This window comes from Lichenibacterium ramalinae, assembly GCF_004137085.1.
In the GTDB taxonomy this organism is placed as follows: Bacteria; Pseudomonadota; Alphaproteobacteria; order Rhizobiales; family Beijerinckiaceae; genus Lichenihabitans; species Lichenihabitans ramalinae.
The window spans coordinates 1-190,232 of record NZ_QYBC01000012.1 but is presented as its reverse complement, the minus strand read 5'-3'; the positions used below and the strand labels follow the sequence as shown (position 1 = coordinate 190,232).

185 protein-coding genes, 3 pseudogenes and 2 riboswitches are annotated in these 190,232 nt (G+C 72.1%); of the genes and pseudogenes, 65 read left to right on the top strand and 123 right to left on the bottom strand.

Annotated elements, in window-relative coordinates:
• Positions 1-168 precede the first annotated feature (168 nt).
• The 5 genes from D3272_RS15550 to D3272_RS15530 all read left to right on the top strand — a co-directional run bounded on the left by D3272_RS15550 (position 169) and on the right by D3272_RS15530 (position 7,446).
• Positions 169-1,404, top strand: coding sequence for a glycosyltransferase family protein (locus D3272_RS15550; RefSeq protein ID WP_129220114.1), 1,236 nt, complete (start codon positions 169-171; stop codon positions 1,402-1,404).
• On the top strand, positions 1,401-2,660 hold the full coding sequence (locus D3272_RS15545) for a glycosyltransferase family 4 protein (protein ID WP_129220113.1): 1,260 nt from the start codon (positions 1,401-1,403) through the stop codon (positions 2,658-2,660). Before D3272_RS15550 ends, D3272_RS15545 begins: the two co-directional genes overlap by 4 nt.
• Before the next feature lie 7 nt (positions 2,661-2,667).
• A complete protein-coding gene (locus D3272_RS15540) occupies positions 2,668-3,813 on the top strand; it encodes a glycosyltransferase family protein (RefSeq protein WP_129220112.1) in 1,146 nt (381 codons plus the stop codon).
• 389 nt (positions 3,814-4,202) lie between these two features.
• Positions 4,203-6,914 (top strand): ABC transporter transmembrane domain-containing protein, encoded by a 2,712-nt coding sequence (locus D3272_RS27980; protein WP_165361372.1) that lies wholly within the window; start codon positions 4,203-4,205, stop codon positions 6,912-6,914.
• 67 nt (positions 6,915-6,981) lie between these two features.
• Complete coding sequence (locus D3272_RS15530; protein ID WP_245496593.1) at positions 6,982-7,446, top strand: Crp/Fnr family transcriptional regulator; 465 nt, start codon at positions 6,982-6,984, stop codon at positions 7,444-7,446.
• 60 nt (positions 7,447-7,506) lie between these two features.
• Here the strand turns inward: D3272_RS15530 and D3272_RS15525 are convergent, their stop codons facing one another.
• Together D3272_RS15525 and D3272_RS15520 are read right to left on the bottom strand one after the other, a co-directional pair.
• Positions 7,507-8,559, bottom strand: a complete 1,053-nt coding sequence (locus D3272_RS15525; RefSeq protein ID WP_129220109.1) for a hypothetical protein — start codon at positions 8,557-8,559, stop codon at positions 7,507-7,509.
• Positions 8,560-8,608: 49 nt separating this feature from the next.
• Positions 8,609-9,640 carry an endonuclease/exonuclease/phosphatase family protein gene (locus D3272_RS15520; RefSeq protein WP_129220108.1) on the bottom strand — a complete coding sequence of 344 codons (1,032 nt, stop codon included), beginning with the start codon at positions 9,638-9,640 and terminating at the stop codon, positions 8,609-8,611.
• Between the two features lie 182 nt (positions 9,641-9,822).
• Between D3272_RS15520 and D3272_RS15515 the strand changes: the two genes are divergently transcribed.
• From D3272_RS15515 to D3272_RS15500, 4 genes are all read left to right on the top strand, one after another.
• On the top strand, positions 9,823-11,160 hold the full coding sequence (locus D3272_RS15515; RefSeq protein ID WP_129220107.1) for an extracellular solute-binding protein: 1,338 nt from the start codon (positions 9,823-9,825) through the stop codon (positions 11,158-11,160).
• Between the two features lie 73 nt (positions 11,161-11,233).
• Positions 11,234-12,118 carry a carbohydrate ABC transporter permease gene (locus tag D3272_RS15510; RefSeq protein WP_129220133.1) on the top strand — a complete coding sequence of 295 codons (885 nt, stop codon included), beginning with the start codon at positions 11,234-11,236 and terminating at the stop codon, positions 12,116-12,118.
• Between the two features lie 10 nt (positions 12,119-12,128).
• Entirely contained in the window at positions 12,129-13,019 is an 891-nt protein-coding gene (gene ugpE, locus D3272_RS15505; protein WP_129220106.1) for a sn-glycerol-3-phosphate ABC transporter permease UgpE, read from the top strand.
• 11 nt (positions 13,020-13,030) lie between these two features.
• The gene (locus tag D3272_RS15500; RefSeq protein WP_129220105.1) at positions 13,031-14,119 is read left to right on the top strand and encodes an ABC transporter ATP-binding protein; all 1,089 of its coding nucleotides are present in this window, start codon (positions 13,031-13,033) and stop codon (positions 14,117-14,119) included.
• 31 nt (positions 14,120-14,150) lie between these two features.
• Here D3272_RS15500 and D3272_RS15495 read toward each other — a convergent pair whose 3' ends face one another.
• The 15 genes from D3272_RS15495 to D3272_RS15425 all read right to left on the bottom strand — a co-directional run bounded on the left by D3272_RS15495 (position 14,151) and on the right by D3272_RS15425 (position 26,447).
• On the bottom strand, positions 14,151-14,669 hold the full coding sequence (locus D3272_RS15495) for a Ros/MucR family transcriptional regulator (protein WP_129220104.1): 519 nt from the start codon (positions 14,667-14,669) through the stop codon (positions 14,151-14,153).
• 422 nt (positions 14,670-15,091) lie between these two features.
• Complete coding sequence (locus D3272_RS15490; protein WP_129220103.1) at positions 15,092-15,490, bottom strand: hypothetical protein; 399 nt, start codon at positions 15,488-15,490, stop codon at positions 15,092-15,094.
• A gap of 160 nt (positions 15,491-15,650) precedes the next feature.
• Positions 15,651-16,016, bottom strand: a complete 366-nt coding sequence (locus tag D3272_RS15485) for a response regulator (protein ID WP_129220102.1) — start codon at positions 16,014-16,016, stop codon at positions 15,651-15,653.
• A 79-nt stretch (positions 16,017-16,095) separates the two neighbouring features.
• Positions 16,096-17,154, bottom strand: coding sequence for an alanine racemase (locus D3272_RS15480; protein ID WP_129220101.1), 1,059 nt, complete (start codon positions 17,152-17,154; stop codon positions 16,096-16,098).
• Between the two features lie 63 nt (positions 17,155-17,217).
• Positions 17,218-17,544 carry a helix-turn-helix domain-containing protein gene (locus D3272_RS15475; protein ID WP_129220100.1) on the bottom strand — a complete coding sequence of 109 codons (327 nt, stop codon included), beginning with the start codon at positions 17,542-17,544 and terminating at the stop codon, positions 17,218-17,220.
• On the bottom strand, positions 17,541-17,888 hold the full coding sequence (locus D3272_RS15470) for a type II toxin-antitoxin system RelE/ParE family toxin (RefSeq protein WP_129220099.1): 348 nt from the start codon (positions 17,886-17,888) through the stop codon (positions 17,541-17,543). Before D3272_RS15470 ends, D3272_RS15475 begins: the two co-directional genes overlap by 4 nt.
• Complete coding sequence (locus tag D3272_RS15465) at positions 17,885-19,528, bottom strand: N-acyl-D-amino-acid deacylase family protein (RefSeq protein WP_129220098.1); 1,644 nt, start codon at positions 19,526-19,528, stop codon at positions 17,885-17,887. The genes D3272_RS15470 and D3272_RS15465 overlap by 4 nt, the downstream gene beginning before the upstream one ends.
• The gene (locus tag D3272_RS15460) at positions 19,525-20,415 is read right to left on the bottom strand and encodes an ABC transporter permease (RefSeq protein ID WP_342634187.1); all 891 of its coding nucleotides are present in this window, start codon (positions 20,413-20,415) and stop codon (positions 19,525-19,527) included. The genes D3272_RS15465 and D3272_RS15460 overlap by 4 nt, the downstream gene beginning before the upstream one ends.
• Before the next feature lie 5 nt (positions 20,416-20,420).
• A complete protein-coding gene (locus D3272_RS15455) occupies positions 20,421-21,368 on the bottom strand; it encodes an ABC transporter permease (RefSeq protein ID WP_129220097.1) in 948 nt (315 codons plus the stop codon).
• Between the two features lie 18 nt (positions 21,369-21,386).
• Positions 21,387-22,940 (bottom strand): ABC transporter substrate-binding protein, encoded by a 1,554-nt coding sequence (locus D3272_RS15450; RefSeq protein ID WP_129220096.1) that lies wholly within the window; start codon positions 22,938-22,940, stop codon positions 21,387-21,389.
• An 80-nt stretch (positions 22,941-23,020) separates the two neighbouring features.
• Positions 23,021-23,365 (bottom strand): RidA family protein, encoded by a 345-nt coding sequence (locus tag D3272_RS15445; RefSeq protein WP_129220131.1) that lies wholly within the window; start codon positions 23,363-23,365, stop codon positions 23,021-23,023.
• A 118-nt stretch (positions 23,366-23,483) separates the two neighbouring features.
• A complete protein-coding gene (locus D3272_RS15440; protein WP_129220095.1) occupies positions 23,484-24,278 on the bottom strand; it encodes an amino acid ABC transporter ATP-binding protein in 795 nt (264 codons plus the stop codon).
• Positions 24,265-24,918 (bottom strand): amino acid ABC transporter permease, encoded by a 654-nt coding sequence (locus tag D3272_RS15435; protein WP_129220094.1) that lies wholly within the window; start codon positions 24,916-24,918, stop codon positions 24,265-24,267. Before D3272_RS15435 ends, D3272_RS15440 begins: the two co-directional genes overlap by 14 nt.
• Positions 24,919-24,926: 8 nt before the next feature.
• Positions 24,927-25,586, bottom strand: a complete 660-nt coding sequence (locus D3272_RS15430; RefSeq protein WP_129220093.1) for an amino acid ABC transporter permease — start codon at positions 25,584-25,586, stop codon at positions 24,927-24,929.
• Positions 25,587-25,610: 24 nt separating this feature from the next.
• On the bottom strand, positions 25,611-26,447 hold the full coding sequence (locus tag D3272_RS15425) for a transporter substrate-binding domain-containing protein (RefSeq protein ID WP_129220092.1): 837 nt from the start codon (positions 26,445-26,447) through the stop codon (positions 25,611-25,613).
• Positions 26,448-26,582: 135 nt separating this feature from the next.
• On the opposite strand from D3272_RS15425, the gene D3272_RS15420 reads away from it, so the two are divergent.
• The gene (locus D3272_RS15420; protein ID WP_245496592.1) at positions 26,583-27,362 is read left to right on the top strand and encodes an IclR family transcriptional regulator; all 780 of its coding nucleotides are present in this window, start codon (positions 26,583-26,585) and stop codon (positions 27,360-27,362) included.
• Positions 27,363-27,389: 27 nt separating this feature from the next.
• Here the strand turns inward: D3272_RS15420 and D3272_RS15415 are convergent, their stop codons facing one another.
• The 5 genes from D3272_RS15415 to D3272_RS15395 form a co-directional block, all read right to left on the bottom strand.
• Positions 27,390-28,721 (bottom strand): bifunctional folylpolyglutamate synthase/dihydrofolate synthase, encoded by a 1,332-nt coding sequence (locus D3272_RS15415; RefSeq protein ID WP_129220090.1) that lies wholly within the window; start codon positions 28,719-28,721, stop codon positions 27,390-27,392.
• A 21-nt stretch (positions 28,722-28,742) separates the two neighbouring features.
• On the bottom strand, positions 28,743-29,630 hold the full coding sequence (accD, locus tag D3272_RS15410; RefSeq protein ID WP_129220089.1) for an acetyl-CoA carboxylase, carboxyltransferase subunit beta: 888 nt from the start codon (positions 29,628-29,630) through the stop codon (positions 28,743-28,745).
• Positions 29,627-30,469, bottom strand: coding sequence for a tryptophan synthase subunit alpha (gene trpA, locus D3272_RS15405; protein ID WP_428977997.1), 843 nt, complete (start codon positions 30,467-30,469; stop codon positions 29,627-29,629). The genes accD and trpA overlap by 4 nt, the downstream gene beginning before the upstream one ends.
• A gap of 43 nt (positions 30,470-30,512) precedes the next feature.
• Positions 30,513-31,730, bottom strand: a complete 1,218-nt coding sequence (trpB, locus tag D3272_RS15400; protein ID WP_129220087.1) for a tryptophan synthase subunit beta — start codon at positions 31,728-31,730, stop codon at positions 30,513-30,515.
• A gap of 82 nt (positions 31,731-31,812) precedes the next feature.
• Positions 31,813-32,451 (bottom strand): phosphoribosylanthranilate isomerase, encoded by a 639-nt coding sequence (locus D3272_RS15395; protein ID WP_129220086.1) that lies wholly within the window; start codon positions 32,449-32,451, stop codon positions 31,813-31,815.
• 195 nt (positions 32,452-32,646) lie between these two features.
• Here D3272_RS15395 and D3272_RS15390 point away from each other — a divergent pair, with 195 nt between their 5' ends.
• Positions 32,647-32,841 (top strand): hypothetical protein, encoded by a 195-nt coding sequence (locus tag D3272_RS15390; protein WP_129220085.1) that lies wholly within the window; start codon positions 32,647-32,649, stop codon positions 32,839-32,841.
• Between the two features lie 193 nt (positions 32,842-33,034).
• Complete coding sequence (locus tag D3272_RS15385; protein ID WP_129220084.1) at positions 33,035-33,286, top strand: hypothetical protein; 252 nt, start codon at positions 33,035-33,037, stop codon at positions 33,284-33,286.
• Positions 33,287-33,337: 51 nt separating this feature from the next.
• Here the strand turns inward: D3272_RS15385 and D3272_RS27365 are convergent, their stop codons facing one another.
• The 10 genes from D3272_RS27365 to D3272_RS15340 all read right to left on the bottom strand — a co-directional run bounded on the left by D3272_RS27365 (position 33,338) and on the right by D3272_RS15340 (position 42,295).
• Positions 33,338-33,511, bottom strand: a complete 174-nt coding sequence (locus tag D3272_RS27365) for a hypothetical protein (protein ID WP_165361371.1) — start codon at positions 33,509-33,511, stop codon at positions 33,338-33,340.
• Between the two features lie 149 nt (positions 33,512-33,660).
• Complete coding sequence (locus D3272_RS15380) at positions 33,661-33,999, bottom strand: hypothetical protein (protein ID WP_129220083.1); 339 nt, start codon at positions 33,997-33,999, stop codon at positions 33,661-33,663.
• A complete protein-coding gene (locus D3272_RS15375; RefSeq protein ID WP_129220082.1) occupies positions 33,986-34,444 on the bottom strand; it encodes a hypothetical protein in 459 nt (152 codons plus the stop codon). The genes D3272_RS15380 and D3272_RS15375 overlap by 14 nt, the downstream gene beginning before the upstream one ends.
• Positions 34,441-35,004 (bottom strand): hypothetical protein, encoded by a 564-nt coding sequence (locus D3272_RS15370; RefSeq protein WP_129220081.1) that lies wholly within the window; start codon positions 35,002-35,004, stop codon positions 34,441-34,443. The genes D3272_RS15375 and D3272_RS15370 overlap by 4 nt, the downstream gene beginning before the upstream one ends.
• Position 35,005: 1 nt before the next feature.
• Positions 35,006-35,551, bottom strand: coding sequence for a lysozyme (locus D3272_RS15365; RefSeq protein ID WP_129220080.1), 546 nt, complete (start codon positions 35,549-35,551; stop codon positions 35,006-35,008).
• Positions 35,552-35,627: 76 nt separating this feature from the next.
• On the bottom strand, positions 35,628-35,993 hold the full coding sequence (locus D3272_RS15360) for a hypothetical protein (RefSeq protein ID WP_129220079.1): 366 nt from the start codon (positions 35,991-35,993) through the stop codon (positions 35,628-35,630).
• Between the two features lie 110 nt (positions 35,994-36,103).
• Complete coding sequence (locus D3272_RS15355; protein WP_129220078.1) at positions 36,104-36,583, bottom strand: hypothetical protein; 480 nt, start codon at positions 36,581-36,583, stop codon at positions 36,104-36,106.
• Positions 36,580-36,894, bottom strand: coding sequence for a hypothetical protein (locus tag D3272_RS15350; RefSeq protein WP_129220077.1), 315 nt, complete (start codon positions 36,892-36,894; stop codon positions 36,580-36,582). The genes D3272_RS15355 and D3272_RS15350 overlap by 4 nt, the downstream gene beginning before the upstream one ends.
• Entirely contained in the window at positions 36,891-38,360 is a 1,470-nt protein-coding gene (locus D3272_RS15345) for a DUF2793 domain-containing protein (protein ID WP_129220076.1), read from the bottom strand. Before D3272_RS15345 ends, D3272_RS15350 begins: the two co-directional genes overlap by 4 nt.
• Positions 38,357-42,295 (bottom strand): baseplate multidomain protein megatron, encoded by a 3,939-nt coding sequence (locus tag D3272_RS15340; protein WP_129220075.1) that lies wholly within the window; start codon positions 42,293-42,295, stop codon positions 38,357-38,359. Before D3272_RS15340 ends, D3272_RS15345 begins: the two co-directional genes overlap by 4 nt.
• Positions 42,296-42,455: 160 nt before the next feature.
• On the opposite strand from D3272_RS15340, the gene D3272_RS15335 reads away from it, so the two are divergent.
• Entirely contained in the window at positions 42,456-42,683 is a 228-nt protein-coding gene (locus tag D3272_RS15335; RefSeq protein WP_129220074.1) for a hypothetical protein, read from the top strand.
• Positions 42,684-42,750: 67 nt separating this feature from the next.
• On the opposite strand, the gene D3272_RS15330 is transcribed toward D3272_RS15335, so the two are convergent.
• The 20 genes from D3272_RS15330 to mdh form a co-directional block, all read right to left on the bottom strand.
• Positions 42,751-43,179: an NlpC/P60 family protein gene (locus D3272_RS15330; protein ID WP_129220073.1), complete on the bottom strand. Its 429-nt coding sequence runs from the start codon at positions 43,177-43,179 to the stop codon at positions 42,751-42,753.
• Complete coding sequence (locus D3272_RS15325) at positions 43,179-44,078, bottom strand: DUF2163 domain-containing protein (protein ID WP_129220072.1); 900 nt, start codon at positions 44,076-44,078, stop codon at positions 43,179-43,181. The genes D3272_RS15330 and D3272_RS15325 overlap by 1 nt, the downstream gene beginning before the upstream one ends.
• Positions 44,075-44,341: a hypothetical protein gene (locus tag D3272_RS28420; protein ID WP_428977995.1), complete on the bottom strand. Its 267-nt coding sequence runs from the start codon at positions 44,339-44,341 to the stop codon at positions 44,075-44,077. Before D3272_RS28420 ends, D3272_RS15325 begins: the two co-directional genes overlap by 4 nt.
• A gap of 308 nt (positions 44,342-44,649) precedes the next feature.
• Positions 44,650-45,258: a sulfite oxidase-like oxidoreductase gene (locus tag D3272_RS15315; protein WP_129220071.1), complete on the bottom strand. Its 609-nt coding sequence runs from the start codon at positions 45,256-45,258 to the stop codon at positions 44,650-44,652.
• 48 nt (positions 45,259-45,306) lie between these two features.
• Complete coding sequence (gene lhpI, locus D3272_RS15310; protein WP_129220070.1) at positions 45,307-46,260, bottom strand: bifunctional Delta(1)-pyrroline-2-carboxylate/Delta(1)-piperideine-2-carboxylate reductase; 954 nt, start codon at positions 46,258-46,260, stop codon at positions 45,307-45,309.
• 11 nt (positions 46,261-46,271) lie between these two features.
• Positions 46,272-46,664: a lipopolysaccharide assembly protein LapA domain-containing protein gene (locus tag D3272_RS15305; protein WP_165361370.1), complete on the bottom strand. Its 393-nt coding sequence runs from the start codon at positions 46,662-46,664 to the stop codon at positions 46,272-46,274.
• Between the two features lie 100 nt (positions 46,665-46,764).
• Positions 46,765-47,103 carry an integration host factor subunit beta gene (locus tag D3272_RS15300; RefSeq protein ID WP_129220068.1) on the bottom strand — a complete coding sequence of 113 codons (339 nt, stop codon included), beginning with the start codon at positions 47,101-47,103 and terminating at the stop codon, positions 46,765-46,767.
• Between the two features lie 58 nt (positions 47,104-47,161).
• Positions 47,162-48,136 (bottom strand): signal peptide peptidase SppA, encoded by a 975-nt coding sequence (gene sppA / locus D3272_RS15295; protein WP_129220067.1) that lies wholly within the window; start codon positions 48,134-48,136, stop codon positions 47,162-47,164.
• 156 nt (positions 48,137-48,292) lie between these two features.
• Positions 48,293-48,772, bottom strand: coding sequence for a hypothetical protein (locus D3272_RS15290; protein ID WP_129220066.1), 480 nt, complete (start codon positions 48,770-48,772; stop codon positions 48,293-48,295).
• Positions 48,773-48,974: 202 nt separating this feature from the next.
• On the bottom strand, positions 48,975-49,982 hold the full coding sequence (locus D3272_RS15285) for an ABC transporter permease (RefSeq protein WP_129220065.1): 1,008 nt from the start codon (positions 49,980-49,982) through the stop codon (positions 48,975-48,977).
• Between the two features lie 12 nt (positions 49,983-49,994).
• Entirely contained in the window at positions 49,995-51,500 is a 1,506-nt protein-coding gene (locus D3272_RS15280) for a sugar ABC transporter ATP-binding protein (RefSeq protein ID WP_129220064.1), read from the bottom strand.
• A 150-nt stretch (positions 51,501-51,650) separates the two neighbouring features.
• A complete protein-coding gene (locus D3272_RS15275) occupies positions 51,651-52,592 on the bottom strand; it encodes a sugar-binding protein (protein WP_129220063.1) in 942 nt (313 codons plus the stop codon).
• Between the two features lie 183 nt (positions 52,593-52,775).
• Positions 52,776-54,392 carry an ABC transporter substrate-binding protein gene (locus tag D3272_RS15270; RefSeq protein WP_165361369.1) on the bottom strand — a complete coding sequence of 539 codons (1,617 nt, stop codon included), beginning with the start codon at positions 54,390-54,392 and terminating at the stop codon, positions 52,776-52,778.
• Positions 54,393-54,710: 318 nt separating this feature from the next.
• Entirely contained in the window at positions 54,711-56,372 is a 1,662-nt protein-coding gene (gene odhB / locus D3272_RS15265; RefSeq protein WP_129220061.1) for a 2-oxoglutarate dehydrogenase complex dihydrolipoyllysine-residue succinyltransferase, read from the bottom strand.
• A 103-nt stretch (positions 56,373-56,475) separates the two neighbouring features.
• Positions 56,476-59,493, bottom strand: a complete 3,018-nt coding sequence (locus D3272_RS15260; protein ID WP_129220060.1) for a 2-oxoglutarate dehydrogenase E1 component — start codon at positions 59,491-59,493, stop codon at positions 56,476-56,478.
• Positions 59,494-59,623: 130 nt separating this feature from the next.
• The gene (gene sucD, locus D3272_RS15255; RefSeq protein WP_129220059.1) at positions 59,624-60,508 is read right to left on the bottom strand and encodes a succinate--CoA ligase subunit alpha; all 885 of its coding nucleotides are present in this window, start codon (positions 60,506-60,508) and stop codon (positions 59,624-59,626) included.
• Between the two features lie 39 nt (positions 60,509-60,547).
• Positions 60,548-60,973 (bottom strand): PIN domain-containing protein, encoded by a 426-nt coding sequence (locus D3272_RS15250; protein ID WP_129220058.1) that lies wholly within the window; start codon positions 60,971-60,973, stop codon positions 60,548-60,550.
• Entirely contained in the window at positions 60,951-61,184 is a 234-nt protein-coding gene (locus D3272_RS15245; RefSeq protein ID WP_129220057.1) for a hypothetical protein, read from the bottom strand. Before D3272_RS15245 ends, D3272_RS15250 begins: the two co-directional genes overlap by 23 nt.
• Positions 61,185-61,201: 17 nt before the next feature.
• Positions 61,202-62,410: an ADP-forming succinate--CoA ligase subunit beta gene (gene sucC, locus D3272_RS15240; RefSeq protein ID WP_129220056.1), complete on the bottom strand. Its 1,209-nt coding sequence runs from the start codon at positions 62,408-62,410 to the stop codon at positions 61,202-61,204.
• Between the two features lie 141 nt (positions 62,411-62,551).
• Positions 62,552-63,517, bottom strand: coding sequence for a malate dehydrogenase (mdh, locus tag D3272_RS15235; RefSeq protein WP_129220055.1), 966 nt, complete (start codon positions 63,515-63,517; stop codon positions 62,552-62,554).
• A 285-nt stretch (positions 63,518-63,802) separates the two neighbouring features.
• Here mdh and D3272_RS15230 point away from each other — a divergent pair, with 285 nt between their 5' ends.
• The gene (locus D3272_RS15230) at positions 63,803-64,804 is read left to right on the top strand and encodes a glucokinase (protein WP_129220054.1); all 1,002 of its coding nucleotides are present in this window, start codon (positions 63,803-63,805) and stop codon (positions 64,802-64,804) included.
• A 365-nt stretch (positions 64,805-65,169) separates the two neighbouring features.
• Here D3272_RS15230 and D3272_RS15225 read toward each other — a convergent pair whose 3' ends face one another.
• The 4 genes from D3272_RS15225 to D3272_RS15210 all read right to left on the bottom strand — a co-directional run bounded on the left by D3272_RS15225 (position 65,170) and on the right by D3272_RS15210 (position 68,051).
• On the bottom strand, positions 65,170-65,730 hold the full coding sequence (locus D3272_RS15225) for a Uma2 family endonuclease (protein ID WP_245496591.1): 561 nt from the start codon (positions 65,728-65,730) through the stop codon (positions 65,170-65,172).
• An 82-nt stretch (positions 65,731-65,812) separates the two neighbouring features.
• Entirely contained in the window at positions 65,813-66,292 is a 480-nt protein-coding gene (locus D3272_RS15220; RefSeq protein ID WP_129220053.1) for a YaiI/YqxD family protein, read from the bottom strand.
• Positions 66,289-67,248, bottom strand: a complete 960-nt coding sequence (locus D3272_RS15215; protein ID WP_129220052.1) for an isoaspartyl peptidase/L-asparaginase family protein — start codon at positions 67,246-67,248, stop codon at positions 66,289-66,291. Before D3272_RS15215 ends, D3272_RS15220 begins: the two co-directional genes overlap by 4 nt.
• Positions 67,249-67,262: 14 nt before the next feature.
• Positions 67,263-68,051: an enoyl-CoA hydratase gene (locus D3272_RS15210; RefSeq protein ID WP_129220051.1), complete on the bottom strand. Its 789-nt coding sequence runs from the start codon at positions 68,049-68,051 to the stop codon at positions 67,263-67,265.
• Between the two features lie 217 nt (positions 68,052-68,268).
• Between D3272_RS15210 and D3272_RS15205 the strand changes: the two genes are divergently transcribed.
• The gene (locus D3272_RS15205; protein ID WP_245496590.1) at positions 68,269-69,519 is read left to right on the top strand and encodes a cell wall hydrolase; all 1,251 of its coding nucleotides are present in this window, start codon (positions 68,269-68,271) and stop codon (positions 69,517-69,519) included.
• A gap of 124 nt (positions 69,520-69,643) precedes the next feature.
• On the opposite strand, the gene D3272_RS15200 is transcribed toward D3272_RS15205, so the two are convergent.
• Complete coding sequence (locus tag D3272_RS15200) at positions 69,644-70,225, bottom strand: cytochrome b (RefSeq protein WP_245496589.1); 582 nt, start codon at positions 70,223-70,225, stop codon at positions 69,644-69,646.
• Positions 70,226-70,360: 135 nt separating this feature from the next.
• Between D3272_RS15200 and D3272_RS15195 the strand changes: the two genes are divergently transcribed.
• Positions 70,361-71,878 (top strand): glycosyltransferase family 2 protein, encoded by a 1,518-nt coding sequence (locus D3272_RS15195; RefSeq protein ID WP_129220050.1) that lies wholly within the window; start codon positions 70,361-70,363, stop codon positions 71,876-71,878.
• Positions 71,879-71,899: 21 nt separating this feature from the next.
• On the opposite strand, the gene D3272_RS15190 is transcribed toward D3272_RS15195, so the two are convergent.
• Complete coding sequence (locus D3272_RS15190) at positions 71,900-72,376, bottom strand: DUF2721 domain-containing protein (protein ID WP_129220049.1); 477 nt, start codon at positions 72,374-72,376, stop codon at positions 71,900-71,902.
• Positions 72,377-72,508: 132 nt separating this feature from the next.
• Here D3272_RS15190 and D3272_RS15185 point away from each other — a divergent pair, with 132 nt between their 5' ends.
• Entirely contained in the window at positions 72,509-73,024 is a 516-nt protein-coding gene (locus D3272_RS15185) for a CsbD family protein (protein ID WP_129220048.1), read from the top strand.
• A 637-nt stretch (positions 73,025-73,661) separates the two neighbouring features.
• Here the strand turns inward: D3272_RS15185 and D3272_RS15180 are convergent.
• Positions 73,662-75,659 (bottom strand): potassium transporter Kup, encoded by a 1,998-nt coding sequence (locus tag D3272_RS15180; RefSeq protein ID WP_129220047.1) that lies wholly within the window; start codon positions 75,657-75,659, stop codon positions 73,662-73,664.
• Positions 75,660-76,019: 360 nt separating this feature from the next.
• On the opposite strand from D3272_RS15180, the gene hrpB reads away from it, so the two are divergent.
• The 3 genes from hrpB to D3272_RS15165 all read left to right on the top strand — a co-directional run bounded on the left by hrpB (position 76,020) and on the right by D3272_RS15165 (position 80,195).
• A complete protein-coding gene (hrpB, locus tag D3272_RS15175; RefSeq protein ID WP_129220046.1) occupies positions 76,020-78,521 on the top strand; it encodes an ATP-dependent helicase HrpB in 2,502 nt (833 codons plus the stop codon).
• A gap of 73 nt (positions 78,522-78,594) precedes the next feature.
• Positions 78,595-78,963 carry a thiol-disulfide oxidoreductase DCC family protein gene (locus D3272_RS15170; protein ID WP_129220045.1) on the top strand — a complete coding sequence of 123 codons (369 nt, stop codon included), beginning with the start codon at positions 78,595-78,597 and terminating at the stop codon, positions 78,961-78,963.
• Complete coding sequence (locus D3272_RS15165; protein WP_245496588.1) at positions 78,960-80,195, top strand: FAD-binding domain-containing protein; 1,236 nt, start codon at positions 78,960-78,962, stop codon at positions 80,193-80,195. The genes D3272_RS15170 and D3272_RS15165 overlap by 4 nt, the downstream gene beginning before the upstream one ends.
• A 58-nt stretch (positions 80,196-80,253) precedes the next feature.
• Here the strand turns inward: D3272_RS15165 and D3272_RS15160 are convergent, their stop codons facing one another.
• The 4 genes from D3272_RS15160 to D3272_RS15145 all read right to left on the bottom strand — a co-directional run bounded on the left by D3272_RS15160 (position 80,254) and on the right by D3272_RS15145 (position 84,114).
• Positions 80,254-80,550, bottom strand: coding sequence for a hypothetical protein (locus D3272_RS15160; protein ID WP_129220044.1), 297 nt, complete (start codon positions 80,548-80,550; stop codon positions 80,254-80,256).
• A gap of 85 nt (positions 80,551-80,635) precedes the next feature.
• Positions 80,636-81,796 (bottom strand): DNA topoisomerase IB, encoded by a 1,161-nt coding sequence (locus D3272_RS15155; protein WP_129220043.1) that lies wholly within the window; start codon positions 81,794-81,796, stop codon positions 80,636-80,638.
• Between the two features lie 75 nt (positions 81,797-81,871).
• Positions 81,872-82,648, bottom strand: coding sequence for a class I SAM-dependent methyltransferase (locus D3272_RS15150; RefSeq protein WP_129220042.1), 777 nt, complete (start codon positions 82,646-82,648; stop codon positions 81,872-81,874).
• A gap of 83 nt (positions 82,649-82,731) precedes the next feature.
• Positions 82,732-84,114 (bottom strand): aminotransferase class III-fold pyridoxal phosphate-dependent enzyme, encoded by a 1,383-nt coding sequence (locus tag D3272_RS15145; RefSeq protein WP_129220041.1) that lies wholly within the window; start codon positions 84,112-84,114, stop codon positions 82,732-82,734.
• A 264-nt stretch (positions 84,115-84,378) separates the two neighbouring features.
• On the opposite strand from D3272_RS15145, the gene D3272_RS15140 reads away from it, so the two are divergent.
• Positions 84,379-85,044, top strand: coding sequence for a L,D-transpeptidase (locus D3272_RS15140; RefSeq protein ID WP_129220040.1), 666 nt, complete (start codon positions 84,379-84,381; stop codon positions 85,042-85,044).
• Between the two features lie 91 nt (positions 85,045-85,135).
• On the opposite strand, the pseudogene D3272_RS28415 reads toward D3272_RS15140, so the two are convergent.
• Positions 85,136-85,636, bottom strand: a pseudogene (locus tag D3272_RS28415) (thiamine pyrophosphate-dependent enzyme); the annotation flags it as partial.
• On the opposite strand from D3272_RS28415, the pseudogene D3272_RS28410 reads away from it, so the two are divergent.
• Positions 85,610-85,756, top strand: a pseudogene (locus tag D3272_RS28410) (hypothetical protein); the annotation flags it as partial. The pseudogenes D3272_RS28415 and D3272_RS28410 overlap by 27 nt on opposite strands.
• A gap of 201 nt (positions 85,757-85,957) precedes the next feature.
• On the opposite strand, the pseudogene D3272_RS28405 reads toward D3272_RS28410, so the two are convergent.
• The 10 genes and pseudogenes from D3272_RS28405 to D3272_RS15090 form a co-directional block, all read right to left on the bottom strand.
• Positions 85,958-86,932: pseudogene (locus D3272_RS28405) on the bottom strand (thiamine pyrophosphate-binding protein); the annotation flags it as partial.
• A complete protein-coding gene (locus D3272_RS15130; protein ID WP_129220038.1) occupies positions 86,929-88,140 on the bottom strand; it encodes a CaiB/BaiF CoA transferase family protein in 1,212 nt (403 codons plus the stop codon). The gene D3272_RS15130 and the pseudogene D3272_RS28405, both read right to left, overlap by 4 nt.
• A gap of 233 nt (positions 88,141-88,373) precedes the next feature.
• Positions 88,374-88,793: an SWIB/MDM2 domain-containing protein gene (locus D3272_RS15125; protein WP_129220037.1), complete on the bottom strand. Its 420-nt coding sequence runs from the start codon at positions 88,791-88,793 to the stop codon at positions 88,374-88,376.
• A gap of 330 nt (positions 88,794-89,123) precedes the next feature.
• Complete coding sequence (locus D3272_RS15120; protein ID WP_129220036.1) at positions 89,124-89,954, bottom strand: 3-oxoadipate:acetyl-CoA acetyltransferase; 831 nt, start codon at positions 89,952-89,954, stop codon at positions 89,124-89,126.
• Between the two features lie 14 nt (positions 89,955-89,968).
• Positions 89,969-91,009, bottom strand: a complete 1,041-nt coding sequence (locus D3272_RS15115; protein ID WP_129220035.1) for a 3-carboxy-cis,cis-muconate cycloisomerase — start codon at positions 91,007-91,009, stop codon at positions 89,969-89,971.
• Between the two features lie 9 nt (positions 91,010-91,018).
• Positions 91,019-91,645, bottom strand: coding sequence for a protocatechuate 3,4-dioxygenase subunit alpha (gene pcaG, locus D3272_RS15110; RefSeq protein ID WP_129220034.1), 627 nt, complete (start codon positions 91,643-91,645; stop codon positions 91,019-91,021).
• Positions 91,645-92,373 (bottom strand): protocatechuate 3,4-dioxygenase subunit beta, encoded by a 729-nt coding sequence (gene pcaH, locus D3272_RS15105; protein WP_129220033.1) that lies wholly within the window; start codon positions 92,371-92,373, stop codon positions 91,645-91,647. Before pcaH ends, pcaG begins: the two co-directional genes overlap by 1 nt.
• 182 nt (positions 92,374-92,555) lie before the next feature.
• Complete coding sequence (locus tag D3272_RS15100; RefSeq protein ID WP_129220032.1) at positions 92,556-93,968, bottom strand: MFS transporter; 1,413 nt, start codon at positions 93,966-93,968, stop codon at positions 92,556-92,558.
• Positions 93,969-94,040: 72 nt separating this feature from the next.
• Entirely contained in the window at positions 94,041-94,877 is an 837-nt protein-coding gene (locus D3272_RS15095) for a shikimate dehydrogenase (protein WP_245496601.1), read from the bottom strand.
• A 183-nt stretch (positions 94,878-95,060) separates the two neighbouring features.
• Positions 95,061-95,969, bottom strand: coding sequence for a LysR family transcriptional regulator (locus D3272_RS15090; protein ID WP_129220030.1), 909 nt, complete (start codon positions 95,967-95,969; stop codon positions 95,061-95,063).
• 158 nt (positions 95,970-96,127) lie between these two features.
• Between D3272_RS15090 and D3272_RS15085 the strand changes: the two genes are divergently transcribed.
• Positions 96,128-98,011, top strand: a complete 1,884-nt coding sequence (locus D3272_RS15085) for a bifunctional sugar phosphate isomerase/epimerase/4-hydroxyphenylpyruvate dioxygenase family protein (RefSeq protein WP_129220029.1) — start codon at positions 96,128-96,130, stop codon at positions 98,009-98,011.
• Positions 98,012-98,030: 19 nt separating this feature from the next.
• Here D3272_RS15085 and pcaC read toward each other — a convergent pair whose 3' ends face one another.
• Genes pcaC through pobA form a run of 4 tightly spaced genes read right to left on the bottom strand, consistent with a single transcriptional unit; the run spans position 98,031 to position 101,889 of the window.
• Positions 98,031-98,453: a 4-carboxymuconolactone decarboxylase gene (pcaC, locus tag D3272_RS15080; RefSeq protein WP_129220028.1), complete on the bottom strand. Its 423-nt coding sequence runs from the start codon at positions 98,451-98,453 to the stop codon at positions 98,031-98,033.
• Positions 98,446-99,246: a 3-oxoadipate enol-lactonase gene (pcaD, locus tag D3272_RS15075; protein WP_129220027.1), complete on the bottom strand. Its 801-nt coding sequence runs from the start codon at positions 99,244-99,246 to the stop codon at positions 98,446-98,448. Before pcaD ends, pcaC begins: the two co-directional genes overlap by 8 nt.
• Positions 99,247-99,286: 40 nt before the next feature.
• Positions 99,287-100,663: an MFS transporter gene (locus D3272_RS15070; protein ID WP_129220026.1), complete on the bottom strand. Its 1,377-nt coding sequence runs from the start codon at positions 100,661-100,663 to the stop codon at positions 99,287-99,289.
• Positions 100,660-101,889 carry a 4-hydroxybenzoate 3-monooxygenase gene (gene pobA / locus D3272_RS15065; protein ID WP_129220025.1) on the bottom strand — a complete coding sequence of 410 codons (1,230 nt, stop codon included), beginning with the start codon at positions 101,887-101,889 and terminating at the stop codon, positions 100,660-100,662. Before pobA ends, D3272_RS15070 begins: the two co-directional genes overlap by 4 nt.
• Before the next feature lie 174 nt (positions 101,890-102,063).
• On the opposite strand from pobA, the gene pcaQ reads away from it, so the two are divergent.
• Complete coding sequence (gene pcaQ / locus D3272_RS15060; RefSeq protein WP_129220024.1) at positions 102,064-102,993, top strand: pca operon transcription factor PcaQ; 930 nt, start codon at positions 102,064-102,066, stop codon at positions 102,991-102,993.
• 127 nt (positions 102,994-103,120) lie between these two features.
• On the opposite strand, the gene ubiA is transcribed toward pcaQ, so the two are convergent.
• On the bottom strand, positions 103,121-104,122 hold the full coding sequence (ubiA, locus tag D3272_RS15055; protein ID WP_342634186.1) for a 4-hydroxybenzoate octaprenyltransferase: 1,002 nt from the start codon (positions 104,120-104,122) through the stop codon (positions 103,121-103,123).
• Positions 104,119-104,586, bottom strand: coding sequence for a hypothetical protein (locus D3272_RS15050; protein ID WP_129220023.1), 468 nt, complete (start codon positions 104,584-104,586; stop codon positions 104,119-104,121). Before D3272_RS15050 ends, ubiA begins: the two co-directional genes overlap by 4 nt.
• Positions 104,587-104,759: 173 nt before the next feature.
• Here D3272_RS15050 and D3272_RS15045 point away from each other — a divergent pair, with 173 nt between their 5' ends.
• Entirely contained in the window at positions 104,760-105,533 is a 774-nt protein-coding gene (locus D3272_RS15045) for a 16S rRNA (uracil(1498)-N(3))-methyltransferase (RefSeq protein ID WP_129220125.1), read from the top strand.
• Between the two features lie 148 nt (positions 105,534-105,681).
• Here D3272_RS15045 and D3272_RS15040 read toward each other — a convergent pair whose 3' ends face one another.
• Together D3272_RS15040 and D3272_RS15035 are read right to left on the bottom strand one after the other, a co-directional pair.
• Positions 105,682-106,554, bottom strand: coding sequence for an SDR family oxidoreductase (locus D3272_RS15040; protein WP_129220022.1), 873 nt, complete (start codon positions 106,552-106,554; stop codon positions 105,682-105,684).
• A gap of 133 nt (positions 106,555-106,687) precedes the next feature.
• Positions 106,688-107,299, bottom strand: a complete 612-nt coding sequence (locus D3272_RS15035; protein ID WP_129220021.1) for a YqgE/AlgH family protein — start codon at positions 107,297-107,299, stop codon at positions 106,688-106,690.
• A gap of 124 nt (positions 107,300-107,423) precedes the next feature.
• Between D3272_RS15035 and D3272_RS15030 the strand changes: the two genes are divergently transcribed.
• The 12 genes from D3272_RS15030 to D3272_RS14975 all read left to right on the top strand — a co-directional run bounded on the left by D3272_RS15030 (position 107,424) and on the right by D3272_RS14975 (position 124,110).
• On the top strand, positions 107,424-108,281 hold the full coding sequence (locus tag D3272_RS15030; protein WP_129220020.1) for a protein-disulfide reductase DsbD domain-containing protein: 858 nt from the start codon (positions 107,424-107,426) through the stop codon (positions 108,279-108,281).
• A gap of 215 nt (positions 108,282-108,496) precedes the next feature.
• The gene (rlmN, locus tag D3272_RS15025) at positions 108,497-109,744 is read left to right on the top strand and encodes a dual-specificity RNA methyltransferase RlmN (RefSeq protein ID WP_129220019.1); all 1,248 of its coding nucleotides are present in this window, start codon (positions 108,497-108,499) and stop codon (positions 109,742-109,744) included.
• A gap of 439 nt (positions 109,745-110,183) precedes the next feature.
• Positions 110,184-111,590: a DUF4167 domain-containing protein gene (locus D3272_RS15020; RefSeq protein ID WP_129220018.1), complete on the top strand. Its 1,407-nt coding sequence runs from the start codon at positions 110,184-110,186 to the stop codon at positions 111,588-111,590.
• Between the two features lie 219 nt (positions 111,591-111,809).
• Positions 111,810-113,078: a transcription termination factor Rho gene (rho, locus tag D3272_RS15015; protein WP_129220017.1), complete on the top strand. Its 1,269-nt coding sequence runs from the start codon at positions 111,810-111,812 to the stop codon at positions 113,076-113,078.
• A gap of 61 nt (positions 113,079-113,139) precedes the next feature.
• Positions 113,140-114,450 carry a tRNA uridine-5-carboxymethylaminomethyl(34) synthesis GTPase MnmE gene (mnmE, locus tag D3272_RS15010; protein ID WP_129220016.1) on the top strand — a complete coding sequence of 437 codons (1,311 nt, stop codon included), beginning with the start codon at positions 113,140-113,142 and terminating at the stop codon, positions 114,448-114,450.
• Positions 114,451-114,639: 189 nt separating this feature from the next.
• Entirely contained in the window at positions 114,640-116,514 is a 1,875-nt protein-coding gene (gene mnmG, locus D3272_RS15005; protein ID WP_129220015.1) for a tRNA uridine-5-carboxymethylaminomethyl(34) synthesis enzyme MnmG, read from the top strand.
• 3 nt (positions 116,515-116,517) lie between these two features.
• Positions 116,518-117,165, top strand: a complete 648-nt coding sequence (rsmG, locus tag D3272_RS15000) for a 16S rRNA (guanine(527)-N(7))-methyltransferase RsmG (protein ID WP_129220014.1) — start codon at positions 116,518-116,520, stop codon at positions 117,163-117,165.
• On the top strand, positions 117,162-117,965 hold the full coding sequence (locus D3272_RS14995; RefSeq protein WP_129220013.1) for a ParA family protein: 804 nt from the start codon (positions 117,162-117,164) through the stop codon (positions 117,963-117,965). Before rsmG ends, D3272_RS14995 begins: the two co-directional genes overlap by 4 nt.
• Positions 117,966-117,976: 11 nt before the next feature.
• Positions 117,977-118,891 carry a ParB/RepB/Spo0J family partition protein gene (locus tag D3272_RS14990; RefSeq protein ID WP_129220124.1) on the top strand — a complete coding sequence of 305 codons (915 nt, stop codon included), beginning with the start codon at positions 117,977-117,979 and terminating at the stop codon, positions 118,889-118,891.
• A 136-nt stretch (positions 118,892-119,027) separates the two neighbouring features.
• Entirely contained in the window at positions 119,028-119,552 is a 525-nt protein-coding gene (locus D3272_RS14985; protein ID WP_129220012.1) for a hypothetical protein, read from the top strand.
• A gap of 284 nt (positions 119,553-119,836) precedes the next feature.
• Positions 119,837-120,904, top strand: a complete 1,068-nt coding sequence (locus D3272_RS14980; RefSeq protein WP_129220011.1) for a trypsin-like serine peptidase — start codon at positions 119,837-119,839, stop codon at positions 120,902-120,904.
• 239 nt (positions 120,905-121,143) lie between these two features.
• Positions 121,144-124,110, top strand: a complete 2,967-nt coding sequence (locus tag D3272_RS14975; RefSeq protein ID WP_165361368.1) for an FAD-binding and (Fe-S)-binding domain-containing protein — start codon at positions 121,144-121,146, stop codon at positions 124,108-124,110.
• A gap of 12 nt (positions 124,111-124,122) precedes the next feature.
• Here D3272_RS14975 and D3272_RS14970 read toward each other — a convergent pair whose 3' ends face one another.
• The 5 genes from D3272_RS14970 to D3272_RS14950 form a co-directional block, all read right to left on the bottom strand.
• Positions 124,123-124,386, bottom strand: a complete 264-nt coding sequence (locus D3272_RS14970; protein WP_129220009.1) for a hypothetical protein — start codon at positions 124,384-124,386, stop codon at positions 124,123-124,125.
• A 175-nt stretch (positions 124,387-124,561) separates the two neighbouring features.
• Positions 124,562-125,680 carry an alkene reductase gene (locus tag D3272_RS14965; protein ID WP_129220123.1) on the bottom strand — a complete coding sequence of 373 codons (1,119 nt, stop codon included), beginning with the start codon at positions 125,678-125,680 and terminating at the stop codon, positions 124,562-124,564.
• Positions 125,681-125,805: 125 nt separating this feature from the next.
• Positions 125,806-126,816 carry an alpha/beta fold hydrolase gene (locus tag D3272_RS14960; protein WP_129220008.1) on the bottom strand — a complete coding sequence of 337 codons (1,011 nt, stop codon included), beginning with the start codon at positions 126,814-126,816 and terminating at the stop codon, positions 125,806-125,808.
• Between the two features lie 112 nt (positions 126,817-126,928).
• Positions 126,929-127,168: a hypothetical protein gene (locus tag D3272_RS14955; protein ID WP_129220007.1), complete on the bottom strand. Its 240-nt coding sequence runs from the start codon at positions 127,166-127,168 to the stop codon at positions 126,929-126,931.
• A gap of 91 nt (positions 127,169-127,259) precedes the next feature.
• Positions 127,260-128,639, bottom strand: a complete 1,380-nt coding sequence (locus D3272_RS14950) for an inorganic phosphate transporter (RefSeq protein ID WP_129220006.1) — start codon at positions 128,637-128,639, stop codon at positions 127,260-127,262.
• Positions 128,640-128,859: 220 nt separating this feature from the next.
• On the opposite strand from D3272_RS14950, the gene D3272_RS14945 reads away from it, so the two are divergent.
• The 3 genes from D3272_RS14945 (at position 128,860) to D3272_RS14935 (ending at position 132,324) form a co-directional block, all read left to right on the top strand.
• Positions 128,860-129,705, top strand: coding sequence for a metallophosphoesterase (locus D3272_RS14945; RefSeq protein WP_129220005.1), 846 nt, complete (start codon positions 128,860-128,862; stop codon positions 129,703-129,705).
• Positions 129,706-129,829: 124 nt separating this feature from the next.
• Positions 129,830-131,038 (top strand): SGNH/GDSL hydrolase family protein, encoded by a 1,209-nt coding sequence (locus D3272_RS14940; RefSeq protein WP_129220004.1) that lies wholly within the window; start codon positions 129,830-129,832, stop codon positions 131,036-131,038.
• 131 nt (positions 131,039-131,169) lie between these two features.
• Positions 131,170-132,324, top strand: a complete 1,155-nt coding sequence (locus tag D3272_RS14935) for a M20 aminoacylase family protein (RefSeq protein WP_129220003.1) — start codon at positions 131,170-131,172, stop codon at positions 132,322-132,324.
• 19 nt (positions 132,325-132,343) lie between these two features.
• Here D3272_RS14935 and D3272_RS14930 read toward each other — a convergent pair whose 3' ends face one another.
• The 5 genes from D3272_RS14930 to D3272_RS14910 form a co-directional block, all read right to left on the bottom strand.
• Positions 132,344-132,979 (bottom strand): glutathione S-transferase family protein, encoded by a 636-nt coding sequence (locus tag D3272_RS14930; RefSeq protein WP_129220002.1) that lies wholly within the window; start codon positions 132,977-132,979, stop codon positions 132,344-132,346.
• Entirely contained in the window at positions 132,976-133,989 is a 1,014-nt protein-coding gene (hpnA, locus tag D3272_RS14925) for a hopanoid-associated sugar epimerase (RefSeq protein WP_129220001.1), read from the bottom strand. The genes D3272_RS14930 and hpnA overlap by 4 nt, the downstream gene beginning before the upstream one ends.
• Positions 133,986-137,498: a YhaN family protein gene (locus D3272_RS14920; RefSeq protein ID WP_129220000.1), complete on the bottom strand. Its 3,513-nt coding sequence runs from the start codon at positions 137,496-137,498 to the stop codon at positions 133,986-133,988. Before D3272_RS14920 ends, hpnA begins: the two co-directional genes overlap by 4 nt.
• Positions 137,498-138,784 carry a metallophosphoesterase family protein gene (locus D3272_RS14915; protein WP_129219999.1) on the bottom strand — a complete coding sequence of 429 codons (1,287 nt, stop codon included), beginning with the start codon at positions 138,782-138,784 and terminating at the stop codon, positions 137,498-137,500. The genes D3272_RS14920 and D3272_RS14915 overlap by 1 nt, the downstream gene beginning before the upstream one ends.
• A gap of 133 nt (positions 138,785-138,917) precedes the next feature.
• Positions 138,918-141,416 carry a sensor domain-containing protein gene (locus D3272_RS14910; RefSeq protein WP_165361367.1) on the bottom strand — a complete coding sequence of 833 codons (2,499 nt, stop codon included), beginning with the start codon at positions 141,414-141,416 and terminating at the stop codon, positions 138,918-138,920.
• Between the two features lie 236 nt (positions 141,417-141,652).
• Between D3272_RS14910 and rocF the strand changes: the two genes are divergently transcribed.
• The 3 genes from rocF to D3272_RS14895 all read left to right on the top strand — a co-directional run bounded on the left by rocF (position 141,653) and on the right by D3272_RS14895 (position 144,184).
• Complete coding sequence (gene rocF, locus D3272_RS14905) at positions 141,653-142,633, top strand: arginase (protein WP_129219997.1); 981 nt, start codon at positions 141,653-141,655, stop codon at positions 142,631-142,633.
• Positions 142,634-142,704: 71 nt separating this feature from the next.
• Positions 142,705-143,718 carry a zinc-dependent alcohol dehydrogenase family protein gene (locus D3272_RS14900; protein WP_129219996.1) on the top strand — a complete coding sequence of 338 codons (1,014 nt, stop codon included), beginning with the start codon at positions 142,705-142,707 and terminating at the stop codon, positions 143,716-143,718.
• A 40-nt stretch (positions 143,719-143,758) separates the two neighbouring features.
• Entirely contained in the window at positions 143,759-144,184 is a 426-nt protein-coding gene (locus D3272_RS14895; protein ID WP_129219995.1) for a cupin domain-containing protein, read from the top strand.
• Positions 144,185-144,217: 33 nt separating this feature from the next.
• On the opposite strand, the gene D3272_RS14890 is transcribed toward D3272_RS14895, so the two are convergent.
• From D3272_RS14890 to hemE, 13 genes are all read right to left on the bottom strand, one after another.
• Positions 144,218-145,627, bottom strand: a complete 1,410-nt coding sequence (locus D3272_RS14890; RefSeq protein WP_245496587.1) for an FAD/NAD(P)-binding protein — start codon at positions 145,625-145,627, stop codon at positions 144,218-144,220.
• 200 nt (positions 145,628-145,827) lie between these two features.
• Positions 145,828-146,562, bottom strand: a complete 735-nt coding sequence (locus tag D3272_RS14885; RefSeq protein WP_245496586.1) for an NUDIX hydrolase — start codon at positions 146,560-146,562, stop codon at positions 145,828-145,830.
• A complete protein-coding gene (locus D3272_RS14880) occupies positions 146,559-147,437 on the bottom strand; it encodes a PhzF family phenazine biosynthesis protein (RefSeq protein ID WP_129219994.1) in 879 nt (292 codons plus the stop codon). The genes D3272_RS14885 and D3272_RS14880 overlap by 4 nt, the downstream gene beginning before the upstream one ends.
• Positions 147,438-147,535: 98 nt before the next feature.
• Positions 147,536-148,063 carry a Dps family protein gene (locus D3272_RS14875; protein WP_129219993.1) on the bottom strand — a complete coding sequence of 176 codons (528 nt, stop codon included), beginning with the start codon at positions 148,061-148,063 and terminating at the stop codon, positions 147,536-147,538.
• 96 nt (positions 148,064-148,159) lie between these two features.
• Positions 148,160-149,008, bottom strand: coding sequence for a pyridoxal kinase PdxY (pdxY, locus tag D3272_RS14870; protein WP_129219992.1), 849 nt, complete (start codon positions 149,006-149,008; stop codon positions 148,160-148,162).
• Between the two features lie 145 nt (positions 149,009-149,153).
• Entirely contained in the window at positions 149,154-150,182 is a 1,029-nt protein-coding gene (ilvC, locus tag D3272_RS14865) for a ketol-acid reductoisomerase (RefSeq protein WP_428977996.1), read from the bottom strand.
• Between the two features lie 74 nt (positions 150,183-150,256).
• Positions 150,257-150,538 (bottom strand): type II toxin-antitoxin system RelE/ParE family toxin, encoded by a 282-nt coding sequence (locus D3272_RS27360; protein WP_165361366.1) that lies wholly within the window; start codon positions 150,536-150,538, stop codon positions 150,257-150,259.
• Positions 150,539-150,859: 321 nt separating this feature from the next.
• Entirely contained in the window at positions 150,860-151,225 is a 366-nt protein-coding gene (locus D3272_RS14855) for a type II toxin-antitoxin system VapC family toxin (protein WP_129219989.1), read from the bottom strand.
• Positions 151,225-151,425, bottom strand: a complete 201-nt coding sequence (locus D3272_RS14850) for a type II toxin-antitoxin system VapB family antitoxin (protein ID WP_207210221.1) — start codon at positions 151,423-151,425, stop codon at positions 151,225-151,227. Before D3272_RS14850 ends, D3272_RS14855 begins: the two co-directional genes overlap by 1 nt.
• Before the next feature lie 71 nt (positions 151,426-151,496).
• Positions 151,497-152,573, bottom strand: a complete 1,077-nt coding sequence (locus D3272_RS14845; protein WP_129219987.1) for an AI-2E family transporter — start codon at positions 152,571-152,573, stop codon at positions 151,497-151,499.
• A gap of 33 nt (positions 152,574-152,606) precedes the next feature.
• Positions 152,607-153,545, bottom strand: coding sequence for a lysylphosphatidylglycerol synthase transmembrane domain-containing protein (locus D3272_RS14840; RefSeq protein ID WP_129219986.1), 939 nt, complete (start codon positions 153,543-153,545; stop codon positions 152,607-152,609).
• A gap of 159 nt (positions 153,546-153,704) precedes the next feature.
• Positions 153,705-154,136, bottom strand: coding sequence for a protoporphyrinogen oxidase HemJ (hemJ, locus tag D3272_RS14835; RefSeq protein WP_129219985.1), 432 nt, complete (start codon positions 154,134-154,136; stop codon positions 153,705-153,707).
• 55 nt (positions 154,137-154,191) lie between these two features.
• The gene (gene hemE / locus D3272_RS14830) at positions 154,192-155,214 is read right to left on the bottom strand and encodes a uroporphyrinogen decarboxylase (RefSeq protein WP_281010963.1); all 1,023 of its coding nucleotides are present in this window, start codon (positions 155,212-155,214) and stop codon (positions 154,192-154,194) included.
• A 581-nt stretch (positions 155,215-155,795) separates the two neighbouring features.
• Between hemE and D3272_RS14825 the strand changes: the two genes are divergently transcribed.
• From D3272_RS14825 to D3272_RS14815, 3 genes are all read left to right on the top strand, one after another.
• The gene (locus D3272_RS14825) at positions 155,796-156,632 is read left to right on the top strand and encodes a pyruvate, water dikinase regulatory protein (protein WP_129219984.1); all 837 of its coding nucleotides are present in this window, start codon (positions 155,796-155,798) and stop codon (positions 156,630-156,632) included.
• Positions 156,633-156,718: 86 nt separating this feature from the next.
• Complete coding sequence (locus D3272_RS14820; RefSeq protein ID WP_245496585.1) at positions 156,719-157,591, top strand: class I SAM-dependent methyltransferase; 873 nt, start codon at positions 156,719-156,721, stop codon at positions 157,589-157,591.
• 75 nt (positions 157,592-157,666) lie between these two features.
• Positions 157,667-157,765, top strand: a riboswitch (glycine riboswitch).
• Position 157,766: 1 nt separating this feature from the next.
• Positions 157,767-157,867, top strand: a riboswitch (glycine riboswitch).
• A gap of 68 nt (positions 157,868-157,935) precedes the next feature.
• Positions 157,936-159,210: a D-amino acid dehydrogenase gene (locus D3272_RS14815; RefSeq protein WP_129219983.1), complete on the top strand. Its 1,275-nt coding sequence runs from the start codon at positions 157,936-157,938 to the stop codon at positions 159,208-159,210.
• 40 nt (positions 159,211-159,250) lie between these two features.
• On the opposite strand, the gene D3272_RS14810 is transcribed toward D3272_RS14815, so the two are convergent.
• Positions 159,251-160,147 carry a sugar phosphate isomerase/epimerase family protein gene (locus D3272_RS14810; protein ID WP_129219982.1) on the bottom strand — a complete coding sequence of 299 codons (897 nt, stop codon included), beginning with the start codon at positions 160,145-160,147 and terminating at the stop codon, positions 159,251-159,253.
• Between the two features lie 81 nt (positions 160,148-160,228).
• A complete protein-coding gene (locus D3272_RS14805) occupies positions 160,229-160,639 on the bottom strand; it encodes an acyl-CoA thioesterase (RefSeq protein ID WP_129219981.1) in 411 nt (136 codons plus the stop codon).
• Between the two features lie 365 nt (positions 160,640-161,004).
• On the opposite strand from D3272_RS14805, the gene D3272_RS14800 reads away from it, so the two are divergent.
• From D3272_RS14800 to D3272_RS14785, 4 genes are all read left to right on the top strand, one after another.
• On the top strand, positions 161,005-161,412 hold the full coding sequence (locus D3272_RS14800) for a hypothetical protein (RefSeq protein ID WP_129219980.1): 408 nt from the start codon (positions 161,005-161,007) through the stop codon (positions 161,410-161,412).
• Between the two features lie 6 nt (positions 161,413-161,418).
• The gene (locus D3272_RS14795; RefSeq protein WP_129219979.1) at positions 161,419-161,814 is read left to right on the top strand and encodes a VOC family protein; all 396 of its coding nucleotides are present in this window, start codon (positions 161,419-161,421) and stop codon (positions 161,812-161,814) included.
• A gap of 71 nt (positions 161,815-161,885) precedes the next feature.
• Positions 161,886-162,122 (top strand): hypothetical protein, encoded by a 237-nt coding sequence (locus D3272_RS14790; RefSeq protein WP_129219978.1) that lies wholly within the window; start codon positions 161,886-161,888, stop codon positions 162,120-162,122.
• A gap of 43 nt (positions 162,123-162,165) precedes the next feature.
• Complete coding sequence (locus tag D3272_RS14785) at positions 162,166-163,767, top strand: OpgD/OpgG family glucan biosynthesis protein (protein ID WP_129219977.1); 1,602 nt, start codon at positions 162,166-162,168, stop codon at positions 163,765-163,767.
• A gap of 245 nt (positions 163,768-164,012) precedes the next feature.
• On the opposite strand, the gene D3272_RS14780 is transcribed toward D3272_RS14785, so the two are convergent.
• From D3272_RS14780 to D3272_RS14770, 3 genes are all read right to left on the bottom strand, one after another.
• Positions 164,013-164,216, bottom strand: a complete 204-nt coding sequence (locus D3272_RS14780) for a hypothetical protein (RefSeq protein ID WP_129219976.1) — start codon at positions 164,214-164,216, stop codon at positions 164,013-164,015.
• Positions 164,217-164,316: 100 nt separating this feature from the next.
• A complete protein-coding gene (locus D3272_RS14775; RefSeq protein WP_129219975.1) occupies positions 164,317-165,096 on the bottom strand; it encodes a pseudouridine synthase in 780 nt (259 codons plus the stop codon).
• A gap of 2 nt (positions 165,097-165,098) precedes the next feature.
• Positions 165,099-166,016 carry a class I SAM-dependent methyltransferase gene (locus tag D3272_RS14770; protein ID WP_342634185.1) on the bottom strand — a complete coding sequence of 306 codons (918 nt, stop codon included), beginning with the start codon at positions 166,014-166,016 and terminating at the stop codon, positions 165,099-165,101.
• 191 nt (positions 166,017-166,207) lie between these two features.
• Between D3272_RS14770 and D3272_RS14765 the strand changes: the two genes are divergently transcribed.
• Together D3272_RS14765 and D3272_RS14760 are read left to right on the top strand one after the other, a co-directional pair.
• Positions 166,208-166,888: a response regulator transcription factor gene (locus D3272_RS14765; RefSeq protein ID WP_129219973.1), complete on the top strand. Its 681-nt coding sequence runs from the start codon at positions 166,208-166,210 to the stop codon at positions 166,886-166,888.
• Positions 166,885-168,312, top strand: a complete 1,428-nt coding sequence (locus D3272_RS14760; RefSeq protein WP_129219972.1) for a sensor histidine kinase — start codon at positions 166,885-166,887, stop codon at positions 168,310-168,312. The genes D3272_RS14765 and D3272_RS14760 overlap by 4 nt, the downstream gene beginning before the upstream one ends.
• Before the next feature lie 15 nt (positions 168,313-168,327).
• Here the strand turns inward: D3272_RS14760 and D3272_RS14755 are convergent, their stop codons facing one another.
• On the bottom strand, positions 168,328-168,861 hold the full coding sequence (locus D3272_RS14755) for a disulfide bond formation protein B (protein WP_245496584.1): 534 nt from the start codon (positions 168,859-168,861) through the stop codon (positions 168,328-168,330).
• On the bottom strand, positions 168,858-169,076 hold the full coding sequence (locus D3272_RS14750; RefSeq protein WP_129219971.1) for a hypothetical protein: 219 nt from the start codon (positions 169,074-169,076) through the stop codon (positions 168,858-168,860). The genes D3272_RS14755 and D3272_RS14750 overlap by 4 nt, the downstream gene beginning before the upstream one ends.
• Before the next feature lie 239 nt (positions 169,077-169,315).
• Between D3272_RS14750 and D3272_RS14745 the strand changes: the two genes are divergently transcribed.
• Positions 169,316-170,302: an aldo/keto reductase gene (locus D3272_RS14745; protein ID WP_129219970.1), complete on the top strand. Its 987-nt coding sequence runs from the start codon at positions 169,316-169,318 to the stop codon at positions 170,300-170,302.
• Positions 170,303-170,341: 39 nt separating this feature from the next.
• Positions 170,342-171,196, top strand: a complete 855-nt coding sequence (locus tag D3272_RS14740) for an oxidoreductase (protein ID WP_129219969.1) — start codon at positions 170,342-170,344, stop codon at positions 171,194-171,196.
• A gap of 267 nt (positions 171,197-171,463) precedes the next feature.
• Here the strand turns inward: D3272_RS14740 and D3272_RS14735 are convergent, their stop codons facing one another.
• A complete protein-coding gene (locus D3272_RS14735) occupies positions 171,464-172,639 on the bottom strand; it encodes a site-specific DNA-methyltransferase (RefSeq protein WP_129219968.1) in 1,176 nt (391 codons plus the stop codon).
• 161 nt (positions 172,640-172,800) lie between these two features.
• A complete protein-coding gene (rnhB, locus tag D3272_RS14730) occupies positions 172,801-173,367 on the bottom strand; it encodes a ribonuclease HII (protein ID WP_342634184.1) in 567 nt (188 codons plus the stop codon).
• Between the two features lie 291 nt (positions 173,368-173,658).
• Here rnhB and D3272_RS14725 point away from each other — a divergent pair, with 291 nt between their 5' ends.
• Positions 173,659-174,174: a hypothetical protein gene (locus tag D3272_RS14725; protein WP_129219966.1), complete on the top strand. Its 516-nt coding sequence runs from the start codon at positions 173,659-173,661 to the stop codon at positions 174,172-174,174.
• 21 nt (positions 174,175-174,195) lie between these two features.
• On the opposite strand, the gene ccmB is transcribed toward D3272_RS14725, so the two are convergent.
• Together ccmB and ccmA are read right to left on the bottom strand one after the other, a co-directional pair.
• Positions 174,196-174,864, bottom strand: a complete 669-nt coding sequence (gene ccmB / locus D3272_RS14720; RefSeq protein WP_428977994.1) for a heme exporter protein CcmB — start codon at positions 174,862-174,864, stop codon at positions 174,196-174,198.
• Complete coding sequence (ccmA, locus tag D3272_RS14715; protein ID WP_129220116.1) at positions 174,864-175,490, bottom strand: heme ABC exporter ATP-binding protein CcmA; 627 nt, start codon at positions 175,488-175,490, stop codon at positions 174,864-174,866. The genes ccmB and ccmA overlap by 1 nt, the downstream gene beginning before the upstream one ends.
• 130 nt (positions 175,491-175,620) lie before the next feature.
• Between ccmA and acnA the strand changes: the two genes are divergently transcribed.
• Both acnA and D3272_RS14705 read left to right on the top strand, forming a co-directional pair.
• A complete protein-coding gene (gene acnA / locus D3272_RS14710; RefSeq protein WP_129219965.1) occupies positions 175,621-178,314 on the top strand; it encodes an aconitate hydratase AcnA in 2,694 nt (897 codons plus the stop codon).
• Positions 178,315-178,403: 89 nt separating this feature from the next.
• Positions 178,404-178,970, top strand: a complete 567-nt coding sequence (locus D3272_RS14705; RefSeq protein ID WP_245496583.1) for a Uma2 family endonuclease — start codon at positions 178,404-178,406, stop codon at positions 178,968-178,970.
• Between the two features lie 61 nt (positions 178,971-179,031).
• Here D3272_RS14705 and D3272_RS14700 read toward each other — a convergent pair whose 3' ends face one another.
• The 5 genes from D3272_RS14700 to D3272_RS14680 form a co-directional block, all read right to left on the bottom strand.
• Entirely contained in the window at positions 179,032-180,192 is a 1,161-nt protein-coding gene (locus D3272_RS14700) for a phosphoserine transaminase (RefSeq protein WP_129219964.1), read from the bottom strand.
• A 106-nt stretch (positions 180,193-180,298) separates the two neighbouring features.
• Complete coding sequence (locus tag D3272_RS14695; RefSeq protein ID WP_129219963.1) at positions 180,299-180,568, bottom strand: hypothetical protein; 270 nt, start codon at positions 180,566-180,568, stop codon at positions 180,299-180,301.
• Complete coding sequence (locus D3272_RS14690) at positions 180,550-181,746, bottom strand: hypothetical protein (protein ID WP_129219962.1); 1,197 nt, start codon at positions 181,744-181,746, stop codon at positions 180,550-180,552. The genes D3272_RS14695 and D3272_RS14690 overlap by 19 nt, the downstream gene beginning before the upstream one ends.
• 70 nt (positions 181,747-181,816) lie before the next feature.
• Positions 181,817-182,020, bottom strand: a complete 204-nt coding sequence (locus D3272_RS14685) for a hypothetical protein (protein WP_129219961.1) — start codon at positions 182,018-182,020, stop codon at positions 181,817-181,819.
• An 84-nt stretch (positions 182,021-182,104) separates the two neighbouring features.
• Positions 182,105-182,917: a glutamine amidotransferase gene (locus D3272_RS14680; RefSeq protein ID WP_129219960.1), complete on the bottom strand. Its 813-nt coding sequence runs from the start codon at positions 182,915-182,917 to the stop codon at positions 182,105-182,107.
• Positions 182,918-183,144: 227 nt separating this feature from the next.
• Here D3272_RS14680 and D3272_RS14675 point away from each other — a divergent pair, with 227 nt between their 5' ends.
• The 3 genes from D3272_RS14675 (at position 183,145) to D3272_RS14665 (ending at position 185,229) form a co-directional block, all read left to right on the top strand.
• Complete coding sequence (locus D3272_RS14675; RefSeq protein ID WP_129219959.1) at positions 183,145-183,408, top strand: helix-turn-helix domain-containing protein; 264 nt, start codon at positions 183,145-183,147, stop codon at positions 183,406-183,408.
• On the top strand, positions 183,398-183,910 hold the full coding sequence (locus tag D3272_RS14670; RefSeq protein ID WP_129219958.1) for a hypothetical protein: 513 nt from the start codon (positions 183,398-183,400) through the stop codon (positions 183,908-183,910). Before D3272_RS14675 ends, D3272_RS14670 begins: the two co-directional genes overlap by 11 nt.
• Before the next feature lie 107 nt (positions 183,911-184,017).
• Positions 184,018-185,229 carry a PA0069 family radical SAM protein gene (locus tag D3272_RS14665; protein ID WP_129219957.1) on the top strand — a complete coding sequence of 404 codons (1,212 nt, stop codon included), beginning with the start codon at positions 184,018-184,020 and terminating at the stop codon, positions 185,227-185,229.
• Between the two features lie 10 nt (positions 185,230-185,239).
• Here D3272_RS14665 and D3272_RS14660 read toward each other — a convergent pair whose 3' ends face one another.
• Positions 185,240-186,433, bottom strand: coding sequence for a glycosyltransferase family 61 protein (locus D3272_RS14660; protein WP_129219956.1), 1,194 nt, complete (start codon positions 186,431-186,433; stop codon positions 185,240-185,242).
• A gap of 153 nt (positions 186,434-186,586) precedes the next feature.
• Between D3272_RS14660 and D3272_RS14655 the strand changes: the two genes are divergently transcribed.
• The 5 genes from D3272_RS14655 (at position 186,587) to D3272_RS14635 (ending at position 189,480) form a co-directional block, all read left to right on the top strand.
• Complete coding sequence (locus D3272_RS14655; RefSeq protein ID WP_129219955.1) at positions 186,587-187,360, top strand: heme ABC transporter permease; 774 nt, start codon at positions 186,587-186,589, stop codon at positions 187,358-187,360.
• Positions 187,357-187,524, top strand: a complete 168-nt coding sequence (ccmD, locus tag D3272_RS14650; RefSeq protein WP_129219954.1) for a heme exporter protein CcmD — start codon at positions 187,357-187,359, stop codon at positions 187,522-187,524. The genes D3272_RS14655 and ccmD overlap by 4 nt, the downstream gene beginning before the upstream one ends.
• Entirely contained in the window at positions 187,521-188,165 is a 645-nt protein-coding gene (locus D3272_RS14645; RefSeq protein WP_129219953.1) for a DsbE family thiol:disulfide interchange protein, read from the top strand. Before ccmD ends, D3272_RS14645 begins: the two co-directional genes overlap by 4 nt.
• A 183-nt stretch (positions 188,166-188,348) precedes the next feature.
• The gene (locus D3272_RS14640) at positions 188,349-188,702 is read left to right on the top strand and encodes a DUF427 domain-containing protein (protein WP_129219952.1); all 354 of its coding nucleotides are present in this window, start codon (positions 188,349-188,351) and stop codon (positions 188,700-188,702) included.
• A gap of 214 nt (positions 188,703-188,916) precedes the next feature.
• On the top strand, positions 188,917-189,480 hold the full coding sequence (locus D3272_RS14635) for a type 1 glutamine amidotransferase domain-containing protein (RefSeq protein ID WP_129219951.1): 564 nt from the start codon (positions 188,917-188,919) through the stop codon (positions 189,478-189,480).
• Positions 189,481-189,498: 18 nt separating this feature from the next.
• Here the strand turns inward: D3272_RS14635 and D3272_RS14630 are convergent, their stop codons facing one another.
• Positions 189,499-189,723: a hypothetical protein gene (locus tag D3272_RS14630; protein WP_129219950.1), complete on the bottom strand. Its 225-nt coding sequence runs from the start codon at positions 189,721-189,723 to the stop codon at positions 189,499-189,501.
• Between the last annotated feature and the right edge of the window lie 509 nt (positions 189,724-190,232).

Here is a 190,232-nt window from a genome sequence, read left to right as displayed (position 1 = left end):
GCCACACACGAGCCTCGGCGCAAAACCACCCGTCAGCCGCCTCGCACTCGACAAGGACAACCTATTGAGGCTCCACATCTAGCCAGCCCCGGCGCGGCCCGCTATCGTGACGCGGCGGGAGGCCGCATGTGCCCCATGCTGACGTGGTGCGGACGGGGTCAATCACGGATGCTTCACTCGGTCGACCGGCTCCGGCACGCCCGCATCCTCATGTACAGCCACGACACGTTCGGGCTCGGCCATCTCCGTCGCTGCCGCGCCATCGCCCATGCCCTGGTGGAGCGGTTCAAGGGCCTGCAGGTGCTCATCGTGTCGGGCTCCTCCATCGCCGGGGCCTTCGAGTTCCGCACCCGGGTCGACTTCCTCAAGATCCCCAGCGTCATCAAGCTCTACAACGGCGAATACACGCCGCTGGCCGAACACACCGACCTCGACGACACGCTGGCGTTGCGACGCTCCGTCATCCAGAGCACGGCCGAAAGCTTCGTCCCCGACATCCTCATCGTCGACAAGGAGCCGCTGGGGCTGCGGGGCGAACTCGAACCCACGCTGCATTGGCTGAAGGCGCGCGGCGCCACCCTGGTGCTGGGCCTGCGCGACGTGATGGATTCGCCCGCCCAGCTCGCCGCCGAATGGGCGCGGGCCGACGTGCTGTCCAAGATGGAGGCGCTCTACGACGCCGTCTGGGTCTACGGCCCGGGCGACTTCCACGATCCCCTCATGGGCCTCGACGCCCCGGCGGGGCTGCGGGCCCGGCTCGACTGGACCGGGTTCCTGCGACGCGAAGTGCCGAGCGGCCCGACCCCGACCCTCGCCGCCATGCCGCCCGACGCCCTGCTCGTCACGGTGGGTGGGGGCGGGGACGGGGCCGAGCTGATGCACCAGGTCATCGCCGCCCACGACCACGACCCGACGCTCGACTGGCCGGTCGTGATGGTGCTGGGCCCCTTCATGAAGGCGGAGGAGCGCGACGACCTGCGCCGCCGCGCCGCCTCGCACCGCGCCCTGCACCTCATCGACTTCGACAACCGCCCCGAGATCCTGATGGAAAGCGCGGCCGGCGTGGTGGCCATGGGGGGCTACAACACGTTCTGCGAGATCCTGTCGCTCGACAAGCGCGCCCTCATCGTGCCCCGCGTCAAGCCGCGCGAGGAGCAGCTGATCCGCGCCCGCCGCGCCCAGGCCCTCGGGCTCGTCGACATGCTGCGGCCCGAGGAGGCGGCGGAGCCCGCCCGCCTCGCCGCCGCCTTGCGCGCGCTCCCGCGCCGCGCCGTCCCGTCCCGCGCCGCGCCCGGCCTCGACCTCGGCGGGCTCGACCGCATCGCCGACCTCGTGGGCCGCATCATGGCGGCCCGCGGGGGGCCGCCCCGCCGCGCCCGCCTCGAGCGCGGGACCGGAGCGTGACGGGTCCCCACGTCTTCGTCCTCAAGGGCTATCCCCGGCTGTCGGAAACCTTCATCGCCGAGGAGATCCTCGGCCTCGAGCGGCGGGGCCTCGACATCCGCATCGTCGCCCTGCGCCGCCCGACCGACGACAGCGTCCATCCGGTCCACGGCGAGATCCGGGCGCCCGTCGCCTACCTGCCCGAATACCTGCACGACGCCCCCCTGCGGGTGCTCGGCGCCTGGTGGCGGGTCCGCCGCCGTCCCGGCTACGGCACGGCGCTGCGGCGCTTCCTCGCCGACCTGCGCCGCGACCCGACCCGCAACCGCCTGCGGCGCTTCGGCCAGGCCCTGGTGCTCGTCGACGACCTGCCGGCCGGGGCGGCCCACCTCCACGCCCATTTCATCCACACGCCGGCGAGCGTCACCGCCTATGCGGCCCTGGTGACGGGCCTGCCCTGGACGTGTTCGGCCCATGCCAAGGACATTTGGACCTCGCCCGACTGGGAGCTCGCCGGCAAGCTCGCGGCGGCCCGCTGGACCGTGACCTGCACGCGCGCCGGGCGGGACCGGCTCGCCGCCCTGGCGCCGGCGGACCGGCCGGTGCGGCTCGGCTATCACGGCCTCGCGCTCGACCGGTTCCGGCCCCTGCCCCTGCTGCGGCCGCGGCGCGACGGCGCGGACCCGGACGACCCCGTGCGGCTGCTCGCGGTCGGCCGCGCGGTCGAGAAGAAGGGCTTCGACGTGCTGCTCGACGCCCTCGCCCGGCTGCCGCCGGACCGCCACTGGCGGCTGACCCACGTGGGGGGCGGGCCGGAACGCGCCGCGCTCGAGGCCCGCGCCGAGCGCCACGGCATCGCCGGCCGGATCGCCTGGCTGGGCCCGCGCGACCAGGCCGCCGTCCTCGCCGAATACCGGGCCGCCGACCTCTTCGCCCTGCCCTGCCGGGTGGCGGGCGACGGCGATCGCGACGGCCTGCCCAACGTGCTGGTGGAAGCCCAGAGCCAGGGCCTCGCCTGCGTGTCGACCGCGGTCGGCGGCGTGCCCGAGCTGATCGGCGACGGCGTCAACGGCCGCCTCGTGCCCCCCGACGATCCCGAAGCCCTGGCGGGGGCCCTCCTGGCGCTGATCGGCGATCCCGACCGGCGCCGCGCCCTGGGGCGGGCCGGGCAGGCGCGCGTCGCACGCGACTTCGATTCCGCCGCCAGCCTCGACACGCTGGCGGGCTATTTCGGCGAGGTCCCGGCCCGGGACGCCGCGCCGGCCGCGGCCGAATAGCCCGCCGATGCAGACCCGCGTCCTGTTCTACGTCCAGCACCTGCTCGGCATCGGCCACCTCGTCCGGGCGGGCCGCATCGCCGCCGCCCTGGCGGACAGCTTCGAGGTGCTGCTCGTGGTGGGGGGCGAACTGCCGCCCGGGCTCCTGCCCGACGGCATCAGCCTCTTCGTGCTGCCGCCGGTGAAGGCGGGGCCGGCAGGCTTCTCGTCGCTCGTCCACCCCGACGGGCGCCCCTTCGGGCCGCAGGACAAGGCGGAGCGCCGCGACCTGCTGCTGGGCTGCTTCGACGCGTTCGTGCCCGAGGTGGTGCTGGTCGAAGCCTTCCCGTTCGGCCGGCGGGCCATGCGCTTCGAACTGATCCCGCTGCTGGAGCGCGCCGTCGCGGCCGCCCATCGCCCGCTCATCGCCTGCTCGGTGCGCGACATCCTGCAGGAGGCCCGGCCCGAGCGCCGCGCGGAAACGTTGGACCTGATCCGCCGCTACATCGGCCTCGTGCTGGTCCACGGCGACCCGCGCCTCGCCCCGCTTTCCGCGTCCTTTCCCGAGGCCGCCGAGATCGCCGACCTCATCGCCTATACGGGGCTGGTGGGGCCCCGCCACGAGGGGCTGCTGCACGGCCCCGTGCCGCCGCCCGACGACGAGGTCTTCGACGTCGTGGTGTCGGTCGGCGGGGGCGCGGTCGGGGCGAGGCTGCTCGCGGCCGCGCTGGCGGCCCGCCCGCTCACGCGCCTGGCCGGGGCGCGCTGGCTGGTGCTCGCCGGCCCCAATGCGGCGGACCTGCCCGCGCCGCCGGACCGCGACGGCGGCGTCACGGTGCGGGCCTTCGTCCCGGACCTCGCCGCGCGGCTGGCCCGGGCGCAGGTGTCCATCTCCCAGGCCGGCTACAACACGGTGGCGGACCTCGTGGCGGCGCGCTGCCGCGCCGTCCTGGTGCCCTATGCCGAGGGTGGCGAGACCGAGCAGGCGCGGCGGGCGGCGCTGCTGGAAGCCCGCGGCCTCGCCGTGGTGGTGGACGAGGCGGCGCTCGACCCCGCCGGGCTCGCCCGGGCGGTCGACCGGGCGCTCGACATGCCACCGCCCGAAGCGGGGCCGTCGCTCGACGGCGCGACCTTCACGCGGCTCGCCGTGGAGCGCCGGCTCGGCATGGGTTGACGAGGATCGGGTCGACGGGGTCGGGCCGAACCGGCCCTCCCGCCCCAAGGCTCCGAATTCAGGTCAACGGCGCCGCTTCGCCCTTCTCCCCTGTGGGGAGAAGGTGGCGCGAAGCGCCGGATGAGGGGTGCTGAACGCCACGAAGCGTCAATGCACCGACGATGGGCGGGGCTCCCCACCCTCATCCGACGCCGCTGCGCGGCGCCACCTTCTCCCGCCAGCGGGAGAAGGGCGCTCCGACGGTTCCACGCCAACCCGAGTTCGGAGCCGAACCCCGCCCACACGGCGCTTGCCCTGGACGGCACTTGGGCCGATGATGGCAGGGTTCGGCTCATGCCGGCCCACACCTGTTTCCCGGCACGATGCGCCGGGCCGGAGCGAAGCACGGCATGGAGGCCAGCCTCTTCCGCTATATCTGGAACGAGACCCGGCGTGAGCAGATCTGGATCCTGTTCATCATCCTGGCCTCGATGCCGTTCAGCTTCCTCATGCTGGACCTCCCGAAATACATCGTCAACGGCCCCATCCAGGCCAAGGGCTTCGAGACCGCAGGCGCCACCCAGCATTATTTCCAGCTGAAGATCCCGGTCCCCGCCGCGTTGAAGCGCGAAGGCTTCGTCGAGGTGCTGCACGGCTTCGACCTCGACCGGATCTGGTCGCTGGTGATGCTGTCCGGGGCCTTCCTACTGCTGGTCATCATCAACGGGCTGTTCAAGTACTACATCAATTTCTACAAGGGGCGGCTCGGCGAGCGCATGCTCGGGCAGTTCCGCTACGAGCTGATGGACCGGGTGCTGCGCTTTCCCTTGAGCGAGTTCCGGCGCGTCAAGGGCGCCGAGGTCGCCACCATGATCCGCGACGAGGTGGAACCGCTCGGCGGCTTCATCGGCGACGCCATCGTGCAGCCCGTGTTCCTCCTCGGCCAGATCGCCACCGCCATCGTCTTCATCCTGGTGCAGAACCCGTTCCTCGGGCTCATCGCCATCACGCTTCTGGTCGTGCAGGGCCTCGTCATCCCGCGGCTCCGGCGCCGGCAGCTGATCCTCGGCCGCCAGCGCCAGCTGGAATCGCGCGCCCTCGCCGGCGTCGTCGGGGAGATCGTCGACGGCATCACGGCGGTGCACACCAACGACGCCTCGGACTTCCAGCGGGCCGACCTCGCCAGCCGGCTCGTCAAGATCTTCGGCATCCGGTTCGAGCTCTACCAGCGCAAGTTCTTCGTCAAGTTCCTGAACAACCTGCTGGCGCAGATCACGCCCTTCCTGTTCTACATGGTGGGGGGGTTCCTCGCCATCATGGGGACGCTGAACATCGGCCAGCTCGTGGCGGTGATCTCGGCCTACAAGGACCTGCCGTCGCCGGTGAAGGACCTCATCGACTGGGACCAGCAGCGGCTCGACGTCGAGGTGAAATACGAGCAGATCATCGAGCAGTTCTCGGTCGATCCGGCGGTGGAGCTGCTGCCTCCGCCGGATGCCGACGAGCCCCTGCCCCATCTCGCCGGCGAGGTGGCGCTGTCCAACGCCACGGTGGCGGACAGCAACGGCACGCGGCTGCTCGACAACGCCACCTTCCGCATGGGCGTGGGCGACGTGGTGGCGCTCGAGGGCGGGACGAGCAGCGGCTCCGAGACGATCGTCGAGGTCCTGGCCCGGCTGCAGGTCCTCGACGGCGGCCGCGTCACCATCGGCGAGACGGACCTGAAAGACCTGCCCGTCGCCCTGACGGGCCGGCGCATCTCCTTCGCCGGGGTCGACACCTTCTTCCCGCAGGGGACGATCGAGGAGGCCATGCTGTTCGGCATCCGCCACACGCGGCGCCCGCCCGGCGCCCCGGGCCGCTACGACATCATCAAGTCGCGCGGCAACAACCTCGACGTCGCGGCCGATTGGATCGACTACGAGGCCGCCGGCGCCACCGGGCTCGAGGACCTCGGCGAGCGCATGCGCGACGCGCTGGTGATGGTCGACCTCGAACACGACATCCTGGCCTTCGGCCTGAACCGCCGCATCTCCGAGATGTGGGACGAGGCGGCCGAGCGCTTCGTCGAGGCGCGCGGCATCCTGCGCGAGAAGCTCGACGCCGCCGGCATGACGGGGCTCGTCGAGCCCTTCGACCCCGAACACTACAATTCGCAGTCGACGATCGGCGAGAACCTGATCTTCGGCACCCCGCTCGACGACACGTTCAGCCTTCGCCAGCTCGGCTCGAACCCGATCGTCCGCCAGGTCCTGGCCGAGCACCAGCTCGACGCCGCGCTCTTCGCCATGGGCAAGGACATCGCCTCGACGATCCTCGAAGTCTTCGACGGGCTCGAAGCGGACAGCCCGCTGTTCGAGCAGCTGAGCCTCATGGCGCCCGACCAGTTCGCCGACTACCAGGCGGCGCTGAAGCGCGTCGGCTCGCGCGGCTTCGCCAAGGCGGCCTCGGGCGACCAGGCCGTGTTCCTCGACCTCGCCTTCGGCTACATCGAGCCGCGCGACCGCCTGGGCCTGCTCACCGGCGACCTCGAACTGAGCCTGCTCGACGCCCGCCGCGCCTTCTACGACGCGCTCGGCGAGGACCAGCAATCCATCGCCTTCTACCACCCCGACCTCTACAACGAGGCCGCCAGCGTGAAGGACAACGTCCTCATGGGCCGCGTCGCCTTCGGCATCGCCGAGGCCGAGTCGCGGGTGGCGGCCGCCGTGCGGGCCACGATCGACGAACTCGGCCTGCGCCCCATCGTGTTCCACACCGGCCTGTCCTTCAACATCGGCTCGGGCGGCAAGCGCCTGGGCGCCGCCCAGCGCCAGAAGCTCGCCATGGCGCGGGCGCTGCTGCGCCGGCCCGACCTGCTGCTGGTGCACCGCGGGCTGATGCAGCTCGACCCCGCCAGCCAGGACGCCATCGTGGGCCGCATCGTGGCGGCGAGCCGGGGGGATGCGGCGGACCGGCCGGGCTTCGGCATCCTGTGGAACCTGGAAAACGAGGGCTTGGCACACCACTTCGATCGCGTGGTCCAGATGGAGAACGGCAGGGTCGCGTCGGACTCGGCCCAAGGCGACGCCGAGGGCGTCCCCCGCCAGGACGAGCGAGAGCCGATGCGCGCTTCCGCGTGACCGACGCGCGCCGGGTCCGAGATGCGAGCCTCACCGCGGGCTCTCGAAAGGTCAGGGGGAACGAGCCGTGAGCCTGTTGAAGGAAGACGTCGAGGTTCTGCGCGAGGTCCCGATCTTCGCCTCCGTCGACCCGTCGAAGCTGAAGCTCCTCGCCTTCGCGTCCCAGCGCCTGAAGTTCGACGCCGGGCAGGTGCTCTGCAACGAGGGCGAAGTCGGCGACCGCGCCTTCGTCATCGTCAAGGGATCGGCCGACGTCTTCGTCAAGGCGGGCGACACGGAGGTGAAGGTCGCCACCGTGGGCCGCAACGACTTCATCGGCGACATGGCCATCCTGTGCGACCGGCCCCGCTCCGCCACCGTCACGGCGGCGACGTCCTGCGAAACGCTGGTCATCGGCAAGACCCAGCTCATGGGGCTGCTGAAGAGCTTCCCCGACATGGGCATCGCCATGATGCGCGTCCTGGCCTTCCGCCTGGAGCGCACCAACCGCGCCCTGGCCCAGGCCGAACTCGACCGCTTCCACGCCCATTAAGGGGCGGGGCGCGCGGGATCCACTCGGACAGGGTCGCGGGCGGGAATTCGGAGCCCCGGCTCACGGCCCCGCGGGGTCACGCCGCTTGAAGCCCATCGTGCCGGCTTCGGCGTCGTAGAGCACCGCGTAGGACAGGTAGGGCAGCGATCCGACGCTGATCTCGGCGCTCCCCTCCGGCCCGCGCCGCGGGTGCAGCAGCACGCGGCTGGCGTAATCGGCGCCCGACGTGAAGGGCACGCTCAGCGGACCGTCGGCGCCGCCGATCTCGATCCTGGCCTTGCGCCCCGCGCCCCAGGGCTTCGGGCCCCCGACCGTGTCGGTGGCGACCGACAGGCCGGGCGCGCCGCTGTCGAGCAGGGTGCGGCCGCAGAAGCGCTCGCCCCCGTCCTCGACGAGGCAGCCCGCCAGCGCGGCATCGGCCCAGCCGGCGAGGTGGCTCGACAGGTCGGCCTGGGGGCTCAGCTTGACGAGGGCGAAGCCGGCGCGGTCGGTCTCGTCGGGGTCGATGATGAGGTGGCCCGGCTCCGCGCTGCCCGGCCGCGGGAGCGTCAGGATCCAGCTGCGGGGGCCGGCGGCGGTCAGCGGGTTCTGGGCGCTGTCGTCGCTGGCCGCCCGGCGCAGCGACAGGCCCAGGATGGCCTGGAAGCCCTGCCCCGGGATGCCGTCGCCGGCGATGCGGTAGTCCTCGGGCTTGACCTTGGCGGCCGCGCATTCGGGCCTGCCCTCGGCGCAGGCGACGCGCTCGACGAGGTGGAACAGCACCGGCGCGCCCGTCAGCGCCGGCCCGATGCCCACCACGGCGCGGGCCAGGACGCCGTCGAACTTGGCGCCGCCGCCGAAGGCGTAGCTGCGGTGCTGCGTCGTGGCCTGGTACCGGCCGGGCTCCAGGGCGCCCTTCAGCACCCGCAGCCCGAAGGAGCCGGTGTCGAGCTCGGCCTCGACCGGCGGGCCGCCGCCGACCGTGACGGGCACGGAATAGCGCGGGTCGCCGTCCGGCAGCACCGTCAGGTGCACCGGCACGTCGACCCGCTCCGCCGCCCGGGCGGGGATCGCCGGGCCGAGGAGTGCGGCGGCGAGGGCGAGGGCGGGCAGGGATGATGTCGGCTGCGGCATGGGTTCCATCACGGGAGGCCGCACAGTGTCGCGAGGCGTCCCGGCGCTTTCATGGCGCCGCGATGGTCACGGCCACGAGGTCGTGGTCCGAGATCGCGAGCCCGTCCGGCCCGAGCGCCGGCACGGTGGCGGGAGCCCGGGCGGAAACGCCGCGCACCAGAAGCCAGTCGATCCGGGTGAAGGGCGGCAGCGGCGCGCCGTCGGGCCGCGTGCGGCTGGTGACGTCGGCCGTGTTGCTCCCGGCCCAGGCGAAGCCCGCCGCCGCCGCGGCCGCGAAGAGCGGCTCCAGCACCGAGGGATCGCGCAGCGCCGCCTCGGGCAGGGCGTCGCCGCGCGGCAGCGCCAGCGTGTTGAGGTCCCCGCCGATCACGCAGGGCGCGTCGCCGATCCGCTCCGAAAGGGCGGCGAGCAGGCGGCGCATCTGCGCGGCGCGCAGCTCGGGCGTGCTGCGGCTTTCGAGGTGGACCTCGACGACCCACAGGGGCCGGGGCGCGTCGGCGAGGCGCGCCGCCAGCGCCATGCGGCTGCCGAGACGGCGCTGCGCGGCGCTCGCCGCCGCGCCGAACCAGGCACCGCCGTCGTCGAGCCGCACCATGAAGGCGTCGGCCAGGCGGAAGCGCGACAGGATGGCGTTGCCGTGGAACCCCGCCGCGTTGCGCTCCCCCGCGTGCCAGCGCGTTTCGCGGGCGTCGCCGAGGCCGAGCTCGACGAATTCGACGCCGTAGACGTGGTCCATGCCGAGCAGGGCGGCGAGAACCGCGGCCGTGTCGCGGTTGCCCGAGCGCGCCATGCCGAGGTCGACCTCGCTGAGGAGCGCGATGTCGGCGCCCGCCCGGTCGAGCAGGGCCGCCGAGGCCGCGAGGTGCTTCAGCCGCTCGGCGTTCCAGGCGGCGACCCGCAGCACGGAGGGCACCGCCGGCGGGTCGGCTGCCTGCGAGGAGACGAGCCCGGCCAGCGCCGGCACCCGCGCGGCGAGCGCGTCGTGCCGGGCGGGATCGGGCGGTCCCGACAGGGCCTCGGCGTGAAGGTCGGGGTCGAGCGGGGCGAGGCTCCGCAGCATGGCGTCGACGGTGGGCGGCATGGGGTTCCCGAATCGGCGGAGCCTGCGGTCCGCCACCCCTTGTCGGAGCGGGACGGCCCTGTCCAGGCCCCGGCCCGCCGCCCGGTTTCACCCGATCGTCACATCATCTTCGGCGGACCGTCATGGGGAGCCGCTAACCGCAGGGCCGAGCCGCCGAAACCACAGCCGTCAGGACTTCGCCCATGCGCCGCGCCCTCCTCGCTTCCGCCGCCACGCTTCTGATCCTCGGCACGCCCGCCGCCCAGGCGGAGGGGCGGCAGAAGTTCGAATTCTGGTACGGCCTCACCGGGCAGCTCGGCGACGTGGTGCAGAACCAGTGCAAGCTGTTCAACGATGCGCAGGACAAGTACGAGGCCGTCTGCGTCGGCCAGGGCGGCTACGACAAGGCCGAGCAGAACACGATCGCCGCCTACCGCTCCCACCAGCAGCCCACGATCGTGCAGGTCTACGACGCCGGCACCGTCAACTTCCTCCTGTCGGGCGCCGTCTACCCGGCCGACAAGTTCGACCAGGACTTCAAGCTCGGCATCGACTGGAAGAGCTACTACCCGGCCATCCGCGATTTCTACGGCACGTCGCAGGGCACGATGTGGTCCTTCCCGTATAATTCCTCGACGGCCGTGCTCTATTGGAACAAGGATGCCTGGGCCAAGATCGGCAAGACGGCGGCGCCCAAAACCTGGGAGGAATTCGGCGAGGACCTGGCGGCGCTGAAGAAGGCCGGCGTCGAGTGCCCCTTCGCGCATGACTTCGATCCCTGGCCGATCCTCGAGCAGTTCTCGGCCATCAATGCCGTGCCGGTCGCGACGGAGGAGAACGGCTTCAAGGGCCTCGACGCCAAGCTCACCTTCAACCACACGATCTTCGTCGACTTCATGAAGGACGTGAAGGGCTGGGTCGACCGGGGCGAGGCCAAGCTCGTCACCCTGTCGAGCGGCGTCAACAAGCGCGACGCCTTCGCCAACGGCGTCTGCGCGTCCCACCTCAACTCCATCGCGGATTATTCCGCCATCAAGGCGGTCGCCAAGCCCGACCTCAACTTCGGCGTCGCCATGCTGCCGGTGTACAAGGGCCAGGAACGGCACAACTCCACCATCGGCGGCGCCTCGCTCTGGGTCATGGCGGGCAAGTCGCCGGCCGAATACGAGGCCGCCGCGGCCTTCCTGAAATACGTCACGGCGCCCAGGACGGGCGAAGAATACATCGTCGACAACACCGGCTACATCCCGGTGACGACCGCCGGGCAGAAGCTCGTCGAGGACAACGGCTTCTACAAGGACCCGAAACACGCCGGCCGCGAGGTCGCCATCGCGTCGCTGACCGCCTCGCCGGTCGGCCCACTGACCCACGGCATCCGCCTCGGCAACTACACCAGCATCCGCGCCATCGTGCGCTCGGAGCTCGAAGCCGCCTTCACGGGCAAGAAGGACATGCAGGCCGCCATGGACGACGCCGTCGCCCAGGGCAACGAGGTGCTGTCCCGCTACGCCCAGACCATGCGGGGCAAGACCCTGCCCTGATGGCGCCGCCCGCTCCCGGGCCGCTTCGGCCCGGGCCGCCCCAACGCAGACCCGCCCCAACGCAGACCCCGTGATGCAGAAGCGAGCGACGTTCCGAAACCTGTGGCTCGCCTCGGCCTTCATCGCGCCGCAACTGCTGCTGGTCTTCGTGTTCTTCTACTGGCCGACCGCCCAGGCCGCCTATTGGGCGGTGACGCTGGAGCCGGCCTTCGGGGGCGGCAACCAGTTCGTCGGGCTCGAGAACTTCCGCGCCGTCTTCGCCGATGCCAATTACTGGGCGTCGGTCGGCGCCTCCCTGCTCTTCGCCGTCGGCTGCACGGCGGTGGCCGTCGGCGCCGCCCTGGTGCTGGCGCTCTTCGCCGACCGGGGCCTCAGGGGCCACCGGCTCTACCGCTTCACCTTCTTCCTGCCCTATGCGGTGCCGGCCGCCGCCGTGGGCCTCACCTTCCGCTTCATCTTCTCGCCCGATGCCGGCCTGCTGGCGGGCATCAACCACGTGGTCCCCGGCCTGTGGAACCCCGCCCTCGACGGCAACGACGCCTTCGTGCTGGTGCTGCTCGGGCAGAGCTGGAAGATGATCGGCTACAACTTCGTCTTCCTGCTCGCCGCCCTGCAGAACCTGCCGCGCACCACCATCGAGGCCGCCGCCATGGACGGCGCCGGCGTGCTGCGCCGCATGTGGGACCTGCAGGTGCCGCTGCTGACGCCGACCCTGTTCTTCCTGCTGATGGTCAACATCACCGACAGCTTCGTCGACAGCTTCGCCCTCATCGACGTCACGACCCACGGCGGCCCGGCCCGCGCCACCATGCTGATGGTATACAAGATCTACCTCGACGGCTTCGAATCGAAGGATTACTCGCTCGCCGCCGCCCAGAGCATGGTGCTGATGGCGCTGATCATCGGCCTCACCGTGATCCAGTTCCGCGTCGTCGAGCGGCGCGTGCACTACCGGTGAGGAGCGCCCCATGATCGAACGCACCCCGCTCGTCAACCTGCTCACCCACCTCGTGCTGGTGGGCGGGCTCCTGGTGCTGCTGCTGCCCGTCTACGTGGTGGTGGTGGCGGCGAGCCACGATCTCGTCGCCGTCAACCAGGTGCCGATGCCGCTGCTCCCCGGTCACCACCTGTGGGAGAACCTCGCCGTCGCCTGGCAGAAGGGCAACTTCCGCAATGTCATGCTGACGTCGGTGATCGTCGCGGGCCTCGTGGCGGCGGGCAAGGTCGGGCTGTCCGCCATCTCGGCCTATTCCATCGTGTATTTCGACTACCGGCTGCGGATGGTGTTCTTCTGGATCATCTTCGCCACCCTGATGCTGCCGCTCGAGGTGCGGATCGTGCCGACCTATGCGGTGGCGGCCAATGCGCTCGAACCCTTCCAGGCGCTCTTCGACCTGTCGGGCCTCTCCGTCACGCTGCCGCGCTGGAACCTGCTCAACTCCTATTCGGGCCTCGTGCTGCCGCTGGTCGCCACCGCCACCGGCACCTTCCTCTACCGCCAATTCTTCATGACGATCCCGGACGAGCTCGCCGAGGCCGCCAAGATGGACGGCGCGGGCGCCTTCCGCTTCTTCAAGGACGTGATCCTGCCGCTGTCCGTCACCAACATGGCGGCGCTCGGCACCATCATGTTCGTCTATGCCTGGAACCAGTACCTGTGGCCCCTGCTGGTGGTGACCGACCAGAACTACGCGACGGCCTCGATGGAGCTCGGCCGCCTCGTGCCCAGCGCCTATGGCGAGGCGCCGGTCTGGAACACCGCCATGGCGGGCACGCTCATCGTCATGGCGCCGCCCCTCGCCGTGGTGGTGGTGCTGCAGCGCTGGTTCGTGCGCGGCCTCGTCGCGGTCGAGAAGTGAAGGAGAGCACCATGAGCGACATCGCCATCCGGGGCGTGCGCAAGTCCTACGGCAGGATCGAGACCGTGCACGGCCTCGACCTCGCCTTCGGGGCGGGCGAGTTCGTGGTCATCCTCGGGCCGTCGGGTTGCGGCAAGTCCACGCTGCTGCGCATGATCGCCGGCCTCGAAAGCATCACGGCGGGCGAGATCGCCATCGGCGGGCGGGTGGTCAACCGGCTCGAGCCGCGCGAGCGCGGCTGCGCCATGGTGTTCCAGAACTACGCCCTCTACCCGCACATGACGGTGGCGGAGAACATCGGCTACGCCCTGAAGGTGGCGGGCGTGCCCAAGGCCGAGCGGCTGCGGCGCATCGCCGAGGTCGGCCGCTCCATCGGGCTCGACGGGCTGCTCGACCGGCGCCCCGCGCAACTGTCGGGCGGCCAGCGCCAGCGCGTCGCCATGGGCCGCGCCATCATCCGCGAGCCCAAGGTCTTCCTCTTCGACGAGCCGCTGTCGAACCTGGACGCCACGCTGCGGGTGCAGATGCGGATCGAGATCCGCCGCCTGCACGACCGCCAGGGCGTCACCTCGGTCTTCGTCACCCACGACCAGACCGAGGCCATGACGCTGGCCGACAGGCTCGTCGTGCTCAACGCCGGACGCGTCGAGCAGGTGGGGACGCCCGAGGAGGTGTACCATCGGCCGGCTTCGCGCTTCGTCGCCGGCTTCGTGGGCTCGCCGCCCATGAACGTCGTCGACGCCACGGCCGCGGGGCCCGACACGGTGACGTTCGGCGGCCTCCAGCTCACGGTGCCGCCCCACGGCCTGGAGCGGGGGGCTCGCCTCGCCGTCGGCTTCCGCCCCGAAGACGCGGTGCCGACGGCACAGGCCGCGCCGGACGGCCCCGTGGCGGCCATCGACCTCGTCGAGGACCTCGGCGCCCTGCGCCTGCTGCGCGGACGGTTGGGGGGCGCCGACGTCGTCGTCCAGACCGCGGCGGGCACCCGGCACGGCCGCGGCCCGCTGCCGCTGCAGATCGCCCCGTCCGCCATCCACCTCTTCGACGCCGAGACCGGCCTGCGGCTCGCGCCCCGCGCCGTGCGGGCCGCGGCGGCCTGACGCGACCCGAGGCCCTGAGCGGGCGGGCGGCTCAGGCCGCCTTGGCGCCGCGGCGGCGGGGCTTCTTGGACCCTTCGGCCTCGGCGGCGGGGGCCTCGTCGACCTCGGGCTCGGCCTCGGGCGCCGCTTCGGCGGCTTCCTGCGAGGCCCGGCGGCCGAGGCCCAGGGTCTTGGCCAGGGCGGAGCGGTGCGCCGCGTAGGAGGGCGCCACCATCGGATAGTCGTGCGGCAGGCCCCACTTCTCCCGATACTGCGCGGGCGTCATGCCGAGGCCGGCGAGGTAGCGCTTCATCGACTTCAGCTTGCGGCCGTCCTCGAGGCTGATGATGTACTCGTCCGTGATGGAGCGCTTGACCGGCACGGCGGGCTTCAGCGGCTCGAGGGCCACCTCGGCGACCGGCGGGGCACCGAGCGTCGACACGGTCTGGTGAATGCTGCGGATGAGGTTCGGCAGTTCGCCGGCGGGAACCGAGTTCCGCGAGACATAAGCGGCGACGATTTCGGCCGTCATTTCGATGTGTGGGTTCAGGTTGTCGGTGTCTTCAGTCATCTTGCCCTCTCATCCGCAACGCGGCGGCCACGTTTCGACGACGGGCCTTCCAACTGTATGGTGCGGGTTTTACCCCACAGCAACGGCAGTCGTGCGTGTGAAGCACGTCCAGTGCGGATTTTCAACAGTCTGCGCGAAAAACCACCCAACAACCTGCGCCTCTTGACGCGCGAATCAGCACGGATAGCCGGAACGGCGCCACGCTGTCATTCGCACCAAGACTGCGAGAATCTACCGCGTTTGCGACACATTGAGTGCCTCCTTTACCGACATGGGCACTCTCTGGGCGACGCTGTTACGGCAACCCTGGGGCATCATCGGCTGGATCTGCAGCTCATCCAAGAGTTCACCCGGGTGCCCGGTCGGGACGCGAACCCACCGAACGTGCGGCGGACGGAAGCCCCCGCGCCGGGCGCCGGGCGTCAGCTTTCGGCGACGGGCCGGCCGTCGAGCGTCGCGAGCCGGATCCGCGGGCGGGCGCGCGGGACGATGACGCCGAGATCCCGGCCGATGGCCAACCGGACGTCGAGCCCCACCTCGAACTCGCGCCACGCGGGCTCCCCCGCCGGGGTCCCGATGCGGGCGAGGTCGCGTTCGGGCACCAGGATGCCGCGCATGACCCGGATCTGGCGGCCTTCCGCGTCCTCCGTCACCAGCACGTCGACGAGCCGCGCCTCGCCGGCGAGCTTGGGGCGGGTGTCGGCGACCTTGCGGCGCTTCAATGCGCTCCCGACGACCTCGTAGCGGTAGAAGAAGGCCGTGGCACCCGCCAGCGGCGCCGCGATGGCTTCCGGCGCATTGCCGTAGATTTGCACGCTCACGAGCGATCCCTCCTGCCCCGCATGTCGGAGGGGAGCGGAACATCCTGCAAGAGAACCGCTTCCCAAGGGCGCCATAAAGGGGGTGACCCGCTAAGGCCGTCGAACGAAGACCCGTCGTATTTGACGTGAATAGGCTGAAAGCGGGCCGCAGCCCGGGTGGTCATCCGCGACCTGTCGCGTCTTCTAGGGCGCTCAACACGTCGTGGGGCATCCAGGGCTTGGGCAGGAAGGCGACCGAGGGGATCAGCAGGCTGGTCGGCCGGTCGAGCCCCGAGGTGAGCAGGACGGTGACGTCCGGCCACTTCATCGAGATCTTGACGGCGAGGTCGAAGCCGTCGAGGCGCCCGGGCATCCGCACGTCCGTCAGGACGGCCGCGACGTCGCCGTCCCGCTCCTCGAGGAACACCACCGCCTCGTCGGCCGTCTCGAAATCGACGACGGCGAGGCCGGCGGCGCCCAGCAACGATACCGCATGGGTTCGCAGCAGCGGATCGTCCTCGACGACGACGATGGTTTTCCCCGGCATGACAGCCCCCTCATTCGGCCATTAACCGCGCTCGGGCCGGTTCCGTTCCGCGTCGGCGCGGCGCCGGCGGGGCGGCGGCTCAGGTCGTGCGGCCCCGCGCCGCCACCGGGACGGTGCCGGCGACGCGGCCGTCGCGCACCATGACGACGGCGTCGTGCAGGTTCGACACGACGCAGACGTGGTTCGGCAACACCCGCAGCCGCTCGCCGAGGTCCGGCCGGCGGGCGCAGGCCGACAGGTCGACCGTGCCGTGCTCCTCGTTGAGCCGGGTGATGACGGCCTCGGGATAGTCGAGGAGCAGGCCGTAGCCGCGCCCGGCTTCCGGCGCCACGAGGTCGCTCGACAGGGTCTTCGACCCGGCATCGATCACCGCCCGGTCGGGCGTCGGGCGGCTCACCACGGTGGCGACGACGTGGAGCGCGCAATCGTCGAGCGTGGCGGCGCCGGCCGCCACCGTGGCGCGGTCGTGATAGGCGTAGGTGCCGACCCTGAGTTCGGTGACGCCCGGGACCGTATGGGCACTCCAGGCGGCCGGCGTGCCGCCGCCCGACACCGTGGGGATGGCGATGCCGGCGGCGGCGAACCGGTCCCGCGCCTCGGCGATGAAGGCCGCCGCCGCCGGCCCGAGCGGATAGGTCATGAGGCCCTCGAAGCGCAGCCCGGGCGTGCCGACGATGCGCCCGGCCAACGCCAGCGCTTCCGCGACCGTCCCGACCCCGACCCGGCCGGCGCCGCTCTCGAACTCGACGAGCACGCCGATCTCGGCCCCGGAGGCGGCGGCCGCGGCGGCGGCGGTGTCGAGCGCCAGCGCATTGTCGACCGCGACGCTCATCCGCACCCGCCGGGCCAGGGCGGCGAGGCGCAGGGCCTTGGCGGGCCCGATCAGCGGGTAGGAGATCAGGATGTCGTCGAGCCCCGCATCGGCCATCACCTCGGCCTCGCCGAGCTTCTGGCAGGTGATGCCCACGGCCCCGAGCTCGACCTGGCGCCGGGCCAGATGCGGCAGCTTGTGGGTCTTGATGTGGGGCCGCAGCTTCAGCCCGTGCCGGTCGCAATAGTCCTGCATGGTGCGGAAGTTGCGCTCCACCCGGTCGGCATCGACCACCGGCACGGGGGTTTCGAGATCGTCGATGAGCATCGTCGGGTCCGTTGTTGTGGCAGGGCGCTTCCACGGCGGGAGGGCGCCTGCGCGGCGTTCACGTCACGCGTGAGCGTTGATCGAGGCCGGCGGAACCGGGCGAGGGTGGACGCTGACGCTGACGTCGACGCGGCGGTTGAGGCGCCCGAGAATGATCATCAGCCGGTCCACGGTGAAGCGATCCAGCTTGACCCGGCGGATGCGGGAGAAATCGGCCGCGGCGATGCCGGTCAGCTCCTCCGCCTTGCGGGTGGTGAGCGCCCTGTCGTCCAGGGCCTTGATGATTTCGGCCGCCAACAGCGCCCGGAGTTGTTCGAGGTCCGGGTTCGGCAGGTCCAGGTCCCTGAAGAGATGGCCGCTGCCACGCACGAGTTCGATGTCGTCGCTCATGCCAGGATGTCCCTCAGACGTTTCAGACGCTCGCGGATGAGATCGATCTCGATCTTCGGTGTCGCCGTCCCACTGTTCGACTTCTTTTGAAACGCGTGGAGCACCCAGACGTCATCGCCGATCTGCAGGGCATAGACGATGCGATAGGCGTCGCCGCGGTGTTTCAAGGCCAGCTCCAGGATTCCGGAGCCCAAGCCCATCATGGGCTTCGCGATGTCCGGATAACCCCCGTCCGCCACGATTGTGAGCGCCTGTGCCATGCGCCGTTTCGCGTCCTCCGGAAAAGCCTCGAAATCGCGACGGGCTGCCTTGATCCACGATATCGGGCGGGTCGTCCGGGTCATCGTTGCATGTTGTCGAATTTGACAACATCGGTGTCAAGAGGATCGCCGCCCAGCACGCGGCCCGGCAGTCGGCCCGTGACGGCGCCGTCCGCCACCACGGCCTCGCCGGCGACCCAGACGTCGCAGATGCCGTGCGGCATCTGCACGGGATCGGCGAAGCTGGCGCGGTCGACCGTGTCGGCGGCGAAGAGCACGAGGTCGGCGACGAGGCCGGGGCGCAGGACGCCGCGGTCCCCGAGCCCGAAGCGCTGGGCCGGCGCCGAGGTCATGCGGCGCACGCCATCCTCGATCCCGAACCAGCCGTCGGCACGGGCGAGCTTGCCGATGACGCGCGGGAAGGTGCCGTAGGCGCGCGGGTGCGGACGCGTGCCGGGGCGCGGCAGCCCGTCGGAGCCGAACATGTGCAGGCAATGCGTGCAGGCGGCGCGGAGGTCGGCCTCGTCGAGCTGGAACATCACGATGGCGGTCTGGCCGGCATCCTCGATCACGCAGCGCACCAGGAGGTCGAACGGGTCGAGCCCGGCCTCGGCCGCCGCCGCGTCCATGCGCAGCCCCTCGAAGCGCTTCAGCGCCGGCGCCCCGATGCCCGACAGGAGCACGTTGTGCCAGCCGATGAGCGAGATCTTGGACTGCGGTGCATGCGGATCCGCCGGGCCGCGCTCGACCCAGTCCCGCAAGGCGGCCCGCCCGGCCGGGTCCTGCAGGCGGGCGACCAGGCGGTCGAGCCCGCCGGCCTGCGCCTCGGGCGGCAGCAGCTGGAGCATGTAGGAGCTGCCCGCCGGATAGGGATACATGTCGAAGGCGACGTCGATCCCCTCGGCCCGGGCCGCCTCGAGCCGCGCGATGGCCTTGGGCACGCCGCCCCAGTTGGGCCGGCCGGCCGCCTGCAGGTGGCTGAGGAGGCCGGCGGCGCCCGAAGCGCGCAGCAGGTTCAGGAACTCGTCGACGGCGGCGACGAGCCCCGCCTCGTAGGAGCGCACATGGGCGGCCAGCACGCGGCCGTGGCGGCGCACGGTGGCGGCGAGGGCCGCCATCTCGGGCGCGTCGGCATAGGCGCTCGGCGGGTAGACGAGGCCCAGCGAAAGGCCGGCGGCGCCCGCCGCCAGCTGGACGTCGAGGAGGTCCGCCATGGCGGCGACCTCGTCGGGCGTGGCGGGACGGTCCTGGTACCCCATCACGGCGAGGCGCAGGGCGGCGTGGCCGACGAGCGAGACGAGGTTCGGCCCGATGCCGCGCCCGTGCAGCGCCGCCCGGTAGCCGTCGAGCCCGTCGAAGACCTCGTGCGGCGCCGTCTCGCCGAGCAGCCCGGAGAAGTGCAGGCGCAGCGCTTCGGCGGAGGCGGGCCGCGTCGGGTAGAGCGAGAAGGAGCAGTTCCCCACCACGATGCTGGTGACGCCCTGCAGCACCTTCTCGGGGCGGGTCGGCTCCCGCAGGAACACGAGATCGTCGTGGCAATGGGCGTCGATGAAGCCGGGCGCGAGGTAGCGGTCCCGGGCCTCGACGACGCGGGCGCCCGGCGCCGCCAGCGCCGGGCCGACGGCGGCGATGCGGCTGCCCGCCACGAGCACGTCGGCGCGGAACCAGGGGGCGCCGGTGCCGTCGACGACGCGGGCGCCGCGGATCAGGGTTCGAGCCGTCACATCAGCCTCTGGAGCTTGGGGTCGAGGGCGTCGCGCAGCCCGTCGCCGAGCATCTGCAGCGACAGCACCACGAGCACGATGGCGAGGCCCGGCGCCAGGATCAGCCAATCGGCCTGGCCCATGTACTGCTGGGCGCCCGCCATCATGTTGCCCCAGGTGGGCGTCGTGGGCGGCACGCCGGTGCCCAGGAAGGACAGGGCCGCCTCGGTGAGGATGGCGGAACCGAAGATGAAGGTGCCCTGCACGATGAGCGCCGAGACGAGGTTCGGCAGCAGGTGCGCCGCCATGATGCGCAGGTCCGAAGCCCCCATGGCGCGGGCCGCCTCGACGAAGGGCAACTCGCGCAGCACCAGCGTGGCACCCCGCACCACGCGGGCGACGCGCGGCGTGTAGACGATGCCGAGCGCCAGCACGACGTTGAGCATCGAGGGGCCGAGCCCCGCCATGAGGGCGATGGCGAGGAGGATGTCGGGAAAAGCCATCAGCGCGTCGGTGAAGCGCATCAGCGCGGCGTCGAGCCGCTTCACATAGCCCGCCACCAGCCCGAGCGCGAGGCCGAGCGAGGTCGCCAGCGCCACCGTCAGCGCCCCGACGCCGAGCGACAGCCGGGCGCCGTAGAGCAGCCGGCTCAGCACGTCGCGGCCGAAATCGTCCGAGCCGAGCGGGTGGTGCCCGCCCGGCGGGGCGAGGCGGTGGGCGATGTCCATCCGGTTCGGCAGCACGGGGGCGAGGCTCGGGGCGAGGACCGCCGCCAGCACGACGAGCAGCAGCACGACGAGGGCGGCGAGCGCGGTGGGACGGCGCAGGAGCCGCCCCGCCAGCATCCGGCCGGGCGAGGCGGGCGGGCGCGGGTCGGCGGGGGTGTCGGGGGCGGTTGCCGGGCCCATGGCGGTCAGCCGCGCAGGCGCGGGTCGACGGCCGCGTAGAGCAGGTCGACGGCGAGGTTGATCAGCACGTAGAGGCCGGAGATCACCAGCAGGGTGCCCTGGATCACGGGGTAGTCGCGCCGCAGCACGGCCGAAACGATGAGGTTGCCGACGCCGGGGAGGCCGAAGACCGTCTCGGTCACGATGGCGCCGCCGATCAGCGTCGCCACCGTGAGGCCGATGACCGTCACGATGGGGATCAGGGCGTTGCGCAGGGCGTGCCGCATCACGACGCTCCAGGGCCGCACCCCCTTGGCCCGGGCCGTGCGGATGTAGTCCTCGCCGAGCACGTCGAGCATGCTGGTGCGGGTGAAGCGGATGATCAGCGCCGAGTTCGGCAGGCCCAGCGCCACCGCGGGCAGCACGAGGTGGTGGAGGTGGGCGAGGAGCCCGTCGCCGGGGTCGCCCCAGCCGGCGACCGGGAACCAGGCGTGCCGCACCGCCAGCCACTCGATCAGCGTCAGCCCCACCCAGAAGCTCGGCAGCGAGGCGAAGACCATGGCGCCGGCGGTGGCGAGGTGGTCCGAGGCCCGGCCGCGCCGCACCGCCGACAGGATGCCGACCGGCACGCCGATCAGCACCGCGATCGTGGCCGCCAGGGCGGTGAGCAGCCCCGTCAGCTGCGCCCGTTCGGCGATGGCCTGGGCCACGGGCCGGTCGAGGAAGATCGACCGGCCGAGGTCGAGCGTGGCGATCTCCTTCAGGTAGATGGCGAACTGCACCGGCAGCGGCCGGTCGAGGCCGAGCCGCGCCTGCAGGGCCGCGACGTCGTCGGGCGTCGCCGAGGCGCCCAGCATCACGGCCGCGGGGTCGCCCGGCACGATCCGGACGATGACGAAGACGATGAGCGCCACCAGCACCATGACGATGCCGAGGCCGGCGACGCGGCGGAGGAGGAAGGTGAGCGGGCCCATGCGGCGCGCCGGGGCCCGTCAGCCCGTCACGCCGACGTTCCAGAAGAACGGCCAGGGCACGACGGTGTAGCCGGCGATGCGCTTCGAGCGTGCCGCGAGGTTGTAGAAGTCGCCCACCTTGATGGAGGGTGCCTCGGCGTAGACGAGCGCCTGGAGGACCTTCCAGTCGGCGATGCGCTTGGCGGGGTCGGTTTCGGCGTTGAAGGCGTCGAGGGCGGCGTGTTTGGCGGGCGTGTCCCACCAGCCGGGATAGCTCGGGTTCAGCACCGTGATGAGCGAGGGCTCGGGCACGAAGGTGTGGTAGGTGAAGAAGGCGTCCCAGCCCTTCTCGTCGCCGCGCCGGCTGAGCAGGGTCGCCCAGTCGAGCACCTGGAGGTCGACCTCGAACCCCGCGTCCTGCAGGTTCTGCTGGGCCACGAGACTCATCTTGTAGAGGAAGTCGTATTGCTGGGACGTCATGATGCGGATGGGCTGCTTGCCGTAGCCCGCCTGCTTCAGGAGGTCGCCGGCCTTGGCCGGATCGTTCAGGTTGTAGGCCGTGACGCCGGCCTCGTCGTGATAGGGCGTGCCCTTCGGGTAGATCGAGCCCTCGGCGTCGAAGAAGGCGGGGTCGCCGAAGGCCGCCGCCAGCATGTCGGAGCAGGACAGCGCCGCCTGCGCGGCGCGGCGCACCAGCGGGTTCGCCATGGGGCCGGCCTTCTCGTTGAAGATCATCAGCGGGAAGCCGAAGGGCTTCACCGTGATGGGCTCGACCCCGGCCTGGCCCTTGAGGCGCGGCAGCAGCTCGGCGGGGAGGGAATCGGCGAAGAGGTACTGGCCCGACAGCATGCCGTCGACGCGCGTCGTCGGGTTCGGCACCGGCACGAAGCGGATCTCGCCCGCCAGCGCCTTGCGCTCGCCCGCGTAACCGTCGGGCCGGCCCGCCGGCGAAGCGTAGCGGTCGAACCGCGCCAGGCGGATGTACTGGTCGGGCTTGTGCTCGACGAAGCGGTAGGGGCCGGTGCCGACGGGGTCGCCCATGGGCGTCGTGGCGGTGGCCACGGCCTTCGGCAGGATGGCGGCGGCGCCGTTGTTCATGGCCAGGAGGGCGAGCAGCGGCGCATAGGGCCGGCTGAGGACGATGCGCAGCGCCAGCGGCCCCTCGGCGGCGACCTCGGCCACGGAGGGCGCCGCCTGCTTGCCGCGCGGCGACAGCTTGAGCCAGCGCTGGAGCGAGGCGACGGCGTCCTCGGCCGTCATCGGGCTGCCGTCGTGGAAGACGACGCCCGGGCGGAGCTTCACCGCGTAGCTCTTGCCGTCGGGCGAGACGGCCGGCAGCCCGTCCGCCAGCAGCGGGCGGATCTGCCAGGCGCCGTCGAAGCAGAAGAGCGTCTCGAAGACGTGCTGGGTGATGATGCTGACGAGGTCGGAGGTCGCGACCGTCGGGTCGAGCGGCCCGGGCTCGCCGATCGTCGCCACCGTGATGACGCCGTCCGCCTGAGCCCACGCCGGGCCGACGGCCGCGAGGGCCGCGGCCCCGGCGAGCCCGGTGCCGAAGGCGCGCCGCGAGATGTCACGTGAGGTCGTCGTCATGCTGGCTTTCCCGGAATGCGATGGCGTCGAAACGGGCGGCGGGGCCGGAAGCCCCGTCGCCCGGTGCCGTGCTGGATCCGTCAGACGACCGCCACGGCCGTCATCTCGACCCGGAGGTCCGGGTCGGCGAGGCGGGCCTCGACGCAGGCGCGGGCCGGTGGGTTGGCGGGGTCGATCCACGCGTCGTAGACCTCGTTCATGGCGTCGAAGTCGGCGATGTGCGGCAGGAACACGTTGACGGCCACGAGCTTGTCCTTGGACGTGCCGGCCTCGGCCAGCAGCGCGTCGATGGCGGCCAGCACGTCGCGGGTCTGGCCGGCGATGCCGGCCTTGCGGTCGTCGGCGACCTGGCCGGCCACGAAGACGAAGCCGTTGGCCGACACCGCCTGCGACATGCGGCTGCCCGCCTGGTAACGCTGGATCATCATCTCGCAATCTCACTCTCGCTTGGCACGGCCCGGACCGCGTCCGGCCGGCGGTTCGAGCGTGTGTCATGCCGTCGCCGACACACGCCATCTCTAAAAATGTGCCTGTTCACAGGCTTCAATGGTCCCGCGTCCCGCGCAGGAACTCGATCAGGCGCGGGTGGCGGGGGTTGCCGAACAGGTCGCCCGGCGGCCCCCGTTCGGCCACGAGGCCCTTCTCCATGAAGACGACCGTGTTCGACACGTCGCGGGCGAAGCGCATCTCGTGGGTCACGAGCAGCAGGGTCGCGCCTTCGCCGGCGAGGGCCTTGACGGTCGCCAGCACCTCGCCGACGAGTTCGGGGTCGAGCGCCGAGGTGATCTCGTCGAGCAGCACGAGCTTGGGCTCCATGGCGAGGGCCCGGGCGATGGCGACGCGCTGCTGCTGGCCGCCGGACAGCTGGCTCGGCGCGTGGTCGGCCCGCTCGGCGAGGCCCACGCGGGCGAGCCAGCGCTCGGCGACGGCGCGGGCCTCGGCCTTGCCCATGCCCTTCACCTTGCGCAGGCCCAGCATGACGTTGCCGGCCGCCGACAGGTGCGGGAACAGGTTGAAGCTTTGGAACACCATGCCGGTCTGGGCGCGCTGGCGGGCGAGGTCGCGGTCCTTCAGGCGCAGCCGCCGGCCGGCCTGCTCGCGGTAGCCGACCGGCTCGCCGTCGAGCAGCACCTCGCCGCCCTGGAACTCCTCGAGCAGGTTCACGCAGCGCAGCAGCGTCGTCTTGCCCGATCCGCTGGAGCCGATGATGGACACGACCTCGCCCTGTCGGACGTCGAGGTCGACGCCCTTCAGGATCTCGGTGGCGCCGAAGCTCTTGCGCAGGCCCCGGATGGCGAGGAGGGGCCGGGCGGGGGCCGAGGTCTCAGCGGAAGGCAACGCGGCGCTCCAGGGCTTTGCCGGCCTGCTCGATGGCGAAATTGACCACCAGGTAGAGCGCGCCGACGAGGAGGTAGAACTGCAGGGTCATGAAGTTGCGGCCGATGATCTCCTGCGTGCGCAGCAGCAGCTCGCCGACGCCGATGACGGACAGCAGCGTCGACGCCTTGACCATCTCGACGCAGGTGTTGATCCAGGGCGGCAGCAGGCTGCGCAGCGCCTGGGGCAGCAGCACGTGGGCCAGCACGCCGAAGAAGGTGAGGCCGACGGCCTTGGCGGCCTCGGTCTGGCCGCGGGGGATCGACCCGAGGGCGCCGCGGATCAGCTCGCCGATATGGGCGCCGCAGAACAGCGTCAGCGCCAGCACGCCGGCGGCGAAGGGCTGGAGGTGCAGCCCCAGCACGGCGGGCATGTAGAAGGCCGCCAGCACCAGCACCAGCACGGGCGTGCCGCGCATCACGTCGGCATAGGCCCGGGCCGCGAGGCGCAGCGGCCAGGCGCCGTAGACCAGGGCGACGCCGACCAGCACGCCGAGCAGCGTCCCCAGCACGATGGCCAGGGCCGAGATCGACAGCGTCTGCAGGAGACCCCCGAGGATGACGTCGCGGGCATCCCAGGCCTCGGTGATGAGGTCGTCCATGGCAGCCGTCAGAATTTGGGGAAGCGGCGTTCGAGGCCGCGCAGGGCGGCCGCGATCAGGAAGCAGGTGGCGATGTAGAGGGCGCTCGCCGCCGTCCAGGCCTCGACCACCCGGAAGCTCTCGACGTTGATGCGCCGCGCCTGGAAGGTGAGCTCCGGCACCGCGATGGCGGCGGCGATGGACGTGTCCTTGAACAGCGAGATGAAGGTGCTGCCGAGCGCCGGCAGCACGTTGCGCAGCATCACCGGGCCGACGACGTGGAGGGCGACGCCGAAGCGCGTCAGGCCGATGGCCTTGCCGGCCTCGACGAGGCCGGGCGGCACCGCCACGAGCCCGGCCCGGAACACTTCCGTGAGGTAGGCGCCCGAATAGAGCGACAGGGCCGCGATGAAGCTCGGGCCCTTGGCGAGCTGCACGCCGAGGTCGGGCAGGGCGAAATACAGCATCAGCACGATCACCAGGATCGGCGTGTTGCGCACCACCGCCACATAGGTGGCGGCGAGGGCGCGGCCCGGGCGCGACGCCCCGACGCTGAGGAAGCCGCCGGCGAGGCCGATCAGCGTGCCGAGGGCGAGCGAGGCGGCGGCGAGTTCGAGGCCGAGCAGAAGCCCGCCGAGCAGCTTCGGCAGGTTGGCCCAGACGACCGCGAAGTTGAGCGTGTAGCCCACGGGGCGCCCCGCCGTCCCCGCGGCCTACCGCGGGAAGCCGATCGCGGGCGCCGGCGGCGTCACGCCGAACCAGGTCTCGTAGGCGGTCTTGTAGTCGCCGTAGTCGACGCCGGTGAGGGCCTGCTCGATGGCGGTGTTGACGAAGTTCAGCCAGTCGGCGTCGCCCTGCTTCACCGCGCAGGCATAGTTCTGCGGGTTCCAGCCGTAGCCGGCATCGACGTATCGGTCGGGGTTCTGCTTCATGAACCAGCGCAGCGACGAGGCATCGGTGGCGGCGGCATCGGCGCGGCCGGAGTTCAGCGCCTGGTACATGAGGCCGACGTTGTCGAACTGGTCGACCTTGGCGTCCGGCAGCGCCTGGTGGACCATGTCCTCGGCATAGACGTTCTGCAGCACCGACACCGTGACGCCGGCACCGGCCGCCTTCAGGGCGGCGTGATCGGCGTATTTGCCGCCCTTCTTCAGCAGCAGGGCAACGCCTTCGCGGTAGTAGGGGATGGTGAAGGCGACCTGCTGGGCGCGCGGCGCCGTCACCGTCATGGCCTGGCAGGTCATGTCGACCTGGCCGGTGGTGATGTTGGGGATGCGGGCGTCGGAGGACTGGGTCACGAACTCGACCTTGGCGGGGTCGTTGAACAGGCCCTTGGCGATGATGTGGGCGAGGTCGATGTCGAAGCCGACGAGCTTGCCGCCCTTGTCCTGGAAGCCCCAGGGCGGGTTGGTGCTGCCCGTGCCGACGATGAGCTTGCCCCGCGCCAGCACCTCCTGCAGCTTGCCATCGGCTTCGGCGGTGGCGATGAAGGCCAGGGACAGGGCGACGACCGCCGCGCCCGTGGACAGGACCTTGGAGATTGCGGGCATCGATCGACTCCCTCCGGACGCAGCGTCCAGGCCTGTCTTGTGGGCGGGACACATGTCTTATATATTGGACATGCCGAATCTACGTCTCCCGGCCGCGGGGGGTCAAGCGGGAATGTCGCGCGTGAAGGTGCATTGTTGAGCAAGGCCGTGACCAAGGCGGAGGCACCGCCCGCCTCCGAGCGCCAGAGCGGCGTCGACCGCGTCGTCGACATCTTCGAGGAACTGCTGCGCAGCCGCGCGCCGGTGCGGGTCGGCGAGCTCGCGCGGCGCCTCGGCGCACCGCGCTCGACGCTCTACAACCTCGTCAACCGGCTGGTCGCCGCCGACCTCCTGGAGACGACCGACGAGGACGGCGCCGTGTTCTTCGGCCGCGCCATCCAGCTCTACGGGGCCGCCTACGCGCAGACGAACCCGCTGCAGCGCCGGGCCGGCGAGGCGCTGGACCGGCTCGCCGCCGAGACCGATGCGACGGCGCAGCTCTGCGCCCTGCGGGGCAACAAATACGTCGTCCTCGACAGCCGCAACGGGCGCGGCCTGTTCCGCATCACCGCCGACGTCGGCGTGCCGGTGCCCCTGCCCTGGACGGCCTCGGGCCGGCTGCTGCTGGGCCACCTGTCGCCCGGCGACATCACGGCGCTGATCCCGCCCGAGGACTATCGCCTGCCGGACGGGCGGACGCTGGCGCCCGAGAGCTTCCTGGCGGATGTCGCCCGGGCGCGGGAGGACGGCCACTGCGTCACGCTCGGCCTGTCGGACCGGTTCACCTGCTGCCTCGCCGCGCCGGTCCGCGACGCGCGCGGGCGGACGGCGGCGACGCTCTGCTTCGTCGTGCCGGTCGACCGGGACGAGGGCGAGCGACGCGGGCTGCTCGACCGGCTCAGGGCGGCGGCGGACGCGCTCTCCGACCCGGCCTGACCCGCGCTTCAGGCCGCGTCGCCGTCCCTATTCGGGCGGGGTGCCGTTCAGCGCCAGTACCTCGCCGGCGAGGTGGAGCGAGCCCGCCACCAGCACGCGCGGCGGCACGGGCCAGTGGCGGGCGGCGAGGAAGCGCAGCGCCGCGCCGACGCCGGGGCAGCGGGCCGCCGGGATGCCGGCGCCCGCCGCCGCCCCGAGGATCGTTTCGGGATCGTGGGCGGCGCCTTCCCCCGAGATCGGCACCGCGATGAGTTCCTGGGCCAGGCCCGCGAAGGGCTTCAGGAAGGCCTTGGGGTCCTTGGTGGCGAGCATGCCGCAGACGAGCGCCAGCGGCCGGGCATGGCGCTCCTCCATCTCGGCCAGGGCTTCGGCGAGGATGCGGCCGCCCTCGGCATTGTGGCCGCCGTCGAGCCAAAGCTCGGCGCCGTCGGGCAGCAGCGCCGGGAGGCGTCCGCGCTTCAGGGGCTGGAGCCGGGCCGGCCAGTCGGCCCGCGCGATGCCGGCCTCGTAGGCGGCGGCGGGAAGGTCGGGGAAGGCCGTGCGCAGCGCCGCGATGGCGGTGGCGGCATTGCCGTGCTGGTGACGGCCGGCGAGGCGGGGCAACGGCAGGTCCATGAGGCCGCGCTCGTCCTGGTAGACGAGGCGCGAACGCTCCTCCTGGGCCGAGAAATCCTGCCCCCCGAAGAGCGCCGGCGCGCCGACGCGCGCGGCTTCGCGCTCCAGCACGGCCCGGGCCTCGTCGCCCTGCTCGGCCAGGATGGCGGGCACGCCGCGCTTCAAAATGCCGGCCTTCTCGCCCGCGATGGCGGCGACGGTGGAGCCGAGGAACTCCGGGTGGTCCATCGACACGGGCGTGACCACGGTGGCGACCGGGGCCGGCACCACGTTGGTGGCGTCGTAGCGCCCGCCGAGGCCCACCTCGAGCAGGAGGACGTCGGCGGGATGCTCGGCGAAGAGCAGCAGGGCCGCCGCCGTGGTGATCTCGAAGACGCTGATGCCCTGGCCGGCATTCACCGCCTCGCAGCGCGCGAAGGCGTCGGCCAGCACGTCGTCGGCGACGAGGCGGCCGCCCCCGGGATGGCCGAGGCGGATGCGCTCGTGAAAGCGCACGAGATGGGGCGAGGTATAGACATGGACGCTGCGGCCGGCCGCTTCGAGCACGGCTCGCATGAACGCGACCGTGGAGCCCTTGCCGTTGGTGCCGGCAACGTGGATCACGGGCGGCAGGCGAAGCTCGGGGTGGCCGAGGTCGGCGAGAAGCCGCTGGATGCGCCCGAGCGACAGGTCGATCCGCTTCGGATGCAGCGGCAGGAAGCGGGCGATCAGTTCGTCGGCCTTGCCGGCGGGCCCTCCCGCCATGGCGCTCATCGGCACCCTGCCCTATTCCGCGGCGGCGGGGAGCTGGGCCGCCACGGGCCGGCGATCCATCAGCAGCCCGCACAGACGCGCCAGCGTGGCGCGCATGTCGCGGCGGTGCACCACCATGTCGACCATGCCGTGCTCCTGCAGGTACTCGGCCCGCTGGAACCCTTCCGGCAGCTTCTCCCGCACCGTCTGCTCGATGACGCGGGGACCCGCGAAGCCGATGAGGGCGCCGGGCTCGGCGATGTGGATGTCGCCCAGCATGGCATATGAGGCGGTGACGCCGCCGGTCGTCGGGTTGGTGAGCACCACGATGTAGGGCAGGCCGGCGCGCTTCAGCCGATTCACCGCCACGGTTGTGCGGGGCATCTGCATGAGGGAGAACATGCCCTCGTGCATGCGGGCTCCGCCCGAGGCCGCGAACAGGATGAAGGGGGCCTTCAGCTTCAGCGCGTGTTCGGCCCCCGTCACGATGGCCTCGCCGGCCGCCATGCCGAGCGAGCCGCCCATGAAGTCGAAGGTCTGCACCGCCACCACGGCGTCGCGGCCGTCGATGTGGCCGGAGCCGAGCTTCACGGCGTCGTTGAGGCCGGTCTTGGTGCGGGCCTCCTTCAGCTTGTCGACGTAGCGCTTCTCGTCGCGGAAGCGCAGCGGGTCGGACAGGACCTCGCCGACCGCGATCTCGTCCCACCGCCCCTCGTCGAAGGTGGTGGCGAGGCGGGTGCGGGCGTCCATCTTCATGTGGAAGTCCGAGCCCGGCACCACGAAGAGGTTGTTCTCGAGGTCCTTGTGGAACACGAGCTGGCCCGAGTCCGGGCATTTCACCCACAGGTTCTCGGGCGTGTCCTTCTTGGTGATCAGGAAGGAGCGGATCTTGGGCGGGACGACGTTGTTGATCCAGCTCACGGCCGGTCCTCCTGCGCCGCGGGGGCCGGGCGCTTGGCCGAGCGGACGCCCCGGGCCAGGCCCTCGACGAAGCCCCGCACGGCATCGACCGTGGTGGGGGTGGCCCGGCCGCCGTCGAGCGAGCGGGCCAGGACGTCGATCAGCGCGGTGCCCACCACGACGGCATCGGCATGGGCCGCCACTTCGGCGGCGCCCTCGGGCGTCTTCACGCCGAAGCCCACCGCCACCGGCAGGTCGGTGTGGCGCTTGATGCGCTGCACCGAACTCGCCACGCGGCTGTAATCGGGGATGGCCGAGCCCGTGATGCCGTTGACCGACACGTAGTAGACGAAGCCGCTGGTGTTCTTCAGCACCGCCGGCAGGCGCGCGTCGTCCGTCGTCGGGGTGGCGAGGCGGATGAAGTTGAGCCCCGCCGCCAGCGCCGGCACGCAGAGTTCGCGGTCCTCCTCGGGCGGCAGGTCGACGACGATGAGCCCGTCGACGCCGGCCTCCTTCGCGTCGGCGAGGAAGCGGTCGACGCCGTAGACGTAGATGGGGTTGTAATAGCCCATCAGCACGATCGGCGTGGCGTCGTCGTCGCGGCGGAAGTCCCGCACCATGGCGAGGGTCTTCGACAGGCGGTGGCCGGCCTTGAGGGCCCGGAGCGCCGCCGCCTGGATGGTGGGCCCGTCCGCCATCGGGTCGGTGAAGGGCATGCCGAGTTCGATCACGTCGGCCCCGGCCCCGGGCAGCGCGCGCAGCACCGCCGCCGAGGTGGCGTCGTCCGGGTCCCCGGCCGTGATGAAGGTGACGAGCCCGGCGCGGTTCTGCCGCTTGAGGTCGGCGAAGCGGGCTTTCATCCGGGCGGTCACGCGGGGCGTCCTCGCTGTTCGATCACGGGGGTCACATGCCGCCGAGGTGGTCGGCGACGGTGAAGATGTCCTTGTCGCCGCGCCCGCACATGTTCATCACCATCAGGTGATCACGGGGGCGCTTGGGCGCAAGCTCCAGCACGGCGGCGAGCGCGTGGGCGGGCTCCAGCGCCGGGATGATGCCTTCGAGCCTGCAGCAGAGCTGGAAGGCGTCGAGCGCCCCCGCATCCGTCGCCGACAGGTAGTTCACCCGGCCCATGTCCTTCAGCCAGGCGTGCTCGGGGCCGATGCCGGGATAGTCGAGGCCGGCCGAGATGGAATGGCCCTCCTCGATCTGCCCGTCGTCGTCCATCAGGAGGTAGGTGCGGTTGCCGTGCAGCACGCCGGGCTTGCCGCCCGCCAGCGAGGCCGCATGGGCCTTGGTGTCGAGGCCGTGGCCGGCCGCCTCGACACCGAAGATCTCGATGCCGGCATCGTCGAGGAAGGGGTGGAACAGGCCGATGGCGTTGGAGCCGCCGCCGATGCAGGCGACGAGCGAATCCGGCAGGCGGCCTTCCGCCGCCTGCATCTGCGTGCGGACCTCGGTGCCGATGATCGACTGGAAGTCGCGCACCATGGCGGGATAGGGGTGCGGGCCGGCCGCGGTGCCGATGCAGTAGAAGGTGTCGTCGACGTTGGTGACCCAGTCGCGCAGGGCCTCGTTCATGGCGTCCTTGAGGGTGCGGGCGCCGGACTGCACCGGCACGACCTCAGCCCCCAGCATCTTCATGCGGAACACGTTGGGCTTCTGCCGCTCGACGTCGACGGCGCCCATGTAGACCACGCAGGGCAGGCCGAAGCGCGCGCAGGCCGTGGCGGTGGCGACGCCGTGCTGGCCCGCGCCGGTCTCGGCGATGATGCGGGTCTTGCCCATGCGCATCGCCAGCAGGATCTGCCCCAGCACGTTGTTGATCTTGTGTGCGCCGGTGTGGTTCAGCTCGTCGCGCTTGAAATAGATCTTGGCGCCGCCGCAATGCTCGGTCAGCCGCTCGGCGAAATACAGCGGCGAGGGGCGGCCGACGTAATGGGTGTGGAGCGAGGCGATCTCGGCCGCGAAGGCCGGGTCGGCCTTGGCGGCCTCGTAGGCCTTCTCCAGTTCGAGGATCAGCGGCATCAGGGTTTCGGCGACGAAGCGGCCGCCGTAGTTCCCGAAATGGCCGCGCTCGTCGGGGCCGTTGCGGAAGGAGTTCGGCAGGTCCGGCTTGTTCAAGGCGTCAGTCCTTCTGGGGCGTCCCGCCCTGGCCGGTCGGGCACTCGGCGGCCGGAAACTCGGCGCCCTATGGTTTGGCGCCCTATGACTTGGCGGCCCGGATGAAGGCCGCGATGAGATCGGGATCCTTCACGCCCGGGGCGCTCTCGACCCCCGACGACACGTCGACCGCCGGGGCCCGCGTCACGCGGAGCGCCTCGCCCACGTTTCGGGGCCCGAGTCCCCCGGAAAGCATGAAGGGGACGGGGAGGTCAAGCGCGGCGAGGAGACGCCAGTCGAAGGCGACCCCATTCCCGCCCGGCAGGGCGGCGCCTTTCGGCGGCTTGGCATCGAACATGATCTCGTCGGCCACGGCGGCATAGGCCGGCACGGCATCGAGGTCCGCGGCACACGCGATGCCCAGCGCCTTGACCATCGGGCGGCCGAGCCGCGCGCGCAGCGCCGCGACGCGCTCCGGCGTCTCGCGCCCGTGAAGCTGCACCATGTCGGGCGCGACGGCGCCCACGATGGCGTCGAGCGCCGCATCCTCGGCGTCGACCGTGAGGGCCACGACTGCGGCGCGGCCCCGGGCCCGGCGGGCCAGCACGGCGGCGCGCTCCAGCGTCAGGTGGCGGGGCGAGCGCGCGAAGAAGACGAAGCCGACGCGCTCCGCCCCGGCTTCGAGCGTCGCGTCGAGCGTCGCCTCGGTCGACAGGCCGCAGATCTTGACCAGGGGGGCCACGCGAGGATCCTCGTGTCGGCGGCGGCATGCCGTCCGGCCCGCGGCTTATGGCGCAGGATCGGGCACAAAAAAAGGCCCGGCACCGCCCGAAGGCGGCGCCGGGCCGGATATCACGGAAGGGACGGGACTTCGGCGCGGCTCGGGCGTTGACCTGGTCGACGGGGCGCCGACAGCCCCCGCACGGAGGACCACACCATGCCGACGGACCCCATGCCCGGCGACCCCTTCCCGAATCCGGCCGAGTCGCCGGTCCCGCCCGAACAGCCGCCGACCGAACCGGTGGGCATCCCGCAGCCCGGCCCCGACATCATCGATCCCGGCGTGGGCGGCCCCGCCGGCATCCCGCCCGGCGCCCCCCCGGAAGTGCCGGTGACGCCCGCCGTGTTCTGACGGCGCGCGGACGCAAAAAAGCCCGCCGGCTGGAGACCGGCGGGCCAAGTCGTCGTTGAGTCGAGGCTACAATGCCCGAAAGTGCCGAAGGTTTCGGTGCCGAACCCGCAAGGCTGCCTTGCGACGATGTCGCGGCTCGGGCCAAAGGATGCCGTCCCGGACGGCCGGGCCGCCACACGGAGACCGACCCGGCATGACGACAGCCCGCCTCAGCCTCAAGGGCGCCTGGATCGACGCGGCCTATGACGGCAGCGTCCTCACGCTGGCGGCGGTCGGCTCGCCGCTGCAATATCTGGTCAAGCCCCCCACCTCCATCCCGGCCCGCCACAAGCAGTCGGAGGAGCGTGGCCGCCTGCGCCGCCTCGCCGTCTCGGCCCTGCGCGAAGCGGGGGCGGCGGGCGACATCGACGATGCCGAGGTGGTGTGGAGCTACCGCGCCGGCTGACGCCGAGGATCGCCTGTCCGCCGTCGGCGACGGAGCCCACTCCGCCGCCCGTCAGTGCCGGACCGGGCGCGTGCGAGGGACCGACAGGGCCTTTCCCCGGGGGATCCGCGGCGCGTCTCCGGCGCGGGCGGCATGGTCCGACAGCGACAATTCGGCACGGTTGAGGATGGGGATCAGTGCCGGCACGCCGAAGGCCGTGGCCTTGGCCCGGCACGATCCGATCATGAGCTCCAAGGCTCGCAACTGGTTTGCCCGATCGTCCGCCACGATGTTCCCCGAGACGACGCGTCGCCGCCGCGGCGATGCGAGGACGCCAGCATGGGGGCCACCCGGGATCTCCGCAACCCGGCAGATTCGACAGTGGCGCGCCAGTGTCACGGCGGTCCGCGCGCATCGCCCTCGGGCCTGCGCAACAGGTCGAGGATGCGGGACTGGTTGGTCTCGATCTGGTCGAACCGCTCCTCGGTGCTGCGGTCGAGGTCGGCCCGGCGCTCCATCTCGTCCTGGCGGCGCCAGGCCGAAAGGTCGGCATGGATGGCGTGCAGTCCGCCCAGGATCGCCCGGAGCGAGTCCCGCTCGTCGCCCTCCGATGGCGGGTTCCGGCCGCCGGCGGGCGAGCCGCGCCGCTCGACCGCGCCGCGGCGCAGGCCGAGGCCGCTGATCACGGCGGCCAGGAAAGTGCCGGCGAGGGCGGCGAGGTCAGTGGGCGACATATCGGGCATCGTAGCTCGCGCGATAGAGGGACCGCAGCTCCATGGCGGCCAGGAGGCCGTAGATCGCGGCATCGGGTGCGGCGACGCCGAAAGCCGCGGCCGTGCCCTGCTGGACCAGGACGCCGACCTCGCCCCAGCCGAGGAATCCCAGGAAGGCGCCGAGCATCCGGGCATACGGGGTTCGGGGCGAGCGCCCGTTGATGTAGAGGGCGGCGACCCGCAGGCTGCCGGTCGCCCCGAAGGCGAAGGCCCAGACGGTCTCGTTGAGACCCAGGCGATGGAAGAACGAGAAGGCCGGTCCCGCCAGGCTGTCGCCCGGCAGGGACAGCACCAACGCGAAGGCGCACATGAGGAAGGCCGAAAGCCATTCCGTGTCGCGTCCACCCCCGGCGCCCGTGCGGCCGACGGCGGGTCGCGGCGGCGGGGCTGCCGCTTCGCCGCTCATGCCCGCACCCGACCGGACGGCGGCCGGGCGGCCGGCCCCCCGATGGCCTCGTGCAGCATGGCGGTGATCTGGTCGGCCCGCTCCACGGTTCCGTGCGAGGTCCCGAGCCAATAGTCGACGACCGTGCCGAACTTGGCGATGAGCGCGCCGGCGATGAGCTGCCCCACGGCCGATTCGACACCGTAGCGGGCGAAGACCACCACGGCGACGATCGCGAAGGCCAGGACCACCACGGTCGAGATCACCGGCGAGCCCCAGGCGATGGGGCTGCCCGCCTGGGCGAGGCCGCGCGTGGCGGCGCGCGCATCGGCGACGTCGTCGAGCTCGGCCTTGAGGTCGGCCGTCTCGGCTGAGAGCCTCGCCTTGAGGGCCTCCGCCTTGCCGGGCTCGGCTTCGGCGGCGGCCGCGACGGCGGCGGGATCCGCCGTGCCGAAGATGTCGTGGAGGGCGGCCTCGACGCGGCTGGCGACGGGCTCCGCCGCGCCGCCGAAGGCGAGACCGAGGATCTCGGGCGCGATCCGGCCGAGCAGCGGGAGAAGCGACAGCAGGAGCGCGGGCATGTCAGGCGGCCTTTCGGGTGGTGAGCGCGGCGACGATCCGGGCCCAGAGGCCCGGCTGCGGCCGCGGCAGGAGGTGCGGCCCGGCGAGGGGCGGCGGCACGGGCAGCGGCGCATCCGGCCGCAGGAACTGCATGCGCTCGGCCCGGCGCCGGCTCGCGAGTTCCGGGGGATGGACCCACATCAGGAAGGCGTCGGCGGCGCCGGCGCGGTCGCCGGTGGCGAGCTTGTGCACCACCGTCGAGCCCACGAAGCCCTTGGCGCCGATGTTGAAGGCGAGGCTCACCAGGGCGTCGAACTCGTTCTGGCCGATGTCGGCCGGCACGGCCCCGGCGACCGCGGCCTCGATCGGCGCGAGGTCGGCGGCGAGGATGCTGTCGGCCTCGGCCGCCGTGATGGTCATGCCCACCGTCACGGCGGGCGGCGCGGCCCGGCCCGTGTGGCCGACGCCGATCGTGGGGACGCCGGTGGTGTCGCGGTAGGCGTGGAGCAGGCAGCCCTCGCGCGCCGTGAGCGCGGCGCGGCCGGCCGGGGAAACGGTCCTGGTCATGGTGGGTCCTTTGGCGTTCGAAGGATCGTCGGCGGCGCCCCGGCCGCCGACGCGGGGCGATCGGCCCCGGGCGCGTTCAGCCGCCGAAGGACGCGCCCGTGCCGGTGGGCACGGGCCTGTCGCCCTCGGCCGTGCCGGTGGGCACGGGCCTGTCGCCCTCGGCCGTTCCGGTGGGGACGGCCCTGTCGCCCTCGGCCGTGCCGGTGGGCACGGCCCTGTCGCCCTCGCCCGCCTGGCTGTCGGCGGCGAGCGCCTGCAGCGACGTGAGGGTGGCGCCGGCGCTGCCGGTGAGGCCCGCGATGGTCGCGTCGATGGCGTCGCGGATGCGGCTCAGCTCGGCGACGCCGGCCTTGACCTTGGCGCGGATCTCGCCCGGCAGGCCCGCCAGGGCGGCGAGGTCGGTCTCGGCCTCGCGCAGGAGTTCGGTGGGGGTCACGGTCATGTCCTCGTGCAGGCGTGCGGATGCGTCCCCGCGCGGCCGGCGCGCGCGAGGGCGATGGGGGATCGGCGCCGGAGGGCGCCGGCCGAGAGGGGAGCGTCAGACGGCGGGCGTCAGGCGGTGGGGGCGCCGAACAGCGCGTAGTGGATGGCAATCCGCACCGCCCCGCCGGTGAAGCTGCCGCTGGTGGCGGTGACGAGGACCGGCGTCGCGCCGTAGAAGGGCGCCGGGCCGACGACGCCGGCGTTGGTCGAGCCCGCGGCGGCGCCGAGGCTGCCGCCGAACTGCGTCGGGTCGCCCGACACGCCCACCCCGTAGGAGGGCGCCCCCGCCACCGCCGTCACGGTCCGGGACGACACGCAGAACACGATGGCGCGGGCGGGGATCTGCACGGTCGACACGCAGGAGGCCCCCGCCAGCGTGACGAGGTCTTCCAGGATGCCGAACTGCGTCTGCGACCCGGCCGCCCCCTGGGCGAGCGTGGCGAGGGCGGCGGGCGTGGGGGCACGCCCCGCCGCCTGCAGCAGGGCCTTGTCGCCCGGCGACATGAGGCCGGCGCGGGTCGCGGTGGCGAGCGGGATGGCGGCCGTCATGCGAAGACCCTCCGGGGGTGCAGCGGGTCGACCGCGAAGGGCCGCGCCGCGGCCACGATGACGTCGACGGCGGGGTGGGCGGGGTCGAGGCGCAGGTTGAGGCTGAAGCGCGGGTCGAGCACGGCCGGGGTCGTCACGGCGCCGCCGGCGTCGAGGACGGCCGGACGGGTGACGATCGGCACCCCGGCGTCGACCGCGTGGTGCGGGCCCGCCGTCCACACCGCGACCCCGTCGTGGCCTACCCCGCGCAGCATGGGAAAGGCGGCAGCGAGCGCGGCCTCGTCGGCCGCCTGAAGGAAGAGGTCGATCATGCCGTCATCGCCTGCAGTTGGGCCGCGGTCAGGGCGCGGGGAAAATAGGAGAGCCGGTTCAACGGCGCCGTCAGCGCGGCGTCGATGATCGAACAGCCCGCCCGCAGCACCGTGATGGTCGGGAGCGTGCCGCTGACCCGCACGCTGACGGCTGCGGCCCCGTTGACCGATCCCGCCAGCGCGGCGGCCGAGTAGGACACCGCCGCCCGCACCCTGGCGCCGGGCACGGCGGCTCCCATGGCGAGCCCCAGATAGGTCGACGAGGCGATGCCGACGTAGGCCACGTAGGCCCCGGCGTCGTTGCGGAAAAAGATGCGGTCGATGGCGTTGGCGTTGTCGCTCGCCTCGAAGAACACCCGCGCCTTGTCGCTCGGCGGGCAGATGCCCTCGACGAAGAACGTCCCCTCGTTCGGGTTGAACCAATCCGACGTCGCCGGCACCGCGAGGCTGTCGGCCGCCCGGGTCGCCTGCGCGGCGGTGGTCGGGATGGTGGAGGTCGGGAAGGAGCCGGTTTCGATCTGGGCGCCCCACAGGTCGAGCACCGCGCCGTTGGGCAGGGTGGCGTCGCCGCCGAGGTAGATGCTGATGACCTGGCTGCTCGGGTTGTTGCCCGACACGGCGTATCTCTGCCAGGTCGTGGCGATCGGGTAGTGCGCGGCGGCGAGGCGCGCGCCCCCGGCTCCGACGACGAAGTTCATGGTGCGGCCGGCGTCGGGCGACTTGGCCCAGATCGACGCCGTGAACGGGCCGGCCGGCAGGACGATGGCTTGCCCGATATAGCCGTCGGCGCCGGTCGACGTCAGACGGTCGGCCGTGCCGGTGCCGTCGGGCGCCAGGACCGTGTCGGCCGCGATCGTGAGGGCGTTCTTGCTCCACACCGCATTGTCGACGGCCCGAGACCAGAGCAGCAGGTTGGTGCGCTGCTCCTCCATCAGCGCGCCGAGCGGCGCCCCGGTGAACGGGTCGTGCTCGATGCGCAGGGCACCGGCCGCGACCGGCACCAGCAGGCCGGCGGCGCCGGTCACACACCCTGTGGAGAGGCGCGCGAACTGGCCCGGGGGCAGGCAGTCCGGCTCCGTCAGGCGATAGTCGAGCGCGGGCGGCAGGCCGGCGGCGGCGAGCGGATCGCCGTCGACGGCGCGCCAGACCGTGCCGGACCAGCACACCACTGCCCCCCGGGCGGCGTCGAAGGCCAGGGTGCCGGGGCCGGGCGGGTAGAAGCTCCAGGCCCCATCCTGCCAGGCGGCGATGGCGAGATCCCTGCCGGCCCAGGCGCCGGTGCCGCCCGGGGCCACGATCCAGCGCTGCCCGTCGGCCGGGGCGGCCGGGGGGGCCTGCAGGGCGCTCGACCCGACGCCGACCTGCACCAGGGCGTCGAGCCTGCGCAGGGCGGCATTGTGGGTGACGCTCTTCTGGTTCTGGTTGGCGTCGAGATAGGGGAGCTGGAGGTTGGGCGAAGCGCTCACGGGAACACCTTGGCGGTCGCGACCTGGCCGCGGCCGACCACGGCCGAGACCTGGTACAGGTTGACGGTATAGGCGGGCTGCGGGGCGCCGAAGTCGGCGGCCTGCAGGGCGGCGGGGTAGGTCCAGGCCGGGGCCGTCAGGCCGGCGACGCCGCGCAGCACGCGGCCGGCGCCGTCGGTGACCTCGAGGTCGTAGAGCTCCGCCTCCTCGTTCAGCGGTACGGCGTCGACGTCCCAGCCGTCGCCGCCGAAGCGGGTGCGGCGCACCCAGGTGAAGGCGACGTCGAGGCTCGGCGGCACGCGCCGGCCGGCGATCTGGCTGACGGACAGCGGGCGCAGGCCGGTGGCCGGGAAGGCGATGTCGACCTCGGTGTAGGTGGGGTCGGCGGGGCCGACGAGGCTCGGGCCGTAGCGCAGGCGCTGCACGAGCCCGACCTGGTCGAGGCTCAGGGGCAGGACGGCGAGGGCGTTGGCGTCGAGCACGACGACGCGGGCGCCGGCCGGCACGGGGTCGCCCATGGCGCCCTCGGTGCCGAGCTGGCCGCGCAGCAGCCGGGTCAGCGTGTAGCGGCCGAGGCCGGTGAGCTGCGCGGTCTGGTACTGCACCACCTCCCAGGCGCCGGCGGCGGCGTTCTCGACCGCCAGGGCGCCGGCGCCGGCGAGGGCCTGGGTTTCGGCGAGGGACAGGAGCTGGCCGCCGCCGGCGAGGCGCAGCGCCAGGACGTTGCCGAGGTCCCACCGGTTCACCGGCCCGGGGAAGAGCGGCGCGGTGAGCACGCCCATCACCGAGGGCGTCTCCACCGTGACGGCATAGTCCCAGCCCCCGCCGCCGTTGCCGCGGTAGACGTCGACGCCGCACCACGGGTTGGCGAAGGCGGCGACGCGCGGCGCCCAGAGCTGCGGCTCGGCACCGGTGACGGGCGGCAGCGGCACGAAGGCGATGAGGGGCGGCCCATAGCTGCCGACCTTCGGCCACCCCGCCCGGGGCTGGGGCGGCGACGACACCTTGAGCAGCGAGGGGTCGAAGCCGACCAGCGTCGCCGTCCGGTACGTCGATGTCTCGACCGCCGTGATGCGGAACGGCATCGTGAGGCCGTCGAAGCCGAGCGTGACGGCGTCGCCCGGGTCGAGGGCGAGGCGCGAGGGCGGCAGCTTGACGGTTCCGGTCTCGCGCCCTGCCCAGGCCTGCTGCAGCAGGCTCGCGGCCGTGTCGGCCGCGTAGGCGGGATCGAGCACGGCCGCCGTCGCCACGCTGGCGACGCTTTGGCTGGTGCCGGTGTTGCGCCGTGCCTCCACCGCGCAGGACGCGTAGCCCAGGTAGGGATCGGCGAACGTGAGGCGCAGCGCCCCCGGCAGGTCGGTTTCGCCGGCCCGGGTCACCGCGTAGCCGGGATCGGCCGCACCCTCGACGGCGAGGCCCGCGACGTCGAGCGCCGTCACCCGCACGTTGCCCCGCGCGAAGAATGCGAGCGTGCCGTCCGACTCGCGCGCGTCGAACTGGTGGGCGTCCATCAGCCCCGCCAGGATGTCGCGCGGCGACATCAGGGCGTCGGTGGCGTAGCCGAGCACCAGGGTGGAGGCGCTCATCAGCGCGGAGGTGTCGAAGGCCGTGACCCCGGCGGCGGCGCAGAGTTCGGCGATGATCCATTTCAGCGGCACCTCGCCGAGGCGGCCGGTGAGCCAATGGCCGAGTTCGTAGTTGGGCGTGTCGTGCCACACCGCCGTGCGGCCCGGGAAGTCCGGGAACGGCCGGGCGTCCCAGGCCCAGGCATACATGTCGGCCGTCGACAGCATGGGGCCGCCGTAGACGGTCGACACCGGGGCGTGGTCGCGCCAATAGGACAGCGTCGCCTCGAGATAGGCACGCTGCACGGGGTCGTCCTTCGAGCCGGTGGAGAAATACGGCAGGAAGCTTTCGGAGGACTTCGGGTCGTAGAAGACGTTGGGCTGGTTCGGCCCCTTGTCGACCGCCGGGCAGCCGAACTCGGTGAACCGGATGGGCTTGGACTGCGGCACCCAGGCGGTGGCGGCCGCGGCCTCGACGCCGCCGGGCCGGCCGCGGTGGGCGTTCAGCCACCAGCTGCGGATGTCCTTCTGCCGGAACACCCAATGCTGGCCCGCGGCGGTGTCGACGATCGGCGTGCGGCGCTGCGCGACGCGGTCGGCGTCCGAGGCATAGTACCAGGCGTAGTCCTCGCCGCCCTCGATATTGGCCTGCAGGTAGGCCTTGTCGTAGATCGTGGTGGGGCCGGCGACGGGGTCGGCATCGATGTTGGGCGCGCCGTCGCGCCAGTCGGAGAGCGGCAGGTAGTTGTCGATGCCGACGAAGTCGATGTTCGGATCGGACCACAGCGGGTCCATGTTGAAGAGGACATCGCCCGTGCCGTCGGCCGGCCGGTGCGAATGGTACTCGGTCCAGTCGGCCGCGTAGCCGACCTTGCAGCCCGGGCCCACGATCGCCTTGACGGCCGCCGCCAGCGCTTTCAACGCCGCCACCGCCGGATAGGGCGCGTCGCCCGGCCCGGTCCGGAGCCGCGTCAGGCCGACCAGCTCGGAGCCGACGACGAAGCTGTCGACGCCGCCCGCCTGCACGGCGAGCTGGGCGTAGTGCAGCACCATCGGCGTGTAGGCGGCGAAGAAGGCGGCGACCTGGTCGGCCACCGCGGGGGTCCGGTCGGCCGTGCCGGGCTGGCCCGGGCCGGGATGGCAGGTCACGCGGCCGCGCCACGGATAGGGCGCCTGGGCGGCCCCGCCGTACGGGTCCGGCAGGGCGTTGCCGGGCGGCACGTCCATCATCACGAAGGGATAGAACTGCACCCTGAGCCCGCGGGCGTTCATGGCGCCGATGGCCTGCACCACCGTGTCGTCGGAGGGCGTGCCGCCGAAGGCCGGCACGAGGCCGCCGATCGCGGGGGCGGCCCCGGCGAGGCCGGTCGGGTCGAGGGTCGCGGGGTCGATCTGCGATACGACGTCCGCGGTGGCGCGGGTGAAGCCCGCCACGGCCCAGTCGGCAGGCCGCACCGTCTTGTATGGGGTCTCGACCTTGGGGACGATCCGGCAGGTGCCGGCCCGCAGGTCGGTGCCGAACCAGCTCACCACCAGCGACACGGCGCCCCGACCCGGCAGGGTGGCGTCGAGCTGGTCGAGGGCGGAGTAGAGGTCCGGGATGCCGTCCGGCGTGTGGACGTTCTCGGGAAACCAGGCGCCGAAGCCGTCGCTCGACTGGTAGACCTGCGTGCCGAGCACGAACTCGCCGGCGCCGGGCAGCAGGCAGACGGCGCGCAGCGTGTTGGTGACGTCGTCGGGGTCGGGGATGGGCGGGCGGCGCAGGATCTCGGCGGTGATCTGCGGCATGCGGTTGCCGAAGTCGCCGAGCGGCATGAGGTCGAAGACGAGGTAGCAGATCCCGCGATAGGCCGGCACGGCGCCGACGCCCTCGGCGGCCTCGATCGAGGCATCGGGCATCTGGCCCTCGGAGCCGTCGTAGAAGCGGGTGCTGTACTGGCTGAGGTCGAGTTCGTTGCCGTCGGCCCAGACGCGGCCGAGGGTGACGGAGTCCCCGCCCTCGCAGAAGGCCACCGCGAAGGACAGCTCGAAGCTCGTCACCTTGGTGGAGGCGCCGAAGCCCTTGCCGGACGCACTGGTGCTCTTTTGGGTCTTGGACACGGCCTGGAACCTGGTGCACCAGATGACGTTGCCGCCGAGGCGCATGCGGCCCCACAGCTTGCGCACCGGCGTGCCCTCGCCGGCATGGGTGATGCCGATCTCGGCGAGCTGCGGGGCCTTGCTGCGCCGCGACGCCAGCGTGTTGGCCAGCAGCCCGTCGACGAGGCCGCCGCCGACGGCGCCGAGCGCCCCCCCGACGATGCCGCCGAGCGGGCCGCCGAGGGCCGTGCCGATGGCCGTGCCGGCCGAACGGAGGACGAGCGTGGCCATGGTGGACCTCGGCTATGAGGATAGGGGCGGGCGAACCCGGACTGGAAATCGGACGTTCAGCCAGCACGGGAGCGCGGGGCAGGGTTGACGCCAGCGCAGAAGTGTTCAGGGTGTCGGTGTCTCGAGCCACCGTCGCAGCGGTATCGGCGAGGAGCGTCCCATGCGTCAGGAAGACCTGCCGGCCTCCGGCTTCACCGACAACGAGATGATGCTCATCGCCGAAGCCGTGCGCCGCGCGCAGCTTCGGCACGGCGAAGCCGGGATCGAGCGCGGCGCCATCGAGGAAGCGATCATCGCCGAGGCGCGGCGGGGCACGCGGACCATGTATGGGCTGGTGAAGGTGGGCTGGCGGCTTGAGCGGGACGCCGCGACCGCCGGCCTGCTTTAGGCAGGCCGGCGCCTCGTCCCGCCAGCCCGCGGGCGGCGGTCTCCCCGGCGGCGTCGCCGGCGGGCCCTCACCGTTCCGGCCACCCGAACCCCGCCACGGCGCGCCGCCACCACCACGTCCCCACGGCCACCTCGCGCACGCGGTCGCGCGACTGGGCGTGGATCATGCGGCCGCCGTCGCTCAGGATGGCGGCATGTTTCGCCGGGCAGCCCGGCCGCAGCCGGAACAGCACCACGTCGCCCGGGCCCGCCGCGGCGAGGTCCACCGGGACCAGATGCCGCCGCGCGGCCTCGAGCATCGGCTCCGCTTCCCCCACCTCGCCCCAATCCGGCGTATAGGGGGGCGGCACTTCGGGCTCGGCGCCGTAGAGGTCGCGCCAAACGCCACGCACGAGGCCGAGGCAGTCGCAGCCGGCCCCGGCCAGAGCGGCCTGGTGGTGGTAGGGCGTGCCGATAAAGCGCCGCGCCGACGCCACGACGTCGTCCCGCGTCGACATCAGCTGCTCCCGAACAGCGAGCCGCCGGTCGCGCCCAGCGCGCCCTGGACGCCGTATCGCGTCACGGCGTCGGCGCCCGGGATGTGCGGGAAGCCGCGGAAGTTGGCGGTGTTGGCGAATTTGGAGCCGCAGACCGCCAGCGTCTTGCGGCAGCCCGCCAGCACCGTGCCGGCATCGCCCGCCGCGATCGGGAAGGGCAAGGGCAGCCACAGCTCCAGCTGGTCGATGCCGCTGGTGCGTCGGTGGAATTTGACCTCCACGGCGATGGCGGCATTGGCGCCGGAGGCGAAGGTCAGGGTCCCGCCCGTGAACCAGTCTGAGACGAAGCCCGACAGGCCCGTAGCCACGATCGTCCGCGCCGTCGTCGCGTCCGAGGCCGCGAAGCCGGCCCGCAGCGTCGCCTGCGTCAGGTCCACCTTGCAGCGCGCGTCACCGAGTTGCGCCCCGCAGGTCCGGGAATAGGTCGCGCCGATCGTCTGGTTCAGCCGATGCGCCATCGAACGCAGCTCGGCCGAGAAGGCGAGCCCCTCGCGCTTGACCTCGCCGAGGTTGCCCGACGCGAGCAGCGCGAAGATCGTGGGATCGGTCCAGTCGACCCACAGGAGGTCGACGGCCGCGTCGTCGTAGCGCCCGGCCAGGATGTCGGCCTCGGTGATGCCGTCGGACGAGAAGGCGCCGGCCGCCGCGACATTGTCGATCGACAGGCCCAGCGACTGTTCGAGCCGCGACGCCGAGAAGCCCGTGCCGGCGCGGAAGGACGTGCCGTCGGCGTGCAGGTCCCGGTCGTGCTCGGTGAAGCCCAGCACCGCGCCGTCGGCCCGGGTCACGCGCCAGCAATGGCTGAGCGTCGTGACGCCGGAGGCGAGGCGGGCCTGGAGGGCGGCGGAAAGCGTCTTCACGGCCGGATCTCCACGATCGGGATGTTGGGGATCTGCCCGGCCTCGAAGAAGGCGAGGTCGGCCTCGAGGTAATCGGTGTCGAAGGGGACGATGTCGACGACCTTGCGGGCCAGCCAATCGCCGCGGTACATCGCATCGATCTGGGCGCGGGACAGGTCGACGACCTGGAAGGCGTCGCCCGCCGCCTTGTCCTTGCCGGCCCCGAGCGAGGCCGCCAGGTTCGACAGGCTGTCGCGCGTCTCCGCGCCGAACGAAAACGACATGCGGAGGCTCGCTGATCGAGGATGAGGGCGCGCGGCGGCGGCCCGCGGCTCATGGCGAGCGGCAGGAGCGGGGCGGGCGCGGAGGCGGAGCCGGGAGGGACGCGGGGAAGCGCGTCGGAGCCGTCAGGGCGGCCGGACATGAAAAAGGCCCGGAAGCGAGGTGCCCCGGGCCGAAACCGCAATGCTGCAGTGAAACTATGTCTAGGCGATCAACCGCCCAAGATCAAGAACAAAAGAGGAACATTCCCGGTCGCCCGGGCCTCTCACCGAAGCTCGCCACAGGGCCTTGAGGCCGCCGGGCTCCCGGTTCAATCGCCGCGGAAACGTTCCTCGCGCCAGGGGTCGCCCCGCATGTGGTAGCCGTTGAGCTCCCAGAAGCCCGCCTCGTCCTTTTCGGTGAAGCGCAGGGCGCGCAGCCACTTGGCGCTTTTCCAGAAGTAGAGGTGCGGCACCAGGAGCCGGGCGGGTCCGCCGTGGTCGGGCGTGATGGGCTGGCCGGCGTAGCGGGTCGCGATCATGGCCTTGCCGCCGATGAGGTCGGCCGCCGGGACGTTGGTGGAATAGTCGTCGAAGGAGACCGCCAGCGCGAAGGGCGTCGGCGGCTCGCCGCGGGTCGCGTCCGCCAGCAGGTCGTCGACCGTCACGCCTTCCCACAGCGTGTCGAACTTCGACCATGTGGTGACGCAGTGGATGTCGCCGCGCCATCGCGTCTTCGGCAGGGCCTCGAACTGGTCCCAGCTCCAGCTCTTCACGGGCCGCGCCCGGTCGTAGAGCACGAAGCGCCACCGCGCCATGTCGATGCGCGGCGTCGGGCCGATCTGCAGGACGGGGAAGTCCGAAACCTCGTGCTGCCCCGGCGGCAGCCGCGCCCTGTCCCCCGCCGAGGGTGGGCGTCCCGAGAACCCGCGCGTCACCATCCTGTCCTCCCGTTCTCGCGGAGAGCGCCGGTCGTCGCGGCGCCGGCTTCAGGCGGCCGAAACCGCCTCCCAGGCCAGGATGGCGGTGGCGAGGTCGGCCACGGCCGTGCCGACCGGCTTGAAGAGCGTGATGTCGTCTGGCCCGCCCCGCCCCGGCGCCTCGGCGCGGCACAGGGCGCCGAGGTCGACGACGGCCTCGGGGCGCAGAACGCCGTCGCGGATCGCGATGGCGACATCGCCCCCCTCGGTCAGCGCCGCCGCCGTGTCGACCACGACGCGGGCGCGGCGCAAGGCCTCGTCGTCGGCCTCGCGCATGCCCATCGTGAAGGCGCCGACGAGGTCGAGATGCTGGCCGGCCTGCAGCCAGGCGCCCCGGATCAGCGGCGCGGTCGACAGGGTCGCGCAGCAGACGATGTCGGCGCCGCGCACCGCGCCCTCGAGGTCCGTGACGGCGTCGGCCGGCAGCCCCGCGTCGCGCAGCCCCGCGGCGAGGCGCTCGGCGCCGGCGGGACGGTGGTTCCAGACCGCGACATGGGCGAGCGGGCGGACGGCGGCATGGGCCCGGGCCAGGAAGGGCGCCAGCGCCCCGGCGCCGACGACCAGCAGCCGGGCGGCCCCGGGACGGGCGAGGAGGTCGGCGCCGAGCGCCGACACGGCCGCGGTGCGCCAATGGGTGAGCCGGGTGCCGTCGAGCACCGCCAGGGGCGCGCCGGTCTCGCCCGACTGCAGCACGTAGACGCCCATCACGGCCGGCAGGCCCAGGCGTCCGTTGTCGGGGAAGACGTCGACGATCTTGGTGCCGACATAGGCGCCGGGCCGCGGCGCGTCCGCGCTCCAGGCGGGCATGAGGAGGTGGACGGGCCCGGGCCCGTCACCCGTCCCGACGTGGTGGTGGTGACGCGTGGGCGCGTGGAAGCCGCCCAGGAAGGCGCCGCGCAGGGCCGCGACCAGCGCCGGAAAGGCGAGATGTCGGTCGAGGTCCTCCGGGCCGACGATCCGCATGGCGGGGCCGCCTAGTGGTGAAGTTCGAGCGCCGGCAGCGGGGCGGGCGCCGTGCCGGCGAGGCGCGCCTCCTCGCGGTTCTGGCGGGACAGGATGTCGAGTTCGGTGCGCAGCCGGGCATTCTCGGCCTGGGCCTCGCGTGCCTCGGCGCCGAAGCGGCGGGCCGCCGTCCGATAGCGGGCCTGGCCCAGCCAGCTCGCCACGCCGCCGATGACGACGCCGGCGGCCAGCAACAAGAAGACCAGGAGGAAGAGCGGCGCCGCCAGGACGAAGACGGGCTCGCCGGACGAGAAGGGATCGAAGGAGATCGCGATGACCTGCCGGTTGGCGACCGCGAAAGCGATCGCCAGGATGGCGATCGGCACCAGCAGCACCAGCCCGACGGCCCTCTGGAAGGTCTTCACATTCATCTCCTCTGCCGATGCCGTCCGGGCGGGCCCGTCGCCTCAACGCGCGCCGGGTGTCGCACGATCCGTCGTGCGGCGCATCAGGCTTGTGGGCCGGTCAGGCGCGCAGGCGCTTGCGCGGCGCCGGCTCGGCGGCAGCCGCCACCTCCGCGGCGTCGGCGGGGTTCAGCCGCTCGCGCATCTCCTTGCCGGTCTTGAAGAACGGGACGGCCTTCTCGACGACCGCGACATGGTCGCCGGTGCGCGGGTTGCGGCCGAGGCGCGCGTCCCGCTGCTTCACGGAAAAGGCGCCGAAGCCGCGCAGTTCCACCCGGTCGCCCCGCACGAGAGCGTCGGTGATGCCGTTGAGCACGGCGTTGACCACCTTCTCGATGTCGCGCTGGTAGAGGTGCGGATTCTTCTCGGCGATCCGCTGGACCAGTTCCGACTTGATCACCTGCGCCCCCACCGCCGCGCCGCCGTGCGGGGTGCCGGCCAGCCGGCCCGGTTACCCTTCACTCGCCCGCCGCACCCTGCCAAACGGCCAGGAGACCGTCAAGGCGAGGCCTGTCGGCGGCCGTTCCGAGGGCGGCGGCGAGCCGGCCGACATCGTGCAGGCCGAGGGCATCGGCGACGCCGGCGCTCGCCGACAGGAGTCCGAAGAGCCCGGTGCGGGCCTTGGGCTTGTAGTCGCGGATCGGCAGCCCGCGGCCGACGTGACGCACCGTCTCCAGCCACTTCACGGCATCCTCCTCGGTGCCGAGTTCGTCGACCAGCTTCAGGGGCAGGCCCTGCCGGCCGGTGAAGACGCGGCCGTCGTCGACGGCGGCGAGTTCGGCGTCGGTCATGTTGCGGCGGTCCTTCACCAGCCCCTTGAACCAGTCGAAGCTGTCGGACACCAGGGCCGCCAGCGCGGCCCGCGCCGCATCGCTCGTGGGCTCGAAGCCGTTGGGCGCGGCCTTGAGGGGCGCGGATTTGACCTCCTCGACCTTGACGCCGACCTTGTCGAGCAGGCCCGACACGTTGGGGAACTGGAACAGCACGCCGATCGAGCCCACGAGCGAATTGCCGTAGGCCACGATGTGGTCGGCGCCGAGCGCCGCGATATAGGCACCCGAGGCCGCGAGCGTGTCGACGGTGGCCACGACGGGCTTCTTCGCCGCCACCTTGCGGATCGCGTCGAAGACGCGTTCGGAGCCGACGGTGGTGCCGCCGGGGCTCTCGATCTGCAGGATCAGGGCCGCGCTCTGCGACGTCTCGACGTCGTGGAGCAGGCGCAGCGTCTCGTCATCGCCCGTGATGAGGCCGCCGATCTTGACGCGGGCGATGTGGGGCGTGATGCGGTCGGCGAAACCCGTGCGTCCCTTGGCGGCCAGGGCCACGATCGCCAGGACCACGACCACGCCCGCCACGACCCGCCAGAAGGTGAGCTTGCGCCGGATCCGGCGCCGGTCGACGAGGTAATCGGCAGCGCCCGTGGACATCGACATAATGGACCCTGCTCCCCACCGGACCGTGTCGGCTCCCCGAGGTTTAGAGGGGTGCCGGAGCGCGCGCAAGCGAGGGGCGGCGATCGCCCCCGCGGGCCCTGACGCGGCGGGCGTCCGCCCCGAGGCGGGCCGTCGCAAGCCCGTCCGGGGCCCGCTTCACCGCACGGCCGCATGTTCCCGGATGGGCAGCAGGGAGCCGCCGAGGCGCCACCGCTCGGGGCCGAGGAAGAGCCGGCGCCGCGGCTCGTATTCGAAGGGCTGCGGGCCCTTGCCGTTGCGGATCTTCGCCCCGAGCTGCTGCTCGAAGGCCGCGCAGCTGCGCCAGATCCCGACGTTGAGGAAGGTCGAGCAGTCGGAGCTGCAGCGCCACGTCGCGCAGGGCATTTCGTCGTCGCCCCGCACCCGGTTCAGGAACTCACCGATCAGCCCCGCCCGGTCGTCGATGGCTTCCCGTTCGGACCAGTAGGTCAGGAACTCCTGCTCCCGCCCGTGGACGATGCTCCACGCCACCACGACGATCAGCATCTCGTCGGGCTTCGGCGTCGACTGGTAGTCCCGCCCGACCGGCGGCAGCGCCGGCCAGGCATCGTCGAAGGCGACGTTGTCGTTGTGTCCAATCGCCCTTGCAGCAGCCATGACAGCCTCATACGTCCGATCTTGTCCGCATGTCGTAGCAGCCGGAAGTTGGCCGAACCGCCTGGGAAAGAGGACGATTGAGATCAGCGCATTAAGACCACCGTAAACTCTGCGGCAGACCTGAGACCTACATCACATCATGCAGCGCGCAACGTTGCGGAGCCGGAATCGTCCAGGCGCTGGCGACCGGCCCGAACCTGTTTCAGCGGGGAGCCGCTACGGCAGGCGCCGCCGCCGCGCCCCCGACCCCGCCGCCGCGACCGACCTTGCGGGCGCGCAGGCGCTGCAACTGGCCGTCCATCAGGACACCCGCCAGGATGACGCCGCCCATGACGGCGAAGTTGAGCGACGACGGGATGCCGAGCAGGTTGACGAGGTTCTGCAGGATCTGCAGCAGCACGGCGCCGAGCGCGATGCCGATGATCGAGCCCTCGCCGCCGCGCAGCGAGCAGCCGCCCAGCACGGCTGCCGCGATGCCGTAGAGCTCGTAGAACGTCCCATGCGAGGCGGGCGAAATGGAGCGCGTGTACATGGCGAAGTAGATGGAGGAGATGCCCGCCAGGCCCGAGCAGATGACGTAGGAGGCGACGATCACCGCCCTGGTGTTGATGCCGGAATAACGGGCCGCTTCCTCGTTCTTGCCGACGGCGAACAGGTAGCGGCCGAAGACCGAGCGATGCAGCAGCACGCCCATGACGATGGCGGCGACGACGAAGACGACGAAGCTCATCGGCACGCCGAAGGTCCGCCCCGTCGTCAGCCAATCCAGCGTCGGGAAGCTCTGGCCGAAGTCGAAACCCGCGGTGCCGTCGTCCGTGTAGTAGCGGGCGACGCCCCGGTAGATGAGCAGGCCGCAGAGCGTCACCACGAAGGGCTGCAGCCGCATGCGGGTGATGAGGAAGCCGTGCAGCAGCCCGATGCCGACGCCGGCCGCCACCACGATCAGCACCGCCAGCATCCAGTTGAGGCCGAAACTCGTCACCAGCGAGATGAAGACCACGCCGAGCAGCGCGAAGACCGAGCCGATCGACAGGTCGATGCCGCCCGTGATGATGACGAAGCCCTCGCCGATGGAGAACAGGCCGTAGAGGCCGATCAGGTTGGCGGTGTTGGAGATGTTGATGGGCGAGATGAACCGCGGGTTCAGGACCGCCACGACGGCCCCCACCAGCAGGATCAGCAGGAAGAGCCCGAGGTCCTTCTTGAGCATCGCGTGTCGTCCTCAGTGGCTGGCCGAGCCGACGGCGAGCCGCATGACGGCCGCCTCGCTCAGCTGGTTACGCTCCAGCACCCCCGTGATGGCGCCCTCGTGCATCACGGCGACCCGGTCCGACACGCCGATCACCTCCTCCATGTCGCTGGAGATCATCAGGATGGCGACGCCGCGGTCGGCCAGCGCCCGCATCAGCGCGTAGATCTCGGACTTCGACCCGACGTCGATGCCCCGCGTCGGCTCGTCGAAGATCATCACCTTGGGGTCCATGCAGAGCCATTTGCCGAGCACGACCTTCTGCTGGTTGCCGCCCGACAGCGTGCCGGTGCGGGTGGCGACATCGGGCGCCTTGATGCGGAGGGACTTGCGCTGGGCTTCGGCGTTGCTGCGCTCGGCCGCCGCGCTGAGCAGGCCCGCGCGGGCGAAACGGGGCAGGCTCGCCAGGGAGATGTTGGCGGCGATCGGGTCGTCGAGGATCAACCCCGAAGCCTTGCGGTCCTCGGGCGCGAGGTAGATGCCGGCGTGGATGGCATCGCGCGGGGAGGCGAGACGGATGTCCTGGCCGCCCCGGCGCAGCGTGCCGGCGGCGGGCGGGTCGATTCCGAAGATGACGCGGGCGAGTTCCGTGCGCCCCGCCCCGATGAGCCCGCCGAGACCCAGGATCTCGCCCGCGCGCAGCGGCATGGTGACGGGCCGGTCGGGATAGGCGGTGGTGGCGAGGCCCACGAGATCCAGCGCGGCCTCGCCCGGCGGCCGGGCCGGGGGCGTGTACAGGGACTTCAGGTCGCGGCCGATCATCAGCCGGATCATGGCGTCATGGCGGATCTCGCCCGCGTTCAGCGTGCCCACCATGGCGCCGTCCCGCAGCACCACGACGCGGTCGGCGCAGGCCTCGATCTCGCTCAGGCGATGCGAGATGAACACGATGGCGACCCCGGCGCGCCTGAGGTCCGCCACCACCGCGAGAAGTCGGTTGGTTTCCGTCAGCGTCAGGCTCGAGGTCGGCTCGTCCATGATGATGAGCCGGGCGTCGAGCGAAAGCGCCTTGACGATCTCCAGCATCTGGCACTGGGCGATGGACAGGGCCGAGACGGGCGTGTCGGCGGTGAAGTCGCAGCCGAGCCGCTCCAGGAGCGGCGTCACCCGGGCCCGGAGGGCCGGGCGGTCGATCAGCCGCAGCGGGCCGCCGCGGGTCGGCTCGCGCCCGATGAAGACGTTGGCGGCCGCGTCGAGGTTGTCGAAGAGGTTCAGCTCCTGGTGCACGAAGGCGATGCCGGCGCCGAGCGACTGGGTGACGGTGAGGGACGGGTGGTCGACGCCGCCGATGGCGATGCGCCCGGCGCTCGGCGCCACGACGCCGCCGAGGATCTTCATCAACGTCGACTTGCCGGCCCCGTTCTCGCCGATGAGCCCCAGGACCTCGCCGGGCGCCACGGCGAGGCTGACGTCCTTCAGCGCCCGCACGCCCGGGTAGGTCTTGTCGATGTTGCGCAGTTCGAGCAGCGGCTGGGTCATGGCGCGCCTGGTCGGGGATGGGGGTGGCATGCGGCATCGGGCGAGGGCCGCGCCCGGGAAACCCGACCGCACCGCTCCCGCCCGGCCGCGACCGGTCGCTTGCCGGTCAAGTGCCGATCATGCGCCGGTCACTTGCCGGCCACTTGCCGGTCACTTGCCGGTGCGCTGCTTCAGTTCGGCCGCGAAGGCGTCGACATTGCCCTTCTCGATGATCTTGGTCGGGATGATCATGAGGCCGTTCGCCGGCAGGCCGGACTTGTCGCCCTCGATGGCCTTGGCCATGAGCTTCATGCCCTGGTAGGCCCACTCGTAGGGCTGCTGCACCACCGTGCCGACGATCGTGCCCTCCTTGACGCCGCCCAGCGTCACGGGATCCTCGTCGAAGCCCACGATGGTGATCTGCCCGAGCTTCCCGGCTTCCTTGACGGCCTGGTAGATCTGCGGCGTGTTGTAGGAATAGATGCCGACCATGCAGTTGATGTCGGGGCGGGCCGTCAGGGTATCCTCGACGTTGCGCTTGGCGCGGGCCATGTCGATGTCGTCGGCCCGCACGTCGACGAGTTCGACCTTCGAGCCCTTGATGGCGTCGCGGATGCCGTCGGCGCGCTCGCGGGCATTGTCGGCGCCCGGCAGCCCCACGAAGCCCATGCATTTGCCGCCGTTCGGCAGCGCCTTGGTCATCAGCGAGCCGGCCTGCTTGCCGGCGTCGATGTTGCTGGAGCCCACATAGGCGACGCGCTTGGTCTTGGGGGCGTCGCTGTCGGTCGTGAACAGCGTGACGGCGCCGCCGATCTTGTCGAGCTCGTCGGTCTGGGTCTTGGGATCGACCGCGCTGACCATGATGCCGGCGGCGCCCGAGGCCACGAGATCGTCCATCAGGCGGTTCTGGATGGCGGCGGAGGATTGTTCGGGATATTTGATCTGGAGCTTGTAGTTCGGCAGCTCGGCCTGCGCCTTCTTGAGGCCGGCCTCGGCCGACTTCCAGAAGTCGGATGCGCCATTGACGACGAAATAGAGCGGCTTGGTGCCGGCAGCCTGGGCGCCCCCGCAGAGCAGGAGCGTGGCGAGGCCCGCGGTGATCGCGCTTCGCATGGGTTTCCTCCGAAGATCTCGACCGATTCTGTGTCGGCCCAGTGCAGGCTAACACAGGATTCCGCGAGCGCCAGGGGGTAATGTCCTACAAATTTCCCATACGTCTTGCCGGCCGGTCGCGTCGGCCTATGTTGCCGGCCTCTCGACAGAAGCGGGGGCGGGCCGCACGCCCTCTGTCGGCGATCAGGTCTTGATCCAGGCCTTTTCGGCGATGCGGCCGTTGTCCATGTCGAAGCCTGAATGGGGCGTGTGCCCGCCGACCTTGCGGTTGTGGGCATCGAGCCAGTCGCGGAAGCACGGGATGAGGGTGCCGCTCCGCTCGGCCAGCATGGCCTGCATGTCCCAGATGGCGTTGCGGCGCTTCACGTCGTCCACCTCGGCCTGGGCCTCGGCCAGCAGCCTGTCGAACAGCGGATCGCTCCAATGCGACTCGTTCCAGGGGGCTTGGCTCTGGTAGGCGATCTCCAGCATCTGCGTGGCCGAGGGGCGCCCGCCCCAGTAGCTGGCCACGAAGGCCCCCTTCAGCCACACGTTGGAGAAGTAGCCGTCGGCCGGCTCGCGGCGGACTTCGACCGGGATGTCGCATTTGCCCGCCGTGCCCTGGAACAGGGTCGCCATGTCGACCGCGCCGTTGAAGGCCGCGTCCGAGGTCTGCAGCACGATCTTGGGGTTGGACAGCCCCGCCTTGGCGAAGTGGAAGCGCGCCCGGTCGGGGTCGTATCCGAGTTGCGGGAGCGTGCCGTTGTAATAGGGATCGCTGCGGGGGATCGGGTGGTCGTTGCCGACCGTGCCGTAGCCCGAGAACAGCGTCTTGACCATCGCGTCGCGGTCGACCGCATGTTTCAGCGCCTGGCGCAGGTCGAGGCTGTTGTAGGGGTCGCGGTCGTCCATCATGGCCATGACGGGGTACCAGCCGCCCGCCGCCCGCACGATGCCCAGCGTCGGGCTCCGCTCCACGCGCGACACCGTCCGGGGGTCGGCGCGGTTGATGGCGTCCACCTGGCCCAGGATCAGCGCGTTCATGCGCGCTGCGGTCTCGTTGATGACGGTGATCTCCACGGCGTCGAGGTGGCCGCGGTCCGGCTTCCAATAGGCTCCGGCCTTCTTCAGCGAGATCCGCACGCCGGGGTCGAAGAGCTCGACCGCGAAGGCGCCGGTGCCGACCGGCCTGGCCCAGTCGGTGAAGCCCGCCGGAACCATCACGATGTGGTAGTCGCTGAGCACGGTGGCGAAATCGGCATTGGCCGAGGCGAGCCGCACCTCGATCGTCGCGCGATCGACCTTCCGGACGGACGTGACGGGCTTCATCACGCCGGCCGCGCCCGACGGCGTGTCGCCGCGATGGAGGTTCAGCGAATAGATGGCGTCGTCGGCGTCGAATTCCTTGCCGTTGTGGAAATGCACGCCCCTGCGCAGCGTGAACAGCCACGTCCTGGCGCCGTCGCTCGGCTCCCAGCCGGTGGCGAGCTCGGGCTCGGGCCGGTTCTCGGCGCTGTTCTCGACGAGGCCGTTGTAGAGGCCGAAGGCCGTGGCGATCATCACCGAATCGTCCCAGGCCCGCGGGTCGAGGCTGTCGGTGGTGGAGCCGCCTCCGAGGCCGAGCCGCAGCGTGCCCCCCGGCGTCGGCCGGTCCTCGTCGGCGCGGGCCCGTCCCGGGATGAGGGCCGGCATGGCGGCGGCGCCGAGCGCCAGGCCGCCGGTCAGGAGGTCGCGACGCGACGGGCCTGTGCCGGAGACGTCCTGGCCGGAACGGCCCTTGCCGGAGGACCCCTGGCGGGCGTCGCTGTGCGGATCTTCCATGAGCTGCCGTCCCGGACTCGTCGCGGCAGCTCCGGGACGCATCCACCTCCGGCGAGGGCGCTCCGGCCACCGAACCGAAATGCGGCAAATGGCGTGCCATCGTCCCGGCCTGAGCCGAATGAGAGCGGCGGAACCGGGCGCGAGTCAAATGAATGTCGCGTCACGATTCCGCGGCGCGACCCCGGCCCCTGTCCACCGCGGCCGGGACCCGGGCCGGAGCCCTTGCACGCGTGCCGTGCTGCCGCCGCCACACGCCGGCTCCGAACCGCGAACCTGCCTGCAGGTTCGGGTCGAAGCTTCGGCAGCGGCCTGACGGGCTCAGACGTCGAGCATCAGCCGGGTGGGGTCTTCCAGGGCCTCCTTGACGCGCACCAGGAAGGTGACGGCCTCGCGCCCGTCGACGATGCGGTGGTCGTAGGAGAGGGCGAGGTACATCATGGGCCGCACCTCCACCTTGCCGCCGACCACGATCGGCCGATCCTGGATCTTGTGCATGCCGAGGATGCCCGACTGGGGGGCATTGAGGATCGGCGTCGACATCAGCGAGCCGTAGATGCCGCCGTTGGTGATGGTGAAGGTGCCGCCCTGCATGTCCTCGATCTTGAGCTGGCCGTCGCGCGCCTTCTTGCCGTAGCCCGCGATGGTCTTCTCGATGTCGGACAGGCTGAGCCCGTCGGCGTCCCGCACCACCGGCACGACGAGGCCCTTCTCGGTCCCGACCGCGATGCCGATGTGGTAGTAGTTCTTGAAGACGATGTCGGTGCCGTCGATCTCGGCATTGACGGCCGGCAGCTCCTTCAGCGCCCCGACGACGGCCTTCACGAACAGGCCCATGAAGCCGAGCTTGGCGCCGTGCTTCTTCTCGAAGACGTCCTTGTACTTGGCCCGCAGGGCCATCACGCCCGACATGTCCACCTCGTTGAAGGTGGTCAGCATGGCGGCGGTGTTCTGGGCGTCCTTGAGGCGGCGCGCGATGGTTTGGCGCAGCTTCGTCATGCGGACGCGCTCTTCGCGCTCGGCATCGGTCTGCGGCGGGGCCTGGCGGGGGGCCGGGGCGGGCGCCGGAGCCGGGGCGGGACGCGCCGCGGCGGGCGCCGGAGCCCGGGCTGCCGCGATGACATCGCCCTTCAGCACCTGGCCCCGCTTGCCGGAGCCCTCGACGCCCGACAGGTCGATCCCCTTCTCGGCCGCCATCCTGGCGGCGGAGGGCGCCGGCGGCATGGTGCCGGCAGCGCCCTTCGGGGCGGGCGGCGCGGCGCCGTTGGTGGCCGGAGCCGAAGCGGTGGACGCAGCGCCGCCAGCCGAGGCCGAGATCTGGCCGAGCACGGCGCCGGGCGTGACGGTCGACCCCGTCTCGACGCCGATCGAAGCCAGCACGCCGGACGTCGGGGCATTGACCTCGAGCGTGACCTTGTCGGTCTCGAGTTCCACCAGCGGCTCGTCCGCCTTCACGCTGTCGCCGGGCTTCTTGAACCATTTGGCGACGGTGGCTTCGCTCACCGACTCGCCGAGCGTCGGCACCTTGATGTCGGTGCCGACGCCGCCGGTGTCGCCTGCCGCGGGCGCGGCCGGGGCGGGATCGGCATGGTTGCCGTAGCCGGCGCCGGTCTCGATGCCCTCGACGGCGGATGCCGTCGCCTTTGCAGGCTCTACCTTGGCGGTCTCGGCTTTGGCAGGCTCGCCCTTGTCAGACGGAGCCTTGGCCGACGGGGCCTTGGCGGCCGGCGCCGCCGCACCGGCGCCGCCGGCCGAGATCTGACCCAGGAGGGCCCCGGGCGTCACGGTCTCGCCGTCCTTGACGACGATCTCGCTGAGGACGCCGGCGGCGGGGGCGTTGACCTCCAGCGTGACCTTGTCGGTCTCGAGTTCGCAGATCGGCTCGTCCGCCTTCACGGCGTCGCCCGCCTTCTTGAACCAGCGGCCGATCGTGGCCTCGCTGACCGATTCGCCGAGGGTGGGAACGCGAATCTCAGTCGCCATGGAAGTGTCGCCCCGATTGCCGACGCCGCAGCGCCACTCTGTCCTGTGATCGAAACCGCGCCGAACGGCGCGGGTATCCGTGAGCCCGTCGTCCGTGGGGCGCTCAGCCCGCGAAGACGTCGTCCATGAAGGCTTTCAGCTGCGTCAGATGCTTGGACATCAGGCCCGTGGCGGTGGCGGCCGCCGCCGGGCGGCCGGCGTAGCGGGGACGCTTCCGCTCCATCTTGGCCTGGTCCATCACCCATTCGAGATAGGGATCGACGAAGTTCCAGGACCCCATGTTCTTGGGCTCCTCCTGGCACCAGACCACCTCGGCATTGCGGAACCGTGACAGCTCGTTGACCAGGGTCTTCAGCGGGAACGGGTAGAGCTGCTCGACGCGCAGGACGTAGACGTCGTCGATGCCGCGCTTCTCGCGCTCCTCGAAGAGGTCGTAATAGACCTTGCCGGTGCAGAGCACGACGCGGCGGATCCTGTCGTCCGGGGCGAGGCGCGGCCCCTCGCTCAGGCGCTCGGCATCGTCGCGCAGCACGCGGTGGAAGGTCGAGCCCGCCGCCATCTCGTCGAGTGTCGAGGTCGCGCGCTTGTGGCGCAGCAGCGACTTCGGCGTCATGAGGATCAGCGGCTTGCGGATGTCGCGCTTGAGCTGCCGGCGCAGGATGTGGAAGTAGTTGGCCGGCGTCGTGACGTTGGCGACCTGCATGTTGTCTTCCGCGCACATCTGCAGGAAGCGCTCGAGGCGCGCCGAGGAATGCTCGGGACCCTGCCCCTCGTAGCCGTGCGGCAGCAGGCAGACGAGGCCCGACAGGCGCAGCCACTTGCGTTCGCCCGCCGAGATGAACTGGTCGAACACCACCTGGGCGCCGTTGGCGAAGTCGCCGAACTGGGCTTCCCACATGGTCAGCGCGTTGGGTTCGGCCAGCGAGTAGCCGTATTCGAAGCCGAGCACGGCCTCCTCCGAGAGCATCGAGTTGATGACCTCGTAGTTGGCCTGCCCGTCCCGGATGTTGTTCAGCGGGATGTATCGGGCCTCGGTCTCCTGGTCGATCAGCACCGAATGGCGCTGCGAGAAGGTGCCGCGCTCGCTGTCCTGTCCCGACAGGCGCACCGGCCGGCCCTCGTCGACCAGCGAACCGAAGGCCAGGGCCTCGCCGGTGGCCCAGTCGATGCCCTCGCCCGTCTCGATCATCTTGCGGCGGTTGTCGAGGAAGCGGCCGATCGTCTTGTGCAGCTGGAAGCCGTCCGGCACGGCGGTGAGCCGCCCGCCGATCTCCTTCAGCTTGCTGATCTCGACCCCGGTGCGGCCGCGCCAGTCGTCGTCCTGCGTGCCGGCGGGCTTGAGATGGGCCCAGCGGCCGTCGAACCAATCCGCCTTGTTGGGCTTGTAGCTCGCTCCGGCCTCGAATTCGGCGTCGAGCTTCTGGCGGAACTCGGCCTTCTGGGCCTCGACCTCCTCGGCCGAGACGACGCCCTCGCCGATCAGCTTCTCGGCATAAAGCTCCAGCGTGGAGCGATGGCCGCGGATGGTCTTGTACATCAGCGGTTGGGTGAAGCTCGGCTCGTCGCCCTCGTTGTGGCCGAAGCGGCGGTAGCAGAACATGTCGATGACGACGGGCTTGTGGAACCGTTGCCGGAATTCCACTGCGACCTTGGCGGCGAAGGTGACGGCCTCGGGATCGTCGCCGTTCACGTGGAAGATCGGAGCCTCGATCATCTTCGCCACGTCGGACGGATAGGGCGAGGAGCGCGAATAGCGCGGGTAGGTGGTGAACCCGATCTGGTTGTTGATGATGAAGTGGAGGGAGCCGCCGGTGCGGTGCCCCTTCAGCCCCGACAGGCCGAAGCATTCCGCGATCACGCCCTGGCCGGCAAAGGCGGCGTCGCCGTGCAGCAGCAGCGGCATGACCTTCTCGCGCTCGACCTGGTCGTTCAGCTGGTCCTGCTTGGCCCGCACCTTGCCCAGCACCACGGGGTCGACGATCTCGAGGTGCGACGGGTTGGCGGTCAGCGACAGGTGGACCCTGTTGCCGTCGAACTCGCGGTCCGACGAGGCGCCGAGGTGGTACTTGACGTCGCCCGAACCCTCGACCTCCTGGGGCGAGGCGGAGCCGCCCTTGAACTCGTTGAAGATGGCGCGGTGCGGCTTGCCCATCACCTGGGACAGCACGTTGAGGCGGCCGCGATGGGCCATGCCGAGCACGATCTCGGAAACGCCGAGGGCGCCGCCGCGCTTGATGATCTGCTCCAGGGCCGGGATCATGGCCTCGGCGCCGTCGAGGCCGAAGCGCTTGGTGCCGGTGTAGCGCACGTCCAGGAACTTCTCGAAGCCTTCGGCCTCGACGAGCTTCTGCAGGATGGCGCGCTTGCCCTCGCGCGTGAAGGAGATGGACTTGTCCGGCCCCTCGATGCGCAGCTGCATCCAGGCCTTCTCGTCCGGATCCGAGACGTGCATGAACTCGAAGCCGATGGTCGAGCAATAGGTGCGGCGCAGGATGTCGAGCATCTCGCGCACCGTCGCGGTCTCGAGGCCCAGCACGTTGTCGATGAAGATCGGCCGGTCGTAATCGGCCTGGGTGAAGCCGTAGGCCTCGGGGGTGATCTCCTGCTTCTCGCGCTCCGGCTCGAGGCCGAGCGGGTCGAGGTTGGCATGGAGATGGCCCCGCATGCGGAAGGCGCGGATCATCATGAGGGCGCGCAGGCTGTCGCGCGTGGCGCGGCGCAGGTCCTCGTCCGAGATGGCGGCGGGGGCGGCCCCGGCCGACTTGGCGTCGGGAGCCGGAGCCTTGCTGTCGGGAGCCTTGGCGTCGGGAGCCTTGCCTTCGGCCCGCGCCTTGATCTTGCCGGCCAGCGCGGCCTCGGCCACGCCCCAATTGCCGTCGAGCGTCGCCGTCAACTCGCCATTGGCGAGGACCGGCCAGTTGGGCCGCTTCCAGGACGCGCCTTCCGCGCTCTTCACCACGGCGTCGCGGCTGTCGTCCAGCCCGTCGAAGAACCGGCGCCACTCGGGATCCACGCTCTCCGGGTCGGCCTCGTACCGGGCCTGGAGCTGCTCGAGGTAGCTGGCATTGACGCCAGACAGGAAACTCGAACCGAGGAGGGCTTGGTCGTCCCGCTGTGACATGAGCGTGTGGTTCCTTGATCGGGGGCCGGCGGCGGCCACCGATGGTCGCGTCAGCTATCGTGCGCTTGCATCTGAAGTGGGCATGGGGCGGCGGCTTTGTAACCCGGCGCCGCCCCGGACCCGCCCTGGTTCAGCCCTTCAAGACGTCAACAAGGGTTTTTCCGAGGCGGGCCGGCGAGGGCGAGACCCGGATGCCGGCCGCCTCCATGGCGGCGATCTTGCTCTCGGCGTCGCCCTTGCCGCCCGAGATGATGGCGCCGGCATGGCCCATGCGGCGGCCGGGAGGGGCGGTGCGGCCCGCGATGAAGCCCACGGTGGGCTTCTTGCGGCCGCGCTTGGCCTCGTCGGCCAGGAACTGCGCGGCTTCCTCCTCGGCCGAGCCGCCGATCTCGCCGATCATGATGATCGATGTGGTCTTGGGGTCGGCGAGGAAGAGTTCGAGCACGTCGATGAACTCGGTGCCCTTGACGGGATCGCCGCCGATGCCGACCGCGGTGGTCTGGCCGAGGCCCTCGGCGGTGGTCTGGAACACGGCCTCGTAGGTCAGGGTGCCGGAGCGCGACACGACGCCGACGGAGCCCGGCTTGAAGATGCTGCCCGGCATGATGCCGATCTTGCATTCGCCGGCCGTCATGACGCCGGGGCAGTTCGGGCCGATGAGGCGCGACTTGGAGCCCGCGAGGGCCCGCTTGACCTTGATCATGTCGCTGACCGGGATGCCCTCGGTGATGCAGACGATGAGCGGGATCTCGGCCGCGACGGCTTCGAGGATGGCGTCGGCGGCACCCGGCGGCGGCACGTAGATGACCGACGCGTCGGCGCCCGTGGCGTCCCGGCACTGGGCGACGGTGTCGAACACCGGCAGGCCGAGATGGGTCTGGCCGCCCTTCCCGGGCGACGTGCCGCCGACCATCCTGGTGCCGTAGGCCATCGCCTGCTCGGAATGGAAGGTGCCGTTCTTGCCGGTGAAGCCCTGGCAGAGGACCTTGGTGTTGCTATCGATCAGGACGGACATGCGGGGACTCCGGCGGCCGAGCCGCGGCGATCTCAGGGATCACAAGAAGGGGTTGTGGACCAGCGCCGTGCCGTAGCGCTGCCCATGGTTGCGGTCTTCGGTGTAGAGGCTGCCGGCGCCGATGCATTCGGCGGCGGCGGGGATTGCGGCACGCCAGCGTGACGTCTTTGACGAACCGAAACTTGCGGATCGCCGCCGCGACGAAGGCCACATCCGGGGGAACGATGGGGCCTGTCGCCAGGCGGTCGCTCCACGCGCGGCCTCGATGCTGGGGGCCGGATCGCGAGCCTTGCGAACGGCGTCCAAAGGGCGTCGACGGGGAAACTCCCGCGGGACGTGAGCCGACAGGCCGGCCTCGCTGCTGTCGAGCGGATGGGGCGAGTGCCGATGCCCGGCGGCTTCGGCGGGATCGACGGAAGCCGCGTCGAGGGTGACATCCGTGTCAACGAAGCACCGCGCGGTCACGGGTGTCCTCCCGATCCCATCGTCGGCCGGTCTCGAAACCCAGGGGCTGCAGGCTGGCGAGGTCACGGAACGTCGTCGAGCCGCTTTCTCGGTCGACCATCGCCGACCGGGCCGACCCCACGATGGCGTGCGACGTCGCCTGGCGACGCGCCGCGGTTGCCCGCAGCGCGTCGATCAGACCGTCGTCGTTGTCGATCGTGAGGGCTGTCATGGCCGGCTCCGTACCGTTCAGCCCTTGTCGCGGGCGTCGCGCACGGCGGTGACGATCTTCTGGGCGGCATCGTCGAGGTCGTCGGCCGGGATGACGTTCAGGCCCGACTTCGAGATGATGTCCTTGCCGAGCTGCACGTTGGTGCCCTCGAGGCGCACCACCAGCGGCACCGTCAGACCGACATCCTTCACGGCGGCGATGACGCCCTCGGCGATGACGTCGCAGCGCATGATGCCGCCGAAGATGTTGACCAGGATGCCCTTCACGTTGGGATCGGCCGTGATGATCTTGAAGGCGGCCGTCACCTTGTCCTTCGTGGCGCCGCCGCCGACGTCGAGGAAGTTGGCCGGCGCCTCGCCGTAGAGCTTGATGATGTCCATCGTCGCCATGGCGAGGCCGGCGCCGTTGACCATGCAGCCGATGGTGCCGTCGAGCGTGATGTAGTTGAGGTCGTATTTCGACGCCTCGATCTCCTTGGCGTCCTCCTCGCTCTCGTCGCGCAGGGCCTGCACGTCCGGGTGGCGGTAGAGGGAATTGCCGTCGAAGCTCATCTTGGCGTCGAGCGCCTTCAGCTGGCCGTCCTTGGTGACGATCAGCGGGTTGATCTCGAGCAGGTCCATGTCCTTGGACACGAAGGCCGCATAGAGCTGGGTCAGCAGCTTGGCGGCGCTCTTGGCGAGGTCGCCGTTGAGCTTCAGCGCCTCGGCCAGGGCCCGGCCGTGGTGGGGCATGACGCCCGTGGCGGGGTCGATCGAGATCGTGTGGATGCGCTCGGGCGTGTCGTGCGCCACGGTCTCGATGTCCATGCCGCCCTCGGTCGAGGCCACGAAGGACACCCGCGAGGTGGCGCGGTCCACCAGCACCGACAGGTAGAGCTCGCGGTCGATGTCCGAGCCGTCCTCGATGTAGAGGCGGCTCACGGCGCGGCCCGCCGGCCCGGTCTGGATCGTCACCAGCGTGTTGCCGAGCATCTCCCGCGAGAACTGCTCGACCTCGTCGACCGACTTCGCCAGGCGCACGCCGCCCTTCTCGCCGGCGGCGGCCTCCTTGAACTTGCCCTTGCCGCGGCCGCCCGCGTGGATCTGGCTCTTCACGACCCAGAGCGGGCCGCCCAGTTCCTCGGCGGCCTTGCGGGCCTCGGAGGCCGCCATGATGGGCACGCCACGCGACACAGGGACCCCGAACTCCTTGAGGAGCGCCTTGGCCTGGTATTCATGCACGTTCATGGGACTGTCCTGAAACCGTTGCCGGCGGCATCCGCGCCGGTCGCGAGGGGTCCCCGCCCCGCGCCGGACCGCGAAGTCTCGGCGGGGCGGGATGGGCCGGAGGCGGATGGCCCCCGGTCGGCTTGCCTGGGGGCGGCGGTCCTATTTGGCGAAGGCGGGGTTCACCGTCTTGCAGGCCTCGATGAGGGTCTTCACCGAGGCGACCGACTTGGCGAACATCTCGCGCTCGTCCTTGGACATCTCGATCTCGAGCACGCGCTCGACGCCCTTCTCGCCGATCACCACCGGCACGCCGACATACATGTCCTTGATGTCGTATTCGCCGTCGAGATAGGCGGCGCAGGGCAGGACGCGCTTCTTGTCCTTGAGATAGGACTCCGCCATGGCGATGGCGGAGGAGGCCGGGGCATAGAAGGCCGAGCCGGTCTTGAGCAGGTTGACGATCTCGCCGCCGCCCTTGCGGGTGCGCTCCACGATGGCGTCGAGCTTCTCGTGGGTGGTCCAGCCCATCTTGATGAGGTCGGGCAGCGGGATGCCGGCCACCGTCGAGTAGCGGGTCAGCGGCACCATGTCGTCGCCGTGGCCGCCGAGCACGAAGGCCGTCACGTCCTCGACCGAGACGTCGAACTCTTCGGCGAGGAAGTGGCGGAAGCGGGCCGAATCGAGCACGCCCGCCATGCCCACCACCTTGTTGGTGGGGAGGCCCGAGGTCTTCTGCAGCGCCCACACCATGGCGTCGAGCGGGTTAGTGATGCAGATCACGAAAGCGTCGGGGCAATTGTCGCGGATGCCGGCCCCGACCGTCTCCATGACCTTGAGGTTGATGCCGATGAGGTCGTCGCGGCTCATGCCGGGCTTGCGCGGCACGCCGGCCGTCACGATCACGACGTCGGCGCCCTTGAGGCCCGCGAAGTCGTTGGCTCCCACCATCTTGGCATCGAAGCCCTCGACCGGCGAGGCTTCGGCGATGTCGAGCGACTTGCCCTGCGGCACGCCTTCGACGATGTCGAAGAGGACGATGTCACCGAGCTCCTTGAGCCCGGCCAGGAGCGCCAGGGTGCCGCCGATCTGGCCGGCCCCGACCAAAGCGATCTTCTTGCGTGCCATGCGTGAAACCGTCCATGCCGGGCGCAGGCAACCCGTTCCCGCGCCGTCCGGATTGAGGTGAACTGGGGTCGGGCGCCTCTTTCCCCCGAATCGCCCGTCGTTGCAAGCGCGCAACGCTGCCGCGAATGGCTCATCTGCGGTGAGGGGGCGGCTCGACGGCCGGCGGCGGGGGCGCGGGCCCGCCCATGGGGCTTGCCTCCGGCGCGGAACCGATGGACCGTGCAGCCATTCCGGACCGAGCGCCCCGCGCCGCGGGACAGGCTTCCAGCACCGAGGAAAGAGCCCTTGCTGTTCCCCTACCCCGTGGCGGTGTGCGACATCGGCGGCACCAACTGCCGGATCTCCATCCAGGACGGGCCCGATGCCCCGCTGCGGCACCTGCCGCACCAGCTGACGGGGGATTTTCCGGGGCTCGGCGAGGCCATAGCGGCGGCCACCGCCGGCGACGCCGCGAAGCCCCGCTCGGTGATCGCCTGCGGGGCCGGCCCGGTCGACGGGCGCCGTCTCATGCTCACCAACGCCCCCTGGGTGATGGACGGGCCAGCGGTCGCCGCCATGCTGGACCTGTCGAACGGCCTGCTGCTCAACGATTTCGAGGCGCAGGCGCTGTCGCTCCCCTCGCTCCAAGCCGACTGGGTGCGCCCCATCGGGCCGGTCCTTCCGTCCGGTCCCGGCCCGCGCGTGATCCTCGGCCCCGGCACGGGGCTCGGCATCGCGGCGCTGGTCGAGGCCGAGGGCCGCTTCGTGCCGGTGTCGAGCGAGGCCTGCCACGCCGGCTTCGGCCCCGCCACGGCCGAGGAGGAGGCCTTCTGGCCGCACCTCGAGCGCGCCCGCGGCCGCATCACCTCGGAAAGCGTGCTGTCCGGGGTGGGCCTCGAGCGCCTCCACCGCGCGAGGCTCGCCGCGAAGGGCGCCCCGGGCGCGCCCCGCATCACGGCCGCCGACATCACCGCGACGGCGCTGGCGTCGCGGGCCGGCGAGGAGGCCGCGACGGTGCGGTGCTACCTCGGGCTCGTGGCGCGGTTCGCCGGCGACATCGCCATCAGCTTCATGGCGACCGGGGGCGTGACCCTGGCGGGCGGCATCCTGCCCCGCATCGCCGACCTCATCGACGACGCCGCGTTCCGCGCCGCCTTCGAGGACAAGGCCCCGGTGGCGGCCCTGACGCGGCACATCGGCACCCGCCTCGTGACCCACACGGATTCGGTGCTGGGCGGCATGGCGGCGCTGGCGGCGCATCCGGACCGGTTCGTGCTGGACTACCGGGCGCGGCAGTGGCGGGAGTGAGGGCGGAGCCCCGGAGCAGGCCGGGCCGGCAGAGGAGACAGGCGACGCAAAAGTGTTTCGTCGCACGTCACGAAGGCGAGTCAGGCGATATCTGGCGCGCCGAATCCGCCGCAGGCCGCGCGGAAGCCTGGAGGGGACGCGAGGTCGTCGTCAAGGCGCGGAAGCCATGGGGAACGGCCTCGACGACACGAACGCGGACGGGCCTGCGGCAAGCCTCGCAACCGGGGGGAAGCGCCGTTCAGGGCGAGGGGTTCTGATCCTGATGCTTCGTCGATGTCTGGAGATCTGCAGCCCCGTGCGCGAGGCGGTCGCGGCATCGACATGACGACGGGAATCGCACGCCCCGAAGTCCGTGCCGGAAAGCTTCAAGTTGCGTGCATGGGCTCGAAAAATTCCTCCACGGTCAGGGCCAGGCCGGGCGGATCGAGGTCCAGGCTGCCGCTCCGGAGGATGCGCGTGGCGATTTCGTCGCCACGGCGGGCATGATGGACCAGGATGCGGCACTCGGCGTCGACGATCAGGTAGTGATGCAGGCCGGGGATGGCGAAATAGCCGATGAGCTTGCCGCCCCGGTCATGGCGCCCCGTCGTCGGAGACAGCACCTCGACGACGATGACGGGCGCCACGATGGCGAGGGCATCGCGCGGTGGCATCGCGCCGCAGAACACCAGGGCATCGGGCTCGTACAGCGTCGTCGCATCGATCTTCACCGCGGCACCGTCCGGCAGCGCCCGGCAGGGCAGCCCCGACCTCGCCACCGCCGCCGACAGCGCATCGAAGGCCGAGGTTTTCGCCAGCAGGTGTCCGATCCGCTCGGGCCCCATGGCGAGAACCCGTCCGGCGTCGAGCTCGTAGCGCCCGGGGCGGCCTTCGGCCCAGACCAGGAACTCGTCGACCGTCATCGGGGAGAGCGAGGCGTCCGGCATGCGCGAAGTCTATCAGTCCCGTGCCGGACCGCAACGGATCGCGTCGCGGCGGGGTGCGCGGCGGCGCCGGCGGAACGCTCGCTCACCGCCCCGGCGCCACCCCGCGCTTGATGCGGTTGATGGCCCGGTCGAGGGCGCCGAGGAACTCCGAACGGTCGCGCGGGCCGAAGGGTCTGGGGCCGCCCGTGACCTCGCCGGAGCCGCGCAGCTGGTCCATGAGGTTGCGGGTCGCCAGCGCCATGCCGATGGAGCTCGCCGTGAAGCTCTTGCCGTTCGGCGCCAGCACGGCGGCGCCGGCCTTGACGCAGCGGTCGGCCAGCGGGATGTCGGCCGTCACCACCACGTCGCGGGCCGTGGCGCGCTCGGCGATCCAGTCGTCCGCCACATCGGGCCCGCTCGGCACCACGACGCGCTCGATGAAGGCGTCGCGCGGCACCATCATGGGGCTGTTCGACACCACGAACACCCTGCAGCCGTGCCGCTCGGCGACCCGGTAGACCTCCGCCTTCACCGGGCAGGCGTCGGCGTCGATATAGACGGCGATGGGCTCCGCTTCGGTCACGCCGTGTCCAGGCGGCCGAGGGGGAAGACTTCGGCGTGGGTCGCCACATAGGCGTCGCCCTGCGGCGTCACCCAGCCGCGGAACATGCCGCCGGTGTTGAAGGGTGCCGCCACGCGGCCGGCCGCGTCGAGCGCGATCAGGCCGGCGCCGGTGCCGGGGGGCGTCAGGTCGGCGATGACGCCGGCCGTCGCCGTCTCCAGGGCATCCCCCCGGTAGGCCATGCGACAGGCGACGTCGTGGGCCAGCGCGTGGCGGATGAAGGCTTCCCCCTGCCCGGTGCCGGAAACGCCGCAGACCCCGTCGAGCGCGTAGGTTCCGGCGCCCACGATGGGGCTGTCGCCGACGCGACCCGGCGGCTTGTTGGTGTAGCCTCCGGTCGAGGTGGCGGCGGCGAGGTGGCCGTCGCCGTCGAGCGCCACGGCGCCCACGGTGCCGTGCTTCTCGGCCTCGGAGGCGGCCGCCACCGTGCCGGCGGCGCCGCGCGCCTGCATGGCGACGAGGTTCTCGCGCCGGCGCTCCGTGGTGAAATAGCCCGGCTCCACCATGGCGAGGCCCCGCGCCTCGGCGAAGCGGTCCGCCGCCGGCCCGGCCAGCGCCACGACCTGCCCGCCGTCCAGCACGGCCCGCGCGGCGCGGACGGGGTTGCGGATGCGGCGCACCCCGATGACGGCACCGGCGAGGCGCGCGCCACCCTCCATGATGGAGCTGTCGAGTTCGTGCTCGCCCTCGGCGTTGAGGGCGGCGCCGTGGCCGGCGTTGAACTGCGGCGAGTCTTCCAGCACCACAACGGCGGCCTCGACGGCGTCGAGCGCCCGCCCGCCCGCCGCCAGCACGGACCAGCCGGCCCGGAGCGCCGCCGCCAGCGCCTGGCGGGCCTCCTCCCAATCGGCGGCGGGCAGCCCCTCGGGGCTCATCACGCCGCATCCGCCGTGCACCACGAGGGCGATGGGTTTCATGGTCGGCTCCTGTCTCAGCGGTGGGTGAAGTTGGGGGGACGCTTCTCGACGAAGGCCGCCATGCCTTCCCGCCGGTCCGCCGTGGCGAAGAGCGCCTGGATGGCGCGGCGTTCGAAAAGCAGGCCCTCGGCCAGGCCGGTCTCGGCGGACCGGCCGAGACATTCCTTCAGCGCCATCAGGGCGGGCAGCGACATGGCGGCGATGGCGTCGGCGGTCTTCATCGCCTCGGCGAGGAAGTCGGCGGCCGGCACGACACGCGCCACGAGGCCGGAACGCTCGGCTTCGGCCGCGTCCATCATCCGCCCCGTGAGGCACAGGTCGGTGGCCTTGGCCTTGCCGATGGCGCGGATCAGCCGCTGCGAGCCGCCGATGCCCGGGATGATGCCGAGCTTGATCTCGGGCTGGCCGAACTTCGCCGTGTCGGACGCGATGATCATGTCGCACATCATGGCGAGTTCGCATCCCCCGCCGAGCGCGAAGCCCGAGACGGCCGCCACGATGGGCTTGCGGATGCGGGTCAGCGCCATCCAGCCGCCGAACCCGTCCTCCATATAGAGGTCGATGGCGCTGGTCTCGGCCATCTCCTTGATGTCGGCGCCCGCCGCGAAGGCCCGCTCCGAACCCGTGACGACGAGGCAGCCCACGGCGGGATCGGCGTCGAAGGCGGCGGCGGCTTCCGTCACCTCGTGCATGACGCGGCGGTTGAGGGCGTTCAGCGCCTTCGGCCGGTTCAGCGTGATGATGCCGACGCGCCCGCGCCGTTCGACCAGGATGGTGTCGTAGGATGCGGTGTCGTCCGTCATGGCTGTCCTCGTCCGGCGGGTCGCGTTTCACCCTTTGTGCCGGAAATTCGCCCCGCTGTCCCGTGCGGCGGCGAGGCGGTTCCGGTCCCGCCGGCCGCGTTAAGGGATCGGCAAGGAGCGCCCGCCATAAGGGACCGGCAGGGATCCGTTAACCATGCCGCCGACGAAACGGCACGGCGGGCGGAACCGGGATCCGGTGGAGCGTGGAGAGGCGGGGATGGATCGCAAGCGCATGGCGGTGCGGCGCAGGACGCGGCCGCCGTCCCGCCTGTCCTGGGCGGCCGTGACGTTTGTGCCCTGGTGCCTCGCCGGCGGCCTTCTGGTGTCGATGGCGGCGGAGGCCGGCCAGGAGGTCGTGATCGGCAACACCCGCGCCGACCGCGCCGCCGCCGCGGCCATGCCGGAGGACCTCGTCCCGGCATCGGCCCTCGAGGGGCCGGGCTTCGTGCTGCCGGCCGGGGACCTGCTGGCCCGCGACGCCCACCGGGCGGCCCGGGACGGCGTGGCGGCCGCGCCGGAGCCCGACGAGATCGAGCCGCGCGTCCTGCGCAAGGCGGGGCGGGCGGAACCGGCCGTCGACACCGCGCACCGCCGCGACCCCGCCGTGGCGATGCGGCCGACCTTCGCGGCCCGCTTCGGCCGGCCCGGCGCGCTCGCCCACGGCCGGGCGGCCGCGCTGGCCTTCCAGGGCGGGGACGGGCCCGCCGACGCCGACGGCTTCGCGCCGGTCGCGGTGGATTCCGCCTGGGCCGACCCGTCCGTGCTCCGGCCGCTCCCGCAGGACCTCGGCGTCACGACGCGCCCGAGCCACGCCGCCAACTCGCCCCAGGCCGCCCCGGGCTCGACGACGCCGCACGTCCAGGACGGCGCCACGCCCTCGGTGGCCCGCGCCGTCTCGCTGGCTTCGGCCACGCCGGTCCCGGCCGACGGCACCCCGATCGAGATCGCCGCGCTGCCCCGGTTCTCGCGCGGGCCGCACGGGCTCGTCACCCAGGCCGGCACCGCCGTCGGCATCGCCCGGTACCACCCCGACTATTCGGCGATGATCGACACCGCGCGGTCCGAGCCCGAACAGCGCTGCCTCGCACAGGCCGTGTATTTCGAGGCGCGCAGCGAGCCGGAGGAAGGCCAGGCGGCCGTCGCCCAGGTGGTGCTCAACCGTGCCATGAGCGGGCTCTACCCGGGCTCGGTCTGCGCCGTGGTGTTCCAGAACCAGCAGCGCCGCAACGCCTGCCAGTTCTCCTTCACCTGCGAGGGACATGCGCTGCATGTCGCCGAGGGCGAGGCGTGGAGCCGCGCAATGCGGATCGCCCGGGAGGTCACGGACGGCTCGACCTACGTGTCGGACGTGGGCGACGCCACGCATTACCACGCCAGCTATGTCCGCCCCGGCTGGGCACGGGCCCTCACCCGCACCGACGTCATCGGCCACCACGTCTTCTATACGCTGAAGCCGGGGCAGACCTGAGAGGCCGTGACCGAACGCCCTGTCCCCGAAGACGACGAGACGTGTCTCGACGTTTCCGAAGGGCCGTCATGCACGGGCTCGCCACGGTGACGGATGCCGACGACGTCGGCGTCCGGCCCCCGGTTCAGGACAGCATGCGCTGCAGTTCCCGCTCGCCGTCCCAGAACTGGTGCTTCAGCGCGCCCAGGATGTGGGCCGCCAGCAGGGCGTAGAGCGCGTAAGCGAACCAGACGTGGAAGGCGAAGAAGGTCGCGTGGATTTGCTCGCGGGTGGCGGGATCCAGCGCCGTGATGGCGGCGATGCGGACGTGCGGGACCACGCCCCAGAGCAGGAACGGGTGGGTGGCGGCCCCGCTCCAGGCGGAATCGTGGATCCAGCCCGAGATCGGCAGGGCAAAGATCAGCACGTAGAGGGCGGCATGGGCGGCATGGGCGCCGAACCGCTCGAGCGGCGAGAAGCCTTCCGGCAGGGGCGGCGGCGGGTTGGCGAAGCGCCACAGCAGCCGCAGCACCGCCAGGCCCAGGACTGTGAGGCCGATGGACTTGTGCGTGTCCACGGCGGTGCGGATCCAGTCGTCCGGCAGGCTGTCGGCGGCGAGGCCGAGGACCACATTGCCGATGATGAGGACCGCCACGGCCCAGTGCAGCACCATGGCGATGCGGGTGTAGCGGGCGAAGGCCCCGCGGCTCGGTGCGGCGATCGACACGGTTCCTCCCGGGAAGGGTCACGAGGGCGAGATCATACCGCGATACGGCCGCTTTGGGGGCGCTCGCTCGCCCGCTCGGGCCCGTGCGGCGTTTCGCACGTGTCCCCCGCCCCCGATCGCTGGTCCAAGGCCCCCATGTCCATACGCCTCGCCGACCCCGCCGCATCGCCCGCCGCCGCCGCGGAGGGGCTCGCGGCGGCGCGGCGCCGGACCTCCCCGCGCTACAACCCGCCGCGCGCCCTGCCCTGGCGGGCCTTCGCCATCCATGGCGGGCTGACGCTGCTGTGGCTGGCGCTGCTGGTCCGCGCCGTGCTGCCCGACGGGCTCTGGTCCTGGGCGGCGGGGCTCCTCTACATCGCCTACGACACCGCGCTGCTGCTGTTCGTCTTCTGGCAGACGCTGCCGCTCATCGGCGGCCCGGACGGGGCGGCGGCGGCCCGGCACCGGCCCGATGCGGCCGCGCGCCACCGGCCCTCGCTCGCCGTGGTGGTGGCGGCCCACGACGAGGACGTCGTCCTGGCCGCGACCCTGCGGGCCCTCCTCGACCAGTCCGACCCGCCCGACCGCATCGTGGTGGCCGACGACGGCTCGGGCGAGCGCACCGTCGCCCTGCTCACCCGGCTGTTCGCCCTGCCGGAGCCCGCGGTCGGCGCGCTCGGGGGCGCCGGGCCGCGCCATCCCACGCTCGGCTGGCTGCGCCTCCCCCACGGCGGCAAGGCCGTGGCCCTCAACCGGGCCATGACGCTGCTGCGCGAGGAAGTCGTGCTCACCGTGGACGCCGACACGCTGCTCGACCGCGACGCCATCGGGGCCATGCGGGACGCCTTCGCGGCGGATCCGGGCCTCGTGGCCGCCACGGGCGTGCTGCTGCCGGTCTGCGACGCCAGCCTCGGCGGCCGCCTGTTCGAGTGGTTCCAGACCTACGAATACCTGCGCAACTTCCTGTCCCGCTATGCCTGGTCGCGGCTCGACAGCCTGCTCCTCATCTCCGGCGCCTTCGCGGGCTTCCGGCGGGAAGCGCTGGTCGAGGTCGGGGGCTTCGACCTCGATTGCCTCGTCGAGGACTACGAGCTCATCCACCGCCTGAAGCGGCACGGCACGCTCGGCGGCCGCGGCTGGACCACGGCGGTGCTGGGCTCGGCCCGCGCCCGCACCGAGGCGCCGGCGACGCTCGGGGCCTTCCTGCGCCAGCGGCGGCGCTGGTTCGGCGGCTTCCTGCAGACGCAGACCTGGTACCGCGACATGATCGGCAACCCGCGCTACGGACGGCTCGGGCTCGCCATGCTGCCGGTGAAGGCGGCCGACACGCTCCAGCCCATCTACGGGCTCACGGCGGCGGCGCTGCTCTTCGCCTACCTCTTCACCGGGCACATCGGCGTGGCGCTGGCCGTCACGGGCGTCATCGGGGCCAAGATCGTTCTCGACCTCGGCTTCCACCTGTGGTCGGTGTGGCTGTTCCGCCGCTGGCTCGGCGTGCGGGCCCGGACCAGCCTGCCCTCGGCCCTGCTGGCGAGCCTCGTCGAGCCCTTCTGCTTCCAGATCCTGCGCCACCTCGGCGCCACGGCGGGATGGGTCGTCTACCTCACCGGCACGTCGAGCTGGGGGGCGCAGACGCGCGGTGGGCTCGCGGCTTCGGCGGGCGAGGGCGAGTGACGCCGGCCGTCGACCGCCCCCTCACCGCTCCGCGTCGCGCTCGCCCCGGGCGATGCGCAGGCGCATGAACCGGCTCGCCAGCAGCATCTCCACCGTGAAGGCGCCGAGCGCCGCGATGGTGCACAGGATGGCGAGGCCGAAGAGCCCATAGAGCGCGGAAGCCGCGACGCTGTTGTGCAGCGCCCCGTAGAACAGCGTCAGCACGGCCCCGCAGGTGGCGGCGCCCCCGAGGCTGCCGAGGATGACGGCGATGTCGAGCGCGCGGGAGCGCAGCCGCAGCCGGTCGAGCCTGTGGCCCATCAGGGCCTTCTCGCCGTCGCTGGCCCGCATCACGGTTTCGGCGATCCGGTCCACCTGGTCGGCGACCCGCGCGAGACGCGTCGAGAACACGTTGATCAGCGTGCCGATGCCGCTCAACAGGAACACCGGCGTCAACGCGAGCTGGATGATGTGGGCGACGTCGTCGAGCTGGGTGAAGGCGGGCGGTGACAGAGGCATGGGGGACGGTCGGCTCCGGACGGAGGATGTTGTGCGGACCCGGGCCGTCCGACCCGCCCCGCCGGCGTCGTTCCGCGGAACCTCCAGGCTCTCCGCGGGTTCGAATGCAGGATCCACGAGGGGAGAAACACCATGGACACCGATCGCATCACCGGCGCCGCCAAGGAACTCGGCGGCAAGGTCCAGGGCACCGTCGGCAACGTCACGGGCGACAAGCAGACCGAAGCCGAGGGCAAGGCCCGCGAGCTCGGCGGCAACGTCCAGAACGCCTACGGCCAAGCCAAGGACGCCGTCAAGGACGCCGCCGGCAATGCTGCCGATGCCGCCAAGGACGCCTACAACAACGCCGGCTCCTACGGCGACAAGGCCAAGGACGCCGTGAAGAGCGCGACCGGCTCGGTCTCCGACAAGGCGCGCGACGCCTACAACAACCCGGACCGCTACGTGGGCCAGGCCCGCGACGCGGTGCAGAACGCCGCCGGCACGGCGCAGGGCTATGCCCAGGACGTCTACAACAACTCGGGCGACTACATCCGCCAGGGTGCCGACACGGTGTCGTCCAAGGTCGAGGAGAACCCCCTCGTGGCCCTGCTGATCGCGGGCGCTGTCGGCTACGGCCTCGCCCTGCTGATCCACGGCCGCAACTGACGCGGCGGACCGCCCGGCCGAGGCCGGGCGGCACCGTGGAGGACATCGGCCCGGGCTCGTCCCGGGCCGTTTTTCGTCACGGCACCGGCTGGCCCGGAGGCCGGCGGCCGACTCCGCCAGCTCCGGCCAAGATGACGGATGTTTAACGCAACGGCCCGATTTGGACCCCATTGCCGGGGCACCCTGGGCCTTCGAGACACTGGACGGCGACGGAACGATCGATGGCCGGACGGGTTGATGTTTGATGGATTCGCGGTCGCTGCGGCAGGGCGGCCGAGAAGGAGGCGAGATGATCACCCATTTCCGGCTCGGGCTCGTGGCCGTCGCTTGGATCCTGGTCCAGGCCATCCTGGTGGCGGACGTCATCTACAGGGTGTCCCAGGCGCAGATGTGAGCCCGGCCGGCCGCGCCTTCGGGCTCCGGCCGCCGGCGAAACATTCCACGGGCGCCAAGCCCCGGACAGGTTGCGAAAGCCGGAGCGGGCCAGGGGCCCGGGCCGGCTTTCGCCGTTCGAGCCGATCTGGCTGGCGTTGAAGCGGAGCTTCGACGCGAGCCGTGAATGGGCTCACGCTTCGGAGCCGGCGTCTATCGGCAGCAGCCCGACACGCGCTCGGGGCCGCGCCGGATGCGCCCTGCCCTACACCGACACCTGGGCGCCGAGTTCCACGACGCGGTCCGACGGGATGGAGAAGAAGTCCGTCGCGGTGGCGGCCTGCTTCGACAGGGCGATGAACAGGTGGTCCTGCCATTTCGGCATGAACGAATGGCTCGACACCTTGAGGCTGCGCCGGCCCAGGAAGAAGGACGTCGTCATGATGTCGAACTTCAGCCCGGCCTTGCGCAGCGTGGCGAGTGCCGCCGGCATGCGCGGGATCTCCATGTAGCCGTAGCTCAGCGTGATGGCGGTGAAACTGTCCGACATCGGCTCGATCTTGTAGCGGTTGGCCGGTGACACGCGGGGCGCGTCCACCGTCTTGACCGACATGATGACGATCCGCTCGTGCAGCACCTTGTTGTGCTTGAGGTTGTGCATGAGCGAGGACGGCGCGATCTCGGGGTCGCTCGTCAGGAAGATGGCGGTGCCGGGGACGCGCACGGGCTTGCTCTTGGCCAGCATGGCGATGAGGCCGCGCGTCGAGATCGAGTCCCGGTGCGTCTTCGCGGCCAGCAGCGACGTACCCCGCACCCAGGTCCACATCAGCAGCATCGACAGGGAGGCCAGCAGCAGCGGCACCCAGCCGCCGTCCAGCACCTTGGCGAGGTTGGCGAGCAGGAAGGCGATGTCGATGCACAGGAAGAAGCCGATCAGCGGCACGGCGCCGACGAGGGGCCACTTCCAAAGCTTCGTGACCACGAACCAGGCCAGCGAGGTCGTCACCACCATGGTGCCGGTGACGGCGATGCCATAGGCGTTGGCGAGCGCGTCCGAGGACTTGAACAGGAACACCAGCAGCAGCACGCCCACCAGCATCATGCGGTTGGCGCGCGGCACGAAGATCTGCCCCTCGGTCGTCTCGGACGTGTGCTGGATCTCCATCCGGGGCAGCAGGCCGAGCTGGATCGCCTGGCGGATGAGCGAGAAGGCGCCGGTGATGACGGCCTGGCTGGCGATGACGGTGGCGAGCGTCGACAGGATCACGAAGGGGATCAGGGCCCAGTTCGGCACCATGAGGTAGAACGGGTCCTTCACGGCGGCGGGATCGTGGATCACCAGGGCGCCCTGCCCGAGGTAGTTGAGCAGCAGCGCCGGCAGCACGAAGAAGATCCAGGCGACCTGGATGGGCTTGCGCCCGAAATGGCCCATGTCGGCGTAGAGCGCCTCGGCCCCCGTCACGGCCAGGAAGACCAGGCCCAGCGTCACGAAGCCGGCGGTGCCGTTGCCGAACAGGAAGCGCACGCCGTGGAGGGGGTTGATGGCCTGCAGCACCACGGGCGCGTCCGCGATGTGCACGACGCCGAGGAAGCCGATCAGGCTGAAGAACAGCACCATCACGGGGCCGAAGAAGGTCGCCACCTTGGCGGTCCCCGATCGCTGCACCGAGAAGAGCCCGATCAGGATCACCACCGTGATGGGCAGGATGTAGGGGACGAGGCTCGCCTGCGCGACCCCGAGCCCCTCGACGGCGGACAGCACCGAGATGGCCGGCGTGATGATGGCATCGCCCGAGAACAGCGCCGCGCCCGTGACGCCGAGCAGGAAGACGGCGCCGCCCCGCTTGCCGAGCGCGTGCTGGGCGAGCGCCATGAGCGACAGCGTCCCGCCCTCGCCCTTGTTGTCGGCCCGCATCAGAAAAAGGACGTATTTTGCCGTCACGGTGATGAGCAGAGCCCAGATCAGCAGCGAGATGATCCCGATCACCTCAGTCTGCGTCACGGCCTCCGTTCCCCCGTGCTGCAACGCCGTCTTGAGGGCGTAGAGCGGGCTCGTTCCGATGTCGCCGTAGACGACGCCGATGGAGCCCAGGGTCAGCTTCGAGAAGCTGTCCTTGGTATGGGCATGCGCGGCGGCGGCCGGATGGGCCGCGGCGGGGTTCGCCGCTGTCGCGGTCGGGTCGGACGATGGAGCACCCTGCCCTGGCGTGCCGGGGGGCGTGGTGGCGGACGGAGAGGTTCCGCCGACTGTTTCCTGCGACATCATCGTGCCTTCGACGGCGACCCACTACACGCCGCGGCAGGGGTGCCGAAGCGCCCCCCAGATAGCCCTTATCCCCCGCCGCGAGAAGAGCCCCGCCAGGATGCCGCACGATGGCTGCCATGTTGGCGCCCTCGCGGCCGCGTCCGGCGGGCGGATTCCGACCCGCCCGGGCCGCGATCGCGGCCCGTCGCGGTCGCATTTCGGCAGGTCCGCGGCGCCCGCCCCCGGCACCGCCCACCTCCTGCACCGCCGCCCGCCCCGGCCTGCCGCGAGGTCGACCCCGCCGGCCACGCTTGACTCGCCGGCGGTTTTGGCCGGCAACGCGTTCCGTCCCGCCCCGCATCCTGCTCAGCATCGCCCGTGCCGCCCAACCCCGCACCCACCGCCATCCGCCTCCCCATCGACGACGTCCTGCCGGACATCGCCGCCGCGCTCGCCGGCGCGGCTTCGGCCGTGCTCGTGGCCCCGCCGGGCGCCGGCAAGACCACGCGGGTGCCGCTGGCGCTGCTCGATGCGCCCTGGGTGCGGGGCGGCCGCGTCCTGGTGCTCGAACCCCGCCGCCTGGCGGCGCGCGCCGCCGCCGAGCGCATGGCGGCGACGCTGGGCGAAGCGTTGGGCGCCACGGTGGGGCTGCGGGCGCGTTTCGACACCGTGGTGTCGCCCCGGACCCGCATCGAGGTGGTGACCGAGGGCGTGTTCACCCGCACGGTCCTCGACGACCCCGAACTCGCCGGCATCGCGGCCGTCATCTTCGACGAATACCACGAGCGCTCGCTCGACGCCGATGCCGGGCTCGCCCTGGCGCTCGACGTGCAGGGCGCGCTCCGGCCCGACCTGCGCATCCTCGTCATGTCGGCCACCCTCGACGGCGCCCGCGTGGCGGACCTGCTCGAGGGCGCGCCCGTCGTCGTGTCGGAGGGGCGGGCCTTCCCGGTCGAGACCCGCTGGGTCGGGCGCGACCCGGAGCGGAGGATCGAGGAGGTGATGGCCGAGGCCGTGCTGGCCGCGCTGCGGGCCGAACGCGGCTCCGTGCTGGCCTTCCTGCCCGGCCAGGGCGAAATCAACCGTACGGCGTCACTCCTGGCCGAAAGGCTCCGGCCCGGGGAGGCCGAGGTCGCCCCGCTCTACGGCGCGCTCGACCGCGCCGCCCAGGACCGTGCCGTGCGCCCGTCGCCGACGGGCAGCCGCAAGGTGGTGCTGGCGACCTCCATCGCGGAATCGTCGCTGACCATCGAGGGCATCCGGGTGGTGGTGGATTCCGGCCTGTCCCGCGTGCCGCGCTATGAGCCCGACCTCGGCCTCACCCGCCTCGAGACCGCGCGGGTGTCCCGCGCCTCGGCCGACCAGCGGCGGGGCCGGGCCGGCCGCACCGAGCCGGGGCTGTGCATCCGGCTCTGGGCCGAGGCCGCCGAAGGCGCCATGCCGGCCTTCGCCCGCCCCGAGATGCTGGACGCGGACCTGTCGGGCCTGGTGCTGGACCTCGCGACCTGGGGGGTCGGCGACCCCGCCTCGCTCCGCTGGCTCGACCCGCCGCCCGGCCCCGCCGTCACGGAAGCGCGCAGGCTGCTGCGCGACATCGGGGCGTTCGACGGCGCCGGTGCCGTGACGCCCGAGGGGCGGGCCGTGGCCCGCATCGCCGCCCCGCCCCGCATCGCCCGCATGGTGGTCGAGGCGGCGCGCCGGGGTTCCGCCGCGCTCGGCGGCGAGGTCGCGGCGCTGCTCGTCGAGCGCGGGCTCGGCGGGGCGGGGGCCGATGTCGGCGAGCGGCTGGAGCGCTGGCGGCGCGACCGCATGCCGAAGAGCGAGAACGCCCGCGGCCTCGCCCGGACCTTCGCCCGCCAGGGCCGGGGCGCGGCCGGAACCGGGACCGGAGCCACGGGCGACGCGGCGGCGCTGTCGCCCGGCGCCGTGCTGGCCCTCGCCTTCCCGGACCGGATCGCCAAGGCGCGCGGCAAGCCGGGCGAGTTCCTGCTGGCCAACGGCCGCGCCGCCGCGCTGGAGCCACACACCGCCCTGGCCCGCGCGCCCTTCCTGGCCGTCGGCGAGATCGCCGGCCGGGCGTCCAGCACCCGCATCCTCCTGGCTGCGGCGCTGGATGCCGCCGAGGTCGCGGCCGCCGCCGGGGACGCGATCCGCACGGCCGACGAACTCACCTTCGATCCCGCCCGCGCCGCCCTCGCGGCCCGGCGCACCACGCGGCTCGGCGCTATCCTGCTCGGCGAAAGCCACCTGCCCGTGCCGGGCGACGCGGCCGCCGCGGAGGTCCTCGCCGAAGGGCTCGGCCGGCTCGGCGTCGAGCGCCTGCCCTGGTCCAAGGGCCTGTCACAATGGCGGGACCGCGTCGCCTTCCTGCGCGGCGCCGAGGGCGATGCCTGGCCCGACCTGTCGGACGGGGCGCTGCGCCGCACGATGGCGGCCTGGCTCGCACCCTTCCTGCTCGGCAGGAGCGGGCTGAAGGACGTGACGGCCGAAGACCTCGGACAGGCGCTCGACGCCCTGCTCGACCGCAGCCTGCACCGCCGGCTCGACGCCGAAGCGCCGACCCATTTCGAGGCCCCGACGGGGTCGCGCGTGCCGGTCGACTATGCGGCCGAGGGCGGCCCCGCCATATCGGTGCGGGTGCAGGAGCTGTTCGGCCTGCAACGACACCCGGCCCTGGCGGGCGGGCGGGTGCCGCTGACGCTCCAGCTCCTGTCGCCCGCGCATCGCCCCATCCAGATCACCCGCGACCTGCCGGGGTTCTGGCGCGGCTCCTGGGCGGCGGTCCGCTCCGAGATGCGCGGCCGCTATCCCCGCCACCCCTGGCCCGACGACCCCGCCGCCGCCGCCCCGACGATGCGGGCCAAGCCGCGGGGCACGTGACCCCCTGGCATGCGGCGCCACGACGCCGTTCCCTGCCCGTGGACCTCGCCCGCCGCCGCCCCATCTCCGACCCATGACGAAACTCACGGTCTGGTTCGACGGAGGCTGCCCGCTGTGCCGGCGGGAGATCGCCCTCATGCGGCGGCTCGACCGCGCGGGCGCCATCGCCTTCGTCGATCTCGGCGTGGCCGGACATGGCGATTGCCCGGTCGACCGGGCCGACCTCCTCGCGCGGTTCCATGCGCGCGAGGACGGCCGCCTGGTGTCGGGCGCCGCCGCCTTCGCCGCCATGTGGCGGGCCATCCCGGGGCTCCGCCCGCTCGGCCTCGCCGCCCGGAACCCACTGGTGCTGGCCGGCCTGGAGCGGCTCTACCGGGCTTTCCTGCGGCTCCGACCCCGGCTGCAGCGCATGGCCGGGCGGCGCGAGGGCGCGCCAGCATGATGGGGACGCACGTCGACGACGCCACGCCCGCCTTCGTCGCCACCCGGGCGGAAGCCCTGCGCCGCCTCGACGCCTTCCTGCCCCGGGCCGGCCGGGCCTACGCGGAGGCGCGCAACACCGACGGCGGCCCCGAGGCCGAGCGGAGCGTCTCGGCCCTGTCGCCCTACCTGCGCTATCGCCTCCTCTCGGAGCGCGAGGTGATCGCCGGCGCGCTCGACCGCCACGGGGCGGAGGCGGACAAGTTCGTGTCGGAAGTCCTGTGGCGCAGCTATTTCAAGGGCTGCCTGGAACTGCGGCCGGCGATCTGGGCCCGCTTCCTGGCCGAGCGGGATGCCGGGCGCGACGCGGTGCGGCGGTCGGGCGGGCTGGCGCGGGCCGTCGCGGCCGCCGAGGAAGGCCGCACCGGCATCGCGGGCTTCGACGATTGGGCGCAGGAACTCGCCGCCTTCGGCTACCTGCACAACCACGCCCGCATGTGGTTCGCCTCGATCTGGATCTTCACCCTGCGCCTGCCCTGGGCGCTCGGGGCCGATTTCTTCCTGCGCCACCTCGTCGATGCCGACCCGGCGTCGAACACGCTGTCGTGGCGCTGGGTCGCGGGGTTGCACACGCCGGGCAAGACCTACCTCGCCACGCCCGACAACATCGCCCGCCACACCGGCGGTCGCTTCCACCCGCGCGGGCTCGCCACGCAGGCCACGGCGCTCGTCGAGGCGCCCCTGCCCGCCATCCGGCCGCTGGCGCCGCAGCCCCCCGTCCCGCCGGGCCGGGCGCTGCTGTTGCTGCACCCCGAGGACTTCGGGGCGGAACGGTCGATCGTGCCGGGGGTCGACGTCGTCGGCGTGCTGGCGGCGACGGGCGGCACGGACGATTGGCCGTGGGGCGCGGCGGCGCGGCGTTTCGTGGAATCTGCGGCCGAGGATGCCGCGGCGCGGGCCGAGGGATCCCAGGGCGGTGGCGCCGACGTGACGGAGGGGCTGGGGGCCGAAGCGGTGCTGGCCGCCGCCGCCGCCGCCGGGGCGACGACGGTGGTCGCGCCGGAAGCGCCGGTCGGGCCGGTGAGCGACGCACTGGGCGACCTCGCCGGGCCACTCACGGCAGCGGGCATGACCCTGGTGCGGGTTCGGAGGCCCTGGGACGACGCCCTTTGGCGGCACGCCACCAAGGGCTTCTTCCCGTTCCGCGAGCGCAGCCGGGCCGTGCTGGGAGCGGACGGGTTGGGCGACGGCTGAGGGCGGTGCCCGCCCTGAAGCGACCTAGGCTGGTCGGGTAGCTCGGCGATCCGGCCCGTCACGGCATGCCGAGGGCGTCCTTGATCGCGCCGCCGAGGCCCTTGCGCTCCTGACCCTGCTGGGCCTCGTCGGGTCCGGACGGGGCTCCATGCTGCGCCACATGCGCCTCGGCATCGGCCTTGGCAGACCGGACGGTGGTTTCCGGATTGGCCGGCGGCACGCCGCCCGCCCAATCCGTGGTGATCTCGCCCGACGTCGAGGGCGCGTTCAGTTCCCCCGCGGCGAAGCCGATCCTGTGACCCTCGTCCGTCGTGACCGTGACGGTCTTGCCGTCGTGATGAACCTGGGATGCCATGTGATCCTTTCAGCGGACCGCCGCTCGGCGACGGTGCCGCGGGAACGTTGCCATGCGGGCCGTCGCCGGCCCGTCCGGAGTGCCGTCAGGCGGCGCGGCTGCGCTTGCGGACGCGCTTGGCGTCCTGCTTTTCGGCTACCCGGTGGTCGATGTCGCGGGCGAGCCGGCGCTCGAGCAGGGTCAGCACGGCGACCTCCTCGGGCTTGAGGCGGGGCAGGTCGTCCCGCAGTTCCGCCTCCACCTCCTCCTTCACCTCCAGCAACAGGTCGCCCGACATGTAGGAGTTCACGACTTCGGGGTGGACGTAGCACTTGCGGCAGATGGTGGGGGTGTTGCCGAGGCGGGACGAGACGCGCTCGATGGCGGCCCGCACGTTCTTCTTGGCCTTGGCCTCGCTGTCGATGGTGCCGAACTCGTGCAGGGCGAGGGCGGCCAGCACGGTGCCGGCCCAGGTGCGGAAGTCCTTGGCGGAAACGTCGCGGCCGGTGATCTCGCGGAGGTACTCGTTGACGTCGTGCGACGAGACCGCGTGCTGGTGGCCGTCATGGTCGAGATACTGGAACAGGTGCTGCCCGGGCAGGTCGTGGCAGGCCCGCACGATCCTGGCCACGCGGCGGTCGTGCACCTTCAGCTTCCAAACCTTGTTGCTCTTGCCCTTGAACTCGAACCGCAGGTCGGCGCCATGGGCATCGACGTGGCGGTCTTCGAGCGTGGTGAGACCATAGGACTGGTTCTGCCGCGCGTAGCCCTCGTTGCCGACCCGGATCAGGGTCGTCTCGAGCAGGTAGACGATCGTGGCCAGGACCTTCTTCCGGGGCAGGCCATGCAGCGCCATATGGGCCTTCACGGTCGAGCGGATCCGCGGCAGCACCTCGGCGAAGGCCGTGACGTGCTCGTATTTGGCGCTGTCGCGCACTTCCCGGAAGGCGGCGTGGTAGCGGTACTGCTTGCGTCCCTTGTCGTCGCGGCCGGTCGCCTGGATGTGGCCCCGCGGATCCGGGCAGATCCAAACGTCCGAGTAGGCGGGCGGGATGGCGAGCTTGTGGATGCGCTCGATCGTGGTGGCGTCCCGGATCGCGGTGCCGTCGGGCGTGCGGAACGACCAGCCCTTGCCGCTCCTGCGCCGGGTGATGCCGGGCTCGCGATCGTCGTGGACGTAGAGGAGGCCGGCGCTTTCAGCCGCATCCTGCGGATCGACGATCTCCGGACCGTCCCGCCCCTCGTGTGTCTCGACCCGCTTCAGCATGGTGATGGTTGTCTCCCGCAGGGAGGAATGCTGCGTCGCGCGGCCCCGTTCCGGGCGATGGTGACGCAGGGTGAATCAGCGGTTCACGGGGTCGGCGGCATCGCCGAACGAGTTGTCCCGCCGGAACGAGCCCTGAAGCCGCGGCTCCAGCCGGGGGATCGCCTGGCGAACCGGCACCCGGCGCCGCAGCATCACGGGCCGGTAGAGCTGTTTGGTGGCCTCCACCAGCAGCACGCCCGCGCCCGGCAGCGCCATGCGCTTGCCGGTCCGTTCGAAGAAGGGCGCCAGCTTGAGCAGCGACCGGCGCTCGAAGGGCGGCACGTACAGCGCTTCGCCGAACCGCTCGGGCGAGAACAGGGTTTCGCGCAGCAGCGCCTGGAGCTGCCGCTTGGAGAAGGGCTGGCCCGAGCCGAAGGGCGTCGTGTCGACCCGCGCCCACATGCCCCGGCGGTTGCACGTCACGGCGATCATGCGGCCGCCGGGCGTCAGGACGCGCCATACCTCGGCCAGGACCTCGCGCGGGTGCTCGGTCGGCTCCAGCATGTGGACCAGCAGCAGGCGATCGATCGACCCGTCGGGGAGCGGCAGCTGCCCGCCCTCGACCAGCGCCGTGGCCGACAGGCCGCCCGCCGGCCAGTGCACGATCCCCTGCTCGGCCGGCATCAGCCCGATGACCCGCACGGCCTCGTCGCGGAACGGCTCGAGGAACGGGATGGCATAGCCCAGCCCCGCCACGGCGAGCCCGCCCGTGTCGTGCCACCAGCTGCGCACGATCCGGGCGATCGCGCGCTGGGCGACGCGGCCGAGCGGCGCGGCATAGAAGGTGCGGAGATCGACGACATCGAGCGACATGCCCCCTTGTGCCACGGAGGCCGCCGGCGCGAAACGCCGTCACCCCCGGGCGCCCGGGGATCGGGGCCCCGCCCCCGGCCCCGTCAGCGGACGGCGGCCCTGACGGCCGGGTCGGCCAGGACGGCGTCGAGCGTCGCGCCGAGCCGCTCGCACAGCACGTCGATGTCGGCCTCGGTGCAGCACAGCGGCGGCGCGAAGCCGATCATGTCGTCGGCGAAGGCCCGGAAGATGAGGCGGTGCTCCAGGCCCTGGGCGGCGAGCTTGCCGGCGATGCCGAGCGCCTTGTCGGGCTTGGTCTTGGCGGCCTTGTCGGTGACGAGCTCCAGGCCCTGCAGCATGCCGCGCCCGCGCACCTCGCCCACCAGCGGATGGTCGGCGAAGGCCTGCAGGCGCCGGCCGAGATAGGCGCCGACGCGCTGGCCCTGGGCGAGCAGGCCGCCGCCGTCGAGGTAGAGGTCCATGACGGCGAGGCCCACGGCGGCGCTGACCGGGTGGGCCGAGTAGGTGAGGCCGTGGCCGATGGTGGCGCCCTCGGGGCTGCCGTCGCGGATCGTGCGGTAGACCGCGTCCGACATCAGCACCGCGCCCATGGGCACGTAGCCGGAGGTGAGCCCCTTCGCCACCGTCATCATGTCGGGCACGATGCCCTCGTCCTCGCAGGCGAAGAGCGGGCCGGTGCGCCCGAAGCCCGTGATGACCTCGTCGGCGACGAACAGGATACCGAGGGCGCGGCAGGCCTCGCGCATGGCGGGCAGCCAGCCCTTGGGCGGCACGATGATGCCGCCCGAGCCGGTGATGGGCTCGCAGAAGAAGGCCGCCACCTTGTCGGCGCCGATCTCCTCGACCTTGGCGTGGAACTCGGCCAGCGAGGCCGCGATGATGGCGTCGGGTTCGGGGCCGACCGGGTTGCGGTAGGGGTAGGGGTTGGCGATGTGGTGCTGCCAGGGGAGCGGCAGGTCCGAGTCGCGGTGGAAGGCGGGCAGCGCCGTGATGCCGGCACCGGTCGACGAGGAGCCGTGGTAGCCGCGGGCGAGCGAGATGACGTGGCGCCGCTCGGGCGTGCCCTTCGCGTGCATGTAGAAGCGGATGAAGCGCACCACGCTGTCGATCGCGTCCGAGCCGCCGAGCGTGAAGAAGACGTGGTCGAGGTCGCCGGGCGCCAGTTCGGCGAGGCGGGCGGCGAGCCGGATCGAGGGTTCGGCGGCGTAGCCGAAATAGCCGGTGGCGTAGGGCAGGCGCATCATCTGCTCGGTCGCGGCCTTCACGACGCTGTCCTGGCCGTAGCCGACGTTGACGCACCAGAGCCCGGAGAAGCCGTCGAGCAGGGTGCGGCCGGACGCGTCGGTGAGATAGGCGCCCCGCCCCTCGGCCAGCACGTGCGGCCCGCGGGCCTCGTGGTCCCGCCACGACATGACCGGGTGGATCAGGTGGGCGCGATCGAGTTCGGCGAGGTCGTTGGCCAGCATGGCGGGATCCATCTCATGAGCACCGCCGGATTATCCACCGCGGCGACAGAAGGTGCTGCGGATGTGCCGCCATCGCGCGGCAGGTCCTGCCGAAGACGCCCGGTCCCGGGACCGAACCCGTGGCGCCCGGCAGTCCGCGGCAGCCGCGCCGGTACAACCTGCGGAATCGATAAACCGTGTTCGCATCCGCGCCTTTACGTGTCGCCACCGAAGCGGGATGATGGCCTCAATGAGACTGCCGATTGCAACCTTGAGGACTTCCCGATGCGCGTGATGGGTTTCGTGGCCGCGGTGCTGGTTGGCCTTGTCGTGTGGGCGGCGCCGGCCGAGGCTGCCGTGAGCATCCAGGTGGACCTGTCCACGCAGACGATGCATGTGCGGTCGGCCAGCGGCGCGGCCTACGACTGGCCTGTGTCGACGGCGCGGGCGGGCTTCGTGACGCCCCGCGGCCGCTACGGCGTGCAGAGCCTGCAGGCGATGCACTATTCCCACAAGTACCACAACTCGCCGATGCCCCATTCCATCTTCTTCAAGGGCGGCTACGCCATCCACGGCACCTATGCCACCGGCTCGCTCGGTGCGGCCGCCTCGCACGGCTGCGTGCGCCTGTCCCCCAACAATGCCGCGGCTCTCTACCAGATGGTGCGGGCGGAAGGCGCCAGCATCAGCATCGTCGGCAGCACCCCCGGCCGGGGCGACGTGCAGGTGGCGCGCCGCCGGGCGGCCGAGCCCGAACTCGTCGCCTACCAGGATGACGAGCAGCCCGTCGTGAGCCGGCGCCATAGCCGCCGCGACCGCGCCAATGCCTATGCGGCCCGGCAGGCCGGCTATGGCGGATCCGCCCTCGGCTACGCCCCGGCGCGACGCGCCGCGCCGAGCTACGGCGACTGGATGGAGAACCCCTTCGCCGCCCTGATGCGGGGCGACTGACCGGGTCGCGCTGCGGGCTGCAGCGGAGCCCGGGCGAGGATCTCGTGGCGGCGAGCGCGGCGCCGCCGTCGCGCCGCGGGGCCGGAATGGCTCAGCGCTTCGCCGAACGCGCCCGCAATGCGCTCAGCGTGGTCGCCGGGGTGATGACGTCGGGGTCGACCCGGACGTGGATGATGGCCGGCAGGCCGGAGGCCGAGGCCCGCTCGAAGGCCGGCCCGAAGGCGTCGGTGCGGTCCACGGTCTCGCCATGGCCGCCGAAGGCCCGGGCATAGGCGGCGAAGTCCGGGTTGCGGAGGTCCGTGCCGGTGACCCGGCCCGGGTATTCGCGCTCCTGGTGCATGCGGATGGTGCCGTACATGCCGTTGTCGACCACGATGACGATCACGGCGAGGCCGTATTGGACGGCCGTGGCGAAATCCTGCCCGGTCATCAGGAAGCAGCCGTCGCCGGCGAAGGCCACGACGGGGCGGGTGGGGTCGAGGCGCTTGGCGCCGATCGCGGCGGGCACGCCGTAACCCATGGAGCCCGACGTCGGGGCGAGCTGCGTGGCGAAGTCGCGGAAGCGGTGGAAGCGGCCGGGCCAGATGGCGTAGTTGCCCGCGCCGTTGGCCACCACGGCCTCCGGCGGCAGGCGGTCGCGCAGCCAGAGAAGGACTTGGCCCATGTCGACTTGGCCCATGTCGACTTGGCCCATGTCGACTTGGCCCAGGTCGACTTGGCCCAGGTCGACTTGGCCCATGTCGACTTGGCTCATGTCGACTTGGCCCATGTCGACCCGTCCGGCGTCGACCGCCTCCGGCCTGGCCGGCGGCGGCTCGCTCCAGGCGAGGTAGGCGGCATGCGCCGCCTCGGGGGCGCCGGACCAGCGGATCTCCTGCGGCGGCTGGACGGCTTCGAGCGAGGCCGCGAAGGTCCGGGATGCCGCGTGGATGCCGAGCGCCGGATGGTAGACGCGGCCGATCTCGCCCGCATCCGCGTGCACGTGGACCAGCCGCTGGCGCGGCACCGGCACGTCGAGCAGCGTATAGGACTGCGAGGGCATCTCGCTCATGCGGGCCCCCACCAGCAGCAGCAGGTCGGCCTCGGCGAGACGCCGCAGCAGCGCCGGGTTGGGCGCGATGCCGATCTCGCCCGCATAGTTCGGGTGGGTGGCGTCGAAGAGCGAGGCACGGCGGAACGAGGTCGCCACCGGCAGGGCGAAGCGTTCGGCGAAGCGCGCCACGGCGGCGCGGGCCGTCGCCGTCCATCCCCCGCCGCCCAGCACCAGCGCGGGCCGCTCGGCGGCCCAGAGCAGCTTCTGCAACGCCGCCATCTGGGGCAGGCCCGGCCAGGGCAGCGCGGGCTCGACCCGCGGCGCATCCTGGACGCGTGCCGCCTCCGTCAGGACATCCTCGGGCAGGGCCACGACGACGGGGCCCGGGCGGCCCTGCAGCGCCACGTGGAAGGCGCGCGACAGGACCTCCGGGATGCGGGCGGGATCGTCGACCTCGACGACCCACTTGGCGATGCTGCCGAAGACCGCGCGGTAGTCCATCTCCTGGAAGGCGCCGCGGCCCCGCATGCCGCGCTCGATCTGGCCGACGAAGAGGATCAGCGGCACCGAATCGTGCTCGGCCACGTGGAGGCCCGCCATGGCGTTGCTGGCGCCCGGGCCGCGCGTCACCATGCAGATGCCCGGCCGGTCCGTGAGGCGCGCGACGGCATCCGCCATCATGGCGGCGCCGGCCTCGTGGCGGCAGACCGTGAGGGCGATCGGCGCGTCATGCAGGGCGTCGAGGACCGACAGGTAGCTCTCGCCCGGCACGCAGAACACGTGCTCGACCCCCTGGGCGACGAGGCCGTCGACCAGGATGCGCCCGCCGGTTCGCGGCGCGATGGCCTCGCTCATGCTCCCTCTCCCCCGTCCGCGCCGCCCCAGGCCGGGTCGGCGATGATCTCGGCCGCGTGCTCGTCGAGGCGCGGCGCCGGATGCGGGCTCGCCTGGGCCACGCCGTCGATGAGGATCGGCGAGCGGACGCCCGGCGTCGTGCCGCCGGCGGCGGCGGGGTTGGCCAGCGCCAGGGCCATGCCCCGCGCCGCCACCTGCGGGTCGGCGAAGACCTGAGCGACGGTGTTGATGGGTCCGGCCGGCACGTGGGCGGCTTCGAGCCTGGCGAGCAGCGCATCGCGGGGCCAGGCCGACGTCAAGGCGTGCAGCGACGCCGTGAGGGCGTCCCGGTTGGCGACCCGGCCCCGGTTGGCCAGGTAGTCGGGATGGGCGGCGAGGCCCGGCGCGCCGAGGATCTCGCACAGTTTGCGGAACTGCCCATCGTTGCCGGTGGCGATGATGAGGTGGCCGTCCGCCGCCGGGAAGACGTCGTAGGGCACGATGCTGGGATGGGCATTGCCGAGGCGGCGCCCGTCCCGCCCCGCCGCGAGGTAGTTCAGCGCCTGGGTGCTCAGCATCGCCACCTGGGTGTCGAGCAGCGCGCAGTCGATCCAGGCCCCCTCCCCCGTGCCGGCGCGGCGGATGAGCGCCGCCTGGATGGCGTTGGCGGCGTAGAGGCCGGTGAAGAGGTCGGCGATGGCCATGCCGGATTTGGTCGGCGGTCCGTCCGGCGTGCCCGTCACTGACATGGCCCCGCCCATGCCCTGGATCAGGAAGTCGTAGCCGGCCCGGGCCGCATAGGGTCCGTCCTGGCCGAAGCCCGAGATGGAGCAGACGACGAGGCGAGGGTTGAGGGCGCGCAGCGCCGCGGCGTCGAGCCCGTAGCGCACGAGGCCGCCCACCTTGAAGTTCTCGATGACGACGTCGGCATGGGCCGCCAGGCGCCGCACCAGGGCCCGGCCCTCCGGCGTCTCGAAATCCACCGCGATGCCGCGCTTGCCGCGGTTGCAGCTGTGGAAATAGGCGGCGCCGAGGTCATCCCCGTCCGCGCCCGCGATGAAGGGCGGCCCCCACTGCCGCGTATCGTCGCCCGCGCCCGCGCGTTCCACCTTGACGACGTCGGCGCCGAGGTCGGCGAGCAATTGCCCGCACCACGGTCCGGCCAGGATGCGGGCCAGTTCGAGGACGCGGATGCCGTGGAGGGGGGGTGACGGGGGCGGGTTCGACATGGGACAGCCGGAAGCGGTCCCCCGGGATAGGCCGCACGGGCCGCCGGATCAATCGGCATGACGGGCCGAGAGGCTCGAGACCGGCCGGCATGACGGAACGACAGGCCGCATCGGAGATGACGCCTCGCCGCGACGCCGGGCCGGCGCGACCATGCCGGTGCCGGTCCCGGTGTCCGCCGGGCGGGCGGCCGGGAGGCGAGCCGGGGGCCGGCTCCCTGCCCGACCTTGGGCGTTCAGGCGAGGTGCGAGGAGAGCAGCTTGTTCAGCTCGAACATGGTTGCCTTGTCCTTGCCGAAGATCACCTTCAGCTTGTCGTCGGCGAGGATCTCGCGCTTGTCGGCGGGATTCTGCAGCTCGTGCTTGCGGATGTAGTCCCACATCTTGCTGACCACGGCGGTGCGGGGGAGCGGCTCGGCGCCGACGATCTCGGCGAGATCCTTCGAGGGCGTGACGGGCTTGCCCAGGGCCTTGCTGGGCCCCTTCGTCGACGTCTTGGCGTCGGCGGCCGCGACGTCGCCCTCCTTCGCCGGCTTGCCGGTGCTCTTCTTGGCGGCGGCGCCCTTCGGCACCCGCTCCTCCTCGGTGACCTTCTCGGTCTTGGCCTTGGGGGCGGGCTTCTCGGCCGCTTCGCTGGTCGCCTTCTTCGTCGCCATCTCGGTGTCTCCTGCTGTTCCGGTGTGATCCTGGGACCCGCGCCGCCGAACCGGAACAGGCCTAATCTTCAAGTTTAGTCCCGGGAAGGCCATGGCGGCAATCGCCGATAGGTTATTCCCAGCGGAATGCGAATGCGCGTGGACGCCTCGGCGTTCCTCACGGGCACCCGGAAGCTGGGGACTGTCCTGGCACCGCGGCCCGCGTCCAGCCTTAACGCGCCGGCGTTAACGAGCCCTCACCATGAATCGGCCAGTCCGCCGCCCCGGGGGACCGCGCCGTTGGACGCGTCGCGCCGGGACCGGCTCCGGAGGGCGGGCCCGCGGGGCGGCTCAGGCCGCCGGCAGCCGGAGCATGGCACGCGCCTCCGCCGGGGTCGCGACGCTGCGTCCGTGCCGGGCGACGAGGTCCGCCGCCACCCCGACGAGTTCGGCATTGCCGGAGGCGAGCCGGTCCTTGGTGATGCGGATGTTGTCCTCGAGGCCGGTCCGGATGTGGCCGCCCAGCGCCAGCGCCCAATCCGCCACCTCGCTCTGGTGCCGGCCGATGCCGGCCGCCGTCCAGGTCATGTCGGGCAGCGCCGTCCGGGCCTCCTCCACCAGCACCTTGAGCAGGCGCTCGATGGCCGGCATGGCGTTCTTGACCCCCAGCACGAACTGCAGGTGGGCGTGCCGGTCCATCAGCCCCGCCTCCACCAGGCGCTTCGCCCCGTGGATGTGGGACAGGTCGAAGACCTCGATCTCGGGCTTGACGCCATGGAGCTTCATCTTGCCGGCGAGTTCGTCCACGAGCGGCGGCTGGTTCTCGTAGACGATCGAGGGGAAATTGACCGAGCCCGTCGACAGCGACGCCATGTCGGGCCGGAACTCCAGCGCCGCCGAACGCTGCGCCGGCGTGCGGCCGCGCCCGCCCGTGGAGAACTGCACGATCATGCCGGGGCAGTGCCGGCGCACGCCTTCCTGCACCTGGCGGAACAGGTTGGGATCCGAGGACGGGGTCTCGTCGGGTGCCCGGACGTGGATGTGGACCAGCGTGGCGCCGGCCTCGAAGGCCGCGTGGGTCGATTCGATCTGCTCGGCGGGCGTCACCGGCAGGGCCGGATTGTCCGCCTTGCGCGGCACCGAACCCGTGATGGCGACGGCGATGATGACGGGGGACGGCATGGGCGGGCTCCGGTTCAGGCGGGCTTGGTCGGGAAGGACAGGTTGGCGACGAGCGACAGCGCCGTGCGCAGGGCCGCGCCGGCTGCCACCACCATCTGCGGCAGCACCAGCCATTCGAGCGTCCAGGCCGCGCCCGACCGTTCGTTCTCGTGCACCAGGGCCGAGGCCAGCGTGCCCGACAGGCCCGCGACATGGCGGGCGAGGGCGACGAGCAGCTCGGCCGGCACGGGGTTCGCCTTGTGGGCCATGGCCGAGGAGGTGCCGCCGCCGGCGAGCCTGACGGTGCCGACCTCGTTCTGCACCATCAGGGCGACGTCCTGCCCCAGCTTGCCGAGGCCGCCCGCCACCAGCGCCAGCCAGGCGCCGAACTCCGCGATGCCGTCGCGCTGCGTGTGCCAGGCGGGCGCATCGGCGAGGCCGAGGCGGCCCGCCATGCCGGCCGCGACCGCCTCCGCCGCGCCGCCGAGCTCGGCCCGCGTACCGACCGGCCCGCCGAGTTGCAGCCGCAGCAGCCGGGGGCGCAGGTCCGCCAGCCGGGCGCGGTGGCGGGGGATCGGCCCCCGCCAGGTGTCGACCTTGTCGGCGGCCGTGAAGGGCAGCGCCCGCTGCATGCGGGTCTGGGCCATGAGGGGCGCGGCGCCGTCGCGCGCCGACAGGGCGGCCAGCGCCGCGTCGAGCGCGTCGAGACGCCCGTCGAGGAGGTCCAGCACCGGGGCGAGGCGCAGGACCAGGCCCGTGTCGATCACGTCCTGGCTGGTGGCACCGCGATGGAGGCTCCCGGCATGGGGGTCGCCGACGGCGGCGCGGAGCTGGCGCACCAGCTCCGGCACCACGACGCCGTCGCGGGCGAGGCCGGCGCGCAGGGCGGGCCAGTCGGGTGCGAAGGCGGCGCAGGCCTCGGCGATGCGGGCTGCTGCCTCGGGCGGGATCAGGCCGGCGGCGGCCTCGGCCTCGGCCAGCGCGGCCTCGAACCGCAGCATGGCGGCGAGTTCCGCCACGTCGGTGAAGGCGGCCTCGACCTCGGGATCGCCGGCCAGGGCTGACAGCAGCGTCACCGCCGCCCCTCACACATCGAAGAACACCGTCTCGTGGTGGCCCTGGAGGTGGACGTCGAAGGTGTAGACCGGCAAGCCCCCCTCCTCGCCCCGCCGCGCCACCAGGGTTTCGCGCCGAGCCGGATGCTCGATGCGGTTCAGCACCGGGCATTCGGCGTTGGCGGCGGCCTCGTCCGCGAAATACAGCCGGGTGTGCAACCCGATGTTGATGCCGCGCGCCACGATATAGACGGTGATGTGCGGCGCCATGGGGCGGCCGTCGACATAGGGGACCCGCCCCGGCTTGACCGTCTCGAAGCGGAACTCCCCCGTCTCGCGGTGGGTCGGCTGGCGGCCCCAGCCGGCGAAATGCGGGTCCGCCCTGCCCCGCTTCTCCTCCGGGCTGTTGTGGAGCCCGTCGGCATCGGCCTGCCAGATCTCGACCAGCGCGTCGTTGAGCGGCTTGCCGAGGCCGTCGAAGATGCGGCCCGTGACGAGGATGCGCTCGCCCTTGGTGTCCGGCCCCACCAGGACGAGGCCGAGGTCGCCGTTCCACACGCCCGTGATCTCGACCCAGTTGGGGTTGGTGCCGATGTGGACGTAGGGCCCGGCGGTCTGCGAGGGCGATTCCTTCAGGTAGTCGAGGCGCTGCACCATCAGTTCCCCTCCATCCGGTTCTCGAACAGGGTCGAGCGACGGCCGCGCAGCACGATGTCGAACTTGTAGGCCAGCGCGTCCATGTGGGTGGTGTTCTGCCGGTCCAGCGCCGCGATCAGCTGCTCGACGGCGCGCTTGTCGGGGATCGTGCCGACGATCGGGCACTGCCAGATCATCGGGTCCCCCTCGAAATACATCTGGGTCACGAGGCGCTGGGCGAAGGCATGGCCGAAGACCGAGAAATGGATGTGGGCGGGCCGCCAGTCGTTGACGCGGTTGGGCCAGGGATAGGCGCCGGGCTTGATGGTGCGGAACCGGTAGGAGCCGTCCTGCGCCGTGATGGCCCGGCCGCAGCCGCCGAAGTTGGGGTCGAGCGCGGCGTGGTAGGTTTCCTTGTGGTGGCGGTAGCGGCCGCCGGCATTGGCCTGCCAGAATTCCAGCAGCACGCCCGGCAGGCCGCGGCCGTTCTCGTCGAGCACGCGGCCGTGGACCACGATGCGCTGGCCGATGGCGTCGCCGGTCTTGGCCCAGTTGGTGATGAGGTCGTCGTCGCGCGGGCCGAGCACGTCGTGGCCGAAGACCGGGCCGGTCATCTCCGAGATCGTGTTGTCGAGCGACAGCAGGGCCTGCCTGGGGGCTCGCAGCACCGACGTCTTGTAGTCGGGCGTGTAGGCGGGCGGATGCCAATCCCGGTCCCGCTGGAAATAGCTGCCCTTGTGGTCCGACATGGCCCTCGCGCTTTCGGTCGGTCTCGGCCGCGGTGGCGGCCCGGCATCGATGGATGGTCTTCGTGGCGGCCGGCGGGCCGGCGTGGACGGCGGCGGGCGCGCTGCCCCACCATGGCCGAGCGCGGCCCGCCGCGCCAGTGTGGTCGGCGCAGGACGGGTCGCGCGCAGCCCTTCGGGGCGGCTCAGGCCCGGACGAGCCCGCCGCCGTCGCCCCGCCCGGCACGCTCGCCGGAACGCAGGCGCTCGAACTCGGCCCTGTCCATCGGCACGGCGTCGCGATCCCCGAGGTCGTGCAGGCGGAGCCGGTTGGTTTCGCGCGTGCTGAAGGCCGCGGCCGCCGAGATCAGCGTGACCACGAAGGCGAAGGTGCCGATCGTGAACGGGATGCCGGTCGAACCCGGGGGCGCGATATAGGCGAACAGCGCCGGCAGGACGGCGGTGAGCGCCGTGCCGACGTTCTGGGAGATCGCCATGGCGGTGACCCGCACCCGCGTGTGAAACAGCTCGGGGTAGAACGACGGGTAGACGGCGTTGTAGCCCTGGTACACCAGGCCCCACATCAGGATCGACAGCAGGAAGGCCAGCGGCATGCTGCCGATCGAGATCGCCCACAGGTAGGCGAAGGCGAGCAGGCCGGAGCCGATCGAGCCGACGATGATCGGCGGGCGGCGGCCGAACCGGTCCGACAGGTTGCCCACGTAGGGGATGACCAGCACGGCGACGATGTTGCCCACGACGGGGATCCACAGGTACACGTCCTTGGCGAAGCCGATGCCGTAGGCCGGCTGCGTCGCGTAGGCGGCGCCGAACACGGTCGCCACCGTCGGGATCACGTTCATCAGCGCCATCAGGACGACGCGCAGCATGTCGTCCCACGACAGGCGGAAGGCGTCGGGGATGGGGGCGCGCGGGATCCCGCCCTCGGCGCCCTCTTCGGCGAAGGCCGGGGTTTCCTCGACCTCGCGGCGGATGATGTAGCCGGCCAGGATCACCAGGGCGGACAGCAGGAACGGCACCCGCCAGCCCCAAGCGTTGAAGCTTTCGGTCGGCATGAAGCGCGCCAGCGGCAGGAACACCGCCGCGGCGAGGATCTGCCCGGCCTGGACGCCCTGCAGCGTGAAGCTGGCGTAGAAGCCGCGCCGCCCGAAGGGCGCGTGTTCCAGGATCATCGACGAGGCGCCCGAAATCTCGCCCGCCACCGCGAAGCCCTGGATCAGGCGCATGATGACGAGCAGCACCGGCGCCCAGACGCCCACCTGGGCGTAGGTCGGCAGGACGCCCACCGCCATGGTGGAGAAGCCCATCAGGAACATGCACACCAGCAGCACGTTCTTGCGCCCGTGCGTGTCGCCCCAGTGGCCGAGCGCGAAGGCGCCGATCGGCCGCGCCACGTAGCCGGCGCCATAGGTCGCCAGCGACGCCACGATGGCGGTGTTGGGATCGCTCGACGGGAAGAACAGCTGCGGGAACACCAGCGCCGAAGCCGTCGCGTAGATGAAGAAGTCGTAGTATTCGAGCGCCGAGCCGATCCAGCCGCTCGCCGCGGCCTTCCTCGACTGGCTCCGGACATGCGCGCCGGGCTGCAGATCGTCCATGTGGGCGTCCTCTCCTGTGGGTCTGATGGGTGGCGGCCTTCGGACGGGCCGCTCTTGGGTCCGGGAACCGCGTCAGCGTCCGGCGCGGATGGCGTCGAAGGCGTCGAGCATGCGGCGGCTGTCGGGCTCGCGGCCCGAAAACAGCCGAAAGGCTTCCACGGCCTGGAACACCGCCATGCCGCCGCCGTCGAGCGTGCGGCAGCCCAGCGCCCGCGCGCGGCGCAGGAGCTCGGTTTCCAGCGGGAAGTAGATCACCTCGGCGACCCAGAGGCGGGGGTGCAGCAGGTCCGCGGGCAGCGGCAGGCCCGGGTGGGCCTCCATGCCGACCGGCGTCGCGTTGATGAGCCCATCAGCTTCGGCCAGGGCGGCCGCCCGGTCCTCGCCGACGGCGGCCCGGCCCGGGAAGGTGCGGCCGAGGTTCGCCACGAGCGCTTCGGTCCGGGCGCGGTCCGTGTCGAACAGCGTGAGCCGCGACACCCCGAGCGTGAGCGCCGCATGGGCCACGGCCGCGCCCGCCCCGCCCGCGCCGAGCTGCACGACCCGCCCGAGCGGCGCACCGGCCATGCCGCGCTTGAACGGCTCCGCGAAGCCCGACCAGTCGGTGTTGTGGCCGACGCGCGCCCCGTCCCGGAACAGCACGGTGTTGACGGCGCCGATCGCGCGGGCGTCGGGCGACAGCTCCGTCAGCAGCGGGATCACGGCCTGCTTGCAGGGGTGGGTGATGTTGAGCCCGTCGAAGCCGAGCCGTTCGGCGCCGACGATCAGCTCGGGCAGGGCTTCGACGCCGAGCCCGAGCGCCACGAGGTCGACGATGCGGTAGACGCAGCGGATCCCCTGCGCCTCGGCTTCGCGCATCTGCATCTCGGGCGTGAGCGAGGCCCCGATGTTCTGCCCGATCAGCCCCAGCATCAGGGACGGGCGGCGGCCGGCACGTGGGCCGGGGGCGGAGGGCGCAGCCCGGTCCGCGTCTTCGCCTGAATGCGCCATGGCCCCCTCCCGTCCGCCGGATCGTGCTCCGATCGCTGGATCGCAGGATGGCGGCGATCCGCGCACAACTCCAGGATCAAATTCGCCCTGTCCGTGAACCCGATGTTAATCCCGGCCGGGGACGGGCGGGCCGGCGCCGACCATCTCGGCGCGGAGCCGAGCCACGAAATGGGCCGCGTGGGCGGACATCACCGAGCCGCGCTTCGTCGCCACGTAGGTTTCAAAGCGGGTGGGCTCGGCGATGGGCACGATCGCGACGCCCGGGATGCCGTCGGCCAGCGTGAACTGGTCGATCACCGCGATGCCGAGGCCCGCCCTCACGAGCGCGCACACGGTGGAGCCGAACCGCGCCTTGATGGGCACGTCGTAGGTGAGGCCGAGGCGGGCGAACAGGTGGGCCATGATCCGGCCATAGGGGTCGGCGGCGTCGATGCCGATGAGCGGGTGGCGGCAGATCTCGGCGGCGCCGACCGAGGCCCGCGTCGCCAAGGGGTGCCGTTCGGGCACGATGCAGAACAGCTCGCCGGCGGCGAGCGGCTCGACGTCGACCGCGGGGTGCTCGAAGCGGTAGCTCATCGCCACGCAATCCACCTTGTCGAGGAGCAGGTGGTTGATCACCTCCTCGAGCTTGAGCACGTTGATGTTGAGCCGGAGGTCGGGGAAGCGCTTGCGGACGGCCGCCACGGCGCGGGGCACCATGACCTGGGCGATGCTGGGCACGGCCCCGATGCGCAGCTCCGACGCGGTGCCGCGCGCCATGGCCGTGATGGTGTCGCCGAGGTCGTCGATCTTGCGGTACACCTCGTCGATCTGCTCGAACACGCTGCGCGCTTCCGCGGTGGGGGCGAAGCGCCCGTTGCGCCGGTCGAAGAAGCGGACGCCGAGCGTGCCCTCGGCATGCTTGACGAGGCGGCTGATGCCGGGCGCCGACACGTTGAGGATCTTGGCCGCGCCGCTGATGCTGCCCGCCACCATCACGGCGCGGATGACCTCGATCTGACGCAACGTCATCATGGGGAGCGGTGATCCTGGCCCGGCGGCCGGCGGTGGACACGGGCGGCGGCTGGGGACAGGATGCGCCGCGAGGGCGGCCCTTGGAAGGGGCCGGTCTGCCTTTCGGCGGTCCGCCGCACCGCCCCGTCGCGGTGGCCCAACACGCCAGCGGATGCGCCATGAGAACATCGATCGCCACCGTGTCGATCAGCGGGACGCTGGAAGACAAGATCGCCGCCATCGCCCGCGCCGGCTTCGACGGCGTCGAGATCTTCGAGCAGGACTTCATCGCCTTCGACCACAGCCCGCGCGAGGTCGGCCGCATGGTGCGAGACGCCGGACTGGCCGTCACGCTGTTCCAGCCGTTCCGCGACTTCGAGGGCCTGCCCGAGCCGTTCCGCAGCCGCGCCTTCCACCGCGCCGAGCGCAAGTTCGACCTCATGGAGGAGATCGGCACCGACCTCATCCTGGTGTGCTCCAGCGTGTCGCCGCACGCGATCGGCGGCATCGACCGCGCGGCCGCGGACCTGCGCGAGCTCGGCGAACGGGCCGCGCGGCGCGGGCTGAGGATCGGCTTCGAGGCGCTGGCCTGGGGCCGCTTCGTCAACGACCACCGCGACGCCTGGGAGATCGTGCGCCGCGCCGACCATCCCGCGGTGGGGCTGATCCTCGACAGCTTCCACACGCTGTCGCGCGGGCTCGACACGAACAGCATCCGGGCGATCCCGCAGGACAGGATCTTCCTCGTGCAGATGGCGGACGCGCCGCGGCTTCAGATGGACCTGCTGTCGTGGAGCCGGCACTTCCGCACCATGCCGGGGCAGGGCGACCTGCCGGTCGCGTCGTTCTGGGAAGCCGTGCGGGCCACGGGCTACGACGGCGTCCTGAGCCTCGAAATCTTCAACGACAGCTTCAGGGCGGGGTCGACCGACGCCGTCGCGGTCGACGGCCACCGCTCGCTGATCGCGCTCGACGACGAGGTGAGGAAGCGGCTCGACCCGCGCGCCGCCGGCGCCCTGCCGCCGCGCTCGCGCTCGTCCGGCGTCGAGTTCGTCGAGTTCGCGTTCGGCGAGGAGGCGGGGAACTTCGAGGCGCTCATCGGCGCGCTCGGCTTCCGCCGGACGGGCACGCACAAGTCGAAGCGGGTGTCGCTGTGGTCGCAGAACGGGGTCAACCTCGTGGTCAACTGCGACCCGCACGGCTTCGCGCGCTCGTCCTACCTCGTCCACGGCCCCTCGGTCTGCGCGATCGGTCTCAGGGTGGTGGATGCCCATGCCCTGATGGCGCGGGCGGAAGCGCTCGGCGCCACGCCGTTCCGCCAGGAGGTGTCGGTGGGCGAGCTGGACATGCCGGCCATCCGCGGCGTCGGCGGCAGCCTGCTGTGTTTCGTCGACGGGCACACCGAGCTGTCCCGCCTGTGGGACATCGACTTCGACCCCGTCGCGCCGGACCCGGCGGCCGCCCCGGTCGGCCTCACCGGCATCGACCACGTCGCGCAATCGATGGACCACGACGAGATGCTGTCGTGGCTGCTGTTCTACACGACCATCCTCGACCTCGGGAAAACGCCCGGCCTCGACCTCGCCGACCCGGGCGGCCTCGTGCACAGCCTCGTCGTCGAGAACGACGACCGCTCGCTGAGCCTCGTGCTGAACGGCTCGCAGGGCGGGCGCACGGCGTCGGCCCGCTTCGTCACCGACTTCTTCGGCTCGGGCGTGCAGCACATCGCCTTCGACACGGCCGACATCTTCGCCACGGCGCGCGCCCTCGAGGCGGCCGGCCTCGCCGTGCTGCCCATCCCCGAGAACTACTACGACGACCTCGAAGCCCGCTTCGACCTGCCGGACGCGGTGGCGGGCGAACTGCGGCGGCTCAACATCATGTACGACCGCGACGGCGAGGGCGAGTTCTTCCAGCTCTTCACCCAAACCTTCGCCGACCTGTTCTTCTTCGAGATCGTCGAGCGGCGAGGCGGCTACGCGAGCTTCGGCGCCCCGAACGCCCCCGTGCGCCTCGCCGCGCAGAACCGCCTGTCGCGGCACCCGGCGATGCCGCGCCGGTGACGGGCGCCGCCGCGGGGCCTCATCGCGGCTCGGTCGGCTCCGTCGCCGCCCCGGCCGCCGTCTCGGCCGCCATGGCGGCCAGGGTCTGCTTGACGACCTTGATGGCGCTGTTGGCGGCCGGAACGCCGGCGTAGACGGCGACGTGCAGCATGGCTTCCGACATGTCCTCGGGGGTCGCGCCGGTGTTGGCGGTGGCGCGGACGTGCAGCGCCACCTCCTCGTGGTGGCCGAGCGCCGCCAGCAGCGCCAGCGTGACGATCGAGCGCTCGCGCGGGGTGAAGCCGGGCCGCGACCACACGGAGCCCCACGCGCCTTCCGTGATGAAGCGCTGGAAATCGGCGTCGAAGGCCGTGACGTTGGCCGAGGCCCGCGCCACATGGGCCTCGCCCAGCACGGCGCGACGCACCGCGAGGCCTTCCTCGTAGCGGGCGTCGTCAGTCATCGTCCGTCACCTGGTCGAGCAGGTCGGCGATGAGGCCGGCCAGCGCCTCCGGCTGCTCGATGCAGGGCAGGTGGCCGGCGCCCTCGATCACGGCGAACTGCGCGCCGGGGATGCGGTCCGCCATGGCGCGGACGAGGTCGGGCGGTGTCGAGCGGTCGTCGGCGCCCACCACCACGAGGGTCGGGACGGCGATCTGGCCCGTCTCCGCCGTGAGGTCGGCGTCGCGGATGGCAGCGCAGGATGCGGCATAGCCCTTGGCGGACTGGCGCGTCAGCATGTTGCGCCAGATGCGCAGCGGCTGCGGCTCGCCGGAGCGATAGGCCTCGGTGAACCAGCGCTCCATCACGGCATCGCCCAGGGATTCGAGGCCGTCGCGCTCGACCGCCGCGATGCGCTCGTTCCAGGTGTCGGTCTCGCCGATCTTCGGCGCCGTGTCGCACAGCACCAGGGCGGCGAGCCGCTCGGGCGCCCGCACGGCGAGGCGCTGGGCGATCATGCCGCCGATCGACAGGCCGACGAGGCCGAAGCGCTCGATGCCGAAATGATCGGCGAGCGCCAGGAGGTCGTCGACATGCCGGTCGATCGTGACCGGCCCGGTGCCGAGGTCGGACAGGCCGTGGCCGCGCTTGTCGTAGAGCAGCAGGCAGTAATCCTCGGCGAACTGCGCCGCCACCTGGTCCCAGATGCGGAAGTCCGTGCCGAGCGAGTTGGAGAAGCACAGGACGGGCTGCTCCTCGGGGTCGCCGATCAGCTCGGCATGGATCACGGCATCGCCGCTTTGGACGAAGATCATGGCGGGGTTCCCTTGTCGTTCCGTCCCGGAGGATCGGAGGTCAGGCGGCGCGACGGCGCGGCACGGCGGCTCCCTCGGCAACGCCCGCCGGCGGGATGTGGTGCCGGAGCAGCAGCAGGAAGAGCGCGGCGCCGAGCATGGCGAAGCCCAGCACGTCGAGGTAGCTGCCGGGGCCGGCCGCCGAGATGAAGGCCGCCCCCACGACCGCGCTGAGCACGGCGCCGAGCCGCCCGAAGGACAGGGCGAAGGCCGTTCCGGTCGCCCGGATGGCCGTGGGATACACGTAGGCCGCCACCGCATAGAGCGTCGACTGCACGGCGTTGACGAAGAAGCCGTGCAGCCCGAGCCCGACGATCAGCACCGTCGTGTCGCCGATGTCGACGAAGTCGAGCGCGAAGGCGCTGACCGAGGCCAGCACGGCGCAGACGACCAGCGGCCGCAGCGAGCCGAGCCGCGTGATGGCGCCGGCGCAGACGAGGGCGCCGAGCGCGCCGCCGAGGTTGTAGGCGGTGAGGCCCGCCCCCGCCATGGCGACGTTGAGCCCCTGGGCCGACAGCATGGTGGGCAGCCAGCCGAAGGCGCTGTAGACGGCGAGGAGGCAGAGGAAGAAGGCGCCCCAGAGCGCGACCGTGTCGCGGGCGCGGCCGCCCGCGAAGAGTTCCCCGATGCCCGGCTTGCGGGCCGCCGACAGGTCGGCGCTGTCGGTGAAGGCCGAGGCGGCCGGCAACGGGCGGCCCATGCGGCCGAGGAGCCGCACGAGGTCCGGCCAGCGGGCCGGGCGGCGTGCGAGGAAGCGGGGCGATTCCGGCAGCAGCGCGAAGAGCACCCCGGACAGCAGGATCGGCAGGGCGCCGCCGAGCAGGAACAGCGCCCGCCAGCCGAGCCACGGCAGCACCGGCGCCGCATAGAGGCCCGCCACCATGCCGCCGAGCGGCACGCAGACGATGGTGGCGGTCACCATCATGGTGCGGCGCCGGGCCGGGGTGAATTCCGCCGTCATCGTGGTCGAGGTCGGCAGCGCGCCGCCGATGCCGAGGCCGGCGACGAAGCGCAGGAGCCCGATGGCGAGGAGGTTCGGCGCGAGGCCGATGAGGCAGGTGGCGGCGCCGAAGAGCAGCACCGATCCCAGGATGGCGGAGCGGCGACCGAACCGGTCCCCGACATAGCCCGCGCAGGCGCTGCCGAGGCTCATGCCGACCAGGCCCGCCGCCACCACCGGCGCGAAAGCCGCGCGGGTGACGCCCCATTCCTTGATGAGCACCGGGATGGCGAAGGAGATCAGCTGGCTGTCGAAGCCGTCGAGCAGCACGGCGAGGGCCGCGATGACCACCACGCCCTTCTGCATGGCGGTCCAGGCCCCGTCGTCGAGCAGGCGCCCGATCTCGACGGGGGTCGTCGCGCTGGGGACGGCGCTCATGGCTGCGGCTCGCGGTTCGAAGGGCCGGGCGAGAGGGGCAGGCCGACGTAGTTCTCGGCCAGGGTGGTCTGGGCGGCCCGGGAGGAGCGGATGTAGTCCAGCTCCGCCACCTGCATCTGCCGCGCGAAGGGGTCGGTGCCGGGGAAGCGGTGCATGAGCCCGGTGAACCACCAGGAGAACCGCTCGGCCTTCCAGACGCGCGCCAGCGCCCGGGCCGAGTAGCCGTCGATCCCCGCCGTCGACCCCTCCTCGAAGAGGTCGATCAGCGCTTCGCCCAGCATGGTCACGTCCGACACCGCGAGGTTCATGCCCTTGGCGCCGGTCGGCGGCACGATGTGGGCGGCGTCGCCGGCGAGGAAGAGGCGGCCGTAGCGCATCGGTTCGGCGACGAAGCTGCGGAGCGGCGCCACGGTCTTCTCGAAAGACGGCCCGCGCGTGACCCGGGCGGCGACCTCGGGCCCGAGCCGCCCGCACAGCTCGTCCCAGAACCGCTCGTCCGGCCAGTCCTCGACGCGCTCGTCGGCGGCGCATTGCAGGTAGTAGCGGCTGCGGGTCTCCGAGCGCATGGAGGCGAGGGCGAAGCCGCGTTCGTGCGAGCAGTAGATCAGCTCGTGGTCGGCGGGCGGCACGTCGGCCAGGATGCCCAGCCAACCGAAGGCGTAGACGCGCTCGAAGGTCTTCAGCACCCCTTCCGGGATGGCGGCCCGGCTGACGCCGTGGAAGCCGTCGCAGCCCACCACGACGTCGCAGTCCACCACGTGGTCGATGCCGTGCCGGCGATAGGAGACGCGGGGCCGGTCGGTGTCGACCGCCTCGAGGCGCAGGTCCTCGGCGTCGAAGACCACGTCGAGGCCGCGCGTCTCGGCGGCGTCGAACAGGTCCTTCATCACCTCCTGCTGGCCGTAGACCGTGACGGTGGCGCCCCCGGTCAGGGCGGCGAAGTCGATGCGGAACACGGCGCCGTCGACCGACAGCTTGGTGCCGGAATGGACCAGCCCCTCGCGCCGCAGGCGGCGGTCCAGGCCGAGGCGGGCCATGAGGGCGACGGTGCCCTGTTCGAGGATGCCGGCCCGGACCCGGCCCTCCACATAGGCGCGGTCGCGCCGCTCGACGATGACGACGTCGATGCCGTGCTGGCGCAGCAGGTGCCCCAACAGCATGCCGGCGGGGCCCGCCCCGATGACGGCGACCTGGCACCGCGTCCTGCCTCGACCTGGATCGTTCATCCGGCGTCGCTCCCCTGCCCGCAGCGCGGTGCCCTGTTTTGCCGGGACGGTAACGCGTCGTGGAAGGCGCTGTAAAATGAGATTTGCGCGGAGCGCCATAACCGCGGAGTTATGTCGGGATCCGGCCATGGGCGCCCGCCAGGCGTCCCGTGGGCCGCAGGACGCCCGCCCGCCATGCTCGACCCCGGCATCAAGCTCCGCCACCTCGCGGCCTTCCTCGCCGTGGCCCGCCGCGAAGGGTTCGCGCGCGCCGCCGCCGAGCTGAACGTGTCCCAACCCGCGGTCTCCAAGACCATCCGGGAGCTCGAGGAGCTGCTGGGCCTGACGCTGATCGAGCGCGGTCCAGGGCCGTTCCGGCTCACCGGTTTCGGCCGCACCTTCCTGCGCCATGCCGCCATCTCGATGGCGGCGTTGCGCGAGGGGGTGGAAGCGGTGCGCCGCGCCGGCGCGCCCGAGGTCGCCACCGTCTCAGTGGGGGCGCTGCCGACCGTCTCGGCCCGCATCCTGCCCGCCGCCGTGGAAGCCTTCCGACGGCAGGACCTCGCGGCCCGCGCCCGGGTGATCACCGGGCCGAACGACTACCTGCAGGCGCAGCTGCGCCTCGGCGCCGTGGACATGGTGGTGGGCCGCATGGGCGAGCCCGACCGCATGGCGGGCTTCGCCTTCGAGCACCTCTATTCCGAGCGTATCGTGCTGGCGGTGCGGCCCGGGCACCCGCTGCACGACGATGTCGGCCCCCTGCCCCGCCGGCTGTCGGGCTTCCCCATGCTGCTGCCGCCGCCGGGGTCCATCATCCGCCCCGCCGTGGACCGCCTGCTGCTGTCGCTCGGCGTGTCGCCGCCCGAGGATGCGGTGGAGACCGTGTCGACCGCCTTCGGCCGCGGGACGGTCGCCACCACCGATGCCGTCTGGATCATCTCGGAGGGCGTCGTGGCGCACGACGTCGAGACGGGCGCGCTGATGCTGCTGCCGGTCGACACGGGGGACACGCTCGGCCCCGTGGGGCTGACGACGCGCGTCGACGTGGCCCTGTCGATCCCCGGGGAAGCGCTGGCCGGGGAGATCCGGGCGGTGGCGGCGCGCTACCGCCTGGGGCGGCCCTGAGCAAGCTTGTTTCCCGTGAAACGTCGCCCGGGGCTCCTGTCACCCATCGAGGAGGCAGCACGCCTTCGTCCCGCCCGGGCGATCGCGGCATCGACGCCTGCCGACCCGCATCGTGACCTCTTCCCGGTCAGACCGGCCCGGCCGAGATCCAGGCCTGCAGGGCCAGCCCGGCGAAGAACAGCAGCCCCGCGTCGCGGTTCGAGCGGAACAGGGAGAGAGCCCGTTGCCCGTCGTCGGGGCGGATGCGGCTCACCTGCCAGCCGAGGTGCGCGGCGAAGGCCAGCAGGCCCGCCCAGGCCCAGGGCCCGGCCGACACCCCGGCCAGGGCGGACCCGCAGGCCGCGAGGGCGAGGGCGTAGAGCGCCGCCACCCCCGCCCGGACGTGGCGGCCGAACTGGATGGCGGTGGAGCCGATCCCCACCACGGCGTCGTCGGCGATGTCCTGCAGGGCGTAGATCGTGTCGTAGCCCATGGTCCACAGGATCGCGCCGGCATAGAGCGCCAGCGCCGGCCAGGCGAGCGAGCCCGCGGTGCCCGACCAGCCGACCAGCGCGCCCCAGGCGAAGGCGAGGCCGAGCACGGCCTGGGGCCAGTTGGTGATGCGCTTCATGAAGGGATAGACGGCGACCGGCAGCAGCGCCGCGATGCCGAGCCCGACGGTGAACCGGTTGAAGCACAGCAGGACCGCGAGGCCCACCAGCGCCTGGGCGACCAGGAAGGCCAGGGCCTGCCGGGTGCTGATGCGGCGGCTCGCCAGGGGCCGCCCCCGCGTGCGGGCGACGGACCGGTCGAGGTCGCGGTCGACGATGTCGTTGCCGGTGGAGCCGGCCCCGCGCATCACGACGGCGCCGACGGCGAAGAGCGCGAGGTGGAGGAGGTTCGGCGGCCGGTGGACGGCGTCGGCCACCAAGGCGGTACCCCACCAGCAGGGCGCCAGCAGGAGCTGCCAGCCGATGGGGCGGTCGACCCGGGCGAGCTGGGCGTAAGGCCGGATGGAGGCCGGCCAACGGCGCAGCGCGGCGTCCGGAAGGTCAGGCGGGAGATCGGGCGGCAGGCTAGGCGACAGGTCTCGCTGCGGCCCTCGCGGGATGTCGTGCGACGGGCCGGCGTGGCCGAGCGCGTCGGTCACAGCGGCCCGGCGGGCAGCTTCAGCTGCGGAACCTGCGCGGCCTGCTGTTGCTGCTGCTGCTGCGCCATCGTGGCCTGCTGGGCCTGCATCTGCTTGATCTTGGCGACCATGCCGCAGGCCTTGCCGGCGAAGCCGCTGATCTGGGTCTGGGCCTGGGAGCTCTGGTTCACGAGTTCGTCGGGCAGGCCGCACCAGTCCTTGTTCTTGGTCATGTAGGAGACCATCGCCCCCTGGGCGGCGGCCAGGGCCCTCAGCTGCGGGCAAGCCGCGACGGGGTCGATCTTGCCGGCATGTTCCTTCTTGTTCTTCTCGAGCACGGCATTGATGGCGGCGCGCTTGGCGGCGAGCGCGCCCATGTCGGCATTGCAGTCGGCCTGCGCCGCCATCGGGGCGAACAGCGATGCCGTCACCAGGCCCGCCAGGATGGCGCGGGTGCGATGGGACGGGAGCTGGCGAAGCATCATGCGGTGACTCTCAACAATGGTGCGGCGTTCCGTCCGGCTGCCGCGAGGCCGGTCGTCGGTGGAGAAGCGAGGCCTTTCAAAAACGGCGGCTTCATGGCGCCTCACCCTTGACACTCCCGCCCACGAGGGCGATGGGCGAGGACGACAGCCCGGACCACAGGGAGCAGAACGCCTTGGCCCGCTACGATTTTTCCGCCCCGCGCCTTTTCGTCGAGGGCGATCTGGCGCCCGGCGGACCGGTTCCGTTGTCGAAGGACCAGACCCATTATTTGACGCATGTGTTGCGCCTCGGCAACAACGACCCGGTGCTGGCCTTCAACGGCCGGGATGGGGAATGGCGCTGCCGGGTCGAAGGCCGCAAGGCCGCCACGGCGCTGGTGGCCGAGGCGCGGACGCGCGAACAGTCCCCCGCCGCCACGCTGCACCTGTGCTTCGCGCCGCTCAAACACGCGCGCCTCGACTACATGGTGCAGAAGGCGGTCGAGATGGGAGCCGGCGTGCTGCGCCCCGTCATCACGCGGCGCACCCAGGCGGCTCGGATCAACGAGGACCGGATGCGGGCCAATGCCGTCGAGGCGGCGGAGCAATGCGGCATCCTGTCGGTCCCCGAGGTCTGGGCGCCGGTGCGGCTCGACGCGCTCCTGGCCGGCTGGGAGCCGGACCGGCTCATGGTCTTCTGCGACGAGGATGCCGAGGTCGCGGACCCGCTGCAGGCACTTCGGGGGGCGCCCCGCGGCGCCGCCGCCGTGATCATCGGACCCGAGGGTGGCTTCGAAGAGGGCGAGCGAGCGGCGCTGCTGGCCCTGCCCCGCCGCCTGCGCCTGTCGCTGGGCCCGCGCATCCTGCGGGCCGACACGGCCGCCGTCGCGGCGCTGGCGCTGGTGGGCGCCGTGCTGGGCGACATCGGCCGGGGCGACGCCGGGGAGGACGACCCGGCCGTCGCCTGACGGCGGCCAAGACCGGCTTCGTTCAGAGGACCGGCTTCGTTCAGAGGACCGGCTTCGTTCAGAGGACCGGCTTCGTTCAGAGGACCGGCTTCGTTCAGGGGACCGGCTTCGTTCAGGGGACCGGCTTCGTTCAGGGGACCGGCATCGTTCAGAAGACCGGCATGGCTCCCGCCACCGTGATCAGGGCGCCGGACGTGTAGCTGCTCTCGTCCGAGGCCAGCATGACGTAGGAGGGGGCGAGTTCGGCGGGCTGGCCCGGGCGGCCGTAGGGCACCTGGGAGCCGAAGGTCTTCACCGATTCCATGTCCATGCCGGCCGGGATGAAGGGCGTCCAGATGGGACCCGGCAACACGCCGTTGACCCGGATGCCCTTCTCGGCCAGCAGCCCCGCCAGGCTGAGGACCATGTTGCTCAGCGCGCCCTTGGTGGCGCTGTAAGCGAGCAACGAGGGCATCGGGTGCTTGGAGTTCACCGACGACGTCACGATGACGGAGCCGCCCGGCGCCATGTGCTTCAGCGCCGCCTTGGTCAGGTAGAAGGGCGCGAAGACGTTGACGCGGAAGTGCTTCTCGAAAATATCGTCCTCGATGGTGTCCAGCCCTTGGTTGGGCTGCTGGAAGGCCTCGTTGTTCACCACCACGTCGATCTTGCCGAAAATCGACGCCACCTTGTCGGCCATGTCGCGGCAATGGGCGGCCGAGGACATGTCGCCGGGGAGCAGCAGGCAGCGGCGGCCGGCCTTCTCGACCCAGCCCTTCACGGCCTCGGCATCCTGGTTTTCGTCGAGGTAGGACAGGGCGATGTCGGCCCCTTCGCGGGCGAAGGCGATGGCGACGGCACGGCCGATGCCGCTGTCGCCCCCCGTCACGATGGCGACCTTGCCGGCGAGGCGGCCCGAGCCGCGGTAGCTGTCCTCGCCGTGATCGGGCTCCGGCGACATTCGGCCGGTCTTGCCGGGAAAGCCCTGGGCGGGCGTGTCGAAGGGCGGGCGGGGGTAGAGCTTCAGGGGATCTGTCGTCATGGCTGGGCCTCCGGAGCACCGCCGCATCAACGACGCGACCCGTCGGGTGTTCCTTCGGGGGCGCTCCCCGGGGCTCCCGACCCATTCCCTTGCCGGCCCCCTTCGACCGGCCGCTGCGCCCCTGCCCGGCCGGTCAGGCGTGGCCGGCTTCGGCCGACAGGCTGCCCGGGTCGATGCCGATCTTGCGTAGGGCCCGGTCGTATTTGGTTTCGAGCGCGGGGTCGAAGATCAGGGCCTCGTCGGCCGGGCAGCGGAGCCAGCCCATGTGGCCGATCTCCGTCTCCAATTGGCCCGCGATCCAGCCCGCATAGCCGAGCGCCAGCACGGCCCTGTCGGGGCCGGTGCCGCGGGCGATGGCGCGCAGCACGTCGATGGTGGCGGTGAGCGACACGCCGCCGCCGATCGGCATGGTGGAACTGTCGACGTAATAGTCGGACGAGTGCAGCACGAAGCCGCGGCCGGTGTCGACGGGGCCGCCCTTCACCACCGGCACGCCGCCGGCGCTCGGCGGCAGGCGGATCGCCTCTTCGGCCTCGATGACGTCGAGCTGCACGAGGAGATCGGTGAAGCTGACCTTGCGGGCCGGGTGGTTGATGATGATGCCCATGGCGCCGTGCTCCGAATGGGCACAGAGATAGATCACGGCGCGGTTGAAGCGGTTGTCGCCGATGCCCGGCATGGCGACGAGGAGCTGACCGTCGAAATAGGCCGGGGAGGCGGGGCCGGGCGGGGTCTCAGTCGTCATGCAGGATCCTACGTCGGGCGTCGTGGCGCCCGCAAGTCGCGAGAGCCGGCCCGTGCGGCCGGGTCCGACGGGTGGGAACGCCCGGCCGGTAGCGGAGGATGCCGGGGCGCGTTAATGGCAGGGCATGGCCCATCCTCCCTCGCCCCCACCCCGCCGCGCCGGTGCCGTTCCGGCCCTGGTGGCGCTGCTCGCCCTCGCGGCCCTGCCAGGCGCGGCGCGCGGTGCCGAAGCCTCCGGCAGGGCCGCCGCCGCGCCCTCGCAGGCGCGGCTCCTCGCCGGGCGGGACGCGCAGGGCCACCCCGTCGCCGGGCTCGAGATCCGGCTGGCGCCCGGGTTCATCACCTATTGGCGCGACCCGGGCGACGCCGGCGTGCCGCCGACCTTCTCCTTCACGGGCTCGACCAACCTCCGCTCCGCGACCCTGCTCTACCCCGCGCCGCGGCGCCTCGACGAGGCCGGGGCCGTGGCCTTCGGCTACACGGGCGCCGTCACCTTCCCGGTGCTGGTGACGCCCGTCGACCCGAAACAGCCCGTCGCGCTCGCCGTGGCCTTCGACTACGCGGTCTGCCACGACATCTGCCTGCCGGCCCATGCCGACCTGCGCGTGTCGCTCGACGGAAAGCCGTCGGAGGCGGCCGACGCCGTCGCGGCGGCCCTGGCCAGCGTGCCGCGCCCGAGCGCGCTCGGCGGGCCCGGCACGCCGGCGGTGGCCGGGCTGGTGCCGGGCGCCGACGGCGGCTTCTCGGTGACGGCGACGGGGGCCGGGGCCGGATCGGCGCTCTTCGTCGAGGCGCCAGAGGGCTGGGCCTACGAGGTCGGCACGGCACGCCAGGCAGGCGCCGAGACGGTGTTTCCCGTGAAACGCGTCGAGCGTCCCGCGGGCGCGGACCGCCTGCCCGGCCCCCTGACCGTCACGCTCGTGGCGCCGTCCGGCGCCGTCGAAGTGCCGGTGACGCTCGACGCCGCGGGAAACGCGCCCTGAACGCACCACGGGCGGGACGAGACCTGCACGAAGCGGCAGCGGGCGCATCGGCCATGCGCCGGGGACCTTGCGTTGTGCCGGCCTGCACATGACGTTATAGGACGTCAGGATCCCCATCGCGTCTCTCAGCTGTACGCCGGCCCCGCGCCCGCGCCACCCGCCGTCGATTCCCTCGGCTGAGCCTCGCCCCGACCCGCCAGAAGGGCCCTTCCCCCGTGGACGTCACCGCTTCCCTGCCCGACGCCGTCGCGCCGTCCGAGGCCGTCGCCGCCCTGCCCCGCCCCGCCATCGCGGCGGTATCGGCAAAGCCGTCGCTGGCGGGCGCGACCCGGTCCGAACTCGCCGATGCCCTGCGCGGGCTCGGCCTGCCGGACCGCGAGGTGAAGATGCGCGTCGCGCAGCTCTGGCATTGGATGTATTTCCAGGGCGTGACGCGGTTCGACGCCATGCTGAACATCGGCAAGGCCCTGCGGTCGCTGCTGACGGAGCATTACACGCTCGACCGGCCCGCGGTGGTGGCCGAGCAGGTGTCGATCGACGGCACCCGCAAGTGGCTGATCCGCATGCCGTCGACCGGCCCGCACGACCGCGGCGCCGAGATCGAATGCGTGTACATCCCGGAATCGGACCGCGGCACGCTGTGCGTCTCGAGCCAGGTCGGTTGCACGCTGACCTGCACCTTCTGCCATACCGGGACGCAGAGGCTCGTGCGGAACCTGTCGTCGCGCGAGATCGTCCAGCAGCTCCTCGTGGCGCGGGACCGGCTCGGCGACTTCCCCGGCCTCGTGTCCCCGACCGACGGGCTGATCCCCTCCGGCGAGGGCGTGCGTGCCGTCTCCAACATCGTCTTCATGGGCATGGGCGAGCCGCTCTACAATCTCGACAACGTCCGCGACGCCATCGGCGTGCTGTCCGACGGCGACGGCCTGTCGCTGTCGCGGCGGCGCATCACGGTCTCGACCTCGGGCGTCGTCCCGCAGATCGAGGCGCTGGGCCGGGACGTCGGCACCATGCTGGCCATCTCGCTGCATGCCGTGCGCGACGAGTTGCGCGACGACCTCGTGCCGCTGAACAAGAAATACCCGATCGCCGACTTGCTCCAAGCCTGCCGAACCTATCCGGGGGTCTCCAACGCCCGGCGCATCACCTTCGAATACGTGATGCTGAAGGGCGTCAACGACGCGCCGCGCGACGCGCGCGAGCTGGTGCGCCTGCTCAAGGGCATCCCGGCCAAGATCAACCTCATCCCGTTCAACCCCTGGCCCGGGACCCGCTACGCCTGTTCGGACTGGGACACGATCGAGTCCTTCTCGGACATCGTCTTCAAGGCCGGCTATGCCAGCCCCGTCCGCACCCCGCGCGGACGCGACATCCTGGCGGCCTGCGGCCAGCTGAAGAGCGAGACCGAGAAGCTCCGGGCCCGTGCCCGCCTCATGCTGGACGCCGAGGCCGCCGAGGCCTGAAGCCGGGCTTCGGGCATCGGGTTTCGGCCCGCCATCCGACGAGACGCGACGCCTCCGTCGCTTTTCCAAAGGGAGGTCACCGAAAGGACTTGGCGAGGTGCTCAGAATCCGCTAGGTTGCGAATCAGAAATCGGGATTGAACCCCCGCGTGGACGCTGCTCAGCCCACATCCCTGCCCCTTCTACTCTCCGCTTCGGCTTTGATCCCCCTCGTGATCGGCTGACCGCGGCAAGAGGCTTCGTGGCAGGGCCACCTTCGGCAGACTCCGCAACGGTATCTCGCATGTTTCCCCCTCGGCTCATCCCGTCCGTCCCAGGCGCGGAGCCGCAGATGGACTGGACCGGGCTGCAAAGCACCACCAAGACGGCGCCGCTGGCAGAGGCCACGCAGGACATGGCCTGCGCGCGGTCACGGGCCTGAAGTCACCCAAGGACGATCGATGAGACCAGGTCAGAACAAGCGCATGCGCGGCCGCCCGAACAACAATGGCGGCGGCGGCAATCGCAAAGGTCCGAATCCTCTCACGCGGTCCTATGAGTCGAACGGGCCCGACGTGAAGATCCGGGGCAATGCCCATCATGTCGCCGAGAAGTATCTGCAGCTGGCGCGAGACGCCCAATCCTCGGGCGATCCGGTCGCGGCGGAAAGCTATCTGCAGCACGCCGAGCATTACTTCCGGCTGATCGCCAGCGCGCAGGCCGCCCAGGCCGGCTTCAACCGCCAGCCCGACGCCACCGACACCGACGGCGAGGACGAGGACGAGAGCGGCCTGCCGGACCGCTTCGCGTCACCGCAGCCCGCCACGCCCTTCGTGCCGCAGCCCCAGGCCTACGCGGCCGATCGGCAGCCCTATAGCGGCGGGGAACGCCAGCCCTATGGCCAGTCCAACGGCAACGGCGAGCGCCCGGCCTATGGCGACCGCCAGAACAACGGCGAGCGGCCCGCCTATGGTGACCGGAACGCCTATGGGCAGCGCCAGGATCGCAACGGACAGGACCGGAACGGGCAGGACCGCAACGGACAGGATCGCAACGGCCTGAACCGCCGCCCCTATCGCGACAACGGCGCCGCCGGCGAGATCCGGACCGACGACCGGGGCGGGGACCGCACCGGACAGGACCGCTCCCAGCAGGACCGGACCTACCAGGATCGCGCCAACCAGGATCGCGCCAACCAGGACCGGACCGGCCAGGACCGGACGGGTCAGGACAGGACGGGTCAGGGGACCTACCAGGACCGTCAGAGCCGGCGCGAACGCTTCGCGCAGGAGCGCCAGGAGCGCAACGGCCAGAGTTACGACCGCCAGGACCGGAGCGCGGGCGACCGCTATCGCGAGGGCGAGCAGCCGCGCGACCCCTATGCCGGGGAGCAGCCGCGGGTCGACATGCCGGCCGACCGCCAGCCGGACTATGGTTACCAGTCCGAGTCGGCGCCGGACGCCTTCGCGCCGCAGCCCAGCCCGGCCCAGCCCAACGCCGTCCAGCCGAGCCTCGCCCAGCCCACCGCCTCCGCTTCGACGGCCCAGCCCGGCACGGCCTCGCAGCCCGCCGCCCGGGCCGAGCCGACGCCGCGCCGCGAGGCGCGTCAGGAACGCGCCGCGGCGGTGACCGAGGACGCCCCGGGCCTCCCCTCCTTCATCACCACGCCGACGCGCGTCGCCTCCGTCGAGCCCGTGACGGCGCAGCCCGAGCCGAGCCTCGCCTCGGAGACGGCCTTCCCGGGCGACGGTGCCGAGGAGGCGCCGAAGTTCCCGCGCCGGCGGCGGCGCACGACGCGCGCGTCGGCGGAAGCCAAGGACGCGCCCGGCGGCGAACTCTCCGAACTGCCCGTTCCGACGGGCGATTGACCTCGGGCCGCCGGCACGCCGGCGGCTCTTTTCGCGACCTGCCGACCCGCCACGCGGCACCGGCGAGCCTGACTGGACCCGCGACGGGTCCCGGTGCTTCCGCGGGCCCGGTCCTCCCGGTGCCGGCCGGGCTCTCCGTCCTTCCCCCATCTCAACCGACCGCAGAGCCGCCCCGCGCCGGGGTTGCCAGCGCGGCCCGACCCCGAGGACCCCTTTCCCATGCCGGAGATCAAACTCCAGGATCTCAAGTCCAAGACGCCCACCGACCTTCTCGCCTTCGCCGAGGAGCACGAGGTCGAGAACGCCTCGCTGCTGCGCAAGCAGGAACTGCTCTTCGCCATCCTGAAGGAACTGGCCGCGAAGGAGATCGAGATCATCGGGCAGGGGGTCGTCGAGGTCCTGCAGGACGGCTTCGGCTACCTGCGCTCGCCCGACGCCAACTACCTCGCCGGGCCCGACGACATCTACATCTCGCCCTCGCAGATCCGCCGCTTCGGCCTTCGGACCGGCGACACGGTCGAGGGCCAGATCCGCGGCCCCAAGGATGGGGAGCGCTATTTCGGCCTCATCAAGGTCTCGACGATCAATTTCGAGGATCCCGAGAAGGTCCGCCACAAGGTCAACTTCGACAACCTCACGCCCCTCTACCCCGACGAGCGCTTGAAGCTCGAGATCGAGGACGGCGCCAAGAAGGACATGTCGTCCCGCGTGATCGACGTCGTGGCGCCGATCGGCAAGGGCCAGCGCGCCCTCATTGTGGCGCCGCCGCGCACCGGCAAGACGGTCCTGCTGCAGAACATCGCCCAGTCGGTCACCGCCAACCACCCCGAATGCTACCTCATCGTGCTGCTCATCGACGAGCGTCCGGAAGAGGTGACGGACATGAAGCGCTCGGTGAAGGGCGAGGTCGTCTCCTCCACCTTCGACGAACCGGCGACGCGCCACGTGCAGGTGGCCGAGATGGTCATCGAGAAGGCCAAGCGCCTCGTCGAGCATCGCCGCGACGTGGTCATCCTGCTCGATTCCATCACGCGCCTCGGTCGCGCCTACAACACCACGGTGCCGTCCTCCGGCAAGGTGCTGACGGGCGGCGTCGACGCCAATGCCCTGCAGCGCCCCAAGCGCTTCTTCGGCGCGGCCCGCAACATCGAGGGCGGCGGCTCGCTCACCATCATCGCCACGGCGCTGATCGACACCGGCTCGCGCATGGACGAGGTGATCTTCGAGGAGTTCAAGGGCACGGGCAATTCCGAGATCATCCTCGACCGTAAGGTGGCGGACAAGCGGGTCTATCCGGCGCTCGACATCACGCGCTCGGGCACCCGCAAGGAGGAGCTTCTGGTCCCCTCCGACACGCTCAAGAAGATGTATGTGCTGCGCCGCATCCTGAACCCGATGGGCACGGTCGACGGCATCGAGTTCCTGATGGGCAAGCTGCGCGAGACGCCGAAGGGCAACCAGGCCTTCTTCGACTCGATGAACACCTGACGCCGGTCCGGCCCCTCGACCCGCACGGGACGGAGGGGCCGGCACCGCGGGAGACCTCGCCATGGCGGCCACCGACACCATCTTCGCCCCGGCCACCGGGGCAGGGCGGGCCGCCATCGCCGTCGTCCGCATCTCCGGCCCGGCGACGCGGGATGTGCTCGGCACCGTCGCAGGGCGTGTCCCGAGCCCGCGGGTGGCGACGCTCGCCACCCTGCGCCATGCCGAGGACGCGCTCGACCGGGCCCTGGTGCTCTGGTTCCCCGGCCCAGGCTCCTTCACCGGCGAGGATGCGGCCGAACTGCAGTTGCACGGCGGCCGTGCCGTGGTGGCGGCGGTGCTGAAGGCCCTGGCCGCCGTACCCGGGTGCCGGCCGGCCGAGCCCGGCGAGTTCACCCGGCGTGCCCTGCTGAACGGCAAGATGGACATCGGCGCCGTCGAGGGGCTCGCCGACCTCATCGACGCCCAGACCGAAGCGCAGCGCCGCCAAGCCTTGCGCCACCTCGACGGCGCCTTGGGCCGCTGGACCGAGACCCTGCGCGACGACCTCCTGTCGGCCCTGGCCCTGGCGGAAGGGGCGATCGACTTCGCCGAGGACGACGACCTCGTGGCGAGCTTCGAAGCCGAGATCGACCGGCTCGTCGGCGGCGTCTCGCGCGTCGTCGCGGCGGAACTCGGGCGCGAGGCGCGGGGATTGCGGCTGCGCGAGGGGCTGGCCGTGGCCATCGTCGGGCCTCCCAATGCCGGCAAGTCCACGCTGCTCAACGCCCTGGCAGGGCGTGACGTCGCCATCGTCTCGGCCCAGGCCGGCACGACCCGCGACGTTCTGACGGTCGACCTCGACCTCGGCGGCTACCCGGTCCAACTCATCGACACCGCCGGCCTGCGCGAGACGGAGGACGACGTCGAGCGCGAGGGCATCGCCCGCGCCCGCGCCCGGGCCGCCTCCGCCGACCTCGTGCTGCTGCTCGACGATGGCCGGGCCGACCCTCTTCCACCGGCCGTGACCACCTCCGGCACGGTCTGGCGCATCGCCACCAAGGTCGATCTCGCGGCAGGGCAGGGCGGGGACTATGCCGTCTCGGCCCGGACCGGCACGGGCCTCGACGGGTTGATCGCCGGCCTCAGCCGTTTCGCGGCGGAAACGCTGCTGCCCGGGGAGGGCGCCATGGTGACGCGGCTTCGGCACAGGGCGGCGCTGGAAGCCGCGCAGGCCTGCCTGCTGCGGATCGCGCCGGCGGGACAGGGACGCGATCTCGAACTCGTCGCCGAGGACCTGCGCGGCGCCGTCGCGGCGCTCGCCGGTCTTGTCGGGCGCATCGACACCGAAGCCGTGCTGGGGGCCATCTTCGCCAGGTTCTGCATCGGCAAGTGATGCCGGGCCGGGTCGCCGCGGCGCCGGTCGAGTGGTTTCACGTGAAACGATCGCGCTTCGAACCCGGGCAGCGTCATCGGCCAGAATGCGCCAAGGCGTATCGAGGAGAGCCGATCCGGCGCCGGCGCCCCTTCCGCTTGCCGCGGGACGCGCCTATAGATCGCGCTTCGATCCATGTCCGGCAGTCCCATGTCCCTCTCCTTCGACGTCGTCGTGATCGGCGGCGGCCATGCCGGTTGCGAGGCCGCCGCAGCCGCGGCCCGGACCGGAGCCCGCACCGCCCTGGTGTCGCAGAACCTCGCCACGATCGGGACCATGTCGTGCAACCCCGCCATCGGGGGGCTCGGCAAGGGTCACCTCGTGCGCGAGATCGATGCGCTGGACGGCATCATGGGGCGGGTGGCGGACCGTGCCGGCATCCAGTTCCGCGTCCTCAACCGGCGCAAGGGCCCGGCCGTCCGCGGCCCGCGGGCCCAGGCCGATCGCAAGCTGTACCGCCAGGCCATGCAGGAGGCCCTGTCGCTCCAGCCCGGCCTGACCCTCATCGCGGGCGAGGTCTTCGGCCTGGAGATCGCGGGCGAGCGGGTCGCGGCCGTGACCCTGGCGGACGGGCGGCGGCTGGCCTGCGGCGCGGCGGTCCTGACCACCGGCACTTTTCTGCGCGGGCTCATCCATATCGGCGATGAGCGCGTCCCCGCCGGGCGCATCGGCGAAGCTCCCAGCCACGGTCTGGCGGCGGCGCTCGAGTCGCGCGGCTTCGTGCTCGGGCGCTTGAAGACCGGCACGCCGCCGCGGCTCGATGGCCATACGCTGCATCTCGATCGCCTGGACCGGCAGCCCGGCGATGCCGAGCCGGAGCCCTTCTCGAGTCTGACGGCGCGGATCGAGACGGAACAGCGCGACTGCTTCATCACCCGGACCACCGCCGAGACCCACGCCATCATCAGGGGCGACCTGCACCGCGCTCCGCTGTTCTCCGGCGCCATCACGGGGCGCGGTCCACGCTATTGCCCCTCGATCGAGGACAAGGTGACGCGCTTCGCCGACCGCGACAGCCACCAGATCTTCCTCGAGCCGGAGGGGCTCGACGACCCGACCTTCTACCCGAACGGCATCTCGACCTCGCTGCCGCGCGACACCCAGGACCGCCTCGTCCGCTCCATCCCGGGTTGCGAGGCGGCCGTCATCACCCAGCACGGCTACGCCATCGAATATGACTTCGTCGACCCGCGCGAACTGACGCCGGCTCTGGAAGCGAAGCGCCTCGCCGGCCTCTATCTGGCGGGGCAGATCAACGGCACGACGGGCTATGAGGAGGCCGCCGCGCAGGGCCTCGTCGCCGGGCTGAACGCGGCCCGGCGCGCCGGGGGATCCGACGCCGTCACCTTCTCGCGGCAGGACTCCTACATCGGCGTGATGGTCGACGACCTCGTGACCCGCGGCGTCACCGAGCCCTACCGCATGTTCACCTCCCGCGCGGAATATCGCCTGACCCTGCGGGCCGACAATGCCGACCAGCGCCTGACGCGCAAGGGCCTGGCCTGGGGCTGTGTCGGGCCGGAACGCGCCGCCGCCTTCGCGGCCAAGCGCCACGCGCTGGAGCAGGCCCGGGGCCTCGTCGACCGGCTTTCCGCCACGCCCCAGCAGCTGGCGCTGCGCGGCATCCCGGTGGCGCAGGATGGGGTGCGCCGCTCCGCCTTCGCGCTCCTCTCCTACCCCGCGGTCGATAGCGAGACGCTGGCCGGGATCTGGCCGGAGCTCGCCGGCATCGCCCCCTCCGTCATGGCGCAGGTGGAGGCGGATGCCAAATACGCCGTCTATCTCGACCGGCAGGACGCCGAGATCGCGCGGGCCCAGGACGACGAAGGCGTGCGCCTCGCCGTGGACCTCGACTATCGCGGCCTCCCGGGCCTGTCGCGCGAACTCGCCGACAAGCTCGGGACGATCCGCCCCGAGACCCTGGGCCAGGCGCAGCGGATCGAGGGCATGACGCCGGCGGCCCTCACCCTCCTGATCGCCAAAGGCCGGGCCGGCCGGAAGGCGCCCGCCGGCCTGCGGGCCTGACGCGTGACCGGCAGCCTCGTCGACGACCGCCGCCGCGCGCTGGCGCTCGTGCCGGTTTCACGTGAAACGCAGGAGCGCTTCACCGTCTATGCCGACCTGCTCGCCCGATGGCAGCGCATCAAGAACCTCGTGTCGCCCGCGACCCTGCCCGAGGTCTGGACGCGCCACCTCGCCGACTCCGCCCAGATCGTCCCGCTGGCACCCGATGCGCTGCGCTGGGCCGATATCGGCTCTGGCGCCGGCTTCCCGGGACTGGTCGTCGCCATCCTCCTCGCCGACCGGCCCGGCGCCCATGTCGACCTCGTCGAGGCCAATGCGCGCAAATGCGCCTTCCTGCGCGAGGTGGCTCGCGCCTGTGGCGCTCCCGCCACGGTGCATAACGGCCGCATCGAAGACGTGCTGCCGAGGCTCGAATCCGTCGAGGTCCTCACCGCGCGGGCGTTGGCGCCCTTGCCGGAGCTCCTCGAAATGGGCAAAGTTCTCATCGACGGCGGGACGACCGCGATCTTCCTGAAGAGCCACGGCGAGGTCTCCGACGGCGTCGATCTCGGGCGGGACTATGCCGCACGCGTCATCCCCAGCGTCACCTCGCTCGACGGCCGCATCCTTCTGCTGCGCCGGGCCGATCTTCCGAAAGGGTCCGAAGCATGAGCGATCTCCCCGCGCGCGTCCTGGTGCTGGCGAACCAGAAGGGGGGCGTCGGCAAGACCACGACGGCCATCAACCTCGGCACGGCCCTGGCCGCGGTGGGCGAGCAGGTGCTCCTGGTCGACCTCGACCCGCAGGGCAACGCATCGACGGGGCTCGGCATCGAGCGCAAGGACCGCGGCGTCTCCACCTACGGCGTGCTGACCGGCGACAATTCGCTGGCCGAAGCCTGCCGGCCGACCGGCGTGCCCAATCTCTGGATCGCCCCCTCCACCATGGACCTCCTGGGCCTCGATCTCGAGATCGCCTCCCACAAGGACCGCGCCTTCAAGCTGCGGGACGCGCTGCGTCGCTTGGCGGAGACGCCCGAGGGCCGGCGATTCACCTATGTGCTGGTGGACTGCCCGCCCTCGCTGAACCTGCTCACCATCAACGCCATGGCGGCCGCCTCGAGCGTGCTCGTCCCCCTGCAATGCGAGTTCTTCGCCCTCGAGGGGCTCTCGCAGTTGCTGGCGACGGTCGAGCAGGTGCGGGCCAACCTCAACCCCGCCCTGTCGATCCATGGAATCCTGCTGACCATGTTCGACCCGCGCAACAACCTCGCCACCCAGGTGGTGGCCGATGTGCGCGAGATCATGGGCGACAAGGTCTACGAGACCGTGATCCCGCGCAACGTGCGCGTCTCCGAGGCGCCGTCCCACGGCAAGCCCGTGCTGCTCTACGACCTGAAATGCGCGGGCAGCCAGGCCTACCTGCGGCTCGCCTCCGAGGTCATCCAGCGGGAAAGGAAACTGGCGGCGTGAAGGGAAGCGTGATGGCGGAGGAGGGGGGGCGCTCGCGCCTCGGGCGGGGGCTCGCGGCGTTGATCGCGGATTCCTCGGCACAGATGCCGACGGCGCCCGCGCCGGAAGCACGGGACAGGCGCCGCGTCCGCATCGCGGACGTGAAACCCAACCCCCACAACCCGCGGCGGAGCTTCCTCGACGAGGACCTTCAGGACCTGTCGAACTCCATCCGCGAGAAGGGCATCATCCAGCCCATCGTGGTGCGGCCGGCGCCCGGGCGGGGCGGGGACTTCGAGATCATCGCGGGGGAGCGGCGCTGGCGGGCCGCCCAGGCCGCCGGGCTCGCCGACGTCCCCGTCGTCGTGGTCGAGGTCGACGACAAGGAGGCTCTCGAACTCGCCATCATCGAGAACGTCCAGCGCGCCGACCTCAACGCGATCGAGGAAGCGCGCGGCTATGACAGGCTCGCGCGGGAGTTCGGCTATTCCCAGACCGACCTCGCCCGCATCATCGGCAAGAGCCGCAGCCACGTGGCCAACATGCTGCGCCTGCTCAAGCTGCCGGGCAGCGTCGAGGCGATGGTGGTGGACGGCTCGATCTCGGCCGGCCACGCCCGCGCCCTCCTCGGCTTCGCCGACCCCGAGCCCGTGGCCCGCCGCATCGTGGCGAAGGGCCTCAACGTCCGCGAGGTCGAGAAGCTGGCTCAGGCCCGGCAAAAAGCTTCGGCCGACGCGGCGGCTCCCGCCGAAGCCGCGCCCGCCGCGACACCCCGGCGCGGCGTCGACGACAGGGTCCACGAGTCCACCAGGGCGTTGGGCCAGCGTCTCGCCGCCGCGCTGGGATTGTCGGTCGCCATCGACGCCAAGGGAGCCGGCGGCGAGATCCGCATCCGCTACGAGACCCATGACGAACTCGAAAGCCTCTGCCGGCAGCTCGGCCGCTGAAGCCGCTCCGGGGCGGGACATCGGAGCAGGGGATCGGGGCAGGGGTGTCGGGCCGCCCGACATCTGCCTGTCATTGAGGCACTCGCGCTTGATGATGCCTTTTGCGGCGGGGGCACGATGTGATAATGATTCTCACATGCTGTCCACGCTCGTCTTCGCACCCCCCGCCGCCGATGCGACACGCCGGGCCGGCGCCCTCCTGCGCACCCTGGCGGCGCTGGTGCCCGCCACTGTCGAGGGCATCGTCCGCGACGTGACGCTGCTCCAGGTCGGCGGCGGACCGTCCTACGCCGAGATCGCCGACGAGGCGGGCTGCCATGTCGTCGAGGACCGGGACTTCCCGGCCGCCCTGGCGCGCGGTGTCGCCGGAGCCCGCTCGCCCTGGATATTCGTCGTCAAGGCCGGCACCATCCCGTCGCGCATCTTCGGCGAGGAGGCGGCGCGGGCGCTCCAGGATTCGCTCGAGACCGGCGGCGCCCTGCTGCTGCGGGAACAGCCCAACGGCTTCCTCACCCGCTGCTTCCCGTCCCTGGCGCCCGTCGCGGGTGTCATCCTGCCGCGCGCGCGCCTGGCGGAGGGCCGATGCGCGAGCTTCGCCGAAGTGGTGCGCCGTGCCCGCCCCGCCCGCACCTTGCCGACTTCGGCCGTCACGCTCCACTGAGAGTTCGTGGGCGATGGCCCTTTGACAATGAAGGGCGTGTCCTCCGTGGTTCCGGAGGGCAATCGGGCACGGGTTCGCTGCCGTCCCACATCGTTAGCATCGGATCATGCGCCTCGTCCCAGGCATCATCGGCCTCGGCGAAGCTCAGACCCGTCGATTTTAACCGTGTTCATCCATAACATTTTAACCGGTTCGGCAACCGTGCCTTAAATCGCGCGTCGATCGCCGTCCCGTGTTCGCCCATCAGGAGAGCGCGAGGCGCGGTCCAGCGCGGATGACAGGTCTTGAGCATTTCCACCGTGGCGACCGACGCCGTCGTGTTCCTCCAGGCCCAGAGTCTCGTGGACGGCACCCTGACGACCCAACAAGGGTCCGGCGTGCTGATCGCCCCCGACGAGGTGCTGACCGCCGCCCATCTCCTCTACGACGGCGCCGGGCATCTCGCCCTGAACACCGTGGTCAGCGCCGGTTACGATCGCGCGGTGGTGCATGGCGTGGCCTCCGCCGACGCCGTCCACGCTATGCCGGCTGCCGACTGGACGCATCTCGCCGGCACGCAGGGCGATTTCGCCCTCATCCACCTCGCCACGCCCATCACCGACGTACCCGTCATGGCGCTCGGCGCGGGCTTCAGGGGCGGCACCGCGACCGTCACGGGCTATCCCGTCGCCTCCGGCGGCGCGCAGGACAGCCAGGCCGAGACGCTGTCGCAGGTGCCGGGCTACGACGTGCTGCAGGGCACCGCGCTCGGCGGCACGGGCGACCAGCACGGGTCGAGCGGCGGCCCTGTCTGGCAGATGGTGGACGGCGTGCCGACCGTCGTGGGGCTGGTCTCCTCGGCCGAAGGCACCACGGGCTATTTCCTCGGCCTGACCGCTGCCGACGTGGCGCAGATCCAGGCCTGGGAGGCGATCGATCGCGCGGCCCCGGCCGCCGCGGCCCTGGCGGCCGGCCCGACCGGCGCTTCGCCTTCCGCCACCGCGTCCGACGCCGTCGCCGACCTCGCGGGCGCGGGCGACCTGCCGGGGATCGCGGCACACCCGGCCGTGGCCGGAGCCCTGTCGCGGATCGTGACGCTGCTCGGCCAGGATGCCGCCGCGCGCGGACCGCAGGTCGGCTTCGACGACATCGCAGCCGATGTCCTGTCCGGGCTCGGCGACAATGGCGGAGGCCGCAATCTGGCGGCGGCCCTTCTCGAAGGTGTGGTCTGGGGCCATGACGGCGGCGGGGTCGGCGGCGCCGTGAGCGCCGTCGCGGCGGTCGATCCCGGCATCCTGGCTTTCCCGCTCTGCGAACGGGGCGTGCGCCTCGGCGCCCTGGCCGGGCAGACGCTGTTCGCCGCCGGCCACTGACTTGGGTCTCGCTGGCGCCGACACACGCCGTCTCGGAACGGCGCGTGGGCCTGTGACGCACGCCGGCCCCACGACCGAGCCCATCCCGCGGCGCTGAGCCGTCCAGCCTCGCCCGCGGCGGCATGACGCCCGGGGCAGGGGCGCCCATCACCGCCCATGCCTTTGCGATGTCGTGCCCGAGCCGCTATCTGCAACGGGGACGCCGCGCCGCGGCCTCCAGGACGCCCGAGGAGGCCGCAGTGAACGAGCAGGTGACCACGCTCGATCGCGATTCCACCATCGCCCCTGCAGTCGCCCCCGCCGGGGCGGCGGGCGCGGCGCTGCGCCATGCCCTCGGCCACGAAGGCTTCGGCGGCGACGTGGAGGAGGGGATCGGGCCGCGCCTCGTGGCCGCCACCGACAACAGCATCTACCAGGTCATGCCGTCTGCGGTGCTTCACCCCCGCACCGGCGCAGACGTCGTTGCCGCCGTCAGGGCCGTCCGCGCCGTCCCGGGCCTCGCCCTGTCGCCGCGCGGGGGCGGCACCGGCACCAACGGCCAGTCGCTCACGACGGGCGTCGTGCTCGACCTATCGCGGCACATGAACCGCATCCTGTCGCTCGACGTCGCGGCCGGGCGCGTGGTCGTCGAGCCCGGCGTCGTGCTGGACCAGCTGAACGCCTTCCTGAAGCCGCACGGCCTCTTCTTCCCGCCGGCCGTCTCGACGGCGACCCGGGCCACGCTCGGCGGCATGATCGCCACCGACGCCTCCGGCAAGGGATCGCGCCTCTACGGCCGCACCTCCGACCACGTCGAGGCCCTCGACGTGGTCCTGTCGGACGGTTCGGAGGCCAGCCTGCGCCCGCTGGCTCCCGCCGAGTTCGACGCCGTCGTGGCGGCGGGCGGCATCCTGGGCGAGGCCCATGCCGAGGTGCTGCGCGTCGTGACGGAACACGCCGGGCTCATCGCCGAAACCTTCCCGGCCATGAACCGCGGGCTCACCGGCTACAACCTCCAGGGCGTGACCCGCCCCGACGGCCGCCTCGACATGATCCGGCTGCTCGCCGGGTCCGAGGGCACGCTGGCCGTCACCAAGGCGGCCACGCTGCGGCTGACGCGCCTTCCCCGGCACCGGCTGCTGATCGTGGCCCGCTACGCCGCTTTCGACGCCGCGCTGCGCGACGTCCAGCATCTCCTGGCCGCCGAGCCGCTCGCCATCGAGATCCTCGACGACAAGGTGCTGGAGCTGGCGAGCCGCGACGTCATCTGGACCGGGCTCGAGGCGGTGCTGGGCGGCCCGGCGGCGGCCCCGGTGCGCGGCCTCAACGTCATCGAATTCGTCGGCGACGATGCGGATGCGTTGGCCCGGGCCGCCGACCGCTGCGTCGCCCTCCTGGCCGACTCGCCCCACCCCGCCATGGACTGGACGCGGGTCTCGGGAGCGGCCGAAATGGCGCAGCTCTGGACACTGCGGGAAAAGTCCGTCGGCCTCATGGGCCGGCTCGGCGCCGTCGAGGGCTCGCGCCGCCAGGGCACGGCCTTCGTGGAGGATACGGCGGTGCCGCCCGAGCGCCTCGCCGACTATGTCGCGGAGTTCCGCGCCATCCTCGACCGGCACGGGCTCGGCTATGGCATGTACGGCCATGCCGACGTCGGCTGCCTGCACGTCCGTCCCTCGCTCGACATGGCCGACCCTGCCGACGAGGCGATGATCCGCATCATATCGGACGAGGTCGCCGCGCTGGTGAAGCGCCACGGCGGGCTGCTCTGGGGCGAGCACGGGCGCGGCTACCGCGGCGAGTTCTCGCCGCTGTTCTTCGGCCCTGTCCTCTATGACGAGCTCTGCCGCATCAAGCTCGCCTTCGATCCCGACAACATCTTCAACCCCGGGAAGCTCGCATCCCCGGCACTCGGCGGCCCCATCGACCGTATCGATGCCGTTCCGGTGCGTGGCGCCTACGACCGCCTCATCGACGAGACCCGCCGTGCCGGGGTCGATCGCGCGGTCAGCTGCAACGGCAATGCCGCCTGCCACAGCTGGGACGACTTCGACGCCATGTGCCCGTCCTACCACGCGACGCGCGACCGCGTGCAGTCACCCAAGGGGCGGGCGACCCTGCTGCGCGCCTGGGCGCGCCTCAGCGCCGAGGCCGAGCGGGGGCGACCCGTGGCGGCGGAACTCGCGGCCGTCGAGGCCGAGACCAAGGCGTCGCTCGACACCTGCCTGTCCTGCAAGGCCTGCGCGAGCCTCTGTCCCGTCAAGGTCGACGTGCCGACGATGCGGTCCCGGTTCCTGGCCCGCTATTACGCGAACCGCCCCCGGCCCCGGCGCGACCGCCTGCTGCGCCACCTGGAGGCGGGCCTGGCCCTGGTGCGGCACATGCCGGCGCTCGCCAGCATCGTCATGCGCCTGCCACTAGCCGTGCGGCTGCTGCGCGATGGCTTCGGCCTCGTCGACCTGCCGCATCCCGCGCCGACGCGCTGGCGCCCGCGGCCGGCTGGCGAGGGGCCGCGCGTGGTCCTGCTGCGGGACAGCTTCCTCGGCACCTTCGACGGCACCGTGATCGATGCCGCCGGGCGGCTGCTGGAACGCCTGGGCTACTGCGTCACCGTTTCTGACATCCGGCCCAACGGCAAGGCCCTCCAGGTGCTCGGCCTCGAGCGGGCATTCGGCGCGGTGGCGCGCGCTGCCGAACGCGAACGGAGCCGGCTGTCGGCCGCAGGCGTGCCGGTCGTCAGCCTGGACGCCGCCACCGGCCTTCTCTACGACGGCGAATATAAGGAATATGCGGAATATTCCGCATTATCGGCCTCTGGCTCCGTGCTGGCCCTCGACGGTTTCCTGGCCGAAGAGATCCTAGCGGGCCGTATCCCGGCCGGGCCCAGCGGCGGCGGCGCGCTCGATATCCTTCTGCACTGCACCGAGAAGACGGCCCGGCCGGAGACCGCGGCCCGCTGGGGGGCGGTGCTGAAGCACTTCGGCCTGGATGCCCGGTTCCCCAAGGTCGGCTGCTGCGGCATGGCGGGCCTCTTCGGCCACCAGGCCGAACAGGCCGGCCTGTCGCGCCGCATCTTCGATATCGGTTGGCGGCCGAAGCTCGGCGACGACCCGGCCCGGATGCTGGCGACGGGTTTCTCCTGCCGCTGCCAGACCGAGCGCTTCGCGGGGTTCCGGCCGCGCCATCCCGTCGAGGCCATCCTGGCCCATCTCGACGCCGCGGCCTGACCCGGCCCCGGTTCAGGCCGTGTCGGACGACCGGAACGCGGCCAGGCGGCGCACCCAGCCGCCGAGTCCCGCGGGCTCGTCGGCGACGCGCGCCTGTGTGTCGGCGACCGCCTGGGCGATCTCGGCCACCTCGTCCATCACGGCCAGAAGCGCATGTTCCACGGCATCGAGGCTCGCATAGACGTCGCCCGTCACCCTGGCTTCCGCGATGGTCCGGGCGATCGCCTCCAGCCGCCCTCTCACACGGAGCGCGCTGAACAACTCGCTGTCCACCATCTGGGGGCTTCTCCGTCGGCGCGGGCGCACTAGAGCCCGCGTCCGCCCCGACTGGGGGCGTCCGAGCCTCACTATCCTAGGACATGGGCGCGGTTGCGGCACCATCGGATTTCGCGGCGGAGAGGTCGGTGCGGCCCATGGTCGTCACCGACGATGGGCCGGCCGCCGCGGTTCCTCAGCGCTGGACCGCGACCAGGCCTTCCATGCCGGGCCAATCGGAATAGCCGTGGAAGTCCCCGCCGTACCAGGTGGGCTTGGGCGCGTCGGCGAGCGGGCCCCCGATGGCGAGGCGGTGGACGAGGTCCGGGTTGGCGATGAAGGGCCGGCCGAAGGAGAAGAGGTCGGCCTTGCCCTCGGCCAGCTCCGCCGCGGCGAGGTCCAGCGTCAGCTGGTTGTTGGACATGTAGGCGCCGCTAAACCTCCGCCGCAGGTCGGCGAAGTCGACGCCCTCGGGCACGTCGCGGGTCTGCTGCGTCACGCCCTCGATCGTGTGGATGTAGAGCAGGCCGAGCCCCGACAGCGCGTCCACATAGGCGCCGTAGGTGGCGTGGGTGGTGCTGTCCAGGGGCGTCTCGCCGGGCTGCGTCGTGGCGGGCGACAGCCGGATGCCGACCCGCTGCGGGCCGCCCCAGGCGTCGATCACGGCCCGCACGGCCTCGAGCGGGAAGCGCAGGCGGTTCTCGATCGAGCCGCCGTAGCGGTCGGTGCGGCGGTTCGTGGAATCGCGCACGAACTGTTCGAGCAGGTAGTTGTTCGCCGAATGGACCTCGACGCCGTCGAAGCCGGCCCGGCGGGCATTGGTGGCGGCGCGCCGGTAGTCCTCGACGATGCCGGGGATCTCGTCCGTCTCGAGCGCGCGGGGCGTGACGTGGTCCTTCATGCCGCTTTCGGTGAAGGCCTGGCCCTTGGGGGCGATCGCCGAGGCCGAGACCGGGAGCTGCCCGCCGGGCTGCACGTCGGGATGCGAGATGCGGCCCGTGTGCCAGAGCTGGAGGAAGATCACGCCGCCGTTGCGATGCACCGTCTCGGTGATCCGCGACCAGGACGCCACCTGCGCCTCCGACCAGATCCCCGGCGTATAGGCATACCCGACGCCCTGCGGCGAGATGTTGGTGGCCTCGGAGATGATGAGCCCTGCCGAGGCGCGCTGGGCATAATAGTCGGCGGCATAGTCGGGCGGCACGCCCTCGGTCGAGGAGCGGCTGCGCGTCAGCGGCGCCATGACGATGCGGTTCTTCAGCTGGAGGTCGCCCAGACGGGTGGGCTGCAGCACGGGACTGTCGGCGTGGCTCACGGGATCCTCGCGGGTCGGGCTCGAACCGGCACGGGCCGGGGAGCGGAAGCGGCGCTCGCGCGCCACGGGTTCCGCTGCCAACGCGACAGTTCTGTTCCGGTTCGACGCCGGGAACGCGTGAGCCGTCAGCCCAGCCAGTCCGCCACGGCCTTCCGCAGGAAGGCGCGGGCTTCCGGCTCGCCCACCGGGTTGCCGGCACGGTGGCCCCAGATGGAGGGGATGGGCCGCAGCTCGGCATGGCGGAGATGCGCCATCTCCGCGGCATTGTCGGCGACCGGGAAGTAGAGGTCGGTGCGCGAGGGCAGGAGCAGCACCCGGGCCGTGATGGCGCCGAGCGCCGCCGTCAGGTCCCCGCCGTAGCGCGGGTCGGCGGCGATGTCACCGTGCAGCCAGGTCATCGCCTGGGCATAGAGGTCGGCGGCCCGCCGACGCGTGAAGCCCGGCGCCCAGTGTTGGTCGAGGAACTCGTCCAGCGTCGCCGCCCCGGTGGAGGACAGGTGCAGTCCGGCCCGGTACCAGTCCTGGCTCATGGCCCAGGCGGCGTAGATGCGGGCGAAGGCCCGCAGCGCCGCCACGGGTTCGGCCGAGAAGCGACCGCCCCCGATATGCTCGGGCGCCGCTTCCAGCGTCGCCAGCAGCGAAAGCAGGAAGACCTTGTTGTGCTCGGCCGTCCGGGCGCTGCCGCAGACCACGATGGCCCGCTCCACGGCCTCGGGGAACAGCGCCGCCCAGTGGTAGCTCTGCTGGGCCCCCATGGAGAAGCCGTAGGCGCAGGCGAGCCTGTCGATCCCGAACCGCTCGATCAGGAAGCGGCGCTGCGCCAGCACGTTGTCGGCCGTCGTGACCAGCGCCGGGTAGGCAGGCGTGTTGGAGGGGCTCGACGACAGGCCGTTGCCGAACATGTCGGGCACGACGATGAACCAGCGCGTCGGGTCGAGGATGCCGTCCGGCGCGATCAGCCAGTCCTGGTCGGCGGCCTGGGCGGAATAGCTGGTCGGGAACAGAACGACGTTGGACCGGTCGGGCGCCAGCGTGCCGTAGCTCCTCCAGGACAGCCGGGCCCCGGGCAGCACCGCGCCGGACTGCAGCGTCAGGTCGCCGAACTCGTGCCGGCCCTCGTCGGTATCCCATGCCATGGCGCGTCTCCCTCGGCAGGACGGCCCGCGTCGCCCCGCGCGACTCCGCCTGCGTTCCGTCTCGGAAAGATGGGCTGGGTGGTGGCCGGCGGGCCTGCCCGCCGGCCGCCGGTCACCTGACGTTGGCGTCGAACACCGATCGGCATTTCGGGCTGAGCTGGGCCCGGTTCACCTTCATGCAGGCCTTGATCTTGTCCTCGTCCGGAATGGCATCGCCGCACAGCTTGTTGACGTCGTCGTAGCAGGCTTGTTCGGCCTTCTGCCGCACCGTATCGGTCGAGATGTCGGCCAAAGCCATGCCGGGGGCCAGCAGAGCCAGGGCCGCGATGGCCGACGCTAGGGTGATCCGCATCCGTTCGAACCTGCATTCAGTGGAGCCTGGCGCCTCGCATAGACCGCTTCGCAGCCCGGCGCAAAGGCGGCCGCAGCCCGCGGGCGGAGCCTCACGACAGGAGGTAGAAGATCCCCGCCGAGATCGCCACCGTGGCGGGCAGGGTCAGCACCCAGGCGGCGGCGATCCGCTTCAGCGTCGCGGGCTGGATGCCGGCGCCCGAGCCCACCATCGTGCCGGCGATGCCGCCGGTGACGACATGGGTGGTGGAGACCGGGAAGCCGCTGAACCCGGCGCCGCCGATCAGCCCCGCCGCCACGATCTCGGCGGCGGCGCCCTGGGCCGGGGCGAGATGCTGCTTGCCGAGCCGCTCCCCCAGGGTGGTCACGATCCGCTTGTAGCCGATCATCGTGCCGGCGCCGAGGCAGACCGCGCTGAGGACCCGCACCCACCAGGGCACGTACTGGGCCGTGCCCATCAGGGTCTCGTGGATCTCGTGGGCCCGCGCCTTGTCGGGCGCCGCGATGCCCTTGGCCTCGCCGGCCGTCTTCAGCTCCGCCAGCACGAGGTTCATGTCGTTGCGCAGGGCGGGGCGCTCCGGTTCCGGGAGGGCGGTGCCGGCCGAGGCGCGGCCGAAGCCTGCGCCGATCGCCTGTGCCGCCGTCACGCCGAGCTGCCGGCGGTCGTCGCCGTAGCGGCCGATGAGGTCGGCCGCCGTGGGCATGTCGCCGGCGATCCGGTGCAGTTCGTCGCCCGTCATGGCGGTGTTCAGGGCGTAGCTCGCCGGGAACAGGCCGATGATGGTCAGCATGATGAGGCCGATGCTCTTCTGGCCGTCGTTGGTGCCGTGGGCGAAGGACACGCCCGTGCAGGTGAGGATGAGGATGCCGCGCATCCACCAGATCGGGGGCTTCTCCTCCTTGGGCGGCTCGTAGAGGTGCTGGTCGTGCACCGTCCGCTTCAGCAGCCAGAAGGCCGCCATGGCGAGGCCGAACCCCAGGATCGGCGACACCAGGAGCGACAGGAGGACGCTCCACACCTGGTGCCAGTCGACGCCCTGGCCGAGCGGCCGACCGTTGCGCAGCGAATCCTCGACCCCGATGCCGACCAGCGCGCCGATGAGGGCGTGGGAGGAGGAGTTCGGGATGCCGAACAGCCACGTCGCCACGTTCCAGCCCAGGGCCGAAATGAAGATCGCCGCCAGCATGCCGGCCGCGATGCCGCCGTCGGGCGGCGACAGGGCGTCGGGCGGGATCAGCTCGACGAGGGCATAGGCCACCGCGATGCCGCCGAGCATCACGCCGAGGAAGTTCCACACGCCCGACCACACGACGGCGACCTGGGCCTTCAGCGAATGCGTGTAGATCACGGTCGCGACGGCGTTGGCGGTGTCGTGGAAGCCGTTGGAGAACTCGAAGACCAGGACGAGGACGAGGCAGATGGACAGGAAGACGATCGCGGTCGTCGATCCCGGTTCAATCAAGGCGAGCATGGTGGTCCTTCAATCGTCGGCCGGCGTCCCGCGATTGATGCAGCCTTCCATGACGGTCTCGCGACGGTGCTCCGCCGGTGGTCCGCTTCTGCCGCGGCTTGCGCCGGGTGCCCGTCAGGGGCTAGAGCCAAGCCGGAGCGCAGTCGCCGAGGGTGAAGGCGCCCTCGATGCCGTCCGAGGCCTGCCGCCAGGGCCGTTGCAGCTTCCAGCGCCCAGGGCCATGCGAACCGTCACTTACGCGATCGGCGACATCCACGGACGCCTCGACCTGCTGGACGACCTGCTCGACCTCGTCGAAGCCGATGCGGCCGAGCGCCGCGCCGCCGCCAAGGTCGTGTTCACCGGCGACTACATGGACCGAGGCCCCGCGTCCCGCGGCGTGGTGGCGCGCGTCATGGCGGGTCCGCGGCGCCCGGGCGACAGCTTCGTGCCGCTGCAGGGCAACCACGACGACCTGTTCGCCACGGCGGTGGCGCGCGGCCCGGTCATCCCCGACTGGGCCTGGACCCTGTTCACCCACACGGTGCTGAGCTACGGCGTCACCGTCGAGACCATGGCGGGGCGGGACGGCGAACTGCGCCGCCACGCCGCCTATCTGGCGGCCCTGCCGCTCACCCACGACGACGGCACCCACCTCTTCGTCCATGCCGGCATCCGCCCGGGCGTGCCGCTCGACCGGCAGGACCCCGAGGACCTGATCTGGATCCGCGAACCCTTTCTGACCTTCACGGGCCGGCTGCCCCGCCGTGTCGTGCACGGCCACACGATCATGGGCGACAGGCCGGTCGTCACGCCGAACCGCATCTCCATCGACACCGGCGCCTTCCGCTCGGGCCGGCTCACGGCCGCGGTGCTCGACCCGGAGGCCGGCAGCGAGCCCAGCTTCCTCCAGGCCGTTGGCGAGCCCGACCGCGCCGCCCTGGTGCGCGAAGCGCTGCTCGTGGAAAGCATCGCGGGCCGCCCCGTGTCGCCGGAGCTGCAGGCCGTCTTCGACGACTTCGCCGAGGGCCGCATCGACCTCGACACGATGGAGCGGCGCAGCACCCGGCTCGGCGCGGGCCGCTGACCGGGCACCGTCACCGGGCCCGCGCGCCATCGGTCGCACGCCCGCTGCGGGCGCGTTGGCATTATCGAAACGCGACGGGTCCAGGATGCCGAGATAGGATCCCGCGCCCCACGAGACCTCGCCCGTGCCCGTCCGCCGCCACCGCTCCCGTGCCGTCCTCGCCGCGCTGCTCGCGTCCCTGCTCGCCGGGCCCGGTCCGGCCAGGGCCAATTGGGTGGCGTCCTGGGCGGCGGCGCCCGCCCTCCTGGCTTCGCCGAGCCTGCGCGCCACGACGGTGCGACAGTCCCTCCGCCTGTCGCTCGGCGGCCCCCAGCTGCGGGTGCGGTTCTCCAACGAGACCGGGACCCGCGCCATGACGGTCGGCGGCGCCCACATCGCTCTGCCGGGTGCGGCGCCGGGCTCCGTCGACCCGGCGACCGACCGCGCCCTGACCTTCGGCGGGGCCAGCACCGCCGCCATCCCGCCGGGCGCGCCGCTGCTGTCCGACCCGGTGGACCTGCCCGTGGCGGCCCTGTCCACCGTCGTGATCACGGCCCTCGTCGACGGCGCCGAGGCGAAGCAGGTCGGCCACGACCAGGGCGGGGAAACCGCCTTCCTGCTGCCCGGCGACCACCTCGGCGACGCGACCTTCAAGGGCGCCACCACCGCGACGTCGCGCTACGCGCTGAGCGGCGTCGAGGTCAACGTACCGGGGCAGACCGCCGCAGCGGTCGGGGCGCTCGGCGACTCGACCACGGACGGCGTCGGCTCCACCCCCGACCGGGACCGGCGCTGGACGGACCGGCTCGCCGAACGCCTCGTCGCCCGGACGGGCGCCGCCATCCCGGCCGTGGTCAACCTCGGGCTCGCCGGCAACACCGTGACGGGCGGCACGCCTTTCGACACCTTCGGCGAAGGCGCGCTGGCGCGGCTCGACCGCGACGGGCTGAGCCGGCCCGGCCTGCGCTGGCTGGTGCTGCTCGAAGGCCTGAACGACGTCATGTTCACGGCCTCGCCCGGCACGGTCGCGGCCGACCTCATCGCGGCCGACCGGCAGATCATCGCCCGCGCCCACGAGCGCGGCATCCTCGTCGTCGGCGGCACGCTGACGCCGTTCGGCGGCACCGGCCAGGTCGCCGCGACCCCGGCCCGCGAGGCGGCCCGCCAGGCCGTCAATGCCTGGATCCGGACCGGCGGCGCCTTCGACGCCACCGTCGATTTCGATGCGGCCCTGCGCGACCCCGCCCGCACCACGCAGCTCCGCGCCACCTTCGATTCCGGCGACCACCTCCACCCCAGCGACGCCGGTTACCGCGCCATGGGCGACGCCGTGCCGTTGGACCTGTTCAAGTAGCGGCCCTGCCGCGACGGGTGGCTTCGGCGACGGGCGGACCTGTTCACGGTCTCCGGTCTCCGCTTCCCGCGCGTTGACACCGTGCCGGCCCCGGCGCCATCGTCGCCGCCGCAGTCGCAACGGAGCCCGCCATGTCTGACACGTCGCGGATCGAAGCCCTGGCCGGCGAAGTCGCGGGCTGGCGGCGGGAGATCCACCGCAACCCCGGCACCGGCTTCGACGTCGGCCCGACGGCCGCCCTCGTCGCCGAGAAGCTGCGCGGCTTCGGCTTCGACGAGGTGGTCGAAGGGGTCGGCCGCAGCGGCGTCGTGGGCGTGCTGCGCGGGCGCCGGGACGGCAGCCGGGCCGTCGGCCTGCGCGCCGACATGGATGCCCTGCCGATCCACGAGCAGACGAACCTCGGCCACGCCTCGCGGGTGCCCGGCAAGATGCACGCCTGCGGGCACGACGGCCATACCGCCATGCTGCTCGGCGCCGCCCGGTACCTCGCCGAGACGCGCGACTTCGCCGGCACGGCCGTGTTCGTGTTCCAGCCCGCCGAGGAGATCTCGCAGGGCGCCAACGCCATGATCGCCGACGGGCTCTTCGCGCGCTTCCCGGTCGACGCCATCTACGGGCTGCACAGCCTGCCGGGCCTGCCGGTCGGCCATTTCGCGACGCGGCCGGGGGCCGTCATGGCGTCGGTCGATCGGTTCGAGATCCGGGTCGAGGCGCGCGGCGCCCATGCCGCCATGCCGCACCAGGGGGTCGATGCCGTCTATGTGGCGAGCCAGATCGTGGTGGCGCTGCAGAGCATCGTGTCCCGCAACCTCGATCCGCTGGAACCCGCCGTCGTGACGGTGGGCGCCATCCAGGCCGGCGACGCCTTCAACGTCCTGCCGGATTCGGCCCGCCTGCTCGGCACGGCGCGCTGCCTGTCGCCGGCCGCCCGCGACACGATCGAGGCGCGCCTCGCCGCCGTGGCGGAGGGCGTGGCGCGGCTGAACGGCGCGGAAGCCCGCGTCACCTACGACCGGATCTCGGCGGCGACGGTCAACCACGCGGCCGAGGCGGCCATCGCGGCGCAGGTGGCCGGCAGCGTGGCGGGAGAGGGCAACAGCGAGGCCGCCATGCCGCCGCTGATGATCGGCGAGGACTTCGCGAGCTTCCTGCACGAGCGGCCCGGTGCCTTCGCCTTCATCGGCAACGGCGACACGGCGGGGCTGCACCACCCCGGCTACGACTTCGACGACCGGGCCATCCCGGCCGGGATCCGCTACTGGGTGGGGCTGGTCGAGGCGGCGTGACGCCCCGCGGCCCTGCGGTTCAGCTCTTCGGCACCGCCATGCCGCGCTGCACGCCCGGTCGCGCGCCGACCTTGTCGAGCCAGGCGTGGATCGCCTCCTTGCCGTCGAGCTTGTCGCCCAGGGCTTCCTCGAGGAAGGTCGTGGCCGCCAGCGTCCAGGCGTAGCAGGCGATGTCGGCGATCGAGTAATCCTCGCCGCCGAGGTAGGGGGCGGCGCGCAGCCGTGCCTCCATGACGCCGAGCAGCCGACCGCTCTCGGTGGTGAAACGCTCGATGGCGAGGGGCGCCTTTTCGGGCGAGCGCACCGCGAAGAAGCCGAGTTGGCCCAGCATCGGCCCGAGCCCGCCCATCTGCCAGTGCAGCCATTGCAGCGCGGCATAGCGCTCGGGGCCCGAGGGCGCCAGGAGCTTGCCGGTCTTCTCGGCGAGATAGGTCAGGATGGCGCCGGATTCGAAGATCGACAGCGGCCCGCCGGGCGCCGCGTCGTCGACGATGGCGGGGATCTTGTTGTTGGGGTCGATGGCCAGGAACTCGGGCGAGAACTGCTCGTCCTTGCCGATGTTCACCGGATGGACGGAGTAGGGCAGTCCGAGCTCTTCGAGCGCGATGGAAACCTTGCGGCCGTTCGGCGTGGACCAGGTGTAGAGACGGATCATGCGGCCTTGCCCTTTTCGGTCCCGATGAACCCGGCCGCGCGGAACCAGGCCACGGCGTCGGCGAGGGCCTCGGCATAGGGCCGCGCCGCATAACCGAGGTCCCGCTCCGCCTTCGCCGACGAGAAGAACATCCGGTACTTCGCCATCCTCAACGCATCCACGGTGGCGAAGGGTTCGCGCCCCGTGACGCGGGCCACGAGTTCCGCCGCATAGGCCAGCGGGAAGATGGGCCCGCGCGGCAGTTCGACCGTCGGGGGCTTGCGGCCGACGAGGCCGGCGATGACGCGCAGCATGTCGCCGAGGCCGACGTCCTGCCCGCCCAGGATATAGCGCTCGCCGACGCGGCCCGCCTTCCAGGCCAGAAGGTGGCCCCGCGCCACGTCGTCGACGTGGACGAGGTTCAGACCCGTGTCGATATAGGCCGGCATCTTGCCGTTGGCGGCCTCGACCACGATGCGGCCGGTGGGCGTCGGCTTGACGTCGCGCGGGCCGATGGGGGTCGAGGGCAGCACGATCGTGGCCGGCAGGCCCTCGGCCACCATGGATTCGACCAGCCGCTCCGCCAGCACCTTGCTCTTCTTGTAGGCCCCGATGGTGGTGTCGGGGTGGTTCGGCGCGGTCTCGTCGACCGGCACGCCGTCCTGCCGCAGCTTCAGCGTGGCGACGCTCGACGTGTAGACGATGCGGTCGAGCCGCGCGTCGCGCGCCGCCTCCATGACGGCGCGGGTGCCCTCGAGGTTGGCCCGCACGATCTCGTCGGGGTCGCGGGCCCAGAGGCGGTAATCCGCGGCGACGTGGAACAGGTGGCGGCAGCCCTCGAGTGCCCGCGCCACCGAGGCCCGGTCGCGGATGTCGCCGGTCGCGACCTCGACGTTGAGGTCGGCGATGTTGGTGCGGGGGCTCGTCGGGCGCACCAGCACCCGCACGCGCTCGCCCTCGGCGAGGAGCGCGCGGGCCACGGCGGAACCGACGAAGCCCGAGGCGCCGGTGACCAGGATGGGATCGCTCATGTTGGTTCCCCGGAGGCTGCGGCCTCGTCGAGCCGGTGCACCCGCACATCCGGGCAGACGACGCGGGCGATGTCGATCAGGTGGCGGTGGTGGGTGAGGTAGATGACCTGCCCGACCTCCGCCATGCCGGCGAAGAGCCGGAACGCCTCCTCGGCGCGGAAATCGTCGAAGGTTTCCATGATGTCGTCGGCCACGAAGGGCACGGCGCGGCGCGTCGCGGCGAACTCGTGGTAGCCGGCGGCGCGCAGCGCCAGGTAGAGCTGGAACCGCGTGCCCTTCGAGAGGTCCCCGGCCTGCTTGGTGCCGCCCGCCCGTGCCTTGGCGATGAGCACCTCGCCCTTGTCGGTCGGCTGGGCGGCGAGTCCGGTATAGGCTTGGCGGCTGATGGTGGCGAAGGCCTCCGAGGCCTTGGCGAGCAGGGCGCTCCGATGCCGGTCGCGGTAGGCGGCGAGCGCCAGCTCCGCCGCCGCGATGCCGCCCCTGAGCTTGATGAAGCGCCGCGCCTGGTCCTCGATGTCGAGCAGGACGGCGCGCCGCCGCGCCTCCATGCGGGCCACGGCATCGTCGCCCCCCACGGCATCGAGCGCGGCTTCGGCGCCGACCCGGCTCGCGTGGTGGGTCCTGAGTTCGCCGTCGGCCGCCGCGTAGCGGCCCTCGGCGGCGTCGCGTTCCGCTTCGAGGGCGGCGGCATCGAGCCCGTCGAGCAAGGCTTCCGCCGCCGCGAAGTCTGGGACGCGCAGGGAGGTGCGGATGTCGCGCTCCAGCGCCGCGGCTTCGCCGGCGAGGCGGTCGCGCTCGGCGCACAGCGTCAGCCGCGCGCCGGCCTCGGCCAGGGTATCGACGCCGAAGAAGGCGCGCAGCACGTCGCCCCGGGCGCGGTTCCCCGCCGCGGCGGCCGAAGCCCGTGCATGGCGGGCTTCCGCCTCGGCGAGACGGGCCGCGCAGGCGTTTCGCGCCGCCTGCGCGGCCCGGGCCTCGCGGATGCGCCGCTCCAGGGCGGCGTCGAGCTGCAGGACGGCGGCGGGGTCCCCGGTCGAGGCGGCATCGAGCCCCAGCCGGGCGGCCAGCGACGCCAGCCGGGCGGCGAAGCGGGCCTCGTCGGCCTCCATGGCGGCGATGCGGTGGCCGAGGTCGGCCCGGGTGCGGAGGTCGGGCGCGAGGGCGGCCAGCACTTCCAGCACCTCGCCGACGGCGGCGGGCGTCGGTTCGGTGCCGGTTTCGCCGAGCCAGCCGGCGCGGCAGGCCGCGGCCCATCGCTCCTCCCACGCGGTCTCGGCAGCCTCGGCGCGGGCTCCGGCGGCGGCGCGCTCGGCCAGGCGGCGCTCGGCCCCGGCGAACTCGGTCGCCAGCGCGCCGCGCGCCGCGGCGGCCGCGCCGGCGGCCCGGGCCGCGCCGGCGAGCCCGTCGAGCGCTCCGGCCGGATCATGCGCGACGTCGGCCTCGGCCAGCGCGCCGGCCAGCCGGTCGCGCCAGTCCTGCACATCGCGTTCGGCCGCCCGGCAGGCTTCAAGGGCCGTCCGGGCCTCCTCCCGCGCCCGCAGCGCCGGGCCGGTGCGGGCCAGCCAGGCGACGAGCCCCGCCGGCGTCGGCGGGCCGGCCAAGGGCGGGTCGAGGCGTCCCGCGGCGGCCGCCACCGCGTCGTCCACCGCCGCCCGGCGACGGCGGGCCGCGGCGGCCCGGTCGCCGGCGCCACGCAGCCGCGTCTCGAGTTCGGCGAGCCTCACGCTGGCTTCGCGCAGCCGCGCCACCTCGGCGGCCTGGCCGAAGCGCGCCGCCGCGACGGCGTCGTCGCGCCGCAGCGCGTCCTCGAAGTCCTCGGCGGAAGCGGCGTCGAGCCGGCCGCGATGGGCCGCCCAGGCCCGGTCACGCGCCGCGCGCAGCGTCAGGACCTCCGCATCCGCGATGGGGCCGGCGACGCGCCCGAGCGCGTCCACCTGCGCCCGCAACGCGTCCCGGTCGAGTGCGAGGTCCCCGGCTTCGCCGTCCCGGCGCTGCGCCTCGGCTTCGGCCTCGGCGGCTTCGCTCGCCCAAGCTTCGGCGTCGCGGGCCGCCGGAAGGGGGAGGCCGGCGAGGGCCTCGGCCCCGCCGCGCCAGGGCGCCAGCGCCCGCAGCGCTTCGGCCAGGCGCTCCTCGGCCGCCGCCCGGACGCGATCCGCCGAGCGCAGCGTGCCGGCCGGATCGGCCTGCCGGGCGGCTTCCAGCGTGCCGGCGAGCCGGGCGAGGGCGGCGGCGGGCGCCGCCGCCGCGCCGCCCGCCGCCGCCAGGGCATCCCGGGCCGCCGAAAGGTCGCCCGTCGCCGTGTCCAGCTCCAGCCGGGCGGCCTCGCGGCGTGCCGCCACGCCCGAACGCTCGGCGATCAGCTCCCGCAACGTGCCGACCAGCGCGGCGGGCAGCGCCACGGCGTCCGGGTCGGTCCCCGGCGGCCGCCCGAGGCGGGCGAGATGCGCCGCGACGGCACCTTCAGCCTCGGCGAGGCTGGGGCGGCGGCGCGGCAGATCCTTGGCGGCGGTGAGCGCGGCGGCGCGGAGGCCGGCCAGGGCGTCGTGGGCGTCGCCGCACCCGAGCGCGGCCTCGTCCACCGCGATGGCATCGCGCTCCAGCCCCAGCGCCTCGATCTCGCGGCGGACGGCCTGAAGCTCCGTGCCGAGCCTCACCTCGTCCCGTTCGAGACCGGGCAGTTCCGCGCTCCAGCCTGCGGGCGGCTCCGGCATGGCGCGGAGCGGGCCGAGGGCGTCGTGGAGGCTGCGCGACCGGGCAAGGAGCGGCAGGCCGCCGAGCAGGCGCGCGATCTCGTCCCGGCGGACGCCGGCGTCGCCGCGCGCCTTCAGCGCCGCATCATGGGCCGCCGCCGCCCGGTCGCGCTCGTCGACGAGGCGCTTGTGGCCCGCGGCCTGCGTGTCGGTCGCGTCCCGCTCGGCCTTGAGGGCGTCGAGCTCGGCCTTGAGTTCGTTGAGCCGCGTCTTGTGGGCGCCCGGCCGGAAGAACCGGTCCGCCTCCTCGCGCATCGCCTCCAGCGCCTGGCTGAGGCCGGCCGCGCCCGCGCTGCCCGAGAAGAGGATGCGCCCGAGGTCGCCCCGGCTCGCCAGGATCTCCTCGCCGCCCTGTTCGAGCGATTCGTCGTCGAGCGAGAACATGCCGCGATAGCCGTCCCGGCCGATGCCCCCGAGTTCGGCCGCCAGCAGCCCCTCGTCGAGCGGCCGGTCGTCGGCGTCGAGCAGCGTCGCCTGGGCGCGGCGGATGCGCACGAGCTCGCGGTCGCCGCCCGCCAGCTCCAGCAGCGCGCCGATCCGCAGGGTGGGGTAGGGGTGCAGGAAGGCGTAGTTCGGCTCCTTGGTGGCTCGGATGCCGTAGAGGAGGTCGAGGAAGGCCGAGAAGGCCGTCGACTTGCCGGCCTCGTTGGGGCCGTAGACGATGTGGAGGTCGGGCCCGCCCACCGGTCTGGCGCCGAAGTGCAGCGTCCGGCCGGTGAACTTGCCGTAGCGGACGAGGTCGAGCCGGGCGAGGCGCATCAGGCCGGGCCGGCGTCGGCGGGATCGCGCAGCCGCGCCATCACGTCCTCGGCGCCCTCGGCGAAGAGCCGCGCCAGCGCGGCCTCGCCCGCCGCCGCGTCGGTGCCCAGCACAGCGTCGCGGCATTCGCGCGGCAGCTTGCGGGTGAGTTCCTCGAGGACCGGTCCCATGCCGATGCGGAAGGCCTCCGAGCCGAGCACGGCCGTGCCGACGAGTTCGGCGAGTTCCGCCACGGCGTCGCCGGCGGCGGGCGCGGCATCGGGCGACGAGACCGCCACCTCCACGCTCTCGATCCAGGTGCCGGGCAGCCCGCCCGCCACGAAGGCGGCTTCGGCCCGAACCCGGTCGGGGTCGCGCCGGATCTGCCAGGCGAAGGGCGTCGCCCCGGCGATCTCCAGGCGTGCCACGAGGTGGGGCGACACGGCGCCATCGCGCGCCGCGCCGAGCGCCCGCGTGATCCTGTCGAGCACGGCCCGCCAGTCCTCGACGCCGCCGAGGTCCACCGGCACCCGCTCGAACTGGGCGACGCTAGTGACGCGCGCCTCGACCAGCAGCGTGCGGTCGTCCCGCACCGTCACCAGCGTGACGGACTTCGGCCCGGCCTCGTTGATGTCCCGGCCCTGCGGGATGCCCGGCATGACCACCGTGGCGGCGCGCGGCGACCCGGGCGGCGGCGCGTGGCGGGAATGGATGTGGCCCAGCGCCCAGTAGGAGAAGCCCGAGGCCTGCAGCTCCGCCGTGCTGCAGGGGGCGTAGCGAGCATGTGCCCCATGGCTTTCGAGGCTGGTGTGCATCAGGCCGATGTTGACGGCGCCCTCGACCGGCGCCTTGTAGCGCGGCAGGAAGCTGTCGGGAGCGTGGGGCTGGGCGAAGCTCAGCCCGTGCACGCGGATGTCGAGGCCCCCGGCGACGCCGTCGACCGCCACGGCCTCGGCCCAGCCGCCGAACAGCTTCACGCTGTCGGGCAGCACCAGCTCGCGGGTGATCTTCGACAGGGCGTCGTGGTTGCCGCGGATCACGAAGGCGCGGATCCCGGCCTCGTCGAGGCGCCGCAGCTGTTCGGCGAGGAAGCGCGCCGTCTTCATCGAGGTCTGCTCGCCGTCGTAGAGGTCGCCGCCCAGCATGAGGGCGTCGACGCGCTCGTCGAGGCAAAGGTCGACGACGGCCACGAAGGCCTGGCGTGTCGCCGTGCCGATCAGCTCCGCCAGGGCGGGGTCGCGCAGCGCCAGGGACTTCAGCGGGCTGTCGAGGTGGATGTCGGCGGCGTGGACGAAGCGATAGGCCATGCGGTGGCATATGTTCCCGGTCTGTGCCGTCCCTTACCCCAGGCCGGCCCATGACGCCACCGGAGACGCCACCTGAGACGCCGCGCGGGACGCCACGGGAGTCGCCCCCTGGGGAGGTGTCCGGCAGCGGCCCTCAGGCGGCGTCGTGCAGGCGGCGCGCCACGCCGCGCTCCAGCAGCGCGGGCAGCCGCGGGGCCGGCATGGGCCGCCCGAGGTGGTAGCCCTGCAGCTCGGAACAGCCTTCCTGCCGCAGGCGCTCCAGCTGCTCGGCGGTCTCGATGCCTTCGGCCAGCGTGCGGATGCCGAGGCTGGCCCCCAGGCTGACCACCGCCCGCACGATGGCGAGGCCGTGCCGGTCCTCCGCCATGTCGCGGATGAAGGAGCGGTCGATCTTGATCTTGTCGAAGGGAAAGCGGTTGAGATAGGCGAGGCTCGAATAGCCGGTGCCGAAATCGTCGAGCGAGATCGCCACGCCGAGCCCGCGCAGCCGGTGCAGCAGCGCGATGTTGTCGGCGCTGTCGTCGAGGAACACCGATTCGGTGATCTCGAGTTCGAGGCGCGCCGGCGCCAGCCCGGCTTCCGCGAGCGCGGCGGAGACCGAGCCGGCGAGGTCGCCCCGCCGGAACTGCGCGGCCGACAGGTTCACGGCGACCCGGCACCCGTCCGGCCAGCGCGCCGCTTCGCGGCAGGCCTGGCGCAGCACCCAATCGCCGATGGCGTGGATCAGGCCGATCTCCTCGGCGACGGGGATGAACTCGGCGGGCGGCACGGCCCCGCGGCCGGGGTGGAACCAGCGCAGCAGCGCCTCGAAGCCCAGCACCTGCAGCGAACCCGCCGCCACGATGGGCTGGTAGAAAAGCTCGAACTCGCCCCGGGCCAGGGCCTGGCGGAGGTCGCCTTCGAGGCTGCGGCGGGCCTGCAGCGACTGGTCCATGCCGGCCTCGAAGAAGCGGAAGGCGCCGCGCCCCTGGGACTTCGACCGGTAGAGGGCGATGTCGGCGTTGTGCAGCAGGATGTCGGGGGCGGAGCCGTCTCCGGGCGCCAGCGAGATGCCGATGCTGGCCCCGATGACGGCCTGGTGCCCGTCGACGAGGTAGGGGGCGGAGATCCGGCCGATGATCCGGTCCGCCAGGGCGCTCGCCTCTGCCGGGCGCGCGAGCCCCGTCATCATGACGGCGAACTCGTCCCCGCCCAGCCGGGCCGCCACGCCGCCCGGCCCGATGGCGGTGGCGATCCGGTCCCCGACGGCGCGCAGCACTTTGTCGCCGGCGCCATGACCCAGCGTGTCGTTGACCTGCTTGAAGAAGTCGAGGTCGATGCAGAGGACCGCCAGGGTCTCGCCCCGCGTCCGGGCCTCGGCGAGCCCGTCCATCAGATGCGTGCGGAACCGGGCCCGGTTGCACAGGCCCGTGAGGTCGTCGTGGTGGGCCATGTAGGCGACCTGGGCCTGCGCCTTCCGCTGCGCCGTGACGTCGAGGACCGAAACGAGGACGCAATCGTCGCCGTCGAAGTCGAGGGCATTGGCGTAGACCTCGACTTCCACCGTCTCGCCATGGCCCGTCACCATGCGCCAGGCCCGCCGGGCCACATCGTCCCGCACCGTCGCGCGCGCCTTCGACGCGACGGCGGCCCGCTCCTCCTCGCCGAACAGGTCGGGCCAGGTCGCCGCGACGAGGTCGCCGGCGGAGCGACCGCACAGCCGGAGCATGGCGTCGTTGGTCCTGCGGACGGCCAGGGTGCCGCGCTCGTAGACGAGCAGCGGCATGGGGTTGCTGTCGAACAACAGGCGGACCGAGTCTTCGCGCCGCTTCATCTCCGTGACGTCCGTGAGGGCGATGCCGAGCAGGTCGCCGAGCGGCGCGACCGAGATCCGCAGGTGCACCGGTTCCGCATCCCGGCGCTGGACCGCATATTCGAAGACATGCGCCTGCTGCCGGTCCAAGGCGCGGGACAGTTCAACGTCGAGCCCGTTCTTGCCCCAGGACACCATGACGTCGGACAGGTACTGCCAGCAGAGCGCCTCCTCCGGACGGCCGAACAGCCGCGCCGCCGCGCCGTTGAGGCTCACGATCTGGAAGTCGGGACGCCCGGCCCGGTCGTCCGCCGCCGCCAGGGCCACGAGGCCGTCGCTGGTCGAGCGGTGCATGGCTTCGAGCAGGTCCTGCACCACGGGCCGCTGCCGCAGGTAGACGACCATCAGGTGGCCGCCCCACCGATTGCTGAGGGGGAGCGCCAGCACGTCGCAGGTCGCGACGGCGCCGTCCACCAAGCCGCGCGCCACCCCCTCGCTGGGCACGAGCCGCGTCGCGGCGCGGGCGAGGCAGTCCACGATGCCGGTCCGGTAGCTGGGGGCGAGCGCGTCGCAGTCCACGCCCGTCAGGTCGCGACCGACCTGGCGCTCGAACTCCGGGCCGGCATGCAGGATCCTGAACCGGCCGGGCGCATCTTCCCGGGCGATGCCGATCCTGTCGGCGACGGCACCGAGGCTGCCGAGCGCGACGTCCTCGAACAACGGCAGGTCCTTGCCCTGCCGGGCCGCCATCCAGCGCCGGACGAGCTTGTCGATCTCGACCGCCGCCAAGGGAGCGGCGAGCGAGTCCGGCGTTGGGGAAGGGTCGGACTGGCTCGGCACGGGCGGGCTCGACTTTGCGGCGATGCGGGAGGCGGATGGACCATTGTGTGTCATCAGATACGAAGGGCGCGCTAAGACTGGCGTCGCGAAAGCGTCACGCTGCGGAAAGCCGAAACCACGCCATCGGGGAGGTGTCGGCGCGGCTGCCGAGCGCCCGCGAAGCCGCGGCTTCTGTGCCGGACCCTTGTGGTCTATGCCGGGGCGCCGGCCGCGCGCGCGGCTGCGGAGGCTGTCCCATGAACCACATCCATTCCGAACGGCCCGCCGCACCCCGCGGCCCCGTCGCGCTGCTGGGCGTGCCGGTCCAGGCCGGGACGCACCAGGCCGGATGCCTGATGGGGCCGGCCTCGCTGCGCACGGCGGGTCTCGGCGCCGCCCTCGCGGAACTCGGCTGCAGCCTGCGCGACCATGGGGACCTGATGCCGGAGTTGGCGGCCGGCACCGTTGCCGCCTCGTCCCCGACCCTGCGGCGCTTCGGCGAGGTCGCGGCCTGGACGGCGGCGATCGCCGACCGGGTCGCGCAATGCCTGCGCGACGGCGAAGTGCCCGTCGTGCTGGGCGGCGACCACAGCCTGTCGATGGGCTCGGTCGACGGCGTCGCCCGCCATTGCCGCGAGAGCGGCCGGGAGCTCTTCGTGATCTGGCTCGACGCCCACGCGGATTTCAACACGCCCGAAACGTCCCCCTCGGGCAACATGCACGGCATGCCGCTCGCCGCGCTCTGCGGCGAGCCGGGCCTCGAAGGCGTCTTCGGCGGCGGCGCGCCGGGTCCGCGGGTCTCGCCCGACCACGTCCACCTCTTCGGCATCCGCTCGGTCGACCGCGGCGAGCGCGCCCTGCTGAACCGGCGCGGGGTCCACGTCGTCGACATGCGCCACATCGACGAATGGGGCGTGGCGGTGCCGCTGCGCCGCATCCTCGACCGGGTGAAGGCGGCGGGCGGCTGGCTGCACGTCAGCCTCGACGTCGATTTCCTCGACCCGTCGCTGGCGCCGGGCGTCGGCACCACGGTGCCGGGCGGCGCCACCTACCGCGAAGCCCATCTCATCATGGAGATGATCCACGATTCCGGGCTGATGGGCTCGCTCGACGTCGTCGAGCTCAACCCCTTCCTCGACGACCGCGGCCGCAGCGCCCTCATCCTGGTCGACCTCGTCGCGAGCCTCTTCGGCCGCCAGGTCATGGACCGCGCCACCGCGGCCGCCCCCGCCTTCTGACCCAGGGGAGGGAACCAGCGCCGGGGTCCGGCGCTTCGAGGTCTCGATCCTCACATGCGGGAACGAGTCCCATGAAAGCCATTCGTCTGCGGTCGCCCGGCGGCCTCGACAACCTCCAGCTCGTCGACATGGAGTCCCCGAAGGACCCGGGTCCGGGCGAGATCCGCGTCCGGCTGCACGCCTCCTCGTTGAACTACCACGACTACGGCGTGGCGAGCCGCCCCGGCTGGCAGGCCGACGGTCGCATCCCGATGTCGGACGGCGCCGGGGTGGTCGAGGCGGTCGGCACCGGCGTGACCGACGTCGCGACGGGTGACTCCGTGGTGTCGTGCTTCTTCCCGACCTGGGCCGACGGTCCCGCCACCATCGCGGATTTCGCCACCGTGCCGGGCGACGGCGTCGACGGTTTCGCCCGGGAAGCCGTGACGCTGCCGGCGACCGCCTTCACGCGGGCGCCGAAGGGCTTCAGCCATGCCGAGGCCGCGACCCTCACCACGGCGGGCCTGACGGCCTGGCGGGCCCTGGTGGTCGACGGCGGGCTCAAGGCCGGCGACACCGTCCTGGTGCTGGGCACGGGCGGCGTCTCGATCTTCGCCCTGCAGATCGCCAAGGCCATGGGCGCCACCGTCGTCGTCACTTCCTCGTCGGACGAGAAGCTCGAGCGGGTGCGTGGGCTTGGCGCCGACCACACCATCAACTACCGGCAGGACCCCGAGTGGGGCCGGCGCGTGTGGGACTGGACGGGCGGGCGCGGTGTTGACCACGTCATCGAGGTCGGCGGACCCGGCACGCTGCCGCAATCCATCGCGGCCGTGCGCGTCGGCGGCCATATCGCGCTCATCGGCGTGCTGACGGGCTACGCCGGCCCGGTGCCGACCGGACCCTTCATGCTGAAGCAGGCCCGGCTCCAGGGCCTCATCGTGGGCAGCCGCCGCGAGCAGCAGGACTTCGTACGCGGCATCGAGGCGATCGGCCTCAAGCCCGTCATCGACCGCAGCTTCCCGCTCGGGGACCTCGCCGAGGCCTTCCGCCTCCAGGGGAGCGGGGCGCATTTCGGCAAGATCTGCCTCGACATCCGAGCATGACGAGACGGGCCTGCCGAGGCTCGGGATCGAGGGAACGGCCATGACCAGTGACGGACAGGCGGGCGGGCGCTTCGACGTGCTCGCGCTCGCCGCGAGCCTGCCGGAGAGCGCCGCGACGCTGCTCGCCGACCATTACATCACGGACCGGCCCTCCGGCAGCGCGCGGGTGTTCCGTACCTATCGGCCCGTGCCGGCGCATTCCCACCGCGGCTGCGACGAGTACCTCTACGTCCTGTCGGGCCGGGGGACGTTCTGGATGGGGGACGCGAGCCGGGCGGCCCCCTTCGCGCCGGGCCAGCTCCTCGTCTTCGACCGCGACACCGTCCATGCCATGCCGGAGCTGCACGAGCATCCGGTGGTGTTCCTCGCCATCGACACGCCGCGCCGCGCACCGGACGACGTGACCTTCGTGAACCCGGCCGATGGCGACGCCGCCTCCTTCATGGCCCGCAACGCCGCGCCCTGACGGGGACCCTGGCTCACGTGAAACAGGCGGCGCTCAGGCGTCCGCCAGGGCTTCGAGCAGGCCCGGCACGGTACGGGCGACGTGGCGCACGATGTCGGGCTGGCCGGTCATCTCGCCGAAACTGCCCCGCGTCAGCGGCCCGAAGGCCCGCAACCGCGCTTCGGCCCGACCATGAGCGTCGACGAGCTGGCTCTCACCATCGACGGCGAGGCCGAGCCCGACGCCATCCGGCTGCGCCAGGCCTCGGTCCACGACGTCCCGCACCAGCGGGTCGGAGCGCAGCGCATTCGCCGGGCCCGTGCACAGAACGACGGCGTCGAAGCTCCGGCGCTCCACACCCGTCCCGGGGCGGTCCAGGGCGGCGTCGAGAGCAGTGTCGGCGTCGAGGCCGACCAAGGCCGCCCGCAGCACCGTGAGCCGGCCGCCGTCGCGCCACGCGGTCGCCAGGGCGAAGGGCTGCGGCGCGGCCCGGAAGCGGTGGACCTCCCAGAATGGCAGGAGGCGGCGCTGCACGCGGCGCTGCTCCCGCGGCGGCAGCGCCGACCACAGCGGCGGCAGGCGGAAGCGGAAGGCGTCCACCACCTCCTGCCAGCCGACATCGGGGTCCAGCTGGCGCAGGCCGCGTCGCAAGAGGGCGAGCAGGTCGAGCGCGGTGCGCGGCACCGGGGCACCGGCGAAGGGGTCGAATCCGTCCGGGAAGGCGCCCTGTGGCCGCGCCAGCAGGCCATGGCGCGAGACGGCGAGCACGGCGCCGCGGTGCCCGATGCGGTCGAGCGAAGCGATCACGTCCAGCATCGTCAGGCCGGTGCCGACGACCAGCACGGCCGCATCCCGGTGGACGGCCACCAGGGCGTCGGGGCGCCACGGGTCGGCGACGAAACCCGGATGGGCCCGGGCCGCCGCCGAGACCGGGCAGGGCAGGGCCGGCGCGGCATGGCCGGTACACAGAGCCACGGCGTCCGCCGCCAGCCTTTCGCCGCCGTCGAGCGCCACGCGCCAGCCCCGGCCGTCGCGGGAGACCGAGACGGCCCGGGCCCGGCGGTGCCGGAGCACGACTTCCGGCCCCGCCTGCGCCAGCGCGCCGTCGAGGCTGTCCGCCACATAGGCGCCGAAAGCCGCGCGGGACACATAGTGGTCCCCGCGCCCGTCCGTGCTGGCCGGATCGGGCAGGACGCCGCGCGCGAAGAGCCAGCGGGTGAAGTGGTCCGGCACGTCGGCGAAGAGGCTCATGCGGTGGGACGGCACGTTGATGCGATGCACGGGATCCACCGTGCCGTAGGCGGCGCCGCGGCCGAGCCGTTCCGCCGGCTCGACGATGTCGATCGCCAGCGGGGCTCGAGCGGCGCTGGCCGCGTGGATCGCCAGCGCGGCGCCGGTGAAGCCGCCGCCCAGGATGGCGAGGCTCGGCACCTTCCGGCCCGGTTTCGACGCCCGGCCCGTCAAGCGCCGATCCCTCCGGCGCGGGTGGGACTGCGGGACGGTTGGGCAGCGGGCGCGGAGATCGGCATGATGTCGGTCCTGGCAGGGATGGTTGTCGGCCGGGCCCGAGCCTGTCGGGCCGTCGTCGCGGCGCAGCTTGGACCGAGGCCGATGATCTGGCGCGCGTCGCAGGCCCGCGCCGCCGGCCCCGGCGGCCACGCTCGTCAGGCGGGCAGCTTGGCCCTGAGATAGGTGGCGGCCGACACCTGCACGGCCGGGCCGATCTCGGCCGCGGTGGCAACGACATGCATGCGGGCGAGCTCCGGCTCGGGGTCACGCGCCAGGAAAGCACCGATGCGGGCCACCAGGGCCTCGGCCGTCTCGGCCGAACGGACGCGCTTCATGAAGCCGACGCGGCAGCCATCCATCACCAACGTCAGTCCGGGATCGAGGCTCAGCGTCGCGGCGTCGAGCCCCGTCTCCTCGCGGAGTTCGCGCCGGATGCTGCCCTCGATGTCGACGCGGCCGTCCCGAACGTCGCCGGGGTCGGGCGTGCCGGATGCGAAGTAGATGGCACCGGCATTGGCGGTGTGGTGCCCCATCTCGCCGAGCACGAAGGCGCCATCGGCCGATGACAGGCAGGCCATGCCGAAGCCGTTGCGCACCCCGGCGGGCGGCAGGCCGATGTCGCGCCAGAACAGGAAGGCGCTGAAGCTGGTCTCGAGATAGGCGCCGCGGAACACGCGCCGGCCATCTGCCTCCACCTCGACCGCACCGCGATGCATCAGCAGCACCCGGCCGTCGAACATGCGGGGCTTGCGTCGCAAGGCCTCGGCCCAGTGGGCGGCGATCTCGGCGGACCGGGCCTCGGCGAAGTCCCAGCGGCGGGGCTCGAAGGCACAGTCGACGGCGTCGACCTCCACGACCTCCTGCGGGCCGGCGGGCGCACCCACCGTCACAGGTCGATCGTCCCTTCGGAGACGATCACGGCGCCGCCGCCGATCGTCGCCGCCACGAGCGCGCCGCCCGCGACATCCAGCCCCAGCACGATGAGGCTGGGCCGGCCCATGGCGACGCCTTGCCGGATCTCGATCGCATGCTCGCCGTCGGGCGGCGCGTCGAAGGCCATCACGGCTCCGGCGAAGGCGGCGGCGGCCGAACCCGTCGCGGGGTCCTCGGCGATGCCGAGGCCGGCCGCGAACATGCGGGCGTGAAAGCCCGCGCCGGAGCGCGCGTAGACGTAGGTGCGGAGATCCGACGGCCAACGGCCGGCGTCGGGGCTGGCCCGGTCGACCGCCTCGGGCGAGGCCAGCGGCACCGTCGTGAACGGCACGCCTGCCGTGAGCATCAGCGGACGGTGGCGGTCGAAGCCGATCTCGGCCGCATCGAGCGACAGCGACGCCGCCAGATCCGCGTCGGGCATCGGCGTGCCGCAGGCCTCGGGCAGCCGCGGCAGGAGAAACTCGGCATAGGGCCGGCCCCTGGCGCGGCGCGCCGTGCACTGAACGAGGCCCACCTCCTCCTCGATGACGAGGGCGAGGTCCTGGCGGGCCACGATCTCGGGCGCGCGCAGTTCGGCCAGCAACACGGCGGTCCCCACCGTGGGGTGGCCCGCGAAGGGCAGCTCGCGCGCGGGCGTGAAGATGCGGATGCGGGCGGAGTTCACCGGGTCCCGCGGCTCCAGCAGGAAGACCGTCTCCGACAGGTTGAACTCGCGGGCCACCGCCTGCATGCGGGCCGCGTCGAGCCCCTGCGCGTCGTGGACCACGGCGAGGGGGTTGCCGCTCAGCGGCCGGTCGGTGAAGACGTCGAGGGTGTGGAAGCGGCGTCGCATGGCGCGAGACTAGCCCGGATCGCGGCGCGGCACCATGCGCCCGGTCGCCCGGGGCGGGAGGCGGCGACCCCGCCCCCCGTCCAGCGGGCGCAAGCGCCTCAGTGGCCGCTCTCGTCCGCGCCCTGCATGGCTTCGAACAGGAACCAGGTGCGGCGCTCGGTCTCGTCGATGTAGTTCTCGAGCAGGCTGGCGGTCGCCACATCCTCGTGCTCGTCGCAGACCTTGTGGGTCTCGCGCATCGCCGCCGCCATCTTCTTGTTGTCCGACATCAGCTCGCCGAGCATGTCGAGCGGCGGGATGAAGTCGGCATTGTTCTCCTCGAGATGGGCGATCTTGACCATCTCGGCCATGGAATGGACGGTGCGCTTGCCGAGCTTGCGCACCCGCTCGGCCAGCGGGTCGGTGCTGGCGAAGATCTGCTCGGACTGCTCGTCGAGCATCAGGTGGTAGTCCCGGAAGTGCGGGCCCGTCATGTGCCAGTGGAAGTTCTTGGTCTTGGTGTAGAGCACGAAGGCGTCGGCGACGAGCTTGTTGACCGAATCGGCCACCGCCTGGCGGCCGTTGTCGCCGAGATCGTTGGGCGTGTTGAGGGACGCGGGATTGGTGTCGGTCACCTGCGTGGCCATGGGAGGTCTCCTCGAGTTCCGGAAATGCGCCCTGACAATCGCCACGACGGGCAGGTGTTCCCCGGAGCCGGCAGAAAGCCCCGCCACGCGGCGCCGTCAGAGCGGTTCGGGCGTGAAGACGCGGGAGGGGCGCACGAACTCGTCCTGGGCCGCCACGAGCGCGAGTTCGCGCGTGCCGGCCTCCAGCGTCGCCGAGAGCAGGCCGAACACCGCCGAGGCGGCATGCGACAGCGCGTCGGGCACGGAGCGGCGGGCCAGATAGGTCACGAAGAACAGGGCCGCGATGGCGTCGCCGGCGCCGTTGACCGAAAGGGCCAGCTTCGGCGTGCGGATGCGCCACGCCCGGCTGCCGTCCGAGGCGACGAGGTCGAGCGCGTCGTCGGGCGTCGCGTCGCCGAGGTAGGAGGTGACCAGCACGGCGCGGGGACCCTTGGCATGCAGCGCCGCCAAGCCGGCGCGCAGGCCCGCTTGCGTCCCCGTCCCCTGGCCGCAGAGGAGTTCGAGTTCGAACTGGTTGGGGGTGACGACGTCGGCGGCCGGCAGGGCGCGGTCGCGCATGAACTCGGCGATGCCGGGGCGCACGAACACGCCGCGGCCGACGTCGCCGATGACGGGATCGCAGCAATAGAGCGCGCCGGCATGGGCTTCGCGCACCCGCGCCACGGCGTCGAGGATAGCGATGCCGGTGTCGGCCGAGCCCATGTAGCCCGACAGCACCCCGTCGCACCGGGCGAGGGCGCCGCGCTCCGCGATGCCCGCCACGCAGTCGCCGATCAGCCCCGCGTCGAAGACCTGTCCGCGCCAGGCACCGTAGCCGGTGTGGTTGGAGAACTGCACCGTGTGGATGGGCCACACGTCGTGCCCCATCCGCTGGATGGGGAAGGTGGCGGCGGCGTTGCCGACATGCCCGTAGGCGACGTGGGACTGGATGGACAGGATGTTCATGGGCGGTCCCGGTTCGCCCTTCTCCCCTCACGTGGGAGAAGGTGGCCCATCGCAGTCGGAGAAGGGGATGTCCGACAGGCGTCGGGTCCCCTCGTCCGCCTGTCGGCACCTCCTCCCGTCGCGGGGAGGAGGAGGGCGGGTCGGCTCAGTTCCGGGCCTTGTCCACCATCTTGTTCTTGGTGATCCAGGGCATCATGGCGCGCAGCTTCTCGCCGACCTCCTCGATCTGGTGGCTGGCGGCCTTGGCGCGGGTGGCCTTGAACGAGGTCTGGGCGACCTTGTTCTCGAGCATCCAATCGCGGGTGAACTTGCCCGACTGGATGTCGGTCAGGACGCGCTTCATCTCGGCCTTGGTCTCGGGCGTGATGATGCGGGGACCCGTGACGTATTCGCCGTATTCGGCGGTGTTGGAGATCGAGTAGTTCATGTTGGCGATGCCGCCCTCGTAGATGAGGTCGACGATGAGCTTCACCTCGTGCAGGCACTCGAAATAGGCCATCTCGGGGGCGTAGCCCGCCTCGACCAGCGTCTCGAAGCCGGCGCGGATCAGCTCGACCAGGCCGCCGCAGAGCACCGCCTGCTCGCCGAACAGGTCGGTCTCGCATTCTTCCTTGAAGGTCGTCTCGATGATGCCGGCCCGGCCGCCGCCGATCGCCGAAGCGTAGGACAGGCCGAGGTCGTGGGCGTTGCCCGAGGCGTCCTGCGCGATGGCGATGAGGCAGGGCACGCCGCCGCCCTTCTGGTATTCGGAGCGCACCGTGTGGCCGGGGCCCTTCGGCGCCACCATCAGCACGTCGATGTCGGCGCGCGGCTGGATGAGGTTGAAGTGGACGTTGAGGCCGTGCGCGAAGAGCAGCGCGGCGCCGTTCTTCATGTTGGGGGCGAGGTCGGCGGCGTAGATGTCGGCCTGCAGCTCGTCGGGCGTCAGCATCATGACGACGTCGGCCCATTTGGCGGCCTCGGCCACCGACATGACCTTCAGGCCCTCGCCCTCGGCCTTCTTCGCCGAGGGCGAGCCCTCGCGCAGCGCCACGACGACGTCCTTGACGCCGCTGTCGCGCATGTTGAGCACATGGGCGTGACCCTGCGAGCCGTAGCCCACCACCGCGACCTTCTTGCCCTTGATGAGGTTCAGATCGGCATCCCGATCGTAGTAGACGCGCATGGCCCTCAGGTCCCTATCCGGTTCTTGACTGAGCGGCCCTTCTATGCGGCGGGACGGGGCGGGGCAACCCGCATCGCTGAGGATCACGGCGCGTCGACCGCGAGCCGCCGCCGACCGTGCAGCACGCGAAGCACGAAGACCGTGGCGCGGGGGCGGTCGTAGCGATGAAGGATGACGTAGGGCTTGAAGGCCATCAGCCTCACGCCTTGTCCCAGGGCCGGACGGGGTGCGGCGCTCTCGGGGGATGCGAGCCGCCGAAAAGCCGCTCTGAATCGAAGGCGATACTCGTCCGCGACCGGCCGACCGGCACGCTCGACCAGATCGCGGGCGATCCCGACGATATCCGCCGTCGCCCCCGGCCGCACCGCGACGTGAGCCGTCCGGCTTCGGTCGATCGGAACAGGCCGTCGATATAGGCGTCGGTGTCGTCGACAACCGAGAAATTCCCTCGCGCGATATCGGCCAGAGCCTCGTCGACCGAGGGCTTGGCCCAGGCGAGATCGTCCTCGAAGTCCGCGTGTTCCGCGATGCCGGTTGCCAGGAGATCGCGAACGGTCTCGTCCAGATCGCTGTAAGCGCCCTCGGAGACCCGGGCTTGGATCCAGGCGAGCGGGTCGGGGGACAAGGTGATCGTCATCGGAGATCTCCACGAGGTCCCAGCATAGCCCGATCCGCCCACGCCCGCATCACCCCGCGTGCTCCAGCACCGGCACGCGATAGGCCCGCGCCGCCGCCCGGCTGAGGGCCCGTCCGGCGTCGCCGCCCTCGGCCGCGAGCAGGTCCGCGGCGCGGCGCCCGAGGTCGGCCGAGACCGGCACCTCCCGCGAGGGCAGCGCGGCGGCGAACTCCGCTACGGCGTCGCGCGCCGCGCCGAGCAGCGCGGGCGTGACGGTTCCGGCACCCGCCTTGGCGCGGGCGAGCCCCGCCACGGCATCGAGCAGCGCCACGGGCGTGGCCAGGAACGGCCCGCCATGCGCGTCGAGCCGCGCCAGCAGCGCGTCCGACCCCGGCCACCGCGCCAGGATGGCGACGATGGCGGAAGCGTCGAGCATCACGGGGCGTCGGCGCCGATCGCGTCGGCCAGGGCCAGGGCCTTGCCGAGGCGGGCGCTGGGTGGCAGGCTCTGCTTCAAGCGGTCCCGCTCGCGCTCCAGCGCAGCCCGGACCGCATCCGTCACGGTGCGGGCGCCGGAAGCGGCCTGGACGGCGCGGGCGAGCCCGGCCACGGCATCGTCGCGGATGTAGAGCGGCACGGGGATATTCCCTGGCGGATATGCGGATATTCGCATCCGCATATCCCGCACGGTCGCGGGGCGCAAGCCGTTCAGCCGTCGAGCGTGTCGTCGAGGACCTCCTCCACCCAGACCTTCTTGACGAGTTCCACGCCGGCCGCCGTCACGGGCGTGGCCAGGATGAGGCCGAGCGGGCCGAACAGCGTGCCGAGCACCGTCTGCGACAGGATGGTGAGCACCGGGGCGAGTTCGACGGTGCGCTTCTGGATGAGGGGCGCGATGAGGTTGCCCTCGAGCGTCTGCACGACGAAGAAGAGGATGGCGGTGTAGAGCGCCGTCTGCGGTCCCTGGCCGAGGGCGATCAGCACGGCCGGCACGGCCCCGGCCAGGGCGCCGATATAGGGCACGAAGTTGAACAGGGCCGCGATCAGCGCCAGCGTGAAGGCCAGCTTGACGCCGATGACGTAGAGGCCGATCGCCGTCAGAATGCCGACCGCGCACATGTCGAGGAACTGGCCGATGAACCACCAGCGCAGCACGTGGGCGATCCCGCCCATCGTGTCGACCGCGTGGGCGCGCCAGTCCTTGGGCATCAGCTTGGCGGTTCCCCCGACATAGAGGCCGGGGTCGATGGCGAAGAAGATGGCGGTGACCACCATGACGAGCAGGCTGCCGAGGCCGCCCAGCGTCGAGGTGCCGACGCCGGCCGCCATGCCGGCGATCTTGTGGGTGCCGTCCTGGAAATAGTCCTTGGCGCGGCCCAGCACCGGCTGCAGCCAGTCGGCACTGCCGTAACGCTCCCAGAGCGCCGTCGCCTGCCCCCGCAGCTGGCCCCAGATGTCGGTGAGCTGCCCGGCGATGACGGGGCCGCGCACGAAGATCTCGAAGCCCAGGAAGGCCACCAGCGCCAGCACGATGGCGGCGAGCCACAGGCCGATCGGGCCACCGACCCGCCGCGACAGGAACTCGGCGCCGCCGCGCAGCAGGCAGGCGAGCAGCGCCGCCGCGAAGACCAGGAGCACGATGTCGGCCATGGCCCAGCAGACGCCGACCGCGATGGCGAGGCCGAGGCCCCAGGCGAGGATGCGCGCCGTCCGCTCGGCCGCGAGGGCCCGGCGGCGCTGCCATTCGAGGTCGGAGGCGCCGGGCGGCGGGACGGGGACGTTCATCGAGGGGGTCTCCACCGGCCGCGGCCGGCCGGTTCAATCGAGCGCCGGACGGCGCAGGATGCGGCTCCGCTCGAACACCACGACGGCGACGATGCCGAGCAGCAGCGGGATGACGAGATAGAGCAGGCGGAACACGAGCAGCGCCGCCAGCACGTCGGCGCGGGGCGTGTCGGGCAGGGCGTTGACGAAGACGAGTTCCAGCACGCCGAGGCCGCCCGGCGCGTGGCTCAGCAGCGCCGCCGAGAAGGAGGCGAGGAACACGCCGAGCACGATGAAGAAGCCCGGGTTGTGGTCGGCGGGGAGGGCACACCAGATGATGCCGGCGGCGCCCATGAGCTCGAGCGGCCCCGCCAGGAGCTGGCGCATCGCGATGGGCAGGCGCGGGTAGATGACGGTGAAGCTGCCGACGACCAGCGGCCGGAAGTGCAGGGCCGCGCCCCCGACGTAGAGCGCCACGAACAGCAGCATGGCGCCACCGACGAGGCGCGCCACCAGCGGATCGACCTGGAACAGGCGCTGCACGATCTCGGGCTCGAACGCCAGCACGATGCCGCCGAGCAGGATGGTGCCGAGCGCGAAGGTGAAGGAGCAGAAGGCCACCAGCACGCCGACGTCGCCGATGGTGAGGCCTTTGGTGGAATAGGCGCGGTAGCGCACCATGGCGCCCGAGAACATCGACATGCCGATGTTGTGGCTGAGCGCGTAGGTGGTGAAGGACACCGCCGAGATGAAACGCCAGGACAGCGCGAAGCCGAGGTGGAGCAGCGCGATCCGGTCGTACCAGGCGAGCGCCAGGTAGGCCACCAGCGTCGCCAGCACGGCGAGGGCCCAGCGACCGGCCGGGATGGCGGCGAAGGCGGCTTCGACCTCGGCGAACGACAGGCCCCGCAGTTCCCGGAACAACAGCCACAGCGACAGGACGACGGCACCGATCCCGATCACCGGCCACAGGTAGTTCAGGTAGCGTTTCAAGACCGTCCCTTTGCCCGAGCACCCGCCGGCCTGCCCGGAGCGGTGGCCGCCTTCTATCCGAATATGGCGCGCCGAGGCTCGGAAATCGCACCACCACGAGGTGAAATGGTGAAGGCCGGGACCGCCGCCCCCGCCGAGGCCGGCCGGGGGCAGCCCCGATCAGAAGGGCTTCACCACCACCAGGATGACGATGCCGATCAGCAGCACCGTCGGGATCTCGTTGACGATGCGGAAGTAGGTGGGCGACTTGGTGTTGGCGTCGCCGGCGAAGCGGCGGACGTTGGCGGCCAGAATGCCGTGCACGCCGGTCAGCAGCACCACGAGCAGCAGCTTGCCGTGCAGCCAATGCTCCCGGAACGCGCCCTCGGCATAGGCCAGCCACGGGCCGGTGATCCAGACCGCGACCAGCGCCGGCGTGACGATGCCCCGGAGCAGGCGCCGTTCCATGACCTTGAAGGTTTCGGACTGCGGCGTGCCCGCCCCGACACTCGCGTGGTAGACCATGAGGCGGGGCAGGTAGAGCATGCCGACCATCCAGGCGATGATCGACAGGATATGGGCGGCCTTGAGCCAGAGGATGGAGTCCTGCATGGAGCTGTCCTGTCTGAGGGATGCGACGGCATGATGTCGGGCCGGCGTCGCCGGGTCAGGCGCGCAGCCGGGCCACCAACCGCTCGACATGCGGGATCGGCGTGTCGGGCGTGATGCCGTGGCCGAGGTTGAAGACGTGCGGGCGCCGCGCCAGGGCAGACCGGATGTCGTCCACCCCGTCGTCGAGGGCCCGGCCCCCCGCGATCAGCGCCTTGGGGTCGAGGTTACCCTGCAGCGGCAGGCCCGCCGGCAGCGCGCCGTCGGCCCAGTGGGGGTCGACCGCGATGTCGAGGCCCAGCGCCGTGACGCCCGTGGTGGCGGCGCGCAGCAGCTGTCCCCCCGACACGCGCGGGAAGCCGATGATCCGCGCCCCCGGATGGCGAGCCCGCACCCCGGACACGATCCGGGCGAGGGGCTCCTGCGACCAGCGCTCGTATTCGAGCCGCGGCAGGACGCCGGCCCAGCTGTCGAAGATCATCACGGCATCGGCACCGGCCGCGAGCTGGGCCGACAGGTAGGTGACGGACGCGTCTGTCACGCGCGCGATGAGGCGGGCGAAGAGGTCCGGGTCGCGGTAGGCCAGGGCGCGGGCCGGCCCCTGGTCGGGCGTGCCCGCCCCCGCCACCATGTAGCTCGCCACCGTGAAGGGAGCCCCGCAGAAGCCGATCAGGGCGGTCTCGGCCGGTAGGCTGCCGCGAACCCGCTCGACGGTCTCCAGCACGGGCGCGAGCCGCTCCATGTCGACCGCCTCGTGCAGCGCCGCGAAGCCTTCGGCGGTCGTGACCGGCTGCAGCTTCGGGCCGTGGCCGGTCTCGAAGCTGGTGGGCAGCCCCAGGGCGTCGGGGACGACGAGGATGTCGGAGAACAGGATGGCGGCGTCGAAGCCGAAGCGGCGGATCGGCTGCAGCGTCACCTCGGCGGCGAGCTTCGGGTTGTAGCACAGGTCGAGAAAGGTCGGGGTGGTGGCGCGCAGCTCCCGGTATTCGGGCAGGTAGCGGCCCGCCTGGCGCATCAGCCAGACCGGCGGCTTCGCCGCGACCTCGCCGTCCAGCACCCGGAGGAAGAGGGACGGCTGCACCGGGGCGACGACCCCGGCGGGAGAGCGGCGGATCGGATCTTCCAAAAAAGAATCCTTTTAGAATCTTAGATTTGCTGAGTCTGCTTGGGGGCCGGATTACCGTCATCCCGGGGTGGACACAACATGTCCCACGGACGCGCCCCGTCATCGGGAGTCAAGCCCGTCCCCGTCCACAGGCGGGATGGGCCGGGATTCTCCCGTGGGACGAGGGACTTGGGCCAGGCTCCACGCAGAACGCGCCGCGGCTTGTCCCCGCAATCCCCCCTCTCGACAGGCAGCCCCGCCGCGGGGCTGTCCCGGGATCTCGCTGTGGGTCGAATCCGGCCTCATCCACAGGGTCGGCGGGCGGGGCCCGATCCGTCCTCCCCCGTCCACAGGACGGCACTCGGGGCCGGGACAACGGGCTCCGGCGCGGATTCCGGCAGCACAGCCATGCACTTGCAGGAGCCGTCGCCGCCAGGACACCGGGGGGACGGGCCCTGCGGGTTCGCGCCATGGAGCGGGGCGGCGAGGCGGCGAGGCCGCCCCGGCGTGAACCGTGCTACCTCAGGGGCTCGACCACGCATCGATCGGACGCCCGCATGGGACGGCACTATTTCCACCTGCACCTGATCTCGGATTCCACCGGCGAGACGCTGATCGCGGCGAGCCGCGCCGTGGCGGCGCAGTACCAGGAGGTGTCGTCCATCGAGCACGTCTACCCGCTCGTGCGCTCGCGGGCGCAGCTCGACCGCGCCATCGCCGAGATCGAGGCCGCCCCCGGCATCGTGCTGTTCACGCTCGTCGACCAGGAGCTCAGCCACCGCCTCGAGGAGGCCTGCCGCGAATCCGGCTCGCCCTGCCTGTCGGTGCTGCAGCCGATCGTGTCGCTGTTCGGCTCCTACCTCGGCACCGCCTCGACGCCGCGCCCGGGCGCCCAGCACGTGCTCAATGCCGATTACTTCAAGCGCATCGACGCGCTGAACTACACGATGATGCACGACGACGGGCAGACGGTCGAAGGCTACGAGGGGGCCGACGTGCTGCTGCTGGGCGTCAGCCGCACCTCCAAGACGCCGACCAGCATCTATCTCGCCAACCGCGGCGTGCGCACCGCCAACATCCCGCTGGTGCCCGGCGTGCCCCTGGCGCCCGGCATCGAGAACCTCAAGAACCCGCTCGTCGTCGGGCTGCTGGCCTCGCCCGAGCGCATCGTGCAGATCCGCCAGAACCGCCTGCTGTCGCTCAACGCCGGCGACCGCGTGACGCCCTATGTCGACCGCGTGGCGGTGGCCGAGGAGATCGCCAGCGCGCGGCGGCTCTTCGCCCAGCACGGGTGGCCCACGATCGACGTGACGCGTCGCTCCATCGAGGAGACGGCGGCCGCCATCATCGACCTGCACAAGGTGCACCGCATGAAGTTCATCACCCAGGCCTGAGGCCCGGCCGCACCGCCGGGGTCCGGCTTCGGCATGGCCGCCCCGCGGTGGCGCGCGTTGTCGGCAGGATGAGATCCGGCTAAGTCGTGGCCGATCCCGGTGGCGTCGACGCCATCGCTCTGCCCCGCGGTGCCCCCTTGATCTCGCTTTCACCCGTTTCGATCGCCGCCGTGCGAGGCTTCGGCCGGCCGCCGGCCGCCGCCCCGGTCGCCGCCTATGCGGCGCTGGTGCCGCTCTTCGCCGCGGCCCTGCCGTCCTGCGCGGCGCTGCTCGCCGCCGCCGAAACCTACGCCTACGACATCGCCCGCATCGCCCGCGCAAGCCCGGACCTCGTCGGCGAGCGCCCGGCGCGTTTCACCCAGGAATGGTTTCCGCGCCTCGACGCCGTCGCCGCCTACACGCTCGTGCGCCAGGCCCGGCCGGCCCGCATCCTCGAGATCGGCTGCGGGCACTCGTCCCGCTTCATGGCCCAGGCGATCGTCGACGGCGGCCTTTCGACCGCCATGACCTGCGTCGACCCGCGGCCGCGCGCGCCCTTGGCGGGGCTGCCGGTCCGCCACGCGCAGCGCCCCTTCGGCGAGGCCGACGTCGCGGCCGCCGCGGCCTTCGCGCCGGGCGACATCGTCTTCGTCGATTCCAGCCACGTCGTGGTGCCGGGCAACGAGGTGGACCGCCTGCTGCTCGACGTCCTGCCCCGCCTGCCGGCCGGCGTGCTGGTGCATTTCCACGACATCTTCCTGCCCTTCGGCTACCCGGACGCATGGGAAACGCGCCGCTACAACGAGCAGACCGCCGTCGGTGCGCTGCTGGGCGGGGGCGGCTACGAGATCGTCTTTGCCAGCCGCTACGTCGCCACCGCGACGGACCTCATCGCCGACACGCTAGTGGCGGACCTGCCCCTCGCCGGCGGCGCGCCCGAGGCGAGCCTGTGGCTGCGCAAGCGCGCCGGGCGGCGCTGACGCGGCCGATCGGGTCGCCCCGGCCCTCGCCTCTGTTGCGGAACGCCGCGCGAACTGCCATGGTGGCGTCGCTCGCCAAGCGCTGCGGGAGAGACCTCGGACCGGTGACGGATTCGGGGCGCCGACGGAGCAACCGCCCCGGAAACTCTCAGGCAAAAGGACCACGGCGCGAGAGCACTCTGGAGAGAGGCACGGGGTCCGTCCTATCGTGCCCGCCGAAGGGGAAGCCGTCCGGGAATCCGGGTGGGCAATCTCTCAGGTACCCGTGACAGAGAGGGGTCAGGACCGAGGGCCGCACTGCGGCTCGGATCTTGCACCGCCACGCTGTCCCGAGGTGTCACCCCATGCATCACATCGCCGTCATCGGCGCCGGCATCACCGGCATCACCACCGCCTATTCGCTGCTCGACCGCGGCTTCGCCGTGACGGTCTTCGACCGGCAGCGCTATGCCGCCATGGAAACCTCCTTCGCCAACGGCGGCCAGCTTTCCGCCAGCAATGCCGAAGTGTGGAACTCCTGGCCGACGGTGTTCAAGGGCCTGAAGTGGCTGGCGAAGCGCGACGCGCCGCTCAGCCTCAACCTCCGCCCCTCCTGGCACAAATATTCCTGGCTGGCCGAATTCGTCGCCAACATCCCGCGTTACGAGGCCAACACGGTCGCCACCACCAAGCTCGCCATCGCGGCCCGCCAGCGCCTGTTCGAGATCGCGGGGCGCGAGACCATCGACTTCGACCTCGAGCGGCGCGGCATCCTGCACGTCTACCGCAACAAGGCCGGCTACGACCACGCCGCCCACGTCAACGGGCTGCTGCGCCAGGGCGGCCTCGACCGCCGCAGCGTCACGCCGGCCGAGATGAAGGCGATCGAGCCGGCCCTGCACGGCACCTATCACGGCGGCTTCTTCACCGAATCCGACTCGACCGGCGACATCCACCGCTTCACCCGCGGCCTCGCGGCGGCCTGCCTGCGGCGCGGCGCCAAGTTCGTCTACGATGCCGACGTGACGGCGGTGGAGCCCTCCGCCGCCGGCGACGCGGCCGAGGGCTACGCGGTGCGCTGGTCCCCGGCCCACATGCATGGCACGGCGCCCGGCGCGCCCGAGTCCATGCCGGTCGACGGCGTCGTGATCTGTGCCGGCCTCGCCAGCCGCAAGCTGGCCCAGGGCCTCGGCGACCGGGTCAACATCTATCCCGTGAAGGGCTATTCCATCACGGTCGACCTGCAGGGCGAGAGCCGCCGCGCCGCCCCCTGGGTGAGCCTGCTCGACGACGAGACCAAGATCGTGTCGAGCCGCCTCGGCCAGGATCGGTTCCGCGTGGCCGGCACGGCCGAGTTCAACGGCGAGAACCGCGACATCCGGGCCGACCGCGTGAAGCCGCTGATCGATTGGACCCGCCAGCTCTTCCCGGCTGTCGACACCAGCAAGGTCGTGCCCTGGGCCGGCCTGCGCCCCATGCTGCCCGACATGCTGCCGCGCGTCGGCCGCGGCAAGCGCCCCGGCGTCTTCTACAACACCGGCCACGGCCACCTCGGCTGGACGCTGTCGGCCGCGACGGCCGAGCTCGTCGCCGAGGAGGTGGGGCACGCGGGCACGGGCGCGGTGCGCCACGCCGCCTGACGGCGGCGCGAACCTTGGCGGCCCGAACCCCGCCCCCGGGTCAGCCGATCCGGGCCGCGATCTCGCGGGCCCGGCCCAGGCATGCCGCGTGTTCGGCGCGGTAGCGGGCGCCGATCTCCATCATGAGGACCGTGCCGGGCAGCACCGCGAGATCGGCCGCGATGGCGTCCCACGGGATGTCGCCCCAGCCGAGCGGCAGGTGGAGGTCGCCGAGCCCGAGCGCGGTGCGCTCCGCCGGATAGTAGAAGGGCGTCGCGCCTTCGGGCTGGCCGAAGCTGTCGTGGACGTGGAGGTGCCCCGCCACCGGCGCCATGGCGCGCAGTTCGGCGCGGACATCGAGGCCGCGGTGGGTCGCCTCGATCCAGGCGTGGCTGATGTCGATCAGCGCCACCACGTGGGGGTGGTCGAGCTGCCGCACCGCCGCGGCGACCTCGGAGGGCGTGCGGCGGAACTGGCCGGGCGCGGTGGTGAAGATGTTCTCGAGGGCGACGCGCACCCCGTGCCGCCCCGCGGCATCGCCCACCGTCCGCAGCGCGTCGCATTCCCGCGCCTCGGCGCCGGCGCGGTCTCCAGGCTGGCCGGCGTCGACGCAGCCGCTGTGCTGCACGAGAATGCGGGCGCCGATGGCGCCGCAAACCTCCACCATGGCGAGCGCGGCCCGCACCTGGCGGTCCTGCGTGGCGGGGTCCATGAAGTTCGACGCCACGAGCCCGTGCACCGTGTAGGTGAAAGGGAAGGCGCGGGTCAGCCGTTCGAGTTCCGCCAGGGGGCGCGCCAGCACGCGGCCGCCGGCCACGAGGTCGAGCGAGGAGGCGGCGATCTCGATGGCGTCGACGCCGAGGTCGGCATGGGCCCGCAGGGCCGGCTCGAGGCCGGCGACGCTGCCGTCCTCCGACTGGATGCTGAAGCCGACGGCGGAGATGCGAGGCGCGGTCATGATGGGCTCCGGGGCAGGGGAGGGTCGGTTGCCCCCTCGCCTATCGCGCCAGCGTGACGGTCCGCTGACGCGGCCCGGCCGTCACGCCTCCTTGGGGATCTCGCGCGGGCGCCGGTCGTCGCCGATGGCGACGAAGGTGAAGGTCGCGCCCGTGACGCGGCCTGCCTCCTCGGCATCGCGCGAGCGGCGCCAGGCTTCGACCCGGATCACCATCGAGGTCCGGCCGACCCGGTCGATCGTCGCGTAGAAGCTCACCTCGTCGCCGACCAGCACGGGCTGGTGGAACGTCATCTTGTCGACCGCCACGGTGGCGCAGCGTCCGCGCGCCCGGCGCGCGGCCGCATTGCCGGCCGCGAGGTCCATCTGGGCCATCAGCCAGCCGCCGAAGATGTCGCCGGCCGGGTTGGTATCGGCCGGCATGGCGATGGCGCGCAGGTGGGGCGGGTGGTCGGGCAGGCGGGACGGCGGTGCGGCGGGGTCCATGGGTGTCATCCGGGGTCGGAGGTCGGGTCGGCGCGGCGGGGCCGGAGCCTTCATGCAGCGAGCGTGCCGACCCATCCCGGCAGATCCGACGGGCTGTCAAGCCGGCGGAAGCGCGAGCCGGTTCGTCGACCCCGGACGCCGCGGAACGCAATGGCCGGTTCAGGACTTTCCAAGTTTCGATCACCGCCACCGCGCGAGGAAGACCGCCATGGCCCGCACGCTCTGGACCGCCGCCCTCGTCCTGGGCTTCGTCTTGGCCATGTCGATGACGCGCCGCCGCGCGCAGTGAGGCCCCGGGACCCGAAGCGCGTTTCGGCCGTTGTGGCAACGGCGAAGCCCAGGCCGGCTTCGCCACCGTCCCCGAGGAGCGTCCCATGAAGCGCGGCACACCCATCGATCGTATCCGCAACGCCAGGGGCGGGAGCGTCGGGGCCGAAACGATGGGGGGCTTCGGCCGTCAGGTCGGCAGCGCCTACGACCAGGCCGCAGCCTCGGCCGAGCAGGCCTACGAGGAAGCGCAGCACGCCTACCACGATGCCCTCGAGAGTGCCGAACACGCCTATGCCGACGCGCGATCGGCCGCCGAGGATGCCTACGAGGAGGCGCGGCGCCAGGCCGACGCCCTGGTGGAGCAGGGCTCCCACCTGTACGACGAGGCCCTGCGCCGCAGCCGCGCCTACCGCGAGACGGCGGCCCGCTTCACGGGCGACAACAAGGCTCTGGCGCTCCTGATGGCCGGCGGCGTCGGCTTCGTGCTGGCCCTCGCCTTCCGGCGCCGCTGACGGTCCATGCTCGACCACGTCTCCCTCACGGTGTCGGACTTCGCGGCCGCGGAGCGTTTCTATGACGCCGTGATGCAGGCGCTCGGCGTGCCCAAGGTCGGTCGCGACACCGACGAGGGCTGGCTCGGGTACGGCGACCGCTGCTCGGCGGCCCATCCGGCCCGCAGCTACCTGTCGGTGCGCCGCGGGGCGTCGCCCGAGCCCGCGCATGGCCGGCACCTCTGCTTCAAGGTGCCCACCCGCGCCGCCGTCCGGGCCTTCTGGTCGGCCGGTCTGGCGCAGGGCGGGGCCGACGAGGGCGCCCCGGGCCTGCGTCCCCGATACCACCCCGCCTATTACGCGGCGTTCCTGGCGGACCCGTCCGGCAACCGGATCGAGGCCGTCTGCCATGCCGATGGATGACGGGCTCCGCCTTGCACCCGTCGGTCACCTGCTATAGGTCCGCCCCAGCGGGCAGACCTCCGGAGACGACCTTGGCGCAGGCGCGAACGATCAACTGGGGCAACTTCACCACCATCGTGTCGGTGTGCATCCTCGTCGGCACCGAACTGGTCGGCATGTCCTGGGCGGCCGGTTGGGCGCTCGGCGGCCTCTTCGGCCTCGCGCCCGCCGTCGCCCGCACCGTCGAGATCGTGTTCGGCCTGTCAGGCTTCGTGGCGCTGTATTACTTCATGCGCGCCGCCATCAAGGTCGAGCCGCTGACGCATTGAGCGGCCTCGGCGCCCCTCCTTCTCCTTTCCAGAGCCCGCGATCATGACCGACTTCGACCGTCGCTCGCTGTTGACGGCCCTCGCGGCCGCGTCGGCTTTCGGGCTGCTGCCCACGGGCGTCACGCCCGCCGCCGCCCAGACGGCCGCGGGCGCCGGGGCGCTGAAGCTCCAGGATCCCAAGCCCTTCTCCTTCGACATCCTCAAGGAGCAGGCCCGCAGCCTCGCGGCCCAGCCCTATGCGGCCCCGATGCTGCCGGCGAACGACATCGTCAAGCAGCTCAACTACGAGGAATGGGGCCGGGTCACCTTCAACACCGATGCGGCCGTCTTCGCCGAGGGCCCGGGCGAGTTCCCCGTCACGTTCTTCCACCTCGGCATGTTCTTCGCCAAATCGGTCGACATGCTGGTGGTGAAGGACGGCACGTCGCGCGAGATCGTCTACGACCAGGCGATGTTCAACATCCCCGCCGACAGCCCGGCCCGCAAGCTGCCCAAGGGCATCGGCTTCGCGGGCTTCCGGGTGCAGGAGCCGCGCAACGGCAAGGTGGACTGGCACAAGAACGATTGGGCCGCCTTCCTCGGCGCCTCCTACTTCCGCGCCATCGGCGAACTCTACCAGTACGGCCAGTCGGCCCGCGGCATCGCCATCGACACGGCCGTGGCGGACCGGCCCGAGGAATTCCCCGACTTCACCAAGTTCTACATCGAGACGCCGACCGGCGACGGCGACACGCTGACCGTCTACGCGCTGCTCGACGGCCCCTCCGTCACGGGCGCCTACAAGTTCCTGATGACCCGCGCCAAGGGCGTCACGATCGAGATCGACCACACGCTCCACCTCCGCAAGGACGTGGCCCGGCTCGGCATCGCGCCGCTCACCACCATGTACTGGTATTCCGAGACCGCCAAGCCGACGGCGATCGACTGGCGTCCCGAGGTTCACGATTCCGACGGGCTGTCGCTCTGGACCGGGACGGGCGAGCGGCTGTGGCGGGCGCTGAACAACCCGGACCGCACCACGGCCTCGGCCTTCTCGGACGTGTCGCCGAAGGGCTTCGGCACCATGCAGCGCGATCGGGTCTTCGATCATTACGTCGACGGCGTGTATTACGACAGGCGGCCCAGCGTCTGGGTCGAGCCCCGGGGCGACTGGGGCCATGGCGCCGTCCAGCTCATCGAGATCCCGACCGACGACGAGATCCACGACAACGTGGTGGCCATGTGGGTGCCGGCCGAGCCGGCCAAGGCCGGCAACGCCTATAGCTTCACGTACAAGCAATATTGGCTGGCCGCCGAACCCTTCCCCCCGGCGCTCGCCAAGGTGGTGGCGACGCGCCTCGGCCGCGGCGGCCAGCCCGGCCAGCCGCGCCCGCCGGGCGTGCGCAAGTTCATGATCGAGTTCCTCGGCGGGCCGCTGGCGTCCTTGCCCTTCGGCGTGTCACCCGACCACGTCGTGACGGCGTCGCGCGGCACGATCGGTCCCTACAAGATCACCGAGGCCGTGGCGGACGGCGTGCCGGGCCATTGGATGACGTCGTTCGACCTTGCGGTCGACGGGACCGATCCTGTGGAGCTGCGGCTCTACCTCAAGAGCGGCGACCAGACGTTGAGCGAGACCTGGCTGTTCCAGTACCACCCGTTCTGACCTCGGCGGCGGCCGGCACCGCCGGCCCGCCCACGGTCGATGGATCTTGAGGCGGCATCCCCGGCCGGGACGGGCCACGGCGACCCGAGGGGGCCGCTGCGGCTCGCCTTCGACGGCGGACGGCCTCTCGATGTCGGACTGGCCCGTGGCGGCACGGCCCGACACCGGCTGACCCAAGACTCCAAGTGCCCGCCCGTCGTTCCCATGACGTTTCACGCGATCGGGTTGCTGCCCCCGATCGCGGCCTAATGCTTCTTGTATTCGTGTTCGAGGCGCCGGGCGACCTCCCGGGCGACGCTGCACCAGTGACCGTGGCCGTCGACCTCGCGGGACGCCGTCGCACCGAGCCGCGCCATGCCATAGGCACCGCGGCCATGCGCCTCGATCAGGCGGTCGGCGTCACGCATCACCGCCGGCCAGAGCAGGCGGCGCCACAGCCTGTCGAGCATGGAGGTCCACCTGGGTTGCAGTTCCGTCCAGATACGCCTTGCCCTTCCCCTGCGCCACGCGCGGAACCGCACTGTGGCACCATGTCGTCCCCATCATAGGTTACGCCCGGGGCTCCTCCGGTGCCGGCGTGCCACCTCCGGTCTTGGCCTGCGGGGCCAGGACGGCGGCGAGGGCGTCGCCCGACAGGATGCGCCATTGCCCGGGCGCGAGGTCGTCCGGGAGGTCGTAGCCGCCCACCCGGTCCCGGTGCAGCGCCAGGACGCGGTTGCCGAGCGCGGCGAACATGCGGCGCACCTGATGATAGCGCCCCTCGACGATCGTCACCACCGCCTCCGTCGGTCCGTCCAGCCTCAGGTCGGCCGGCAGCAGCGGCCTGTCCTCCCCGTTGAGCACGAGGGTGCCGGAGGCCAGGATGGCGCCGGCATCGGCCCGCAGCGGCTCCGCCAGCGTCGCCCGGTAGCGCTTGGGCGCCTGGTGGCGCGGCGAGATGATCCGGTGCAGCAGGGCGCCGTCGTCGGTGAGGATGAGGAGGCCGGACGTGTCCTTGTCGAGCCGGCCGGCGCTCGACAGCGGCGGGTCGCGTCGCCGCCAGCGCGGCGGCAGCAGGTCGTAGACCAGGGGACCCGCCTCGTCGTGCGAACAGGTGGTCCCCAGCGGCTTGTGCATCGCCAGGGCGAGGCCGGGCAGGGGGTCGAGCGCGTCGCCCTCGACCCTCAGCCGCGTCGCGAGCGCGTCGGCGAGCGGCACCTTGGTGTCGGCCGCCCGCAGGGGGGCGCCGTCGAGCAGGACGTGGCCACCCCGGCACAGGGCGGCGATCTCGCGCCGCGAACCATAGCCGAGGTTGCCCAGCAGCCTGTCGATCCGCACCATGCCCGCCATGGTCAGCGATGGGCCTCGAAGACCTTGAAGCCGCGGGCCTCGGCCCGGAGTTCGACCCGGGCGAAGAGCGGCTTCAGCGCGCCCTCGTAAGGCAGGTGCCGGTTGGCCGTCAGCCAGAGCGCGCCGCCGCGCCGCAGCGCCTTGGCGGCGGTGGCGACGAAGCCCTGCCCGAGGGCCTGGTCTTCGGAGCCCGCCAGGTGGAAGGGCGGGTTCATCACGACGAAGTCGAGGTTGGCGAGGCCGCCCGGGCCCGTGCGCAGGTCGGCCCAGCGGACCTCCGCCCGGGGGTCGTCGACGTTGCGCCGGGCCGCCTCGACGGCGCGCCGGTCGATGTCGATCAGCGTCACGCCCTTCACCTTGGGGGCCTTGAGCACCGCATGGGCCAGCACCCCGACGCCGCAGCCGAAATCGGCGCCGCGGCCCGCCAGGGCCGGCAGCGTCTCGATCAGCAGGGCCGTGCCGGGGTCGAGCCGGTCCCAGGAGAAGATGCCGGGCTGCGACCACAGCCCGAGCGCCTCGACGAGGCGCGGCGCCCCCGCCGCCACCGCATCCTCGATGCCCTCGAGCGCCGCGGGCCGAAGCCCGGTGCAGACGCGGTGATGGCGCTTGCCGGTGTCGTCGACGCCGCAGCCGAAGGCCGCGAGCTCGTCGCCCAGGCGTGAGCCGCCCTTGTCCTTGGGAGCCACGATGGTGAAGGGGGCGCCGGGCGCGAGGGCCCGCAGGCCGAGCGCCATCGCGTGGCGCCGCTCCACCGTGCCGGGGGGCGCCACCATCACCAGGGCGCCGAGCGCGCCCTCCGGCAGCCCGTCGAGCGCTTCCGCTCCCGGCACCAGCGGCGACAGCTGGACGCTGTCCGCCACGTCGAGCTTCAATCCGTCGATCGGGTTGCCGTATAGGCCCTTGCGTTGCGCCGCGTCCACGCCGTCTCCTGTCCGTCTCCGGGCGATATAGGCTGGCGGCGCGCCGAAAGCCAAGGCGCCGCAAGGAGGGCGGGCCGAAAGCCAAGGCGCCGCAAGGCCGGCGGGCCGAAACCCAAGGTGCCGCGCTAGCGGCGTGCCTTGCATCCGCCACGACCGCAATGGTCTATGACGCATCGAACGGGAAGGATGCCATGCTGAGGGTGCTGGTCATCGAGGATGACGGCGAGACCGCGGCGGAGATCGTCGAGGACTTTTCCGCCGCGGGCTTCGCCGTCACGCTCGAGACCGACGGCCCCGCCGGCCTCGCCCGCGCCCAGGCGGAACCCTTCGACGTCGTGACGCTCGACCGGATGCTGCCCGGTCTCGATGGCCTGGCGCTGCTCGACCGGCTCCGCGCCGCGGGCGTCTCCACGCCGGTGCTGGTGCTGAGCGCGCTGTCGTCGGTCGACGAGCGCATCCGCGGCCTGCGCGCCGGGGGGGACGACTACCTGTCCAAGCCCTTCTTCGCCGCGGAGCTGCGCGCCCGCGTGGAGGTGCTGGCGCGGCGTCCGTCCGACCGGGACATTACGGTGCTGCGCTTCGCCGACCTGCAGCTCGACCTGATCGGCCGGGCGGCGCGGCGCGGGGAGCGGCTGCTCGACCTGTACCCGCGCGAGTTCAAGCTTCTCGAGTTCCTGGTCCGCCACGCCGAGCAGGTGGTGACGCGCGCCATGCTGTTCGAACAGGTGTGGGGCTACCGCTTCGACCCCGGCACCAACCTCGTCGACGTCCACCTCGGCAAGCTGCGCCGCAAGGTGGACGGCCCGGGCGAGCCGGCGCTGATCCACACCGTGCGGGGCACCGGCTTCGTGCTGCGCGCGCCGGGGCCGTGACGGCGGGGCCCACCCTCGCCCGCCGTCCGCCGCCGCGGCTGCGCCGGCTCCGGCTGTTCCAGACGACGGCCTTCCGCTGGACCATGGGCTCCGCCGCCATCGTCGGCATCGGCATCGCCGCCATGGGGGCCTTCTTCTACTGGCAGACCGTGGGCTATTTCACCGGCCGCCTCGATGCCGGGCTGCTGCTGGAGGCGCGCTCGCTCCGCATGGAATCGCGGCGCGTGCTCATCCTGCGGCTGGAAAAGTCGCTGACCGTCGATCCCCAGGGCAACAAGGCCTATGGGCTGTTCGGGCCGGACGGCGCACGCCTCGCCGGCGACGTGGACGGGCTCCCGGCGACGCTGCCGCCCGAGGACCAGCCGGCCCCCGTCACGGTGAACTGGTCGCGGCACGGCGCGCCCGAGAGTGTCGACGTCCGTGCCGTGGCGCTGCCCCTGGCGGACGGCGCCGTGCTGTTCCTCGGCCGCAGCGCCGGCGACCTCCACGAGATCGACGCCATCGTCAAGCGCGCCATCGGCCTCGCCGCGCTCCCGGCGGCGCTGCTGGCCCTGGCGGGCGGCGCCGTCATCAGCCTGGGGACGCTGCGCCGGGTCGACGCCGTGTGGCGCGCCTGCAGCCTCATCATGGAGGGGGAGTTCCACCGCCGCCTGCCGGCCGGGCGCCGTCACGACGAGTTCGACCGCCTGTCCGAGATGGTCAACGGCATGCTGGACGAGATCGAGCGTCTCGTCGACGAGGTGAAGGGGGCGGGGGACGCCATCGCCCACGACCTTCGGACGCCGCTGACGCGCCTGCGTGTGCGCCTCGAACGCGCGCTCGATCCCGGCGCCCGCCACGCTCCCGTGTCCGAGGTGCTGGCCAAGTCGGTGGCCGACGTGGACCAGCTCCTCGCCACCGTCACGGCCGTGCTGCGCCTCGCCGAGGTGGAGCACGGCCGGCGGCAGGGCGGCTTCCGCGCCGTCGCGCTCGGCGACGTGATCGAAGCGGTCGCGGAGCTCTACGCGCCCGTGGCGGAGGAAAAGGAGATCGGCTTCGCGCTCGACCGGGGCGGGCCCGCCGTCCTGCTCCACGGGGACGGCGACCTCGTCTTCGAGGCCGTGGCCAACCTCGTCGACAACGCCATCAAATACACGCCGCGGGGCGGCCGGGTCGGGCTCGCCCTGGAGGCGGAGCGCGGCGGCGCGGTCGTGCGGGTGTGGGACACCGGGCCGGGCATCCCGCCGGACGCCTCCGAGGCCGTGATGCGCCGCTTCTACCGCCTCGACCCCAGCCGGCACCTGCCCGGCACGGGCCTCGGGCTCAGCCTCGTCGCCGCCATCGCCCGCCTGCACGGCTTCGCGTTGGAGATCGGCAGCCGCCCGGGCGGCGGCTGCGACGTGCGGCTGCGCTGCTGGACGGCGGGTGCGGTGGAGGCCTCCTGAGCCTCGGGCGCGGCGTCACAGCGCCACCGTGATGAGGTTGATGGCGCAGAGCGCCGCCGCGTAGAGCCCCGCCCAGCCGGCGGCACGGGCCGGGCCGGGGTGGCGCGGGCCGGGCCGCCAGACCGCCTCGCCAAAGGCGACCAGCACGCCGGCGAAGCCCGCCAGCACCGCCACGGCGACCAGCACCGACCACACCGGCATGTGCAGGCCCAGCACGGCGCTGCCGACGTAGCTGTGGCCGGGGCGCGGGCAGATGTCGAGCAGCACCTGGCGCACCGACACGACCAGCAGGAACAGGGCCGAGGCGAAGCCGAGCCCGATGGCGCGGACCGAGGGACCGCGGCGCAGGTGGAGCACGATGCCGACGCAGATCCCGAACATGCCGATGCGCTCCAGCAGGCACAGGGGGCAGGGCTTCTCGCCATAGGCGATCTCCATCACGAGGGCCGCCGTCAGCACCCCGGCCAGCGCCACCACCATGGCGAGGAGCGCGAGATCGGCCAGCCGGGCCGCGAGGCCGGCCGCGTCCGCCGCCGCCGGGCCCCTCACGCGACCGCGTCCCGGCCTGCCGCACCGCCCGTCCCCTCGCCCCGGGTCGACAGCCACGGCATGGCGAACCCGTCCTCGCGGCTGTGGATCTCGAACAGGAACAGCCCCGCCGACAGGACCAGGCCGGCGAGCAGCGCCGCGGCGCCGAGCCGGCGCAGCCCCAGGGCGGCGGCGGCCAGCGCCGCCGTCATGGCGGCGAAGATCAGGATCATCACGGCGCGTCTCCTCCCGGGGCGGAAGGTCCCATCGCTCGGACCGGCGTGCGTCGGGCTGCTGCCGTCACACCTCCACGCCGAGCCGCGGGCGGCGGCCCCCGGTCGCCGCCCATCGACACTCGCAACCATCGAGCCTGCTCCGCCGTTGCATGCGCGTCGAGGGTTCCGCCGCCCGCCGCCCCGGAACCAGATCGCCCCCGGCGCGGCCGGGCCGGCCAGACAATCTCGCGGAGACCCCCATGATCCCCACACGCAAGCTCGGCACACAGGGCCTCGCGGTCTCGGCCATCGGCCTCGGCTGCATGGGAATGAGCCAGTCCTACGGGACGCCCGACGACGCCGAATCCATCGCCACGATCCACCGGGCCCTCGACCTCGGCGTGACCTATTTCGACACGGCGGAAGTCTACGGACCCTTCACCAACGAGCGGCTGCTCGGCCAGGCGCTGAAGGGGCGGCGCGACGGCGTCGTGGTGGCGACGAAGTTCGGCTTCCGCATCGAGAACGGCAAGGTGGCGGGCGTCGACAGCAGGCCCGAGCACATCCGCGAGGTGGTGGACGCGTCGCTCGGCCGCCTGGGCCTCGACCACATCGACCTGCTCTACCAGCACCGCATCGATCCGGCCGTGCCGGTGGAAGAGGTGATCGGCACGGTGTCGCGGCTCATCGAGGCCGGCAAGGTGCGGTTCATCGGCCTCAGCGAGGCCGGCGCCGCCAACATCCGGCGCGCCCATGCCGTCCACCCGGTCTCGGTGCTGCAGAGCGAATATTCGCTCTGGGAGCGCAACCTCGAACCCGAGATCATCCCGCTGCTGCGCGAACTCGGCATCGGGCTCACGCCCTTCAGCCCGCTCGGCCGCGGCTTCCTCACCGGCGCGGTGCAGCGGGCCGAGGACTATCCCGAGGGCGACTATCGCCGCAACGATCCCCGCTACCAGGGCGAGAACTTCGACCGCAACGTCCAGGCGGCCGAGAAGGTCGGCGCCATCGCGTCGGCCAAGGGCGTCAAGCCCGGGCAGATCGCCCTGGCGTGGCTGCTCGCCAAGGGCGACGACATCGCCCCGATCCCCGGCACCAAGCGGCGCCGCTATCTCGAGGAGAACGTGGCGGCGGCCGACATCACGCTGTCGCCCGACGAGGTTTCGGCGCTCGACGCGGCCCTGCCGCCCGGCTCCATCGCGGGACCGCGCTACACCGACGCCCAGATGGCCATGGTGGACCGTTGATCGACCCAGGTTATTTCGCATATATCGAGGATATCGCATATGTCTGACACTGCATCGCCCGTCTGGTTCATCACGGGCTGTTCGACGGGGTTCGGGCGAGAACTCGCCAGGCTGGTGCTCGACCGGGGCTGGCGCGCCGTGGTGACGGCGCGCGACAGGGCGCGGGTCGAGGACCTGGCGCAGGGGCGGGACGGGCGGGCCCTGGCCCTGGCCCTGGACGTCATCGACGACGACGACATCGAGGCCGGCGTCGCCGCGGCCCTGAAGGCCTTCGGGCGGATCGACGTGCTGGTGAACAATGCCGGCTACGGCTACCTGGCGTCGATCGAGGAAGGGGTCGCCGAGGAGATCCGGGCGCAGTTCGAGGCCAACGTCTTCGGCCTCTTCGCCATGACGCGCGCCGTTCTGCCGGTGATGCGGCGCCAGAAGAGCGGCCATGTCATCAACATCGCGTCGGTCGCGGGGTTCTGCGGCTTCCCGGGGTCGGGCTATTACGCGGCGTCGAAACACGCCGTCGAGGGCTTCTCGGATTCGCTCGCCAAGGAAGCGGCACCGCTCGGCATCAAGGTGACGGTGGTGGAGCCGGGCCCGTTCCGGACCGATTGGGCCGGCCGGTCCATGACGCAGACCGCCAGCACCATTCCGGACTATGCCGAGACCGTCGCGTCCCGCATGGCGACCACGTCGAAGAACAGCGGCACGCAGGCGGGAGATCCCGTGCGGGCTGGCGAGGCCATGATCGCCCTGGTGGCGGAGGCGAACCCCCCGCTCCACCTCGTTCTCGGCGAATGGGGCCACGACGCCGTGGTGAAGAAGCTCAAGGAGACGCTGGCCGAAGTGGAATCGCGCCGGCAGACCGCGCTCGACACGGATTACCCCGCGGGCGAACGGTAGTTCCTGCCGCGGATCACGGCCGCGGTCCCGCCCTCAGGCGAGGGGATGGCGAGTTCCGGTCGCGGTCCGAGGATCCGTTGCGCGTTTTAGCTTGAAACGCGTTGACCTTCGGGCGGTCGGAGCGAGGCAGGACCTCGCACCGATCGCCGGACGGATCCCCCTCGCGTCCCGCCATGATGCCGCCCTCGAAGACCTCGCCGGACACGGCGGCCTGCCGCCACGATAGCGGGCTCCACCGCTGCGCAGCTGCCGCGATTCCGCCGTCGCTCAGGCTCCCTTGCGCAGGCCGGCGCGGGCGCGCTCGCGCAGCACGTCGATGGGCTGCAGCGCGCCGCCGGCCTCGAAGTGCCAGTAGGTCCAGCCGTTGCAGGACGGCAGGCCCTGGACCAGGGCACCGACCTTGTGGATCGAGCCCGCGATCGCCGAGACCGCGATGAGCCCGTCGGCCCGCACCGTGGCCTTCACGCGGCGGCGGACGTCGTAGAGGGCCTGGCCCGGCACGACGGCGCCGGTCTCGAGCAGGCTGGCGAAGGGCAGGCGCGGCTCCGAGCGCTTGGTCGCCAGCACGTCCAGCGTGTCGGCATCGGCCGGCACCACGGCGGCGATGCGGGCCGCCGCCGCCTTGGCGTAGCCGGGATCGCGCTCGATGCCGACGCAGGTGCGCCCGTAGCGGCGCGCCACGGCGCCGGTTGTGCCGGAGCCGAAGAAGGGGTCGAGCACCACGTCGCCGGGCTTGGAGGCGCTGAGCAGGATGCGGGTCAGCAGCGCTTCGGGCTTCTGCGTCGGGTGGAGCTTGTCGCCGTTGGCGTCCTTGAGGCGCTCGGCGCCCGAGCAGATGGGCATGAACCAGTCGGACCGCATCTGCGTGTCGTCGTTGGCGCCCTTCATGGCCTCGTAGTTGAAGGTGTAGCCCTTGGCGTCCTGGTCGCGCGACGCCCAGATCAGCGTCTCATGGGCGTTGGTGAAGCGGCGGCCGCGGAAGTTCGGCATCGGGTTGGCCTTGAGCCACACGATGTCGTTGAGGATCCAGAAGCCCAGGTCCTGCAGCGTCGCGCCGACGCGGAAGATGTTGTGGTAGGAGCCGATCACGAAGAGCGTGGCGGTGGGCTTCATCACCCGGCGCACGCCGGCGAGCCAGGCCTTGGTGAAGCGGTCGTATTCGGCGAAGGAGGCGAACTTGTCCCAATCGTCGTCGACGGCGTCCACGGCGCTCTGGTCGGGGCGGGTCAGCGGGTTGGACAGTTGCAGGTTGTAGGGTGGGTCGGCGAAGACGAGGTCGACGCTCTCGGCCGGCAGGCTGTCGAGTGCCGCGAGGCAGTCCGACAGGATGATGCGGTCCTGCAGGACCGGGGCGACGGCCCTGAGCCGAGCCGTCGAAGCTCCAGCACGCGATACCTTTGACTGGAGCTTCGAGGCGGCCGAACCGGCCTGTGCTTGAGACATTTGACACACACCGGTAAACGCGACTCACAGGCAGGACCATGGGTCGTTAAGCTTAAGGGCGGGTTGCCGGAGTCGTTCGGAAGCTGTCCTGTTTCGTGACGTTCTCGACGCCGTCAGGCTTGGTCGTCGTCGGCTCTGGCCGTCGTCGGCTCTGGCCGTCGTCAGCTCTGGCCGTCGTCGCGGCGCGCGAGGGAGCCGAAGCTCAGGCGATGGAAGGGCGTCGGGCCGAGCCCGACCAGCGCGGCCCGGTGGGCCGCCGTGGGGTAGCCCTTGTGGATGCCGAAGCCGTAGGCGGGGTGGCTGGCGTCGAGCCGGACCATCAGGCGGTCCCGCACCACCTTGGCGACGACCGAGGCCGCCGCGATCGACACCGACAGGCTGTCCCCCTTCACCAGCGCCCGCGCCGGGCAGGGCAGGCCGGGCGGCACGTCGCGCCCATCGATCAGCAGGTGGTCGGGCGCCAGCGACAGGGCCCGCACGGCCCGGCGCATCGCCGCGAAGGTGGCCTGGCGGATGTTCACGGCATCGATCTCGGCTGCCGTGGCGAAGCCCACGCCGACCGCCAGGGCCCGGGCCAGGACGGCGGCACAGACCGCCTCGCGCGCCGCAGGGCTCATCGCCTTGGAATCGTCGATGCCGTCGGGCACGTCCTCAGGGTCGAGGATGACGGCGGCCGCCGAGACCGGCCCGGCGAGCGGGCCGCGCCCCGCCTCGTCGAGGCCCGCCACGCGGGCAAAGCCGCCGGCGCGCAGGCCGCGTTCCCAGTGATCGTGCGGCGGCAGTGCCCGGTCCCCTCTCGTCGTCCGGATCCGCCGGCATCCCGGCCGGATCCCTCCGGTGCGTCTCGCGGTTGGGCTTGCGCGTGTCATGCTGTCGCCGACACACGCCAGCTCTACGATGGGCGTGCGGTCACGGGCTCCACGTCGAAGCGCCGCTTCAACGACAGCCTGACGGGCTCTAGCACGGATGGAGGGTGCGGGACCATGGATCAGATGCCGTCGCGAGTGGAGAGTGAGCAGGTGCCGCCGTTGCGGCCGCGCGAGACCGGCGACCTGTCGCCCGATCCCGCCATCGTGGACCCGGCCGAGCACAATGTCGTGTTCACCAGCCTCGTGAAGGGCGACGACGACATCGTGGGGCTCGTGGCCTATTCGATCTACAAGCAGAACAAATACGACTGGCTGCAGGCCTATGGCCGCTTCCAGGGCCGCATGCCGGAGCCGCCCGAGGTCCATTCCTACCTGCTCGGCGAAAGCACGCCACGGCGCCTCGCCACCTACCGCCACCTCGCCCAGGCCGTGCTCGACGGCCGGGGTGCCCAGGTGGCGGGCAGCGCGGCCGATCCCGCGCGGGTCGGCACGGGCCGCGCGCCCGGCGCACCGGCGTCGCGGCTCGGACTGACGCCCGGGCCCTCGAACTTCCAGCTCAGCGCCCGCGCCATCGTGGGCCTCAGCGTCGCCCTGTTGGTGCTGCTGATGCTGTTCTGGTACCTGCACGGCAGTGCGCCGATGCCGCCCACGACGCCGGCGAGGTGATTGGGGCCGAAGCGCGCCCGCTCACTCGGCCGTCAGCCGCAGCGCGGCCGCGGCCGCGAAGGGCGTGCCGGCCAGCGCCAGCAGCGTGAGGCCGCACAGCACCAGGAACGGGGTGGCGAAGGGCACGGTGCCGCCACCCGCCGCGTCGGCCGCCGACACGCCGAAGATCAGCACCGGGATCGCCAGCGGCATCACCAGCACGGACAGCAGCAGGCCGCCGCGCCGCAGCGACACGGTCAGCGCCGCCCCGATGGCGCCGAGGCAGGTCAGGGCCGGCGTGCCGACCAGCAGCGTCGCCGCGACGCCGCCGAGCGCGGGCCCGTCGAGCGCCAGCATGAGCCCGAAGAGCGGCGACACGATCACCAGCGGCAGGCCGGTGGTGCACCAATGCGCGAGGCACTTCACCGCCACCACGAGCTCGAGCGGCGTCCCGGCGAGCCGCAGCTGGTCGAGCGAGCCGTCCTCGTGGTCGGCGCCGAAGAGCCGGTCGAGCCCGAGCAGCGTCGACAGCAGGGCCGCGATCCACAGGATGGCGGGGCCGATGCGCGCCAGCAAGGCGAGGTCCGGCCCGACCGCGAAGGGCACGACGGTGACGAGGCAGAGGAAGAACACGATGCCGGTCGTGCCGCCGCCGCCGATGCGGCGGGCGAGCGCGAGGTCGCGCCGGAACAGCGCCAGGAGGGCCGGCATCAGCCCCGGTCCAGGCGCAGCTCGCGCCAGCCGTCGAGGCCGAGCGGGCCGTGCGTCGCCGCCACCACGATGCCGCCGCCCGCGAGGTGACGGCGCATCATGCCGGCCAGCACCGCCTGAGAGGCGGCGTCCAGCGCCGTCGCGGGCTCGTCGAGCAGCCACAACGGCCGCACCGCGACGAGGAGCCGCGCCAGGGCGACGCGCCGCCGCTGCCCGGCCGACAGGTAGCCGCAGGGCAGGTCCCCGGCATGGCCGAGGGCGACGCGCTCCAGCGCCTCGTCCGGCGTCGCGGCGGCGCCCGCGGCCGGGCCGCGGCCGAGCAGCGCCGCCGCGAAGGCGAGGTGCTGGCGCGGCGTCAGCGCGGGCTTCAGGGCATCGGCATGGCCGAGGTAATGGGCGCGTTCCGCCACGGGCGTGTCGGGGTCGCCGGCCTCGGGCGGCTCCAGCGACACACGGCCGGCGGCGGGGCGCAGCAGCCCCGCCAGCACCCGCAGCAGCGTCGACTTGCCGGCGCCGTTGCGCCCCACCACGCCGAGGGCTTCCCCGCCCCGCGCCGCGAAGCTGACGCCCGCCAGCACGGGCCGCCCGCCGCGCTCGGCCGCGAGGTCCTGCACGACGAGGCTCAGCGGGGACGAGGGCGAGGGCGGGAGCGTCATCGGTGCACCATGTTGCGTCGCACTTATCCCGTAGCCAGGGCGGGTGGAATTCCTATATTCGATCTGTTCCAGATCCGCCCCGCGCCGCGAAGGATGCCCCATGGCCTCGCTCGACAGTTTCAAGTGCCGCCGCACGCTCGAAGCCGGTTCCAAGACCTACCATTATTTCTCCATCCCCGAGGCTGAGAAGAACGGTCTGGAGGGCGTGTCGCAGCTGCCCTATTCGATGAAGGTGCTGCTCGAGAACCTGCTGCGCCACGAGGACGGGCGCAGCGTCACCAAGGACGACATCCTGAGCGTCGTGGCCTGGTTGACGGCGAAGGGCGCCGACGGCCGCGAGATCGCCTTCCGGCCCGCCCGCGTGCTGATGCAGGACTTCACCGGCGTGCCGGCGGTGGTCGACCTCGCCGCCATGCGCGACGCCATGGGCAAGCTCGGCGGTCCGGTCGAGAAGATCAACCCGCTGGTGCCGGTCGACCTCGTCATCGACCATTCCGTCATCGTCGACGAGTTCGGCACCCCCAAGGCCTTCGGCGACAACGTCGAGCTCGAATACGAGCGCAACGGCGAGCGCTACCGCTTCCTGCGCTGGGGCCAGAACGCCTTCACCAACTTCCGCGTCGTGCCGCCCGGCACCGGCATCTGCCACCAGGTGAACCTCGAATACCTCAGCCAGACCGTCTGGACGCGCGACGAGGAGCACGACGGGCAGACCGTCACGGTCGCCTATCCCGACACGCTGGTGGGCACGGATTCGCACACCACCATGGTCAATGCCCTGGCGGTGCTGGGCTGGGGCGTCGGCGGCATCGAGGCCGAGGCCGTGATGCTGGGCCAGCCGCTGTCCATGCTGCTGCCCCCCGTGGTGGGCTTCAAGCTCACCGGCAAGCTCAAGGAAGGCCGCACCGCCACCGACCTCGTGCTGACCGTGACGCAGATGCTGCGCAAGCTCGGCGTGGTGAACAAGTTCGTCGAATTCTACGGCCCCGGCCTCGACTCGCTGTCGCTCGCCGACCGCGCCACCATCGCCAACATGGCCCCGGAATACGGCGCCACCTGCGGCTTCTTCCCGATCGACGACGAGACCATCAACTACCTCGACGCCTCGAACCGCGGCGACGAGCGCATCGCGCTGGTCAAGGCCTATGGCAATGCCCAGGGCATGTTCCGCTCCTCGACGACCGAGCCGGTCTTCTCCGAGCATATCGGGCTCGACCTCGCCGACGTCGTGCCCTCGCTCGCCGGACCCAAGCGCCCGCAGGACCGCGTGACGCTCGAAAGCGCCAAGACGAGCTTCCAGTCCTCGCTCGTCAAGGAATACAAGGTCGCCAAGCCGGACGAGCGCTTCGTCGTCGAGGAGAAGAACTTCGACCTCGGCCACGGCGACGTCGTCATCGCCGCCATCACCTCCTGCACCAACACGTCGAACCCCGCCGTGATGCTGGGCGCAGGCCTGCTGGCCCGCAACGCCGTCAAGGCCGGCCTCAAGGCCAAGCCTTGGGTCAAGACCTCGCTGTCCCCCGGCAGCCAGGTGGTGGGCGAATACCTCCAGGCGACGGGCCTGCAGCAGGACCTCGACGCGCTCGGCTTCAACCTCACCGGCTACGGCTGCATGACCTGCATCGGCAATTCGGGGCCGCTGCCGATCGAGATCTCGAAGGCCATCAACGACAACGACATCGTGGCCTCGGCCGTGATCTCGGGGAACCGCAACTTCGAGGGCCGCGTCAACCCGGACGTGAAGGCCAACTACCTCGCCTCGCCCCCGCTGGTGGTGGCCTATGCGCTGGCGGGCTCGCTCGACGTGGACCTCGCCACCGAGCCCCTCGGCCAGGGCACGGACGGCCCGGTCTTCCTGCGCGACATCTGGCCCTCCCAGGAGGAGGTGGCGAGCCTGCACCGCAAGGCCATCACCAAGCAGATCTTCGCCGAGCGCTACGGCAACGTGTTCCAGGGCGACGTGCACTGGCAGAACATCGACGTGGCGCTGGGCCAGACCTACCACTGGTCGATGGGCTCTACCTACGTGCAGAACCCGCCCTACTTCGAGGGCATGACCAAGGCGCCGGCCCCGGTGATGGACATCGCGGAAGCGCGCGTCCTCGGGCTCTTCCTCGATTCCATCACCACCGACCACATCTCGCCCGCGGGCTCGATCAAGGCCGCGTCCCCGGCCGGCCGCTACCTGCTGGAGCACCAGGTGCGCCCGCAGGACTTCAACCAGTACGGCACGCGCCGCGGCAACCATGAAGTCATGATGCGCGGCACCTTCGCCAACATCCGCCTCAAGAACCAGATGGTCCCCGGGGTGGAAGGCGGCGTGACGCGCCACCAGCCGGGCGGCGAGGAGATGCCGATCTACGACGCCGCCATGCTGTACAAGCAGGAAGGCGTGCCGCTGGTGATCTTCGCGGGCCGCGAATACGGCACGGGCTCGTCGCGCGACTGGGCCGCGAAGGGCACGAAGCTGCTCGGCGTGCGGGCCGTCATCGCCCAGAGCTTCGAGCGCATCCACCGCTCGAACCTCGTCGGCATGGGCATCCTGCCGCTGGTCTTCGAGGAGGGCACCTCCTGGCAGACGCTGAACCTCAAGGGCGACGAGACGGTCTCGATCGTCGGGCTCGGCGACACGCTGAAGCCGCGCCAGACGATGGAACTCGTCATCACCTCCGACAAGGGCGTGGTCAGCCACGTCCCGGTCATCTGCCGCATCGATACCGCCGACGAGCTGGAATATTTCCGCAACGGCGGCATCCTCAACTACGTGCTGCGCAACCTGCTCCAGGCGGCGTGACACGACGACATCGACGGGGAAAGGGCCGCGCGGGACACCGCGCGGCCCTGTCCCGTTGCGGACCGCCGGGGCAGTGGTAGGCTGGCGCCATGTCGGAAGCGTCGCTCCAACCGATGACGGTCGACGAGTTCCTGGCCTGGGCCGAGGGCCGTCCGGGGCGGCACGAACTCGTCGACGGATACGTCCATGCGATGGCGCCGGAGCGCGCCGGCCACGCCAGGGCCAAGATCAGGGCTCAGCGCGCCTTGGAAGATGCCATCGCGCGGAAACGCCTGCCCGGCGAGGCCATGGGCGACGGCATGACAGTCCGCATCGACGCGCGGACGGCCTACGAGCCGGACGCCCTCGTCTATTGCGGGACGCGGCTGCCGCGGAACGACACGATCGTGCCGGCGCCGGTGATCGTGGTGGAGGTGCTGTCGCCGAGCACGGGCTTCTATGACCGCCATGGCAAGTTGGCGGGTTATTTCGCCGTGCCGAGCGTCCGGCATTACCTGATCGTCGACATCGACCGTCTCATGGTCATCCATCACGCGCGCGACGGCGACGACATCCGGACACGCCTCGTCCCCTCCGGCCCGCTGCGCCTCGACCCGCCGGGGCTGGACCTGAGCGTCGAAGACCTGCTCGGGCCCCCTCCGGCCGAGAGCCTGTGACGGGCCCGCACGTCAGAGCTGGCGTGTGTCGGCGACAGCACGACACGCGCTCAAGGCGACCCTATGCCTCCAGCTCCGCCTTCGCCGCCGCATAGGCCCAGTCGAGCCACTCCGTCAGCGCTTCGATGTCGGCGGTCTCGACCGTGGCGCCGCACCACACCCGCAGCCCCGCCGGCGCGTCGCGGTAGGAGGCGATGTCGTGGGCGACGCCCTGGCGATCCAGCCGCGTCGCCAGCGCCTTGGCGAAATCCGCCTGCGCGTCGGGCGCCAGCGCCGCGACGGCTGGGTCCACCACGCGCAGGCAGACGGAGGTGTTGGACTGGATCTCGGGCCGGGCCGCGAGGTTGGCGACCCAGGGGGTGCGGCGAACCCAGGCGTCGAGCGCGCCGGCGTTGCGGTCGGCCCGGCCGATCAGCCCGGCGAGGCCGCCGACCGACTGCCCCCAGCGCAGGGCGTCGAGGTAGTCCTCGACGCAGAGCATGGAGGGCGTGTTGATGGTGTCGCCCTTGAAGATGCCCTCGATGAGCTTGCGGCCCGACACCAGCCGGAAGATCTTCGGAAGGGGCCGGGGCGGCGCGTAGGCGAGGAGCCGCGCGACGGCGCGGGGCGACAGCACCAGCATGCCGTGGGCGGCTTCGCCGCCGAGCGCCTTCTGCCAGGAGAAGGTGACGACGTCGAGCCGGTCCCAGGGGAGGGCCTGGGCGAAGGCGGCCGAGGTGGCGTCGCAGATCGTCAGGCCGGCGCGGTCCGCCGGGATCGCCGTGCCGGGCGCGACCCGGACCCCCGACGTGGTGCCGTTCCAGGTGAAGACGACGTCGCGGTCGAAATCCACCTCGGCGAAGTCCACGATGTCGCCGTAGGGGGCGGTGAGGACGCGGGCGTCCTCCAGGCGGAGCTGCTTCACGGCATCCGTCACCCAGCTCTCGCCGAAGCTTTCCCAGGCCACCATGTCGACCGGCCGGGCGCCGAGCAGGTTCCACATCGCCATCTCGACCGCGCCGGTGTCGGAGGCCGGCACGATGCCGATGCGGTAGTCGGCGGGGATCTCCAGGACGGTCCGGGTGAGCGCGATGGCCTCGGCGAGCTTGTCGCGGCCGACGGGCGCGCGGTGCGAGCGGCCGAGCGCGGCATCGCCCAACGCCGCGAGCGACCAGCCGGGGCGCTTGGCGCAGGGCCCGGACGAGAAGCAGGGGTTGGCCGGCCGGCGGATCGGGGTGGTCATCGGATGTCCTCGGGACGGGACGCCGCCCGCGGCGGGCGGCGGGATCGCCGAGGGTGGTGGGGGACGGGGGGAGGGGGTGTCAAGCGCCGGTGCGGCGGGCCCGCCGTCACCCCATCCGTCGCAGCAGGGACCGCAGCGGGTTCAGGCGCCGCAGCCGCCCCCACGCGGCCACCCGGTGCACCGTGTCGAGCCGCGCCTGCAGCTGGCCGAGGCGCTCGCCCAGCGCCAGGATCTCCTCCTGCTTCTGGGCGATCGAGCCCTTGAGCCGGGCGTTCTCGGCGCGCAGGTCGTCGTTGTCGAGCGCGAGCCGCCGCACCCGCAGCGCCGCCGCCTCGTCGGTTTCCGGCCCCGCGCCCGTCACGCCGCGGCCCGCCACAGGCTGTCGTCGATCCCCGCGGCCGCGGCCATCCGGGCGAAGAAGCGGGCATAGGCCGTGACCTCGAAGGGGTTGTCGAGGTGGAAGGCGAAACGCAGGGCCGGGTCGCGGGAATGGCGGTGGTGCATGAGGTTGGTCACGATCTCCCCCGAAGCCCCCGTGCGGCAGGCGGGATGCGGCAGGCGGCTATAGCGCTCGTAGCCGGCGAAAGGGTCGCCCGACCAGGTGAGGTGCTTGTCGCGGAACATGTGGCGGACCATGTCGGGGATGGCGATGCCCGAGCGGAACGTCCCGTAGGCGTAGGGGCTCGCCGCCGAGCCGAGCCGTGCCGCCGCCGCGCGCCGCCGCGCCGCGTGGCCGCCCAGCAGGTCCGCCAGCGCCCCCGTGGCGCGGGGTTCGGGCGTGTATTTCGAGACCTCGCCGGGCCGCTCCGGCACGAAGCCCGAGAAGTGGAAGAAGCCGAGCGGCCGCCCGTCGACGCACCACCCGCCCTCGGGCGCCGTCGTCACGGCGCGCCGGTCGAGGTTCCAATAGGCGACGTTGAACCCCGTGTCCCGCAGCACGTGGGCGTGTTCCGCCAGCCCGGGCAGCAGGTCCATGTATTTCTGGTCGACGAAGAGGCCCCGGTCCTGCTCGTTGAAGCAGCCGTGGCGCAGCATGCGGGCCCACCAGCGCAGGACCGGCTCGGTTTCGGCGGCCTGGGCGACGGCGAGGAAGCCGAGGTTGTAGACGCCCGTCTGCATGACGTGCTGCTCGCGGCGCGGCGCGGCCTCGGTGGGCGGCGCGCAGAAATGCGGCGTCACCACGAAGGAGGCGCCCCCCGCCAGCAGGTCCAGGAGGTCGTCGAGGCGCCGGAAGATCTCGATGTCGGGGTCGAAATAGACGACGTTCCGGTGCCCGCGCTCGAGGAGCCGCAGCATCAGGAAGGGCTTGATGGCGGTGTTGAATTCCGTGACGTCGTAGCCGAAGGCGAAACCGTCGAAATCCGCGATGCCGAGGGCCTCGGCGGGGAGGACCTCCACGCCGTCGGGGTAGCGCAGCCCCGGGTCGGTCCGGTCGGCGAGGCCCAGCACCAGAGTGGCCTCGGGGTGGTGGGTGCGCGCCGAGGCGAAGAACACCTCGGCCTGTGCCAGGTAATTGTTCGAGCAGATCGAGACGAAGGCGGTGCGGGCGACCATGGCGCCGGCTGCTGTGCCACCCCGGGCCGGGGTTGTCCAGCCGATGCGACGGTGCGGCATCGCCGGCGGGTCACGCGGCGCGGTTGGCCGCCACCGCGAAGGCGCATACGACCGTGCCGGATCCATCGACCAACCAGGCGTAGTCGGCGGCTTCCACGAAGTTTTCGAGCGGGTAGCGCCGCGCCTGGTCGATGGCGTCCCCCTCGTCCTCGGCCGAAAGGAGGATGGCGGTCGGCGTGTCCATGGCGCCGTCCGGCCGATGCCGCGTGCTCATCAACCGATAGTCCGACATGGTGAACCGTCCCGTTATGTTTTCGAGACAATGCGCGAGGGGCGTGCCGGGTCGAGGCCGGCGCGATCACATCGGCGTGACGGAGGGCGGTCCCGCTTCGCCCGGCTGAACCGGGCAACTCGGCCCCATCCCCGGCGGCACGGCGGCATCGGGCAGGGTGCCTGCGGCCCAGGATGCCAGGAAGGCCACGGCCCACCGCGCCACGGCGCCGTCGTGCTGGAACCAGTCCTGCCGATGCTGGTGCACCGGCCTGGCATTCTTGCCGCAGGCCTTCTCGTGTCCCAGGACGATCCAGCGGCTCATCATGGCGTAGGTGACTTCGGGGTGGAACTGCAGCCCGACGGCGCCACGGCCGTAGCGGAAGGCCTGGCACTCGAAATCCGTCCCCTCGGCGAGGCCGATGGCGCCGGGCGGCAGGCAGAACCCTTCCCGGTGCCAATGGTAGACCCAGCGCGGGAACGGCACGCCCAGCAGGGCGTCCCCCGCCGGCGTCGGCGTGATGGGGTAGTAGCCGATCTCGACGTGGCCGCCCGGATGAGGGCCGACGCTCTGCCCGAGCTGGCGTGCGATCAACTGGGCGCCGAGGCAAAGGCCAAGCAGCGGTGCCCCTTCGCGGAGCGGCACGGCCGTCCATTCGATCTCGGCGCGGACCCAATCGTCCGGGTCGTTGGCGCTCATCGGGCCGCCGAAGATCACGGCGCCGGCATGGTCCGCCATGGTCTGGGGCAGCGGGTCGCCGAAGCGCGGCCGCCTGATATCGAGGCGGTAGCCCATGGCGCGCAGCAGCTGCCCGACGCGCCCCGGCGTCGAATGCTCCTGGTGCAGGATCATCAGCAGGGGGCGCGGCAGCGTCTCCGCCGGCGGCAGCTCTGACCCCATCCCACGCGCCTCCCTCGAAGATCCGACCGGTCCGTCGTCCGGCGACGCAAGTCCGATGCCACTCCGCTGCCCGCCGCGGCGTTGCCCGGCTGCGGGCGCCGCCCTATGATGGATCGCGGCATGGTTCGGGGTCGGGGCGCTGCGGCGCCACGACGCTCTGCGATGGAAATCCGGCTTCACCGTGGCGCGCGCGTCACGCCGTCGGACCGACCGAGGGGAACACGCGGATGACACCTGTGCAGGTCCGGATGGCGCGCGCCGCCCTCGACATGACGGCGGAAGCGCTGTCGCGCAAGGCGGGCCTGTCGCCCGAGGACGTCGCCGGCCTCGAGCGCGGCGGCGCGGAGGGGGCCGCGTCGGCCAAGCTGCGCGCCACCTTCGAGGGTGCGGGCGTCGCCTTCCTCGACGGGGACGGGGTGCGCTTCGACCCCCGCCAGGCCGCCGCCCTCACCGTCCCGCTCGAAGAGATGAACTCCTACAATGACGAGTGACGCGCTGCGCGGCGGCGCCGTCCTGCTCGCCGTCCTGGCCGGCACCGTGGCGGCCGCGGCCGCCGAGCCCGGATATCCCTTCGAGGGGACCTGGGTGCGGGCGAACCGAGACTGCGTGCCCAACGCGCCGCGGGTGCGCACCTATACGGCCAGGGACGTGGCCTTTCCCACCGGCCACTGCGCCTACCGGAAGGTCGCGGCCGGCGCGGGCCAGTTCGAGATCTTCGAGGACTGCCGTCGTTCGGACCGCCCCGGCAACTACACCGAGACGATCCGCATGCTGGGGCCGGACCTGATGCAGGTGCGGCGCCAGGCGGCGCGGCTGAAGATCGCCCGTCCGCTCCGCTACGCCCGCTGCACGATCGCGGCCCCGGGTCCCGCCGGCGCGCCGCGGCCGGCCGCACCGGCCGCCCACCATCCCGCCGTGCCGGCGGGCGAGCCCCGGCCGCCCGAGACCAAGCCGCCGCAGGGCGAGCCGAGACCCGCGGCACCCAAACCCTGACGGGCCGATTCGGCGATTGACGGCCTCCCGGCCGTTCTCTATTCGTTCCGTATCGGCCGACGTTATCCACAGGATGCGGCGGCCCGGTCCGAGCCCGGAGAGCGCCGATGTTGACCGGTTTCGACGTGGGCGGTGCCCCGATCGCCCCGCCGCCATTCCCTAAGGCCGCTGTCTCCAAGGCCGCCGCCCCGGCCAAGCCGGCCGACCCCACCCGGCGTGCCGACCGCGAGGCCGAGCCGCTGTCGCTCGACGACGTCCTGGCCAACCGCCGGCGCGGCCGCGGCGCCCTGTCGAACGCCGCCGGCCGCTTCGAGGCCGAGAGCCGGACGGCGGAGCCGCTGGACGCCGAATCGCTGCCCGACCCCGCGGGCTTCGCCACCACCGTGACGGTGGAGCGGCCCCGGACGGTGATCACCCGCAACGACTCGCCCGACATCTCCTTCGACCGGTCCATCAACCCCTACCGGGGCTGCGAGCACGGCTGCGTCTACTGCTTCGCCCGGCCCACACACGCCTTCGTGGGCCTGTCGCCGGGGCTGGATTTCGAGACCAAGCTCTTCGCCAAGGAGGGCGCGGCCGACAAGCTCGAGCGCGAACTGGCGGCGGCGGGCTACAAGCCCCGCACCCTCGCCATCGGCACCAACACCGACCCCTACCAGCCGATCGAGCGCGAGCGGCGCATCATGCGCTCGATCCTCGAGGTGCTGGAGCGCTGCCACCACCCGATCGGCATCATCACCAAATCGGCGCTGGTCGCGCGCGACATCGATCTCCTGGCCCCCATGGCGGCCAAGGGCCTCGTCAAGGTGGCGGTGTCGGTGACGACGCTGGATCCGGCGCTGGCGCGGCTCATGGAGCCCCGCGCGCCCGCGCCGCGCAAACGCCTCGACGCCATCCGTCGCCTGTCCGAGGCCGGCATCCCCGTGACGGTGATGACGGCACCCCTGATCCCCGCCGTCAACGACCACGAGATGGAGACCATCCTGCAGGCGGCCCGCCAGGCGGGCGCCACCGAGGCCGGCTACGTGGTGTTGCGGCTGCCCCTGGAGGTGCGCGACCTGTTCCGGGAATGGCTTCTGGCCCATTTCCCCGACAAGCTGCGCCACGTCATGGGGCTGATCCAGTCCATGCGGGACGGCGAGGACTACGATGCCACCTGGGGCAAGCGCATGACCGGCACCGGCCCCTATGCCTGGATGCTGGGCCGCCGCTTCGAGATCGCCGCCGCCAAGCTCGGCTTCCCGAAGGTCCGCGCCAAGCTCCGCACCGACCTGTTCCGGGCGCCGACGCCGCACGGCCAGCAGTTGAACCTGTTCTGAGGCGGCGGCATCAGCCCGGCAGGCCGAGCCGCAGCTTCAGCCGCTGCAGCGCCGAGGCCCCGCCCCGCGTGCCGGCCAGCGGGGGCCAGGCGAAGGCGAAGTCGAGGAACCGCTCGACGTCGAGGTCGAAGCGCATGCCGCGTTCCGGATGGGCCGGGTCGCGCTCCTGCGCGCCGCAGAACCAAGCTGCATGGCGCAGGCCGCCGATGCGGCAGAGCGGCTGCACCCAATGGTTCTCCATGCCCCTCGGCATGATCTCCACCACCAGCGTGCCGGGCCGGCAGTAGAGGGCGTTGGCGAAGGCCGCGCCCGTGGCCCCCACCACGGCCTCGGCGCCGGCGAAGAGCGCGATCTGCCGGTCGACGCTCATCCGGCCGGTGTCGGCCACGGCGAAACCCGCGCCGCGCAGGGCCCGCACCAGCCGGGCCTCCTGCACCATGGGGCGACGGTCCCGCCGGCCGCGCGACAGGTAGAGCCGCTTGGGGCCGCCGCCGCGCGGCGCCAGGGCGGCGATCTGGCGTCGGCGCAGATCCCGGTAGTTGAGGTTGGGGTTGTGCAGGAAGTGGTGCACGGCGCCCGTGTAGACGAGCTCGCCCACCCGCACCACCGGCGCCGCCGTCACCAGCGGCTCGGCCCCCAGCAGGGCGAAGTGGCGCGCCTGCCAGGGCGCGAGCGGCGGCACCAGCACGGGGTAGTCGGCGAAGAGGCCCGTGGCATCGATGGCGGCCAGGGAGGACAGGGCGTCGAGCACGAAATGGCCGTAGTTCATGCGCGCCCCGAACGGCATGGTGAGCAGGGCGCGCGGCAGGTGCGGGATGGTGTCGGGCAGGTCCAGCACGGTGTCGCCGTCCCGGCGGGCGGCATGGGGCAGGTCGGCGAGGTCGGGCGTCACGTAGGCGGCCTCCTCCATGGTGAGGCGCATCACGGCGCCGTCGCGCGCCACGACGACGCCCCAGGCCGGGAAGAGCAGCGCGTCGCGCACCTTGAAGAGGTCGAGGTGCCCGATGTAGCTCTCCGTCTCCGACCACCAGGCCGGGGCCGGCACCTCGCCGTCGTGGCGGCTCCAGGCACCGGGGAACAGCGCGGCGGCCGGTTCCGCCAGGCGCGGCAGCAGCGCGGTGGAGCAGGACACCGGCGAGGCTCGCAGGTCCGCGACGGTCGCCACGCGCGGCAGGGTCGAGACCTCGTCGACGCGGAGTTGCAACGGCAGGCGCAGCGGCTGTCTCCCTCGATCACGGCCCCGCCCGCGGCGGCGGCGCTGCGACACCCGGCTTTAGGAATGTCGCCGCAATTAGGCTAGAAGAACCGTCGCGACGGCGCGATCAAGAGCGCCGCGTCCCATCGGGTGGACCGGTCCATGTACGTCCTCGCCAACCCCGCGACCTTCATGCGGCTGTCGGGCCGGCTGCTCCCCTGGCTCGTCGCGCTGTCGCTGGCGACCCTCGCGGCGGGCCTCGCCCTGGCCTTCACGTCGCCGCCGGACTACCAGCAGGGCGAGACGGTGAAGATCATGTTCGTCCACGTGCCGGCCGCCTGGATCGCCAGCCTCGCCTACGTCGCCATGACGGCCTCGGCGCTGGGCACGCTGGTGTGGCGCCACCCGCTGGCCGAGGCGGCCCAGAAGGCGGTGGTGCCGCTCGGCGCCGCCTTCTCGCTCCTGTGCCTCATCACGGGCTCGCTCTGGGGCAAGCCCATGTGGGGCACCTATTGGGTGTGGGACGCCCGGCTCACCTCCATGCTGGTGCTGTTCATCACCTATCTCGGCCTCATGGCGCTGTGGCACACGATCGAGGAGCCCGGCCGGGCCGCCCGCGCCGCCTCGGTGCTGACGCTGGTGGGAGCCGTCAACCTGCCCATCGTCAAGTTCTCGGTCGATTGGTGGAACACCCTGCATCAGGGCTCCATCTTCCGCCTGACGGGCAGCACGGTCGACCGTTCGATCCTGCTGCCGCTGCTCGTCATGGCCGCGGCCTTCACGCTGGTCTTCGCGACGCTGCACGTCGCCGGCATCCGCAACGAGATCCTGCGCCGCCGGCTGCGGCGGCTGATGCTGGCCGCCGCCGCGGACCGCGAGCCCACGGCGCGGCTCGTCGTCCGGGACGCGCTGCCGGTCGAGGGGTCCGTGTCGTGACGGCGATCCCCCATCTCGGCTTCATCGTGGCGGCCTACGCCGCCACCGTCCTGGTGGTCGGCGGCGCGACCGCCGCCGTGCTGATCGACCGGTGGGCGCTGCGCCGGGCGCTCGATCGCCTGGAGGCGCGTGGCGCCGGCCGCGGGACGGAGCCGCGCCGGTGAGCGCCTCCGGAACCTCGGACGGCCGGCCGGGCGCGGCGCCGGAGCCGGAGGGTTCGGCCGTGCCGCGCGCGCGTCGCCTGCTCGCCGCCCTGCCGCTGCTGGCCTTCGCGGGCCTCGCCGCCCTGTTCCTGGCGCGGCTCGGTGCTGGGGACCCGTCGCGCATCCCATCGCCGCTGATCGGCCTGCCGGTGCCGGACTTCGCCCTGCCGTCCTTGCCGGGCCGCGCCGCGCCCCCGGGCGCGGCGGCGCCCGCCGGCCTCGACGCCGCCGCCCTGAAACGCGGGCACGTCACGCTGCTCAACGTCTTCGCCTCCTGGTGCGCCGAGTGCCACGACGAGCATGGGCTGCTGATGATGCTGGCGGCGAGCCCGCGCATGAAGGAACTCGGCATCCCGCTGGACGGCATCGTCTACAAGGACCGGGCCGAGGACGCCCGTCGCTACCTCGGCACCAAGGGCGATCCCTACGGCGCCGTGGGCGACGACCGCAGCGGCCGCACCGCCATAGACTTCGGCGTCTATGGCGTGCCGGAAACCTTCGTGGTCAGGGGCGACGGGACCCTGGCCTACAAGCTCATCGGCCCCGTCACGCCGGACAACCTCGGGACGCTCGAAGCCGAGATCGAGAAGGCGGCCCGCTGAAGCGGCTCGTGCCGTTGCGGACCGGCCCCGGCCGAAAGGCGGCAGATCGGCGCGCCACGCGCGGCGGAGCCCCGCTGCGATCACGGGCCGACGGCCTTCGGGGCGGTCGCGCCTCCCCGCCGGGCCGGCGCGCGCTACATGGAGGCGAGCCCGCAGTCCGGGGTCGCCGCAGGAGATTCGCCCATGAAGCCCGACAGTCCCCATAAGCTCGACATCACGCCCCACCCGGGCCGTGTCGTGGTGGCCTTCGCCGGGCGGATCGTGGTGGAAACGTCGCGGGCGCTCGACCTCGTCGAGGGCAGCATGCGCCCCGTGCTCTACGTGCCGCGCCAGGATGCCGACATGGCGGCCTTCGTGCCGACGGAGCGCCACACCCACTGTCCCTTCAAGGGCGAGGCCAGCTATTTCACCCTGAAGGCCGAGGGCCGCGAAGCCCAGAACGCGGTCTGGAGCTACGAGGCGCCCTTGCCGGGGGCGGAAGCCATCGCGGGCCATCTCGCCTTCTACCCCGACCAGGTCGAGATTCGGCAGGGCTGAAGCCCGGTCCGGCCGCCGTTGAAGCGGGTGTTCAGCTCAAGCCCCTGAACCGGCCGGCCTTTCTGGAGCCGGCCCGTGTCGGCGCCAGCATGGCAGGCGCGCGATGCCGCCGCTCCGAAGCCTCTTTTCGGCCGTACAGGATCGGCGGCCGCGCCTCGTGCGTTCGTCATCACCGCGCGGGGAAGCCCCGCGCCAACCAGCGAGTTTGCAAGCCATGTCCACCGATCTTGAAGGGCTTCAGGTCGCCATCCTGGCGACGGACGGCGTCGAGCAAGTCGAGATCCTGGAGCCCATGAAGGCGTTGAGGGGCGCCGGAGCCGACGTGAAGGTGGTGTCGCTGAAGACCGGCACCATCCAGGCCATGAACAACGACGTCGAGCCCGGCGAGCGGATCACGGTCGACGCCGACCTGTCGGTCGACCCCGAGCTCTTCGACGCGCTCGTCCTGCCGGGCGGGACCACCAACCCCGACAAGCTGCGCGTCAGCGAGGATGCGGTCGATTTCGTCCAGCACTTCGTCGACAACGACAAGCCGATCGCCGCCATCTGCCACGGCCCCTGGATGCTGATCGAGGCCGATGCGGTCGACGGGGTCCAGCTCACCTCCTGGCCGTCGCTGCGGACCGACATCGAGAACGCCGGCGGCGAATGGGTGGACGAGCCCTGCGTGCGCGATGGTCTCCTGGTCACGTCCCGCAAGCCCGCCGACCTGCCGGAATTCTGCCGGCAGATGATCGAGCTCTTCGGCGAAGACGCCGACGAGGACGAGGAAGGCTGAGCCGCGCGGCCGGGCCGGTCAGCCGCCGCCCGCGCCCGACGCCACGATACGCCGGGCGAGATCCAGCGCCTTGCCGAGATGCTGGGCGATGATGGACAGCCCGGCGGCCTCGGCCTGCGCGATGGCGTCGGGCAGGACGTCGCCGATCGCCCGGGCGCTTTCGATGGGGTCGGCGAGGACCTCGGCGGGACTTTGGGGCTCGGCGCCCTGGGCGGTGCGGCCCCGACCCTGACGGTGGCGCATGTCCGACCTCTTCGATCCAACGGTGGCACGACCGCCGGGACCCGGGACCCGGAGTCCGGCTCTCGGCGCGGTTCGAGCTATTATTGCGCGAGAAGGCTTCCGTCGAAAGTCCCTCGCCCCCCGTCCACACCGTAGGCGCTCGGGTCATCCCAGCGTCACAGATTAAATGATTTTTTACATTTTTGCCTGTTCTGCCCAATCGGTGACCAGTCGTGCGACGCCACTTGGCCCCCCGAAGGTTGTGTAGCGTTTCGGCCACATGGGGCGCGGCATTGCTTCATGTTGGGAAAATGGGGCCTCTGGATACTCGAAAACTAATTTAACGCTAAGTTTCTCGCCGTAGATCTCCCTTCACGGCGGTTTTGCGGCGGACGAGCGTGTCGCCGGGCCGAGCCTCTCGATCCTGCACTGACGGAACCACCCATGACCGCTGTGAAAAGCCTTCTGCTGGGCTCTGCCGCCGCCCTCGCCGCCGCCGGTGCCGCTCAGGCCGCCGACCTCCCGGTGCG

Excerpts from the sequence above, each read along its gene's own strand:
- D3272_RS14855 (WP_129219989.1), bottom strand. The coding sequence starts at position 151,225 with ATGCTCGACGCTTCCGCCATCGTCGCCATCCTGGCGCGGTGGCCGGGG.
- pcaD (WP_129220027.1), bottom strand. The coding sequence starts at position 99,246 with ATGATCTTCGTCCAAAGCGGCGATGCCGTGATCCATGCCGAGCTGATC.
- odhB (WP_129220061.1), bottom strand. The coding sequence starts at position 56,372 with ATGGCGACTGAGATTCGCGTTCCCACCCTCGGCGAATCGGTCAGCGAG.
- D3272_RS15165 (WP_245496588.1), top strand. The coding sequence starts at position 78,960 with ATGATGGGGACGCACGTCGACGACGCCACGCCCGCCTTCGTCGCCACC.
- D3272_RS15520 (WP_129220108.1), bottom strand. The coding sequence starts at position 9,640 with ATGCCGCCCACCGTCGACGCCATGCTGCGGAGCCTCGCCCCGCTCGAC.
- D3272_RS14780 (WP_129219976.1), bottom strand. The coding sequence starts at position 164,216 with ATGCTCGACAGGCTGTGGCGCCGCCTGCTCTGGCCGGCGGTGATGCGT.
- D3272_RS15125 (WP_129220037.1), bottom strand. The coding sequence starts at position 88,793 with ATGGCGACGAAGAAGGCGACCAGCGAAGCGGCCGAGAAGCCCGCCCCC.
- D3272_RS15170 (WP_129220045.1), top strand. The coding sequence starts at position 78,595 with ATGACGAAACTCACGGTCTGGTTCGACGGAGGCTGCCCGCTGTGCCGG.
- D3272_RS14985 (WP_129220012.1), top strand. The coding sequence starts at position 119,028 with ATGCTGTCCACGCTCGTCTTCGCACCCCCCGCCGCCGATGCGACACGC.
- D3272_RS14895 (WP_129219995.1), top strand. The coding sequence starts at position 143,759 with ATGACCAGTGACGGACAGGCGGGCGGGCGCTTCGACGTGCTCGCGCTC.
- D3272_RS15330 (WP_129220073.1), bottom strand. The coding sequence starts at position 43,179 with ATGTCGACGCGGGACGACGTCGTGGCGTCGGCGCGGCGCTTTATCGGC.
- D3272_RS14900 (WP_129219996.1), top strand. The coding sequence starts at position 142,705 with ATGAAAGCCATTCGTCTGCGGTCGCCCGGCGGCCTCGACAACCTCCAG.
- D3272_RS15270 (WP_165361369.1), bottom strand. The coding sequence starts at position 54,392 with ATGGAAGATCCGCACAGCGACGCCCGCCAGGGGTCCTCCGGCAAGGGC.
- D3272_RS15150 (WP_129220042.1), bottom strand. The coding sequence starts at position 82,648 with ATGTCGCTCGATGTCGTCGATCTCCGCACCTTCTATGCCGCGCCGCTC.
- D3272_RS15540 (WP_129220112.1), top strand. The coding sequence starts at position 2,668 with ATGCAGACCCGCGTCCTGTTCTACGTCCAGCACCTGCTCGGCATCGGC.
- D3272_RS14665 (WP_129219957.1), top strand. The coding sequence starts at position 184,018 with ATGTTGACCGGTTTCGACGTGGGCGGTGCCCCGATCGCCCCGCCGCCA.
- pcaQ (WP_129220024.1), top strand. The coding sequence starts at position 102,064 with ATGCTCGACCCCGGCATCAAGCTCCGCCACCTCGCGGCCTTCCTCGCC.
- D3272_RS14775 (WP_129219975.1), bottom strand. The coding sequence starts at position 165,096 with ATGGCGGGCATGGTGCGGATCGACAGGCTGCTGGGCAACCTCGGCTAT.
- D3272_RS14825 (WP_129219984.1), top strand. The coding sequence starts at position 155,796 with ATGGGACGGCACTATTTCCACCTGCACCTGATCTCGGATTCCACCGGC.
- ugpE (WP_129220106.1), top strand. The coding sequence starts at position 12,129 with ATGATCGAACGCACCCCGCTCGTCAACCTGCTCACCCACCTCGTGCTG.
- D3272_RS15485 (WP_129220102.1), bottom strand. The coding sequence starts at position 16,016 with ATGCCGGGGAAAACCATCGTCGTCGTCGAGGACGATCCGCTGCTGCGA.
- D3272_RS14640 (WP_129219952.1), top strand. The coding sequence starts at position 188,349 with ATGAAGCCCGACAGTCCCCATAAGCTCGACATCACGCCCCACCCGGGC.
- D3272_RS14805 (WP_129219981.1), bottom strand. The coding sequence starts at position 160,639 with ATGACACCCATGGACCCCGCCGCACCGCCGTCCCGCCTGCCCGACCAC.
- D3272_RS15050 (WP_129220023.1), bottom strand. The coding sequence starts at position 104,586 with ATGATGCTTCGCCAGCTCCCGTCCCATCGCACCCGCGCCATCCTGGCG.
- pcaH (WP_129220033.1), bottom strand. The coding sequence starts at position 92,373 with ATGTCGGACCACAAGGGCAGCTATTTCCAGCGGGACCGGGATTGGCAT.
- D3272_RS15100 (WP_129220032.1), bottom strand. The coding sequence starts at position 93,968 with ATGGACGATCTGCAGCCCGGCGCGCATGTCCGGAGCCAGTCGAGGAAG.
- D3272_RS15210 (WP_129220051.1), bottom strand. The coding sequence starts at position 68,051 with ATGACGGACGACACCGCATCCTACGACACCATCCTGGTCGAACGGCGC.
- D3272_RS14740 (WP_129219969.1), top strand. The coding sequence starts at position 170,342 with ATGTCTGACACTGCATCGCCCGTCTGGTTCATCACGGGCTGTTCGACG.
- D3272_RS15275 (WP_129220063.1), bottom strand. The coding sequence starts at position 52,592 with ATGCGAAGCGCGATCACCGCGGGCCTCGCCACGCTCCTGCTCTGCGGG.
- D3272_RS27980 (WP_165361372.1), top strand. The coding sequence starts at position 4,203 with ATGGAGGCCAGCCTCTTCCGCTATATCTGGAACGAGACCCGGCGTGAG.
- D3272_RS15205 (WP_245496590.1), top strand. The coding sequence starts at position 68,269 with ATGGATCGCAAGCGCATGGCGGTGCGGCGCAGGACGCGGCCGCCGTCC.
- mdh (WP_129220055.1), bottom strand. The coding sequence starts at position 63,517 with ATGGCACGCAAGAAGATCGCTTTGGTCGGGGCCGGCCAGATCGGCGGC.
- D3272_RS14690 (WP_129219962.1), bottom strand. The coding sequence starts at position 181,746 with ATGGTCGCCCGCACCGCCTTCGTCTCGATCTGCTCGAACAATTACCTG.
- D3272_RS15180 (WP_129220047.1), bottom strand. The coding sequence starts at position 75,659 with ATGTCGCAGGAAACAGTCGGCGGAACCTCTCCGTCCGCCACCACGCCC.
- D3272_RS15040 (WP_129220022.1), bottom strand. The coding sequence starts at position 106,554 with ATGACGACAGATCCCCTGAAGCTCTACCCCCGCCCGCCCTTCGACACG.
- D3272_RS15145 (WP_129220041.1), bottom strand. The coding sequence starts at position 84,114 with ATGCTGGCCAACGACCTCGCCGAACTCGATCGCGCCCACCTGATCCAC.
- D3272_RS14670 (WP_129219958.1), top strand. The coding sequence starts at position 183,398 with ATGACGAGTGACGCGCTGCGCGGCGGCGCCGTCCTGCTCGCCGTCCTG.
- D3272_RS15280 (WP_129220064.1), bottom strand. The coding sequence starts at position 51,500 with ATGACCCAGCCGCTGCTCGAACTGCGCAACATCGACAAGACCTACCCG.
- D3272_RS15470 (WP_129220099.1), bottom strand. The coding sequence starts at position 17,888 with ATGACCCGGACGACCCGCCCGATATCGTGGATCAAGGCAGCCCGTCGC.
- sucD (WP_129220059.1), bottom strand. The coding sequence starts at position 60,508 with ATGTCCGTCCTGATCGATAGCAACACCAAGGTCCTCTGCCAGGGCTTC.
- D3272_RS15090 (WP_129220030.1), bottom strand. The coding sequence starts at position 95,969 with ATGATGACGTTGCGTCAGATCGAGGTCATCCGCGCCGTGATGGTGGCG.
- D3272_RS14795 (WP_129219979.1), top strand. The coding sequence starts at position 161,419 with ATGCTCGACCACGTCTCCCTCACGGTGTCGGACTTCGCGGCCGCGGAG.
- D3272_RS15365 (WP_129220080.1), bottom strand. The coding sequence starts at position 35,551 with ATGACCAGGACCGTTTCCCCGGCCGGCCGCGCCGCGCTCACGGCGCGC.
- D3272_RS14960 (WP_129220008.1), bottom strand. The coding sequence starts at position 126,816 with ATGGCATGGGATACCGACGAGGGCCGGCACGAGTTCGGCGACCTGACG.
- D3272_RS14700 (WP_129219964.1), bottom strand. The coding sequence starts at position 180,192 with ATGACCACCCCGATCCGCCGGCCGGCCAACCCCTGCTTCTCGTCCGGG.
- D3272_RS15340 (WP_129220075.1), bottom strand. The coding sequence starts at position 42,295 with ATGGCCACGCTCGTCCTCCGTTCGGCCGGCACGGCCATCGGCACGGCC.
- D3272_RS15435 (WP_129220094.1), bottom strand. The coding sequence starts at position 24,918 with ATGGACGACCTCATCACCGAGGCCTGGGATGCCCGCGACGTCATCCTC.
- pdxY (WP_129219992.1), bottom strand. The coding sequence starts at position 149,008 with ATGAACATCCTGTCCATCCAGTCCCACGTCGCCTACGGGCATGTCGGC.
- D3272_RS15450 (WP_129220096.1), bottom strand. The coding sequence starts at position 22,940 with ATGACGACGACCTCACGTGACATCTCGCGGCGCGCCTTCGGCACCGGG.
- D3272_RS14915 (WP_129219999.1), bottom strand. The coding sequence starts at position 138,784 with ATGGCCTATCGCTTCGTCCACGCCGCCGACATCCACCTCGACAGCCCG.
- D3272_RS14785 (WP_129219977.1), top strand. The coding sequence starts at position 162,166 with ATGACCGACTTCGACCGTCGCTCGCTGTTGACGGCCCTCGCGGCCGCG.
- trpA (WP_428977997.1), bottom strand. The coding sequence starts at position 30,469 with ATGAAAGCCCGCTTCGCCGACCTCAAGCGGCAGAACCGCGCCGGGCTC.
- D3272_RS14635 (WP_129219951.1), top strand. The coding sequence starts at position 188,917 with ATGTCCACCGATCTTGAAGGGCTTCAGGTCGCCATCCTGGCGACGGAC.
- D3272_RS15350 (WP_129220077.1), bottom strand. The coding sequence starts at position 36,894 with ATGATCGACCTCTTCCTTCAGGCGGCCGACGAGGCCGCGCTCGCTGCC.
- D3272_RS15215 (WP_129220052.1), bottom strand. The coding sequence starts at position 67,248 with ATGAAACCCATCGCCCTCGTGGTGCACGGCGGATGCGGCGTGATGAGC.
- D3272_RS15525 (WP_129220109.1), bottom strand. The coding sequence starts at position 8,559 with ATGCCGCAGCCGACATCATCCCTGCCCGCCCTCGCCCTCGCCGCCGCA.
- D3272_RS14970 (WP_129220009.1), bottom strand. The coding sequence starts at position 124,386 with ATGGTGGACAGCGAGTTGTTCAGCGCGCTCCGTGTGAGAGGGCGGCTG.
- D3272_RS15460 (WP_342634187.1), bottom strand. The coding sequence starts at position 20,415 with ATGGGCCCGGCAACCGCCCCCGACACCCCCGCCGACCCGCGCCCGCCC.
- D3272_RS15155 (WP_129220043.1), bottom strand. The coding sequence starts at position 81,796 with ATGCTGAAGCGGGTCGAGACACACGAGGGGCGGGACGGTCCGGAGATC.
- D3272_RS15415 (WP_129220090.1), bottom strand. The coding sequence starts at position 28,721 with ATGGCGGGAGGGCCCGCCGGCAAGGCCGACGAACTGATCGCCCGCTTC.
- D3272_RS15455 (WP_129220097.1), bottom strand. The coding sequence starts at position 21,368 with ATGGGCCCGCTCACCTTCCTCCTCCGCCGCGTCGCCGGCCTCGGCATC.
- D3272_RS15070 (WP_129220026.1), bottom strand. The coding sequence starts at position 100,663 with ATGAGCGCCGTCCCCAGCGCGACGACCCCCGTCGAGATCGGGCGCCTG.
- pobA (WP_129220025.1), bottom strand. The coding sequence starts at position 101,889 with ATGAACGATCCAGGTCGAGGCAGGACGCGGTGCCAGGTCGCCGTCATC.
- D3272_RS15120 (WP_129220036.1), bottom strand. The coding sequence starts at position 89,954 with ATGCCGTCCCCCGTCATCATCGCCGTCGCCATCACGGGTTCGGTGCCG.
- D3272_RS14950 (WP_129220006.1), bottom strand. The coding sequence starts at position 128,639 with ATGCTCGCCTTGATTGAACCGGGATCGACGACCGCGATCGTCTTCCTG.
- D3272_RS15085 (WP_129220029.1), top strand. The coding sequence starts at position 96,128 with ATGAGAACATCGATCGCCACCGTGTCGATCAGCGGGACGCTGGAAGAC.
- D3272_RS15370 (WP_129220081.1), bottom strand. The coding sequence starts at position 35,004 with ATGCCCGCGCTCCTGCTGTCGCTTCTCCCGCTGCTCGGCCGGATCGCG.
- pcaC (WP_129220028.1), bottom strand. The coding sequence starts at position 98,453 with ATGACTGACGACGCCCGCTACGAGGAAGGCCTCGCGGTGCGTCGCGCC.
- D3272_RS14920 (WP_129220000.1), bottom strand. The coding sequence starts at position 137,498 with ATGCGCCTCGCCCGGCTCGACCTCGTCCGCTACGGCAAGTTCACCGGC.
- D3272_RS14675 (WP_129219959.1), top strand. The coding sequence starts at position 183,145 with ATGACACCTGTGCAGGTCCGGATGGCGCGCGCCGCCCTCGACATGACG.
- D3272_RS15360 (WP_129220079.1), bottom strand. The coding sequence starts at position 35,993 with ATGACCGTGACCCCCACCGAACTCCTGCGCGAGGCCGAGACCGACCTC.
- D3272_RS14995 (WP_129220013.1), top strand. The coding sequence starts at position 117,162 with ATGAGCGATCTCCCCGCGCGCGTCCTGGTGCTGGCGAACCAGAAGGGG.
- pcaG (WP_129220034.1), bottom strand. The coding sequence starts at position 91,645 with ATGGTGCAGCGCCTCGACTACCTGAAGGAATCGCCCTCGCAGACCGCC.
- mnmE (WP_129220016.1), top strand. The coding sequence starts at position 113,140 with ATGGCGGCCACCGACACCATCTTCGCCCCGGCCACCGGGGCAGGGCGG.
- D3272_RS14655 (WP_129219955.1), top strand. The coding sequence starts at position 186,587 with ATGTACGTCCTCGCCAACCCCGCGACCTTCATGCGGCTGTCGGGCCGG.
- D3272_RS14875 (WP_129219993.1), bottom strand. The coding sequence starts at position 148,063 with ATGGCCACGCAGGTGACCGACACCAATCCCGCGTCCCTCAACACGCCC.
- ccmB (WP_428977994.1), bottom strand. The coding sequence starts at position 174,864 with ATGCCGGCCCTCCTGGCGCTGTTCCGGCGCGACCTCGCGCTCGCCCGC.
- rocF (WP_129219997.1), top strand. The coding sequence starts at position 141,653 with ATGAACCACATCCATTCCGAACGGCCCGCCGCACCCCGCGGCCCCGTC.
- hemJ (WP_129219985.1), bottom strand. The coding sequence starts at position 154,136 with ATGCAGGACTCCATCCTCTGGCTCAAGGCCGCCCATATCCTGTCGATC.
- D3272_RS15355 (WP_129220078.1), bottom strand. The coding sequence starts at position 36,583 with ATGACGGCCGCCATCCCGCTCGCCACCGCGACCCGCGCCGGCCTCATG.
- D3272_RS15160 (WP_129220044.1), bottom strand. The coding sequence starts at position 80,550 with ATGGCATCCCAGGTTCATCACGACGGCAAGACCGTCACGGTCACGACG.
- D3272_RS14735 (WP_129219968.1), bottom strand. The coding sequence starts at position 172,639 with ATGTCTCAAGCACAGGCCGGTTCGGCCGCCTCGAAGCTCCAGTCAAAG.
- D3272_RS14680 (WP_129219960.1), bottom strand. The coding sequence starts at position 182,917 with ATGGGGTCAGAGCTGCCGCCGGCGGAGACGCTGCCGCGCCCCCTGCTG.
- D3272_RS15035 (WP_129220021.1), bottom strand. The coding sequence starts at position 107,299 with ATGACGACTGAGACCCCGCCCGGCCCCGCCTCCCCGGCCTATTTCGAC.
- D3272_RS28420 (WP_428977995.1), bottom strand. The coding sequence starts at position 44,341 with ATGTCGTTTTCGTTCGGCGCGGAGACGCGCGACAGCCTGTCGAACCTG.
- D3272_RS14745 (WP_129219970.1), top strand. The coding sequence starts at position 169,316 with ATGATCCCCACACGCAAGCTCGGCACACAGGGCCTCGCGGTCTCGGCC.
- hpnA (WP_129220001.1), bottom strand. The coding sequence starts at position 133,989 with ATGAGCGATCCCATCCTGGTCACCGGCGCCTCGGGCTTCGTCGGTTCC.
- lhpI (WP_129220070.1), bottom strand. The coding sequence starts at position 46,260 with ATGCGGATCGTCGGCCCGGAGGACCTCGACCGACATCTCGCCTTTCCG.
- D3272_RS15425 (WP_129220092.1), bottom strand. The coding sequence starts at position 26,447 with ATGCCCGCAATCTCCAAGGTCCTGTCCACGGGCGCGGCGGTCGTCGCC.
- D3272_RS15195 (WP_129220050.1), top strand. The coding sequence starts at position 70,361 with ATGTCCATACGCCTCGCCGACCCCGCCGCATCGCCCGCCGCCGCCGCG.
- D3272_RS15285 (WP_129220065.1), bottom strand. The coding sequence starts at position 49,982 with ATGCTCAAGAAGGACCTCGGGCTCTTCCTGCTGATCCTGCTGGTGGGG.
- D3272_RS15190 (WP_129220049.1), bottom strand. The coding sequence starts at position 72,376 with ATGCCTCTGTCACCGCCCGCCTTCACCCAGCTCGACGACGTCGCCCAC.
- D3272_RS14880 (WP_129219994.1), bottom strand. The coding sequence starts at position 147,437 with ATGCGACGCCGCTTCCACACCCTCGACGTCTTCACCGACCGGCCGCTG.
- D3272_RS27365 (WP_165361371.1), bottom strand. The coding sequence starts at position 33,511 with ATGATCGGATCGTGCCGGGCCAAGGCCACGGCCTTCGGCGTGCCGGCA.
- D3272_RS14765 (WP_129219973.1), top strand. The coding sequence starts at position 166,208 with ATGCTGAGGGTGCTGGTCATCGAGGATGACGGCGAGACCGCGGCGGAG.
- D3272_RS14845 (WP_129219987.1), bottom strand. The coding sequence starts at position 152,573 with ATGAACGTCCCCGTCCCGCCGCCCGGCGCCTCCGACCTCGAATGGCAG.
- D3272_RS14810 (WP_129219982.1), bottom strand. The coding sequence starts at position 160,147 with ATGACCGCGCCTCGCATCTCCGCCGTCGGCTTCAGCATCCAGTCGGAG.
- D3272_RS14935 (WP_129220003.1), top strand. The coding sequence starts at position 131,170 with ATGTCTGACACGTCGCGGATCGAAGCCCTGGCCGGCGAAGTCGCGGGC.
- D3272_RS15475 (WP_129220100.1), bottom strand. The coding sequence starts at position 17,544 with ATGAGCGACGACATCGAACTCGTGCGTGGCAGCGGCCATCTCTTCAGG.
- D3272_RS15140 (WP_129220040.1), top strand. The coding sequence starts at position 84,379 with ATGCGCGTGATGGGTTTCGTGGCCGCGGTGCTGGTTGGCCTTGTCGTG.
- D3272_RS14955 (WP_129220007.1), bottom strand. The coding sequence starts at position 127,168 with ATGCGGATCACCCTAGCGTCGGCCATCGCGGCCCTGGCTCTGCTGGCC.
- D3272_RS15315 (WP_129220071.1), bottom strand. The coding sequence starts at position 45,258 with ATGGTGACGCGCGGGTTCTCGGGACGCCCACCCTCGGCGGGGGACAGG.
- D3272_RS15500 (WP_129220105.1), top strand. The coding sequence starts at position 13,031 with ATGAGCGACATCGCCATCCGGGGCGTGCGCAAGTCCTACGGCAGGATC.
- sucC (WP_129220056.1), bottom strand. The coding sequence starts at position 62,410 with ATGAACGTGCATGAATACCAGGCCAAGGCGCTCCTCAAGGAGTTCGGG.
- sppA (WP_129220067.1), bottom strand. The coding sequence starts at position 48,136 with ATGTCGATGTCCACGGGCGCTGCCGATTACCTCGTCGACCGGCGCCGG.
- mnmG (WP_129220015.1), top strand. The coding sequence starts at position 114,640 with ATGTCCCTCTCCTTCGACGTCGTCGTGATCGGCGGCGGCCATGCCGGT.
- D3272_RS15260 (WP_129220060.1), bottom strand. The coding sequence starts at position 59,493 with ATGTCACAGCGGGACGACCAAGCCCTCCTCGGTTCGAGTTTCCTGTCT.
- D3272_RS14815 (WP_129219983.1), top strand. The coding sequence starts at position 157,936 with ATGCATCACATCGCCGTCATCGGCGCCGGCATCACCGGCATCACCACC.
- D3272_RS15225 (WP_245496591.1), bottom strand. The coding sequence starts at position 65,730 with ATGCCGGACGCCTCGCTCTCCCCGATGACGGTCGACGAGTTCCTGGTC.
- D3272_RS15495 (WP_129220104.1), bottom strand. The coding sequence starts at position 14,669 with ATGACTGAAGACACCGACAACCTGAACCCACACATCGAAATGACGGCC.
- D3272_RS15480 (WP_129220101.1), bottom strand. The coding sequence starts at position 17,154 with ATGCTCATCGACGATCTCGAAACCCCCGTGCCGGTGGTCGATGCCGAC.
- D3272_RS15445 (WP_129220131.1), bottom strand. The coding sequence starts at position 23,365 with ATGATCCAGCGTTACCAGGCGGGCAGCCGCATGTCGCAGGCGGTGTCG.
- D3272_RS15020 (WP_129220018.1), top strand. The coding sequence starts at position 110,184 with ATGAGACCAGGTCAGAACAAGCGCATGCGCGGCCGCCCGAACAACAAT.
- D3272_RS15550 (WP_129220114.1), top strand. The coding sequence starts at position 169 with ATGCTTCACTCGGTCGACCGGCTCCGGCACGCCCGCATCCTCATGTAC.
- D3272_RS15375 (WP_129220082.1), bottom strand. The coding sequence starts at position 34,444 with ATGAGCGGCGAAGCGGCAGCCCCGCCGCCGCGACCCGCCGTCGGCCGC.
- D3272_RS15515 (WP_129220107.1), top strand. The coding sequence starts at position 9,823 with ATGCGCCGCGCCCTCCTCGCTTCCGCCGCCACGCTTCTGATCCTCGGC.
- D3272_RS15030 (WP_129220020.1), top strand. The coding sequence starts at position 107,424 with ATGGCCCATCCTCCCTCGCCCCCACCCCGCCGCGCCGGTGCCGTTCCG.
- D3272_RS15335 (WP_129220074.1), top strand. The coding sequence starts at position 42,456 with ATGCGTCAGGAAGACCTGCCGGCCTCCGGCTTCACCGACAACGAGATG.
- D3272_RS15380 (WP_129220083.1), bottom strand. The coding sequence starts at position 33,999 with ATGTCGCCCACTGACCTCGCCGCCCTCGCCGGCACTTTCCTGGCCGCC.
- D3272_RS15095 (WP_245496601.1), bottom strand. The coding sequence starts at position 94,877 with ATGCTGGGGCTGATCGGGCAGAACATCGGGGCCTCGCTCACGCCCGAG.
- D3272_RS14990 (WP_129220124.1), top strand. The coding sequence starts at position 117,977 with ATGGCGGAGGAGGGGGGGCGCTCGCGCCTCGGGCGGGGGCTCGCGGCG.
- D3272_RS14945 (WP_129220005.1), top strand. The coding sequence starts at position 128,860 with ATGCGAACCGTCACTTACGCGATCGGCGACATCCACGGACGCCTCGAC.
- acnA (WP_129219965.1), top strand. The coding sequence starts at position 175,621 with ATGGCCTCGCTCGACAGTTTCAAGTGCCGCCGCACGCTCGAAGCCGGT.
- D3272_RS15510 (WP_129220133.1), top strand. The coding sequence starts at position 11,234 with ATGCAGAAGCGAGCGACGTTCCGAAACCTGTGGCTCGCCTCGGCCTTC.
- D3272_RS14685 (WP_129219961.1), bottom strand. The coding sequence starts at position 182,020 with ATGAGCACGCGGCATCGGCCGGACGGCGCCATGGACACGCCGACCGCC.
- rho (WP_129220017.1), top strand. The coding sequence starts at position 111,810 with ATGCCGGAGATCAAACTCCAGGATCTCAAGTCCAAGACGCCCACCGAC.
- D3272_RS15385 (WP_129220084.1), top strand. The coding sequence starts at position 33,035 with ATGACGACAGCCCGCCTCAGCCTCAAGGGCGCCTGGATCGACGCGGCC.
- D3272_RS14930 (WP_129220002.1), bottom strand. The coding sequence starts at position 132,979 with ATGATCCGTCTCTACACCTGGTCCACGCCGAACGGCCGCAAGGTTTCC.
- D3272_RS14630 (WP_129219950.1), bottom strand. The coding sequence starts at position 189,723 with ATGCGCCACCGTCAGGGTCGGGGCCGCACCGCCCAGGGCGCCGAGCCC.
- D3272_RS15185 (WP_129220048.1), top strand. The coding sequence starts at position 72,509 with ATGGACACCGATCGCATCACCGGCGCCGCCAAGGAACTCGGCGGCAAG.
- D3272_RS15290 (WP_129220066.1), bottom strand. The coding sequence starts at position 48,772 with ATGGCTGCTGCAAGGGCGATTGGACACAACGACAACGTCGCCTTCGAC.
- D3272_RS14705 (WP_245496583.1), top strand. The coding sequence starts at position 178,404 with ATGTCGGAAGCGTCGCTCCAACCGATGACGGTCGACGAGTTCCTGGCC.
- D3272_RS15130 (WP_129220038.1), bottom strand. The coding sequence starts at position 88,140 with ATGTCGAACCCGCCCCCGTCACCCCCCCTCCACGGCATCCGCGTCCTC.
- D3272_RS14800 (WP_129219980.1), top strand. The coding sequence starts at position 161,005 with ATGAAGCGCGGCACACCCATCGATCGTATCCGCAACGCCAGGGGCGGG.
- D3272_RS15245 (WP_129220057.1), bottom strand. The coding sequence starts at position 61,184 with ATGACAGCCCTCACGATCGACAACGACGACGGTCTGATCGACGCGCTG.
- D3272_RS15390 (WP_129220085.1), top strand. The coding sequence starts at position 32,647 with ATGCCGACGGACCCCATGCCCGGCGACCCCTTCCCGAATCCGGCCGAG.